Raw genomic sequence first — 230,686 nt, 5'->3', positions numbered from 1 at the left:
CTAGCAAAAGAACAGTATCGACCTTATGCAGCGCCCCCAGGTTAGCATTTTGATGTACCACGCGCTGGTCGAGCACCACGAGCCCTACATGGCGCCCGTGCACGTGGAAGTGGCGCGCTTTGCCGAGCAAATGGCCTGGCTCGCCGCCTCGGGCCACCGCGTGGTGCCGCTGGCCGAAGTACCCCTGCTGCTGCGCCAACCGCGGCCGGCCGTGCCGGAGGCGCGCCCGGCGGTGGCGCTCACCTTCGACGACGGCTACCGCTCGCTCTTCACCCAGGTCCAACCCATTTTGGCGCAGTATGGGTTTGCAGCCACGCTCTTTCTGACTACTGCCGCCGTGGGCGAGCCGAGCTACGCCGGCCAGCCGCCCGCATTTGCGCAGTCGGCCCCGCTCGGCGACCCGCCCCTCAGCTGGGCCGAGCTGCGTCAGCTACAAGCCGCGGGCTGGCGCATCGAGTCGCACGGGTGCACCCACCAGCCGCTGGCGGGCCTACCCCCCGCGCAGCTGGCTAATGAGCTGGCACAAAGCCGCGCGGCCATTGCCCAGCACCTGGAGCACGAACCTATTTTCTACGCTTTTCCCTACGGCAGCTACGACCGGCGCACGCTGCGCGCCCTGGCCCCGGCAGGCTACCAGGCCGGGTTTTCGGTGCACACCGGCCCCGCTACGCCCACCAGCGACCTGCGCCGCCTGCCCCGCATCGAGCTCACGGCCACCACCGACCTGGTCACTTTCCAGCAGCAAGTAGCGACTGGCTACCCCTCGCGGGCCGCGCAGCACCGCGCGCAGCTGCGCAACTGGGCCTACAAAGCGCCCGTGGTGCGCGACTGGCTGCAACGGTTGGTGCCGAGTGCTGGCTAGCTCGCTTGCGCAGGCTAGGCGGGGGTAGGCAGCCAGCTGGGGAGGCTAGGCCCGCAGGTCGTCGAACTGGCCAGCCCCCACTGGGGTTCTTCCAGCTATCGAGAAATGAATGGCTACCCATAACTCGCGGCTTCACTGCTCCCAGCTGAGTTCCCATTCAGCGCCCCAAATACCCCCCCAAATCTGAGATGCTGGCAATGCCGAGCTCCCGCGCCTGGCCGCGCCGCATGAGCAGGCAATAGGCGTTGTTGAAACCCAGCGGGGCGCGCCACTCCAGGCCGTAGCGCCGCCGAAACTCAGCCTGCACGTAGCTGAATACGGCCGCTGGCCGCCCGCCCAGCGAGTCGAGCGTGGCCGCCGAGGGCTGCAACAGCACCTGCAAGCCCGTGCCCGTGTACTCGGGGTACAGGTCAATTTGATTGCCGCGCAGCGCCTCGAAGCAGATGGTGGTGCCGCCGAGCCCGGTTTTGGTGGCCACCGCTAGGTCGGTATTGCCCCGAATGAGGGCGCTGTACATCTCCACGAGAATGTATTGCTCGGCAAAAATCTTGGAGCCCAGCCGCACCGTGGCCGCGCCGGGGGGTAGGGGGCGGGCGGCTTTTAAAAGGCCCCGGCGGCGCAGCCAGGCCAAGGCCACCACGCGTGGCTCTAGGTGCAGGTAATCAACCTGATAATTCAGGTTGGTCATGGCCGAGTCGGAGAGCTGGCCGCTGAGCTGGTCGAGCACTGGGCCCAGTTCGGGGTGAGCTTGCAGCAGCTCCGGCCGCAGCACGGGCGCGGCAAAATAGGGGGGTAGGGCGTGGCGGTCGTCGCGCAGCACTTGCAGGCCGTAGGCCCGAATGCGCCCATCGGTGGAGTAGCCGTCGATGACATCGACATTGGCCGCGCGGGCGGCCTCGTACACCAGCGCTGGGGCCAGCACCACGTTGGGCAGGTGGGTGAGGCGGTAGGCTTTGGTAAGGCCCGGCAGGCAATCGGCCCGCCCGATAAACTCGGGGCTGAAGCCCGCCCGCAGCCGGCCCGCCGCCTGGGGCAGCCAGTAGCCGGCCGCCAGCAGGGGTAGGGCCAGCAGCAAGCCGCTGCTCACCGCCCGCAGGCGCCGGGCCGACAGCTTTTCGAGTGTGCCCAGCCCGGCGTCAAACACCAGCGCCAGCGCCGCCGATGGAATGGCGCCCGCCAGTATCATCACGGGGTTATTCAAGGCGATGCCGCCGAAGATAAATTCGCCCAGGCCGCCCGCCGCCACGTAGGCCGCCAGCGTGGCCACGCCCACGTTGATGACCGTGGCCGTGCGGATGCCGGCCATGATGACGGGCAGCGCCAGCGGCAGTTCGACCTTTCTTAAAATCTGCCCATCCGTAAAGCCCAGCCCTTTGGCCGCTTCCACCACGGCGGGCGGCACGCCCTGGATACCGGCCACCGTATTGCGAATGATGGGCAGCAGCGAGTACAGCAGCAGCGCCAGAATAGCCGGCGCCGCCCCAATGCCCAGCAGCGGAATTAGAAAACCTAGCAGCGCGATGCTGGGCACGGTTTGGAGCACGCCGGCCGCGCCCAGCACCGCCGGGGCCCAGCGCGGCCGGCGCGTGAGCCAGAGGCCCACGGGCACCCCCACGGCCACGCCCAGCAGCAGCGCGGCGGCCGTGAGGGCCACGTGCTGCAAGGTTTGCTGGCCCAATTTGCCGGCTTGCTCGTGCCAGAAGGCGAAGAGTTCAGTAATCGTGTTCATGCGAAAGGCCCCAAAGCGGAGGCGCGCAAAGGTGCGCACCAGCGGCCACCCGCGCCTACCCCAGGCGCTGTTCCAGGCGCTGCTGAAACACTTCCAAAAACTGCCCCACGTGGTAGCCGTCGGCCAGGGCGTGGTGCACGTTTACGGATACTGCCATGCGCTGGCCGGTGCCGTGGGGGTAGGCTTGGCCGAAGGAAATCTTGGGCGCGCTGTCGGGGTGCGTGAAGCTGCGGGCGTGGGTGAGGCCCGTGAAGCGCACCCACGGAATGGCCGAGCAGTGCAGCACGTCGGGGCGGCCGGTGCGCTCGCTCAGGCACAGGCCGCTGGCTTGCTGCACGGCGGCAATTTCGGGGTCGGCGGTGGCCAGAAACGCGGCCAGACTGGGCTGGTATTCCAAAAACGAAAAGCCGAAGGTGTGGTCGGGCCGCCCGATGGTGGCCGAGGCGTGCACTTGGTCGTAGCGGTACACCTGCCCCTGCTCGATGCGGTCGCGAAACTCCGCCACCGAGTTGGCCGCCGCCAGGGCCTGGTAGAGGTAGTAGCGAAAAAAGGAGACGCCCAGCCGCTGGGCTTCGGCGCGGGCGGCGGTGACGTCTACCTCGGCCACGAGGCCGAAAAACGGTTCTTCAAAAGCGGAAAAAAACGCGAAATGCTCGCGGCGGGGCCAGGTGGCCAAGTCAAGTTGGTGGCGCATGGCCGGCAAAGTTCGCAGGGGTAGGGCGAACTTTGCCGGTGCTCGCCGCCCGCAGGGGGTTGGCGCCGCCTTCGTTTTAGTATGCCGACCCGCCCGTTCATTGCCTTCGACGCCGACGATACCCTCTGGCCCAACCAGCCGCATTTCGACCACGTCGAGGGCCGGATGTTTGCCATTCTGGCCCGCTGCGGCGACCCGGTGAGTATCGGCCACCGGCTCTACGAGGTGCAGCGCCGCAACATGCACCTCTTTGGCTACGGCGCTAAGTCCTTGATGCTGGCCATGGTAGAAACCGCCATTCAGCTCACCGACGGCGCCGTGACGGGGGTAGAAATCCAGCAGCTGCTGGACCTGGGCAAGCGCCTGCTCGACTTTCCCATCGAGCCGCTGCCCGGCGTGTTGGAGGTACTCACCGAGCTCAAGCGCCGCGGCGAGCGGCTGATGGTGCTCACTAAGGGTGATTTATTCGACCAGGAAAGCAAGCTGGCCCGCTCGGGCCTGGGCGATTTTTTTGACTACGTCGAGATTGTGAGCGAAAAAAACGAAGCCACCTACCGCCGAATCCTGGCTCGCCACGGCGTGGCCCCGGCCGACTTTCTCATGATTGGCAACTCGCTAAAGTCGGACATCCTGCCGGTGCTGGCGCTGGGCGCGCAGGCCATCCACGTGCCCTACCACACCACCTGGATACACGAAGAAGTGCCCGCCGAGCAGCTGGTGGGCCTCACCTTTCCCCGCGTCGAAGCCCTGACCGAGGTACTGGCCTACCTGAGCTAACCCTACCCCAGCGCCTGGCCCAAAGCGGCCAGCACGCTCCCGGTGGTCAGTAGTTGACCCGATTCGGCTAGCGTCAGGCCCGCGGGCCCGGCCTCGGCCAGCAAGGCCAAGGCTTCTTGCACGCTGGCGGTGAGGGGCAGGGGTAGGGCGCTGCTCGGCGCAGGCGGGCTAGCCGCCGAATGGGCAGCTGCCAGCCAGGGCTGCAACTCGGCCAGCGTGAGCACACGCATTTCCAGGGCCAGCTTTTCGGCCTGAAAGAAGCTGCGCACAAAGTCGTTGGCGGGGTGGTGCAGCAGCTCGCGCGGCGGCCCAAGCTGCTGAATCTGGCCATTGTTGAGCAGCATAATGCGGTCGGCCAGCTCGAAGGCTTCCTGCACGTCGTGGGTCACGAGCACCACCGTTTTGCGGCGCAGTTCGTCAAGCTCCCGAAAATTGCGGCGTACGGCGGCTCGCGTGATGGGGTCAAGCGCCCCAAACGGCTCATCTAGTAGAATAACGGGCGGGTCGGCGGCCAGCGCCCGCGCCAGCCCCACGCGCTGCTGTTGCCCGCCCGAGAGCTGGGCCGGCAGCATGTCGGCAAAGCGGGCGGCGGGCAGGTGCAGGCGCTCTAGTAGCTCGGTGGTGCGGGCGGCGGTTTGGGCGGGCGGGTGGCCGAGCAGGCCGGGCACTACCCCCACGTTTTGGGCCACCGTGTAGTGCGGCAGCAGGCCCACTTGCTGAATCACGTAGCCGATGCCGCGCCGCAGCTCTTCCGGCTTTTGCTGCTGCACGTCGCGGCCGTTGAGTTCGATGGTGCCGCCGTCGGGCTCGATGAGGCGGTTGAGGGTTTTGAGCAGGGTAGTCTTGCCGCAGCCGCTGGGGCCGAGCAGCACCAGCGTTTCGCCTTCGGCCACTTCAAACGACAAGTCATCGACTACCACCTGCGCCCCGAAGCGCTTGGTGAGGTGAGCCACGCGGATGGTAGGAGTAGGCAAGCAGGTAAGAATTAAACAGCGAAAAGCAAGGCCCCGTAGCCGGCAAGATACGGCAAGCGCGGGCCCGCGCCGGGCGCTGCCTACTACCGGCAAAAGCTCCGGCTGAGGCCAGCCGGAGCTTTTAAAAGGCACTAAGAGAGCAGAACACTCAGCTTCCTACCCGTCGATAGGTGAGGATGCTGACGCCGGTGCTGGTTGTCTGGACGCCCACCAACTGCAAGTCAGTGGGCGCGCTGCCCTCCCGGAAAAACCGCTGGCCCTGGCCCAGCACCACCGGAAACACCATCAGCTGGTACTCATCAATGAGGTCGTGCTGGCGCAGGGTGTCGGCCAGCGCGCCGCTGCCGTAGAGGAGCAGATTGCCACTGGGCTGCTGCTTGAGCTGCCGCACGGCTTCGGTGGCGTCGGGGCCAGGTAGCAGTTGGGCATTCCACTCTGGGGTAGTGAGGGTGCGCGAGGTCACGTATTTGGGCAGGCTGTTCATGCGGTTGGCAAAGCCATCGGTATCGGGCACATTGGGCCAAGCCTGGGCAAAGCCCTGGTACGTGACGCGGCCCAGCAGCAGCGCGTCGCTCTCGAAAAGCAGCCGGTGCTGGGCCGCGCCCAGCTCGTCGTTGAAGTAGGGGCCGGTCCAGGCGGGGTGCTCCATCACGCCATCGAGGGTGAGGTAAATGGCGGCAATAATGTTGCGCATAGCAGCCGTAGAAATAAGAGTGATTAGGGCTTGAGGTCGAGGGCGGCTCGGCCGCTACCGTCCATATAGAAGGGCACCGATTGGTGCTGGTGGGTGATTTGCCAGCGGCCATCGAGGTAACGAAAACCGAGGGTTTCGCGCACCCAGTAGTCGGCGGCTTCCCCGCCTTGCCTGGTGCCAAAGAAGCGCAGCAGCTGGTGAGCAAAGGCCACCTCGGCGCCGACGCTAAGGGCCAGTTCGCGGCTCTCGTAGCCAATGGGCCCCTGCCACGAGTCATACCATTCGGCTACCCCTTCCTCACCGGAGGAGTCGCTTTCGGTTTTGTGTTGCAGGGGCGGGTCCAGCACAAACATCACCGTTTGGGCGGCGTAGGGAGCCAGCGTTTGGGCCACGTCTTTGGCGCGGATGGCGGCGGCCAGCTCGTCGAGCAGCGAGCGGAGCTGGGTTTCGGCAAGGGAAGTAGACATGAGAAAAGGGGGTAGGGTGGAGAGGTAATGGCTAATCAGGAGTTGGCCAGCACAATTTTTAAAGCCGCCGAAGGAGTTGCCTTAAGCGGACACAGTGCGCGCTAAGCTACCCAGCTCCGGCGCCTTGGCTTGGGCAGCCAAATACCGCCGCCACAGATAGTGCAGCCCAAGCAACACGGCCAGCATCACCAGCGCCGGCAGGGCCGCGCTCAGCCCGTCGCCGGCCAGCAGGTGCGAAGCCGCGGCCCCCACGAAATTGATGGCGAAGCCCGCGAAAGCCCACTCTTTGAGCGTGCGCCACCAAGGCTGTAGTAAGGCTAATGCTCCCAAAATTTTGGCCGACCCAAAAATCAGCAGCGTGTACAGCGGGTAGCCAAGGTGGCGCATAGCATTTTGGCCGCCTTGTACTTGCAGCGCGCCGGCCAGGCCATCGGCGAGCATTAGCAGCGCGAAGAAGCCAATCAGGCCCCAGTGAAGAAGAATGAGCGTGCGAGGTTTCATGCTAGTAAGCGGAGCAGGAGGTGTGATTGACTAATATTTTTAGCAAATGTATTAGCAAAATTTAGCATGGGGTAGGGGCAATTGCGCCAATACGGAGGGTGAATTGCGACGGGCACGGCCTACATTTGGCCCATGAAGCACATCACTATTTTGGTGCTGGCCAGCGACGCCGTGGTTGGCAGCATTGAGGGGCCGCACAAGGTGTTGAGCCAGGCCAACGACCTGCTGGTGAGCCAAGGCCGCGCCCCCGCCTTCGACATTGAACTAGTGGGCCTGACGCGCCAGCAGACTTTCAACCAGGGCTTGTTTACGCTGCACACCCACCGCACCATCCACGACGATTTTCAAACCGACCTCGTCCTCATTCCGGCCCCGAACGGCGACCTGCCCGCCGCCGTAGCGGCCAACGAGGCGTTTCTGCCCTGGATAGTCCGGCAGTACCGGGGCGGTGCCGAGGTGGCGAGCCTGTGCATGGGCGCGTTTATTCTGGCGGCGACGGGGCTGGTCGATGGCCGGGCCTGCACCACGCACTGGCTGGTGGCTGAGCAGTTTGCGGCGCTGTACCCGGCCGTGCGGCTGGTGCCCGAGCAGCTTATCACCGACGAGCAGGGTGTGTATTCCAGCGGTGGCGCGTATTCGTGCCTCAACCTGGTGCTCTACCTCGTCGAAAAATACGTGGGCCGTGAGGTGGCCGCCACCTGCGCCAAAGTGTTTCAGCTCGATATGGGCCGTCGCAGCCAGTCGCCGTTCGCGCTGTTTCGGGGGCAGAAAGACCACGCCGATGCGCCCGTGCGCACGGCCCAGGAGTTTATCGAAACCCACTTTGCCGACCGCCACGCGGTGGAGGACCTGGCCGCCCGCGCGTGCCTGAGCCGCCGCAGCTTCGAGCGCCGCTTCCGGCAGGCCACTGGCAACGCGGTGGCCGAGTACGTGCAGCGCGTAAAAATCGAGGCCGCCAAGCAGCGCCTAGAGTCATCGACCGACCAGGTAAACGAGGTGATGTACGCCGTGGGCTACGCCGATGCCAAGGCTTTTCGGGCGCTGTTCAAGAAGCTGACGGGCGTGTCGCCGGTGGCCTACCGCGCCAAGTACCGCCGCCAAGTACCCGCGCTGGCCGCGTAAGTCGAGCGGGCAGCTTGTACTAACTAGCTAAGGACGGGCGTTGGCGCTGCGGACCGCTAAACGGTTGCCCCGCATTTTCTCGCTACTTTTGACCACTTGTGCGGCCCAGCAGCCCGGTTTTGGGGTCGCGCTTTTAAGCTTACGCTGCGCCTTTTCCATGAAGCAATTTCCCCGGCTTGCGCTGGCGGCTAGCCTGGCGGCCCCGCTCGCGCTGGCTTCTCCCACCGCCCACGCCCAGCAAACCCAGACCTTCGCCAGCCCCGAGCGCTACTACCAGGAAGGCCTCGACCTCTTCGACCGTCAGCAGTACGGCGCCGCCCAGCAGGCCTTCGCGCAGTATATGCAGCAGGGCGCCCGCCGGGCCGGCGAGCAAAGCGGCCCGGCCGCCATCACGGGCCGGCAGGAGCGCCTGGCCGATGCCGAGTACTACTACGCCGTGAGCGGCCTCTACCTGCTGCACCCCGATGCCGAGGGCCTCATCCTCGATTTTGCCCGGCAGCACCCGACCCACCCGCGGGCGGCCGTGGCGTATTTCGAGTTGGCTAAGTTTTATTTCGACCAGAAAAACTACGCCCAGGCCAGCACCTATTTCCAAAAGGTGGCGCCCGCCAACCTGAGCGCGAGCCAGCGCGCCGAGTCCGACTTCAAGCTAGCCTATAGCTACTTCGAGTTGAAAAACTACGAGCAGGCGCGCATCCTATTCGACCGCAACAAGGCGCAGCCGGGCCAGTACCGCTACGCCAGTTCGTACTACGCCGGCTACCTGGCCTACCGCGCCGGCGACTACGCCGGGGCACGCAAAGACCTGCTGGTGGCCGCCGAAAACGACGCCTACCGCGGCGTGGTGCCGGCCATTATGACGCAGATTTACTACCGCGAGGGCAATTATGACGGCCTCATCGGCTACGCCACCAAGGCCTTGCAGCAAAGCCCGCCGCCCCAAAGCGCCGACGAGATTCAGCTGCTGGTGGGCGATGCGTACTACCAAAAGCAGGATTACAAGCAGGCGGGTACGTATTTCGACCAGTACGCGGCCGCTCACAAGGGTAAAATCGAGCCCAGCCTGCAATACAAAATCGGCTACGCCAACTACAAGCAGGGCGACTACCCCAACGCCATCGCCAACCTTAAGAACGTGGCCGCCCGCCGCGATTCGCTGGGCCAGAACGCTGCCTACCACCTTGGTTTGAGCTACCTCCAGGCCGGGCAGAAGCTGCCCGCGCTGGCCGCTTTCGACGCCGCCCGCCAGAGCACGATTGAGAAGAATATCTCGGAAAACGCGACCCTCAAGTACGCCCAGGTGCAGTATGAGTTGGGCAGTTTGCCCGACGTGATTGCCGCCCTGCGTGACTTCCGGCGCAAGTACCCGCGCTCGAAAAACCAGCCCGCCGTGGACCAGCTGCTCAGCGACAGTTTCCTGTCGAGCACCGACTACGGGCAGGCGCTCACCTACCTCGAAAGCGTGGGCGACGACCGCGGCAACACCCTCAACGGCACCTACCAGCGCATTGCCTACGCCCAGGCCGCTACCCTCTACAACGACGGCAAGTACGCCGAAGCCCTGCCGCTGCTCGACAAGAGCCTGAAGTATCCGCAGGACGACGCCCTGCGCGCCGCCGCGCAGGTGCTGCGCGGCGAAATATACAGCGTGGGCCAGCAGTACCCCGAAGCCATCACGGCCTACGCCGCCGCGGCCCGCTCGGCCCGGCAAGGGGGGGTAAGCGACGACGAGACGCAGTACGTGCAGCTGGCCCGCTACGGCTTGGGCTATGCCTACTACAATACCAAGCAGTACGCCAAGGCCCAGCCGCAGTTCCAGGCCTACCTGGCTGACCCCGCTGCCAAGCCCGCTGACCCCAATTATTACGACACCACGCTGCGCCTCGGCGATACCTATTACGTGGCCAAGGACTACAACTCGGCCCTGGCGCAGTACGATAAAGTCATTCAGGCCAACGCCGCCGACAAAGACTACGCCTACTACCAGAAGGGTGTGACCTTGGGCCTACTCGGCCGCCGCGACGAAGCCAACCAAACGCTGGCCGCCCTGCTCAAAGCCAACCCCGACTCGCGCTACGCCGAGCAGGCCGTGTTCCAGCAGGCGCAGCTTGATTTTCAGGCTGGCGACTACGCCCCGGCCGCCGCGGGCTTCACACGTCTGATAGAAAATCGCCCGACCTCCTCTTTGCTGCCCGACGCCTACCAGCGCCGCGGCGTGGCCTACGCCAACCTGGAGCAGCACGACAAAGCCGTGGCCGATTTCCAGAAGGTGCTGGCCGACTACCCCCGCAGTAGCGCCGCGCAGCCCGCGCTCTACAGCTTGCAGGAAAGCTTGACGGCCCTCGGGCGCACCGAGGAGTTTGACCAGGCCGTGGCCGCCTTCAAAGCCCAAAACCCGAACAGCAAGGCCACCGAGAGCGTCGAGTTTGAGGCCGCCAAGTCGCTCTACCTAGCCGAAAAATACCCGCAGGCCTTGTCGCGCCTGCAAGCGTACCTCAAGCAATACCCGGATAACGCGCTGGCGCCCGACGCCCGCTTTTTCCTGGCCGACTCGTACCTGAAAACGGGGGGTAAGGCCCAATCTCTTCCCCTGCTAAAAGCTGTGGTGGCCGAGAACAAGAGCGAGTTTGTGAACCGCGCCGTGGGCCGTGTGGCCGACTTGGAGCTGGAGAATAAGAACTACCCCGAGGCCATTAAGTACTACGACCGCCTGCGCGGCGCCTCGTCCAACCGCCGCGAGGTGGCTACCGCCACGCTGGGCCTGCTCAAGGCCTACTACGACAGCGGCGACTACACCAAGGCCCGCGCCGCCGCCGCCGACCTCAGCACCCTGGCCGGCGCTACGGCTAACACCACCAATACTGCCCTGCTCTATCAAGGCAAAGCCGACTACCAGCTCGGCAACCTCGACCAGGCCGTGACGGAATTGACGGCTACCGTAGCCGCCGCCCCCAGCGACGTGAACGGCGCCGAAGCCCAGTACACGCTGGCCGAAGTGCTTTTTAAACAGAAGAAATACGACGAAGCCATCAAGGAAGGCTTCAAGGTGAACTCCAGCTACAGCGCCTACGAACTGTGGCAGGGCCGGGCCTTTTTGCTGCTCGCCGACGTGTATGCCGCCCAGCGCGACATCTTCCAGGCGCGGGCCACGCTGAACTCCATTATCGACAATAAATTCCCGGTGGCCGAAGTGGTGGAAGGCGCCCGCCAGCGCCTCAAAGCCCTGCCGGCCAGCGACGACGCACCCGCTCCAACCGCCGAAACCCCGGCCAAAACCACGCCGGCCAAGGCGCCCGCGCCCGCCAAAACGACGCCCGCTAAGCCTACCCCCGCCGCGCCGGCGAAGGCACCCGCTACCACTCCGGCGAAGGCCGCGCCCGCCAAAACCCCGGTGCGTAAGCCCGCCGCTCGGCCCTAAGCTCCTTAGCAGTCCGGATGCATAAACTAGCTTTAATGAAACGTTTAGAAGTGAGCAAATCAAGCTTTACTACCAGCGCCGGCCGGCCGCTGCTACTGGCCGCGGGCCTAAGCGGCGCGCTAGCCTTGGGCGCGCAGGCCCAGACCCAGCCCGGCAAAGGCAAGGCGCGGGGCACCATTCAGGATGCCGAGATTGAGATTGTGAAGGACCGCGTGAATACGCTGCCCGAGGCCACGCGCAACTTCGAAAAAATCCGGCTGGCCCCGCCGCCCAAGCCCGAGCGCAAGGTCACGTATTCCTACCCCGACTTTCAGCTGCCCGCCACCCGCCTCAACCCCTCGGTGCAGGTGCTGACCGTGGCGCAGGAAGAATTGGCGCCGCTCACCGGCAACTACCTCAAGCTGGGTTTTGGCAACTACGGCACCGTGTACGGCCGCGCCCACCTGCACTCGGTTCGCAACGACAGCTACAGCTACGGCCTCGACCTGCGCCACCAAAGCTCGGCCAACGGCCCCGTCGATGGCAAGAACTCGGGCGTGAGCCAGACCAGCGTAACGGCCAACGGCGAAATTTACCGCGGCACCACGGCCCTGGGCGCGACCCTCGACCTGGCCCGCGACCGCTACAACTTCTACGGCTACAACAACCAATTTGTCACCGTCCCCAGCGACGACGACATCAAGCAGACGTTTACCCGCTTTGGGGCCCGCGTCTACGCCCGCAACCGCGCCCCCGACGCGCAGTTGCAGTACGAGGTGGGGGTAGGGTTCCGGCACTTTGGCGACCACTACGGCGTCAGCGAGAACAACTTCCTGCTCAACGCCAAGGCCGGCTACGCGCTCAGCGAAACCAGCCGCATTGTGCTCGATGCGCAGGGCTCGTTCATCTCCGATAAGGAGCAGCTAAACACCATCGGCCAGCCCGGCGATGTGACCCGCACGCGCAACTTCGTGCAGGCCACGCCCGCCGTAGAAATCACCGGCAAAACTGGCCTCTCCGTGACGCTGGGCGCCACGCTGGGCTATTCCACCGACGTGCTTTATGGCGTGAGCAAGGGCGCGGCCTACCCCGCCCTGCGCGTGGGCTACGCCGTGGTGCCCGAAAAATTTCAGCTCTACGGCGGCCTGGGCGGCGCATTGCAGCGCGTCACGCGCTACGACCTGAGCCAGGAAAACCCCTGGCTGGCCCCCGGCCAGACCCTGGCCGACACCCACGCCGGCTATACCGTATACGCCGGCTTCACCTCGACGCCGGTGAGTGGGCTGGAGCTGGCGGCGCGCGCCACTGCCGGCCGCTCGCGCAACTTGTACTTCTACCGCAACTCGCCCAACGACGGCAGCAAGTTTGACCTTGTGTATGACAGCACGACCATTAACGTGGTCAACGTGCACGCCGAGGCCCTCTACAGTGCCACCGAGAAAGTACGCGTCGGTGCCAAGGCCGACTACAACCACTACGGTATGAAGACGCTGGCCCAGCCTTTTGGTCGGCCTACGTTTTTGGGTACGCTCTACGGCACGTACAACGTGTTCGACAAATTGCTGCTCGGCGCCAACTTCTATTACTACTCGCGCAACTACGGCGCCAGCTACGCGGCCAACGGTACGCTGCCCACGCCCGTGCCCGTTCCGCCTTACTTACTGGTCGAAACGCCGGTGCAAACCGACGCTGTTATTGACCTTAGCTTGCGGGCCGATTACCGCATTACCCCAAAATTCAGCATCTTTGTACTGGCGAATAACCTCGCCAACCGTCGCTACCAGCCGTATCTAAACTATCCGGTGAAAGGTATCAACGCTATTGCCGGCTTAACTTACTCGTTTTAAAATTATGAATTATGCGTTATGAATCAAGGGTTTTGCACTGTCAACCAATAGGTTGATTAGCTAATGCGCTTGTTGGTAATTGTCAATTCATAATCTCTAATTCAAAACTCCCACTTTAAAAAGATGAACCTCTCCGACCACCTGCGCCCCTTGCTCCGCGACCACGACTGCGTGATAATTCCGGATTTCGGGGGCTTAGTGGCCGAGTATACGCCGGCGCGGGTGCAGCCCGGCGGCCGGCATTTGCTGAGCCCGCCTACCCGTCAGGTAGCCTTCAACCAGGCCCTCACTCGCAACGACGGCCTGCTCGTAGATGTGCTGAGCCAGCACCTGCACCTGCCGGCCGCCGAAGCCCGCGAAGTACTACGCCAAGCCGTAGCTGCGCTGCACCACGAGCTGCAAGCCCAGCACCGCACCGAGCTGCCAGGTATCGGCGTATTTCGGCAACTGGCCGGCCGGGGTTTACAGTTTGAATATACCGGCACCGACAACCTGCTGGCCGCCGCCTTCGGCCTGCCCGAACTCACGGCGCACCCCGTGCGCGTGACCGACGCCCGCCTGGCCCGCGAGCAGCAAGCCCAGTTGGTGCCGCGCCTGCGCTCGGCCAGCCGCGGCTTAAAGCTGCGTCGCGTAGTGCCTGGTGCCACCATTGGCCTGCTGGCTGGCCTGGCCGTAGCCGGCCTCTACCTGCTCAACCTGCATCCGGATACGCTGCCCGTGGCTTGGCGCGGCTACGTGCCCCAGTGGGAGCAGGCCGCGCGCCCAGCAGCGCCGCAGCAAGCCGCGTTGGCTCGCCCAAACTTTGCAGATTTGCCTAGCAACGAAACTGCTACAAAAGAAACTGCTGCAAAAGAAGAAACGGTTGCTTCAGAATTCGATGCGGCCCCTGCGGCAGCAACTTTGCCTGCCGCGGTAGTTGCCCCTCCGGTTGTGAAGCAGGCCCCGGCGCCTACCCCCACCCACGTGGCCAAGGCAAAGCCAGCCCTCGACCCAGTGGAGGTGTTGTTGGCCCAGCCGACGCCAACCCCCGTGCGGAGAAAGACGAAGCTTAAGCCTATTCCAGCGGCGGCCGTAGCGGCCGTGGCCGACGAAAACAATGTGGCCAAGCCCATTCCGCTGGCCCAGCGCCTGGCGGCCGGCACGCCGAAGCAGTATACGGTAGTAGCGGCGCCCAAAGCGGTAGCCCCTGCGCCCGTGGCCACCCGCCCGGTCGTGCGCGTGCGCAGCAGCAAAACGCTCACTGTTACGCCAGCTTCTTACAAGACCCCGGCTAAAGTAGCGGTAGCGCCTGCGGCCCCGGTTAGCGCCACTACAATTAAATCCCGCACTGGCCGTTACTACATCGTAGTGGCCGCCTACAACTCGCTGGCCCGGGCCGAAGAAGGCCGCCGCAACCTCGCCCACGCCGGCCGCCCAGCTAAAGTAATTGCGCCGCCCCTGGGCAGCCGCCTCTACCGCCTGTCGGCCGCTGATTTTGCCGACCGCCCTTCGGCGCTCGTGGCCGCCAGCCACTTGCGGCAAAACCCGCACCTCGACAAAGGCCTCACGGTTTTTGCCTACTAAGCTGCTTGCCGGGCCCGTTTGGGCTGGTTACGCGTTTGCCTTGCTCTTTCGTCCTTCCTTACTCCGCTGAATGTCCGTTTTCCTGCTGCAAGCTGCCTCTGCCGTTACCTCCGTTGCCACTGATACGGCCGCGGCCCACGCCACCGCCCTGGCCAATGCGGCGCCCGGCCTCTCGCTCTTCGACCTAATTTTGCGCGGGGGCTGGATAATGCTCCCCATTTTCCTGCTGCTCATCGTGTCGGTTTACATCATTGCCGAGCGCTACCTCACTATCCGCAACGCGGGTGGCGACCCCGATAGTTTTATGGGCGGCATTCGGGCCCTTATGGTGAAGGGCGATTTGCAAGGCGCCAAGCTTTATTGCGCCCAAAACCCCTCACCCCTGGCCCGCATGGTCGAAAAAGGCCTGCGCCGCATCGGCCTGCCCATCACCGAAATTGAGGCCAGCGTCGAAAATGTGGGCAAAATCGAGATTGCCCGCCTCGAAAAAAACATCAGCATCCTGGGCATTATTGCGGGCATTGCCCCCATGCTAGGCTTCGTGGGTACGATTATCGGCGTTATCAAGATTTTTTACGCCATTTCTAGCAGCGGTGAGTTCGGCATTACCCAAATTGCGGGCGGCCTCTACACCAAAATGGTGACCTCGGCGGCTGGCCTCATCGTGGGCATCATCGCCCACATCGGCTACCACTGGCTCAGCATCCTGGTCGAGCGCATGGTATTCCGGATGGAAAACTCAGCCATCGAATTCATGGATATCCTGCAAGACAATTAATTTTTAATGAATAATGGTTAATGATTGATAATGAATCTTGAAAGCGCTCATTAGTAATCATTAACCATTATTCATTAACCATTAAATATGAATCTTTCCCGCCGCCGCCACGCTTCTTCGCACGTTGAAACCAGCTCGATGAACGACATCATGTTTTTCTTGATGCTGTTCTTTCTGATTGTATCGACGATGGTGAATCCCAACGTTATCAAGCTGTTGCTGCCCAATGCCAAGAGCAGCAAGCAGGTGATGAAGCAGCCCGTTACCGTATCCATCAACGCGGCGGGCGAGTATTTCGTGAATAAAAAGCCCGTGACGTCCGCCACGCTCGAGCCCGAGTTGCGCGCCCTGCTTGCCCCCGGCCAGCCCACCGAAGCCCAGCCCACGGTAGTGCTGCGCGTCGATGCTGGCCTGAACGTGCAGAAGCTAGTGGATGTGCTAGAAATCGGCAACCGCCTAAAAATGAAAATGGTGATGGCTACGCAGTCGCAGCAGGCGGCTGGCCAGTAAAAGGGGGGTAGCCTTGCGCCCACCCATCATCATTTAAAGAGCTAGTGGGGAAGTGGTTAAGCAGCTGCATTTTATTTAGTTTCACACTCCGTTTGGCCCGCTAAGCCGCCCCTCCATTCCATGGCCCTCGATTATCCCGAAGAGCACCGGCGCGAAGCCTTGGGCATCACGGCTGCCGTGGTGCTGTTGCTGGCGCTGCTGTGCTTCTTCCTCAAATTCAACGGCCCCAACCCACCGCTCGATGCGCTCGGGGGCGACGGGGTAGAGCTAAACTACGGCCTTGACGCGGCTGGCGGGGGTGATGTACAAACCTTGGCCGCCGCCAACGCGTCGCAAAACCGGGAAGACTCGCGCCCCGCGGCCGCGCAGCCTACCCCCACACCGCAGCCCACGCCGCCGCAGCGCGTCGAAACGGCCCCGGCCCAGCCCGAAGCCCAGCAAAAAGTACTCACCAGCGAGGCCGAAGACGCCAGCGTAACCGCGCCGCCCGCCGAAAAGCCTACCCCCGTAGCGGCGCCCAAGGAGCCGGTGCGCGAAACACCCAAGCCCCGCGAGCAGCCCCGCACGCTCTACACGCCCAAAGGCAGCGCGACCGGCGTGGCTGGTGGCAACGGCGTGACTGGCGGCAGTAGCGCGCCTACCGGCAACAGCAACGGCGACCATCCCGGCACCGTGGGCGACCAGGGCGACCGCAACGGCTCGCTCGACGCCAAGGCGCTGTATGGCCAGCCCGGCAGTGGGGGGAGCGGCTCGCGCCCCGGCAGCGGCGGGGGAGGCGGCCTCGAAATGAGCGGCTGGCGCTTCGATAATACACCCGTGGTGGAAGCCCTGGATGACAACCCCGGCGTGGTGCGCTTCAAGATTAAAATCAGCGACGACGGCGAGGTGGAGTCCGTTACCAAGGTATCCGGCAATGTGTCGCCGGCCCAGGAAAAACTCTGCCGTGACAAGCTGCTAGATGCCAATTTTATCAAAACTAACGCCGGCGCGGGCGGCGCCACGGGCTTCTACACTTTCCGCTTCTCGGTGAAATAAGCAGGGGTAGGCTGCGGCAAATTTCGCCTAAACTGCTCCCTATTCTAGGCTGTATCGACTACTTTCGCGCCAGGCACTCGCCTGGCGCACTTGTTTATGAACTACTCCGAAACCCTAGCCTGGCTCTACGCACAACTGCCCATGTACCAACGGGTAGGGGCCGCTGGCTTCAAGAAGGGCTTGGGCAACACCGAGGCGCTGGCTGCCGCCCTGGGCCACCCCGAAAACAGGTTCCGCAGTGTGCACGTGGCGGGCACCAACGGCAAGGGCTCGTCGTCGCACCTGCTGGCGGCGGTGCTGCAAAGCGCGGGCTACAAGGTGGGCCTCTATACCTCGCCGCACCTGCGCGAATTCACCGAGCGCATCCGGGTGAATGGCCAGGAGCTAGCCCCCGATTACCTGGTGCAGTGGGTTGAACAGCACCAGGACTTGTTCGCCAGCATCGAGCCCTCATTTTTTGAGATGTGCGTAGCGCTAGCCTTCGACTACTTCGCCGCCGAGCAGGTAGATGTGGCGGTGGTCGAAGTAGGCCTTGGTGGCCGGCTCGATTCGACCAATATCATCACGCCGCTCGTGGCGCTCATCACCAATATCAGCTACGACCACCAGGCCATGCTGGGCAATACGTTGCCCGAAATCGCGGGCGAGAAAGCTGGCATCATCAAACCCGGCCGGCCGGTTGTCATCAGCCAAACGCAGCCGGAAGTAGCTGGCGTGTTCACGGCCAAAGCTGAGCAGGAGGGAAGCCCGCTGCTGTTTGCCGACGCGCGCTACGCCGTGCGGCCGTCCGCGAGCCCTACCCCCTCCCTGGCGGCTAACTTCACCGCGGAGCAGGTCGTGGAGGTGTGGCGCGATGGAGCGCCGTTGCTAGCACAGGTCGAGCTGGGCTTGCTCGGCGATTACCAGCGCCTGAACCTGCCCGGCGTACTCGCCACCCTGGACGAGCTGCGCACCCAAGGCTTTACTATACCAGAAGCCGCCCTGCGCCAGGGTCTGCGCGAAGTAACGCGCCTCACCGGCCTGCGTGGCCGCTGGAGCATTATTGGGCAGCGCCCGCTGGTTATTGCCGATACCGGCCACAACGAGGCCGGCCTTCAGCTGGTGCTGGCCCAGCTAGCGCGGGTGCCGCACCGGCAGCTGCACCTGGTTATCGGCACCGTCAACGACAAGGATGTGACGAAGGTGCTGGCGTTGCTGCCGCGCGAGGCCACGTACTACTTCTGCCAGGCAGCCATTCCGCGGGCCCTACCCGCCGCCGAGCTGGCCGCTCTGGCAGCGGCAGCCGGCCTCACGGGCCAGGCCTATGGGCCGGTGCCGGTGGCCGTGGCCGCTGCCCGCGCCGCCGCCGGGCCCGACGACGTGGTGTTTATCGGGGGTAGCACCTTTGTGGTGGCCGAAGTAGCCGAGCTTTATGCCTAACAGGGGGGGTAGGGACTCGCAAGGCGCGCACAAACTTGCCCAGCTGGCCCGCCAAAACGCGCGGGTGGGCGTAGTTTTGTGGCCCTTTTTAGCTTTCATTTCCGCCTGCCGTGCCCCGTATTAAGCTTCAGCGCTTTGCTGAAAATGCCAACCGCCCCGATATTGTAGAGCCGGGCAAAGCCAATTTTGGCCACTTGGCCGGCCACTGGCGCCCCGATTTTTTTCAAAATACCAACCCAATGGTGCTCGAAATGGGCTGTGGCAAGGGCGAGTACACGGTGGGCCTAGCCCAGCACCACCCCGACCAGAATTTTTTGGGCCTCGACATTAAGGGCGAGCGCATTTGGCGCGGCAGCACCCGCGCCGAAGCCTTAGGGCTAACCAACGTGGGCTTTTTGCGCCTGTCGGCCCACCAACTGGAAGACCACTTTGCGCCCGCCGAGCTCAGCGAAATTTGGATAACCTTTCCCGACCCGCGGCCCCGCGACCGCGACATCAAGCGCCGCCTCACGGCTCCGCGCTTTCTGGATATGTACCAAAAGCTGCTCGCGCCCGGCGGCGTGGCTCAGCTCAAAACCGATAGCGAAGGCCTGTTTGCCTATACCCTTGAGGTGTTGGCTAGCCGCCCCGGGGCCCGTCTCGACGTGGCCACCCGCGACCTCTACGCCGAAACCGATGCGGCGTTTGCCGCGGCCCAGGCCATCCAGACGCACTTCGAGGGCAAGTACCGGGCCGTGGGCGTCCCCATCAAATACGTGCGGTTTATGCTGTAGAAAAGACGGCCGGCCGGGCTTCGGGCAGGCGCAAGCCCGGCCGGCCCGCTGCCCTACGCCGCCGCGGGTGCATGCCGGTAGAGCAGCACGCCACCCAGCATAAATACGGCCGCGGCCAGCCCCAGGGCTTCCCCCCAGAAATAGCTGGGCGGAAAGAGCCGGTAGGTGCTTTCCACCGCAAACGCCGCGTACAAGCCCGTAACCGAAGCGCCCATGCCCAGGTAGTGCCACCGCTGCCAGGCCGCTACCACCCGCCGGCAGCACACGGCACCTACCCCCACGAACAGGGCCAGGCTGCTGCCCACGGCGCCCCAATGCACGATGCCGAACCGGCCAAATAAAAAGTATAGCTGAAAGGCCGTCAGCAATAAAGCGCTCATGCTGCCCACGTAGACCCGGCCCAGCAGCCGGTGGCGCCGCGTGCCTTTCGGCAAAACCAAAATCGACGTGCCCGCTGCCAAGGCTACTAAGGCAGCCAGCAAATGCCCGACGCTGATGGACGAGTGAAGAAGGGTAGCCATACCAAAATAGACACGGAACCCGCTGCCCAGCTACAAGCGAGGGGGCGGTGGGTAAGGAGCAAGTGGGGCTGCGTTGGCAGAAAACACAACTGCCAACGCGGCCCGGCAAGCTAACGGCCGTTCCGCTTTTTGGTTTGCCCAAGTGGGCCTGCCCGGCGGGGCGGCTTGCTGCGAAAAGCTTGCCGACTCGCCGCCGGGGCGGAGGCGCTAGGCTTCTTCGAGGGCCTCAAACACGGCTTCGAGTTCGGTAAAGTCGCGTAGGCCGGGCTTAATCTCGTCGCCGCCCATGAGGATGAGGCCCGCCGGGTGCACCTGCTGGGCCAGGTCGGCGGCCTCGGTTGGGTTGGTGGGGGCCGCTAGCCACAGCGGGGCCTGCCGGGCTAGGCTATGCCAGTAGGCATAGTCGGTGGGGTAGGGCTGGGGCGGGGAGGTGAAGAAGGCAAAGCCCTGGGGTAGGGCGGCCGTGAGGTCGGCTACGGCCGCCGCGTAGTGCGCCTGGTTGAGGAGCAGTGCCGCCGGCACTTCGACCAGCGCGGGCACGGCCAGCCCCTGGGGCCAGGCCTGGCGGGCCCGGTCGAGGCGCAGCAGCACGCCCGTAAGGCCGCACTCTTCGACCAAGCGGTTGATTTCGGGGCCGGCCACGTGGCCAAACTCCCCAATGATATCGACGCCGGCCACCCAACCGGCCAGCTCGCGGGCGGTGGCGGCCTCCACGGCGCCGGGCAGGTTGGCATCGAGCGTAAAAATGAGGCCCTGGGCGCCCATGCCCGCGCAGTAGCGGGCGTCGGACAGATTATTGATGTCGCGCACAAGCACGGGAAGAGCTAACATCCGAAGGAAAGAAGTTGGAAGGAGGAAGGTAGAATGGGGGCAAAGGTCGCTGCTGCGGGCTGCGCCCGCGCATGGCCAAGCAGCCCGCCCCGCACAAACCCAACCAGCAAGCCGGGTTTGCGCACGATTAATTGCGTAATTTTGTAGAATGGCACCAGCCGGAAACTTCACTTCCCTGGGTGGCTTGCCTCTTTTATGGAACCAACCCCAACCAAAGGCCGCGTTCTCGTGGCCATGAGTGGCGGCATCGACTCGTCGGTGGCCGCCGTGCTGCTGCACGAAGCTGGCTACGAAGTAGTGGGCATGACGATGAAAACCTGGGACTACGCCAGCGCCGGCGGCTCGAAAAAAGAAACCGGCTGCTGCTCGCTCGACAGCATCAACGATGCCCGCGACATTGCCGTGCGCCTGGGCTTTCCGCACTACATCATTGATATTCGCGACGAGTTCGGGGATTTTGTGATTGACAATTTTACCAGCGAATACCTCGCCGGCCGCACCCCCAACCCCTGCGTGCTCTGCAATACCCACATCAAGTGGGATGCCCTGCTGCGCCGGGCCGACATGCTGGGCTGCGACTTTATTGCCACCGGCCACTACGCCCAAATCCGGCAGGATGCCGATTCCGGCCGCTTCATAGTGAGCAAAGGCCTCGACGAAAACAAGGACCAAAGCTATGCCCTCTGGGGCGTGACGCAGCAGAGCCTGAGCCGCACACTGTTTCCGCTGGGGGCGATGCGCAAGACCGAGATTTACGACGAAGCCCGCCGCCGCGGCTTCACGGCGCTGGTCAACAAGCCCGAGAGCTACGAAATTTGCTTCATCCCCGACAACGACTACCGCAGCTTCCTGCGCCGGCGCGTGCCGGGCTTGGAAGAGCGCGTAGCCGGCGGCCGCTTCGTGCTGGCCGATGGCACCGAAGTGGGCCGCCACGAAGGCTACCCCTTCTACACCATTGGGCAGCGCAAAGGGCTGGGCATTGCGCTGGGCTTCCCGGCCTACGTCACGGCCATCCGGCCCGAGCTAAACGAAGTAGTGCTGGGCAACTACGAGGAGCTGGCCAGCACCGCTACCACGGTCCATAAGCTCAACATGGGCAAAATCGGCAACCTCGAAGGGCGCGGCCTGGTGCCGGCCGTGGTGAAGGTGCGCTACCACCATGCGGGCTCGCCGGCGTTTTTGGAGCAGGAGGGCGATAAAATTCGCATCTACTTCACCGAGCCGGTGCACGCCATCACGCCGGGCCAGGCGGCCGTGTTCTACGACGGCGACGATGTGCTGGGCGGCGGCTGGATTGAGCGCCACGTCATTGGCGAAGTGCCAGAAACTGCGCTGGCCGCCGCGGTGGCTTAGGCTACCCGCCCGGCAGTTTACTGCTGAACGTTAGTACCTTGCGGGCGGCCGCGTTGAGCCGCCCGCAAGGTATTTTTTTTGCCAGTTTTTCTTGTATGAATCTACGTTTTTGCCTGCCTTTCGCTTCCAAGCTCCCGCTGAGCTGGGCCTGGGCGCTGGGGGTAGGGCCGGCTTTGCTGCTGAGTGGTTGCCGCCACGAGGTAGTCGTAGCTCCTGCCTACGACGATTATTTTCCGGTGGTGCTGAATACGTACCGCACCTACGCCGTCAGCGACTCGTCGTGGCTGAACGGGAAAGTGACCGTGAGCCAGTACCAGTTTCGCGAGCGCGTAAGCGAGCAGTTTACCGATGCCGCAGGGCAGCCCGCCTACCGGCTCGTGCGCTCGAAGCGGCTGACGCCCGCCGAGGCCTGGCGCGACGACAGCGTGCTGGTGGTGCAGGTGCTGCCCCGGGCCGTGCTGCTCACCCGCAACAACGTGCGCACCGTGGAGCTGATTTACCCCGCCCGCGCCGGCCAGGGCTGGAATGGCAACGCCTTTAGCGTGAGTACCTTTCAGCCCGATACTATCATCAACCTCACGCGCTACTACGGCCCCGCGGTGGGGGGCGCGTATACGACCCTCGCCGCGGGCGGCCAGCCGGCCAAAACCTACCCCGTAACGGTGGCGACCCGCAACACCCAGCCCGGCGGCATCAACGATGTGAATGCCTACTCGCAGCGCGGCACCCAGCAGGTGTACGCCAGCGGCGTGGGCCTGGTGTGGCGGCGGCGCTTCAGCTACTATACCTTCACGACTAGTGCCAATGGCTTCCAGACGATTACGCGTGGCATCGTACAGAATGGAGCCTCCCGGAGCGAAACGCTTCTGGAAACAGGCACGCTCTAGACGGAACAAACCCTCGAGGTTGAACGTCCTACTTATAGTCATTAAGCACTTCTGGGGAATAATTAATACGAGTAAGAACGTCATGCTGCGCTGGCCGAAGCATCGCGACCGCGTCGTTGATTAACTAGTTCAACAACGCGAGCGAGCTGCTTTGGCCAGCGCAGTATGACGTTCTTTTCCTACCTAATAAAGCGACTGCTATAAATTGAAACATCCGCTGAAAAAAATTCTTTGGCCGGCCCTCGCGCTGCTGGGTCTAGCCCTGGGCCCTACCCCCGCTGCCCATGCCCAGGCGACTGCGGCGGCCACCCGCCGCTACTTCGTGTACTTCAAGGATAAGGCCGGCACGCCGTACGCGCTGAGCCAGCCGCAGGCCTTTCTATCAGCCCGGGCGCTGGCCCGGCGCAGTCGCCAGGGCATTGCCGTGCGCGCCCGCGACCTGCCCGTAAACCCCGCTTACTTGGCCCAGGTGCGGGCCGTGAGCGGCCGCCCGCAGGTGGTGTACACCTCGCGCTGGCTCAACGGCGCGGTGCTAGCTTGCGACTCGGCCACCCTGGTGCAGGTGCAGCAGTTGCCCGCCGTGGCCAGCGCCCAACTGCTGAGCCTACGGCCGCCGCTAACGCCAGGCGCAGCCCCGGCCGTGGTGCCCACGCCTACCCCCCCCGCGCCCACTACGCCCCGCGCCACCTACGGCAAGGCCTACGCCCAAAATCAGCTCATTGGGGCCGTGGCCATGCACGACGCCGGCTACCGCGGCGAAGGCATGCAGATTGCCATCTTCGACGCCGGCTTTCCGGGGGCCGACCGCATTACGGCGCTGCAAGCCGTGCAAACCCAAAACCGGGTGGCCAGCACCCGCAACTTCGTGGATGGGGGTAGGAGCGTGTACTTGCGCAACAGCCACGGCACCAACTGCCTCTCTACCATCGGGGCCGAGCTGCCGGGCTACTTCGTGGGCACGGCGCCGCACGCCACGTTTCACCTTTGCATTACGGAGGACGTGAACAGCGAGTCGCCGATGGAGGAAGCCAACTGGCTGGCCGCCGCCGAGTACGCCGACTCGGTGGGCGTGGACGTGATTAGCTCTTCGCTGGGCTACAATACCTTCGACTACGCGCCGCTCTCGCACACCTACGCCGACCTCACCGGGCGCACCACCATTGCCAGCCGCGCCGCGCTGGGCGCCGCCCGGGCGGGCATTGTGGTGGTGAACTCGGCCGGCAACGACGGCGGCAATGCCTGGCACTACATTGGCGTGCCCGCCGATGCCGACAGCATTATCTCGGTGGGCGCCGTCGATTCGCTGCGCAACCACGCCGGCTTCAGCTCCTACGGGCCCACCGCCGACGGCCGCCTCAAGCCCACGCTCTCCACGATGGGGGTAGCCTCGGCCGTGCTCAACGCCGCCGGCACCGCCGTACGCGGCAACGGCACCTCCTACGCCTGCCCCGAGCTGGCGGGCCTGGTGGCCGGCTTCTGGCAGGCTAACCCCACGCTCACGGCCCAGCAAGTGATTGCCGCCCTCGAAAAAGGCGCCTCGCAGGCCCAGAGCCCCGACAATACGCTGGGCTTCGGTATTCCCAACTTTGCCACGGCCTACAACCTGCTGCACCCCGCCACGCCGCTGGCCACCACCGGCGTGGCGGGCGAAAGCCCGCTGGCCGTGTTTCCCAATCCTAGCCACCTCGACGAGCTGATGCTGGCCGTGCCGCCCAGCCTGCGCGGCCAGGTGCTGCGCGTGCGCCTGCTCGACGTGCGCGGCGCCGTGCTCAGCGAGCAGCAGCTGCCGGCCAGCCCCGCCGCCACGGTGGCCCTGCGCCTGCCTGCCCGCCGCCTGGCGCCGGGGGCCTACCAGTGCGTGGTGCAGCCCGTAGCGGGGGGCAAGGCCCAAACGGTGCGCTTTGTGCGCCAATAGGGGATAGGTAGCAGGGTTTTGGATGTTTTCAGCTGCTAATAAATTTAGGTTTATTTGCCTAATATAATTGGCTATTTGCAAACCCATCCGTATCTTTAAGCTGTCAATCAGACACTCTTTTTTATGTTACAGATGATGACCAGCAAGCGCATCGGGCGCCGGCAATTTCACTTCACGGTGCAAGGCAGCAACCTCCACGAAACGGTGGCTGAGTACGACCGCCTGAGCTTTCCCGACGTGGCCGCCTGCGGCCTGTGCGGCTCCGATAACCTCGACCTGACCAGCCGCGTGGCCCAGGGCAAGTACAAGTACACCTCCATAAAGTGTCTCTCGTGCCGGGGTGACCTCACGTTTGGCAAAAACAAGGACGACGACCAGAGCTACTTTCTGCGCCGCAAGGAAACCGGCGAGCTCGACTGGCGTCCCTTCGAGAAAAAAGCGGAATAGCGCCGCTGTGCTGGCCCCGGCAACCGGCGCCGCACCTCTCCTCCGACTACGCTAGCCTTGCCCCGCCTACCGGGGGTAGGGCAACTACTGGCCCCGGCAGAGCACCCTCGCGCGGAATACCGCCGGGCCGCTCTGCCGGGGTTTTTGGGTACTAATTGGTTAAGTGCCCAGGCCTACAGGCGCTGGTTGCTCGCTTAACCTATTGCGCACTCCTGCTACACTCGGCCGCAGCTCACACGAAACTTCCCGGCGGCAACGTTGGAAAAGGCAGCGGCGGCGGCTGCCCGGCTGCGTACTTTTGCCTACCATGAGCACCAAGTCTAAATTACCCGTTTCTTCCTACGCCAACAACAATCCTGGCCGCCGCGAGCCCTTGCTGGCGCCCTCGCTGCTAGCCAGCGACCTGGCCAACATCCAGGCCACCGCCGAAACCCTGGCCACGGCCGAGGCCGACTGGCTGCACTTCGACGTGATGGACGGCCGGTTTGTGCCTAATATTTCCTTCGGCCTGCCCATTTTAGAGGCCCTGCACCCGCACGCCCGGCAGCCCATCGACGTGCACCTGATGATAGAGCAGCCCGAAAACTACCTGGCCGCTTTCCGGGCGGCGGGGGCCACCAATATTACGGTGCACTACGAAGCCTGCCGCCACCTGCACCGCGTGGTGGAGCAAATTCGGGGGCTGGGCTGCACGGCCGGCGTGGCCCTCAACCCGGCTACCCCCGTGAGTTTGCTGCAAGACATTGCGAGTGAGCTCGATGTGGTGCTCATTATGTCGGTAAACCCCGGTTTCGGCGGGCAGGCCTTTATTCCGCACACCCTGCAAAAAGTGGCCGCTCTTAAAGAGCTGCTGCTCGACACCGGCTCGGCCGCCCTCATCGAAGTTGATGGCGGCGTGAGCCAAGCCAACGCCGGCCCGCTGGTAGAAGCCGGCGCCGACGTGCTGGTGGCCGGCAGCTTCGTGTTTAAGTCGCCTGGCGGGCCAGTGGCCACGCTGGCGGGCCTACGCAAGCACCTGCGCCAGTTAGCCAACTAATTTATCGGTCGGCTCCCACATTTTTCTGTTTGCTTGCGCTTGAAGCACGTACCGCTACTCCTTCTTTTGGGCCTGCTGCCCGCTACGCTGCCCGCGGTGGCGCAACAGGCTCCGGCGGCGCCTACCCCCCCGCTCCTGACAACCTTAAGCGGCACCGTGCGCGATGCCCAGGGCCAGCCCCTAGAGCTGGTAGTGGTCAGCCTGGAGGGCCAGCCGGGCGGGGCCACCACGGCGGCCGACGGCAGCTTTACCCTGCGCCTGACGCTGCCGGTGGGGGGTAGCAAACCGTTGGTGCTGGTGGCGCGCCGCCTCGGCTACCTGCCGCAGCGCCAATTGCTGCGCCTGCCCGCCGACGCCCAGCGCCCGCTTAGCCTGGCGCTGCAAACCGATACCAAAGCCCTGGGCGGCGTGACGGTGCGCGCCCGCGCCGAGCAGGCCGACCAGCGCGAGCAGGCCAGCCTCATTCAGCTCGACCCGCGCACGGCCAAGGTGCTGCCCTCGCCCTTCGGCGATTTCAATGCCATCTTGAAGACGCTGCCGGGGGTAGTGAGCAACAACGAGCTTAGCAGCACCTACAACGTGCGCGGCGGCAACTACGACGAGAATCTGCTCTACGTCAACGGCTTTGAGGTGTACCGGCCCTTTTTGGTGACGCAGGCGCAGCAGGAGGGCCTGAGCTTCATCAACCCCGATTTGGTGCAGAAAGTCGATTTTAGCACCGGCGGCTGGCAGCCCAAGTACGGCGACAAACTTTCGTCGGTGCTCGATATTCAGTATAAGGAGCCGACGCAGTTTGCCGCGTCGGCTACGGCGAGCCTGGTGGGCGGCGCGGCCCACGCCGAAGCCCGCTCGCAGGACGGGCGTATCAGCTACTTAGCTGGCGTGCGCTATAAGAATGCGCAGTACGTATTCAACTCTCTCAAGCAAAACCAGGGCAACTACAACCCCACGTTCTACGATGGCCAGGCCTACGTAAATATCGGCCTGGGCAAGCGGGGCGGCGATTTGCAAAAAACCAGCCTGGGCCTTCTGGGCGTGGTGGCGCACAACGACTACCGCTTTGTACCGGTGAGCGGGCAGGTCACGTTTTCGACCAATACCAACCAGTATTCGCGCGTCAACATCTACTACGATGGCCGCGAGCGGATGCAGTACGACACCTACCAGGGCGGGCTAAGCTTGAAGCACAATTTCTCGCCCGGCCTGCAAGTCGAGCTGCTGGGCTCGGCGCTGATTACCCGCGAATTTGAGTTTCGGGACGTGGAGGCCGCCTACACCTTCGCCGACGTCAACACCGACCCCACCAGCCTCGATTTTAACCAGACAGTGCGCGAGCGCAGCGTGGGTTCGGCCTTCAACCACGCCCGCAACGACCTTACGGCCAAAGTTTTCACGGCTGAGCTGCGCGGCCGCTGGAACCCTGGCGGCGACCCCACCGGCCCGCACACCCTCCGCTGGGGCCTGAAAACGGGTCACGAAAGCATCCACGACCAACTCGACGAGTACAGCTTTGCCGATTCGGCTGATTACGTGCCCGATGCCCGCCGCACCCGCCTCGCCGCCGACCTCAGCCTCGAAAGCCAGCGCACCCAGGGCTACGTGCAGCACACCTGGCAAATCGACTCGCTCAAAACGCTCACCTACGGCGTGCGCGGGCACTATTGGTCGGTGAACCAGCAATGGGTCATTAGCCCGCGGGCGCAGTTTGCGGCCCGCAGCCGGCGCCACCCCGAGCGCGTGTGGAAGGTGGCGGCCGGCCTCTACGCCCAGCCGCCGTTTTACCGCGAACTGCGCGACATGCAGGGCCAGCTCAACCCCGAGCTGCGGGCCCAGAAGTCGCTGCACCTGGTGGTGGGCCGTGAAATCCAAGTGCAGCTCATGAACCGGCCGTTTCGCCTCAACACCGAAGCCTATTATAAGTACCTGACCGACGTAGTGCCTTACGAAGTCGACAACGTGCGCCTGCGCTATTACGCCAAAAACAACGCCCGGGCCTACGCCGCAGGCTTTGAAACCCGGCTCAGCGGCGAGTTTGTGAAGGGGGTAGAGTCGTGGCTGAGTTTGGGCCTGCTCACTACCCAAGAGAAAATCGCGGGCGATTCCATCACCATCTACGACGCCCAGGGCGTCAAGACGGGCCGGCAAGAGCTCGGCTACATCCGCCGGCCCCAGGACCAGCGCCTGACGGCCAGCATTTTCTTTCAGGACCATCTGCCCGACAACCCCTCGGTACGCGGCTACGTGAACCTGGTGTACGGCACCGGCTTGCCCTTTAGCCCGCCCGGCCTACCCCAGTACCGCGGCGCCGGGGCCCTTACCCGGGCTTACCAGCGGGTGGATATCGGCTTTTCGAAAGTGGTGAGTTTGCGCGCGGCTGGCCCCAAGCCCCATCAATATTCGCTCGAAAGCCTGTGGCTGAGCTTGGAAATCCTCAATATTCTGGGGGCAAACAACGTGGCTGGCTACAGCTACTTGCAGGATGTGAGCGGCCGCACCTACGCCGTGCCGAGCTACCTCTCGCAGCGCGTGCTGAACCTGCGGGCCATCGCGCGGTTCTGATGCGGTAGGGGGCTACCTGGCGAATTTCGGGCTGCCTGCCGCCCTTTCTGCTAACCGCTACGCCGGCTCGGCGCCGGCGTCAGCCCGCCCGCCGGTAAGAACTACGCTTATGAACCGCCTGTTGCTGCTACCCGGCTACCTTGAAGACAGCACCATTTTTGACACGCTGCGGCCGCACCTGCCGCCCGCGGCCGAGGTGCTGGCCCTGGAACTGGAGCCGGAGTTTGCCCAGTGGCGCCCCGCTGGGCCGGCCAACGTAGTCACCTTTGCCCGGCACTTGGTGCAGCGCTACGGCATCGGGCCCACCGATGTGCTCATCGGCCACTCGATGGGCGGCTGGATTACGGCCCACCTGCGAGCGCAAACCGGGGCCGCCGCCATTTTACTGAGTTCCTTCACCGACCAGCGCAAGATTGTGGCCACCGCCCGCCACCCGCTGCTGCTGGCCTTCTACGCGTGGTCGGGGGTCGGGGGCAGCCGCTGGCTGCGGCAGCGCGCCAAGCGCCGCTACCAGTTCGACGAGTCGCGCGAGCTTTACGCCCGGCTGGCCGATAGTATGGCGCGCTACCCCCGCCGCTACGTGCACCGGCAGCTGCAAGTGCTGTTTGCGCCGGTGCCGCCGCTGGCCCTACCCCCCAATCTACGCGTGCATGCCCGGCGCGACAACGTGATTCTGCCGCCCGACGAGGCATTTGTCGAAATCCCGGGCGACCACTTTGCCCACTACTACCACCCGCAGCGGGTGGCCGCCGCCATTGGCCAGCTCGGGCTAGGGGGGTAGGGCCCGCGGCGCGGGCGGGCCGGGCGCCCCCCGCTGGGCAACCCCCGGCGGCGACCGCCCGTAGGGAGCGGGGCCGCCCGTAGGGAGCGGGGCCGCCCGTAGGGAGCGGGGCCGCCCGCTCACCGCTCCCCAGGGGGGTAGGGGCCACCCGCGGCCAAAGGGCTTTTTCTCAACTTCTGCTTTTTTATTCGGCCCGTCGGCCTACCTTTGCCCCACGATGACCACCGCCCGCTGCTTTTCACCCGCTACCAGCCCCGTGCTGCCCGCCCCTGCTTCGGGCTGGGCTGCGGCCGGGCGGGCCGGGCAGCCGGTTGGGGCCGCGCCCCAGCACCATCACCACCATCTCTAGGAGACCGGGCAACCGGGCTGGCCGCTACCGCGTAGCCCTGGGTCAGCCGCTCGCGTCTCCACCACCGCACCTGGGTTGCGCCGGGGAGTCTTTTCTTCGTTCGGGTTTTTACAAGGCGTTTCGGGTTGGCCCCGTGCCACGGGTACGCCTTCTGTTCCGCTAGTTGCTCTTTTGTCAGCGGCTGGCTTCTTTCACCACCATGCTTCGTTTAGCCATCCAAAAGTCCGGCCGCCTGTCGGACGACTCGCTGCAACTCATCCGGGAGTGCGGCATTAGCTTCGTTTCTTCTTCGTATAAACTCAAAGTCGAGGCCAGCAATTTCCCGCTTGAAATCCTGTACCTGCGCGACGACGATATTCCCGGCTACGTGCAGGATGGAGTGGCCGACCTCGGCATCGTGGGGCAGAATGTGCTGGTAGAAGCCGGCTGCGCCGCCCTTGAAGTCGAAGCCCTGGGCTTCAGCAAGTGCCGCCTGAGTTTGGCCGTGCCCCGCGGCGCCGAGTACAACTCGGTGGCCGATTTGCAGGGCAAAAGCATTGCCACGTCCTACCCCAAGCTGCTCGGCGACTACCTGGCGGGCGAGGGCGTGCAGGCTAACTTGCACACCATCAGCGGCTCGGTGGAAATTGCGCCCAGTATTGGGCTGGCCGAGGCCATCTGCGACATCGTGAGCAGCGGCTCGACGCTGCTCGGCAATGGCCTGCGGGAAGTCGAAACCATTTTCCGCTCCGAGGCCGTGCTCATCGCCGCGCCTACCCTGAGCCCCGACAAACAGGAACTACTCGACCAGCTACGCTTCCGGATGCAGGCCGTGCGCCGCGCCCAGCGCTCGAAGTACATCGTGCTCAACGCCCCCACCTCGGCCCTGGCCGCCGTAAAGGCGTTGCTGCCCGGCATCAAGTCGCCCACCGTCACGCCCTTGGCCGAAGAAGGCTGGGTGTCGGTGCAGTCGGTGGTAGAAGAAGATAAGTTTTGGCACATCGCTGGCGAGCTGCAAGCCATTGGGGCCGAAGGCATTCTGGTGCTGCCCATCGAAAAGCGCGTGGGTTAGGTAAGGAGATTAAGTAGAAAATGAACGTCCTGCTGCGTTGGCCGCGGCGGCTGGCAGGGGGTAGTAGCGTAAGTGTTCAACCACCTTGGCTGCGGCTACCCGCGAGTTGCTTCGGCCAGCTCAGCAGGACAAACGATGTTGCTATGCAGATTTTCCGCCATCCCGACCCGGCCCAGTGGGCAGCGCTCCAGCAGCGCCCACTGCCCGACAGCAATGCCGCCGTGCTCGCCCGCGCCGGCGAAATTTTCGACGAGGTAGCCCGGCGCGGCGACGAGGCCCTGCGCCAGTACGCCGCCGAACTCGACGGCGTGCCCACCCTGTCCGACCTGCTGGTGAGCCCCGCCGAACTAGCCGCGGGCGCTGCCCAGGTGCCGCCCGCGCTGCAAGCTGCCATCCGGCAGGCGCGCCACAACATCGAAGCCTTTCACGCCGCCCAGCGCCCCGCCGAAGTTGAGGCGGTGGTCGAAACCATGCCCGGTGTGCGCTGCTGGCGCCGCAGCGTGGCCGTGCCGCGGGTGGGCCTCTACATTCCCGGGGGGTCGGCGCCGTTGTTCAGTACCTTATTAATGCTGGGCGTGCCGGCCCGGCTGGCGGGCTGCCGCCAAATCGTGCTCTGCACGCCGCCCAGCCGCGGCACCGGGCACATTGCGCCGGCCATTTTGTTTGCCGCCCACGAGCTGGGCCTGACGACCATTGTCAAAGCGGGGGGCGCGCAGGCCGTGGCCGCCCTCACGGTGGGCACCGCTACGGTACCCGCCGTGGACAAGATTTTTGGCCCCGGCAACCGCTACGTGACCGCCGCCAAGCAGTTGGCCGCCCAGCGGGGGGTAGCGATTGATATGCCGGCCGGCCCTTCCGAAGTGCTCGTCATCGCCGATGCCAGTGCCAACCCGGTGTTCGTGGCGGCCGATTTATTGTCACAGGCCGAGCACGGCCCCGATTCACAAGTCGTTTTGCTCACCGATTCCGAGGCCATCCTTACCCAAGTGGTGGCCGAGCTGGCGCGCCAATTGCCGCTGCTGCCCCGCGCCGAAATTGCCCGGCAGGCCTTGGTCGAAAGCCGCGCCGTGTTGCTGCCCGATGGAGCGGCGATGCTGGAATTCAGTAATCAGTACGCCCCCGAGCACCTCATCCTGGCTGTGGCAACGCCCGAAGACCTGGCCGCCGGCATTATCAACGCGGGCTCGGTGTTCATGGGCCATTTCACGCCGGAAGCCGTGGGCGACTACGCTTCGGGCACCAACCACACGCTGCCCACCGGCGGCTACGCGCGGGCCTACAGCGGCGTGTCGCTCGATTCGTTTTATAAAAAAATCACCTTCCAGCAACTGGCGCCCGCCGGCCTGGCCGCCCTGGCCCCCGTGGTCGAAACTATGGCCGAGGCCGAGGGCTTGCGGGCCCACGCCCAGGCCGTGGCCGTGCGGCGGCTGGCCCTGGCCCAGCAGTAGGGGGGTAGGCTTAGTAATGCTTTCGCTATGTTTGAGTTAGAAACCCTGATTCGGCCCAATATCCGGGCTATGAAACCGTACTCGTCGGCCCGTGATGAATTCACGGGCGAGGCCCAGGTGATGCTCGACGCCAACGAGAACAGCCTGGGCAGCGCGGGGCCCACGCAGTTCAATCGCTACCCCGACCCTTTGCAGCGCGCCGTGAAGGCCGAACTGGCCGAGTTGAAGGGGGTAGAGCCGGCGCAGATTTTCTTGGGCAACGGCTCCGATGAAGCCATCGACCTGCTGGTGCGCCTCACCTGCACGCCCGGCGGCGCCGATAGCATTTTGCTGCTACCCCCCACCTACGGCATGTACGAGGTAGCGGCCAACCTCAACGACGTGCGCCTCGAGCGCCTGCCGCTGACGGCCGATTTTCAGCTTTCGCCCGACATCGTGGCCGGCGTGCTAGCTTCCCCGGCGAAGCTGGTGTTTCTCTGCTCGCCCAATAACCCCACCGGTAATTTGCTGCACGCCGCGGCCATTGCGGAAATCCTGCGCGGTTTTCGCGGCCTGGTGGTGGTGGACGAAGCCTACGCCGACTTCGCTGCTACCCCCAGTTGGACGACTCGGCTCGCCGAATTTCCCAACCTAGTGGTGCTGCAAACCTTTTCCAAGGCCTGGGGCCTGGCAGGCCTGCGACTGGGCATGGCCTTCGCCGCGCCGGAAATCATCGGCTACCTCAATAAAATTAAGCCGCCCTACAATATCTCGGAGGCTACCCAGCAGCATGCGTTGGCGGCGCTGGCGGCGGCCCCTCACTTTGAAGAACTGCGCCAGCAGCTATTGGCCGGCCGTACGTGGCTAGCCGAGCGCCTGCCCGCGCTGCCTATCGTGGCCGAGGTATTTCCCTCGGATGCCAACTTCCTGCTGGTGCGCTTTCGCCCCGATGCCACGGCCGTGTATGACTACTTGCTGCGCCAGGGCATCGTGGTGCGCAACCGTACTACCCAGCCTGGCTGCGCGGGCACGCTGCGACTCACCGTCGGCTCGGCCGCCGAGAATGAAACGTTGCTGGCGGCGCTGCGCGCGTTTCCGGCGTAAGTTTCCCGTTTGACTGCTCCATTTGCTAATTCTTCGTTTGTGAAAAAGGTATTGTTCATTGACCGCGACGGCACCATCCTTATCGAGCCGCCGACCGACTTCCAGATTGATGCCTGGGATAAATTTGACTTCGTGCCCGGCGCTATTACGGCGCTGGCCCAGCTAGCCCGCGACGGCGAGTACGAGTTGGTGCTCGTCACCAACCAGGATGGCTTGGGCACTGCCAGCTACCCCGAGGATACCTTCTGGCCCTACCAACAAAAGATGCTCGACATACTGGCAGGGGAGGGGGTAGCGTTCGCCGACATTCTCATTGACCGCAGCTTTGCCCACGCGCCGGCGCCCACGCGCAAGCCGGGTACAGCTATGCTCACGCGCTACCTCGACCCAGCCAATGGCTACGACCTGGCGCACTCCTATGTCATCGGGGACCGTAGCACCGACGTAGAGATGGCGCACAACCTGGGCAGTCGCTCCATCTTGCTGCACGCGGAGGCCGACGAGCGCGCTACCCTGAGCACCACGAGCTGGGCGGCGGTGTATGAGCACCTGCGCCGGCCGCCGCGCCGGGCCCACGTGATGCGTAATACCAACGAGACGCGCATCGAAGTGATTCTCAACCTCGATGGCACCGGCCATACGGACTGCCAAACGGGGCTCGGTTTCTTTGACCATATGTTAGACCAATTGGGTAAGCACAGTGGTTGTGACCTGCACGTGCGGACCCACGGCGATTTGCATATTGATGAGCACCACACCGTGGAAGACACGGCCATCGCCCTTGGCGCCGCCTACCACGAGGCGCTTGGGGATAAGCGCGGCGTGAACCGCTACGGCTTCCTGCTCCCCATGGACGATGCGCTGGCCCAGGCGGCCATCGACTTTTCAGGCCGGCCGTGGCTGGTTTGGGCTGCCGACTTCCGCCGCGAGCGGATAGGTGATGTACCGACCGAGCTGTTTTACCATTTCTTCAAAAGCTTCTCCGATGCGGCGCGCTGCAACCTCAATATTAAGTGTGAGGGCGACAACGAGCACCACAAAATAGAAGCCATCTTCAAGGCCGTTGCCAAGTCTATTAAAATGGCGCTGGTGCGCGACCCCGCGGGGCAGCATGTGATTCCGAGCACGAAAGGAATTTTGTAACCCGCATAAATCATTTGGATAAATCTAGCAAAAATTAATTTTTACCAAATGTTTTAACATGAACATTGCTGTTATTGATTACCAGGGCGGCAACGTGCAGTCCGTGCTGTTTGCGCTTGAGCGGCTGGGCGTAACTACGGCCACGCTAACGTCGGACCCGGACGTTATTCGCCAGGCGGACCGTGTGTTGTTTCCGGGCGAGGGCGAGGCTAGCTCGGCCATGCGTTCCCTGCGCGCCGCTGGCCTCGACCAGTTGTTGCCTACGCTGACGCAGCCCTTCCTGGGTATCTGCTTGGGGATGCAGCTACTGGGCCGCCACAGCGACGAAGGTCCCGCTGGTGGCACGCCGTTATTAGGCATGCTCCCCTTCGACGTAGTGCGCTTTACGCCCCCTGATGCGAGCCACAAGGTGCCGCACATGGGTTGGAATAACCTTCACGACTTGCACACGCCGCTCTTTGCGGGGCTAGTGGGAGGGTCTGCGGCTCAGCCGGCTGTCCTACCCCCCCGTGCCGCAGAACCCGCCGACTACGTGTACTTTGTGCATAGCTACCACGCACCAGTTGGCGAATACACCATTGCCCAGGCCAGCTATCCGGCCGGGGTGCCCTTCAGTGCTGGGGTGCGCCATCGCAACTTCTACGGCGTGCAATTCCACGTGGAGAAAAGCGGGCCGGTAGGGGAATTGATTCTCCGTAATTTTTTGACGGGTGACCTCACGTAATTAGTATTTACTCAAATGGTGTAAGTGCGGGCTCCCACTTGTCTACACTCACATTTAACAAATGGATATAATTCCTGCTATTGACCTTATCGCTGGTTCGTGCGTACGCCTGACGGGCGGCGACTTTGCCCGCCAGACGACCTATGCCGCCGACCCCCTGGCCCAAGCGCAGTACTTCGAGCAGCTGGGGGCTAAGCGCCTGCACTTGGTTGACCTAGATGGGGCGCGGGCCCGGGAGCCGCGCCAACTGTCGGTACTCGAGCGCATTGCCCGGCATACCGGCTTACACATTGATTTTGGCGGGGGCATTCAAACGACGGGGGCGGCCGAGCAAGCGTTTGCGGCCGGGGCGGCACAGCTGACGGCGGGTAGTATTGCGGCCCGTGAGCCCGCCTTGGTAGGGGAGTGGCTGGCGCGCTTTGGGGCCGAACGCATTATTATCGGGGCCGATTTTAAGGGCGACTACATCGCCGTGAGTGCCTGGACCGAGCAGAGCAGCCAGCGCCTACCCGAGTTCATTGCCGCCTACCTAGCGGCGGGCGCTACTACCTTCATCTGCACCGATGTGAGCCGTGATGGCCAGCTCCAAGGCCCCGCCACCGATACCTACACCGCATTGCGGCGGCAGTTCCCAGCGGCGCAGTTCGTGGCCAGTGGCGGCGTCACGACGGTGGCCGATGTGGCAGAGATGCGGGAGGTAGGCATGGCGGGGGCCATTATCGGCAAGGCTATTTACGAGGGCACTCTTACGGAGGCTGACCTGCGGAGCGAGTGGCAGCGTTAGGCGGGCCCATGTCTTAGTTCTTGCTCATTCCAACCGGTTGAGGAAGTTTAAATTCGTTAATACCCTACCCACTAGTTTATGCTCACCAAACGCCTCATTGCCTGCCTCGACGTGCAGAATGGTCGCACCGTCAAGGGTACCAACTTTGTGAACTTGCGCGACGCCGGCGACCCGGTGGCCCTGGCTGCCCGCTATGCCCAAGAGGGCATTGACGAGTTGGTCCTGCTCGACATCACGGCTACGGTGGAGAAGCGCCGTACCCTTCTCGAGTTGGTGCGCCACGTGGCTCGCGAGGTCAATATTCCCTTCACGGTGGGCGGCGGGATTGGCGCGGTGGCCGACGTGGAAGCGCTCCTGCTCAATGGTGCCGACAAGGTGAGTCTTAATTCGTCGGTGCTGCGCGAACCCGGCTTGATTGATGAGTTAGCCCGGCGCTTCGGCAGCCAGTGCATTGTGGTGGCCGTCGATGCCCGCCAAACCAACGAAGCGGCCGCTACCCCCACCGAGGAGGCCTGGGAAGTATTTACCCACGGCGGCCGCCACCCCGCTGGCCGCGAGGCCGTGGCCTGGTGCCGCGAAGCTGCCGCGCGCGGCGCCGGCGAAATTCTGCTGACCTCCATGAGCCACGACGGCACCCGGGATGGGTACGCCTTGTGCCTCACGCGGGGGGTAGCGGCGGCGGTGGGCGTGCCGGTTATTGCCTCGGGTGGGGCAGGGGCCGCCCCGCATTTTCGCGATATTCTGTTGCCTGGCGGGGCCGATGCGGCGCTTGCCGCCAGCGTCTTTCACTTTGGCGACCTCTCAGTGGCTGGGCTCAAAAACTACTTGCTGGCCGAGGGGGTTGCGATGCGGCCAGTGGGGTAGGAGGGGCGCACCTAGTGCAGGGGCCCCTACTTACCTTACCAGTTGCCGTTGCTGGCCTGGCTCGCTCCAGCCGCTTTCTTCACGCCGCGTTTGCGGCCGCACTTAAATCCGCAGCGCTGGCCGCTGCGTCAACTTATGGAGTTAGACTTTCAAAAAATGCCCGACCAGCTTATCCCCGCCATCGTGCAGGATGCCGATACTGGGCAGGTCCTGATGCTGGGGTATTTCAATACCGAAGCCTGGCAGCAAACGCAGGCTCAGGGACGGGTCACCTTTTATTCCCGTTCCAAAAATCGCCTCTGGACCAAGGGCGAGACTAGCGGCAATTACCTGCAGGTAGTAAGCTTGCATGCCGACTGCGACCAAGACGCCGTGTTGGTGCGGGCTCGCCCCGACGGCCCCACCTGCCACCGCGGCACCACCAGCTGCTTCGAGAGCGAGGTGCCCCAAGAGATAGGTGCCTCCCTCAGTGGCCACCCCGGGCCGGTGCCGGTGGGGGTAGGGATGCCCGCCCCGGCTGTAGGCTTGTTGGTGGAGTTAGACCGTCTTATCGAGCGGCGGCGCCTGCATCCAGCCGAAGAGCCAGGTTCCTACACCGTGCGCTTGTTCGAGAAAGGCTTGGCGCGTATTGCCCAAAAGGTGGGGGAAGAGGCCGTCGAAACAATTATTGATGCCATGGCTGGTAACCGGGCTGGCGTGGCAGGGGAGGCCGCCGACTTGGTGTACCACCTGTTAGTGTTGTTGCGGGCGTCGGGCTCGTCGTTGGACGAAATGTTGGCCGTCCTGCACCAGCGGCACCAGCGTATCGGAGCGGGGCACCGCCGGCCGCTGCCGGAGTAGAGTAGGAGCTAACTAATAATTTCAAAAAGGCCGCCTGCGTTCAAAGCAGGCGGCCTTTTTGAAGGAATTACCTTCAATTTAACATAATTTAAATACAGTCAGATTTTGGTCTGTTAATCAGGAGGTTATTTTTTTAACTGTCGCTCTATCTTGTCAAGCAGCGCGCGGATTAGTGTTAAATCCTCGACGTCCACTACATCTAACTGCGTATTCATACCAGGGCCAGCCAATTGTATACGGAAAAGGGCCGTTGAGGTGGCTACCGAGTCGGCCGCGGGGATTGGGGCTGCTACAGTAGCCGCAGCTGCTGTAGGTAAGTTGCTTGGGTGGGCGCTGTGCCTAGGGGCAGTTGGCGGGGTAGTAGCAGCAGAGGAGGACTCTCCTAAGCCAAATAAATGCGCAATAGCGTCGCTAGTAGCGGCTGGGGCGGGGCGGCTGGGTGGTAGCAGCGTGGGTTGTGCTAAGCGTGTTGTTTGGACGGGCGCGTTGGCGGTAGTTGCTGCAGCGATTGGCTGGGGGGGGTGCTGTGGCTCGGAGGTCACGTCGCTTTCCGCTGAGTCGTCTGAGTCAGCGTCAGGTTCCTCCTGCGCGGGTAATAGGGGTGGAGGAAGCTGACGGAATACATTCGTGGCGGGTGTGGGATTGGCTAGCTCACGGCGAGGCGGTTGCTGCGCGGCCAGTTGGTCGATGTCGGCCACCACATTGTTTTCATCAAGTAAGTTGACCATGTGGGCGCCATCGATGAAGGCTTTGGCGACTCCCTGAGCATTGATTTCTTCTACCCCAAACTCGCGCATGAGTAGTACATCCAGCATAGCTACGGGCAATTCACGTGAGCGAAACTTGCGGCAGAGCTGGGTGAAGAGTGGGGGGGTAAGAAAAGCCTCCCGGTGAAACACTAACTCTTCTTGCTTGTCGTAGGCGTGCTTAATACGCCGAAAAAGGGTGGTGGTGGCTAGCAATTCGCGTTTGCTGGTTAGTAAACCAAATTTTACAGCGGAGCCTACTATTGCTTTAAAAGAGCCACTTACTTTACGGTTAAGCTTTCGAGCGCAGGTCTCCAGGGCACATTTACCGCCCGTATCGTCTACTACTTCAGCTACTTCCCAGGCACCGGTGTAGCTAGTGCGAGGATAATCAATTAGTTTAGGCATTCGGGTAGGTGGCGTGAAAAGGTGGAGAGTATACGAGGATGGGTAATAAAAGTGAGTATAAAACAAATAAAGAGAATATAAACAGAATAAGTACTATAAAGTATAAAAAAGTATAAAATAATTATTTAATTTATGTACTTTTTTATACTTTATAGTACTTATTGCATGTGTTTTACCGTAGCGTATACTTAATACTTTTATACTACCTAATTTTTGTAGCTGTATCTAAGGTCTTACTTTATAGCCTTCCTTTGTCAGAAATCTAGCATCCCTGTTAATGCCCGAAAACTCTCTCCAGTTACGAACTGTTGCCGTGACTCGCTACGTAACACCGCTACGCGAGGGCGGCTCATTACCAGCATTAGTAGAAGCTGATGACGGGTTTTTATATGTTCTCAAATTCCGAGGAGCAGGGCAGGGGGTCAAAGTGCTCATCGCAGAACTGATTGTCGGGGAGTTGGCCCGCATTTTGGGGCTACGGATACCCGAACTTGTATTCTGCACCTTAGACGAAGCTTTTGGGCGCACCGAACCTGATGAAGAAATCCAGGATTTACTACGCGCCAGCACGGGCCTCAATCTGGCACTGCATTACTTGAGCGGCGCCAGCACCTTCGATGCACTGGTTACCCCCGTGGCCCCCGCAGTAGCTTCGCTGATTGTGTGGCTCGATTGCCTGACCCTCAACGTGGACCGCACAGCCCGCAATACTAACTTACTTGTGTGGCATAAAGAATTGTGGCTCATCGACCATGGTGCCGCCCTTTATGTGCACCACACCGGGCCCGACTGGGCGCGTCCCAAGCCGCGGCCGTTTCCCCAGGTGAAGGACCACGTGTTGCTACCAGCCGCCAGCGACTTGGAAGCAGCCGATGCCCTAGGCCACGCACGCCTAACTCCCGCACGCTTGCAAGCCATTATGGACTTGCTACCCGACTCGTGGCTAACGGAAGCCGATGCCCAGCGCTCGCCCAACGACCAACGGGCGGGCTATCGGGACTTTTTAACCCAGCGACTCGCCGAATCCACCATTTTTGTTCAGGAAGCCCAACATGCCCGTGCTGCACGTATTTGAGTACGCCGTGCTACGCGTGGTACCACGCGTAGAGCGCGAAGAGTTTATAAATGCCGGCGTTATTCTGCTGTGCCGGCCCGTGGGATTTCTACAAACCCGCTACGAATTGTCCGAGCTAAAATTGCATGCTCTAGCTGGTGAGCACCTCGCGGTAGCTGAGCTACACGAGCGCCTGCGGGCCTTCGAGCGTATCTGTCAGGGCCGAACTACTGGGGGCTTTATCGGCCAGTTGCCATTGGCCGAGCGGTTCCGCTGGCTTACGGCCCAGCGCAGCACCGTCGTGCAAACGTCGCCCGTGCATCCTGGTCTCTGCCACGACCCCGCTGAAACGCTCAGTCAACTCTTTAGCCAACTCGTGCAGTAAATGTAGTAAATAATGGCGCCGACCGAGCCTAAGCTATTTACCAAATTAATGACGCCTGGCTACTAAAGGGCCACACCACCAACAACTTATATTTGTCTTATAATTTATATTATGTTAAGTTGAATTTCTGATAATCTCCATTCATCTGTTCCACCTACTCACTCCTTACCCCTTACTATGACTATGAGTGAATAAAAAAAGTCCCGGCTAGCAAGCCGGGACTTTTTTGTTGCGATTTGCGGCGAACTTGTGCTGCTTATTTTTTTAATGCTTGCAGACGGTCTTCCATGCGCTTAGAATCGGCGGTGCGACCCAAGCGATAGTACACTTTCTGCAAGGCGCTCAGGCTACCCGCGTCATTAGGCTGCACTTCCAATGCCTTCTCGAAGTACGGCACCGAGGCTTCGAAATATTTCTTACCCTGCGCTTCCAACGGACGACCTTTCAACTGGTAGGTTTTCAGGTCAAGCTTACTGGCTTTCGTGTAGTACGTAGCGGCCTGGTTGAAATTGTAGATACCCAGGTTGAACTGCGCATCAAAGTTCTTGGGGTCCAGCTCGACGGCCTTTTTAAACGCCTCCACGGCTAGCTCGGGCTGCTTGTTCTGGTCGTATACCGAACCCAACACGCCGTATAAGTTCGAGTTGTTGGGGTCCACTTCAATGGCGTGCTTGATTTTATCAATCGCCTCCTTGCCCCGGCCCGTGCTGATATACATGTTCAGCTCCTGGGTCAGGAAGTTTTTATCATTGGGGTACGCCTTGATGGCTTGCTGCAACACCTGCTGCGTGGCAGCCGCGTCGTTTTGCTGCTGCGCAATGGCCAGCAACCGGTTATACACGGTGGGCGACTTATAGCCCATGCCCAGCAACTGGGTGTAGCTGGCCTTAGCCCCGGCGTAGTCCTGCTTGGCATCGAGCGCATAGGCTCCGTAAAGCACGGCCGTCGTGTCCTGCGGATTAATCTGCGAAGCCAGCTTGTAGCTGCTGATAGCTTTGTCGTAGTCTTTGGCGTTGAAGCTGGCGACCCCGGCGTTGAAGGCTTGGCCGTACAGATTTTTCAGGCGGTCAGGCACTTGCTTACCGAATTCACCGGTGGGCCCATCAAGCTGCAACGCTTTGTTGTACGACTCCACAGCTTTTTGCAGGGGCTCACCGGGCTGCATGTCCTTGGTAAACTTGGTGTAGAGAGCAGCCGTGCTGGGGTCAATGAGCTGGTTATAAATCTCGCCGCGGGTAAACCAGGTTTTGGCTTTGTCCTTGGTTTTATCGTTGTTGATGGCTTCGTTGATGCTTACGAGGGCCTTATCAAGCTGACCCGACTTCTGGCTGAGGATGGCGTTGGTCACGGCCGAATTCTGGGCCAGGGCGGGGGCAGCCAGGCCCAGCGAGGCTACAACGGCAGCCGCAGTAGCCAGTTTCAGAAATGCTTTTTTCATTGGGGGGAAAGAAAAGTGGTTGACGGGACAAAACTACACCCATCCGGCAAACGAATACTATGCCATTTACGGGCAATTGCCCTGCTGGTTTACTACAAGTTCTGGTTAAAATCCTGTGCAGGAAGGCGGGAGCGCAAAAAAGGGGCGGCCCGCTGCGCCGGCCGCCCCTCTCCTATTTTATGCCTAAGGCTACTCCTGGTCGTCAGCTTCGACCGAATCGGGAGCCGATTCGGCCTCGTCCGCTTCCAGTACGGCCGAACCTTCGGGCAAATCCGCAAGCAGGGTATCGGCTTCGATGGCTTCGGCAGCCAGCGTTTCAAGCTGCTCGGCGGCGGCTACCTTGGCTACCGACGATATCTCGTCATTCGCCGCTACTTTAAACAATCGCACCCCCTGCGTAGCCCGGCCAATGGTCCGGAGCTCTCCTAGGCTCAGGCGAATAGTGAGGCCCGAGCGATTGATTATCATCAGGTCGTCGTCGTCGTTCACGTCCTTGATGGCCACCAGCTTCCCGGTTTTCTCGGTCAGCATCATCGCCCGCACGCCCTTACCCCCCCGGTTTGTCACGCGGTACTCGTCGAGGGCCGAGCGCTTGCCGTAGCCGTTCTCGCTCACCACCAGCAGTTCCTGCGTGGGGTCAGCAATGCAAACCATGCCTACTACGCGGTCGCCTTCTTCTTCGCCCAGCGTAATGCCGCGCACCCCGGCCGCCGTGCGGCCCATGGGGCGCACCTTGGTTTCGGAGAAGCGCACGGCCCGGCCCGAGCGCAGCGCCAGCACAACTTCGGAGTTACCCGAGAGCAACTGCACGTCGAGTAGGCGGTCGCCTTCGTTAATCGTGATGGCGTTGATGCCCGCGGCCCGCGGCCGCGAATACGCTTCGAGCGGCGTTTTCTTCACCGTGCCCTGCTCAGTGCAGAACATGAGGAAGGTATTCTCCAGGTAGTCGGGCGAACGCAGGTTGCGCACGTTGAGCACGGCCCGCACCGAATCTTCCTTGGGCTTGTCGATGAGGTTTTGCAGCGGCGTGCCCTTGCTGGTTTTCGCCGATTCGGGTACCTCGTAGGCGCGCAGCCAGAACATACGGCCTTGCTCGGTGAAGATGAGCAAGTACTCGTGGGTGGTGGCCACAAACAGGTGCTCGGTAAAGTCGTCCTGCTTCGAGCCCGCGCCGCGGGCGCCTACCCCCCCCCTGTTCTGGGTGCGGTATTCGTCGAGGCTGGTGCGCTTGATGTAGCCCTCGCGGCTCACGGTGATAACCATGGCCTCGTCGGCAATCATGTCTTCCATCGAGAAGTCGCCGCCCACCTGGTTGATGGTCGTGCGGCGCGCGTCGCCGTAGCGCTCGCGCATGTCGAGCAGCTCGTTCTTAATGAGCAGGCGCTGCTCCACTTCCGAAGCCAGGATGGTGTTCAGGCGGTCGATGAGGCGCATCAATTCCTCAAACTCGGCGACGAGCTTGTCGCGCTCCAGGCCGGTGAGGCGCTGCAAGCGCATGTCCAGGATGGCGCGCGCCTGCACTTCGCTCAACTTAAAGCGCTCGATGAGGCCGCCGCGGGCCACCTCAGGGTCACGCGAGTCGCGGATGAGCTTGATGACTTCGTCTAGGTGGTCGAGCGCAATGAGCAAGCCCTCCAGGATGTGGGCCCGCTTCTGGGCTTCGGCGAGCTCGTAGCGGGTGCGGCGCACAATCACTTCTTCGCGGTGCTCCACGAAGTACACGATGAGGTCGCGCAGGTTGAGCGTCATCGGGCGGCCCTTTACCAGGGCCACGTTGTTGACGCCGAACGACGATTGCAGTTGCGTGTACTTAAACAGGTTGTTGAGCACTACCGTGTTCAGGGCGTCGCGCTTCAGCTCGTACACCACGCGCATGCCGTCGCGGTCGCTTTCGTCGCGCAGGGCCGCAATGCCCTCAATGCGTTTGTCGTTGATGAGGGCGGCAGTTTTCTCAATCATCGAGGCCTTGTTCACCTGGTAGGGAATCTCGGTCACGATAATCTGCTCCTTGCCGTTGGGCAGGGTTTCGAAGTGCGTTTTGGCCCGCATCACGATGCGACCGCGGCCAGTTTCGAAGGCTTGCTTCACGCCCTCGTAGCCGTAGATGATGCCGCCCGTGGGGAAGTCGGGCGCCGTGATGTGCTCCATCAACTCCGGAATGGTGATGTCGGCGTTGTCGAGGTACGCCACAATGCCGTTCACCACTTCCGTCAGGTTGTGGGGCGCCATGTTGGTGGCCATGCCCACGGCAATGCCGCTGGTACCGTTCACGAGTAGGTTCGGGAACTTGGCGGGCAGTACGCTGGGCTCCTCCAACGAATCGTCGAAGTTGGGCTGGAAGTCTACCGTGTCCTTATCCAAGTCGCCGAGCAGCTCGTCCGACAAGCGCTTGAGGCGCGCCTCGGTGTAGCGCATGGCAGCTGGCGAGTCGCCGTCGATAGAGCCAAAGTTACCCTGGCCGTCCACGAGGGGGTAGCGCAGGCTCCAGTCCTGGGCCATGCGCACCATGGTGTCATACACCGAGCTGTCGCCGTGCGGGTGGTACTTACCCAGCACCTCGCCCACGATACGGGCTGATTTCTTGTGGCTTTTAGTGTACGAGACGCCGAGCTCGCTCATGCCGTAGAGCACGCGCCGGTGCACGGGCTTGAGGCCGTCGCGCACGTCGGGCAGGGCCCGCGAGATGATAACCGACATCGAATAGTCGATGTAGGCCCCGCGCATCTCGTCTTCGATGTTAATCGGAATGATTTTTTCGCCTTCGGCCATTCTGGGAGTTAGCTGGTGGCGGCCCAGCAGTAGCCGGCCGCCCTTGTTCAACGAAAGGCAGCGGCTTCGAGAACCGGCCGCCCTAGGCAGGAAGCCGGCGCACTAAGCCGCTGCTTAATACGTGCGCAAGTTACGGCAAAAAACCCGTTTTTCCTAGCGTTTACGGGACTTTGTACCCTGCCTCGCCCTACCCCCGACGCAGGGCCTTGCCCCTGCCCTACCCCCGTCAAAAAGCGTAATTCGGGCAAAGCCGCTTACGGCCGCGCTTACTTAAGCGACTTACTTTGGTCTTTCTCGTGGCGCTTGCCGTCGCCCTCGCGCTTCACCTTGTACTTCTCGCCAATGGCGGGGTACTGCATCTTCCAAATGGGCCGGGCGCGGTACTTGGCGCCGTTGTGGTAGTGCGCTTTACGGATGTGGCACGAGTCGATGGGACAGGTGCGGCAACTGCCCAGCGTGAGGCCTGCGAGCAGCACCAGCAGCAGCGCAAGGAGGTGCCGGGCGCGGCCGGCGGAAGTTAAAACACCCATCTTCATGGCGTAAAGGTAGGTTTTTACTCGCTAGGTACTGGTGTAGGGGGTAGTAGTTATGGCCGGCCAACTACTGCGAAGCGGCCGGAATTACTATCCTCTATCACGCCAGTACCTACTTAACACACGTCAACGCTATCCCACTCGCGCAGAAACTGCGCCACAAAGGCTTCCATGAACTGGTGGCGTTCCTGGGCCAGCTGGCGGGCGGCGGGCGTGTGCAGGCGGTCTTTGAGGTGCAGCAGCTTCTCGTAGAAGTGGTTGAGGGTGGGCGCGGTGCTTTGCTGGTAGCTGGCAAAGCTCTCGTGCGACACCGGGGGGGTAGCCGGGTCGTGCATCGGGCGGCCCTTGTGGCCGCCGTAGGCAAAGGCCCTGCCCACCCCAATGGCGCCAATGGCGTCGAGGCGGTCAGCATCCTGCACCACGGCCGCGTCGGGGCTGCTGGCGGGCGTTTCTACCCCTAAGCCCTTGAAACTCACCTCGCGGATAACCTGCTCGACGCGGGCCACTGTGGCTTCGGGCACGTGCTGGCTCAGCAGCCAGGCGCGGGCGGCGCGGGGGCCGGCCTCGTAGTCGCCGCCGTGAAACTTCCAGTCGGCAATGTCGTGGAGCAGCGCGGCCAGCTCCACCACGAGCAGGTCAGTACCAGGCGTTTGGGCGGCCAGCGCGCGCGCTACCTGCCACACCCGCCGAATGTGCGGCCAGTCGTGGCCCGAGCCTTCGGCCTGAAACTTTTCTTCGATAAAAGTGGCCGTGGCGGCAATAAGCTGCTCCATAGGATAACGTCTTTACTTCCGTAGAAACCGCAAATATGGGCCCTGCGGCTCTAGCTTGCGGCCTGAATTCCCCACTGACCTCCCGACGGGCCGCCTGCGACCGGCCCCACCTTATGGAAAAAATTGCCATGCTTGGCGGCGGCTCCTGGGCCACGGCCCTCACCAAACTCCTCTCCGAAAACGGCGCCCGCGTCGATTGGTGGCTCCGCTCGAAGGAGGATGTGCAGCACCTGCTGCGCACCGGCCACAACCCGCGCTACCTCTCGGCGGTGCAGTTCGACCGCAACCTGGTTTACCCGACCACCGACCTCAACGACGCTATTTCGGAGGCCGACTGGCTGGTGCTGGCCGTGCCGGCGGCCTTCGTGCAGCCGGTACTCGACAAGCTGGGCCGCGACGCACTGCGCCACAAAATCGGCGTCGTATCGGCCATCAAGGGCATGATTCCGAGCAAGAACGTGCTCGTAACGGACTACGTGCAGGAGCGCTTCCGCCTCCCCCCCACCAAGCTCGGCGTCATTGCCGGGCCCTGCCACGCCGAGGAAGTAGCCCTCGAAAAACAGAGCTACCTCACCATTGGCTCGCCCGACGTGCCGGGCCTGGCCACGGGCTTCTGCGAGCTGCTGCGCTGCCGTTATGTATCGGCCCACCCCGCGGCCGACCTCGACGGCATTGAGTACTGCGCCGTCATGAAAAACATTATTGCCCTCACGGGCGGCATCGCCCACGGCCTGGGCTACGGCGACAATTTTCTGGCCGTGCTGGTGAGCAACGCGGTGCAGGAAATCCGGCGCTTTTTGCAGGCCATTTCGCCCCAGCCGCGCGACCTCTCGGCCTCGGCCTACCTCGGCGACTTGCTGGTGACGGCCTACTCGCAGTTTTCGCGCAACCGCACCTTTGGCTCTATGGTCGGCCGCGGCTACTCCGTTAAGTCGGCCCAGCTCGAAATGAACATGGTGGCCGAGGGCTACTACGCCGTCAAGAGCATTCACGAACTCAACCGCCGGCTCAAGGTAAATATGCCCATCACCACGGCGGCGTACAATATTTTGTATGAACGCATTGCCCCGGCCGTGGAACTGGAAATTTTGAAAGAGAAGCTGCGGTAACCCCCTCTTGATTTTATTCCTTTACAACCAACCTACACTTTATGGGAGCCTGGGGAAGCCGAAATTTTGAAAATGACTCCGCCTTGGATTTTGTGGGTGCTTTTACTACTACTCCCTCAGTAGAAAACCTGGCAGCAGCGCTAACTACCGTCATTAACTTAGGGGCAGAGGGCGAATATATAGAGGTAGAAGAAGCTAGTGCGGCCTTGGCTGCGGCCGAAATACTAGCGACCGTACTAGGGAAGCCAGCCCCTGACTTTCCCGCTGAGTTACGGCCAGCGTTAGGAGCCATCCACAATGCTGCGGCCTTACAGCAAACAGCGCGCAAAGCGGTCAACCAGGTTTTGAAAGAATCAGAACTGCAAGAGTTATGGGCTGAGGGCGACGACTTTGCAGAATGGCAGACCATTCAGCGCGATTTAGTGGACCGGCTGAAATAACAGCAACTAACTACTGCCCTACCCCGTTATATTTGCAGGGGTTAAAAAAATAAGGGGCCGGGCACTTGGCCCAACCCCTTACCCAACTACCGGAGAATGTAGGTGAGAAGTAGCGCGGCCAAGGCCTTAGCTACGCCACCTGCAAACCCCACCAATGCCGCCGTACCGATGGCATCGAGTAGTTTTTTCGCGTTGTCCCGTTTCATTGGTGATGAAGTGTAGGGTTCTGCAAAACCCCCGCTTCTTGAAACCCCGAGCTGTTAGCGCAGCCGGGGTTTCTCTTTTTCAAGAGCTACCGTAGGCCGGGGGACATACCCAACGCGCGTGCCGGCAAAGGTAGCGGCGGCATCTTTGCGGGGCTATCCCTACCCCCTGCGCTTATGCTCAACTGGCTCCCCCTGGCGCTGCTCACGGCCCTGTGCCTGGCCGGCTACAATTTCTTTATCAAGCTCGCCGCCGAGCACCTGCCCCCCGCCGTGGGCGCCGTGGTGCTGCAACTGGTGGCCGCGGGGCTGGGCGCAGCGTGGCTGCTGCGCCTGCGGCTGCAAGGGCAGCCGGTGGAGGTATCGGCCAAGGGCCTGGGGCTGGCGGCGCTGGCCGGCCTCAGCGTGGGGCTGGCCGAGATTCTGACCTTTGTGGTGTTTAAGCGCGGTGTGCCGGCCGCCGTGGGCACCCCCGTGATTGTGGGCGGCTCGGTGCTGCTGGCGGCGCTCCTGGGGCTGGTGGTGCTGCGCGAGAGCCTCACGCTAGCCCAATTGGGTGGGCTCGGGCTTATTGTGGTGGGGGTCGGCTTGCTGGCGCGGGGCTAAGCAACCCGCCCTGGCCCTACCCCCGCGCTAGCAACTCAGGCGTAGCGGGCGCTGAAGAAACCTAGCTTTTCAAGCTCGGCCCACACGCGGTGGGTGGGCAGGCCCATCACGTTGAAGTAGGAGCCTTCGAGGCGGTCGATGCCCACCAGGCCCAGCCAGTCCTGGGCGCCGTAGGCGCCGGCCTTGTCCAGGGGCTGGTAGTGCTGCACATAATGCGCGATTTCGGCGGGGCTGAGCGGCCGGAAATGCACCGTCGTTTCGTCGGAGAACACGACCGGCGCGCGGCCATCGCCGGGCAGCAGGCACACCCCAGTGTATACCTGGTGGGCGCGGCCCTGCAGGCGGCCCAGCATCTGGCGGGCCTCGGCGGCATCGGCGGGCTTGTTGAGCACATCGTCATCCAGGCACACGATGGTGTCGGCGGTGAGCAGCAGCTCGGTGGGGCCCAGGTCGGGGCGGTAGGCTTCGGCCTTGTGGCGGGCCAAAAACTCGGCCACGGCCGCCCGGCGCAGGCGCGCCGGGAAGCTTTCATCGACCTCGCGCAGCCGGATGTCATAAGCCAGGCCCAGGTCGGTGAGCAGTTGGCGGCGGCGCGGCGAGCCGGAGGCCAGAATTAAGGTAAGGGCAGCCATAGGGTACGGCCGGCTACGCCAGCGGTTGGGGTTCGTGAAAGACCTGATCGAACACCGAAAAGTCGTTTTCCAGGCTAGAAAACAGCAGGCCTGCCAGCGTCTTAGGGTAGAAAAAGGTGGACTTGGCCGGCATCACGGCGCCCGAGTGGCACACGGCCTCGACCTGGGCCATGGTTACCTCGTTGGTAAGAAAGGCGGCGCGGGCCTCGCCCCGGTCCACGCGTTGCAGGCACTCGGCCAGGCCGCGCACGTAGGCCAGCGCCGGGCCGCTGCGCTGGGCCTCGGCCCCGCCCAACTGGAGCGCTTTTTCGAAGGCAAAGTAATGCAGCACCGTCAGGTCGAGGTCCTTGACTTCGGCGGTGGTATCCCAGGCGAGGTCGGCGTGCACTTCGGGGCGCAGGCGCAGCTTGTAGGCCGCCCCGCCGGGCAGGTAGAGCCCAAACGCCCACCGCTTACCGGCAATAATCTCGGGCAAATCCTGGGCTTCGGCCTGCGGCTGCACCGTAAAGTAGGGCGCTAGGCGGGCCAGCAGCTCGGCATCGGGCAGCGACGCGGGCAACTCCAGCAGCAGGCGGTGGGTAGGCAGGATGCGCAAGTCGTCGCTGGCCGCGTTGGTGAGGTACATCAGGTGGTAGTTCCAGGGCTCGCGGCCGGTGCTACCCCCTGGCCCAGCGGCCAGCTCCCGGGCCTGGCGGTAAGCCAGCGAACCCTCGTAGCGGTGGTGGCCATCGGCCAGAATAACCTGGCGCGCCGCCAGCACCGCCTGAAACCGCCGAATAGTGGGCGCGTCCTGAATCACGGCCAGCACGTCGCGCGCGCCCTGGTAGTCTTCCTCCGTGCGGCAAAGCGGGTCTTGGATGGCCTCGTCCATCAGGCGCTCCAGGGCAAACGCCTCGTCGCGGTACAGGCCGTGGGTGGCGCTGGTTTGAAACTGCAATTCGGCCAGCAGCTCGGCGCGGTCGTTGACGGCGGCGGGCAGCGTGTTTTCGTGGCGCAGCACTACCCCCTCCTCCCAGCCATAGGCCCGAATGTGGCACATAAAGCCCTTGCGGCAGCGCTCGCGGCGCGAGCCTGGCAACCGAAAATACTGGTAATACACGTAAATGCCCGGCAGCTCATCCTGGCGCAATACGCCCGCGGCCTGCCACTCGGCCAGGCGCCGGGCGGCCGCCGCGTGGGGGGGTAGGCCGCCCTCGGGACGCGGCACCGAAAGGTGAATGGAGTTGAGCGGCTGCTGGTAGAGCGCCTCGCGCTGGCGCACGCTCACTACGTCGAACAGTGGCGACACCACGTCGTCAATCTGGGTTAGGAGCGCGGGGTTGTAGCGCCAGCCACGCACGGGTTGAATTTCAGCCAAAACAAGAAGCAGTGAGCAAATAATGAAGGAGCCGTACGCAGGTAGTCCGGAGCCCTTGAACGCGCATTTGTTCACGGCCCTGGGCTGACTGCTCACCGCTTTTTTACGGGGCCAAGCGGCTGATTTTCCACGGATTGCTACCTTCCGCTTGGCGCTCGTACACCAGGCGGTCGTGGAGGCGGCTGGGGCGGCCCTGCCAGAATTCAAGGCGGGTAGGGCGCAGCACGTAGCCCCCCCAGTGCGGCGGGCGGGGCAAGGGGTTTTGGCCGGCAAAGCGGGCTTCTACCGCGTGCTCGCGGGCTTCGAGCTCGGCGCGGCTGCCGATGGGCTCGCTCTGGGGCGAGGCCCAGGCGCCCACCTGGCTGCTGCGGGGCCGGCTTTGGAAATACTCGGTCGAGACGCCTTCGGGGGCTTTTTCTACCCAGCCTTCTACCCGCACTTGGCGCTCGAGGCCGGGCCAGAAAAAGTTGAGCGCCGCCAGGGGCTGGCTGGCCAGCTCGTGGCCCTTGCGCGAATCGTAGTTGGTGAAAAACAGGAAGCCCGCCTCGTCGGGCAGGCCCTTGAGCAGCACCACGCGCTGGCTGGGCTGGCCGGTGGCCGCATCCACGGTGGCCAGGGTAAGGGCGGCGGGCTCGGGTAGCTGGGCGGCCACGGCCTCGTCCAGCCACTGCCGAAACTGGCGCACGGCATCGGGCAGCACGTCGGCTTCGAGCAGCGTGCGCTGGCTGTAGCTCTGGCGCAAGTCGGCTAGTTCAGAATCAGTCATTCTTAAGGATAAACTAGGTTAAAGATTCATTTTCCGGCTAAGCTTTCCCCCGCTTTTAGCCAAGCCAGCTAACGCTTCTACGGCGTTACGCCGTAATTGCGCCGTTAATAGCCCTTATTTCCGCGCTTGCCACTCGTAGAGCGACCAGCTACCCTGGTGGCGCAGCCGGCGCATGTGCTGCTCCTGGATGAAGGCGGGCACCCGCTCGAACAACGCCAGCACCTCGGGGCGGTCCTTGAGCTGCTCGCGGTAGTAGTTGTTGCGGCCGTCGTAGTAGGCCGTGTCCAAAAACACGAGGATGGGCCGCGGGTCGAGGCGCGCCAGCAGGGCCGGGTCGGGGCCGCCGGGGCGGAACATCGACTGCAATTCGGCGGCCTGGTAGCCGGGGGTGCGGCCCGCTTTGTTCGACATCAACGGGAGGCCCGTGATAAGGCCCAGCTGGTAGCCGTTGTTGCAGTGCGGGTCGTCGGGGTCTACGCCCAGGTAGGGGGCATCGTCTACCTTAGTGCCCTGGTGCCAGTAGGGCAAGGGCAAAATGGCCTGGTAGCGGCCGGGCTCGGGCCAGCCCACCAGCTCGTGGATGGCCGCCGTAGCGGGCGCGCGCAGCAGGTTGTCGCGCTGCGAATTGTCGTGGTAGTGCCGGGTGGCGTGCACGGCATCCACCACGGCCAGCCCGGCCAGCAGCACCCACAGCGCCTGCAAGCCGCGGCTACTACGGGCCGCAGCCTGCCGCCAGGCCAGGCCCGCGTACCAGCTAAAGCCCAGCAGCAAGGCCCACCAAAACGGCCAGATAAACCGCCCCAGCGCCCGAAACTGCGTCACGCGCACCGTGAGCTTGTGCAGCCACAGAAAGGGGTTGAGGTAGTTGTGAACGACGTAGTAGTCGTTGTCGAGGTGAATTTCTTCGCCCAAGGCAATGAGCACCAGCGGCAGCGTGGCCAGCAGCAGCAGGTGCAGCCAGGCGCGGCTGGGCTCGGTGGCGGGGGGTAGGGCGGGCAGCAAGGCCGGGCCGGCTAGCCCGCGCCGGCGCCGCGCCCGGCTCACCCAGGCCAGCACCGCCACCACTACCAGCCCGTAGAGCGCAAACGCTCCTAGGTAGGCGCTCGACTCGTAGGGCACGCCAGCCGTGCGCTCGAACAGAAACCGGACTTTATTGAACACATAGCCCTTGAAGAGGCTACCTACTTGGAATTTCCACTCTATCCAGTCGTAGCCGTCGGCGCCGGCCGGGCGCTCGCCGGCGCGCTTATCCAGCACTTGCAGCAGCCCGAAGGTGAAGACCAGCGTGGCCCCGAGCATGGCCGCCGCTCGGCCCGCCAGCGCCCGCCAGGGCCGGGCGGCCAGCGCCTCGCGCCCCAGCCACAACACCAAAAACAACCCGACCCACATGCCCATGATGCCCAGGTAGTAAAAGTGCACCCAGCTGGCCGCCACCAGCGCCCCGCCCAGGCCCAGCCACCAGCGGCCCAGCGGCCGGCCCGCGCGCCAGGCGCCGTACAAGCCTTGCAGCACCCACAACGGCCCCAGCACGGCCGGCACGTAGGCCAGCGCCAGGTGCCCTACCCCCAGCCGAATGGCCTGCGGGGCCAACCAAGGCAGGGCCACGCTCAGCACCAGCGCCAGCCAGGCGGGCACCGCTAGCCGCCGCAACATACTCAGCAGCAATACCGTACCCAGCGCAAAGCCGCTCAAAATAAAAAGGTCGAACGCGTACGCGCCGTAGGGCTCTAGCCCCGGCACGGCCCGCACCAGCCCGTGCAGCGGAATACTGAAGCCGGGCGCGATGTCCGTATAGAACAGGTATTCGCCGAAGGGATAGTTGGTACCGTGGTCGAGCAGGCCCTGGCTCAGCGGCTGCCGCAGCACGGTGGCCAGGGCATAGTAGCTCCGAATACCGTCGTAGTGATTAACCAACAGGTACTGGCCGGGGTGGCCCAGCAGCCGCCCAAACGTGGCCAGCAGCACCAGCACCTGGGCCAGGCCCGCGGCCAGCAGCAGGCGCCGGCTAGTACGACGAGTAAGCTGCGGAGCCGCGGCGGTAAGCGGCGCAAACCCAGTATCGCGTGAAGTCATGCTTTGCAAAAACAACTAAAAAGAGCCGCCACTAGCGCAGCGCAGGCGCGGGCAAAGGTAGCGGCAGCCCTACTTGGTTTAAGGAGTTTAGGGGGAATACTTAGCGCGGCACCGGGGCCGCCCTACCCCCACCCGCCGCGGCCGGCAGCACCGGCTGCCACTCGTAGAGCGAGTGCGGGCCTTCGTGGGCCAGACGGCGCATGTGCTGCTCCAGCACGAAAGCCGGCATGCGGTTGAACAAGGCCAGCGCGTCGGGGCGGTCGCGCAGCTGGTCGCGGTAAAACGTGTTGCCGGTGTAATAGGTCGAGTCGAGGTACACTAAAATGGGCCGCGGGTCGAGCCGCGCCAGCAGGGCCGGGTCGGGGCCTTCGGGGCGAAACAAGCCCATGAGCTCGCGGGCCTGGTAGCTGGGGGCGCGGCCGCCGTGGTGGGCCATCAGCGGCAGGCCTGTCACCATGCCCAGCTGGTAGGTACGCACCGCAAACGGGTCTTCGGCATCGACGCCCATATAGGGCTGTTCGAAAGACTCGGTGCCCGAGTGGTAGAAAGGCAGGGGCAAAATGGCCTGGTAGCGGCCCGGCGCCCGCCAGCCCCAGCCCAGCAGGGCGCGGGCGGCGTTGGTACGCGGGCCCGCTAAGGGGTTTTCGAGCTGCGTGCCCACCTGGTAGTAGCGGGTGCTGCCGAGCACATCTACCACGGCCAGCGCGGCCAGCCCGACCCACAGCCCAGCCAGCCAAACCCGGCGCGTGGCCCGAGCCTGGCGCCAAGCCAAGCCCGCGTACCAGCTAAAGCCCAGCACCAGCGCCCACCAAAAAGGCCAAATAAACCGCGCCAGCGCCCGAAACTGCGTAATGCGCTCGGTGAGCTTGTGCACCCACAAAAACAGGTTCAGGTAATTGGTAACCACGTAGCCGCCGTGGTCTACCTCAATGGTTTCGCCCAGCGCGGCCAGCGCCAGCGGCAGGCTGGCCAGCAGCAGCAGGCCCACAAACTCGCGGCTGCCGTCGGTAGCGGGGGGGAGGGCGGGCAGCAGCGCGGGGTCGGGGAGCCCGCGTTGGCGCCGGCGCCAACTCACCACAGCCAGCACGCCCACCAGCACCAAGCCGTAGAGCACAAAGGCCCCCAGGTAGGTGTACGACTCGTAAGGCACGCCCCCGACGCGCTCGAGCAAAAAGCGGACTTTATGAAAAGCGTGGCCCGTAAAGAGAGTCGTAAACTGAAACCGCCACTCTATCCAGTCGTAGCCGCCGCTGCCCACGGGGCGCTCGGCGCGGCGCCCATCTAGCACCAGCAGCAGCCCGAAGGTGGCGGCAGCCAGCGCCACCAGCAGCGCCGCCGCCCGCCCGGCCAGGGCCCGCCAGGGCCGGCCCGCCAGCGCCTCGCGCAGCGCCCACAAACCAAAAAAGCTTCCCAGCCAGCCACCCAAAATACCCAGGTAGTAGAAGTGTATCCAGGTAGCCGCCACCGCCGCCAGCCCGAGCCCCATCCACCAGCGCCCGGTGGGCTGGCCCGCCCGGCGGGCCCGGTGCAGCCCTTGCAGCAGCCACAGCGGCCCTAGCAGGGCCGGCGTGTAGGCCAGCGCCAGGTGCCCTACCCCCGGCCCCAACCGCGAGGTTTGCGGTCCTAACCAGGGCAGGGCCACGCTCAGCACCAACGCCAACCAGGCCGGCACCGCCAATCGCCGCAAAATACGCAGCAGCAGCAGCGTGCTCAGCAGCAGGCCCGCCAAGATAAATACCTCGAACAAGTACAGGCCGTAGGGCGCCAGCGCGGGCACGGCCTGTACCAGCCCGTGCAGCGGCACGCTCACCAACGGGGCAATGTCCGTAAAGAAAATATACTCCCCAAACGGGTAGTTCTGCCCGTGCTCCAGCAGGCCCTGGCGCAGCGGCTGCCGCAAAAAAGTGGCCAGCGAGTAGTAGCTACTGGCGCAGTCGGCGTGGTCTACCAGCACGTACCGGCCGGGGTGGCCCAGCAGCTTGCCGTAGGTGCCCAGCAGCAGCGCCAGTTGCAGCAGGCCCGCTACCAGCAGCAAGGCCAGGCGATGGGCCGCCCACCGGCGGCCGGCGGGCGGCCCCGAAGAAAAAGATGTCATAACCTGAGAAAACAAGGAAATACGGGGGGGCAGTAGGTCGTTAAGAAAGGCGAAATAACGCCGCGCCAGCCCCGGCCGCAAAGGTAGCGGGGGTGGCCGGGGGCCTGCTTTCGCCCAAAATTCGCTGGGGCGGGCACTATCCGGCCCGCGGCTGCGTACTAGTTTACGTACGTCCTTTGCCCTATGAAGCCCGGTACCCTTCTTATCTCGCAGCCCTTTCTAGGCGACCCTAACTTCGAGCGCAGCGTAGTGCTGCTCTGCCGCCACAGTCCCAGCGAGGGCGCCTTTGGCCTGGTTCTGACCCGGCGCATGGCCCCCGAGCTCGGCGATGTGCTCGATTTGCCACTGGGCGCGGCGGCCCCCGCCGCCGCCCTACCCCTCTATGAGGGCGGCCCCGTGCAACTCGACTCCCTCCATTTTGTGCATCGCCACGCCGCCCTGCCCGGGGCCACCGACCTAGGCCAGGACGTGTATTGGGGTGGCGATTTTGACCACCTTATCACTCTGATAAACAGTAGCGTTATCTCACTCAATGAGGTGCGTTGCTTCGTAGGCTATTCGGGCTGGTCGGCGGGGCAGTTGGAGGAGGAAATCCAACGCGGCTCCTGGATTCGACAGCCCGCTAGTGCCGGGAAAGTATTTACTTTGGAGCCTGATGCGTTTTGGCAGGGCATCCTGCGCGAAAAAGGCGGCCGCTTCCGGGCCCTCTCCAACTACCCGCTCGACCCTCGACTCAACTAATTTTTTTCCTGCCCTCCGTTCCGGCGCCTTTCCCATTTTTCCCTCCGGCCCCGGCCGGCCGCCGGCTTTTCGTTTTGCTTTTATGCTGCCCGAAGAAAACCCCACCCCCGCCACGCCCACTCCCGGCGCTACCCCCCCAGCCGCGCCCGACCGCCTGAGCATTGTCGAAGCCCGCCTGGCCGAAATTCGCGCCAAGCAAGGTGCGGGGACTGCCCAGCCCGAGCCCGACGCTACCCCCGCGGCGCCCGTCCTCAGCGACACGCCCGTCCTCAGCGACACGCCCGCCGAAGCGGCTGTGCCCCCCGGCGGCGGCGCCACCCAGACCGAAGCCGACCCGCTGCTCTCCGAGCCCGGCTTGGCCGAAGCTACTGGCGTGCCCGCACCGGCGCCCGTCAACGCTCCGCCGGTGAGCGACCCGCTCACCACCCCCGAAGCCGCTGCTGCCGCCGAAACTGCCCAGCACGTACCGGCTGAAGTAGCCGACGAGCACCTCTCTGCCCCGCAGGCCCGCGCCGTGGCCCACTACGGCGAGGCCATGGCTACCCCCGCTGAAGAAACGGAGGCGGCCTCTACCCCCCCCACCGCTTCGGAGGAAGCAGCGCCCGTGCACGCGCTGGCCCACGCCGAAGACATCGAGCTTATGCCCGAGGGAGTCGCTACCCTGCCCACCTCGGCCACCGATACCGCCGCCGAAGCCCACCAGGCCGAGCTAGCGCACCAGCAGGAAGGCGATGCCACTGCGGAAGACACCGAAGGCGACGACTACGTGCCCGAAACGCCGGCTCCCGACTTTGCGACGCTTGACCTCGAAAGCCAGGCTGCGCACCTCATCGACCTGCTGCGCCGCCCCGACGCGCGCCGCAACCGCCAGCAGATTTTCGAGCTCAGCCGCCAGTACGAAGCCAACGTGGCCAGCGCCCGCGCCGCCTCGCGCCAGAAGTTGGCGGAGGATGCCAACGCCCCGCAGGAGTTCAGCTTCCAGCCGCCGGCCAGCCAGGCCGAGTTAAATAAAGCGCTCCAGGAATTCCGCGAAGGCCGCGCCCGCGATGCCAAAGCCGAAGACCAAAGCCGCGCCCAGAACTTGCTTCGCAAGCAGGAGCTGCTGGCCCAGCTGCGCCAGCTGGTAGAAGCCGCCGAAACCAAGGATAGCTCGCAAAAGCTTAAGCAGCTGCAAGCCGACTGGAAAGCTACCGGCCCTGTGCCCCAGACCGACAGCCAGGAAACCTGGAATACCTACCACGGCCTGCTCGACCGCTACTACGCCAACCAAGGCCGCTTCTACGAGCTCAAAGAACTGGACCGCCGCCGCAACCAAGAGGCCAAGGAGGCCCTCGTGGCCCGCGCCGAAGCCCTCAAGGATGCCCCCGGCATCAACAAGGCCCTCGACGAGCTGAAGAAGCTCCACGACGACTGGAAGCACATCGGGCCCGTGCCCGGCGAGCAGCGCGAGCCGCTGTGGCAGCGCTTTTTGGCCGCTTCCGAAGCCGTGCACCTGCGCCGCAAGGAGTTTGTAGACGTGCGTTCGGCGCAGGAAAAAGAGAACTTGGTTATCAAGCAAGCTCTTTTGGAGCGCGTGTTGCCCTTCGCCGAGTTCACGACCGAGCGCGTCAACGAGTGGCGCTCGCGCACCGACGAGCTCCAAGAAATCAAGAAGGAATGGGAGGCCGCCGGCCCTGTGCCCCGCGCCCAGGCCGACCAGCTCAACAAGCAGTACTGGAACGCCTACAAGGCGTTTTTTAACCGCAAAAATGATTTCTTCAAGAGCCTCGACTCCGAGAAGAATACCAACCTGCAAGCCAAATATGCCCTTATCGAGCAGGCCGAAGCCGCTCAGCAGAATCCCGACTTTGAGGAGGCCCGCAGCGTCATTATCCGGGTGCAGAAGGAGTGGAAGGACATTGGCCGAGTGCCCGAGAAGCAGGCCGATAAAATCTGGAAACGCTTCCGCGCCGCCTGCGACGGCGTGTTCGACCGCCCCAAGCAGGAAACCCGCCACCGCGAAGAGCGCCAGTCGGCAGCCAGCACCGAGCAAGTGGCCCGCCTCGACGCCATCGCGCAGCAGATAGCCGCGCTCTCGCCCGCCGAGCCCGGCACGCTGGAAGGCTTCCGAGCCCTGGCGGCCGACTGGCAGCAGCTCGACGCCACCGGCGACCAGCCCGGCGCTGGCACCTCCGACCGGGGCGAAGAGCAGTTTTTGACCCTCATGGGCAAGTACCTCGACCAAACAGCCGGTATTACCCCCGCCGACAAGGAAGACTTGCTGTTTCAGTTGGAGGTAGCCCGCCTCAAGGCGCGGCCGCAGGCCCAGCAGGCTTTCACCCGCAAGGAAACCGGCTTGCGCCGCGAAATCCAGGAGTTAGAAAACGACGTGGCTACCCTGCAAACCAACCTCGACTTCTTCGGCCGCTCGAAAAACGCCGACCAGTTGCGCCAAGAGTACCAGGGCCGCATGAGTGAAACCAATGAGCGCATTGCCAAGCTCAAAAAACAGCTCAAACAACTGCGTAGCTAAGCCGCTGCCAGCCAGCTTCTAAACGGGCTGCCCCCTACGGGCAGCCCGTTTTTTTGGGCCTTACACTTGCGCAAACGCCTCGATGGGGCTTACTTTTGCCCTACAATTAAGCCTCCTTAGCTCAGTTGGTAGAGCTTCTGACTTGTAATCAGAGGGTCGTTGGTTCGAGTCCGACAGGAGGCTCATTGTTAAATAAGCCCATTGTAAATCAAGTATTTACAATGGGCTTTTTCGTAGGGTGCCCGCCGGTGTGCCCCTCTCCTATTATCAAGGCATAGAAAAGGAGCAAAAACACGAGAAAATAGAACACCGCATCTTCGGCGGTCCGGACACTACTAACGCCCTTGACGGCTACGCCAGCTTTCGGGTGGGGCAGCTACCCGCTGCGCTGGACAGTGAAGATGGCGACCTGAGCATTGCTATGGACCACGTGGACCGCATCGACGTAAGGCCGGCGGTGATGACGGCCGCGCGGTTTAAGGAGTGGTTTTCGAAAGCATAGAAAGCGTAACAAAGTTGCCAAAAGCGTAACGCAAGTTGACGAGCCCGGTAGGCTATCGCGTGCCCGTGAGGACGAGAGGTCAAAATTCAGTACTGGCACTGATGCTTCAAGTATCTGACATACAGAATTTTGCATCACAATAATACCTTAAACCTCACTCCTCCACTCCCATGTTTGAACTCCTCGTCTTTAGCCTATTGCAGTTGGCCCCTAGCGTGGTTGGCAACAATCCCATCTATTCCGCAGTAAGCAACAATCCTATCTACGCTCCCAGCGTGGTTGGAAACAACCCTCTTTATGTTCCTAGCGTTGTGGGTAATAATCCTATCTATGTTTCTAGTGTAGTGAGCAATAACCCGCTCTACTAGGAGCATCTCGCCCCACTGGTAAACCAGCTAGAGCCTCACCCGCAACGGTGGGGCTTTTTGGTTAGTTAGTGCGTCAGCGCATTACGGGCGGGCAGCTTAATATCGAGGTCGAGTGTGTAACGCTCATCAGAGCTAGTACGGGTAGCGGTAGCACTGACCACCACAAGCACGGGTTAGCAGGCGCCGCTGGGATAAATAAGGTACACCTGAGGCAAGTTTAGGATAGTGCTCGGGCTGATGTGTTGGGCTTCGCTTAAGTCGCCGGCGCGCACGCTCAGCGTGTCGCTACCAGCTCGACGCACGGCTAGCGTGCTGCGGTTGTCGGCCGGCCGTGCTGCTATCGCTGGCGTCGGTGACTTCGTTTTTAGTGTATGCCGGTTATGCGCGAGCGCTCACCAAATGGGCAACCGCAGGCGTCTCACCCACAGCCAGCGGCCCGCAAGTGACTCGTCTAGCAGACCGGTTAGCTTACGCCCCAGCGCATGGACTATCTCGGGACCTGGCAAGGAGGGGTAGGCTAGTTCTGGCCTTCCGCATACCGGACACTTTCTGCTGGAAATACGGGTAATCCCGGCAGGGGCGTCATTTCGGCGCGTTCTGCTCATCTAGCTCCGGCGCAAGCACCGTCTCATTGGCTTGGTACGTAACGGCTACGCGCCTACTATTCCGTGCAAACTTGTAACATTGCGTCCGCTACCTTGCTCCCGACGCCATGCCTGAATCAGATAATCTCGGCCATAAGATTCTCAGCTTTTTCATCAAAGACGCTGAACCTACCACTCCCCCCCCGGCCTACGGCACTATGATGCCCACGGGGCAAACGGGTGCCAGCCCGTCCGCACCGAGTGCATCACCGGCCGACGCCGGGAAAGCCCCGGATGCCAAGTTCGCCGAACACTTAGCCAGCGTGCTGGCTCAAAACAACCCGCCCGGACCCGACTATTTTGAATTCAGCGAAACGTTGCGCAGCTTAGCCGGGCTGGGCCTGACGGAGGAAAAGCAGTTTCAAGCCGCCTGGGCCAGCTTTAAGGCAATGGGCGGGGCGCCGGAGGTGGCCGCGCTTACCACTACCGGCCAGCACTACCTGACGGTGCTGGGAGCCGACCGAGACGCTTTTGGCAAAAGCGTGGAAACTGCCATTGCCGAGCGCGTGGGTGGGCTGCAAAAAGAACAGCAGCAACTCCAAACCGATAACGAAACCTTGGCAAAGCAGTTGGCCGAAATTCAGCAAAAATTGGCTGCGAATAATGCTCGGCTGGCGGCTATCGGCGGGGAAGTTACCGAGCAAAGCGGCCGGCTCAACCAAAACCGACAGCGCTACGAAGCCACGTATGCGCACTTCACGCAGAAAATTAAAGACGACCTCCTCAAAATCACGCAGTACTTGCGGTGAGGCTGCCGGGCAGCCTATCTAGTACCCAAAGTCTATCTTGGCGTTCTCATTTTCCCCTCTTCGTCTCTGTATGGCAACTCCTGATTTCACGCAGCTCGGCGGCTCCACCGATGCCGAGCGCCGCTCCTTTTGGTCGCGCCCCGAGGGCGTGCTGGGTCTTGTGGTGCTGGCAGGGCTGGTCGGCACGGGCTTGTTCTACTTCAACGAGGTGGTGAAATTCCTCATCGAAGTGGCCTCCAATACGCTGCACCTAGCCTTTCTGCTGGGTGGACTGGCGCTGCTGGTGTTTCTGGCCACGAGCCGCGACATCCGGACTGGGTTATTCTTTTTGTTTAAGACGCTGATGCGCAAAATCACCGGGCTAGTCATTCAGCTCGACCCCATTGCCATCCTCAAAATCTACATCGAGGACTTGAAGCAGAAGCGCCAAAAAATGCAGGGCCAGATTGATACCCTGGCCGGCCAACTGGTGAAGCTTAATAAAAAAATCAACGAGAACAACGACGAAATCAAGCAGAAATTTGCCGAGGCCAACAAGGCCACCAGCCTGGCTGGCCGGCCCGGCATGAAGGAAGCGGCGCAGCTCGCCACCATCGAAGGCGCGGGCTTGCAGCAGATGAACGAGAAGCTGCTACCCCTCCAGCGCAACATCAAAATGGTGTTGGCCTTCATGGAAAAGGTGAATCAGAGCGCCGATTACATCATCAAGGAAACCGAAATCAAGGTGCGCCTCAAAGAGGTCGAATATAAAATCGTGAAGGAAAGCTCTAGTGCGCTGCGTACGGCCGTGAGCATTTTTAAGGGCGACCCGGACAAGAAGTTTTACTTTGATGAATCGATGGAGTACATCCAGGACGACATGAGCCAAAAACTGGGCGAGATGAAGCGCGCGATGGACCTGTCGATGGATTTCATCAATTCCGTAGACGTGCAAAATGGCATTCTTTCCGACAAAGGCGAGGCCATGCTGCAAGCCTATAACCAAGGAGAATTTAAGCTGGTGAGCCTCGATACCAAGCCCGAAGCCACCACGCTAAGCGCCCGCGGGGCCGAGCCCTTTCCGGCCAAAGACGCGGGCTACCGCGACTTACTGAATTAGCCGCCGCTCGGGCGGCCCAACTGCGCTGAACCTACCTCTTTCTTCCCATTCACCTTACCCCCCTTTTTCAATGCAACGCATCACCTTGGCCGGCCGGCTCATTATCACGCTCGTCGTGGTAGCAGCCGTGTATTTTGGCTTCCGCTATTTCGTTGGCACCCGCCCCGCGCCGGCAGTGGTCACGGCCACCAGCACCGCGCCTGGCGCCGCCGTGGATACCGCCACGAGTTCCGCTCCTTCTCCATCGGGTAGTTCGGCGGCGGCGTTTGCCTACGAAGCGCCCGCCCCCGTGAATGGCAAGCTAAAGGGCGTGGTAGAACTGGGAGCCAGTGGCTTCAATTCGTTCATTGTTCGCATCGACAAAGCCCGCAACTGGAAACTCGAAAAAGCCGACTTTGGCAACAGCTTAGTGCTGGAAAACATGGCCTCTGATGAGGACGTGCGTAAGGGCTTGAAAGCCTACATCGGCCAGATGCTGGACTACGGGGTAGGCGGCCGCGACATCCATTTTGTGGTGAGCTCCGGGGCCCAAAAAGCAGCGGGCACGGCCAAAATAATCAAGGCCTTAAAAAGCCTAAACTACGTGGTGAACACCGTAACGCCCGAAAAGGAAGGCGTGCTGGGGCTGCGCTCGGTGCTACCCCCCTCTTACGCAAGCAAGGCGTTTGTGACGGATATTGGCTCGGGCAATACCAAGATTTCGTGGCTGGCCGGCGGGGCGCCCACGTCAGTAGAAACTTACGGGGCCAAATACTTTGAGAAGGGCACGGATGATGCAACGGTGGCCTCCGAAGTGAAAGCCCAGGCTGAGCAGGTGCCCGCTAGCTTGCGCCAAACCTGCTTCATCATTGGGGGCGTGCCATTTGAAATGGCCAAGAAAGTACGTAACGGAAAGGAGCGCTTTACCGTGCTAAAAGCAGCTGACACGTACCAGCTCGATAATGCCAAATCAAAAGCTGGGCTAAATATCTATAAAGCCATCGCCGATGCCACTGGCTGCCAACAGTTTGTATTCGACTGGGATGCCAACTTTACCATCGGCTACCTACTCACGCTGCCACAATAAGCTTCTGCTATGGGTATAGTGTTAAAAAGGCGGGGCTTGGGCTCCGCCTTTTTTATGAACTGCTATGCCGGCTCCCAGGCAGGGATAACCGGACTTAAGAACACTTATGCCGGTGAGCTTACACGGAGCACTAAAAATGTCGTTATCAGCTATTTTGCTGCTCTGTGAAGCCGCAACTAGCAGGGTTTTCTGATGGGTCGGCTAGGGTTCGGTAACCGCCGCTGTGTCTATCGGAGCCAACCTAGTTAGCGCTTGTCAAGCCACTACCAGTCCGTGCTTAGCCATGATTTCCTGTACCCGCCCCGGGTCAGGCGGGCCACCCGCCTGCAACAAGGCGCCGAGCTCTCGAAAGTAGGCCGGGCCAATGCTAGCCGGAGTCAATACCGTGAGCACCGTCGCGGTTTCCGAACCCAGATTGGTGTGATGGTGTACGACGCCGCGCGGAATAAAGCACTGCTCGCCGGGGCCCAGTTGCCGGACGCTACCGGCTACTGTGGTGGTCATAGTCCCGGCCAAGCCATAAACCAACTCATCTACCTCTTCGTGGTAGTGTGGGGCGGGCACCTTTGCCCGGGGGGTACCGAAAACTCGAACACGACCAGCCGCTGGTTGGTATCGTCGCCATCAAGCAGAAAGCGCAACTCCAGTGCGCCCACGTGAATGATTTCTTTGGGTTCTTGCATCTTCCTGGAGTAGGTAAAGGTGACATATTATGCCGCAGCGCCACGGCCTGATGACCAAGAATTCGAGCGCATCCTCCAGCACGTAAACCAACTCTGGGTACCGGGCCTGTTAGTGCGGCGGGGGGGTAGGCACCTAGAGTATGGCGAGTATGGCTATGGCTTCCAACAGGTCATAGTTGCCGAAGGACGTGATGGACCTTCACGCGGAAGCCCAGGCAGATAAGATTCGTGTTCCGTAACGAAGGGGCTTATGAAATAACTGTTTTGCAAACGTAAAACCGGAATGAGGAAAGCTACTATTTTGTCAAGCAGTTATCTCATGGCGAACAACCCGCTTACCCCCGGCCGGGGGGCACCCTTAATGCTTCCGTTTCAGCCTGGCGGCCACCCAAAAACTGGTAACCACTCAAAGACTGGTGGCCGATAAGCCGGGGGCCGCAGTAGGCTTAGGATGCCGCGGGCTCCTCCTTAGGAGCAAACTGGGCCTCCCCGTTGCCATACGACCAGTTTTCCCGGGGCACATCGACCAGGATAATGAAGACGTCTTCCTGCCGCATACCTGGATTGTCGGCCAGCTTCTGCGCGATGGTGTGATGCAGCAGTTTCTTCTGCGCTACGGTGCGACCGGGGTAGAGGAAAATCTGGATGAACGTCAGGTCGGCGGAGCGCTCAATGCCCAGGTAAGTCGGGCTGAAAATCAGCTCGTCGGCAGTGTGGCGGGTAATGACCTGAAACTTGTCGTCTTCCGGGGCGTGCACGGCCTCAACCAAGGCTTCGTACACACCGTCGCTGATGGCTTTGATAGCGGCGGCCGAGCGGTGCTGGCCAACAGAAATACGCGCAAAGGGCATGGCAGTAGTGGAGTAAAGGTGAAGGAGAAGCTTACTTAAGCAGCCTGGGGGTAGGCGAAACCTAATCGGCCTTAGTTTCTTGCAGTTGCTCTAGCAGCAAGGCTGCTACCAGCAGGCAGCCGATGTCCAGCCCCAGCCCGAAGCGGAAGGCGCGCACGAAGCTGGCAGCTTCGCCGGGGTGCCAGTGCGCAAAAAACACGCCCCCAATGAGCGTGACGCCCAGCGCCGAGGCCACCTGCTGAAATGTGGAATACACCCCGGCTGCCCCGCCGGCAAAGCGGGCCGGCAGGCAGCGCAGGGCCACATTTAGCAGCGAAGGAATGACCAGCCCACTACCCAGGCCATAGAGCAAGAGCCAGGCTTTCAGCTCGGCCAGCGAAGTGGCGAAAGCCGGGGCACGCAGCACCTGGCCCGCCAGCGCCAGCAGCATCAACAGCAGCCCAAACTGCAGCAGCCGCTTGCCAAACCGGCCGATGTAGCGAATCGACAAGTAGGCCGACACCAGAAACCCGGCACCGAAAAAAACGAACGTGGTGCCCGCCGCGTAGGATGGCACGTGCAGCCCGCTCTGCAGATACACCGTGCTGATGAGCAAAAAGGAATTGTGCACGCTGAAGAAAAACACCAGCGTGCCCACTCCCAGGTTGAAGGAGGGGTAGCCAAACAAGTCCACGTCGAGCAGCGGGTTGCCGCCCCGGCGCAGCAGGCTGGCCTGCTGCCGCAGCAAGACGCCCAGCAGCGCCAGCCCGAGCAGCAGCAGTGCCAAGCTCCAGGCTGGCCAGCCCACCTCGCGGCCCACACTCAGCGGATAGACCACCGCCCCCAGCCCCGCCGTCAGCAGCGCCACACCGCCAAAATCGAATTGCTGCGCGTGGTTGCGCGCCGTTTCGGGCAGCAGGCGCAGGGCTGCGCCCGTAGCCACTACCCCCACTGGCAGGTTGACCAAGAAGGTAAGCCGCCAGCCCGCCACGCCCCAATTGGTACTGACCAGGTAGCCGCCCAAGTACAGCCCCAGCATCGACGCAATACCTAGCGTGATGCCGTAGTAGCCAAACGCTCGGTTGCGGGCCTGCGCCTCGGCAAAGCTGACCTGAATCAGGGCAATGGTCTGGGGGAGCATGAAGGCTGCGCTTACCCCTTGCAGGAAGCGGTAGAGAACGAGCTGCCCGATGCTGGGCGCAATGCCGCACAGGCAAGACGTGAGCGTAAAGAGCACCAGCCCAGTTATAAACACGCGCCGCCGCCCGTATTGGTCGCCGGCCCGCCCCCCGGTGATGAGGAAAGCTGAAAAGCCTAGCAAATACCCGGCAATCACCAGTTCCAAGTCAGCCCCGGTAGCCCCCAGGTCGGTGCGGATGGCAGGAATGGCCATATTCACGATGAATACGTCAAGCACCGACAGCAGCGGAGCCGTCAGAATCACGAGCAGTAGTCCCCACGGGTGGGTAGGGCTGGTGGCGGCTGGCGCAGCCGGCAAGGCCGGGGCTGGTGCGGGCAGGGCCTGGCTCATAGCAGCTTGGCGGCCAGGGCGCGGGCGCGGGCGAGGCCCCACATATCTTGGCGCAGGGTGGTGGTGAGGCCGCCGCCCTCTAGCAGCAGGAAGAGGGTATCGGCCGTATCGGCCTGCGTGTCGGCGTCGGCCTGGGGTAGGGCCTGCGGTACCAACTCCTGAATGAAGTGGCGCAGGCGCTCTTTGTGGGCGGCGGCGAGGGCAAATACCGGCTCCTTATCGCGGCCTACTTCGGCATTTATTTTCACGAAATTGCAGCCCGCGAAGCCCAGTGCCTGCTGGCGCGCCATCCGAAAGTCGAAGAGCGCGAGTAGCTTTTCCTGGGGCGTTTGGCAAGATTGGCTAAAGTCGGCCAGCGCCGCAAACCACGCCTCGTCGGTGCGGCGCAGGTACTCGAGCAACAGTTCGTCTTTCGAGGCAAAGTGCTGGTAGAGCGAGGCCCGGGCAATGTCGGCCTCGGCAATAATCTGGTTGATACCTGTCAGGTTATAGCCCTGCTGGTGGAACAGGCGGCCGGCCGTAGTCAGAATTCGTTCGCGTACGTCAGATGTCGCTTTCATGTGGTGAAGATAATAGCTATTGCCAAAATACAGACAAGTCTGTCTATTTGTTTACCACATCTTTATATAACCCGAAGTCATCGTCTGGACTAGCATAATATTAGGGGTAGGGTTGCTTGAACAAGGTGCGCCTTTTAGAACCCCTAGTACTTCTCGACTCTCACTTAGCAGGCTCTGCAACAGCCAGGACCATATAAAGCGCTTTCTTTCCAGTACTTTCTAACCAAACGCCCGTTTCTCAGGCTAGCCTTGCTAGCAACTTCGCCCAGCACTAGGGCCAGTTGAACATCTTGGTAAACAACGCCGGTATTTTTCTCAATACAAACGGCAACAAAATCAATATTTTCCAAGCTGCTACGACGTTTTACAAGAAAAAGTAAGCTAGCAGGTACTGTAGGAAATGAAGGGAACCCTCCTTAAATTCTACTATGTCCAGAATACCAAGCTGTATTATGCTGCTTTAGCGAGATGTGCTCGGGCGGCCCCGTTCTCGATAGGCGTGATGCGCAACTCAAGCTTTTGCTGGTTGCGGAGTACCGTTAGAAACTGAAAAGCGCCGATTTTCTCTTGCGTGAGCAGCCGAAACAGGTCGTCGGCGCTGGCTACGGGCTGGTCGGCAAAGGCGATGACAAAATCGCCCTCACGCAAGCCCGCTTTGGCGGCGGGCGAGCCGGCCTCTACCCCCACCACAAATAGCGCTTGGCGCGTGGGTAGTTGGTGAAAACCCACTACGCGCGGGTGCAAGTCTACTTGCTGGGTGCTTAGGCCCAGGTAGCCGCGCCGCACCCGGCCCTCACGCAGCAGCGCCGGCAAAATGGCCGTAGCCGTATTGATGCCGATAGCAAAGCACAGCCCCTGCGCGCCCCGGATGGTGGCCGTATTCACGCCCACCACCTGCCCGTCGGCATCAATGAGCGGGCCGCCCGAATTGCCGGGGTTCAGGGCCGCGTCGGTTTGCACGATGTTGTCGATGAGGCGGCCGGTTTCGGTGCGGAGCGTGCGGCCCAAGGCACTCACCACGCCGCTCGTGACGGTGTGCTGAAAGCCATACGGATTGCCGATGGCAATGACAAGCTGGCCGATTTGCAGCGCCGACGAGTCGCCGAGCCGGGCGGCGGGGTGCCCCGTCGCCGGGGTTTGGAGCAGAGCCAGGTCTGAATCGGGGTCTTCGCCGACCAGCGTGGCCGGGTAGTCGGTGCCATCGGCGAAGGTGAGGCGAATGTCCTCGGCCCCGTGCACGACGTGGCTATTGGTGAAGACAAAACCGTCGGTAGAAAATAAAAAACCGGAGCCCGAGCCTGCTGGGACTAGTTTTTGTTGCTTATCCTTTTTGCGAACATCAATTTTAACAACTGAATCCTTGGCCGTTGCCACGGCCGAAATAACGATTTGCGAATAAGAATCCATGATAGTAAACCTTAAAGCGGCTACACGCCTGCCAAGTGCAGGCAAATAGTTAGCCGCCAACAATTTACCGTCATTCTGACAGCTATTGCTCCCAGTCGCAGCTTCGGATATAGGGGCGGCCGCCTTTTAGTAATCGGCCATTTCCTGGTGGGGGTAGCGCCACACCCAGTACTCGCCGGGCGCGGCCGAGCTCCTTGCTGCCCCTCCATGAAGAAAAGAAGCCGGCTCGAATGAACCGGCTTCCAAACCTAATAAATTGGGCTTAAGCCCTATACCTGCGCCGTGCCCCCATCGACAAACAATTCGGTGCCCGTTACGAAGCTGCTGTCGTCGGAGGCCAGGAACACGACGGCTTTGCCGATTTCATCGGGCGAGCCCAGGCGGCCCAGCGGCACGGTGCTAGCCAGGTAGGCCTTGATTTGCTCGGCTTGGGCGGCATCGGCACCCAAGCCGCTTAGGCCGGGCGTGTCGATGGGGCCGGGGCTGACGGCGTTGACGCGGATTTTACGGCCTTTGAGGTCGGCCGCCCAGGTGCGGGCAAAGGAGCGCACGGCTGCCTTAGAGGCGCTGTACACGCTGAAGTTTTCCGGGCCCGTAGAGGCTACGATAGAAGCCATCAGGATAATCGAAGCCCCGTCGCGCAGCACGGGCAAGGCCTTTTGCACCGTAAAAAGCGTGGCTTTCACGTTCAGGTTAAACGTGTTATCGTAGTGTGCTTCGGTGATGCCGCCCAGCGCCGCAAACTCGCCGCCGCCCGCGTTGGTGAACAGCACGTCGAGCTGGCCTTTTTCGGCCTTAATCGTGTCGAAGAGTAGGTCGAGGTCGGCCTGGCTGGTTACGTCGCTGCGGATGCCTTTGGCGTTGGGGCCGAGCTGCTGCACGGCGGCATCGAGCTCGGCCTGGCGGCGACCGGTGATGTACACGTAGGCCCCTTCGGCTACAAAGCGCAGGGCCGTGGCTAGACCGATGCCCGTGGTGCCGCCCGTGATGAGGGCTACTTTACCAGCTAATTTTTGGGAGGTGCTCATGTTAAAACAAGAACTATAATTTGGATAAGTGGCGGGGCGATTTTCGCCGGGCTTGAAGTGAAGAGACTGCCACCTGGCGCGCCTCACTTGACCGTACAAAGGTCCCGCGCTGCTTACCCTCGCTCCATTGACATTTGTCAAAAAAAAGCGTTAATAAATAGCAGTAGCCTGCACTTATTATACTGACTGCTTGAATTTTGTCAGTAATTTTTCTTTGCCAGTTCACACGGCGTACGCCGGAAGCGGCTCCTTACACGAGGTTGCGTCGGATGCGGCTCAGGGTTTCGGTGGTCATGCCTAGGTAGGAGGCCACCATGTGCTGGGGAATGCGCAGGGCAAAAGCCGGAAACTGCGTCAGAAATTGCCGGTATTTTTCCTCGGCCGAATAGCTGATGGCCGCGTGAATGCGGATTTGCGAAGCCAGAAAACTGCGGTGCAGAATGTCGTTGACCAGCTCGTTCAGCGTCGGAATAGCTTGGCGCAGGCGCTCAAACTCCTCGTTTTTGATGAGGACGACCGTGGTATCCTCAATCGCGTCGATGTTGAAGCGCGAGGGCTGGCCCGAGGTCAGGCTTTGGCGGTCGCCGGTCCACCAGTTTTCGATGGCGAAGTTCAGAATGTGCTCGGCTCCTTTGGCATCGACGGTGTAGGTGCGAAGGCAGCCGCTGGCCACGAAGGCATTGTACACCCACACGTCGCCTGCCTGCAATAGATATTGGCGCTTGCGCAGCTTTTTGACCACGCTCACGGCCTCAAGCTGCTGCATTTCGCCGTCCGTGAAGGCCGCTCGGCTCCGCAGATATTTCTCAAAAAGCTCAAACATGCCGCACGGTGTCGGGATAACAATACCGTGCAAAGGAAAGCGTTTTTGCGGGTAAAAAACACCGTAGCACAGACGGAAAGTCTGCGCTATTACCCGGCTTGGTTGAGGAAGACGTAAAGCGCCTGAATCTTCCCATCGGCCAGCACCACCGTATCCTGCCCCGTCACGGCGGTTGGGTTAGCGGGCGGGCCAAAATTCCAGTTGATGCGGGCAATTTGGTGGTGAATGTCCATCGGCTGCGCTAGCTGAAAAACGGCACCGGGAAATTTCTGGTGTAGGCCCTGCAAAAAAGCATCAAAGTGCTCGCTGCCAGTAGTTTCTTGGTGCGGGTCGATGAATATGAGGTCGTCGGCGTAAACCTCGGCAATGGCTGGGGTACGCGCGGTCTTATCCAGATTATTGAGGATACTAATGTGGCGCGTCAGTAGCGCCGTTATTTCTTCTGTCGTCATAGGTGAGAAAGTCGGTTATGAAGTTGATTTCAGGAAGGTGAGTGACTAAGTAGGTCGTTGGCCTCACGCAGGCGGGCCGTTCCGACGGCACAAAGGTCCCGCTCCGTCCAACCCTGCTCCATTGACATTTATCAAAAAACAGCTTGAAAAATGGCAAGCAATTCGAGTTAACTATCTTATAAACAGTGACGAACTCGCAAGCTGAAGTCCGCAGCAGCAACCAGCTAGTCGCCACCGATTTCTTGATAAATGTCAAAGGTGCAGCCCCAGGCCGGGCTGCACCTTTGTGCTGTTAGTCGAGCCCACAATTGGGGGTTCACGCCACCATACCTAGCGGATACTTGCCCCTAGCGCTTGGCTTTTATTCAACCTACTAATTTATGACTTTCCCCATTTTCCATCCGGCTGCTACCCGCCTACACGCTGATTTGGGCTGGCTCGATGCTTACCGCAGCTTCAATACAGGTGGCAGCTACGACCCCAATCGGCAGGCATTTGGGGCGCTGCGCATTCTCAACGACGATACGGTGGCGGGGGGCCGGGGCTTCGGCCGGCATCCGCACCAGAATATGGAGATTATCACCCTACCCCTGGCGGGCGCGCTGGAGCACGAGGATTCGCTCGGCCACCGGGCCGTGATTCGGGCCGGCGAAGTGCAGGTGATGAGTGCTGGCACCGGCATTAGCCACAGCGAAAAAAACCACAGTCCGCACGACCCTGTGCATTTTCTGCAAATCTGGCTGACCACCAACCAGCCCGATGCCACCCCGCGCTACGAACAGCAGGCGATTGCGTCCTTGCCCAACCACCTGGTACAAATAGCCTCGCCCCACGAAGGTGAGCCCGGCGTGCACCTGCGCCAACAGGCCTGGCTACACCTGGCTACGCTCATTGCTGGCACTGCGCTCACCTACCAGCCCAAAGCAGCCGGCAATGGCGTGTATGCGCTGGTGCTACAGGGCGAGGTGTTGCTTGACGGGCAACGGCTGGGCGTCTACGATGGCCTAGGAAGCTGGGAACCAGACGCGTTGCACCTAGAAGCCAGTAGCCCCGCCACTGTGTTGCTGCTCGATGTACCCAGGCGGGCCTGAGTAACCAGTCTCTACCCGACCCGCAAGAAAGCTACTTCTATCCGATAGCTCGCATCACTTTCCAATCCCTTAAAAATCAACCACTCATGACGAACGAAGAAATAATCCGCGCGCTCTACCAAGTGGCTGAAACCCAAGATGCCCAGCAGTTCGCGTCTTTGTTTACCGAAGACGGCTATTTCTACGCTGTATCGGCCGGGCAGAAGTATTATGGGGAAGAGCTGGCTCGCCCCGTGGAGATTTACGCGACCGCCTTCCCCGATATGCACCGCAAATTGTACAACCTCTACGTGGCCGGCGATGTGGTAACGGTAGAGCTGTCGCTGAATGGCACGCACCGGGGGCCGCTAGCCTTGCCAATGGGCACCCTTGCGGCCACCGGCAAGGAAATGCACGCGCCCTGCTGCGACGTTTTCCATCTGGAAAACGGCAAGGTGAAGTCCTTCCATTGCTACACGGCCGCTACCGTCATTTTTGCGCAGCTAGGCGTGCTGGGCAATCTCGCCGCAGCCTTGCAGCAATAGGCAAACGTGGCGGCCAGCAGCTTACGCACGCGATGCTACCCCCCTACCGCACCCTGAGCTATGACAAGCTTAGGGTGCGGTTTTAGTTTTAATGGGTAGCCGTAGGTCCTCGATTGCCTGCCAAACAGCCGCCTGTGCGGGTGGCATTTTCTTGTCTTTTAGCAGGGCTTATGAGCGGGCTAACTTACCCCTTTGCATCTTGCCGGTTGAATGTCCGTTGCCTGCTATGCCCCATCTCTACGCGTTGCCCGACGACCGCACGCTAACCATCGCCCCCGGCGAAACCATCTTGGCGGCCACGCTGCGGCAGGGCATTCCGCACGCGCACGCCTGCGGCGGCCAGGCCGTGTGCTCGACGTGCCGGGTGCAGGTGCTGGATGGCTTGGCGTACTGCTCGCCCCGCAATGCCCCTGAGCAGGCCCTGGCCGACCGCCTGCGCCTACCCCCCGCCGTGCGCCTGGCCTGCCAAACCACCGTGGCCGGCGGCGACGTGCGTTTTTCGCGCCCCATTCTCGATACGCTCGACCTGGAGCTGGCGGCGCAGGAGCTACAGCACCCCGGCCAGCAACTGGGCCAGCTGCAACAGGTTGCCATCTTGTTTTCAGATATCCAGGACTATACCGTGCTGGCCGACCAGCTGCCGCCCTACGATGTCATTCATATTCTAAACCGCTACTTTGGTGTGATGAGCGAAATCGTGGCCGCCCACCACGGCCACATCAGCGACTTTATCGGCGATGGGCTGATGGTGGTGTTTGGCCTGAGCCACCCCGCCACGGCCGTGCCCGATGCGCTGGCGGCGGGCCAGGCCATGCTGCGCGGCGTCGAGCAGCTAAACCCCTACCTCAAGCAGATGTATGGCTGCGCTTTTCACGTGCGCATCGGGCTGCACTATGGCGAGGCCGTGGTGGGCCATATCGGCGGCAATGGCTTCCGCAAGCTGGCGACCATCGGCGACACGGTGAACGTGGCGGCCCGCATCGAAAGCGCTAATAAAGAGTACGGCACCTACTTTCTAGTGTCGGAAGCCGTGGTGGAAGCAGCCGGCCCGAGCCTAGTGGTGCGGCAGGGCTTTTTGGCCCCGCTCAAAGGCAAAAAGGGCTTGCACCGCCTCTACGAAGTAGCCCCGGAGCCAGAAAATGAATAGGCGAGCCAAGCTTAATGACTAGTAGCTACTTAGCATTAAATTTAAATACTCCTTCTACAGACCATGAGATACGCTTACTTATGGCGAGCGCTGCTGCTGGGGGCCGGCCTGCTGGCCGGGTGGCCCGTGGCAGCCCATGCCCAGTCGGCCAGCAGCCCGGCCTGCACGGTATTCGTAGTGGGGGGGCGTAGCCGGGGGCCGACTGAGCTCATGCAAACCCTGCACGCGGTGGTGGCGCAGGCGGCCCCGCTCGGCGGGCATAGTACGCTGGTGCTGCTCGATGACCGCCTGGGCGCTCGCCTGCTAACTGATGAGGGAAAGGGGCAAGTTTCGGCGGCGCTGCTGGCGCAGCTGCGCGCCTTTCCGGGCCGGCTGGTTATCGTGCCCGGTGGGGCCGATGGGCCGGAAGGCGATGCCCAGGCGGCCCGGCTGCTGGCTACCCCCGCCGGCCGCCCCGATGCGCTGCTGCCCGACAGCCGCTGCCCCGACCCCGTGGAATTGCGGCTCGATGCCCAGCACACGCTGGTAGTCCTCAACACGGCGTGGTGGCTGCGCGCCCCTACCCCACCCGACCAGCCGGGCCCCTGTGCCACCCAGGACCCGGCCGCCGTGCTCACGCTGCTCGACGATATTTTGCGCCGCAACCAGGGCCGCCAAGTGCTGCTGGTGGGCCAGCAATCACTGGCCCTGGCCCACCGGCGGCTGCCGCTGCTGCCCAACCCCCGCTACGAGTTGCTGCGCACTTCTTTGCGCAGCGTGCTGGAAAAATACCCCGGCCTGACCTACGTGAGTGCCCAAGGTGCCCGCCAGGCTCGCTACGACGAAGAGCACGCCCTGCACTACCTCCTCAGTGGCCCCGCGGCCCCGCACGCCCCGCCGGCCGATGTATTGGCCACGCCCGCCAAGGCCGCGTACCACGGCTTTACCCGCCTAGAATATACCGCCCATGGCCAGGTGCGGGCCACGTATTGGGTGCCCGATGCCGAGCACCCCGATGGCCAGTCGGTGGTGGCCGAGCGCCACTGGCGCACGCCCGACCTCGCCCCTGTGCCGGCGGCCGACACCTTTGCCGTGGCCCGCGCCCGGCCGCAGCCGCCCGTGGTGGCGGTGGTGCCCGCCAGCACCCACTACCAGGCCGGCCGGTTTCGACAGTGGCTGCAAGGGCCCAACTACCGGCGCGAGTGGCAGCAGCCCATTGCCGTGCCCGTGCTGGATTTGAGCACCGCCCAGGGTGGCCTGACGCCGCTCAAGCGCGGCGGCGGGCTGCAAACGCAGTCGCTACGGCTGCGGGCGGCCAGTGGGCAGGAGTTTGTGCTGCGCTCGATTGAGAAAAATACCAACGGCTCGGTACCTGACTTTTTGCACCACACCCTGGCCGCCGCCCTCGTGCAAGACCAGATTTCGGCGGCTCACCCCTACGCTGCCCTCCTGGTGCCGCCGCTGGCCGAGGCGGCCGGGGTTGGGCACACCAATCCGCAGCTGGTACTCGTGCCCGACGACCCGCGCCTGGGTATCTACCGCCGCGAGTTTGCCGGCTCGCTGGCCTTGCTCGAAACCCGCGAGCCGGCCCCGCCGCGCAGCTTTTCGGGTCGGCCCGAGCGCAAGTACTACAGCACACCCGATGTGCTAACTCAATTGCAAGCCGACCCGCGCAACCGCGTAGACCAGCGGGCCGTGCTGCGCGCCCGCCTGCTCGATATCGTGCTGGCCGACTGGGACCGCCACGACGACCAGTGGCGCTGGCTGGCCTACCCCCGCCCCGGCGGCGGCAAGCTGTTTCGGGCCGTGCCCCGCGACCGCGACCAGGCGCTGTTCGTCAACCAGGGGTTCCTACCCCACCGCGCCAGGGTGGAGTACCTGCTGCCTCGCATTCAGGGGTTCGACTACGAGTTTCAGAACGTCAACAGCTTCAATTTCAACGCCCGCTACTTCGACCGCTCTTTTCTAACCCAGCTCAGCCGCGCCGACTGGCAGGCGCTGGCCGACTCGGTGCAAGCCAGCCTAACCGACAACGTGTTAGCCGCAGGCCTGCGCCAGTGGCCCGATTCGATTTATCGCCTCTCCGGCCCTACAGTGCTAGCCAAGCTGCAAGCCCACCGGACGCACCTACCCGCGTGGGCCGACCAATATTACCGCTTCCTGGCCCACGCGGTGGAGGTGGTGGGCAGCGACGGCCCCGAAGAGTTTGAGGTCCTGCGCCAGGACGATGCGCACACGCAAGTAACCGTGTATGAGCTTTCTAAAACGGGGCAGCGCGGGGCCGTGCGCTACCAGCGCACATTCCAAACCGACGAAACGCAGGAAATCCGCCTCTACGGCCAGGGCGGGGCCGACGTATTTGCTCTGCGCGGCGAGGTGCAGCACGGGCCAGTGGTGCGCGTGGTAGGCGGCGAAGGCGCTGACACCCTGCGCGATGCCTCCCGGGTGCGCAGCGGGCGGCGGCGCGTCACGGCCTACGATGCGCCGGCCGGCCTGGCCATAGCCGCCCGCGGGCCCGACACCAAAACCCGCCTCAGCGCCCGGCCGGAAGTGAATCAGTACGACCGCCAGGCGTTTAAATACGCCTTTGCCGGCCCCCTCTACCCCTGGAGCTACAACGTGGACGACGGGTTGTTTGTGGGCCTGGGGCTGCTGCTCAAGCGGCCGGGCTTCCGCAAGCTGCCTTGGGCCGCTACCCACCAAGTCACGGCCAATGTGGCGCTGCGCACCGGGGCTTTCAGCTTTGGGTATGAAGGCAATTTTGCGCAGGTAGTAGGGCCTTTTGACTTGCAGGTGCGTGCCGCCGTGCAGGCGCCCAATTATGTGCGCAACTTCTACGGGCTAGGCAATAATACCGCGCTCGTGCCCGACGAGCCCACCAGCGCGGCCTACTACCGGGTGCGCTTCCGCAACCTAGCCGTAGCCGCCCTGCTGCGCCGCCAGCTAAGTGCGCGGAGCATTGTATTTGGCGGGCCGGTTTACCAAGGCGTGGACGTAGAAGACCAGCCCGGCCGCATCCTCGACCAGAACCCCGACCCGCGCCTGCGCCCCGATAAGCTATTCGAAGCCAAGCAGTACCTGGGTGCGCGGCTGGGCTACGAATTTGCTAGCCTGCACGCCCGCGCCGAGCTGCCGCAGGGCGTGGCCGGCCAGGCCGAATTGCTGGCCCAGCGCCCGCTCACGGCCAGCGCCCGGCCGCTCACTCAGCTTAGCGCGTCGCTGGCTATGTACCGCAGCTTTCGTTTTCCGCTGCGCCTGACGCTGGCTACCCGCTTCGGCGGCACGTTCAATCTCAGCGAGGACTACGAGTTTTTCCAGGCTGCTACCCTGGGCGGACTCGCCAACCTGCGCGGCTTCGGCCGCACCCGCTTCGCCGGCCGCCAGAGTGCCTACAACAACACCGAAGTGCGCCTGCAAGTGGCCCGTATTCGCAGCTACCTGCTGCCGGCCACCTTCGGCCTACTGGCCTTCCACGATGTGGGCCGGGTGTGGGTGCCGGGCGAAACATCGCACCTGTGGCACCGCGGCTACGGGCCTGGCTTGTGGCTGGCCCCCACGCCGCAGGTGGTGCTAGCTGCCATGTACGGCATTTCAGCTGAAGGACGGCTACCGCTTATTCGCCTGGGCTTCTTCTTCTAAGCTGTTTGTTCAGACTACCATCTTTCCCTGAGAAATACCTTGGGTAAAAGGCTGGTTCAAAAGTCGCCTTTGCGGGCTACTGGCCATGGGCTTGATGCCTAAGTACCTGCGACTGCGCTTGGGTGGACACCTCCCCATAGCTAACTTATTAAGTTGGCTCAGAAACTTAACCAGAAAGAGGGGCCGTGAATTTGGCAGATGCGTAGCAACCGCTCGCTACCCCTTCCTAAAGGAGCAATTAGGGCAGGCGAAATCGGCGTTACGCCTTGGCACATTATTTACCATGACCACTCATTAAGTACCGCGGAGCCTTACGCCGGCAAGGTCAGGACCACTTCGGTTCCCTCCCCTTCGTGTGAATTTACGCTTAGCGTGCCCCCATGGCCCTTGGTCACAATGTCATAGCTCAAGGACAGGCCGAGGCCCGTGCCTTCGCCTGGCGGCTTAGTGGTGAAGAACGGCTGGAAAATTTTCGGCTGAATTTTCGCCGGGATGCCAATTCCGTTATCACGAATAGTCAGGACCAGGTTCGGCTCCCGCAGTTCGGTGCTCACGTAGACCGCTGGCTGGTAGCCCGTCACGCGGTGCTGCCGCTGTCGGAGGGCATAGAAAGCGTTGTTGAAGAGATTGAGCAGCACCCGCCCAATCTCCGATTCGCTCACCGTCGCCCGCGGCAAGGCCGGTGCCAGCTTGGTTTGGATGGTGGCCTCAAACGAGGGGTCTTTGCTGCGCAGCCCTTGGTAAGCTAAGCGCAGGTATTCATGGCAAAGGGCGTTCAGGTCGGTGGGTTGCCGCTCCCCGTTGCTGGGGCGGGCGTGGTCCAGCATGCCCCGGACGATGCCCGCCGCCCGCTGCCCGTACTGGCTAATTTTGGTTAGGTTCTGGGTCAGGTCGTCGGCCAGGGCTACGACGTTGTCGGGGTGGCCCGCCTGCGCTTCCTGCTGTAGCTCCTGGCAAAGCTCCGCAGATACATCGGCAAAATTGGTAACGAAGTTCAACGGGTTCTGAATCTCGTGGGCGATGCCGGCCGTCAATTCGCCCAGCGACGCCATTTTTTCCCGCTGAATCAATTGCTGCTGAGTGGCCCGCAAGTGCCGCAGGGCCCTGCGGGTCTGGTCGCGCTGCTGGTGCAGCCGGGTATTGGCTTGCTGCTGCTGGCGCGTGTAGCGCCACAGCCCAAACCCCAAGCTACTGAGCAAGACCAGCCCCACCAGGGTGGCGCCCAGCAACAAGCGCTGGCGCCGCGCCTGCTCTACTTGCAGCAATTTATCCTTTTGCAAAAGGGCAATCTGGCTTTGCTGCTGAGCGAGGTTCTGCGTAAAGCGTGCGGCCGTTGCTTGGCGAGTAATTTGCTCGTTGCTAAGCGTATCGCGCAGGCCCAGGTAGCGGCGCTGATACGCGTAGGCTGCCGCATAGGCATGCCGCCGGGCCGAGGCCTGCGCTAGCAGCAGCAGCGCATCGCGCACCGGCTCTTTTTCTAGAAAGCGCTGGGCGAGCTGCAAGCCTTTCTGGCTGTAGATAATGGCGCTATCGGCGGGCCCCTGGCGTAGAAAGTAGCGCCCCAGGGTTAGGTAAACGCGCATCCGGGCGTACCGACGCAGTTCTTCGTGGGGCGCGCCGTACGTTTCGGCCAGCACGTGGCGAGCAAAGGGCAGCGTCTGGGCATTGCCTTGGCGCTCATAGCTATCGGCCAGGCCACTTTGGGCGGCCATGGTCAGAAACGTGCTGCGCGACACGAGCAGGGCCTCCCGATAGGCAGCCTGCGCGCGGCCCTGGCGCCCAGTAAGCCGATAACACTCCCCGATGCTGTACAACGCTTCGCTTTCCAGCACCCGCTTCCGGGAAGATTCTGGCAGGGCTTTCGCCTGGGTAAAAGACTGAAGCAGATACTTGATGGCTTGTTCATAGTCAGCCATGTCGATATATAACCCGCCGATGCTACCCAGGGCGTCGGCCTCTTCGTCCGGCAGGTGGGCCTGCTGCGTCACGCGCAGCGCCTGTTGCAAGGCTTGCAGGGCCAGGTAGTAGTTGCCCACCACCGTTTTGAAGTAGCCCGCCTGTGTCCAGTAGCAGCGTTGCACGAGCAGGGGCTGGCCCGTTGTGCGGGCCACGGTAAGGGCCCGCTGAATATAAGCCAGGCCTTGTTCTCCCGAATATAAACTAAGGGTCTGCAATACCTGAACCAGCAAAGGTTTATCGCCGCTGCGTTCGGCCAGGGGCAGCACCTGCAACAGGCGGGCCTGAAATTGTCGCTTGGAAGTGGGCACGGCACCGGCCATAACCACATTGTACTGGGCATACGCTTCGCCGTACACATAGTGCAGGCGCTGAGCGAGGGTAAGGGCCTGCCGAGCCAGCGAGTCGTTGCGAGCAGGGGAAAACCCGTCTTCATCACTACGGTAATCGGCCAGCTTGTTGAGCCGGTTAACCCGGAAGGTATCGGCCTGAGGGTGTTGGCGCAATTGCTGCCACAGCTGCCGAACGGTCGGGGTCGGGGCCGACCAGGCCGCCGGGGCCAGCAGCCACAAGCAGGCAAGCAGCAGGGAGCGGTTCATGGCGGCGGTAATTTTTAGGGAGCAGCTCTTTAGGGTGATAAGATACTAACAGAAGGCGCACCAACGAGATAGCCACGCAGGGCACGAAGGCCAGCCTGACCACCTGCTGCTGACGGGCAACGGCTGCTTGAAACGGGGTAAGGCCGCTAAGGCTACAAGGGTGAACGAGTAGGCGAAGTGGCGGCAGCCCGTAAATACGAATTATAAGCTTTTAGCACTACCCTATAGCGCTAGGTGAGCAGAGACAATAATAACCAAGGCTTGTTGTAAAAAAAACTATATTATCTCTAGAAAAGCAGGTGTTTACCTAGGGGATATGAGCAGCTTAGATGCTTATTTTTGCCGGTGTGTAGTGCGCAGCCGACGCAGGGGTAGGGGCACATTTTTTACTAAGTATTTACTTAAGTATATCGTGGTGTGTATGCCATACCTAGCAAAGGCTTTGCGCGGGCAAGCGCGTCAATCAACCACCATTTTTACTCATTCTTCACTCTCGTTTTTCTTTTATGGACCATATTTTACGATTGAAACTGCTGGCGGGACTATTGCTGGCGGCTGGCTCGGCAGCGGCCCAAACCGGCAGCGTTGGTATCGGCGTGGCGGCCCCCAATTCCTCGGCTGTGCTAGAGCTGGCGTCAGGTACGACCACGCCCAAAGGGTTCCTACCCCCCCGCATGACCAAGACCGTGCGCGATGCCATCAGTAGCCCTGCTGAAGGCTTGGTGATTTACCAGACTGACAATACCCCGGGCCTCTACCAGCGTGTCGGCAGCGTCTGGGCCTCGCTAGGCACGCTCAATACGGAAAGCATGGCCACGGCCCCCGCGCCTACAACGAATATCCCATTGGTGCCCGCCGCTACCACGTTTGTGTACTCGGATAATAACAACACTGCGGCTAACGGCACCGTGACGCTGGGCACGGGCGTTGAAGGCCAGCGGTTGGTCGTCGTCAACAACGATGCGCAGTTCCTGCCGGTGGTTTCGGCCAGCGGCACGGGCAATGTACTGCCTAAGTACGCGGCGCGATTCATTTACACCGCGAGTGGCTGGCGCCGGGAGTCGTAGGCTTTTCTCATCCTGAGCTTCGCTTTTCTTATGACATTTTCTTCTTCGGCCGGCGCCAAGGCCGGCCTGGCGGCGCGGCGCTCGCTGCTCCAGCGCTTGCATAGCTGGCTGCGGCCCGGCACGGCGGCCTCGGCCCCTCGGGCGGTTTCAATGCGCCCCCTAGGGGGAACCCCCTACGTTGGGGAGCTGGCCATTTTTGCCGGCAATTTTGCCCCTCAGGGGTGGGCGCTGTGCAATGGGCAACAGCTAGCCATCAGCGAAAACGAAACGCTGTTTCAGCTCATTGGCACTACCTACGGGGGCGATGGGGAGAATTACTTCAATCTTCCCGACCTGCAGGGCCGGGCTCCCGTTCATGCGGCGGGCGGCACGAGTATTGGACTGAGCACCTACCAAATGGGGCAGCAAACCGGGGTGGAGAGCGTGACGCTGACGGTAGCGCAGCTCCCCCCCCACACCCACCCGCTGCCGGCCAGCAGCTTGCCGGGCACTACGGCCTCACCGCTGGGGGCTGTGCCGGCCGATAACGGCGCTGGCTCGGCCCAGTACACCCTGGATAACAGCAGCATTGGCTCGCAGCCCACCCAAAACCTAGGCAGCACCGGGGGCAACCAGCCGCATGCCAACATGCAGCCTTATTTGGCCATCAACTACATTATTTCACTCTATGGGATTTTCCCATCGCAGACCTAACCGGGCACCTTGTATGACACTTTTACCAAATTCACCGGAAGCCCCGGCCTCGCGGCGCAGCTGGCTTAAGAAGCTGGGGGGGCTAGTAGCCGCCGGCTTGGTACTAGGCAAAAGCCAACCTGCCGCCGCCAGGGCTGGGCAACAAAGGGCTTCCCCACTGGGGTCGCCCTTTAATGGGGATGCTTTTATCGGCGAAATCATGCTGGTCAGCTTTAACTTCCCCCCCAAGGGGTGGGCCTTCTGCAATGGGCAACTCTTGCCTATCAACCAGAACCAGGCCCTGTTTGCGCTGCTAGGCACCACCTACGGGGGCAATGGCCAAACCACCTTTGCGCTGCCCGACCTGCGGGGCCGGGTGCCGATGTGCTTTGGCCAAGGGGCAGGGTTGACAAATCGCGATTTAGGCGAGAAGGCGGGAACCGAGACCGTGGCGCTCAGTACCGCGCAAATAGCACATACTCATAGCGTTCAGGCCAGCACAGCCACCGGCACCACGAGCGTGGCGGGTACCACGGGACCACCTAGCGTACGCAACTACCTGGCCGACAACGGCGGCGGCTCGGCCCAGTACAGCAACGCGGCCAACGTAACCATGGCCGACGCGCTGTCGCCGGTTGGTGGCGGCCAGAGTCACCTCAACATCCAGCCTGTGCTGGGCATGAATTTCGTTATTGCGCTGCAAGGCGTCTTCCCAAGCCAAAACTAGCTATGTCATCTTTTTCTCCGCTCATACGGCCGGCTGCGGGGCCGCAGCCGGCCCGCCGCAGCCTACTCAAGCGCCTTTCTGGGTTGGTGGCGGGCAGCTTTCTGGCTGGCCCCCTGCAGGCCCTTCTTGGCCGCGCTACGCCGGCCGCCGCGAATACCCTCACTGGGGGCCAAAACGTTTTCTTAGGCGAAATTATTCTGCTGGCTTGCAACTTTCCTCCCAAAGGCTATGCCTTCTGCAACGGTCAGCTGATACCCTTAAGCCAGAACACCGCCTTGTTTTCGCTGCTAGGCACCACCTACGGGGGCAATGGCCAAACCACCTTTGCACTGCCCGACCTGCGGGGCCGCCTACCCATAGGCGCCGGCCAAGGAGCCGGCCTGAGCCTGTATGATTTGGGAACTAGTGGGGGCACCGAAGCCGAGACGCTCACGGCTGACCAGCTCCCCGCTCACACGCACACTTTAGCCTACAGCACGGCCCTGGGCACGGTGGGCTCGCCCGAGGGTGCCTACCTAGCCAGCAACGCGTCGGGCCTGGCCCAATATGGCACCACCGGCACCGGCAACATGGCTCCTACTGGCAGCCCGGGCAGCGGGCAGGCGCACAGCAACATGCAGCCTTACCTGGCGCTTAACTACTGCATCGCGCTGCAAGGCATCTTCCCGCCGCGTAATTAATACTTCTTTTCTGCTCTCCATACTCCTTCATGAAGCACTTCGTACCCCTCTGCGGCCTGGCGCTGTCTACTTTACCAGCCCTGGGCCAAACGGCCCTCTCGAACCAAGGCGCGGTTATTTCCATTCAGTCGGGCGCGCAGGTAGCTGTGGTGGGCGATATAAGCATTGGCACCGGCGGCACCATCGACAACGCGGGCACGCTCACCTTCACCGGCAACTGGGATAACAGCGCCGGCTCGGGCGTGCTCACGCCGGGCACCGGCACCGTGCTGCTGCTAGGCACCGCCCAGCAGCAGCTAGGGGGTAGCAGCGCCACCACCTTTCACAGCCTCGACGTGAGCGGCGCCACTGGCCCCGTGCAACTCACGGCCAACGCCTCGGTGGGCAACAATGCGGGCACGCTTACGCTCGGTACCAAGCAGTTGCAGCTCAATGCTAAGGTGCTGACGCTGAACAACGGTGCCACTACTGCCATCAGCAGCAGCACTGGGCAGCTAGTGAGCGAGACCACGCCTACGGCTGGCTACGGGCGCTTCGTGTGGGTGATTGGAGCCGGTACGGGGACTTACGTGGTGCCCTTGGGCACGGGCACGACCAGGCTACCCGTCACGTTTGATATCAGCACGGCGGGCGCGGGTGCGGCGGGCAGCCTCGACGTCGCTACCTACCCTACCCCACCCAGCAACCAGCCCCTACCCACAGGTATTTCGGCCCTGCAAGGCGACCCCAACAAAACCCTGGACCGGTACTGGATAACGCAGGCTAGCAATTACACCATTCTACCCACTGCCACGCTCAGCTTCACGTATCAGGAAAGTGAGTGGAATACGTCGCCCAATGCCATCCTCGAAACCAACCTGCGCCTACAGCAGCGAAATGGCACCGTTTGGAGCGCCTCACAGGGCAGTGTAAACACCGGAGTTAATACCCTCACCTCCAACGCGCAAAACGGTTTCGGCGTTTTTGCAGCCACCGACCTAACGGCTCCCCTGCCGGTTGAATTAAGTGAATTTTCGGCGCAGGCCCGGGGAAGTGACGGCGTACTAGACTGGGTCACGGCTTCGGAGCGGAACAACCAAGGCTTCGATGTAGAAGCAAGCTTGGATGGGACGGCTTTTCAGAAGATAGGGTTTGTAGCGGGCTACGGCAGTTCTACTACCCCCCACAGTTACCGCTACACCGATGCAAACGCCGCGCGCCGGGGCGGCCTGCTATACTACCGGTTGCGGCAACTGGATACCGATGGCACCGCTACCTACTCCCCCGTGCGCACAGTGCATTTTGCGGGCAGTGAAGGCCCCGCTTTTGCAGCGTGGCCTAACCCCGCCCACGACGCCTACACGGTGCACCTGCGGGCCGCGCGGGCCCAAACTACTCTGGTGACCGTGCACGACGCGTTGGGCCGCCTAGTCAGCCAGTTGCCCGTGCAAGTGCAAGCTGGTGACAATCAGCTACCGGCTAGCTTTGGCCTGACGCAGCCCAGCGGCATGTATCTGCTGTCGGCAGAGTTGGATGGCCAAGTGCTGCGTACCCGCCTGGTGCGGGAATAGGGCTCCTGGTTTTGAACCTCTTGTTTAGTCACTATAGCCAAGGGGCTACTATTCCGTTGGCAGCGCCTCAAGGCCACGCTTAGACCATACTATTCAAATGGGTCCATACATATAATTCAGTGGTAGCACTGAAGCGTTGCCAACGGAATAGTAGCAGCTTTGCATAGCTGCTCACCAGCAGGCGGTTAGTGTAGTTCTCTTAAGGCTTGCTGCAGGGCTACGTCAGGCCAGGTAGCAGGTTGCTTTTTGCTTATACTACCTCTTAACTGGTCTTCCTAAGGAATCCTCGCACCCAAGCTTTATGCAAAGGTCAGCTCTACTTAAAGCTTGGGTGGTGGCCCTGCTTTTGCGCGGGTTGGGAGGATACCAAGGGCACGCACAGGCTGCTGTGCGGGCTGATACATTGGCGGCACGCGCAGCCTTGAAAGCCAACGCGCAAAGCAGCGGCGCTGCTGCCCCCCCCAAAGCCCTCCGCCCCCTACAGGATAGCCTGGAGGCTTATGACCGACAGCGCCCGCTCCGCGTGGCTGTGCTGTTTGTGCATAATGCGTTGACTGACGACCTGCGGAAAAGCGCTAAGCCCTTCGACTTTTACTTTACCCTAAAGGAGCCTTACCCGCTGGCCGCTTATCAGCATGACACCGTTGCGTTCAGGCTGAATGACGAGGCCGTGCTCTTCGTGCGCGACTTGCGCTTGGCGCTGCGGCGCTACAAGCGTCATAAAGAAGACTTACGCCTCTATATCAACGACGTACCGCTGCCGATGGTGCCGGAGCAGCTGGATACGACGCGCGCGCGAAACGTGGCCCTCGTACGCTTCCGTTTGGTTCGCAACAGCACGACGGAACCCGTCTGGCAAGGTTTTTACCGCATTGCCGACAAACTGGACCGCCATAATACCAGCTTCAATATCGGGTTGGTGGACGGGCAGCTTGGCCAAGCTTATGGACCGGTTAACTTATTGTTGATTAACCGATTTTGGCTGCGAGCGGGCTTTATTGCACTGGGGATGCTGGTGGCCGGGTGCTGGTGGCTGATTGGGCACAGCGACTTTATCCGCACGGACAGTTCGCTGCTGCTTCCTTTTGCAGAGGGGGCGCTCCCGCCCGGCAAAAGTGTTAGAATCCCCCTGAGTATCAGCAAGCTCTATCGGAAAGTACCCTTTAGCCTGGCGAAGACGCAGACGGCCTTTTGGACGCTACTCATCAGCGGGGCTTACCTGATGATTACGGTAGTAACAACCGCTTTGCCCGCTATTCCGACGGGTTTATTAGGGTTATTGGGCATCAGCGTAGCCAATGGGGTATTTAGCCAACTGCTCAATCGGTCGCAGGCAGATGCTACGGACCCCTTGACCAAGCAGAAGAGCAACGCGCAGGAAAGCCGAGGCTGGTGGGCCGATGTGCTGACCGAAAATGCCGGCGTAAGCTTAGCGCGGCTACAATTTCTGGTCTTTAACTTCATTGCCGGGCTCTACTTCGTGTACTACGTGAGTACCCGCTGGGCGTTCTACGATTTTGGCAGCGACATCCTGGCCCTGATTTCTATCAGCAGCGCGGGCTTTTTGGCCAATAAGAATTTTGAGAATAGCGCGAAGGCCAAAGACAACGACACAGACCACAAGCTTCCTTCTACTGGCAGCAACTACACCGGCGCCTCCGATATGGCGGCCGCCGCCACACGTTCGTCTTTGCCCACGGGTGGCGGCACCGCCTTTGCTACCCCCCTCCCTAGTGGCGACGACACCCTACCAGCCAGCGAGCCAACAACTGCGGCTACGTCAACGTCATCGGGCAGCGCTGCCACGCCTACTGCGCTACCGGCTACCGGGGCTACCGCCGGCCAGGTTAACCCAGGAGAAAATCAGCCGAGCCAGGAGCCGGCGGCGCTGGTAGCACCGCGCGCCAACGCCCAACTTCCCCCTACCCCCCCGGCAACCGAGCCAACGGCCGCCGAGCAGTGGTACACGCGCTTTCAGCGCTTCATGCGCGCGCCGAGGCGCTTTGACAGCAACCCCACGGGGGACATTTTTGGCAATCCGGGGCCGGCCAAAAATGGCTGCACCCTGCAAGTCGGCATTGTGGCTACCCTGCGGGGTGGCCTAGACCTACGGGCAACGGTGCGGTGCGCCCGCGAGCCGCTTCCCAGCGGCGACGTGGTCTTTTTGCTGCATCCCACTTACGAGCAGCGGGCATTGACCGTACCGCTAGATGAGGGCGAGGCCATCCTACGTTTTTTTTCGGTGGGGTGCTTTACCCTGATTGCGATGCTGGATGCGGGCGCCACCATCCTGTCCTTCGACCTGCGCGATGTGCCGGGGGCACCGAGCTCCTTTTTGGCTCGCTAGCGCTGGGCTTGAAGCAGAACTACTGGCACCTTGCATTTGAACTAAGTTGAATTAGTGCGATAAAAAACCCTTTTCACTTACTGCTTTTTTGCCATGACTACTTTTTACGAAGATGTTCTGAAGAAGCATAAGCTCTTCAACAGCCCCAAGCGCGTGGACAGCCTGGACTTGCTTGAGCCCACTTTCCGCGCGAAGGTGCAGGCCATTTTGGATGATGCGGCTTCGCACAACATCAAGCTGCTTGTCTTTGAAACCTACCGCAGCTCGGCCCGGCAGCAGCAGCTGTTTGATGAGGGCGCTTCCAAGCTTAAGCTGGTGGGGGTGCACCACTATGGCCTGGCGGCCGACATCGTGTATTCGCGGGGCGGTGAGCCGTCGTGGAAGGGCGACTTTAACTTTTTGGGGCAGTTGGCCCGCGCCCATCAGCTCATCTGGGGGGGCAACTGGGGCTATCCGCAAACGCCCCATTCCTTCGTGGACGCCGACCACGTGCAGTGGTGCACCGTGGGGCGGCAAGCCGCCTTGTTTCGGGGCGAATGGTACCCGGTGGCTGGGTACGACCCTTACCAGGAACTGTAGCAAGGACCTCCCTGGCAGTTTTAGGTGCCAGCGTGGGCTCCAGAAAGCGGGAGAATAGGCTGGCTGCTTGGCCGTAGCGCGCTCCTGCTGCACTCTCTTCTGGTTTAGATACGCTGTGCCAGTTAGCCAACAGTCGCCACTCGCCTGGGAAGCAAGCAGCTGCGCACCAAGCAGTCTTAGCCTCCAGCCTAACCACTTAACTCGCCGCGCCCACTCATCAACCACTACCTGCGAAATACCTATGGAACAGAAAACAATTATTGCTCGCCTGGCAGCTGCTGACGGGGGCACGCTTAATTGGGCGGTGTTGACTTCTGGCACTAAACCCAACACCCAGGTACACACGATGCTAGGCGACGAAACCCAGAAGGAAGTGGCGGTTCGGACGGAGGCGGATGGCACCTTGGATTTCGGGTTCGTAGTCAATGCCTTTCCGGCAACGTCTTGGAAGCTAACCCTGACGGAGCAGGGCCAGCAGGGCCCGCGATACGAACGCGAGGGCCTCACGGATAGCCAATACACAGGCCGGGACAGTGGCAAGGTCAACTTCAGTCAAAACATAAGCTAGGTCCGATGCATAAGCAACTTACGCTGGTCGTCACTGGCCTCTTCCTAGCAGCAATTTTGGCCATGCCAGTACGCGCCGCCTGGGCGCAAACCCCCTTCCGAACCGCCAAATCGGACGGGAGCATCGTTCTCAACACTGGTGGGCTGGTACAGGCAAGTCTGGAAGAAGCCTTGTTTCGAGTCGGCTACGTAGTAAACAACAAGGATAAGCACGCCGCTAAAATTCGCCAGCAAAACAACACCAAGCAGGTACACGGAGGAACGCTCTACGGGTTCGAGGTACAGGGCAGACCCAGTGATAACCTAGCCTCCTTATTTAGTAACAATAGGGTGACGGCGGGTACGCAGGCCACATTTTCGTTTGGGGTGGCCAATCTACTCAGCCACCAGCCCTCCGCAAAAGAAATACCTGGCATTGTAGCCGGCGCTGAAGCAGACACCGGGCCCACACACTTAAAAAGCCTTGATTACGACTGGCTGACGCTACAAGTAACGTACTCCCGAAACAGCTCGACCTTGTATACGCCTACTAATGCTTACGCCGACCAGTTCTCCCGGAAGGTTTTTGACGGCTACGGCGTACAGCTTGCGTACAACCTGGAATTCAAATCGAACCGGATTCCTATGCTGCTGGGGCTGGCCCCTGGCATCAAGCGGGTTAATAATATCAACGACCTGGACAAAATCCAGGTCGAAGAAACGCGCACCATTACGTCGCCGGATGGCCTTACCCAGCGCACTACCACTGTTACCCGCAGCGGCTTGCGTGGCACCTACGAGGAAACGACCCAAGCTACGCTAAACTCGGACTTTGTTTTTTATCCTTTTTTGCTGGCTGCCCCACGCAAAGCGTCCGTTGCGTTCAACGTATTCACCCGCTCCGCGCTGGGAGACAATGGGTACTTTATCCCCGGGGTTGGCGCTTTCGTGACGGCCCCAAAGGCACCCCTAAAAGTGTACGGCGGAGTGAGTATATACAGAGACAAGAACAAGGAAGCCGCCGTTGATATTGTTGCGGGATTTGGCTTTTAATCAGTAAGAGCCAGCGCACAAAAGCCCGGCTGCTTTACGTTAGCTGTGCTTCTTTGCGGTGGCCCCTGCATACCTGCCAGCCATAAGCGCTCAGCTCTTAAAGTACCGCCTGTGCTGGCTGCCTCAACTCCACTTTTTCCGGCTTTTTTGCTACCCCCACTGGTGGGGCCGAGGCCGCGCGCAGCCGGTGGCCAGCAGCTATTCGGCCAGGCTCATCTCCCTCCCCCCCCTTGCCGGGCTTGGCGGAGTTTTACCGCAGCAGCTTCCTGAGCACCCAGCAGGATTTTCTGGTGGTTTTGGCGGGCCGGCAGCACACCAGCTAAGCTGCTTACTTCTTGCTGCTTAGCGCTATACTTGCCCTCGTACCTGGGGCAGCAGCGGCGCCGGTGGCGACGACGAAGCTTACGGGTTTACTGTATTGATTTCCACGAAGTTCACGGCTGCGCGCACGGCCCTGTCGAAGGTTTGGCTTACCACGTTGGCCGCATTGCCGGCGTTTTTCTGGTTCAGCACCAGCACATTGCTGGTGCCGGTGCTGGTGAGCACGCCGTAGTTGCAATTGGTAGTGCTGTTGTCCTTGACCAGCATGCCGAGGGCTAAGGGAATGGCCAACTGGTCGTTGTAGTGCTCGGCGCCGCTCTGGTACTGCACGCCCGCCCAAATACCCGAGGGCAGCACGGCGTCGATGGTGACTTGCTGGGTGTTCGCGTTCGAGCGCACCGTGTTGCGCAAGATGTGGGCGTTGTAGCTCAGGGTGGCCACGGGCAGGGCCTGCACGTAGTCGAGCGGGTGGTAGAGGATACCGGCGCCGTTGGTGGTGTCGCCCTGGCCGTCCACCACGTTGTCGGTGAGGTAGGTGTTGTACATGGCGTTGACCTTAATGGGGCTGTCGGCGGCCGAGCCCAGGCGGGCGTAGCGGGGGGCCACGTCGATGGCGCCGCTTCGCAGGCAGGTGTTGTGGAGCACCCGCAGAAAGCGCGTGGTGCCGAAGTAAAAGAGCATGGCGCGCTTGAGGTTATGCAGGATGTTGTACTCAATATTGGCGTTGTCGAGCGTCCAGGGGCAGGTCGAATAAAAGCTGCCGGGCAGCGGAATTAAGTCCCAGGCCCGGTCGAGCGTGAGCGTGTTGCCGCTCGCCGAAAGGGCGGTGCGCACCTGCCCGCGGGCCGCGCCGCTCTGGATATGCACCGGGAAGGGCAGCGTGAGGCCCGCCACCGAAAGCAGCGTAGCCGTGGTGGCGGTGGCCAGCACTAGCGCGCCGCACAGGTTGTCGGTTTCGGCTCCGCCGGGGCGCTCAGCAATGATGCCCTCCCCGTCGTTGGCGGGGGTGCCATCTACCTTGTGGTAGGTGATGTCGAGCGTTTTGGGGTAGGCCGGCGAGTAGGTGGCTTTAAGCGTATTGCGCCGCACGGCAATGTTTACGGAGCCGCCAATGGCGAAGAAGTGATTGACTACCCCCTGCCGGTTGCCCAAGCCCCCGTCCCAGGTCATCAGGCAGTTTTGCACCACGCCCGAGCCAAAGGTAAAATCCATGGCGTCGATGGTCGAGTTGATGGTAAGCCCGTCGACAATGAAGCGCTGGCTCTTGTGGAAGGTGGCCGGCCCGCGGCGGGGCGAGGCATTCACGGCTGCGCCCTGGCTGATGGTGCCGCCCACCCAGTAGAAGCGGGTGGTGCCCTGCGCATTAAACCAGGTGCCTTCGTTCAGGGCCAGGTTGCCGCCAACTACCAGGAACTCGGTAGTACCCGCCAAAAAAAACGGGAACCACTGGTCGGCTGTGCTGGTAGAACTCGTGGCCGGGTTAGCAATCTGCGGGTTGAGGAGGGCCGCCCGCACCGTATTGCGCGAGTGCAGCACCACCCGCCCGTTGCCGCCGGTGGCGGGCATGGTTAGCAGGGCGCCCGTGGCCCATTTCAAGGCCACGTGGCTTGGGATAGCAACTTCCGTTACCAGGTACGTGCCGGCTTGCAGCTCGATTACGCCACCGGGCACGCCGTTCACCACGGCCCGGCCCGCATAGCTGAGCGCCGCCTGGAGGGCGGCGGTGTCGTCGGTGGTGCCGTTGCCGGCCACGGTGGCGGCCGGGGGTAGGCGCGCGTCGCGCACGCCGGGGCCAAGCTGGTACACGTTGCCGCCGTAGGTGTACTTGGTGGCCGAGGGGATGCGGTCGCCTACGCCGAAAAAGTCGGGGCCGGGGGGTAAGCAGGTAATGGGCTCGTCGAGCGACACGCGCTCGCCGTTGTTGGTGCCGTTGGCCACGCTCACGTGGTAGGTTTTGCCCGCTACGAGCCCCGCCGGCACGGTGTATTTGAGGTAGAGCGACGTGGGCGCGTAGGTACCCGCAGTAATAACCGTAGCCGCTACGGGCGCGGCCGTGCCATCGGTGGGGGCAAGGAAAATTTGCGGGGTTGCGGCGCCAATTTTCAGGTTGGCGCCGTGCAGTTCGTGGGTGCCGCCCACGTAAAACTCGGGGCAGTTGCTCCAGAGCGAAGTAGGGCGGTTGACGTAGAACGGGGCCGATACCTGCCCCAAATCACTAACCGTGATGCGGTAGCAGTCCAGGGCCAAGGACGCCGGCAGCTGCACCATTGTGTGGCCTTCGTAGGTGATGAAAGCTACCAGCGGCAAGGGCGTCGTTTGGGCGGGCGAAGTGAGCAGAAACTTGGCCGTATTGCTGAAGCTGCCCTGCACCTGCACCACATCGCCGGGGGCGGCCGATTCGGTGTAGTTGAACACCGTGGGCCCCTCGCGTACGGGCAGCGGGGGATTTGCCGGCGCCAGCGGCACGGCGCTGAGGCGCGTGTCACGCGTTAAGAAGCCACCGCCTATGGCTAGTTTGAGGGCCGCCAGCAGGGCACGAATGTCGGGAAGCTTAGTAGCCATAAAGGCAGGGCGTGAAGAATTCCAAAGACGAAAAGTAAGTATGCGTGCAGCAGACCCAGGCTACCCGCCGGCAAGCCCTACCCCCCTTCGGCCGCGCGGGCACCCAAAAACAGCTGGTACAGGGCGGCATCACAGCGGGCACTTTACCAGGCGAAGGTGAGGTTTTTCGGCCCGCTCTGCTGCTTCGGTCAGGGGCGAGGGGGTAGGCGCCAGCGGGCAAAAATCGTTTTAAAAAGCCCAAACCAAGCGCAACGAAAAAAGGCCCGGGCAATACAGCCCAGGCCTTTTTTCGTTGCGCCTAAGCGGCCCTTAATTCCAGCCGCCACCCAATGCCCGGTACACATTGACCGTGGCATTTAGCTGCTGCGTCTTGGTTTCGATGAGGTCAAATTTCGAGTCCAGGGCGTCGCGTTGGGTGAACAGTACTTCTGTATAATCGGCGCGCACCGATTTGAAGAGGCTGTTCGAAATCCGAACGGACTGGTTAAGCGCCTGCACTTCCTTCAATTTGGCATCGTACCCTTTCTGCAGGTTGTTGATGTTGGAAAGCTGGTTGGCTACCTCGATATACGCATTCAGCACCGTCTTTTCGTAGTTGTAAACGGCCTGCAATTGCAGGGCGTTGGCCGTGGCATACAAGGCCTTTATGCCATTGCGGTTGATGAGCGGGGCCGATAAATCGCCGGCTATTGAATACAGCATGGCGCCGGGACTAGTGAACAGCAGGCCGGGCTTGAACGCCTCAAAGCCTACCCCCGCGTCGAGGCCCAAGGAGGGGTAGAAGTTGGCGCGCGCCACCTGCACATCCAGCTTGGCGGCCACTAGGTTTTGTTCGGCCTGCCGGATATCGGGGCGGTTGCTCAGCAGCTGCGCGGGCACCCCGGCCTGCATGGCCTGCGGTACTAAGCCATTAAACGACTGGTCGTCGCGGGCCACCGGCTGCGGAAACCGACCCGATAGAAAGTTAATCCGGTTCTCGGTCTCGGTGATGCGCTGCAGAATGGCGTACTGCCGGGCAGTGGTGTTCTGCACCTGGGCCTCGAAGCGCTTGACGGCCAGCTCGGTTACCCGGGCCGATTCCTTCTCCTGCCGTACTACCGAGAGCGCATTATTCTGAATCTCAATATTCTGCCGCACAATGGCCAGCTGATTATCCAGGGCCAGCAGCTCGTAGTACGACGTGGCAATCTCGGCAATCAGGTTCGTCACCATGAAGTTTCGGCCCTCTACAGAAGCCAGGTACCGGGTAGCCGCCGACTTGCGGGCGTTGCGGAGCTTGTGCCAGATATCGACCTCCCAGCTCGCAAATGCACCCAGCTGCAAATCACCCAGCGGGTCGGGGTTGGCGCGGTCGGGCCGGATATTGATTTGCTCCTCCGTGGCACCCTGAATGGTGTAGCGGCTGGTCCGGTCGAGCGCCCCGCGGGCACCCAAACTCACCGAAGGCAGGTACTCGCCCTTGCGGGCCTGAATCTCGTTGCGGGCAATCTGGAGTTCCTGCTGCGTGATATTCAGCTCCTGGTTGCGTTGCAGGGCGCTGTCAATTAAGGCTTTTAGGTTAGAATCGGTGAAGAATTCCTGCCACCGCACCTTGGCCGTGCTGGTGGTATCCTGGGGGTTGTTGTTGTAAGTGGCAGGTAGGCTGCGGCTCACGTTGCGCACCGCTAGCTGGGGCATTTTACAGGCCGCAGCCGCTAGCGCCAGGCAGGCCGTGCCCAGGCATTGATAGAGGCGTCTCTTAAGCATAAGGCTCCATTTCTTCGAGTACAACGCGAGGCTCAACGCCTTCGCTTATCGGGTATTCGTTTTCATCCTGAATCAGCTTGCGCCCTTCGGCCATGCTGCCGAAGATGTAGTACAAGCCCGGGACGATAATTACCCCAAACACGGTGCCGAACAGCATACCGCCCAAGGCCGCCGTGCCGATGGTCCGGTTGCCGATAGCCCCGGCGCCGGTGGCCAGCACCAGCGGAATCAACCCCGCAATGAAGGCAAAGGAGGTCATCAGAATCGGGCGGAAACGGGCCTTAGCCCCGGCAATGGCCGCGTCGCGCACCGACATGCCGTGCTCGTGCTCCTGCACCGCAAACTCGACAATCAGCACGGCGTTTTTACCCAGCAAACCCACCAGCATCACGAGCCCTACCTGGGCGTAAATGTCGTTGGCCAGGCCCAGTACTTTGAGCAGCAGGAACGACCCAAAGATGCCCGCTGGTAGCGAAAGGATTACCGAGAAAGGCAACAGGAAGCTTTCGTACTGCGCCGCGAGCACGAAGTACACGAAGGCCAGCACGACGAGGAAAATCACGACGGCTTCGTTGCCGCGGCCTACCTCGTCTTTCGACAAGCCACCCCAGTCGATGTCGTAGCCGCGGGGTAGGGTTTTGGCCGCCACTTCCTGCACTGCTTTAATGGCCTCGCCGCTGCTGTAGCCCTCGGCCGCGCCGCCGCGGATGGAGGCCGTGGTGTACATGTTGTAGCGGTTAATCTCGTTCGGCCCCTGCGACTTCACAATTTTCATGAAGGCCGAGAACGGCACCATTTCGCCCTTGTCATTTTTGGCCCACATGTTTAGGATGTCTTCGGGCAAGCGGCGGTATTCGGGTGAGGCCTGCACGTACACCTTAAAGAAGCGCTGGTATTTGATGAAGCCCAACTCGTAGGTACTACCCACCATAATGCTGAGCGTGTTCATGGCGTTGCCGATGGTGATGCCTTTCTGCATCGCCAGGTCGTTGTCAATCTTCAGCTCGTACTGCGGATAATCGGCCGAGAAGAAGGTAAATAGGCCGGCTAGCTCCTTGCGCTTTTTGAGCTGGGTCATGAATTCTTCGTTCACTTTTTCTAGCGCTTTGTAGTCGCCGGTGCCGGTTTTATCCAGCAACTGGAGCTGGAAGCCGCCCGCCGCGCCGTAGCCCGGTACTGCTGGTGGCTCGAAGAATTCGATGGTCGCGCCCGGAATTTCCTGGGCTTTTTTCTCCAGCGCCGCGATGATTTTGGCTACGGGCTGGTGCTTGCGCTCGCTCCACGGCTTGAGGTCAATCAGACAGGTACCGGCGTTGGAGCCCCTACCCTCCGTGAGTACCTCGTAGCCCGCCAGGGTCGAAATATTTTCGATGCCGGGCACGTCCTTCGCCAGGGCCGAGAGGCGCTGCGCGATGGCGTTGGTGCGCTCCAGCGTCGAGCCGGGCGGCGTCTGAATAATGGCGTAAATCAGGCCCTGGTCTTCGCTCGGAATAAAGCCCGAGGGTAACTTGGCCGAGATGCCGAAGATGCCCAGTCCGAAGGCTAGCAGGAGCACCAGGGTAACCAAGCGGCGGTCCACAATCTTTTCCAGAATGTTGGTGTAGCGGCCCGTCAGCTTCTCAAAGCCCCGGTTGAAGGCGTCGAAGAAACGCTGAATAGGCGTCTTCTTCTTGGCGTGGCCGTGATTGTTTTTCAGAATCATGGCGCACAGTACCGGGGTAAGGGTAAGCGCCACCAGGCCAGAAATAACAATGGCCGTGGCCATGGTGATGGAGAACTGGCGGTAGAAAATGCCCACCGGACCGCTCATGAAGGATACTGGCACGAATACGGCCGTCATCAGGATGGTGATGGCGATAATGGCCCCGCTGATTTCGCCCAGCACCTTACGCACCGCGTTGTAGGGCGAGAGGTGTTCTTCCTCCATTTTGGCGTGCACGGCCTCGACCACCACAATGGCGTCATCGACTACGATACCAATGGAGAGCACCAATGCAAAGAGCGTAATCATGTTGATGGTCAGCCCGAACGCCTGCATGGCCATGAACGAGCCCACCAGCGACACCGGCACGGCGAGCGCCGGAATGAGCGTCGAGCGCCAGTCGCCGAGGAACAGGAATACCACCAGCGCCACCAGAATGAAGGCATCGCGCAGCGTATCGACTACGTTCTCAATCGAGGCGTCGAGGAAGTTCGACACGTCGTAGCTGATTTTGTAGTCCATGCCGGGCGGGAAGGATGTTTTCTTCATCTCCTCCAGCTTGGCTTTCACGTCCTTAATCACGTCGCTGGCGTTGCTGCCATAGGTCTGCTTCAGCACGATAGCGGCCGATGGGTCCGCGTTCAGGTTAGAGTAGATGTCGTAGAACTCGCTACCCAGCTCCACGTTGGCCACGTCTTTTAGGCGCAGCATCTCGCCGCTGGGGTTGGCCTTGAGGATGACGTTTTTATATTGCTCCACGTCGTTGAAGCGGCCCTGGTAGGTGAGCACGTATTCCAAGGCTTCGGCGCGCTGGCCATCTGAGCGGCCGATACGGCCCGGCGAGCCAATTACGCTCTGCTCGTCCAAGGACTTCATCACGTCATCCACCGAGATGTTGTAGGCCCGCATGCGGTCGGGCTTCAGCCAGATACGCATGGCGTACTGCCGGCTACCCAGGATGCTGGCCCGCCCAATGCCCCCAATGCGCTGCAACTCGGGCAGCAGGTTCACGCCGGCGAAGTTGAACAGGTACTTCATGTCGGTGTGCTTGTCCTTGCTGAACAGGTTGACGTACATCAGCATGTTCGGCACCACGCGGTTCACGATGAGGCCCTCGCGCTGCACCAGCACCGGCAGGCGGTTTACTACCTGCGCAATGCGGGTGTTCACGTTTACCACCGCCTGCTCGGGGTCGGTGCCCAGGTTGAAAACCACTTGGATGTTGGCCTCGCCGGCGCTCACGGCGTCGGAAGTCATGTATTTCATGCCCGGCACGCCGTTCACGGCCTGTTCCAGCGGAATGAGCACCGACTCGGTGAGCACCTTGGCGCTGGCGCCGGGGTAGGCGCAGCTCACCATCACGATGGGCGGCGAAATCTCCGGAAACTGAGACGTGGGCAGGGTCTTGATGGCCAGCATGCCCATAAACAGAATGACCACCGAGATAACGATGGCAAACACTGGCCGGCGAATGAATTTACTAAACATAAGCTAAGTATAACGTTGCTAAGGTGTTGCCTCTACTCGCTGTATACCTTCAGGCTGGGGATAACCTGCTTCGGGGTCTGGTAGGTGTAGCTGATTTTATCGCCATCCTTCACCTTGCGCAAGCCTTCGAGCAGGATTTTCTCGTCGCCTTTCAAGCCATCGGATATAACGTACAGGTCCGGCATCTCCGACCCGATGGTTATCTCGCGCTGGTGCACTACGTTCTTGTTATCAACCACATAGACGTATTTCTTTTCCAGAATCTCGAAGGTGGCTTTCTGCGGGATGAGCAGGGCGTGCTTGAGCGGCACCGACATCAGTACGCTGCCGGTTTCGCCGTTGCGCAGCAGCCCGCCGGGGTTCGGGAAAGTGGCCCGGAAGGCGATGTTGCCGGTTTCGTTGTTGAAATCCGCCTCAATGGTTTTTATCACGCCGGGGTATTTGAACACCTCGTTGTTGGCCATTTTCAGGTTCACGTTCACGATGTTATCGGCTTTGGCCTGCTCTTTATAAGCCAGGTACTCCGCTTCGGGCACGTTGAAATAAACCCACATTTTGCTGTTGTCGGAGAGTGTCGTCAGCAAATCGCCCTCATTCACCACGCTACCCAGCCGGCCCTGAAAATGGTCCATGATGCCGTCGAACGGCGCCTTGATGGACGTAAACTGCAAGTGCGTTTGGGCCAGCGACACCTCGGCCTTGGCCTTGTCGAACTTGGCCTTGGACAGCGCCAACTCATTCTTCGACACGATGTTGCTGTCGGCTAGGCTTTTCGTGTTCTTGTATTCAATGCCCACGTAGTTGGCTTCGGCCTGCGACTTTTGCAGGTCGGCCTGGTACACCAGGGGCGTAATCTGGAACATGGGCTGGCCCTTGGTGACGGCCTGCCCCTCATCGACAAATATTTTCTGGAGGTAGCCTTTTTCCAGGGCCCGCAGCTCGATGTGCTGGTAGGCATGAATCTGGGCCACGTACTCTTTGGTAACGGTCGTATCCTTCAGCCAGGGGCTGGTAGTCAGAAGTTTAATCTCCTCTTCTTTTTCCTCTTTTTTGCTCTCGCAGCTGGTAAAGCCGTAGGCCGTGCACAAGCTCAGGAGCAGAAATATTCTTTTCATAAAAACGTTAAATACCATGATAGGCAGTTAATAATCCCGAAGATGTGATGGTGGGAGAAGCGTGCTGAATGAAGCCTGCCAGCCCGGGCGGCGCAGTGAGCGCCGGCGCCAGACGGGGAATCACGTAATCCTTCTGTTAAATGGCACGTGGGCAAGGCGACTGCTGTCGTTGCCGAAACCCCGCATCCATCGCGCAGATGGAATGGCCAAATAGATGTTTTTACATGCTTCGTAACCAGCTTTGTTCAGGTAGCCGCTGAACGCCAGCAAGTACTGCTGGCCCCAATCTAAATCTGTCTGTGAGAGCAAAACGGTGGGAATAGACCGACACTGCGTAGCTAGTGCCGTGCTGCTGGGTGGCACAAAATAATAACTACTACCTTGAAGACAATATGAAGAAATACCCGAAACGCAGGAAAAATCCTAACTTCATTCAGGAAATTCATCGACTTTTTCTGCAATTAAATTACTTTTATTCAGTCACTTATATTTAAAACCTTACGAGCTTTTTCCATAGTCGAGCTTTTTTTTAGATGCGGTAAGTATAAAGTGCTTGCCTACTGCTCTATCGCCTAGGTAGCGGCTCCCGCTCGCAACGACCCTACCCCCCACCGGCGGCGCGCACCTCGTAGCTATTTCGTAATATCCTTTTAATAGTGCCGCAATGGGCTACCGGTAGTTTTGGCTTCCTCCACTAACCCGTGCCGTATGCACCCGTACTTTTCCTCCTTCCTGCCCACCGCCCTAGTAGTGGGTTTTACGCTCTCGGCCGCCCACGCCCAGACCATCAGCCGGCCCAGCGCTACGCTCACGGTGGCCGAGCAGGCGGGCAGCCTGAACATCCCGCTCACCATTGCCAATGCTGGCGCGGCGGCCAGCACCGTGCAGGTGTCGTTGCAGGCGCTGGGCACGGCCACGGCGGGGCAGGATTTTACCTTTGCCGCGCCCCAAACCATCACGTTTCCGGCCGGGGCCACGGGCAGCCAAACGCTGACCATTCCTATCCTGGACGATGCCCTGGCCGAGGAAGCCGAGTACTTCGTGCTGCGGCTGCAAAACCCGACCAACGCCACCGTGGCGGCGGGCGCCACCGACATCCTGGTGTACATCAGGGACAACGACACCCCTACCCCCCCAGCGGCGCGCAACCTCGCCCTGAGCCTGGTGCAGAGCTACCAGAACGGCACCCCGTTTAGCGGCAGCACGCAAATAAATTCGGCCGAAATCGTGAGTTACGACGCCAGTACCAAGCGCTTGTACGTGGCCAATTCGGTGGGCGGCAAGCTCGATATTCTGAACCTAGCCAACCCGGCGGCCATCACGGCCGTGGCTTCTATCGACATCAAGGCTTACGGGGGCATCAACTCGGTGGCTGCCCGCAACGGGCTGGTGGCCTGCGCCATCGAGAACGCCACCCCGCAAGCCAATGGCAGCGTGGTGTTTTTCGACCAGAACGGCGTTTTTCAAAAGCAGCTGACCGTGGGCGCCCTGCCCGACATGATTACCTTCTCGCCCGACGGCCGCTACGTGCTTACGGCCAACGAGGGCGAGCCCAACGCCGCCTACACCGCCGACCCCGAGGGCAGCGTATCGGTGATTGACGTGTCGGGGGGGGTAGGGAGCCTCACGCAGGCCAACGTGACGACGGCCGGCTTCGCGGCCTACAACGGCCAGGCGGCCGCGCTACGCGCCCAAGGCATTCGCATTTATGGCGGGCTGGCCGGGGCGCCTTCCACGGTGGCCCAGGACCTGGAGCCCGAGTACGTGGCCGTGAGTGCCGACTCGCAAACCGCCTACATCACGCTGCAAGAGAACAACGCCATTGCGGTGCTCGACCTGGCGACCAAGCAGATAACCGCCCTGCGGCCGGTGGGCTACAGCGACCATCGGCAGCCCGGCCGCAGCCTCGATGCCTCCGACCAGACCACCGACGTGCTGCTCGCCAACTGGCCCATCAAGGGCATGCGCCAGCCCGACGCCATTGCCACGTTTGAGGTCAATGGCACGGCTTACTTGCTGACGGCCAACGAGGGCGACGCCCGCGACTACGCCGGTTTCAGCGAGCAGGTGCGCCTAGGCACCACCAGCACCAGCGCGCCCTACGTGCTCGACCCCACGGTGTTTCCGAATGCCGCGCTGCTGAAAAACAACAATGTGCTCGGCCGCCTCAACGTCACCAACAAGCTCGGCGACACGGATGGCGACGGCGATTTTGACGAGATTTACGCCTTTGGCGGGCGCTCGTTCAGTATTTATACTGCGGCCACCGGGGCCGAAGTGCACGACAGCGGCAATTTGCTGGAGCGCGTCACGGCCGCCGACGCCACGTACGGGTCCCTCTTCAACGCCAGCAACGGCTACGGCGAGGCGCCCGTGCGCAAGAACCGCTCGGACGACAAAGGGCCCGAGCCCGAGGGCGTCACCACCGGCCGCATCGGCGCCAATCTCTATGCCTTCGTGTCGATGGAGCGGGTAGGCGGCGTGCTGGTCTTCAACATCAACAACCCCGCCAGCCCGGTACTCGAAACCTACGTCAACAACCGCAGCCTCACGGCCGGCACCGGCGACCTCGGGCCCGAAGGCATTGTGTTTATTGCGGCCGCCGACAGCCCCACCGGCCAGCCCCTGCTGCTGCTCGCCAACGAGGTCAGCAGCACGGTGGCGGTGTACAGCATTCAGACGGCTACCGTAACGGCCACGCGGGCCGGGCAAGTGGCGCCGCCGCTGCTGGCCTACCCCAATCCCAGCCAGGGCAGCACCGTGCGCCTAAGCCGGGCGGTGTCGGGCACGCTGCACGACCTCACGGGTCGGGCCGTGCGCCAGCTCGTGGCTACCGACCAGGTGGCCACCACTGGCCTGGCAGCCGGGTTATACGTGCTGCGCGCCACCGACGGGGCCACCAGCAAGCTCGTAGTGCGCTAGCCCAGCGGTGCCCCTACCCCCCTCGCACGGGGCAGGGGGCCGCTGGGCTAGAAGTGCGGGTCAGGCCCGCGTTTTCTTCCTGGCGGCGCGGCCGGGGGGTAGGCCGCCGGCCCGCAGACGCTGCTATAATTTTCTGCATTAAATTGGCAGCATCGCCCTTTTTGCGGCGGTGCTGCCAATTTTTATTACCCTCCCAGTGAAACTACGTAGGAGGCATAACAATTTAGTTTAACGCTACCCGCTCTCTAATCTTCTCGCCTGCCGATTATGCCTGCCGTTTCCTCGGATTTACTACCCGTCTTCAGCGCCTTGCCGGGGGCGTACCTGCTGCTCTCGCCCGATTTGCTTATTGAAGCGGCTAGCGATACCTACTTAGCCGCTACGCTTACGCAGCGGGCCAACCTGCTGGGGAAATTCGTGTTTGATGTCTTTCCGGATAACCCGCAGGCGCCCGAGGCCCATGCCGTGCGCAACCTAAAAGCCTCCATGGCCCAAGTGCTGGCCACGGGCCAGCCGCACCAGCTAACGCTGCAACCCTACGACCTGCCCGACCCCGCGCGGCCGGGCCAGTTTGTGGCGCGCTACTGGCAAACCACCAACGCACCGGTGCTGGATGAGCAAGGGCGCGTGGTGCACCTCATCCACAGCGTGATTGACGTGACGGCCCAGGTACAAGCCGCCGACGAGCTACGCGCCAGCCAAGTTCGCGAGCAGGCCGCCCACGCCGAAGCCGAGCACCAGCGCGGCGAATTGCAGCGCATTTTTGAGCAGGCCCCGGTGGCCATCGCTGCTTACCGCGGCCCCAACTACGTGATTGAGCTGGCCAACCCGCTCGTGTGCGCCCTCTGGGGCCGCACGCAGGCCCAGGCGCTGGGCACCCCGCTCTTCGAGCTGCTGCCCGAAATAGTTGGCCAGGGCTACGAGCAACTGCTCGACCAAGTCCGCTCCACGGGCGAGCCCCACGTGGCCAAGGAAATGCCCTCGACCATTGACCGCCACGGCCGCCGCGACACCGTGTATTGGAATTTCGTGTACCTACCCCTGCGCGAAGACGACGGGCACATCACGGGGGTAATGGTAGTGGCCACCGAAGTGAGCGAGCAGGTGCAGGCCCGCCAGCAAATCCAAGACCTGAACGACCAGCTGGCGGCCGCCAACCAAGCCCTGCACACCAGTAACGAAGAGCTGCTCACCAACCAGGAAGAAGTGCTGCTGGTGCAACAGCTGCTAGAAACCCGCGTGGCCGAGCGCACCGAGCAGCTGGAAACTGCCCTGGCCGAAGCCGAGCAGCAGCGTACCAACGTGGCCCAGCAGCAGCGGCTACTCAACCAAATTTTGGGGCAGGTGCCGGCCAGCATCGCCACGCTTACTGGGCCCGAGCACCGGTATTCGTTTTTCAACGACCACTACCAGGATTTATCTGGGGGCCGCACCCAGCTTGGGCAAACAGTGGCCGAAGTATTTCCGGAAGTAGTGGGCCAAGGGTTTGTGGGGCTGCTTGACCAGGTGTACACAACGGGCGTTCCCTTCCAGGGCCGCGAAACGCCCGCGCAGTTGTTCGACCCTGCCACCGGCCGCCCCGAGCCGCGCTACGTGGATTTTATCTACCAGCCCATGCTTAGCGAACAAAACGAAATGCAGGGTATTCTGGCCTTCATTATAGATGTGACTGACCGCGTGCTGGCCCGCCAGCAGGCCGAGTCTTTGCAAGCGCAGTTGAGCGCCACGCAGCGCTAGCCGCCGGATACTACCTAAACCAGCCGGCGCCCGGCGGGACTAAACCCGGATTGGGTTTAGTCCCGCCGGGCGCCGGCTGGTTTGCTTGCTACACCTAGTAAGGGTAGGCAAACACAACTAGTTCAGGTAGAGGCGGTGCGTGAGGCGGAAGCGATGGGGCGCAAACGCGTTGTAGTAAGGTGCCTCGCCGCGAAACGTGAGGACGTGCACCAACGGAATACCCTCTAGGCGGCTCTCTACAACGCGCACCGGGTACATGTGACCTTCTTCGGGCCAGTCGCCGCTGTGGTTGGCGGGGCGGTCGGCCGCGTCGAGGCAGCAGGCATAATCCAGGTAAGGGGCGGCCGTGGTGGCCTCGGCAAGGGTGTAGCTAGCGACTTCCATAAAGGCAAAAATACGGTGAAGTGGACAGTTCTGGGCTGACTGCCTGGCCCGTAAGCCAAGGGGCGACCCAGAAACCAAGCCAAGCGTTGCGCAAAGCTCAGGCTTATTCTACGGCAATGCGGGGGTAGTAAGTTGCCTCGCCTCTTCAAAACTGCTTTAGGTATAAAATCTCCTTGCCTGGCGGGGCTCGCCACCGCAGCTTTTTTCTATTTCCCCTGCCAAAACGGGCCCCCTGCGCTATCTCAAACCGGCTACGGTGGCTGGGCACTGTCTTAAAGCCGGGCAGCGCGACTGCCGGTTGCGTAAGATGCGCCGCGCCCTCCACCCTCCGCATTACTTGCGGACGCAACAAGCTTGATAGGTGGCAAGCACCGGGGCGCCCTACCCCCCCGCACAGGCTCAAGCCCAGTCAGCGGAGCCCCATCAATAAGGCACTTTACTATACGAATACTGCAACTCGCTAGGTGAGGCACAGCCGGCCAGCAATTTCCCAATTACTTCTACTTTCCATTAGATTAATCTTATTTTTCTTTAGGACTATTTAGAATAAAATTTTGCACAAAATAAGCACTACTTATAAAAGCTATAATTTTTGTTTTAATTCTTATATTTAATCTATTATTCACATAATGAGTAACTTATAAAAAATAATTGCCTAGGTATTATTTTAATTTAAGTTTTTAATAAAATAGTATTATTTTTATTATAGTAATTAAGTATAATTGCCTATCACTTTTACGTGTTTATACTGATAAGCCAATTTTAGCAGTGGAGCTTACCTTTGCCCGCCTTAAAAAAGCCGCCTTAGCATAATACACCTTTATTCTTCACAAAGTACTAAAACCGCCACCCATGAGAAAAATTTACTCACTTGCCCTACTAGCTAACGCCCTGTTGCTCGGCCTCACCGCGGCGCCAGTTCAGGCTCAGGTTGCACTAACTAGTTTCGCACCCTACACCGAAAATTTTAACTCCTTGTCCGCCTCAGCCACAGCGCTGAGCGGCTTCGCTAACAACACGACCATCCCCGGCTTTTACGCTCAGGCGATGCTCGATGGGAGCCCCTACCCCAGCAGCGGCGCGGTGCCCTACACGGGCAACGACGGCGGCCAGCATCCAGAAGCTTTTTACTACAGTTTTGGCACCGCCGGCAGTACCGAGCGGGCACTGGGAGGCATTGCCACCACGTTTTACAATAACTCCAACAAGCCCATGGCGGGAACGGGCTACGTGGCCATGCGCGTGGTCAACCAGACGGGCCGGCCCATTGCCAACCTAGAGGTAAGCTATGCCATGGAGCAGTGGTACAACTCGGGCAAGGTAGACAAGGCCCAGGTTGGCTTTGATTATCAAGTGCTTGCTAGCGGCACCTTCGGGGGCATGATGGAAGCTGGCACTTGGACTTCCGTGCCGGCGCTGTCGCTAAACGCGCCGTCGACGGCAACGGTTATTGCCAGCAAAAACGGCAATGCCCCGGCTAATCGCCGCGTGCTGAATGCCACGCTTACCGGTATCAACCTGGCCGTAAACCAGGAGATAGTATTGCGCTGGAAATATGTGCTCAACACCGAAACCAACGGCAACGGCCTCTCCGTCGACGATGTATCCATCACGCCCGAGGCGGGCGCCCTGGTGACGGGCACCGGTACGCAGGCGAATATTTTCTATTATGCCGGCACGGGCGACTTGAAAGATAGCCGGAACTGGTTATCGCCGTCGGCGCGCACCAACCCGGCCTCTTTCACGGCCGATAACCAGATTTTTTACATCGCTACCCCCGGCCAGTTCCGGCTCGACCGCAACCTGGTTAGCGGCACCAACTCGAAGCTTATTATTGGCGACGGCACTACCAGCAGCCAGGTAGCGGTAGCCATCCAGTCGCAGGCCGGCGACCCCAGCACGACCATCGACGTGGGCAGCAACGGCCTGTTGGAGATTGACGGTGAAGCGGGCACCCTACCCCGTCTGGGCAAGCTGAACCCCACCAGCACCGTTTACTTTAATACGAAACGCACCAATATCCTCCTAAGCTGCAGCGCGTTCGGCAACCTGCGACTGGCCACCAACACGGCCTCGCTGGCCTGCAACCTGACGGTGGCCGGCAGCCTGAGCCTGAGCAAGGGCAGCTTGGTGCAGCTCGGCACCTACGACCTGACAGTGCTTAAGGGTGGTGCCGTAAGCACCGATGGCACGGCCTACGTGGTGACCAACGCGGGCGGCGCGCTGCGCCAGACGGTATCGCCCAGCCAGCCGGCCGTGCTCTTCCCAGTGGGGCAGGCTACGTACAACCCGGCCTGGCTTTCGCAGGCGGCCACCGGGGTCGAAGATGTATTCGGCGTTAGCCTCAGCGATAGCGTGTATGTGAGCTACGTGACCGTGCCAACCCTACCCGCCGGCGGTGATAAAGGAGAAGGCCGCGATAAAAAGGGCACTGGCGCGGTGGCCAAGAATTCTACTACCCTGGTCAATCATACCTGGTATATTTCGGAAGCAGACCTGGGCCATTCCAACGTGACCGTGACGCTGCAAGGAGCGTTGCCCACCGGCATGACGCCCGCCCAAGTAGCCGTGGGCCACTACCACAATGGCGTGTGGGAAAGCGACGCTAAGCAGCGCGGCGCCGCCGCCGTGGTAGACCCCACCAGCAACCTCTATCGCTTCACCCGGGCCGGGGTAACCGATTTTTCGCCTTTCGGGCTGTACGCTTCGGCCCCTCTGCCAGTAGAGCTGTTGGCTTTTACCGCCAAGCGGACCGCCACGGCCGTTACCTGCGCCTGGGCCACGGCTTCGGAGCTCGACAACGACCACTTTGTGCTGGAGCGCAGCCTCGATGGGCAGTCGTTCCGCGCCCTGGCCTCGGTAGCCGGCGCCGGCAACAGCCTCAGCCGCCACGAGTACAACTGGGTAGATAACCAGCCCGCTAGCACCCTGGCTTACTACCGCCTGCGCCAAGTAGACCGCAGCGGCACGGAGGCTTTTTCGCCAGTGGTGGCCGTGGGTGGCACCGCTACCGGCCTAGTGCTTCAGGCCTACCCCAACCCTAGCCTGGGCACGCTGGCCCTCACCATCGGCACGCCGACCGCCACTACCGTGCGGGGCAGCCTGACGACGGTGCTCGGCGCGGAAGTCCTGCACTTTACCCAGGCAGTGGCCGAGGGGACGCAGGCCCTACCCCTCGATTTGAGTGCATTGCCGGCCAGCGTCTACCTGCTCCGCGTCGAAACTCCCCAGAGCGTCCAGACCTTGCGCATTGTTAAGCAATAAAGCGAGTTCCGCTCAGTATAAACCAAAAGAAGGGCTCCCGCATTGGGAGCCCTTCTTTTGGTTTATACTGAGTTCTGAGCGCTACGGCCAAGCCCGTAGCCTAGGCAACACCCGCAATAAGCGCTTCGGCCTTGCCGATGGCGGCGCCTAGCCCAGCCGCGTTTTTGCCGCCGGCCGTGGCGAAGAACGGCTGCCCGCCGCCGCCACCCTGGATGTCCTTGGCCAGCTCGCGCACCAATATGGTGGCGTTGAGCTTACCGGCCTGGGCAATTTCATCGGCCAGCATCACGGCGAGTTGGGGTTTGCCGTCGATTTCGGCACCAAGCACCAGCACGAGGTTCGGCACGGCCTGGCGCAGGTCGTAGGCCAGCTTTTTGAGGGCATCGGCGCTGCCGGCCTGCACCTGGGCAGCCAAGAAATTGAGGCCATTCACCTGCTTCACCTGGGCAGCCAGCTGGTCCTTCTGCTGGTTGATGCTTTGCTGGGCGAAAGACTCGATTTGCTTGCGCAGGTTGGCAATCTCCTCGCCTTGCTTTTCGAGGGTAGGGAGCAGGTGCTGCGGGTTGCCAAGGGTTTCGCGCACCTGGCTGAGCAAGTCGAGCTGTTGGTCCACAAAGGCTTCGGCAGCGCCAGCCGTTACGGCCTCAATGCGGCGCACACCCGCGCCCACAGCGCTCTCCGCCGTGATTTTGAAGTAGCCGATGCTGCCCGTGTTGGCCACGTGCAGGCCGCCGCACAGCTCCACCGAGTAATCTTTATCGAAGGTAATGACCCGCACAAAGTCGCCGTACTTTTCGCCAAACAACGCCATCGCGCCCAGGTTCTTGGCCTCGGCGATGGGCACGTTGCGGCGCTCGTCGAGCGGAATCTGCTGGCGAATGCGCGCATTTACTACCCCCTCGATTTCACGCAGCTGCGCCTCCGTCACTTTCGTGAAGTGCGAAAAGTCGAAGCGCAGCAGCTTCTCATTCACCAAGGAGCCTTTTTGCTGCACGTGCGAGCCCAGTACCTCACGCAGCGCAGCTTGCAGCAAGTGTGTGGCTGTGTGGTTATTACGGATAAGCGCGCGCCGCGCCGCGTCGGGCCGGGCGATGAATTCGGCCTCCAGCTCCTGCGGTAGCTCCAGCACGGTGTGGATGATGAGGTCGTTTTCCTTCTTCGTGTCTAGCACGCGCACCTTGCTCAGGTCGCTTTCGAGGTAGCCGGTGTCGCCAATCTGGCCGCCGCTTTCGGCGTAGAACGGCGTCTGGCTCAGCACGAGCTGATACTCCGTTTTGCCTTTTTTGTCGATTTTGCGGTAGCGCAGCAAGCGCGCCGTGGCCTCGTCCTGGTCGTAGCCCACAAACTGGTTAGGCAAGTCGGTTTCGGTCACGGTCACCCAGTCGCTCTGCTCGGTTTCCTGAGCGTTGCGGCTGCGGTTTTTCTGCTGCGCCAGCTCCTTGGCAAAGCCTTCTTCATCCACTTTCAGGCCTTTCTCGCGGGCGATGAGCGCCGTCAAATCCAGCGGAAAACCGAAAGTATCGCTTAGCTCAAACGCCGTTTTGCCGTCAATCACGCCGCCGTTCTGGCGGGCCGCTTCTTCGAGCGTATCGAGGCGGCGCAGGCCGGTTTCGAGGGTTTTCAAGAACGCAATTTCTTCTTCCTCAATCACGCGCGTGACAAAAGCCTGCTGGGCTTTCAGCTCGGGAAAAATGCCCGCCAGTTGGTCGGCTAGCACCGGCACGAGCTTATACAAGAAGGGCTGCTTTTGATTGAGCGACGAAAACGCGTAGCGCACTGCCCGGCGCAGAATACGCCGAATCACGTAGCCGGCCTTCACGTTGCTCGGCAATTGGCCGTCGGCGATGGTGAAGGCAATGGCCCGGATGTGGTCGGCAATCACGCGGATGGCGATATCCGTTTTCTCGTTTTCGGTGGCCGGCTGGTCGTTCACCGTGGCCGGCGAGGTGCCGTGGTATGCCACGCCCGCTTCCTTGGCAATAAACTGGATAAGCGGTTGAAACACATCGGTATCGTAGTTCGACTTCACGCCCGAAACCGCCATCATCAGGCGCTCGAAGCCCATGCCGGTGTCCACGCTCTGGGCGGGCAACTTGATGAGCGACTTGTCGGCCAAGCGCTGAAACTCCATGAATACGTTGTTCCAGATTTCGACTACCTGCGGGTGGTCGGCGTTCACCAGCTCACTGCCGGGCTTTTGAGCTACTTCGCTTTCGTCGCGCAGGTCGATGTGGATTTCGGTGCACGGGCCGCACGGACCCGTATCGCCCATCTCCCAAAAGTTGTCCTTCTTATTGCCAGGCAAGATGCGGTCGTCGGTGGTGTATTGGCGCCAGAGATTTTGCGTCTCCGCGTCGGGGCCGAGGCCGTCGCCTTTATCACCCTCAAAATAAGTCACGTACAATCGCTCTTTGGGCAGCTTATACACCTCCGTCAGCAGTTCCCAGGCCCAGGCGATGGCTTCGGTCTTGAAATAATCGCCAAACGACCAGTTGCCGAGCATCTCGAACATGGTGTGGTGATAGGTATCGTAGCCTACTTCCTCCAAATCGTTGTGCTTGCCACTGACGCGCAAGCACTTCTGCGTATCGGCAATGCGCTTGTAGGGCGCGGGCCGGTTGCCCAGGAAGTAGTCCTTAAATGGGGCCATACCGCTGTTGATAAACAACAGCGTGGGGTCGTCCTTCACCACAATCGGGGCCGAGGGCACGATGTGGTGGCCTTTGGACGCAAAAAAATCGAGAAATTGCTGGCGAACGTGGCTGGCGGTAGGAAGCGACATAACTTTAAAAAAAACGGCCCACATTTGTGGGGCCGCGGGCTGCACAAAGGTAGCTTTCTAAAACAGTAGCGCGAAACGGGTGGTTCAGCCGTAGCGCTCCCTACCCCCTACGGCCGGCCCAGGCGCTTGCCAGTAGCGCCGTCGCCACATCAACCCACTCGCTTTTTGCTTCGTATGCCCTTCTCTTTCTGCTCGCTGACCCGCCGCCTGGCCCTGCCAGGCCTGTTGGGTCTGCTGCTTAGCCTACCTCCCACTTTTGGGCTGGCCCATCGCCCGGCCAAAGCTGCCGCCCCGCGCCCTCGGCTGGGCAAGGTGCTGGGCGCCGACATTTCCTTTTTGCCGCAGCTCGAAGCCCGGGGGATGAAATTTTCGGACAAAGGCGTGGAGAAGGATGCCATTCAGATTCTCAAAGACCACCACATCAACTACATCCGGCTGCGGATTTTTAATAACCCGGCCGCCGACAGTGGCTACTCGCCCCACAAAGGCTTCTGCGACCTGCCTCATACCCTGGCCATGGCCAAGCGCGTGAAGCAAGCCGGCCTGAAGCTGCTGCTCGACTTCCACTACTCCGACACCTGGGCCGACCCGCAAAAGCAGTTTAAGCCCAGCGCCTGGCTGGCGCTCAGCGGCCCGGCCCTCACGCAGGCCGTGCACGACTATACCAAGCAGGTGCTGCTGGCCCTGCAAGCCCAAGGCACGCTGCCCGACATGGTGCAGGTGGGCAACGAAATCAACCACGGCATGATTTGGCCCGATGCCCAGGTGCAACTATCTGATAGCCTGGCGCGCTACGACACGCTGGCCCGGCTGGCGCAGGCGGGCTCCAGCGCCGTGCGCGAAGTCAACCCCAACACGCTGGTGATGCTGCACATTGCCCTCGGTGGCCAAACCCAGCTTTCCAACACCTGGCTCGACCGCATGGCGGTGCACAAGGTTGATTTTGATGTAATTGGCGAGTCGTATTACCCCAAGTGGCACGGCACCATCCCCGACCTCAAGGCCAACCTCACGCAGCTCGCCCAGCGCTACCCCCAGGATGTGGTGGTAGTGGAGTACTCGGAGCGCAAGCGCGAAGTCAACGACGTGGCCTTCAGCCTGCCCGGCGGTAAGGGCAAGGGCAGCTTTATCTGGGAGCCGCTCAATACCTGGGAGGCCGTGTTCGACAAGCAGGGCCACGCCAACGACTTGCTGCCGCTCTACGACGAAATCGCCCGGAAGTACCAGATTAAGTAAATTAGCCGCCATTTAGCCTGCGGCCTACCCCCCGCCCACCCCGCCCCCATGCCGTATAAAGAGCGCGACATTACCAAGCAGTACTTCACCATTGGCGAAGTGGCCGAGCAGTTTGGCGTGGCCACCTCGCTCATCCGCTTCTGGGAAACCGAGTTTACTGAACTCAGCCCGCGCAAAAGCAAGAAGGGCAACCGCCTCTTCACCCAAACCGACGTTGATACGTTTCGCACTATCTACCACTTGGTTAAGGAGCGCGGCTACACCATTGCCGGCGCCCGCGAAATGATGAAGCAAAAGGGCGGCCAGCTCAAAGACAAGATTGACGTGATTCAGTCGCTGGAAAAAGTGCGCGGCTTTTTGGTCAATTTAAAGAAGGAAATCGACGCCGCCAACAAGGGAGAATAAGATTAGCGAAGTACCTATATACGCCAGCATGGCGTTACTTTGCCGGCCTATGGCCCCCACCGACGACCTTTTTCACGAACTTGCCCTTACGCTGCTGCCCGGCATCGGGCCGCAGCTCACGCGGCAGCTCATGAGCTACGGCTCGTCGGCCAAAAACGTGTTTATGCTGCCGCCTGGCAAGCTGCGGCGCATACCAGGGGTAGGCGAAGCCACCGTCAAAATCCTGACCGGCCCGGCCCGCACCCTGGCCTTGCAGCAAGCCGAAACCGGGCTGCGCAAGGCCGAAAAAGAGGGGGTAGAGCTGCTATTTTACACCAGCAAAAGATTCCCGAGTCGCCTCAAGCTTATTGCCGACGCCCCGGCCCTGCTTTACTACCAGGGCCCGGCCGACTTGAATGCGCCTAAGGTGGTAGCCATTGTGGGCACGCGCCAGTCTACCGACTACGGCCGCGAGCAGACGGAGGCCCTGGTGCGCGGCCTAGTGCCGCACAACCCACTGGTAGTAAGCGGCCTGGCCTATGGCATCGACATCCTGGCTCACCGCGCTGCCCTGCAGGAAGGCTTGCTGACAGTGGGCGTAATGGCCACCGGCCTCGACGTGATTTACCCGGCCGCCCACCGCAAAACGGCCGAAAAAATGCGCGAAACCGGCGGGTTGCTTACCGAATTTCCCTTCGGCACTGGGCCCGACCGCTACAACTTCCCCTCCCGCAACCGCATTATTGCGGGCCTAGCCGACGGCACCGTGGTAGTAGAAGCAGCCGACAAAGGCGGCGCCCTCATCACTGCCGAACTGGCCCTGAGCTACGACCGCGACGTGCTGGCTGTGCCGGGCAACGTGGGCTCGCCCGCCTCAGCGGGCTGCAATAATTTAATTAAGAATAATAAGGCCGCCCTCTACGCGCAGCCCCTCGATTTAGAGCAACTCCTGAATTGGGACGCGGCGTTGTACCAGACCGGGAAATTTCAGCCGCCCCCCACCTACGCGGCCGACGACTTCTCGGCCGACGAATTTGCCTTGATTTCGGTGCTGCTCGCTACCAAGGAGGCCCTCATGGACGACCTGGCTTGGCGGGCGCAGCTGCCCATTCACGCGGTGGCTTCGCTGCTGCTGGGGCTCGAGTTTCGGGGCGTGGTGCGGGCGCTACCCGGCAAGAAATTCGTGCTGCTTTAAGGACCACGGATTAACGGGGAGTTTAACGGATTTCACGGATTTTATAGCTGGTGCGGGTATGCAGGTGCTTTATAATGGGAGCTTGGTAAGCGGCGACACGCTGGCCCTACCCCTGCCCAATCGGGGGTTGGCGTTTGGCGATGGCTTTTTTGAAACTTTGGTTTTTGCTGAGGGGCGCCTGCGGCTGGCTGCCGACCACGCGGCCCGGATGCAGCAGGCGGCGGCCGGGCTGTACCTAGCCCTCCCTACCCCCTTGGCCACGGCTGAGGCATTGGCGGCTACGCTCGTTGCGCTCGCGGCCGCTAATGCCTGGCCGGCCGCTCGCCTGCGGCTGCAAGTGTGGCGGGGCGGCGCCGGGCGCTACACCCCGCCTACCCATGCGGCCGAGTGGCTGGCCACCGCCGAACCCTTTGCCGCCGACGATGCCCCCCTAGCACGCGCCGACTTCGCCCTAGAAACCAATTCTTTGCTTTCGCCCCTTAGCTTTTGCAAGGGGCCACAGGCTTGGCTGTACGTGCGCGCCGCGCACGAGCGCCAGCAGCGCGGCCTCGACGAGATTATCCTTTGCGATGCAGCCGGGCACGTGGCGGAGGCCGGAGCGGCGGCCATTTTTTGGCTGAAAAACGGCCAGCTGTTTACGCCCGCGCTAGCTAGTGGCTGCGTGGCGGGCGTGCGCCGGGCGGCCGTGCTGCGCGCCGCGCGCGCGCGGGGCCTAGAGTGCCACGAAGGGCTATTTGCTCCCGCCGCGCTACTCGCGGCCGAAGCAGTTTTTACGGCTAATGTGGCAGCGCTGCGGCCCGTGCAGCAAGTAGGCAGCGTCCGTTTTAGTGGGGAGGTACCGGCGGGGCTAGCGCAGTGTTGAGGGCAGCCTGGCGCGAGTTAAAACCCGGCGCTGGCAGCACCGTCAAACTACTCTACTGTGCGCAATAGCTTCAGGCGCTCCCAGTCGGCTTGGTAGCGGCGCAAGTCGGCTTCGGTTACTTGGTAACTGGCCAATATGGTGTCCCGCGGCCCATAGCCTAAATGAAGAGCGCTCAGCGCAACTAAAGACCGGTGCAGCGTCGAGAGAAAAGGGATATGCACGGCGAAGAACGAGTAAGGTGGGAATATAGCAGACGAAATACAATTCAAGTGCCAAACTTCCCGGCGCTTTGTGACAGCAAAAATACCATCAGCAGGCCCTATTTCCTCGTTTTTAGCCCTAATAAGCCAATTTCTAGCTGAACGAGCTTATTTTCTCGCCAAAAAAATATCGAAATAATATAATTATAGCTTACCTACCTACTTATTTGGCTCGTCGGCGGCCTTGGCAAGGGTAGGTGCGGCGGGCCAGCAACGCGCCTACCCCTGCCAAAAACAGGGAGCTTGCAGCACCCACACCCCGCAGCACGCCAGCCTTGCTACACAGCCACGGGCGCCTTAATAGCTGGCCAGGGCGCGTAGTTTTCCAGCCGAAAATCGTCGAACTGAAAGCCAAAGATGTCGGTCACGGCTGGGTTTAGGTGCATGGTGGGGAGCGGGTGCGGCTCGCGCGCTAGTTGCATCCGGGCCTGCTCGAGGTGGTTGCGGTAGAGGTGGGTGTCGCCACCCGTCCAAATAAACTCGCCGGGCTGCAAGCCCGTTACCTGGGCCACCATCAGCGTGAGCAGCGCGTAGGAGGCAATGTTGAAAGGCACGCCCAGAAACACGTCGGCCGAGCGCTGGTAGAGCTGGCACGAGAGCCGGCCGTCGGCCACGTAAAACTGAAACAGCGCGTGGCAAGGTTGCAGCTTCATGTCGGGCAGCTCAGCCACGTTCCAGGCGCTAACCAGGATGCGCCGCGAATCGGGCTGCGTTTTCAGCTGCTGAATCACCTGGCTAATTTGGTCGATGTGCCCGCCGTGGCCGTCGGGCCAGCTGCGCCACTGGTGGCCATACACGGGGCCGAGGTCGCCGTGCGCATCGGCCCACTCATCCCATATCTTAACGCCGTGCTCTTTGAGGTACGCGATGTTGGTACTACCCTGCAAAAACCACAGTAGCTCGTAGATAATGCTCTTCAAGTGGACTTTCTTGGTTGTCACCAGTGGAAAGCCCTCCGCCAGATTAAACCGCATCTGCGGGCCAAAAATGGAGAGTGTACCCGTGCCCGTGCGGTCCGTTTTGACGGTGCCGTGGTCAAGAATTTGGCGAAGGAGAGCTTGGTAAGGGCGCATAGGATAATAGGGGGTAGCGGGCCACAAAAATAGCAGCTACCGGCCGGCCCTGCGCGAGGAGTTAGTGCAGCTTTTGCGCGAGCAGGGCCACCGTTTCGGCGCTCCCCCCCTCTTTGGCCAGCGCCAGGGCATCTTTGCCGTCATCGTCCTTGGCCTTGGCATCGGCGCCGTTGGCTAGCAGTAATTCCACGATGGCTTTGTTGCCTTTGCCGGCAGCGGCCATCAGGGCGGTAGCCTTAAACCCGTCTGGCTGATTGACTTGCGCCTTGTGCTTGAGTAGCAGCTTTACCAGGTCGAGGCTGCCGTTGGCTGCCGCCGTGATGAGGTAAGTAGTGGGGAAGCCCGGCACTATCTCGATGGAAGCATTGGGGTTGGCTCCAGCCGTGAGCAAAGTTTCGGCCGCGGGGGCATTATTTTTTAGAATAGCCGTCGCCAGCTCTTTGCTCGGTGCCTGGGCGAAGCAGGTAAAGGTGAAGCAGGAAAGCGTGATAATGAAGAGTATAGCCCTTTTCATTTTATAAGAATAAGTCAATTCATAACAAAGGTAATAATGGATTCACGCTTCCTATAACTAGTACGCCCTTGCCGAAGCCGCAAAAATCCAATTAACATTCATCCGCGCATCACATCGGCAGCTAAGGCGATAGCCAAAAAAAGCCATCCCAATCTTGGGATGGCTGAGTTCTGTAAAACCTGTATTACAGGTGTAAGCTGTACTTCCTGGCCTTTAGCTAGCAGCGTTGATACCGCTTGAGCGAGCGCCAGGCTTATCGGCGACTTATAGCGACTTCACTACCGGAGCTTTGTTGGCGGCCGTGGCGGGGGTAGCGGCTTTGGCGGCGGCCATCTTGGCGCGGCAGCAGGCGGGCATACCGGCCATGCTAGCGCCAGCCATGCCTTTCTCGCACTTAGCGGCGGCTACGCCGGTGCAGGCGTCTTTTTTGCCTTTGGCGGGCTTATCGCCATCGTGGGCGAAAGCGGTGGCGGCCGAGACTAGTAGGGCGAGGGCGAGCAGCGACTTTTTCATATTGAATAAGAGAAACAAAAGGGTAAAACCGGGGGTTTAGAAGAGTTGCGGCTTCTAAAGTACGGACTTTTTCAAAAAGTTCGACGGGAGCCGCGGCCGAACCTGGGTCCGCCCCAAGTCGGCTTTATTTCCTGACCTGCAAAGGGGACGGTGGGCTGCCCCTACCCCCTCTTTGCGCCATTGGTTCTATGTCCCTTCGTCGAATTGCCCACCTCACGCTGCTGGTGCTGGCCCTGCTTACCGGGCTGGCGGGCTACTACGCCGCCCAGTTGCGCTTCAACTACAATTTCAACGATTTTTACCCCGCCGGCGACCCCGATTTGGAGTATTTCCAGGGCTATACCCAGCGGTTCGGCAACGACAACGACTATTTGCTGCTGGGCCTCGAAGCGGCGCCCGGCCAGACGGTGTTTGCGCCGCAGTTTTTGGCGCAGGTCGATAGCCTGACGCGGCTGGCGCGCCGCCTACCCCGCGTGGTGAGCGTGACCTCGCCCACCACCCTCACCAATCCCGTGGTGGAGGGCTTTGGATTTTATAACCTGCCCTACCTGCACCCCGCCGAGCCAGCGCGGCGCGCCGCCGACTCAACGCTGATTTTCCAAACGCCGGGGCTGGTAGGCAATGTATTCAGCCCCGATGCGCGGGCCGTGGCGCTGGTTATTCAGGCGGCGCCCGACCTCAAGAAGCCGGCCGGCGACTCGCTGCTGGCCGCCCTGCGCCAGGGCCTGGCGCGCGCCGGGCTGCCCGCCGAACGGGCGCACTTTGCGGGCCGGCTGGTGGCGCAGTCGGTGTTCGTAGACCGGCTCCAGTGGGAGTTGGTGGTGTTCATGAGCCTGTCGGTGCTGCTCGTGACGGGGCTGCTCTGGGCTACCTTCCGCACGTGGTGGGGGGTAGTGCTGCCACTGGTAGTGGTGCTGGGCGCCATCTTGTGGGGCCTGGGCGTGATGGGCGCCTTCGGCGTGAGCATCGACCTGATGACGGCCCTGCTGCCGCTGATGCTGTTTGTGGTGGGCATGTCGGATACTATCCACATTATCAGCCGCTACGTGAGTGAGCTGGGCTACGGCGCCGGCAAAAAAGACGCCCTGCGCATCACCATTAAGGAGTCGGGCTTCGGCTCGGGGCTGTCGGCACTGACCACCAGCATCGGCTTTTTCACCTTGATGACGAGCACCATCCGGCCCATCCACAACTTCGGGCTGTTTACGGGCGTGGCGGTGCTGCTGGCTTTCTTCTTGAGCTTTACGCTGCTGCCAGCCATGCTGGTGCTGCTTAATAAGCCCGCGCTACGCGAGCCGCGCTGCCACGGCCACGACTGGGACGGCGTACTCGGCCGCCTCTTTACGGGTGTACTGCGGCGGCGCCAGCTTATTTATACCTTAAGCACCCTGATACTCGTTGCGTCGGTGGGGTTGGCCACGCGGGTGCACATCAACTCGTCGCTGCTCGATGACTTGTCGAAGAACGACCCGGTACGGAAGGATTTCGCCTTTTTTGACGCCAAGTTTGCCGGGGTGCGCCCCTTCGAGCTCGAGCTGAAACCGGGGGGTAGGCGCACGATTTACGACCCGGCCGTGCTGCGCGAAATCGAGCAGATTGAGTACTACCTCGGCACTACCTACGGCTTGCGCTTTGCGGCCTCGCCGGCCACGCTGGTGCGCGCGGTGCGCAAGTCGCTGCACGGCGGCGAGCTGGCCGAGTACCGCCTGCCCACCGACTCGGCCGAGCTAAAGAATATCACGGCGCGACTCACACAGTTTCGCAAGCGGCCCGAGTTTCGGGCGCTGGTGCTGCCCGACGGCTCGGCTGGCCGCCTCACCGGCCGCATGGAGGATGTGGGCAGCATCCGGGCTGACATTCTGAACACCAACCTGCGCCACTACCTGCGCACCCAGCTCGATACCACGGTGCTGCGCACCCGCCTCACCGGCTCGTCTAACCTCATCGACAAAAATAATGAGAACTTGACCCTGAACATGATACAGGGCATGGCCATTGATATTTTGATGGTGACACTCATCGTGCTGGCCCTGTTTCGGTCGTGGCGCATGACGGTCGTTGTGCTCATTCCCAACCTGCTGCCCATCCTGGTGGTGGCGGGCGTAATGGGCCTGGCCGGCGTGAATATGAAAGTGAGCACGAGCATCATCTTCACCATCGCCTTCGGCATTGCGGTAGATGATACCATTCACTTTATCAGCAAATTGCGCCTTACCCTAGGCCACGAACCCAACGTGTTCAAGGCCGTGCGCCGCACCTATTTGCTGGCCGGCAAGGCGGTTATCGTCACCTCCATGATTCTGGTGGGCGGCTTCTGCACGCTGTTGTTCTCGTCATTCGACGGCACCTTCTACGTCGGGCTGCTCATTGGGCTCACGCTGCTTTTTGGGGTGGTGGCCGAGCTCACGCTCCTACCCCTGCTTATCCTGGGCGTGTACCGCGGGCGGCAGCCCGTACTGGTGCCGCCGGTGCCCGATGCCGTCGGCGCAGGCAACTAAGCTCAGATACTCGGACCGCGGAATAAGCTGAGGAGCGTACTTTTACGCTAAATTTTGCTTATGAAAATATATTTTTTCGCTGGGTTTCGCCAACTATTGCTCCTGGTTTTGGTCGGGGCCGCGGGGGCTTTTACCACGGCTTGCAGCCATAAAGACGATAGCGTTGTCAGCGCCAATTACTCGGTCGCGGATGAAACTACCATCAGCAAGTACGTGGCCGACAATAAGCTGACGGCGGCCCAGCGCCAAACGTCGGGGCTGTACTACGTGCCCCTCACCAGCAACCCGACCGGCACGCCGGCCGCCGCGGGCAAAACGGTGTCGGTGCTCTACACCGGGACTTTCCTAAACGGGACGGTATTCGACGCCTCCTCGCAGCACGGTAATACGCCCATTGATTTCGTGCTGGGCACCGGCCAGGTCATTACGGGCTGGGACCTGGGCATTGCCCTGATGCACAAGGGCGAAAAAAGTATCCTGCTGATACCGTCGGCGCTGGCCTACGGGGCCACGGGCCGCGGCGCCATTCCGCCCAATACCGTGCTGCGCTTCGATGTGGAGCTGGTGGATGTGAAATAAACCGGCCCGTTGGCCGCCTACCCCCTATTAAAAAGCGCAGCCTTCCTCACGGGGGCTGCGCTTTTTAGTTTCATAGACTATGGAGGGCAAACCTCTAAAACTACGTGGGTCGAAAAGTAACGTCCTGCTTCGCCTGGCGAAGGGCGAAGCAGGACGTTTTAAGAAGGCTTTTGCTGAATCTCCCTACGCACTTTAGCTATTGGCAGGCGCTACCCCAGCCCTACCCCCACCCGCGCCAGTAAGGCCGCGTGGTGCGGGGCGCGGCTCAAAATCACCTCGTTACCAAGTAAAATCAGCTGTTGGCGGGCGCGGGTAAGCGCTACATTCAGCTTGCGGTCCACCTGGCCGGTTTCGTCGGGCGATACCATCAGCTCAATCTGGTGCTCGTGGTGGCAGCAGAAGCTCACGATAATCACGTCGCGCTGCGAGCCCTGGTAGCGCTCCACCGTGTCGACGCTGACTTGCAGCAGGCCGGGCAGGTCGAGCTCGCCGGCCAGCTGGGCCAGCCGGGCCCGAATGCGGGCGGCCTGGTTGCGGTAGCTGGCGATAATGCCCAGGGTGGTTTCGGGGTTGAAGCTGCGGCCGTAGCCCTGGGCCACGCAGGCCGCCGCGCGGGCCGCCAACTCGGCTTCCTGCGCCGATTCTTTCATGGATAAATCTTCGGGCTGGCGGCGAGTGGGCACAAATACCAGGCGCTCGTTGCGCACCCGGGCCAGGAAGGCGTCGGCCGGCGCGGGCCAGGTAGGGCGCGCCAGCGGCTCGTGCTGCCACAGCATGGGGCAGCGCAGCTGGCCGTAGTAGAAGTCGTCGTTGACGAGCACCGCCAACTCCTGGTGCATCCGGTACTGGTCGGCCAGCGTGCCGTGGGCGTGGGGCCAGCGGGCCTCGGCACGCCGGAACAAACGCTCGAAATACGAGTTGCGCAAGTTGGTTAGGCCCAGCTCGGTGCGCAGCAACTCGGCCGCTTCGGGGGCAATGGCACTGGCTTCGGGCTCCTGGGCTACCACGGCGGGCAGCTGGCGGTGGTCGCCAATGAGGATGAACTTGGGCACCTTGGCCAGCAGCGCCAGCATGGGCCCTTCGAGTACCTGGCTGGCTTCGTCCACCACTGCCACGTCGAACTGCTTGAGCAGGAACAACTCGGGCTTGCCCAGCAGGCTAGCCACCGTGCCCACGTAGAACGGGCAGCCCGTGAGGCGCGCCCGCACCGTTTGGCGGTTGGGGCAGTCGCGAATCATATTATCGAGCAAGTACGGCCGGTACTGCGGAGCCGTGCCCAGCCGCGAGCCTACCCGAATAAAGGGCAGCCCAGCCGCCACCAGCTGCTCGCAGATTTCGTCCACGGCGCGGTTGGTATAAGCAGCCAGCAGCGCCTGCTTATCGTCGCGGTACAAGCTAGTAGCCAGCTCTTTGAGCACGGCGCGCGTTTTGCCGGTGCCGGGCGGGCCGCACAGCACAAACCAGTCGGGCGCGGCCAGGGCGCGGGCCACCACCTCGGGCGCGGTAGTGGCGGGCAGCGTGCCCGCCGCCCAGCCTTCGGGCGGGCGCGGGCCAGTGCGGGCCAGCAGGCGCTGGCGGCGCTCGGGCGGCAGGCTAAGGAAGGACGACAGCCCCGCCCACTCGCGCCGAAAGGTATCGTAGGTGTCGGGCTCCAGGGCCCACTGCGAGTGGCCGGCCAGGTAGCGCGGGGCCAGGCGGCGGTTGCGCACCGACAGCACCACTTGCCCATCGGCGGTGAGGTCTTCGGCCAGCACCACCTTCACCACCTGCGCATCGAGCACGCTGAGGGAAGCAGCGGTTTCGGCCGTATCGGGGGCCGCAACGCCCACTTTTACTTTGCGGCGGGGGTAGAGAATGAGTGTATCGCCGGCCCGAAAATTGACTTCGCGGCCCCCGGCCGGCCGCCGAAAAATAAGGTGCGGGCCGAGGCCATCGCGGGCCGTATCGTCGGCATTACTGTTGTCTTCTAGCAGTTCTAATTCATCGAGCAAGCTGAAATTCTGCTGCTTGCGGGCTGCGGGCAGCCGCCACAACCCGGCCTGGCCGCCGGCATCGCCGGGGCGCGAGTCGTCGCCGAGCAGCGTCAGGCGCATTTCGCGGGCCACGAAGCGGGTGAGTTCCAGGCAGTAGGCGCGCTCCACGGGGTCGGCGGCGGCCCAGGCGTTGGCCACCTTCTCGGCCTTGGCCCGGCCGAAGGGGGGTAGGGCCTGGAGGTTGGGGTGCAGCACGGGGGTAAGCAGGCGGGCCACGGTGCTAGGGGTGGTAGCGCGGGCCAACTGCAACTCGGTGCCCACCAACTGGTTGCGGGCCGCCAGCAGGCGGTCTACCAATTCCGCATCTTGGTCGACGCGGCGCACGGGGGCCTGCTCGGGCGCGGCATTCGAATACAAGATGCTGGTGCGGCCGCGGCCAGCTGTTTCACCATCGGCCCCGAACACCGATTCGAGCAGCAACCGGTAGAGCTGGGCCTGGGCGGCGTGGTTGCTCCAGGGCTCGGCGTGCGGCACCTTGGTCGAGCTTTTGAGCTCAATGAGGTCGTAGCCGGTGGGGCTTTCGTGCAGCAAGTCGAGGCGACCCTGCAAGCCGTAGGTGGCCGATAAAAATGCGGGTTCCAGAAAGCAATCGGCCACGCGCAGGGGCTGCTGCTGGTAGCCGGTGCGGCTGCCGGCTACAAAGCCCTGGGCGCGGCTGGCGCGCAGTGTGCGGTAGTGGCGGCGCAGGTCGTCGAGCAGTTCGGGCACACCGTTGCGCGTCTGAAACTCGGGCAGCGCACTGATGATGAGCGGATTAGAGCGAAAGAGCCGCTTTTTAAAAAAGCCTTCGAGGTCGAACGCCATGGTATGGGTAGGCGGCTGGCTTTCGAGGCTGAGCTCGCCGGTGGCGTCTACCTCGGCCATCACGGCGGGCAGCGGCACGGTGGCCCACTCTTCCTGGCGGGCGGCGTGGCTCACTTCCTCGTCCAACAGCATGTTGACCAGGTTGCCGACCACCAGCGGGCGCGAGGTTTCGTCGGGCAGAAAAGCGTTGAGCAGCGCCCACTCCGGGATGGTACCGCCCGCCTGCGCGCACTCGGCAATGGTAGTGACATTCACCAGGTAATCGGGCTCCAACACCACCCGGCGCGGCCGAATACGGCCATCGGGCTGCACGGCCGGGCCCACCAGGTGCAGCACTGGGTGCAGGGCCGCCGCCAGGGGCAGCAGGTTGTCGTAGGCAGCCGGCAGGTCGATGTCGAACGCGCCAGCGGGGCGGTCGTCGGCGGGCACGGCCATTTCGGCGGTGAGGCGGCCGGTGGCCAGGTCTACGTGCAGCACCTGCACCCGCCACGCGGTGCCGGCCGCAGCCAGCGCCACCGCCGTGGCAGCGGGGCTTAGCACCGTAGGCTCGGCGATGGCTTCTTCCCCTACCCCCCCGGCCAGCACGGGGCCGGTGTATGCCTCGTTTGTGAGATGCCGCAGCAACTCGGCCACGGCGGCAAAACCTGTAGCAGCCTCGGCCGGAGTGCCGGGGTAGCTTTCGTGCAGCACCAGGTTGGCCACGAGGCGCAGGTTTTGGAGCTGGCGGCGCAGCAAGGGGGGTAGGCCGTGGTCGTAGGCTACCAGGCCGATGGCCTGGCTGAGGTCGGCAAAGGGCGCATCGCGGCGGCGGCATTCCTCGCGCAATACCTTTTCGAGCAGCTGGCGCAGCTTGGGCAGCTGGTCGGCGGGCGTGGCAGCGGGGGCCGTAGCTAAAGCGGCAAGGCGGGCGTAATACGATTCGGACAAAACGGGCAGCAGCAAGGAACAACCCTAAAATTAACGCCTGCCAGCTGAGCTACCTTGGGAAGACCCCTGGCTGCTGCTGACTTTTGCTTCGTTAGCACGCATCGACCGTTACCGCATTTCCTTATTTGCGAAAGGCCAACGCCACTTAACCGGCTATGAGCAAGGAGCTACTACTGATTCTGGACCTGGATGAAACCTTGATTCATGCCACGCCGCAAAAACTCCGGGATAACTATGATTTTCAAGTTTATCACTACTTCGTTTATAAACGCCCCGGCCTTGCCAGCTTTTTGCAGGAATGCGCTCGGCACTTTAAGTTGGCGGTATGGTCATCGGCCAGCGACGACTACGTACGTGCAATAGTCCAACACATCTTTCCACCGGAAATAGCCCTGGAATTTGTATGGGGCCGCAGCCGCTGCACGCCATTCTTGCAGCCGGAAATAGACGAGAAAGGCTTCTTCAACCTTGATTATTCCAGTAAATACGAGTTTGCCAAACGCCTCAAAAAAGTGCGGCGGCAGGGTTTTCGGCTCGAGCAGGTGCTCATTGTGGACGATACGCCCGCCAAAGTGCTGCATAACTACGGCAATGCTATCTATATCAAGCCTTACACTGGCGAGCAGCTCGACGGTGAATTGCTACTGTTGGCGCCTTACTTGGCGACGCTTAAACACGCGGCAAACGTGCGGACTATTGAAAAAAGATACTGGCACCAACCAGCTGATTAACGCAGTATTTTAAAATCCTCTATCCCTCTTTTTATGTATTTGCCGCCTTATAAAACGTTTCCAGAAATTTCAAACCCGGCGATTAAGCTAAGGCAACTAGTTGCCGCAGACCTTGAGCACATCGTTGATATTTCTTACTATAATGCCCAGCCAGCAACTACTACACAGGAAGCGGCGCGCATGCAAGCCAGCATAACCCACGACTACCAAACCGGCACAACAGTTCACTGGGGCATTGCCGATGTGGCTACTCAGGCGCTGGTTGGCACGTGTGGCTATTACCGTGGCTTCGAGGAAGATACCGGCGAACTGGGCTTTGTATTGAAACCCGCATGCTGGGGGCGCGGCTACATGACGGCGGCACTAAAAGCGGCCATCGACTTTGGATTTAATACGATGGGGCTGCAGAAAATACTGGCCCACACTACCCGCCAAAACGTGAAGACCATCCAGCTGTTAACGCGCCTGCATTTTGTAAAAATTGCCGATGCAACTCCTGATGAAGTGACGTATGAGTTACGTCGAACGCCGTGAGTTTTGCAGCTACTACCAGCGGGCACTAGCCCTACCCCACCAAAATGGCCGGAGGGTTGGCCGAGCTTAGCAGGCGCTCATCTTCGAGGTGGCGGTGCAGGCCGCTTTCGACGCTGGGCAGCAGCGGGCCGCGCTCGGTGCCCAGCACGCTGTAGCGCGGGCGCCGAGCGGCCCAGCCAAACGTAGCGGCGGGGCGCGGCACTAGGCAGCTTTCGTCGAGGCCGGCGATTTGCAAGGCCTGCCGGGCCAGCTCGGCCCAGGAGTAGGTGCCTTGGTTGGCGAGGTGCCAGCAGCCGTGGGCGCCGTCGAGCAGCAGGTCGAGGGCGGTATTGACGAGGTCGGGCACGTAGGTGGGCGAAATGAACAGGTCGTCGGCCGCTGCAAATTCTTCGCCCTGCCGGGCCGCCGTAAGCGCGTGGTGCACAAAATTGTGCTCGTCCCAGGCGCTGAAAAATGCGCTGGTGCGCACAACCAACGCCGTGGGTAGCCGGGCCAGCACGGCCTGCTCGGCTAGCAGCTTGCTGCGGCCATACACGTTGAGCGGGCGAGCAGCATCGCTTTCGCAGTAAGGCGTAGCCTGCTGACCGTCAAATACTAAGTCGGACGAGAACGTGAGCAGCTGCCGGCCTTGGGCCGCGCAGGCCGCGGCTAGCAGCTGCGGGCCGGTAGTGTTTTCGCGGTAGCAGCGGGCGTAGTCGGTTTCGGCTTCATCCACGCGCACGTAGCCGGCGGCGTTTACCACGGCCCAGGGCTGGTAGTGGTCCAAGGCTTTTTCGATGGAGCTGGCCTCGGTGATATCAAGCGCAGCCCGGTCGAGCGTGACGGCGTGCAGGCCCCGAATGCGGCATACCCGCCGGAAAGCCTGGCCCAGCGTGCCGGTAGCCCCCGTGATGATAATGGGTTGGGTAATAGACATAAATCGTTACTTATAGCAAGAGTATTGGGGAATGAGTAGGCTCAGCGCGCAGCTTTGGCAGCCGCGCGCGCTACCCCTCAGGCGGCCTCCGTGAGCCAATAAAACCGCACGTCGCGTTGCCACCAACCCAGCCCGGCCAGCACCGGATGGGTGTACTGGCCCTCGCGAATGAGGCTTTGCACCATGGCGTGCAGAGCCGTGGGGCGGGGCAGGCCGCCGCGCACATCAAACACGCCGGGCTCGTAAGAAGCCCCGTCGCTGGTGAGCAGATTGTCCCAGTCGAAGGTGCCCAGCAAGGCCCACACGGTGAGGGCGCGCAGGCCTACCCCACTGGCCTGCAAGCGGTTGGCCACCTGCCAGGTTTGGTGCAGCCAGCGCAGCTGCTCTTCGCGGGTGCAGCCCAGGTGCGACTCCGTGATGGCCAGCGGCAGCTGGTAGCGCTCCCAGGTTTCACGCAGTAAAGATTCAAGCCCGACGGGCTCGGCGCAGGCCACGCGCAACACCTCCAAATCGACGTAGGCCGAGTGGTGACGGCCACTGATGGCCGGCTGGCCGGGGTAGAGCGCCAGGCGCTCGTCGAGGTAACGCTCGCTGGTGACGTAGTGGTTGATGCCCAGCACCTCGGGGGGTAGGGGCTGGTCGATAAACGCCTGCAATTCGGCTGCTTCAATGCCGTTGCTGCGTAGGTAATCCCAGAGCGGGTGGGCTGGCGTGAGCCGGCCACACAAGATGTCGAAAGTCAGCCACCGTCGATGATTTTCAAACTCTACTTGCGCGGCTAGTTCGGGGGTGCCGTGGGCTTGGCCCAAGTCCTCGGTCTGAACCAGCTGGGCGGCGGGATTGACTTCGCGAATAGCGAGCATAGCCAACCGCGTGGCTTCCAATTCGTTAATTAAGATGCGCACAAACGTGCGGTCGTCGCGCCCGTGCGGATACCAGATGCCGTAGAGGCCGCTGAAGCGGGCCGTGGTCAGGGGCTCGTTCACGGGGGTGTAGTACTTTACCCAGGGGTAGCGCTCGGCCACCATGCGGGCATAGCGGGCCAAGCCGGGGGCAAAAGTGGGCTGGTCGAGGGCGGTGTAGCGCGGGCCGCTACCGTGGTGCACTAGGCCCACAATGGGCTCGATGCCCAGTGTTTGCAGGTAGCCTAGGCGTTCATCGGGCCACTCCCAGTGCGGGTCGTCGAGGCTGTCGGGGGCCACGGTTTCCCAAAGAATGGGGTAGCGTAGGGTGCGCAGGCCCAATTCGGCAAAGCGGTCGAGGTCGTCGAGCCGGTCGCGGTGGCCATTGCGAACCAGCTGGTCCGAGTAAGCATCCTCAATGCGGCGGCAGGTGCACTCTACCCCACCCCAAATCTCTACAGTCGCTGTTTTAATCATCCAAGTAAGCTTACGTTCGACGGGTTAGCTAGGCATGTAGCCAGGCGCTAACCACGGGCAAAACTCGGTTTTCAGGCCGAGTTTACGTACGTACTCGTTAAGTAAGCAGCAGGTTACCAATGGCCTAACAAACGCAGGCCGTTTGCGGCGGCTAAGCCCCACCGTTGGGCAGGCTTAGGGCCGCAGCCTCAGCAAGGAGGGCGCTGGCCTAACTTTCTTTCTTTTCGGCTGGTTTAATGGCGTTTACGGCTGGCTCCCACTGGTGGGCGCCGCAGCACGGGCAGGGGGTAGGAGGCGCCTGCGGAGCATCGGCTACCTGCCCACACTTGAGGCAGGCAAACTTGCCGGGCACGGCGGGTTGCTCTTTCCGAAAGCCTTTGTCCCAACCCGGAATCAGCGACAGGCCCGGCTGGGGCTCTTCGGCTTCGACCAGGCTGAAGGTGCCATTTGCTTCCATGTAAAGGCGGCGGACTTGACCCAGATGCTCCAGGCTTTCGCCCCGCAGCTGGGCGAATAACCGCTCTTGCGAGAGTACCACCTGCTCCATCACGGGTAGTTGCAGCACGCCATCAGTCACTACATTCACCAGGTTGCCTTGGAGGAGGTGCTCGGCAGTGGGGCGGCGGGCGGCCCAATGCGTTACGAGGCGATGGCCCAGTACCACCACCGCGGCAATAACAACCGGCGCCAGCAGCCCGCGGTCGGCCGACAGTAAGGGGATGCCAATGCTCACGGCCAACGAAACCAAGCCCGCCAGCTCGGTGCGGCTGATTTGCCCGGCCATGCGCTTGCCCATCAGGCGCAGGCCGATTAGCAGCACCAGGTACATGAGCGCTAGGCGGATAGCCGTCTCTAGCAAAAAGCTCCAGGGCACATCGCCCATTAAAATGCGCAGGTAGTCGGTAATATGAGGAGGGGGGGGAGGAGGCATAAAATTCGGACTAAAACTTAGCGCGTGTTTAGAAAAACCATCCTACTTCGGCAAGCTCAGCGGGATGGCCTAAAGATTTTTTATCAAAAATTAAACAGACTCTTATAGCAACCAACGCAGCGTTGCCCCTACACGCACTGAATTACCAGCAAGCCGGCAGGCCGCTGGTTTTCAGCACGAAAGGGCGAGCGCTTACAACGTGGCGGGCACCCAGTCCTGGGCGCTGCAACGCAGGCAGTTGTGGCCGGCGTGGTCGGCAGCGGCGGGCACATGGCCGCAGTTCGCGCACACCTTCACCCCCTGGGCGGGGCCCGTGGTGGCGGGTAGGGTGTCGGCGCGGGGGCGCACGCTTAGGCCGGGCTGCGGCTCGGGCAGCTTGTACAGGCTAAGGTGGCCATTAGCCTCGAAATACACCCGGCGCAGTTCGCCCAGTTGTGCAATGTTTTGGTTGCGCAGCTGGCCAAACAGCTGTTCCTGCGACAGGGCTTGCCGTTGCAGGGCAGCCAGGTCTAGGCAGCCGTCGCGTAGTAGCAGGGCCAAGTCGCCTTGCTGCGCTAGCTCTACGGGGCGGTACTTAAAGGCCAGCCAGTTGCTGAGGCGGTGCATGGCCAGCACCGCTACTAGCACCACCACGCTCGGCAGCAGCCCGGCCGTCGGAATCTGCATGGGCCCCGCAATAATGGCTCCCAGCATCAGCACCACGGCCAGCTCGCTCACCGACATCTGGCCCTTCATGCGCCGGCCCAATAGGCGCACGATAATCAACATCACAATAAAAATGAGCAGGGCGCGAATGGCTACCTCGCCCGTAAACGACGGCGGGGCCGTGCCAAACACCCAGCGATGCCAGTCGCTAAATACAATATCCTCCTTTTTCATAACCCCGATTGCTAGACCTATACCATAGGTGAAGGCAACTGAACGGTAGCAACTAAGCTGGGGTTTTCTTTAGGCAGGCAGGGTTCGTAAACTACCCGCCTACCCTCTAGAAAGTGGGGCACGCCCAACCTCCTCTGTATTCGGCCAAACGCGCTGGCCCTCTACCTAGACGCACATAGCGCCGCAGAGCCTAACTTTTTCGCAAACTTTGCGGCAATGTTTTTTCTCCGTCGTCCTTCTCTGCTGCTGCTCGCCCTGCTCGGGCCCGCCGCCTTTGCCCAAAATCTACCGGCCGCGCCCGACTCGCCCCTACCCCGCCTGCTGGCCGAGCGCCGGGAGCTGACGCAGCAGTACGCCGCCGCCAGCGCCCAGCGCCACAGCCTGTTTGGGCTCAGCAACAAGCCATCTAAGAAGGACTTGCAGGATGTGGTGGATGCCCTGCAAGGCATCGTGAACAAGGACGAGCAGATAGTGGCCGTACTTAACCAGACTACCCAGCGCGCCCAAACCACGGCCAGCACCCTGCAAAACACCGGCCGCGACGACCGCAACCTCACTTCCCAACGCCTCGGCGAGCTGCAAAATGAGCTGCAAAACCAGCAGGAACGCCTGCGCCAAGCCGCCGAAAAGCAGCGCGGCCTGGCCGCCGAGCTGCAAGAAGCTCAGCAAGGCCGCACCGGCCGCGACATTGCCCTGGCGGCCCTGGCCGTGGCCTGCGTAGGCCTGTTTTTTTGGCGGCGAAAACGCTAGGGCAGCTCGGCCGTTGGGCCCTACCTTGGGCCGCCAAACCACCGCCCGGCCCCCGCCGCGTATGATTGCTTTTAGCGAAGAACAAGCCACTGCCCTCGTTACCGACCCCGGCACCCTGAAACGGGGCCGCGAGCTGGCCGCGCCTGCCAAGTGGGCGGCCCTGGGCCGCACGGCCACCGCCGCCTGGGGCGAGTGCGCGGGCAGCGGCAGCCAGCCTTACCGCACCGGCATCGACCTCACCGAGCCCGCCTTCAAGTGCTCGTGCCCCAGCCGGGTGTTTCCGTGCAAGCACGGGGCGGGGTTGCTGCTGCTGCTGGCGCGCCAGCCCGCGCTGGCACCCGCTGGCGCGCCCCCCGCCTGGCTGGCCGAGTGGCTCGAAAAGCGCCAAGTTAAAGGCGCCGGGCCAGCTGCTAAAGCCGGCGCTCCGCCGGCTCCCACGGCCCCTACCCCTACTGCTTTGGCGCTGGGTAGCGCAGCGCCTGCCCCCACCCCGGCGGCCCCCAGCGCAGCGCAGCAAAAGCGCGAAGCCCGTATGCAGGCTGGTGCCCAGGAGCTAGAAACCTGGCTGCTCGACCTGATGAGCGCCGGCCTGGCCGAACTAGAAAAAAGGCCGCTCGCTTTTTGGGAAAGCCAGGCCGCCCGCCTGGTCGATAATCAATTGCCCGGCCTGGCTGCCGCCCTGCGCGAACTAGCCGCCTACCCCACTGCCGGCGCCGGCTGGCACCAGCGCCTGCTAGCCCGGTTGGGCGAGGTATACCTGCTGCTGCGCGCCTTCCAAAACCGGGCAGCCCTGGGCCCCGCCGCCCGCGCCGAAATAAACCAGCAGGTAGGCCTCACGCTCAAAAAAGACGACCTGCTGGCCGACCCCGCCACCGAAATACTAGCCGATACCTGGGTGGTGCTAGGCCAGTTTAGTTGGGATGAAAACCGCCTCACGGCCCGCCGCACCTGGCTACGCGGCCAGCACAGCGCCCGCTACGCGCTGGTGCTAGAGTATTCGTTTGGCGGGCAGGCCTTTGCTACCCCGCTAGTACCCGGTGGGCGCTACGCGGGCGAGCTGGCCTTTTACCCCGGCCTGCTCGCCTTGCGCGTGGCCCCGGTGGCCCTGGCCTACGCCGGCCGCGCCAACCCCGCTGCGGCCCCGGCGGGCCTTGGTTTTGGCGAATTGCTGCACGGCTATGCTGGCGCGCTGGCCCGCCACCCGTGGCTGCGCGAGTGGCCCGTCACCCTCACCGAGGCCCTCCCTACCCCCCTGCCCGACGGCACCTGGCTGCTGCACCACGCCACCGAGCCCCAGGCCCTCCCCCTGCGCCTGCCAAACGAGGAGGCGGGCTGGCAGCTGCTGGCCCGCAGCGGAGGCCAGCCCCTCACCGTGTTTGGCGAGTGGAATGGCCACACCTTTCGCCTGCTTGGCAGCTGGGCCGAGAGCCACTCCGGCGCCCATAACCCGCCCGCCGCATGAGCCCTACCCCAGTTCTCCCCGAGCAGGCAGTGCCCCAGTGGCCCCAGTTGCTGCGCCTGGCCCTGCTCGGCACCCGCCAAAACTCCGTGGCCGTGCCCGCCGTGCCCGGCTTCGTGCCCACCGCCGATGCGGCCACGGCGCCCAGCCGCGAGCAGCACTTACTACTGGCCGCGGGGGCACTGGCGCTCCTGCAAAAAGCAGGCTACGTGCCAGCCCTCCCGCCGCACCCGGCCCCGCCGCCCGCCCCGGCCGAGCATCTGCCCGCGCTGGGGCCGCTCGGCTATGCGTGCTTGCAACGCATGGTAGTCAGCTCGCTGCACCTGGATAGCTTGCCGGCTTATTTGGTGCGCGTGGCTGCCGCTGGGCGCCGGGTGCCCGATACCCTGCTGGTGCCGCTGCTGCACTACGCCACCCGCTCGGCCGAAACCCGCGCGGTGCTGGCCCCCGTGCTGGGCACACGGGGCCACTGGCTAGCGGCCCAAAACAGCGAGTGGGCCCACCTGGTAGTCGCCTCCCCCCCTGCCAGCGCCGACCCCACCGACCTTGGCCCCTGGGAAACCGGCTCGCTAACCGAGCGCCTAGCTTGGCTGCGCCAGCGCTTTGCGCACGAAGCCGAAGCGGCCCGCGCCCTGCTGCTGGCCGCCCTGCCCACCGAACCCGCCAAGGTGCAGGAGGCGCTGCTGGAGCTACTGGCTGAGCACCTGCACCCCACCGCCGAGCCCACCCTGGAAGGGCTGTTAAAATCGCGGGGGCAGGAAGTGCGCCGCCAGGCAGCCGAGTTGCTGGTGCGCCTGCCCGGCGCGGCCCTCACCGAGCGGCTGTGGGCGCGGGCCGCGCCGCTTCTGCAAGCCAAGCGTGGCTTGCTGGGCTTGGGTAAAGCCAGCCTGGCCGTGGCCCTACCCCCCGCCTGGGACAAAACCTGGCTGGCCGATGGCATTGAGGAAAAAAACAGCCGCTTTGCCTACGCCGAGCTGGCGGGGGGCGGGGGGCCGACGGCCGCGCGCCTGGGCAACCTACTGGCCCTGCTGCCGCCCAGCCGCTGGTGCCAGCACCTGGGCCTGGCGCCGGCCGAACTGCTGGCCGCGGCCCTGGCCACCGACTGGGCCGTGCCGCTGCTGCCAGCCTGGGCGCACAGCACCCTGCTGCACCGCGACGCCGATTTTGCGGCCGCCTTCGTGCAACTGTGGCTGCGGCAGCGCCCAGCCTTGCACCAGGCGCGCTGCGTACATGCTATAAACTGGGTGGCCCTAGTCGAGTTACTGCCCACCGCCACCCGCCAGGCGCTGGTGCTGGAGCCGCTGCTGCAACGCGTGCGCCAACAGGCCCCCGACTGGCCGGCCGACCTCGGCTACGTGCCCGGGCCCTGGCCGCGCGCCCTGAGCGTGGCCGTGGTGGAGGTCATCAGCCGCACGCTGGCGCATACGGCCGTGCCCGATGCGTACCACAACGTGCCGGTGGCCTTGCGCGACCTGGCCTGGGTGCTGCCCCAAACGGTGGCCCCGCGCCTTGCTGCCGCCGATATACCCTGGGCCCTGCAACACGTCGAAGCCATTGAGCAGCCGCACGAACTGTTCCGCAGCCCCTTGCAGCTGTTCGTTGATAACCTGCGCTTTCAGGCCGAACTGCTAGCGTCGTTGCGAGAGTAAGGCATTAAGTAAGCAGGCTAGCCTGCTTACTTAATGCCTACCCCTACCCTTGTATATCAGGCTTGGCAAGCGGCCCCCAGATAAGCTCAATAACTGAATTTTTCCGAGCCGTAAAATTCACAATTCCTATACTTGCACTTCCTATTTAAACCAGAATGGACCTCCTACGCCCCCACGTTGAAGTTGCCTACGCCGAAGAGTTGGCCGAACTGCGCCGCCTCGACGACCGCCCACGCCCTACCAACTGGCAGCTCTCGCCGTGGGCGGTGGTGACGTACCTGCTGGGCGGCAAGCTCGACAACGGCTTTGAAATTGAGCCCAAGTACATCGGCCAGCGGCGCTTGATGGAAATCGCGGTGGCAACCCTGGCCACCGACCGCGCCCTGCTGCTGCTCGGCGTGCCCGGCACGGCCAAAAGCTGGGTGAGCGAGCACCTCACCGCCGCCATCAGCGGGCATTCTAACCTGCTGGTGCAGGGCACGGCGGGCACGGCCGAAGACTCGCTGCGCTACTCCTGGAACTATGCCCGCCTGCTGGCCGAGGGCCCGTCGCTGGGCGCGCTCGTGCCCAGCCCCCTCTACCAGGGCATGGCGCAAGGCCAGCTCGTGCGCATCGAGGAGCTGACGCGGATTCCCAGCGACGTGCAGGACACGCTCATTACTATGCTCTCGGAGAAGGTGTTACCCATTCCGGAGCTAAACACCGAAATCGCTGCCGCCCGGGGCTTCAACGTGATAGCCACCGCCAACGACCGCGACCGTGGCGTGAACGAGCTAAGCAGCGCCCTGCGCCGCCGCTTCAATGCCGTGGTGCTGCCCCTGCCCGCCACGCTGGCCGAAGAAGTTCAAATTGTGCAAACCCGCGTCGAGAAGCAGGGCAAGGCGCTGCAAATTCCGGCCGAAGCCCCCGCCCTGGAGCAAATCCAGCGCCTCGTGACCGTGTTTCGGGAGCTGCGCCAGGGCGTGACCGACAACGGCAAAACCAAACTCAAAAGCCCCGGCGGCACCCTCAGCACCGGCGAAGCCATCTCGGTGATGAACAGCGGCTTGGCCCTGGCCGCGTACTTCGGCGACGGTACCCTGCGCGCCGCCGACCTGGCTGCCGGCCTCACCGGCGCCGTCATCAAAGACCCTACCCCCGACCGCGTGGCCTGGCTCGAATACCTCGAAACCGTGGTGAAGGAAAGAGAAGGCTGGAAGGATTTGTACCGCGCGTGCAGGGAGGTAGTGGCGTAGAGCTCACGCGGCTAACCAACCTTATACTAGTGCCGCCGCGCATGACGTATTGCGAGCACGAAAATCTACACAACCAACTAGCGCCTCAGCGGCAGAGTGAAGTCCATCGCCACTGCATAGTTGGCTTTGGATTGGTAATTATACTAATCCCTACCCCCCGCTTTGCTGCGCAGCCAGCCAGGCATCGGCGTCGCCCTCGTTGAGGAAGCGGCCAAACTGCAACGGGCTGCCGGGAGGGGCGCTGAGCAGGGACGGCGGCAAGCTTTTCAGGTACTCGGGTAGCACTAGAAAGCTCACGGACAGCGGCATACCAAGCTCGCGCTGCACCTGGGGCAGGAAGCGCGTCACAACCCACTCGGGGCCATTGAGGCTGCGATTGGTGCGGCGGCGCGAGTCGATGAGCCAGTAGGCGCAGCGGTAGTGCCGGGCCGCCATGCGCAGGGCCTGGTAGCCAGCATGCAGCTCGTCTTCATTCACGGAGCGCAGCCAGCGCCCCGTTAGCTGGCTCAGGTCGGGGCGGTAGGTAACGTGCAGGGCGACAGTTGAGAAAGGGTCGGGCGACATGGCAGCAAACTCGGCGGGTGGGGCCCTAAAGCTACAAAGCGGCGCCGACGCCTCCACCAAAAAAAGCCCTTAGAAAAAGCATTTTCCTGCTTTCACATCGGCTGATGCCCGGCGCCCTACCCAGGCACTATACGCTTACCTGCCGCCGGGCCAGCCAAGCGTTGGCCGCGCCCTCGTCGAGGAAGCGGGCAAACTCCACGGCCGCGTTGGGGCGGCTAGCGCTGGCGCTGGGGGGTAGGCTCTGGAGGTAGTCGGGCAGCACCAAGAAGCAGACGCACAGCGGACTACGCAACTCGCGCTGCACCTGGGGCAGGAAGTGGTCGGTGACCCAAGCGGGGCCGCTGCGGCTGCGGCTAGTGCGGCGGCGCGAGTCGATGAGCCAGCAGCCGCAGCGGTAATGCAACGCCGCTTGCCGCAGGGCATCGTAGCCGGTGTGCAGTTCGGTTTCCGTCACAGAATCCAGCCAGCGCCCCGTTAGCTGATTGAGGTCGGGGCGGTAGGCCACTTGTAAAAAAGCTGTGGAGTAAGTAGTTGAAAACATAAGCACTGGCAGAAAAAAGGAGGAACGGCAACAGCTAGGCAGGTAGAACTACGTAACCTAGGAAGCGACCGGTTTTAGCATAATAGCAATAAAATTGACTTATTTTGGGACATTTAAATAAGTTTTTTGTCCCACTTTAACACTTATTTTCAACGTTTTGAGTAACTGAAAACAGATTTTATCAAAAAAGCACAATTTTAAGACTTATACACTTCCCCCTGCCGCCCCTAACTGGCCTGCAAGCCCCTACGTATGAACGGCGCAGCCTATCTTTTGCCATGCCTGCTTCTGACCTCCGCCTCTTTGGAATTCGCCACCACGGCCCCGGCAGCGCCGCCAGCTTGGTGGCCGCGCTCCACGCGTTTCGGCCCGATATCGTGCTGCTTGAGTGCCCCGCCGATGGCGAAGCCGCCCTGGCTACGCTGCGCGACCCCGCCCTAATTCCGCCCGTGGCCTTGCTACTTTATAACCCCAAGCAGCAAGGCCAGGCGTCGTTTCTGCCCTTTGCCGAGTTTTCGCCCGAGTGGCAGGCCGTGCAGTGGTGCTTCGCCAATGCGGCCCACGTGCGCTGTTTCGACCTGCCGATGGCCCTGCGGTTTGGGCTGGATAAGCTGGCTAATCAAGACACTGACGCAGCGGGCGACGACGCCGCAACTACCGTTGCCGACGCCCCTACCCCCGACTTCGAAGCCGACCCCGTGGCTTACATCGCCCGCCTGGCCGGCTACTCCGACTCGGAGCAGTGGTGGGAAACCCACCTTGAGCAGGCGCCCGGCCACGCCGATACCTTCGGCGTGGTGCTCGATATGATGACGGCCCTGCGCAACGAGCTACGCCGCCCCGAAAGCCCCGAAACCTTGCTGCGCGAGGCCTACATGCGCGAAACCCTGCGCGCTACCCTGGCCCAGGGCTACGCCCGCGTGGCGGTGGTGTGCGGGGCCTGGCACGCGCCGGTGCTCACCGACCCCGACTTCCAGAAGAAGGAGGACAAAGCCCGCCTGAAAGGCTTGAAAAAAGCCCCCGTCGAAGCCACTTGGATACCCTGGACCTACGAGCGGCTGTCGTTCAGCTCGGGCTACGGGGCGGGCGTGCTCTCGCCGGCCTGGTACGAACTGCTGTTTACTACCCCCCGCGCCCAGGTGGTAACGCAGTGGATGGTGCGCGCCGCGCGCCTGCTGCGCAGCCAGGATTTGGATGCTTCCTCAGCCCACGCCATCGAGGCCGTGCGGCTAGCCGACACGCTGGCCGCCGTGCGCGGGCTTAGCCTGCCGGGCATCGGCGAGCTGCAAGAAGCGGCCGTGGCCCTGCTGGGCGGCGGGTATAGCGAAGGCCTGGCCGTGGTGCAGCGCGCGCTGGTGGTGGGCGAAAAACTAGGCGAAGTCCCCCCCGGCCAGCCCGCTACCCCCCTGCAGCAAGACCTGGCCCAGCAGCAGAAAGCGCTGCGCCTCAAGCCCGAACCCGTAGCGAAGCCGCTGGCCCTCGACCTGCGCCAGGATACCCACCTGCTGCGCAGCCACCTGCTGCACCGCCTGCGCCTGCTCGGCATCGGTTGGGGCCAGCCCCAGCAGGTGGCGGGGGGTAAGGCCGGTACTTTCCACGAAGAATGGGAGTTGCACTGGCCGCCCGACATGGCGCTGGCCGTTATTGAGGCGGGCCGCTGGGGCAATACCGTGCTCGCCGCGGCCGCGGCCCACGCCACTGCCCGCGCCGCCGAAGCCCCAAGTCTCGAAGCTGTGAGCCACCTGCTCGAAGAGGCCCTGCGTGCCGACCTCGGCCCGGCCGTGCCAGCGCTAGTAGCCCGCCTCGAAGCCCTCGGCGCCAGCACCCGCGACGTGACGCACCTGCTCGCGGCCCTACCCCCCTTGGTGCAGGTGCTGCGCTACGGCAGCGTGCGCCGCACCGACACCACCCAGGTTACCCAGGTGGTGCAGCAGCTGGTGCCGCGCCTGTGCATTGGCTTGCCCGGCGCCTGCGCCGGCCTCGACCTCGATGCCGCCCGGTCCTTGCTGGATAAACTCGAAGCTGCTCACGCTGCCATTCGCCTGCTGCAAGAGGCTGGCCACGAAGGTGAGTGGTACGCTGCCCTGGCGGCCGTGCAGCGCAGCACGGCCAGCAACGGCCTGCTGGCGGGCGCGGCCGCTCGCCTACTTTTCGACACCCACCAGGCGACCACCGACGCCACGGCCACGGCCCTGGGCTTGGCGTTGGCGCCTGCCCAGCCCACGGCCTACGCCACCGCCTGGATGGAGGGCTTTTTGCGCGGCTCGGGCCTCGTGCTCATCCACCACCGCGAGCTGTTCGACCTGCTCGATGCCTGGCTTGGCAGCTTGCCCGAAGACGTGTTTCGGGCCGTGGTGCCGCTGCTGCGCCGGGCGTTTGCCGAGTTTTCGCCGCCCGAGCGCCGCCAGCTCATGGACCTGGCCGGGGCCGCGCCCCCTACCCCCCCTGCCGCGGCCGGGGCCCTGGATTTTGACTGGGAACGCGGCGCGCAGGTGCTACCTTTTTTGCGCGAGCTAGTGGGCGTAGCTGCCTTTTCCTAAAGTCCTTCGCATGAACCTATCTGCCCATTATGATGCCATGCGCCAGGCGGCCCTGCCCCAGCTGGCGCGCGGCGCGGCCGCGCTCGACCCCTTGCTTGATTCGGCGCAGGACAGCCGCCGCGGCATCACGCTGCTGGCCCGGCCGCCTGCTGCTATCACCGACCTTATTGAGGGCATCATGGCTGACTTCCAGTTTCTTGAACCCGGCCAATACTACTACCCGGTTATCGACATTCACCTCACCATTTTGTCGATAATCTCCTGCTATCCCGGCTTTACGCTGGCCCTGATTGACCCCGCCCGCTACCAGGCAATTGTGCATGCCCTTTTGCAAGCCCGGCCACCGTTCCGCATTCGGTTTGCGGGCCTCACGGCTTCGCCGGGTGGGATTATGATGCAGGGCTTTCCGCAGGATGCAGGCCTGGCCAACCTCCGCGATGCCATGCGGGCGGCTTTTCGGCAGTCGGGGCTGCCGCATTCCATCGACCAGCGCTACAGCATTCAAACGGCGCACGCCACGATTATTCGTTTCCGCACCAAGCTACTGCAGCCTAAGCTGCTAGTCGAAAAAATTGAACAATACGAGTCGCTCTTTATTGGCTCGTTTGAGGTCAATACACTAGAGCTGGTTTACAACGATTGGTACCAACGGGCGCAACATACTGTCGTTTTGGAAAAATATTCGTTAGGGTAATTTTACCTGTCCCACCCACACTGGGCCGCTGGCCTACCCTGCCCTATGACTTCTACGTTCCCCTTTAAAGTAGCCGCCGCTAAGGCGGCCACCGACTCAGCCCGCCAGTTTATTATTTTGGCGGAGGTGAGCGGGCTGGATGATTATTTCAAAGTATTTGAGGACTACGGCTACGGGGGAAATGGCCCGTCGTGGCGCGAGCACATCGAAACCATTATCGAAGAATACCAGCCCGATTTGCTTGACCACCTGGAGTTTGAGGAAGACGACGACACCTTTGTAGCGTACGCCGACAGCCCCACCGCCGTGCGGCAGTTTATGGAGTGGGTACTGCCGTATTTTAGCGATTTGGGTAAGCTCAAAAAGTACCTCGGCCAAACCGACCCCGGCGATTTTTTTGCCTGATTGCTGCCATGCCTACCCCCACCGCTCCCCGCTGGAAACTCGTGCTCGGCGCCGCCGCCGACGCGGCCAACACCGTGCCCCTACCCCCCGACTACGGCGCGCTCGACCAAGTGCTTACCGACCTCTACGATGGCCCGCGCAAGGGTGGCCTCGGCGGGTCGGCCCCGCGCGTGAGCCGCTGGCTGGGCGATATTCGGCAGTATTTCCCGAGCGAAGTAGTGGCCGTGATGCAGCAAGACGCGATGGACCGCCTCGGCCTCAGCCAGTTGCTGCTAGAACCCGAAATTATGCGCACGGTACAGGCCGATGTGCACCTCGTGGCCACGCTGCTCTCGCTCAGCCGCGTGATGCCCGCCAAAGCCAAGGCTACCGCCCGCGAAGTAGTGGCCAAAGTGGTGCGCGAGCTCGAGCAAAAACTAGCCAACCCGCTGCGCCAGGCCGTGCAGGGCGCCCTCAGCCGCGCCGTGCGCAACCCCCGGCCTCGCTACCACGAAATCAACTGGGGTGCCACCATTCGGGCCAATCTTCGGCACTACCAGGCGGCCTACCGCACCGTGGTTCCCGAGCGGCTGGTGGGCTACGGGCGGCGCGGGCAGGCGCTGAAGGAAATCGTGCTTTGCCTTGACCAAAGCGGCTCGATGGCCGCTTCGGTCGTGTACGCGGGCGTATTTGGCGCGGTGCTGGCTTCGCTAAAAGCGGTAAAAACCCACATGGTGGTGTTCGACACGGCTGTGGCCGACCTCACCGCCGAGCTGCATGACCCTGTGGATTTGCTTTTCGGCGTGCAACTAGGCGGCGGCACCGATATCAACCTGGCCCTCAGCTATTGCCAGCAGCTCATCACCCGGCCCACCGACACTATCCTGGTGCTCGTCAGCGACCTCTACGAGGGGGGAAATGAGCGCGAAATGCTCAAGCGCGCCGCCGCACTCAAGGCGGCCGGCGTCAACTTTATCGTCCTGTTGGCGCTGTCCGACGAAGGTGCGCCTAGCTTCGACCGCCGCGTGGCCGAGCAGCTGGCGGCACTAGCCATTCCCAGTTTCGCCTGCACGCCGGCCCGGTTTCCAGAACTGATGGCCGCGGCTATTAAAGGCGAGAATCTGGAGGCTTAGTCCTTTTAATTACCTTAGTTACCCCTAGTTACCTACTAGAACGTCATGCTGAGCGAAGTCGAAGCATCTCGCTCACGCCGTATGGTTATTAATCACTAATCCAACGGCGCGCGTGAGATGCTTCGACTTCGCTCAGCATGACGTTCTTTGATGATATAATGCCCGGCAAAAACGCGCCGCAGCTCAGTCTCGAAACGGCTGGGCGCTAATCGGCATTTTGAACAGTTGCACCGGGAATGCCACCGTCTCTACCCCCTTCTGAAAGCCCGCCGTGCGATTCATTTGCGGTACCGGTATCCAAAGGTTACCAGCGTGGTCTATCCACAAGGCATCGGCCCAAACGAGGCGCGGGTCTTGCACCAGCACGCTGCTTTGGGCGTCGGGCGTCACCTTCAGGATGCGCTTTTCATTGGCATCGTTTATATACAGATTGCCGTCGGCATCAATGGTGGTGCCGCCGCAGGTGGGCGAATTGAAAAAATACGTCACCTTTTTGGCCAAGTCGCCTGAGGAGATGCTGGGGTTATCGAGGTACTGAGTTTCGACGCGGTACATGGGGCCAGCAGCCGTCTGGAAATAGTAATACTTGCCATCGGGCGATACCTCCATTTGGTCGGCGTGCAGCTTGACGTCGCTGCCGTCGGGTTTCACCATCTTTTTGCCCTCGCCCAGCATAGGGCGGCGGGCCGTGGTGGTGCTGTCATCGTCGAGCAGGCGGCGGCCCTGGCCGGTTTTCTGGTTGAGCACAATGAGGCCCGGCGCGCCGGCATCGGTCACGTAAATCATGTCGCCGTGGAAGCGTAGGTCGTCTACAAAACTCTTGCGCTTCACAAACTTATCGAGGGCAATGGTCTTGACCAGCTGGTTTTTGGCAATGTCAAACGCCAGCAGCTTGGGACCATCGGTGATGGGCGGAGCATCACTTTTGGGCGTGCCCGTATCCACTATCCACAGCAGGCCATCGGGGCCAAAACGCAACGAGTTGGTGCGCACAAAGGCCTGTTTGGCAGGGTCGCCCTCCTTTTTCCAGGCATTCCAGGCGCGGGTGGGGTAGGGCGTTACTTTGCCCTCTTTCAGCTCGCCGATGCGCGTGCCGGGGTAGCCTTCGTTATGCGGGAAAAGCACAAATACCCGGTCGTTATCAGATACCGCCACGCCATTCCAGATGGTGTCGGACGTGGCCACCGACACAAGCTTTTTGGCGCTCTCGGAGGTGGGCACGGGCGGCGGCGTGGCCACATCGGTTGATTTTTCGGTGCCGGGCCCGCCGGTGCAGGCCGCCAACAGCAGCCCAGCAGGGAGCAGCCAAAGAGCGCGAAGAGAAGACATATAAAAGCCAGTGAAAGAGATGCTTTTCGCCATACGCAAGAACCTTGGCCAGAGGTTGCTGCTGGCCCTACCCCCCGCCGCGCAAGGCAGCCGGGGGTAGCCCCCTTGCTTGCTGGAAGTCCTCAAAACGCGGCTGCATCCTTGGGCAGCTTTTCAGAACTAGTGGCGTGCAGATTTCAAGCGCATCTTTGCTTAGGTATTTCAGTTCATTACCATGAATCGCCGAGTATTTGTTCGAAATGCGGGCCTGCTGGCGGCGGGGTCTTGCTTGCCCTTTTCTCCCTTGCAGGCACTCGCGGCGCCCGCTTTTCCGGTTGTGCGGCCGGCGGCCGGGCAGCGGCGGTTTCGCAGCCGGGCGGTAGATGCCGCCATCACCGAGTTTCAGCGCCAGGTGCATGACCCGGAGCTGGGCTGGCTTTTTGGCAATTGCTTCCCGAATACCCTCGACACGACCGTGACGTTTGCTACCCCCGGTGGGCGGCCCGATACCTACGTCATCACCGGCGACATCGACGCCATGTGGCTGCGCGACAGCTCGGCCCAGGTGTGGCCCTACCTCTCGCTGATAGCGCAAGATGCCAGCCTGCGCCAGCTGGTGGCGGGCGTCATCAACCGCCAGACGCAGTGCATCTTGCGCGACCCCTACGCCAACGCTTTTTACCACGACCCCACCAAAGTAGGCGAGTGGCAATCGGACCACACGGCCATGCAGCCCGGCATCCACGAGCGCAAGTGGGAAATCGACTCCCTCTGCTACCCCATCCGGCTGGGGTACCAGTACTGGAAAATAACGGGCGACACCCAGCCGTTTGATGCGCAGTGGCGGCAGGCTATCAGCCTGATAGTAAAAACCTTCCGCGAGCAGCAGCGCAAAACTAGCCCCGGCCCCTACCACTTTCAGCGCCAAACCACTACCTCGACCGATACCCAGCCGCTGGCGGGCTACGGCTACCCCGTGCGGCCGGTGGGGCTCATCGCTTCGGCCTTCCGGCCCAGCGACGATGCCACGCTGTATCCGTTTCTAGTGCCCAGCAACTTCTTTGCCGTCAGCAGCTTGCGCCAGGCTGCGCTCATGCTCTACGACATTCACCACGAGCAGGCCGGCTACGACGAGCTGATGGCCTTTGCCGACGAAGTAGCCACTGCCCTAAGCCAGCACGCCATCGTTACGCATCCCGAGCACGGCCGCGTCTATGCCTACGAAGTCGATGGCTTCGGCAGCGACGTGCTCATGGACGACGCCAACGTACCCAGCCTGCTGGCCCTACCCTACCTCGGCGCCTTACCCCTCAACGAGCCCGTGTACCAGAACACGCGTAAGCTGCTGCTCTCGGCCGCCAACCCATTCTTTTACCAAGGCAAAGCCGCCGAAGGCATCGGCGGCCCGCACGTGGGCGTGGATATGATTTGGCCCATCAGCATCGTCATGCGCGGCCTCACCAGCACCGACGACGCCGAAATCCGGGCCTGCGTGCAGGCCCTCAAAACTACCCACGCCGGCACCGGCTACATGCACGAATCCTTCCACAAAGACGACCCCGCCAAGTACACCCGCGCCTGGTTTGCCTGGGCCAACACGCTGTTTGGCGAGTTTTTATGGAAAGTGTACAAGGAGCGGCCGGCGCTGCTAGGGTAGACCACTTCCCAGAACGCCCTCCAACCGCTGCGCACCGAAACCGATTACCAGGCTGCGCTGGCTCGCGCCGCAGCTATTTTTCAGGCGCAGCTGGGTGAACCGAAATTTGATGAGCTAGCTATTTTAACCACCCTCACTGAAGCTTACGAGGCTCGCCATTACCCCATCCCGGAACCCGACCTATTGAATACATCACATGTAAAATGGCCAAGCAAGGCTTACGCCAGCGCGACCTCGCCGGCTGGCTTGGCGGCGAAAACCGGGTTAGCGAAATTCTTACCTGCAAGCGCAAGCTCACCGCCACCCACGATGATGAAGGCTCTCCACGATAACCTAGGAATTTCGGCGGAGGTATTATTAGTGGCTGCTTGAGCGCCAGAAAGCCGTCTTACGTAGTAAAAGCTTACCTCAAACAACTTCTAAGGATTTGGCCAAGCGCATTGCCAGTATGTCCCTGGCGAAGTAGGTTAAATTCAATCCGTGTTTATTCTGGCCTTCGGCCACTCATTTTCCGTTTTCGTTGTTACTTCTTCAACGAAATCAATCCGCTTTCTTTTGTCGACCGAAATCCCTACCCCCCACGCCGAGCCCTACGCCATTGAGAAGGAGCTGCGCCGCGTGCAGGCCATGCTCAAACTAGAGCAACAAGAAGATTTAGAGCAGTTTAAGCTTAAAAACGCTAAAGCCAGTATCCAGGAGCGCCAGCAGCGTGGGCTAACTTGGTATCCTGTCACGATTACCAAAGAAGACGTGGGCTTCGGCGGCAAGGTCGTAATTGAGTTGGAGCGCCCGGCTGGGCAGCAGGGCTTGCACCTGTTTCAGGTGGGTAAGAACGCGTCGCTGTTTGGCAATATCCCGGGGCGCTCGGCTACCGACCGGCCCACACTGAGCGGCGTCATTACGAGCGTGCGGCGCAATAAATTATTGCTTTCGACCACCAAGGAGGACCTCCCCGACTGGGTGCACGAGGGCGGCAAGCTGGGCATCGACCTCACCTTCGACGAGGTGAGCTACCGCGAGATGGACTACGCGCTGGGCAAGGTGATGGGCGCCTACGGCGACCGCCTAGCCGACCTGCGCGACATTCTGCTCGGAGCCAAGCCCGCGCGCTTCCGCAACGAGAAAGCCGATGACCTGTTTTACCCCAGCCCGCTCAACGAGTCGCAGCTGGCGGCCGTGCGCCACGTGCAAGCCGCGCAGGATGTGGCCATTATCCACGGCCCGCCCGGCACGGGCAAGACCACGACGCTCGTGCAAGCCATTCTGGAAACCATTCGGCGCGAGCGCCGCGTGCTCGTTTGCGCCCCCAGCAATACGGCCGTGGATTTGCTGACCGAAAAGCTGGCCGAGCGTGGCGTGAACGTTATCCGGATGGGTAATCCTAGCCGCGTGTCAGACTTGCTTTTGGAACACACGCTCGATGCCCAGGTGATGGCCCACAAGCGCTACGGCGAGCTGCGGTCGATGCGCCTCACCGCCGAGCAATACCGCGAGGAAGCCAGCAAGCACACCCGCCACTTCGGCTGGGAAGAGCGCGAGCAGCGCCGCCTACTCAAGGAGGAAGCGCGGGCGCTGCACCAAGAGGCCGACGGCTTGGAGCGCTACATCACGGAAGATTTACTCGAACAAGTTCAGGTGATTACCTGCACCTTGGTGGGCGCGTCAAACCGCAATATTCGCCACCTCACTTACGAAACCGTGTTCATCGACGAGGCCGCTCAAGCTTTGGAACCGGGCTGCTGGATTCCAATTGCCAAGGCGGGCCGCGTGGTGCTGGCCGGCGACCACCAGCAGCTACCGCCCACCGTGAAAAGCGAAAAAGCGGCCCGCGAAGGCCTACGCGAAACGCTGTTTGAGAAGTGCATCAAGCGCCAGCCCGACGCTAGCCGCATGCTGACGGTGCAATACCGTATGCACGAGCAAATTATGGAATTTAGCTCGGAGCAGTTCTACGACGGCCGCCTTACGGCCGCGCCCACCGTGGCGCACGTGGGCCTAGAGGCCTACGACCTGCGCTTTGCGCCCGACCTACCAGTGGAGTTTCTCGACACGGCTGGCTTTGGTTTTCAAGAGATTACCATTCCCGAAAGCCGCTCTACGGCTAACCCCGAGGAGGCCGACCTGCTCCTCAAGCGCCTGGCCCAACTGCTGGAACCCTACGACGCGGCCGACCACGAAACCGACCCGCTCAGCATCGGCGTCATTGCGCCCTACCGCGCCCAGATTAACTATTTGAAAGACGCGGTGGAAGAGAATGATGAGCTCAGCGGGCTCATGCTGCATCGCCAGCTCAGCGTGGGCACCGTCGATTCCTTTCAGGGGCAGGAGCGCGATATTATTGCTATCTCCCTCACGCGCAGCAACTCGCACGGCGAAATTGGCTTCCTCTCCGATATTCGGCGTATGAACGTGGGCATGACGCGGGCCCGCAAGAAGCTGCTGCTCGTGGGCGACTCGTCTACGCTGGGCTCGCATCCGTTCTACAAGGCTTTTTTAGAATACGTGGAGCAGGTAGGCGGCTACCGTACCGCCTGGGAACTACAGGATTAGGGTCTTTGCACCAAAAAAGAACCCCCTGCTGCGCGAGGCGCAGCAGGGGGTTCTTTTTTGGTGCAAAGACCCTACCCCCTAAGGCAAATCAATCACCGATTCGGTGTGGGGGGCGTCCGACTTGGTGTTGACAAAGTGCTTTTCGGGCTTGTCGTAGTCGGAAACGATGAGTTGCTTGCCTTTAAGCAGTACTTCGGCGGGCTGGTCGAGGCGGCCGCCCGCGCCGTTGGTGTCGCCGTTGCGGGCCAGCACTGTATGGGCGTTGGTTTTGAGGTCGATGACATCAATCGAATTCAGGCGCGAATCGCAGACGTACGCCTTATCGGTGGCGCGGTCGATGATGAGGCCATCAATGCACGGTATTTTGGGCGCGGCCACGGGCACTACCTCCTGCTTAGCCAAGCTACCGTCGGGCTTCAGGGTAAGGCGATGAAACGAGCCATCGCCAAAAAAACCGGTGTAGAGACGGCCCTGGCTGTCATAGTCCAGCCCATCGGCGCCGTTATCAACGCCCGTTTCGTTAACGGTCGTCGTGAACATGGCCAGCACGTGCGGGTCTTGCGTTTTGGGCTTCAGGTGAATAGTGGTGCCGGGCTTGAGCTCGGCCAGCGAAAAGCGCATCACGGCGCTACCCTTGTCATTATCGGGCATATCCCACTGGCTATCGGTCACATACAGCGTGTTGCCCTTCCACACCGTGGCATTGGCCAGGCAAAAATTATCGACGGCCGTTTCGATGGCGCCGGGCTTGCCATTCCGCATCAGCACCCGCATCAGGCGCGATTTATACTCCTTGCTGTTCTCGTACTGGTTTTCGGCGTAGTAAAGGTTGCCGTCGGGGCCGAAAGCCAGGTCCATGGGCGTGGCCTTTTTGGTAGCCGGCTCTACGGGCAGGTGGCTGATAAACGGCTGGTAGCCAGTGGCCGTCAGCTCCACGATGCGGGCCGGGTATTTATTATCAGCCAGATTTGGGATGGATAGAAATACTCGCCCATTGGGCCCTAGCGCCAGGCCGTCGGGCGTGTTCAGCGAGTCGGGAAACGTGGCCAGCAGGCGCGGCTTGGCGCCCTGCGTGGCCGTGTCGGCAGTTTCGGCGGCTTGGTCGGTGGCCTGGGCTACCGCCTTCTTTTCGGCCGACTGCTGCGGGCCGCACGAGGCTAGCATACTGCTGCTCGCCAACAGGGCAGCGGCGAAGCAGAGAGATGAATTGCGCATGAATAAGGAGTTGAGTAGTAGAACGTAGACTGCACCCCGATACGTAGCTCCCCCACGCGGGTTTTTGACCTTGGCTGCGAGGCACTACTTAAGCTCGGCCGTGAAGGCGGCGCTTTTTTCTACCCCCTGCCGCGCCAGCCAGGGCCTCACTTGCTCGCCCCAAATAGGGAGAATCATAACCAGAGCCCGCTCTTTTTCGTTAGGAAACAAGGGGGACTTCCTTAAATCTTCACCAAAAAAACAGGGGTAGCGGCCTTTTGCGCGGCTATTAGCTAGGTGCCGCACTACGCGCCTTTCCTACCTTTGCCTCATACTAACCCCACCCCTTTCCGATGGCTACTATTGCCCAAAACTCCGTCGTAACGCTAACTTACGACCTTTCCGTAACCGATGATAACCAGCAGAAAGTGCTGGTAGAGCAAGCCGAGGCCGACGAGCCCATGGTATTCCTTTTTGGCCACAGCGGCCTACCCGAAGAGTTTGAGCGCCAGCTAGATGGCAAGAGCACCGGCGATACTTTTCATTTTTCGCTGACCCCCGAACAGGCGTACGGCGACTACGACGAACAGGCCGTTGTGCAAATTCCGAAGCAGGTATTTGAAATTGATGGCCAAGTAGATGGCGAAATGCTGCAAGTGGGCAACTACCTGCCCATGGCCGACAACGAAGGCCACCACATGCAGGCCAAAGTAGTAGAAGTAGGCGACGAGCAAGTGACCATGGACTTCAACCACCCGCTGGCCGGCATGGTGATGCACTTCGACGGCAAAATCGAAGGCGTGCGCGCCGCCACCGCCGAAGAAATGGACCACGGCCACGTGCACGGCGACGGCGGCCACCAGCACTAGCGGGCCCTACCCCCGCACCCCAGCTGCACGGCGGGAACAGCTTGCTACGCAAGCAGTTCCCGCCGTTTTTTTACAGCCACCTCATTACCCAGGGCAGGCTGTTCACTTTATTCCTTTCGCATGAGTATTATCCCGATGCTGGGTGGCGCAGCCGCCTTATTAACTACCGCTGCCTATGTTCCGCAGGCTTATAAAACTATTCGCACCCGCTCGACCGGCAGCTTATCGCTGCCTACTTACCTGATGCTTTTTGCGGGTACCTGCCTGTGGGCGGTCTATGCGTTGTACATCGAAAACATGCCGGTGCTGGTAGCCAATGTGGTCACGGCCATTTTAGCGGGCATTATTATGTTTTTGAAATTAACGGCCAAGCCGGAAGTCCCGAAGGTTTTGGCTGAATAAGCCTTCCCTGCACACCGCTTGGTGCAGATTAAATCCGTGGTGGAGGCGCTATTAGGTAAGGGGTAATTGTAGAGCTTTGGCTTCTTCGGCCACTGACTTAAGCTAGTACGTAGGCTTGCAATTGCGGGAAAAATTCGCGGAAATCGGCCTCGTAGGCAGCGTAGTGGCGGCGCAGCTCCTCGCCAGCCGTCTCCATGCCCGAACCGGGGGTAGCGCGGCGGCTTAAGCCGCTGAGCGCCCGCGTGATGCCGGCCACCTCGGCGTAGTGCAGCAGCCAGTTTTGCTGCACCAGGTACGGAAAAAACTGCTGCACCCGCGCCGGAAATTCGGCTTGCCGCGTCGCCAGCTGGGCATACACGCGCTGAGTGAAACCGGCCAAGGTTTCAGCCGAAAAATCGGAAAAATGCTGGGCCAGAAAGTGGTCGAAAAACACATCGGCTACTACCCCCGCGTACTTGCCGTAGCCGGCGGCGCGCAGGCGGGCCGTGGTGCGGCGCACCACGGGGTGCTGGTCGGTGAAGGTATCGATGGCGCGGTGCGCCCGAATGCCGGCCTGCACGCCCAGCGCGTACTGCTCGAGTTGGCGGCCGGGCACCGAATCGGCGATAAACTGGCCCAGCAGGTTATCGGAGTAGGCCGCCGCCGCGGGTGGGCCAGCCAGTAGCAAATGAGCCAGAAAATTCATGCAAAGCAAAGTCAAAAGAAGCGCGGGTTCCTACCCCCACGCGGCGCCGGCAGGAACCCGCGGCCGGTTCGCCCGTAAGTACTAGCAGGCAGGGGCCGCGCCGCACTATGCAAGCCGGCCCCAGCCTTTTTTGTTCTTTTCTCAAAATTTCCTTCCCATGTCTGATAAGTCGCCCGTCACCCACGACCTAAGCAAGCTGTTTGAAAAAATCAAGGATGTGCGCATTGCCATGCTCTCGACATTCGACGAGCAGCACACGCTGCACAGCCGCCCCATGGCCACCATCAAGCCCGATGCCGATGGCTCGCTCTTGTTTCTGACCGATAAAGACTCGGCTAAAGTATACGAAGTAAAGAAAGATAGCCAGGTAAACCTGAGCTACGCCAACCCCAGCGACAACGTGTACGTGTCGGTATCGGGCACGGCTTCGGCCTACCGCGACGAAGCCAAAATCGCGGAGTTGTGGAGCGAGGACATGCGCGCATGGTTCCCGAAGGGCAAGGAAGACCCCAACATCATGATTCTCAAGGTTACCATCGAGCAAGGTGAGTACTGGGACTCGCCGAGCGGCGTGCTGTCGCGCGCTTATGGCTACGCCCGCGCTGTAGTAACTGGCGAAGCCAGCAAAGACGACGACGTGAACCAGCACGCGCAAGTGAAAGTATAACGCCTGGTTAAAAACGTGCGCTCGGCGTTGTCGCTGTTGAAATTAACGGCGCCATTGCTAGGTGCATTCTTTTTAACTTGTGATTTGAAAAAGGGCCGGAATTACTTCCGGCCCTTTTTTTACGAGCCCTACCCCCTTGTATGCTGACCACCCTTACCATTTTTACACTGCTGCCGGGCCATCGGCGCTGGGGCCTGGCCCAGATGGGTACTTCGCCGGGCCCGCTGAAGCGGGTAGCGGGCCTACGCTTCTTCCAGTTGCTGGGCAGCGGGGCGGCCAATGGCTTCGGCTTCTGGCCCAACCTGGACCGCTACGGGCTGCTGGCGGTGTGGCAAGACGCAGCGGCGGCCACGGCATTTTTTGAAAGCCACCCCTTGTGGGCGGGCTACGAGCGGCGCAGCCGCGAGCTGTGGACGGCCACGCTGGCTCCCTTTCGCTCGCACGGCGCCTGGAATGGGGTCAATCCCTTCGAGTATCAATCTGACGACCAGCCTACGAAAGAACCTGCCGGGCCGCTGGCCGTGCTAACTCGCGCCAGCATCCGGCTACGTAAGGCGCCGCGCTTTTGGCGCTACGTAGAGCCCACGAGCCGGGCGCTGGCCACGGTGCCGGGCGTGCGGCTGGCCATTGGGCTGGGCGAATTGCCGGTGGTGCGGCAGGCCACGTTCAGCATTTGGGAATCGGCCACTGCCATGCAGCACTATGCCTACCGCGACGCCCAGCACCGCGAAGTAATGCAGCTTACGCGCCGCGAAAACTGGTACGCCGAGGAGTTATTTGCCCGCTTTCGGGTGCTTAGCAGCCAGGGTACCATCGATGGCCACGACCCGGCCGCGGCTCCTACCCCCGCCTTACTTGCCCACCCGTAGCCGGTACTGGCTGCTAACCCAGCTGGCGGCATCGGCGGTAGCACTGGCTACGGCCCGGCGCCGCACTACTGGGCCAAGCACCACCGCATCGTGGGGCCCAACCGCCACCGTAAACCCTACCCCCACCGTGCCGGCCGGGCTGGCTTGGCGGAAGCTATTGGTGCCGCGGCCACCATCGAGCCACACGGCAAAGCCTGGTGCCAGCGCCCCGCGCAGCTCAAATTCGTCGTTGCCGCCCAGGCCGTAGAGGCGCAGGCGGCGAGTGTGGCGCACGTCGTAGGTGTGCTGGCCGCGCAGGCTATCGGGCCGGCCGGCCGGGCGCGCCCACACCTGCACCTGCACGCGGCCGGGGCCGAGGGCCGTGAGCACGAAGCGCTCGGGGGCGTCGGTGCCGGCCAGCACGGCATCTTGCTGCAAGACTTGGTAGAAGCGAGCGGCGGCCGCGGGCAGCGCGTCGCGGCGGGCACGCAAGGGGGGTAAGAGTTCGCGGGCCAGCAGCGGGCGCGCTTCGGCCGGCGCCATTTGCAACGACTGCGTGAGCACGGCTTCGGGCAAACGCCGGACCACCGAATCGGCTTCGGCTTGAAAGTCAACTTCGGTGAGTAGGGCCAGGGCCGTTTGGTCGAGCGGGCGGGCGGTGATGGTAAGGGGGTCCACGGCCGCTATTTCCAGGGTGGGAGCAAAACTTTGATAGCGCGGCCGCACCCACGAAATGAACCGGGTCAGCCAGCCATCGTCAAACCGAAAAAACGCCTGGTCGCGGTCGCGCGGAATGGCTCGAAAGGCCCTACCCCCCGGCTCCTCAAAAGCCGCCCAGCGCCACTGGTCGGCGCGGCGGCTCCAATCGCCCAGCACCATATCGAGCAGGCGGGCGCGCAGGTAGGCCCGCGCCGCTATGTGTGCCGTGGGCCGGGCATGGGTAGCCAGCAGCATGGCCGTCGAGCCCACTACCAGCTCAGACCGGCCGACGCTGGGCGCGTGGCTTTGGTCACGGTTGGGCCGCTCTTCGAGCAAATACAAGGCGGGCTTAAACTCCTTTCGCAAATCGCCCAGCACCGAGTCGGGCCGTAAGTACACCAGGCGCGGATTGGTATGGTACACGCCCGTGGCGCGGGCCAGCGCGCTCGCCACGTAGGCGCCGTAGGGCGGGGCCGCGCAGGTTTGGTCGCGCAGCACGGGCCCCACGAAGCTGCGCAGGTGCTCATTGCTAATACTGCGGCTCAAGTCTTTATCCACGGAGCGCAGCACAAAAGCCCGGCCATCGGGCGTGCGCAGGTGCAGCGAATTGGTCTGGAAGCTGCCGCCTACTTGGCCAGGTTGTAGCTCCACGGCGCCCAGCCGCAGCACGGGCACTGTTACTGGCACGGCCCATTGGCGGCGGTAGTGCTCGCCCCACAGGTGGCGCCACCACCAGCCGCGCCGGGCATACTGCGCACCAGCCGCTACCCGCACCTGCGCCGAATCGGCACTGAATACCGGTTCCATTTCGCCGGGCGCTGGCTGCGTGGGGTCGGCGCAGCTAGCCAATGTGGCCAGCCCTGCCAGCCCCAGCCACCGCCCGCCCGAAGCCTTACACACAGCTACCAAACTAGTTAAAAACACATCCACCATAAAAACGCCCGCGGCTGCTCCTTATAGCGCGGGCCAGCCCGATAGGTTGCCAGCGCCCTACCCTATCTTTTCCGCTCAGCTTACGTTCAAGATGCGCGGCCGCATTGCCGCCCTGACCAGCTCCTTATTGGCACTATTTTGCAGTCCGTTACTAGTTTATTAATTCGGGGCAGTTTGGCGGTGGGGCTAGGCATGCTGGCTGGTAGCTGCGCCCGCAAAGATTTTTTTCAGACTGATGCCCGCCTGCCGGCTTCGGCTGCGCCCGCGGTGGGGCCCGATAGCGTGTGGGCAGTGGCTGGCCGCCACTACGACCGCCACAACGGCTTTTACCACCTTATTATGGGGCCGCACCACCGGGCAATATGGTCGGCGCCGGTGCGCGTGCCGGTGCTGCACCTCGCTACTGCCGAGCCGGCCGCGGGCCCGCTGCGGCCCACCAAGCTCGGCGGGGGGTTTCAGAGCACCAGCCTCACGCTGGAGGCGGCCGACAGCCGGCCCTACGTTATTCGCTCGCTGGATAAGGACCCGGCCCGCATCTTGCCCACCTTCATTCGCAAGTCATTTGCCACCAATTATTTGCGCGATGCCACTTCGGCTGGTAATCCGTATGGGGCGCTGGTAGTCGAGCCGCTGGCCCAGGCCGTGGGCGTGCCCCATACCCACCCCCGCATCCTCTACGTGGCCCTCACCGAAACGGCCCTGGCCGTGGACGATGCCAATGAGCGCCTACGGGGTAAACTGGTGCTGCTAGAAGAAAAATACAACGGCAAGCAGGTGCGCTCGCCGCTGGTGCCCACAGCCCGCGACTTTATCAGCGACGAGGAGATGCGCCAGCGCCTCTACGCCAGCGCGGCGGCCCGGCCCGACCAGCAAGCGCTGCTGCGCGCTCGCCTGCTCGACGTGCTTATCGGCGACTGGGACCGGCACGCCGGCCAGTGGCAGTGGGCTGAACTGTCCGACCCTGCCCGACCCGGCCGCCAGCTGTACGCACCCGTGCCGAAAGACCGGGACCAAGCTTTTTTCAGGATTTCCGACGGTTTGGTACCGTGGCTGATAACTCGAAAATTCGCTGTTCGACACTTAGTTACCTTCAAAACGCGCATTCACGATGTCCAGGCGCTCACCGGCCAGGGCCGCTTTGTAGACCAGCGTGGGATGCCCGAACTTACGCGCCGCGACTTTGCCCGCGCCGCCCACTACGTGCAGCAGCAATTACCTGACTCGACGCTGGCCCGCGCCGTACGCCGCCTACCCCCCGCCGTGTATGCCATCGAAGGCCCGCGCCTGCTGCGCGATTTGCAGGCTCGCCGCGCCCAACTGCCTGCCGTGGCCCAGCGCTACTACTTACTGAAGGCCCGCCGCCCTACCCTGGCGGGCACCGACCAGCCCAATTATTTTCGGGTGGAGCGCACCCCCGATTCCACTACGGTCAGTATTTACAGCCGCGAGTTGGGGTCCGATTCGCTGTATTTTCGGCGGACTTTCTTCCGAAAGGAAACTCGCCACCTCACGTTGGAAGGTCTCGGCGGCGACGATATTTTTGAAGTGAGCGGCCGGGGCTTGCCGCTGGAACTACACGGCGGAAGCGGCCACGATGTAGTGCGCCCGGCTAGCCCGCCGCGGCTCAAATTCAAGCAGGATGCCAATGGCGGCCTGCCCGTATCGGCGCCGCGCTCCAAGAAAGAGGAACTGGAGAACTACGACCGCCTGGAGGACGAGTGAGTGAATGGTTAATTGACTAAGGGTTAAGGATTAATGCCGTTCAAACGACAGGCCGACATTAACCCTTAACCCTTAATCAATTAACCATTCACTCATATCTCCGCCAGCATTTCCAGCACCAGGTGCTCGATGGGCGAAAGCTCGTCTTTATCGGCTGGGTCGGCGTCGTGGCGGCGCAGGTACTCAATGAGCTTACCCGACTTGAACAACTCTACTACTTGCGGATGAATGTAGTATTTGGCGCACACGGTGGGCGTGTTGCCCAGGTTGGTCGCTACTTCCTTCACCGCCTGTTTAATGGCTTTCTCGGGTGCCAATTCGGGTTCGTCTTGCAGCACGCTTTCGAGGCAGCCCACCATTTTTACGGTGCCACCCCAAGTACGGAAGTCCTTGGCTGATAGCGCCAAACCGGTGTGCTGGTGCAAGTAGTCGTTGACGTGGCCCGACTCCAGCGGGTGGCGGTGCCCGTCGGGCCCGTAAAACTGAAATAGGTGCTGGCCCGGAATATCCTTGCACTTGCGCACGAGCTGCGCCAGCTTGCGGTCGTGGATGGTCACGTCGTGGGGCACGCCCTTTTTGCCTACGAAGGAAAACCGCAGGTCGGCTCCGTCGATTTTAACGTGCTTGTCGAGCAGCGTGCTCAGGCCGTAGCTCTGGTTTTTCTTAGCATATTCCTCATTACCAATGCGAATGAACGACTGGTCCATGAGCGTGAGCACCAGCGCCACCACTTTGTCGCGGTCCAGCTCCGGCCGGTTCAGGTCTTTTTTAAATTGTTGCCGCAACTCGCCCAGCTTCTGCCCAAAGGCCAGCAGCCGCGAAAATTTGGTGAGCGAACGGGCCGCGTCCCAGGCTGGGTGGTAGCGGTACTGCTTGCGGCCGGCCGCGTCGTGGCCCGTCACCTGCAAGTGAAACTTGGGATTGGGCGCAATCCAGACGTCCGTCCACGCCGGCGGAATCACGAAACTACGAATGCGGGCCAGCGTTTTTTCATCCTCAACCAGCTGGCCTTTAGCATCCACGTATGTAAATTCTCCCTCGGCGCCCGGTTCGCGGCGCAGGCCGGGGCCGGCATCGGTGGCATAGCGCAGGCCGGCCAGCTCGGCCTGGCGGGCGGGGTCTTTATAAAGCTCGTGGGCCGCGAGGTCGGGCAGCGGGGCGAGGTCTTTTTTACGCGTTTTGGGGCGCAGGGGTGCGTGGGTGGCGGGCATGGAAGAGCGGTTTAGAGGTGCCTTGTACGCAATTTTGACGCGCAAGGCGAGGCTATTTTCTCGCTTAATCTTCGCTTCACTGGCCTAGCTTGCCGTAGGTTTGTTGGATGGAGTTAGGTCTTTGGTTTTCGGATGCCCTCGATTGGGCCGATGCGCTTATGACGCGCACCGCCGCGCGCCTAGGCCGCCTGCGGCCGCTGCACCTCGACGTGTACCGCAGCTACGGCACGCCGCACCGCTTCTACCTCAAAGGCCGCCTACTCGCCGACCGGGGCCTTACCCCCCAAACAGAAGCCGACTCGCCCTGGCGCAATTTTCAGGCGATGTACCGGCGCTTCAACAGCCGCGAGATAACGGGGGCCAAAATCAAAGTAGCCTTGCCCGGACATACGGACTACCTAGCTACTACCGACCGCAACGGCTACTTCACGTTGGTGCTCGACCCGCCCGCGCTGCCGACGCCCGTCGATTACTTGTGGTACCCCGTGCCGGTGCGGCTGCACCAACTGCCACGGCGGTTTCGGGGGCTGCAAGGCTCGGTAGAAGCGGTGGCGCGGGTGCTTATTCCGCCCGCCACGGCTGAATTTGGGGTGATTTCGGACCTCGATGACACCGTGATTGTGACCCGGGCCACGCACATGCTGCGGATGCTGAAAACGGTGCTTTTCCGCAACGCGTATTCGCACGAGCCACTGGCGGGGGTAGCGGCCTTTTACCAGGCCTTGCAGCGCGGGCAAAGCGGCCGGCCCGACAACCCATTCTTTTACGTCAGCTCCTCGCCCTGGAACCTGTACGACGTGCTGGAGGAGTTTTTGCGGCTGCGTGGCATTCCGCTGGGCCCGCTGCTGCTGCGCGATTCGCTGCTGCGTGGCCCCGCCCTACCCCCTACTCAAGAGGCGCCCTCGTCGCTGCACCACGGCCACAAGCTGCGCGAAATCAATCAGTTGCTTGATACCTACCCGCACCTGCCGTTTATTTTACTCGGCGATAGTGGGCAGCACGATGCCGACATCTACGCCGAGGTGGTGCGGCTGCATCCGGGGCGCATCCGCGTCATTTATATCCGCGATGTGGGCGTGCCGGCCCGTGCCGCGCTAGTGGCACCAGTAGCGGCGGCCCTGCGCCGCGAGCACGGGGTAGAGCTGCTGGTGGTGCCCGATTTTCTGGCCGCCGCTACGCATGCCACCAGCCTGGGCCTCATCACGGCAACCGGGCTGGCGCAGGTAGCGGAGGCCGACCGCCTGCAAACCGAAGCCGCGCGCCCGCTATCCGCCGCAGGGCGGGCCTAAATCTGGCGGCGCTGCCCCAACTTTGCAGCTCGCCCCTACCCCCTCGCTTTGGCTCAATCTTTCCAAACTCTTCTTCCTTCCTGGCGCGCAGTGCTGCGCGTGAGTTTGCAGGTCGTGACGGCGCTATTTCTGCTGTCGGTGGCCTGGGTACTGGTCTACCGCTGGGTGCCGCCCCCCGCCACCTGGCTCATGCTCGACCGCCGCGCCCACCCGCCAGTGGGGCTAGGCTACACCGGTATCCGGCCCGACCCGCGCTACGTGGGCTACCGCTTCTGCACGCTCGACGAGCTGGCGCCGAGCATTCCGTTGGCCGTAGTGGCTTCTGAAGACCAGCGTTTTCTGGTGCACCACGGCTTCGACTACACCAACCTCTGGCGCGCCGCCCAGTACAATTGGCACCGTGCCGACGGCAAGCCCGTGCGCGGCGGCTCTACCATTTCGCAGCAGGTAGCCAAAAACGTGTTTCTCTGGCAAGGCCGCTCCTACGTGCGCAAGGCCGCCGAGGCCTATTTCACCGTGCTCATCGAGCTACTCTGGAGCAAGCGCCGCATCATGGAAATGTACCTGAGCGTGGCCGAAATGGGCGATTGCACGTTTGGCGCGGAGGCCGCCAGCCAGCGCTACTTCCACAAGCCCGCCCGCGCCCTCAGTGCCCCCGAGGCGGCGCTGCTGGCCGGCGTGCTGCCTAATCCGCTGCGCTTCCGGGCCGGGCAGCCGGGGCCGCAGGCGCGCGCCAAGCAGCTGCGGGTGCTGCGCACCATGCGGGCGCTGGGCGGCGCCTCGTACATTGCCACGCTGCTGAACAATTAACGGTAAGCCTGTTAAAATAAACGGCCTGCTTCCTGTCGTCGGCAAGCCGTTTTTATTTATCCGCAAGCCTTCCCTAACCCCTTCATGAAAAACTACTTACCCGCCTTCCTCACAGGCATTGCCTTAAGCGTCGCCAGCTGCAGCAGCGCCCCGGTTGCCGCCGACCCCGCCGCCACGCGCCGGGCTATTGCCCAGGTGCTAGCTACTCAAACGGCCGCCTGGAACAAGGGTGACATTCCTACTTTCATGGGGGGCTATTGGCACTCCGATTCCTTGGTTTTCATTGGCAAGCACGGCCCTACTTATGGCTGGCAACCCACCCTCGACAACTACCGCAAAACCTACGGCGACGCTACCCAGATGGGCCAGCTCGATTTCAGCCAGTTGCGCATCAGCCCGCTTTCCGCCGAGGTAGCGCAGGTGGTCGGCCACTGGCACCTGGCCCGGCCCGCCGCCGTGGGCGATTTGCAAGGTCAGTTTCTGCTTATTTTTAAGCGCGTAGATGGGCACTGGGTTATCGTGGCCGACCATTCGAGCTAGTGCTTTAGCCAGTTTCTGCTCGCGCGTATGGAAATCCGCAGCCTGATAGCTGAGGTAAACAGCTTTCTAATCAGCACTTTTGCCCAAGTAGATGCTTGGTTTGACCAGCCGGCGGCCTTACGCAGCTACCGCCCCGCCGACCAAGGCTGGACGATTGAGGAGATTCTCCTTCACATTGGTTTAACCAACCATTTCCTGCTCATTCTAATTGAGAAAGGCACTGCCAAAGCTTTGCTAAATACGCGGGGCCTGAATTTGGCAACCGAATTAGCGCACTATCAATTTCCGCGTGAAAAACTGGCTGCTATTGGTGTACTGCACGCCTTTAGCTGGGTGAGGCCCGAGCATATGGAGCCTCGGACTGCCGCGCAGTCGCTGCCCGCCACCCGGCAACAACTGCACGAACAGCTAGCGCAAGCCCTTTCGTGCCTTGCCCAATTGCCCGCTGGGGAGGGCATCCTTCACCAAACTACTATGACCGTTAACAGCTTAGGCAAAATCAACGTGTATGAGTACATTTACTTTCTAGCGCAGCATGCGCACCGTCATCTGGCGCAGATGCAGGAAAACGCCATTGAATTTGCCGGGGCACCAACTCCTAATTAGTCGGCACGCCTAACATTTTGGTCTTCCGTTTGTATCTTTGTACCTACGATAACCCATTAGCCCTTACGATTATGAAAAAGACTACGGCTTTCTCCTCGCTGCTGCTGCTTGGCGGTCTGGGCTACCTCACAGCTCAGCTGCTGAACCTGAATTTGACCTTTTCGCTGCGGGGCGAAGAAGACCATCACTACTTGTAGTATTGCTACTTAACCCTGCTTTTTGCTAGCAAAGCCCCGCCCTTCGCGGGGCTTTTTGCTAGCAAAGCCCCGCCCTTCGCGGGGCTTTTTGCGTAAGCATTGGGCGATAGTGCCGACCTTTGCCGGCATACCTTTTCCTTCCACAGCGGCCCCGGCTTTCGGGCAGGCCGCCCTACTTTTTTAAGCGCGTGACGCTCGACACCAACCAACAGCAGGTTAGCTACATTATCGGTCGCGACCTGGCCCGCAATTTTGCCCAGCAGGGCCTGGAGCTGGATATTGACACCCTGGCCGCGGCCCTCAAAGAAGGCCTCAGCGGCCAGCCCAGCCGCCTCACCCAGGAGCAAATGCAGACTGCTATGCAGCAATTGCAGGAGCAGCTCGGCGGCGGCGAAGAAGACGAGGACGACGACACCCAAGACCCTAACACCATGAGCAACAACAAAGCAGAAGGCGAAGCCTTCCTGGCCGAAAACGCTAAAAAGCCCGGCATTACTACCCTACCTAGCGGCTTGCAGTACGAGGTTATTACCGAAGGCAGCGGCCCCAAGCCGACCCTGCGCTCGTCGGTAACCACGCACTACCACGGCACCCTGCCCAGCGGCAAGGTGTTCGACAGCAGCTACCAGCGCGGCCAGCCGGCCACTTTCCCCGTCAACGGGGTCATTGCTGGCTGGACAGAAGCCCTCCAGCTCATGCCCGAAGGCTCGAAGTGGCGCCTCTACATTCCCTCCGACCTCGCCTATGGCAAGCGTGGCGCCGGCCGCGACATCGGCCCCGACTCGGCGCTGGTGTTTGATGTGGAACTGCTGAAAGTGAACAACTGAGCGGCGGCCTCTGGGGCCCAAGCTTCCGCAGTGCCTATGCCGGCCACGGTGCCCGCGCCCCAGTGGGCGCGCAGCAGCACGGCTGGGGCACCGCCAGCGGCCACCTCTACCCCCTCTACCAACGCTGAAACTTCGCTACCGGAGGCCCCTGTGCCTCCGGTAGTTGAGGCGCTGCCGCCACTGCTACCGCCTACCCCCCTGCCTACCGTGCAGAGCCCCGATGGCCGCTTCGTGCTAACGGACACGCACCTAACTGTGCTCGGCCAAACATTCGGCCTGCGCGAGCTAGAGCAGGCCGAGGTGCAGCGGGTGCGCTGGGTGCTGTGGGTACTGCTAGGCGGCCTAGGCCTAACCACGGTGCTCATCGCTTTTCTACAAAACTGGCTGCATACGCTACCCGCTATGGTGGGCCTAGCCACCACGGCGCTGCTGCTGGCCTATGGGCAGCGCGGCACCAACCGGCTACGGCTGTGGCGGCTGGGCCGCGAGGCGGCGCACTTTACGCTCCCCGGCGAGTTGGCTACCTGGCAGCGGTTAGTAGGCGAGCTAAACCGCCGCATTAGCCGGGTCCACGACCGAGCAGCGGCCGAAGCGGCCGCTCTACTGGCCGCCGCCGAAGCCGAATTAGTCGCTGTTCAAGCCCTACCCCCCGCTCCCGACAATACCCTTCCCACCCCATTCGCGTAAGCACTGCCTGACCCGGCGCCGAGCCTTATTTTTGCCGGCCCATTTGCCGCTGCCTGGCTGGCCAGCGGCTTTCTCCTTGATTACCCGAACCGTTTTTTATGAGTTCTAAATCTTCTCACACCGCCATATCCGGGGCTGGGCTGCTCATTGCGCTGGGCATTATTTATGGCGACATCGGCACTTCGCCGCTGTACGTGATGTCCTCCATCCTGAAAAGCGGGCGGGTGCCTGGTCTGATTGACCCGCTGCTGGTGCTAGGCGGCATTTCCTGCGTTATCTGGACGCTAACGCTGCAAACGACCGTTAAGTACGTGCTACTTACCCTCAACGCTGATAACAACGGGGAAGGCGGCATTTTCTCGCTCTATGCCTTGGTGAGGCGGCGCGGTGCCTGGCTTTCGGCGGTAGCCATCATTGGCGGGGCCTCTCTGCTGGCCGATGGCGTTATTACCCCGCCCATTTCGGTATCCTCGGCCATCGAAGGGCTGAAAGCGGTTTATCCCAGCCTAACGCAGAACATCGTAGTCTATATTGTTATTGGCATCATTGCGGGGTTATTTCTACTGCAAAGCTTTGGCACTCAGATAGTAGGCAAGGCTTTTGGGCCTATTATGTTTCTGTGGTTTACAATGCTGGGCGTGCTGGGCGCTGCGTGGGTAATTCATAACCCGACTATTCTGCGCGCCCTCAACCCTTACTACGCTTACGAGTTACTAACTACCTACCCGGGTGGATTTTGGCTACTGGGTTCGGTGTTTTTGTGTACCACTGGGGCCGAGGCCTTGTACTCGGACCTGGGGCACTGCGGCAAGGGCAACATCCGCATTAGCTGGACGTTTGTGAAAACTACCCTGCTGCTCAACTACCTGGGCCAGGGGGCTTGGCTACTGGCCCACCAGGGGCAGCAGATAGGCATCCAGAATCCCTTTTATGCGCTCATGCCCGATTGGTTTCTGCTTTTCGGGATTGGATTGGCCACGGTGGCGGCCGTTATCGCCTCGCAGGCCCTTATTACGGGTTCGTTTACGCTGGTGGCCGAGGCTATTCGCCTCAACATGTGGCCCAAAGTGAAGCTCAATTACCCAACCGATGTGAAAGGCCAGCTTTTCGTGCCAAGCATGAACCGGCTGCTGCTACTGGGCTGCATTGGCGTAGTCTTATTCTTCCGCGAATCGTCGAATATGGAAGCAGCCTATGGCTTGGCCATTACGCTTACCATGCTCATGACCACCGTCTTGCTAACGGTTTGGCTCTGGAAGATAAAGCGCGTGACGCTGCCACTGGTGGCGCTCTTCGTGTTGGTGTACGGCATTATTGAAGGCTCTTTCTTGGTAGCTAACCTCGTCAAGTTTCCGCACGGCGGCTGGGTATCGCTGGCTATCGGCACAGCCCTGATGGGTGTGATGTACGTGTGGCTCAAGGCTTTCTACATTAAGCGGCGCCTCACCGATTTCGTAAAGATGGAGCCCTACGTCGAGCCTCTCAAGCAGCTCAGCAACGACGAATCGGTGCCTAAATACGCCACGCACCTGGTGTTTCTGACTTCGGCGGAGCGGGCCAGCGAAATCGAACAGAAAATCATTTATTCCATTTTCCAGAAACGACCCAAACGCGCTGACATCTATTGGTTTATCCACGTCGATACCACCGACGAGCCCTATACCATGGAGTACAAGGTGACGGAACTAGCCCCCGACGACGTATTCCGCATCAACTTCCGGCTGGGCTTCCGGGTGCAGCAGCGCATCAACCTGTTTTTCCGTAAAGTAGTGGAGGACCTGGTGCGCAATAAGGAAGTGGATATTACCTCGCGCTACGCTTCACTAAGCAAGCAGCACGTAGTAGGCGACTTCCGTTTCGTGGTACTGGAGAAGTACTTATCTATCGAGAATGACTTCCCGACCATGGAAAAACTCGTGATGCAGGCTTATTTCTACATCCGACAGTTTATTTCGTCCGAGCCGCAATATTTCGGGCTCGACACGTCATCGGTAAAAATCGAAAAAGTACCCTTGGTGATTGCCCCCGTACGCGAAGTAGCACTCACGCGCATTGCCTAAGTAAGCTCTGCCAACCCAAACACTGCGCCCACTGGGTGCCTCTGCGGGGGCACTCAGTGGGCATTGTTATACAGGCCAAGCAGCCACTCGTAGTCAAGTAGCCTGGCTTTCTCTCGGGTACCCAAGCGGCTTCCTACCCCTGCTAAATTTGGCTGGGGTGCATTACTTGCGGCTGGTGGGGGTAATAGTACCCGCTTTTGTCCTGGCAGTTGAGCCTTAGTAGATGAGAGTAGCGAAATTTATTGCCTCAGGTACTGTTTTGACTAAAAAGTCTGCTAGGCTTCCTTGGGTACTACGTTCCTTCACTATACGTCCTTCGCTTGGGGCATGCTCCCGGCGTCCTCCTCCATCCTCCTATCTACCTGCTTTGAACAGTACGCCGCCGCTGACGCTTCTTTTCCTGCTGTTTTGTATGGCCTGCGCCCGGCCAGCGCACGCGCAGACCGTCGCCGTTCCCTTGGCTATTGGGCAAACGTTTACCCTCTCCTCGGCGGTGCTAGGCGAAACCCGGCGCATTAACGTGTACATGCCACCGGGCTACCCTGATTCTGCTACGGCGCGCTTACCCGTGCTCTACATGCTGGATGGGGGCCTTCGGGAAGATTTTTTACATGTGGCCGGCTTGGTACAGGTAGCCACTGGTAACGGCACTATGCGCCCGTTTCTGCTCGTAGGCATCGAAAATACCGAGCGCCGCCGCGACCTAACCGGCCCCACCACCAACCCGGAAGACCAGAAAATTGCCCCGCGCGTGGGTGGGTCGGCGGCGTTCCGCACGTTTCTGCGCACCGAGCTACTACCCACTATCCGGCAACGCTACCGCACCACCGCCGAATCAGCCATCATCGGCGAGTCATTGGCCGGGTTATTCGTCCTGGAAACGTTTTTGCAGGAGCCCGATTTATTCGATACGTATCTCGCCTTCGACCCCAGCCTGTGGTGGAATAAAGGCCACTTAGTTGACCAGGCCGCCCCACTATTGCGCGCATATACCGGCCCCGCCAAGACGGTATATGTTGCCTCCAGTAGTGATGATGTAAAGATTCCGGAATCGCGCCGCTGGGCGCCAGCCTTACAATCCGCCGCCAAGCGCAACATTACGTGGTATTATAAGCCAATGCCGGCAGAAACGCACGCCACAATTTACCACCCGGCAGCCCTACAGGCTTTTCGAATCGTCTTTAAGCCTACCCCAGCCGCGCCGGCTAAATAAGGAGCGAAACCCTACCCTGCCGTTTTAAAGCAGCTTCAGCAACTCGCTGCCTAGTCAACATCTGCGGGCTTGTTAAAGGCCTTATAACCTACTGGCGTGTTACTACTTAAGAGGTTGAACAGGGGTGTAAAGCGCAGCATTTGCCTGCACGCGGCGGGGCGTGCTACTGGGCGCGTAGCCAAAGTGGCGCGAAAAGCTGGTAGAAAAATTAGCAGGATTGCCATATCCTACCTGGTACGCTACCTCCGCTACCGTAGCCATACTGCCCGCCAGCAGCTCGTGCGCCCGTTGCAGTCGTATCAGGCGAATGAGGTCGCCGGGGGCTTGATTGGTAAGGGCTTTCAGCTTGCGATGCAATTGGGCGCGGCTCAGGCCCAGCTCACGGCTCAGGGTTTCTACGCTCAGGGTTTCGTCGTCGAGAAAGCGCTCGACCACTTGCTGCACTTTCAGCAGGAAAGCCTGCTCGAGGGTTGGCGGGCCGGGAGGGGGTAGCGTAGCCATCCGGCGGCGATAGGTTTCCTGAAGCTGCTGGCGCCCGCGCACTAGGTTCTGCAGCTGCGCCAGCAGTTCGGTGCGCAAAAAAGGCTTGGTCAGGTAGGCGTCGGCGCCGGTATCCAGGCCCTGAAGCTTGCTGGGCAGGTCGGCTTTGGCCGTGAGCAAAACGATAGGAATGTGGCTGGTACGCTCGTCTTGCTTCAGCGCCCGGCACACGCCGAAGCCGTCGAGGCTGGGCATCATGGCATCCGTCAGCACCAGGTCCGGCAGGTGCTCGACGGCCACGGCGAACCCCGCGGCCCCGTTTTCGGCTTCCAGCAACTGGTAGTCGGCCGCCAAAATGGTGCGCAGGTAAGCGCGCACGTCGGCATTATCTTCTATTAAAAGAAGCAAAGGCGCTGCCAGGGGCGGGGCTACAACCACTGGCTCGGGAACAGGTAGCGGGGTAGCCTGGGCTGGCGGGGCCGCCCCATCCTCCATGGGGTGGCCGCTAGCCCAGGCCAAAGGCAGCCGCACGACCACGCTGGTGCCGCGCCCCACCTCGCTGGCCAGGGCAATGGTGCCGCCGTGCAGCTCGACCAGCTCTTTGGTCAGGGCCAGGCCAATGCCCGTGCCTTCGTGCTCGCGGGTGTTGGAGCTGTCGGCCTGGTAAAACCGGTCGAACACGTGCGGCAGTTCGGACGGGGCTACTCCGCGGCCCGTGTCGCGCACCGTCAGTTCCACCCAGGTAAGGCTGGTTGGCTCCGGGGCAGTTTCTCCGCGCAGTTCTACCGCTACTATCCCAGCTTGCGGAGTAAACTTAAATGCATTGGAGAGCAGATTGGCCACCACCTTCTCCAGCTTGTCCGCGTCGAAATCGACGGGTAGGGCGGGCGGGTCTGCCTCAAATGTGTACCGAATGCCGCGCTGCTGGGCCAGCGACTCAAACGAGCCCACCAGCCCATGCACAAAGCCCACGACCTCGCCCGGCGCCAGGTGCAGCACCTGCTGGCCGGCTTCGAGGCGGCTCAAGTCCAGCAGCTGGTTGATGAGCAGCAGCAGGCGCTGGGCATTGCGCTGCACCAGTTCGGCCTGCCGGCGGGTAGCCGGCTCGCGGGTATCGGCCGCAATTTGGGCGGCCGGGCCCAGCATCAGCGTAAGCGGGGTGCGAAACTCGTGGGTGATATTGACGAAGAAGCGCGTCTTTTCCTGGTCCAGCGCCCGGAGGCGGTCGGCCTGGGCGCTTATTTCGTCGCGCTGCGCCGCCAGGGTATGGTTTTGCTGGCTGATTTCTTCGGTGCGGGCGCGCACGGTGGCTTCCAGGCGCTCGTTTTGGGCGCTGATGAGCTGCCGGCGCTCGGTTTCCTGGGCGAGGTTTTGGGCCGAGAGTTGCTCCACTTGCCGCAGCTGCACCTCTAGGTGGCGGCGCGTGGCGGCAAAGTCCCGCGCCAAGTACACCGACATGCACACCGGCAGTACCAAGCCGCAAAGCTGAATGGTGAGTTGCGCGGCCAGAAAATCGGAGCTATCCAACCGGTGCACGATGTGGAAAGCGCTGCTAGTAGTAACCGGCACAAGCAGCGCGCCCAGCGTGCCGATGAGGAGCAACCCAATGCCGGGTTGCTGCCGCCATAGCGCCAGGCCCAGCACCCGCAGCATATCGAGCCAGGCAACAACAAATACACCCAATACCACGGGCGGCATCTGGTTGCCGTCCGTTGGCCGGGCTAGCCACCAGGCTACTTGCCCCACGCTCGTGAGCGCCAGCAGCCCCAGCCAGACCCGAGGCAGGCGAGTGTGGCATACGGCGTAGAGAAACACCAGCAGCAGCCCACTGCTCAGCGAGGCCCCCACTTGAAAGCCCAGCTGCGCCCACCAGCGCATCCCTTCGCCCATAAACGTGGCGCGCAAAAACACCATCAGGAAGGTGCCCGCGGCCACCGCCATAAAGAGGCTAAAGTAAAGATTGGCGCGCTGGGGCCGGTAAAATAAAAACAAGCAGAAGTGCAGCACGGCCAGCACCCCGGCGCTCGTGACGGCAATCAGGCTGAGCGCGTCGGAGCGCGCCTGGCGCACGCGCTCGGCTACCAGGCGCTCGACCGGGGCTACCCACAGCGCAAGGCCGCCGTAGGGCAAGGGCCAAGCCTCAAACTTGGCGTAGCGCACGGCCAGCAGGTGCGGGCCGGGCTCGCGCAGCATAAAGGGCAGCAGGCAGTAGCGCGGCCGCACCCCTTGCGTGGTTGGGCCAGCGGTGCCGATGGTACCGTAGCGGCCTATTAAGTGGCCATCGAGGTAAATTTCGGAGGCGCCATCCTGCCCAAGGTATAGGCCCAGCGGCACACCCAGCAGCGCCGGGTCGAGGGTGAAGTGCAGCCGGAAACAGCCCGTGCCGCGCCAGCCCGGTGGCCCTTCCCCAAATAAAAAGCCGGGGTAGGCTAGTGGCCAGGTTAGGTCGTTGGTGGCGGGGCTGGCCCAGTCCGAGGGCTGGCCGGGCTGGTAGCGCCACCGCCGCGTGCCACCAACTTGCTGCATGTCCGCAGCATACACCTGCGCGGCGCTCAGGTGCACCAGGGCACTGTCGGGCGAGGCCGCCACGCTAGCCGCTGGGGGGCTAGGCCAGGCGGGCGTGGCTAATGCGCTGAACAGGCAGCAGAGTAGAACAGCAAGGCAGCGAGTAGTCATCAGCAGCGGCGTTACGGCGGCGGGCGTGAAGGAAAACGCGGTGCAGGAAATGCCCGCACTGCCTAAGATACAGCTTATTACCTATTGTGTAGCTTGGTTAGCTAAGCCAGCAGGGGTAGCCAACAGCGTTTTGCAGCGGCGGGTACTGGTAAATACCACTGCACAACCTCCGCAAACACCTTTGCAACCTTCGCAAAAGCCTCTGCGACGCCGGCACACGCTTTTGCAACGTGCGCAAAGGCCGCGCCGGGTGGCTTATTCTTCCTTTGCGCTAGTTCCAGCGCTTCGATTTTCGCTGGGTGCGGGTGTCCAAAATTCTTCCTTAAAACCTTACCCCGGCATGCGGGCGCCAGCAGTTGAAGCAACTGGTTATTTTTTCCAACCCCATCAAAAAAGCGAAGTGTTATGAGCGATTTTTCTGAAAACTGGGAACAATGCATGCACAGCAGCGGGCTGCTCGTGCCCAATGTGGAGGATGCCAACGAAGCGCTGGAGTTTTTGCACCAAGTGCATTCGGCCTGGGAGAACTCAGGGGGCGAAGCAGAATTGACCATTGCCGGCCTGCTGGCGGCGGGTGCTCTGGTGGGCGTAGACGAAGGGGCGCTGGCGGTGCTGGGCCAGCTGGGCGAGATAGCCGTGGCAGCTTACCTCAGTGCTTGCATCAGCTGCATGGCGTCGGTGGCCCTGGAGGATATCAAAAGCCTGTTTGCCAACAACGAGCTCCCCGATTTCGTGGTAGCCGAGCTAGAGGGCCAGGGCGTTGACCTGACGAACGAAGCCGTGGCCTAGCCCAAGGCTTTACTACCCCGCCGCTGCGCTGCGTGAGTGCCGCACCAGCCTAGCTCGTGCGTGCGCAGCGGCGGGCCCTACCCCTCCCTAACTCAATCCCTAAAAAAACTTATGTCTTTACTTGATTTAACAGACCCGAATGATTCTTCGGTGCGCGGCGGGCTCAGCAATCCGGACCCGATTAGTTGGAGCGACGTGCTGGCGGGAAGTTTTCTTAATCTCACTATTGATGAGTTTACTTCTTCTGAAGACGTGGCCACGCTGTTCGACCTTAGTGCGCCGCCGTCCTTCAGCGGGCCTTATTTGGTGTGGGGCGAGCTTGCCCAGGATACGGGCACGCTTGCCTTATACCTAGCTACTTCTACCGGGGACCGCGACCAACCCTTTGCCCAGCTAGACGGCTTTACGTCGGCCATCGATGGCTCGGGCGGCGCGGCGTCCGGCAGCGGGTCGCTCTCGCGGAGCAATAAGCTGCCCCCGGCCATTAGCTGGGCGCTGAATCCGTAGCCGGCCCGGCAGTGAAAACGCGCTGCCCGGGTGAGGTGGGGGTAGGGCGGGGACCGGGCTAGGCCGCGGTTCGCCCTACCCCCACCTCATCCGGGCAGCCTTTCAAAACACAAGCTAAGTACAGATAACACGGGTAAAATGCTATGAGTCAACCGGAATTATTCTTGCTTAGCCGGCCCGATGACTTCGTCGTTCTCGGCGTTCAGCTAACTAATTTTCAGGCCGCGCCGGCGCCCGCGGCGGACGCCCCACCCACCCTGGTTGCCCTGAGCGACGCTGCGCGGGTGGTCCTCCGCTTTCCGCCGCAAGCCCTGGCGGAAGAGAAATACAACCCTGGGGTGCACTTTGCGCGGCGCGGCGCCCGCCTAGCAGGCCCGAGCCACCTCACGTTTACGCTGCCGGCCGGTACGCTCGTGGTGCTTAGCGTGCCGGGTATTCTGGAGGCGCTTGCGCAGGCAGGCCAGCTGGCCGACCCTACCGACGCCGACGCCATGGAGCTAGAGCTGCCGTGGCACCTGCACCTCGCGGTGCAGGACCCCGCCGGCACGGGCGTAGTGGCCGACTACGCGCCGCGGCCAATTACCTCGCCGGCGGGCACTACCGGGCTGTGGCAGCTGCGCCTGCGCGCCCGCAACGCGCGCCCCGGCAATGCCGACCTTGCGCTGTTGCCGGGGCGCGCTGAAGCCGACGCCGAGGGGCTGGACACGGCTCCCTTGTCTTTTTTAGACCGCCAAGCCATTGTGAGCGAGCGCGTGCATGGCCTGGCGGCGGTGCGGCGCCTCGAGCTGAGTGCGCTGGGGGGGTCGCTGGCCGCGCGGCTGCAGCAGCCCAACATCAAGTGGGAGCACGAGACTACGCTGGGCCGCGACCGCAAGGTGCTGGTGACGGTGGGCGGTATCCTCTACCCCTTCGGCCACCGCGCCGAGTACTCCGTGGTTGCCGAGCGGGTCTTCGACCCCTCCGGCACCCAGGCCGTGGCGGGCATGCTGCGGCAGCAACTGCTCGTGGTGATGGAGCCAATTCGCTCGTTTGCCGAGGGCGACGCGGCCCTCGTGCGGCAGTTCCCGTTTCACGAAGTTGAGCTGCTCACTCGCAGTTTGAGCGACCTGGCCCTGCCGCAGCAAAGCACCGCCCCCGGCGATTGGCAGCTTTACAACCGGGTGCCGTTTCCGCCCGCCGACTTGCAGAACCAGTTGAGCGAGCTCACCGCAACGGAACAGGCATTGGCGGCCACGTTGAGCCAACGGCTTGCCGAGTTGCCGCAAACGATGCAGCAGATGTTCGACCTGGGCTACGGGTCGGCGCCCGCCCTCCAGGAGGCGCAGCAAAATGAGGCGCAGTATGACCCAGAAGGCCTGCTGAAGCAGCAGCGCGCCATCGACCGCCAACTGGATTTGCTCACCCGCCCGCGTACGCCAAAGCGCCCACCTTCTCCCGACGACCAAAACCCCGACGACCCAGATACCACCGACGCGGACGCCGCCCGCCAGCAGGAAATCAACGACCTGCTGGCCCAGCGCCCCACCAACCAGGCCATTCAGGAGGCGCAGGTAAACCACGACTTCTACGCCCGGCAAGTGGCGCAGCTACAAGCTGCGGTGCAAAATGAATTTAACGCCCTGCCGCGCAGCATCGAGCAGCTAGTGGCGGCCAACGACGCGGAGGCTACCCAGCACCAGGCGGTGCTAGGCCAACTAGCAGAAGTGCAACAGGCGCTAGCCCAGATAGCAGCTGCAGCTAAAGAGGTTCATTCGCTGTATTTTACGCCCCACACGGCCGCGGGCGCGCCGGTGCAGTTTGCGGTGCGCTGCGCCGCGGCCAATGGGGACGTGCACTTCTCGACGCCGCTGCTTTTTGTGCGAGATTTTCAGTTTGAAGCCACGGCGCACTTCCCCGCCTTTGCATCGCTCACAGATACTAGCGTGGCCACTAGGCTCGCCGCGGCCTGGGCCGGCGCTGGCGAGGAGCCAGGCGCGCGGGTGGCCGTGGCGGCGGCCGTGGCACCCGTAGCCGCCGGGGCGCCGCCGGGGCCGGGGGTAGCGCTGGCGCCGCTGGCCCGCGCCGCCGCCCGCCGCCTGCCGCTGCCCGGCGTGCCGATAGACCTGATACGCAGCGCCAACCGGCTAGCCAGCGACATCCAGGAGGTGCACGCGCTGAGCATTGCCGCCGTGCAGTATGCCAACGGTTTTTGGCCCAGCCTCTCGCAGTTTGAGGTAGAGCTGCCCGCCCTGCGCACGCTGCTACCGGAGCAGAGCAAGCGCGTAGCGCTGGCCTACGCCGACGAGTTTCTGCACGCCGGCGACCAGGTGGCCGTGCCCCTGGGACTAGTTGACCATCTGATAGTTGACTTCACGACGCAGGCCGACCGCTCCGGAGGCCTGGTGGCGCCCAAGTTTACGGCCGATGGCATCTCGCGCACGCTGGGGCTGGTGCCCACCGGCGCCCTACCCCTGCCGGCGGGGCTGCCCGACCTGGCCACGGTGTACGCGGGCGCCACCTTGCTGGGCTTTCCGCTGGGCGAGGTTATCAACCTGGCCAAGTCGGCGACGGACCTGCCGTTGCCGCCTACCATCGTGCCGCTGCTGCTGTCGGGCCAGCCCCCCGGCGTGCAAATGCTGTGGCCGGGGCTGCCACTCAAGAGCTACGGGCCACTGCAAGCCACCGAGGCCACCACGCTCGACCTACTCGTGGAAGCCTCGCCGCTTCAAACGAAAACTACGTGCACGGTCGAAAATATCGCCCTGGCGCTGCCCCCCACTGGCACGCAATTTCTGACACTGCACTTTAAATCTCTGGTATTCAGCCAGGAGAACGGGCAGGCACCGAACTTAAAAATCAACGGGCTGGAGGTTTCGTTTGCCGGCGCGCTCAAGCTGCTGCAAGTATTGCAGGAAAAGCTGCAGGAGCTGCTGGACCTCGGCAACAGCGGCCCGACGGTGGAAGCCACGTCCGCGGGCCTCACCGTCAGCTACACGTTTGGCGTGCCCAGCTTGCAGATGGGGGGCTTTCTGCTGCGCAATATCGCCTTCCGCACCGCGGTAGACGTGCCGTTTGATGGCCGGCCGGTAACGGTATCGCTCTCCTTCGCCCGGCGCGACAATCCGTTCAACCTCAGCGTACTCCTCTTTGGCGGCGGGGGCTACATCGACCTGCAGCTCGGGCCGGCCGGGTTGATGCGCCTGGAAGCGTCGATGGAGTTTGGGGCCGCAGTTGCAGTCGATTTTTTGGTGGCCTCGGGCGAAGTGCACGCGCTGGGCGGTGTGCGCTACATGCAGCGCGGCGCGGCCCTCGAAGTCGATGGCTACCTGCGCTTTGGCGGCAGCATCAAGGTGCTCGGCCTGGTGTCGGTATCGGTCGAGCTGGTGCTGACCCTCCAGTACGACTCGGAGCTCGACAAGCTATGGGGCCAGGCTACGCTCGTGCTAGAAATTGACCTTACGCTATACGCCACTTCCGTGGAGCTCGACAGCGGCCCATGGGTGCTCTACGATGGCCCCGACAATTCCCTGGGAGCCCCGGCTTCGGCCCCGGCGGGCCTCGTTGCTAGCCCTGCCCTCGCCCGCCTGGCTCCGCTTGGCCCTACCCCCTCCGCCAGCCTCGCAGCCGCTAGCGCCGCTGCTGCCGACCTGCAAGCCTGGCAAACTTACCAAGACGCTTTTGCCCCATGAACCCTACCCCTACTAGCGAGCTACTCTGGATTGCGGTTCCCGGAGGAATAACGGGCACCGCTGACCTGCGCCAGGCCATTTTGCGGGTGCTGGTGGTGCCGCGGCTCCAAGGCAGCTCGCTGGCCGGCGAAGGCATGGCCAACTGGCCGCCGCCGGGTTTAGCTACGGCTACCCTGGCGGTTGATTTTGGCGCCGATGCCGACCATCTTCTGCCGCCGGTGCTGGTTGCCCCGCCCCATATTCAGGCCCAGCCAGGCCTGTGGGAGGCTTTTTTTGGGCCCGCCACCACGCTGCGGCCCGCCGAGCCGCCCACTGCCCCGGTGCCGGTTACCGTCGCGGATACGACCGTTCGGGCGGCTGCCATTGATGCGACCTTCAGCGCAGCGGCCGCAACGAAGATTACGCCCGACCCCGCCAGCCACGCCGAGCTGGACCGGGTGGTACGCAAGCAGCTAAACACCTACTGGCGCGACGATACCCTACCCCCCCCGCCGAGCCCCATCGGGCCCACGCCCGTGGCCGCGCCAGTCGATTTTCACCGCACGCTCTCGCTGCTGCGCGAGCACCCGGCAGTGCTGCGCGCGCTGGGGCTCATTATCGAGCTGCGGTTGCCGGTGGCCCAGCTGCCGGCCGGCCTCACGGGCGTAGTGCAGGTGCGCTGGCCCGATGCGCCGGCCGCGCCGACTTTGCCAGCCATTGTTTCGCCCTTTACGCAGTACGAATTTGAGCCGGCTAGCCAACGCTTTCTGCCGGCCTCGACCCCGACCATCAGCGCGGGCATGGTTACGCTAACCGACGACCGGGCGGCCCCGAATGGCGCGGCAAAGAAACCGCGCTGGGGGGTAGTGACGGTGGATGTAGATGCCGGGGCCCAGCGGCTGCGCGATGCGGCCCGCACCCTAGCGAGCACCGACGCCGCCAACGCCGCTGCCGCCCACAAGGCGGCGCCCAACGGCGGCCCACTGGCCGGCCAGCCTAGCCCGGCGCAGCTGCCAGCGCTCCGCACGGCGGGGCTGCTGCTGGTGCGCCACGCGCGGCAGCAAGACTTCGACGCGCGCCAGCAGGTGGCACGGGCCAATGGGCAGCGCGGGGCGATGAGCACCGCCGTGCTAACCGCCGACGACCTCGTGCTGGGCTACCGGCTCGACATCAACCGGGGCGGCGAATGGCGCTCGCTGCACGAGCGGGAAGCCACCTACCGCGTTGGCGACCTGACCATTGCCACGGAGCAGCCTTTTGAGGAAGGCCACCTCAAAGCCCAGGCTGCCGTGCGCGGCTCCGACGGCGCCCTGCGCACCGACGAAGTGGTGGCGCGCTGGAGTGGCTGGAGCCTCGCCGTGCCACCGCCCCTGGCTAGCAGCGCCAACGGGGGCCAACCAATGCGGCGCCTTGGGGCGCTGCCGTTCGATTTCGACTTGACTTTTAACGTTAAAAAGGGGTCGCTGCCGCGGCTGCAGTTTACGCAGGCGTACCAGATGCGGGCGCGCGTGGCCGACATTGCGGGTGGGGGCCTCGGCCTGGCCGACCCGGCGGCTGCCCGCTGCGCCACCGCCAGCGTCATTTACCGGCGCTACGAGCCAGTAGCCTCCCCCGAGCTGCGGCTACCCCCCGACGTAGAGGCGAGCAGCTTTGGGCCGGGCGAAGCACTCGACCTGCTGGCTGTTCGCAGCGACCCGGCCGGCAACCCACCCACCCCGGCCGGCACGTTTTTGGCGCAAAACCCATTGTACGCGGCGTATACAGCGGCTCGCCGCGTGCTGCGCCCCCCCACCATAGCCCTCGATTTGGCCCAGCAGCACCCGGGCGCGCTCGTGGGCGCGGCCGACCAGACGCTGGCGGCTCTGCAGCAGGCAGGGGCTCCCGGCGGCTCGACTGGGTCGCTGTTTGCGGGGCCGCTGGCCCTGCCCGACCCGGCGGCCGAGGGTATAGCGGCGTTCGCGCAGCCCGAGCCCGGCGCCGCCGTTCAGGAGCCCCTGCTGCACAGCTGGGCGGGAACGTGGCCCGCGCTGGATACCAAGCAAGTGGTGCTCGCCGATGCGCCCGGCCCGGCTGCCACCACGGCGTGGGTGGCGGAGCAGCTTGCCATCGCCCTACCCCCGGCCGAGCAGCTGACCCTGGAGCTATCGACGTTTATGCGCGGCGATTTTCTGGACCATTTTGCCATTAAAGAGCAACTGCCCAGCGAGTCTGAAACTACCGTGCTGCTCGGCCGCCACCCCCTAGCAACGCCGGCGCACATCGTGCGCCTGGTGCACGCCGTGCGCCGCCCCCTCCAAAACCCGGCCGGCACGTTGGCCGCCGTGCGCGAGCCAGGCCAAACCTTTGCGCTCCTCAGCCCTACCCCTGCCCTACTGACGGTGCACGCCAAGAGCACGGCCAAGCTGGAAATAACCGCCGCCTGGACCGAGTACAGCGACGAGACGACTAGTAGCGTCACGGCCGCCCCGGTGCAGGCGGTAGTCATTGGGCCGTATGACAAGGCCCTGGCCGAGCCGTTGCGCCACGAGCTGGGCGACACGCGCCACCGCATGGTCAGCTATACGCTCACCGCCGTGAGCCGATTTCGGCAGTTCTTTCGCGCCGAGGAAGCGCCCGAGGCTTTTCTTGCCCCTACCCCGCTGCCGGCGCTGAACGTGCCCAGCTCGGCGCGCCCCCACCCGCCCCTGGTGCTCTCGACGCGCCCGGCCTTTCGCTGGGAGCAGGAGAACGCCACGCGCAGCGATGGCACGAGCGCAACTATTCGGCGGCGCCACGCCTTGCTGCGCGTCGAGCTGCAGCGGCCCTGGTTTCAGAGCGGGGAGGGCGAGCAGCTGGCCGTTATCGTGGGGCCAAGCAACCAGCCCGCCGCGGGCGTGCAGCCGTTTCTTACGCAAGTTGGCCGCGACCCCATTTGGGATACGCCTACCCCCGAGCAGTGGCCGACGCCACCGGCTTTTGCTGCTACCGCGGGGCCGGCAGCCGAAGTACTGGTTGACTCGGGCGTGGCCACCGTCGTGGCCGTTCCCTACGAGGTGTGGTTTCACGACGACCGGTGGTACGCCGATATTGCGCTGCCTGGGGTGGCAGCTGCTTCGTATTGCCCCTTCGTGCAGCTGGCCGTGGCCCGCTACCAGCCCAGCAGCCTACCCCACCTCGAGCTCTCGTCGATTGTGCACACCGAGCTGGTGCAGCTGCTGCCCGAGCGAACGCTCACGGTCAATCGGCGCGGCCCTGCCGCCGTCGAAATCCTGCTCGAAGGCCTCGGGCCAACTGGTCCGCAGCCCAACCAAGTCGATTTGATTGTGGAGCAGTGCCTGCTTCCGCCCGGGGTGTCGGCAACTACCGTCGAGCTAACTGCCCTTACGCCGCCGGCCGATACAACGCTCGCCTGGGTAGCCGTGGCCACGGCCACGGGCGCCCTCGGCACTCGCCTTAGTGCCCAGCTGCCTGCCTCCCCGGCGGGCCCGCTGCGCGTGCGCGTGCGGGAGGTCGAGCGGCTTGAAACCGGCGCGGGCGCGGCGGGTGCACCGGGGACGAGCGCCGAACTCACACAGCGCATCGTGTTTACGGAGGTGCAGCTAATAGCTTCGGCGTAAGCCTTCCTTACGGCCGGCAGAACTGCTGCACCTACCGGTGCGCCAGTTACGTAAGCCCGGCACAGGTGCTCGGTAGTCAGCCCCAGGTCTTCCGCAGACTACCTTGCTGAAAAACTAGCGCTGGCTGCCGCGCGCGGCGCCTACCCCCTTCTGATGGTATACCTGGTTTGGAGCTTGCTGAATATCGGGCTGGGTTTGGGGCTACTGTATCTGGTGGTGCGCACGGTGGGGCTGGTGCGGCAGCAGCGCGGGCTGGGCACGGCCGTTTTGCTGAGCCTGGGGCTGCTGGCGCTCTGCCACCGGCCATCGGCCGCCGACAAGCCGGCCGGCCACGCCGCGACGTTGGTGCCGGGCCCGGCGGCCGGCCTAGCGCCTGGCAACTACTGGGTTTCGCTCGACAAGCAGCTGGCCTACCACCTTCAGTTGGAGGTAAGTGCCAGCCAGGCCGCGGCCGATACCAGCCTTCAAGTGCGGGCTACCCCCGTGTTTTCGGGCTTGTCGGGGGGCCAGGATTGGCACTGGCTGCCGGGCGTATACCAGGTGCAGGGGCAGCAGTTGAGCTATGATATTCCGGCACTTTTAGAATGGAAAATCCTGGGGCTGACCCTCTACACACAGTTCAGGCAGTACCACGGCCGCGCCGCCCTGCGCTAAGTACCAGCGGTTGAACTACCCGAGTACAGTAGATTAATAATCAGTTTATTATTGTTGATAAGCTGCTAGCAGCGGGACTGCCAGCACGGGGTGGTGGCCAGCTTGGGCAGCCCTACCCCCTGCCTGAGAGGCCACGCTGGGAGCCCAAAAAGCAAGGCTGAGGGCGCTAACCTTAGCCGCACGGGGTACGTTTGGCTAACCAAGCCCGACGCCCTTGAGCGCTTTTTGGAGCTCCTTTTTCCCGACATTCTCATGCAGAAATTAATAGGCAAAACTGCCCTTATCACGGGCTCCGACTCGGGCATCGGCCAGGCCACGGCAATCCAGTTTGCCCAGGAAGGAGCTAACGTAGTGGTGGTGTACCACACCGATGCCGAGGGGGCCGCGCGCACCCGCCAGGCCGTGGAGCAGGCCGGCCAGCAGGCGCTAGTGGTGCAGTGCGACGTGAGCGACGCCCACCAGGCGGAGCAGCTAGTTGCGCAGGCCGTGCTTCAATTTGGCACGCTCGACATTTTGGTGAACAACGCCGGTGTGAGCGGCGCCCACAAGCCGGTGGTGGAAATGGAGCCCGCCGAGTTTGAGAAAACCATTCGCACCAACTTGTTCGGGCCGTTTTATCTGGCCCGGCTTTTTGCCCGGCACCGCCAGCAGCAGGGGGGTAAGGGCAAGATTGTGAACGTGACCTCGATACACGAGGAAGTGGTATCGCCGGGCACGGCCGACTACTGCGCGGCCAAGGGCGGCCTGCGCAACCTCACCCGCACGCTGGCCCTGGAGCTGGCCGAGTCGGGCATCAACGTCAACAACCTGGCACCGGGCATGATACTGACGCCCATGAACCAGAAGGCCTTGGACGACCCGCAGGACCGCGCCGAAAAGGAACAGAAGATTCCGATGAAGCGCGCCGGCCAGCCCGAGGAAATCGCCAAGCTGGCGTTGTTTCTGGCCTCGGCCGATTCGGACTACGTGACGGGCTCAACCTATGTGATGGACGGCGGCTTTATGCGCCAGTTGGGGCAGGGCGCCTGATGCGCACTCAACCTCGCATTCAGGAGCTGGCCGTGGTCAGCGACCGCCGCACCTGCGCCCTGCTCGACCAGCAGGGCACCCTGGCCTGGTACTGCCCGCAGCGCTTCGACAGCAGCGCCGTTTTTTCGCTGCTGCTCGATGCGGCGCAGGGCGGCTTTTGGGCAGTAGAGGCTGCGGGCCAGCAGTTTAGCCACCGCGCCTACCTCGACCGCAGCAGTATGCTGACTACCCACTTTGGGGGCGACGGCCCGGCTTTCAGCCTCACCGACTGGATGCCGCTGGAAGAAGATTTTAGCGGCTTGTGTCGCCGCACTTCGGCCGCGCCGGTGCCGGTGGTGCACACCATTCGGCTGCGGCCCGGCTACGGCCTGGAGGAAGCCAGCGTGCAGTTGGCAGCCGACGGGTACTCGGCCGAGTTTAGGGGGGTAGGCCTGTGGCTGCGCGCTTCGCACCCGCTGCGGCAGGTGGGCGACAGCCTGCAATTTGAGGTACCGGCCGACACCAGCGGCTGGGCCGTGCTCAGCGACGCGCCGGGCGAAGCCCTGACCGAGCAGCGCCTCACCGACTCCTTCGCCCACACGGCCCGCGCGTGGGCCAAAGTGGCCGATTTGCTGCACTACGAAGGGCCCTACGAGCGGCAGGTGCAGGACTCTATTCGGGCGGTGCAGCAGTTGACGTTTGCGGCAACGGGCGGCATCATTGCGGCCGCTACTACCTCGCTGCCCGAGGTGCTGAGTGGCCAGCGCAATTACGACTACCGCTTCGTGTGGATGCGCGACGTGAGCCTGATTGTGGGGGCGCTCATTCAGCTTGATACCAACATCGGCCGGGTCGAGCAAAACTTCCTGGCCTTTATTGCCGAGGCGATGCGCGAAAACCAGCAGCAGAAGCCAGCGCCTTTTTACGCAGTTGATAAAACGCTCATCACGAGTGCTAAGCAGCTAGACCTGGCCGGCTACCAGGGCAGCCGGCCGGTGCAAATCGGCAACACGGCCTACGACCAGCTGCAACTCGATGCCGATGCCAACGTGCTAGTGGCCGCCAAGCTGCTCTACGACCGCTTTGGCGAGAAGCAGGAGTGGGAAACCGTGGTGCAAGTAGCCGATTTTTTGGCCGAGAACTGGGCGCACGACGACAACGGCATTTGGGAGGAAGGCACCACCAAAGCCTATACTTCATCCAAGGTATTTGCGGCGATAGGGCTGGAGTTTATTGCTGCCTACGCCGACTCACCCGCGCAGGCCGCGCGGTGGCGTCAGGCGGCTACCGCCATTCGGGCGTACGTGGCGGCGCATTGCCTGACGCGCACCGGCGCTTTTGCCGTATACGCGGGCTCGCAGGAGGTAGACGTTACGGCCGCGCTATTTGCGCTGTGGTCATACTGCGAGCCCGACAGCCCCGAGATGCTGACCACCGTGCACGAAATCGAAACTCACTGGTGCCGCGAAAACCTCTACTGGCGCCGCCTCGAAGAGTTTGACTCGCACAAGGAAGGCGCCTTTCTGGCCGGTACTTGCTGGATGGCGCACTACTACGCCGTGGCCGGCAACGTGGACAAGGCCCGCGCCATCCTCGAAGCTACCCTGCGCTACCAAAACGACCTGGGCTTTTTTGCCGAAGAAGCGGGCCTCGACAGCGGCGAGCAGATGCTGGGCAATTTCCCGCAGACCTTCGTGCACTCGTCCTTCGTGTGCGCCGTCAATGGCTTCAAGCAGGCGCTGGCCGGCCAGGATAGCCGGGTGCATGCGGCGCGCCAATCGGCGCAGTAAACCGCCAAGCGGGGGGTAGGGTTAGCGCAGCCTTGCCCTACCCCCCGCTTCAGCACGCAGCATTCATGCTATTATACTAGGGCCAAACCCGTGCTAGTCGAGCAGAACCTTCTGGCTGCCCGCCAGGCGCTGGCCCGCAGCATCGTCGGCCACCAGGTAGTAGAGGCCGGGCGCCAGCGCCCCGACTTCCAGCTGCGTCTGCTGGCGGCAGCGCTGCTGGCGCACCACGCGCCCCAGGCCGTCGAGCAGGCGCAGGGTCACGTCTTGCGCGGGGCCGGTTAGCTGCACTTGCAGCACTGCGTGCGCGGGCTGGGGCAGCACGGGCAGCAGGGCAGCTTGGCTCGCGGCACTGCCGCCCAGGCTTACTACCGGCGAGTACGTGGCCGCGCCGCTTTGGTCGAGCTGCCGCAGGCGGTAGTACACGGCAGCGCCCGGCGCCCGGTCGTCGCGAAAGGTATAGTCCGTGGGCTGGGAGGCATTGCCCCTACCCCCCACAAACCCAATCACTTCAAAAGCAACCGGGTTGCCGCCAGCCAGTTGCCGCTGCACCTCAAAGCCCTGGCTTTCGTGCTCCGAGGCCGTGCGCCAACGCAGCAGCACGCCCTCGCCCTGGCGCTGGCCCGCAAAGGCGGTTAGCACCACGGGCAAGGGGGTAGGGCTTACCATTACCCCGAAGTCGGACGCAGCTTGCAGCACGAGGTGCAGCTGGTGGGTGCTGGCCTCGTAGGTATAGCTGGCCACGCCCGGCCCCGTTATGGCCGCCGGAGCACTGGCCAAGGCCAGCGTGAGGGTAGTGGCGCGGCTGGCGTAGCCCGCGTAGCTGGTGGCCTGCACGCGCTGCCAGCTGATGGTAGCCCGGCGCGACGCCTGCACCACCGGCGTGGAACCGACGCGCAGCACCGTGCCTTCCTGCAAAAAAAGCTGGGCAAACGTGCCATCGGCCGTGGCCGAGTAGAAGTTCAGCAGGCCATCGGCCGCTACGGCCTGCGGCAGCCGGTCGCTGGCATCGGTTTGCAGCACCGAATCGGCCTGCGCGAACGCCACGTCGATGAAGTCGGCGCCCGTTGTGGCCAGGGCCGCCGTCGCGGGCTGGCTGGTAGTAGTTGCTACCTGGGGCCGCGTAGAGGTGTAGGGATAAAGCACGGCCAGAAACTGCGCCTGGGCGGCAGCGGCCGTTTGCACCAGTAGCGTCGTGTGGTTTTCGGTGGTGTTGTAGGTGATTTCGTGCTTGTTAGTAGCCGCCGTATAGGTGGCGCCGCCCGGGGCCGCCACGTGCGCTAGCAGGCCTACCCCGTTCTTTTGCCAGGTGGCTTCCTGGCTGGCCTGGTCGTTTGTGAAAGTGCCGGTGGCGGCGGTGCCTCCCTCCAGGCCGTAGCCGTGCAGCTGCCAGGTGTAGGTGTGGGCCGCGGCGGCGCTTACGGCATCGGCCAGCAGGTAGTAGGTGCCGCGCACAAACAAGATTTTGCGCGTGATGCTGGCCTTTTGGTAAGCCGTCGTCACTTCGCCATATGCCAACTGTGGCGTTTGAAAAGTGTGCTCAATGGCTGCCACTGCCGAGCTAGCCGCCCCGGCCGTGCCAATGGCCGGGCCGGCGCCATCTACCAGCACCAGGTTGTGGTTGGTGGCTTGGCCTACCTCGGCGCGGCGGTCGTAGCTCAGGTAGCCGGCATCGAGGGCCAGCAGTTGGCCCTGGGCGTGCAGAATAAAGCTGCTGGCATCGCCCTGGCTGTGGCCCCCGGCGTTGGCCTGCGCCAGGCCGCCGCGGCCGTAGAGGTGCAGGTAGTTGGCCAGCGAGTCCTGGCCCGACCGAAAAACCAGGCTGCCCGCGGCGGGCAGTACCGTTAGGGCTGGCTGGTTTGGGGCGGTGGGCGCCAGGGCTGCCGCCAGCCAGGCGGCGCGCATATCCACGGTGGCATCGCGCAGCTGCGCCGCCAGCGAGGCCATGCTCGTGCCCGATAATTTGCTGAAATACATAGGCTTGACGTAGTCGCGCCGGCCCGTCAGGGCCAGTTCCGGCATTCCCATATCCACGTATGAGTCGGCCAGCGCCGGCAAGCGGCCGTCGGGCTGCAAAATGGCCGTCACCCAGTCGTAGAGGCGCGTGTACTTGGGGTCAAAATACGGGTTGCGCAGGCGGCGCGTCGTCGCGCCAAAAGTATACGGCAATGCGTTATCAGGTAAGAAGTTGCCCATCGCCCGGAAGAACGGCAGGCAATTGAGCATGGCGTACTTAAAGTAGTAGGGCCCCTCGGCGTAGCCCGCCACCTGCGTCGAGTCCGACTGCCGCTGGGCATCGCGCCACAGCACATTGTCGATGGTGTAAAGCCCTACCCCCGCCCAATTGGCTGGCTGCTGGTTTCGGTCGGTGCTGGTCGCCTCGTTCAGCACCACGGCGGCCATGCCCAGGGCGGCGGCCGTCATCAGGGCATGGTTGTTTTTAACGGTGTTATAAAACGTGATGGTAAATAGCGGCTTGGTCGATTGCAGGTAGAGGTTGCCGGCGAAGGCCTGTAGGCGGGCTTGGCTGGCAGCCAGCGCGGCGGCGGGCTCGCTGGCCCCGCGCAGCAGGTCGTAGGCTATCAGGTAGTCAATCAGCTCTTTCGAGCGCCACTGCCACTCGGTGTACTGCGTGAGGCCTTCCACGGTGGTATTACTATTTTCGAGCAAGCTGCTGACTTTCGCCACCAAGGCTTGGCGCTGGTCGGCGGGCAAGGGGGCCAGCCCACCGGCCCCGTCGGGCTGCCGGCCCAGCAGCACCACGAAGGCTGCGTTTTTGGCAAAGGTGGCCCGCGCCCGGCGTCCGCTGGCTGAGGTATTGTCGGCGGGAGGCACGCCCTGCGCCTCGGCCCACAGCCCTTGGTACAGCGCCAGGCGGTCGGGGGCGGCCAGCGAAGCCCGCACCTCCTCAAGTGCCTGGCCCTTAAGCAAGGTACGGGGGTAGGCCAGGTCGGCCCCCGGTGGGTTCCAGCTACCCGACTGTGCCCGCAGCTGGCCCCCGTTACCCAATAAAAACAGCAGAAGCAGTAACGATACTCCTACCCCGTCAAATCCAAAAAAGCACTTATTACCCCAATTTGTAAAGACACCCATTAAATATAATTTAACCTTTATTTACAATACACCACAACTATAAATAGCTTGATTCAATTGCTTGACATTTCTAAAATTAGTCGTTTTTCCACCTCAAGCAGCTAATTGATTCGATTTACTATTCAAATCACAAACGCTTATTAGTTCTGCACAAAAATCATAAGTATTATTTTTCTAATTATATGTTTTTCATATCACGTGCTTGCTGGCCAATAAAGTACCATACGGCTGCCCATCACGCAAAAGCCCCGGCCAAAGCTGGCCGGGGCTTTTTTACCTACCTATGTGCTTGGCTAACTGAGCGCCGCGCAGCGGGCTACTTACCCAGCCACTTCGCCAGCAGGCGCAATTGGTCGGGGGTAGGATTTGCTACGGGCTGAATCTGGTAGGCGCGGTCGGGCTCGGGCTGGAGCGTCAAATTCAGCTCGTGGGTAAGGGCGCCGTGCTTCACCTGAAGTTTGAGGGCGGCGTTGGGCGCCGAGGCAAAGAGGGCCTGCTTCACGGCCTCGTCGGTGGGTGCGGCGCCGTTGAGCTGCAAAATCTCGTCGTTCACGTTCAGACCACCATTCCAGGCAGTGCCGTCGCGCTTCACGTACGTCACCACGTAGTGGCCATTTTTGTTAGAGATGGTGGCGCCCAGGCTGCCGTTGGGGCTGGTGCCGGTGTTGAGGGCCAGGCCCACGTAGCCCAGGGCGGTAGCGTAGTCGAGGGTGCGGGCGCCGTACACGTAGGTCTGGAAAAAGTCGTCGAACCGCCGGCCGGCCACCTGCGCCACGGCATCCTGGTATTCCTGGTCGGTAAAGCCGCGCTTCAGGCCCTTGTAATACTTGTCATACAGCAGCCGGAACACGTCGTCGAGGTGCTTCTGGCCGTTGCTGGCCTGCACTATCATCAGGTCGAGCACCATGCCCACCATCTCGCCTTTGTCGTAGTAGCTGATTTCCGAATTCTTAGAGTTCTCATCGGGCCGGTAAGCCCGAATCCAGGCATCGAAGCTGGCCATGGCTACGGGCTGGAGCTTATTGCCAGGCTGGTTTTCCACGCCCGTCAGCACCGTGGCCAGCTGGTCGTAGTACTGCTGGGCCGTGTAGAAACCCGCGCGCTGGGTTATCTGGTTGGCCATGTACTCGGTCTGGCCTTCGCTCACCCACAGCATGTGCGTGTAGTTCTCGTGGTCGTAGTCAAACGGCCCCAGCGCAATGGGCCGAATGCGCTTCACGTTCCAGAGGTGGAAGTACTCGTGGGCCGCCAGGCGCAGGAAGTTCTTGTAGCTCACGTCGTTGCCGTAGGTGCCGGGCCGGGCGCCCAGAGTGGTCGAGTAGAGGTGTTCGAGGCCCCCGCCGCCGGCCTCAGTGTTGTGCACAATAAAGAGGTAGTGGTCGAGGGGGTTTTGGCCCACCACGCGCTGGGCTTCCTCGGTCACTTTCTTCATGTCGGCCAGCAGGCGGGGCTCGTCGGCGGTGAAGGGGCCGTACATGGCCACTTGGTGCGGCGTATTGTTGGCGGTGAAATTCAGCACTTTCTGGGTGCCGATTTCGATGGGTGAGTCGGCTAGCTCGTCGTAGCTAGCCGATTGATACACAAATTTTTGCATCCCCGGCACCGGGCGCAAGGCCGTACTCACGGTGGGCCAGCCGGCGGCGGGCTGCACCGTTACCTGGCTGGCGAGGTCCTTATTCGCGGCCGGGTACATAAAGATGCTGCTGCCCAGCGCAAAGCCGTGGTCGGCGTCGATGAAGCTCGTGCGCACGCTCAGCTCGTAGGCGTACACGCCGTAGCTCACCTGAAAGCTGCCCTGCTGCGGGTGGCGCACGCGCCAGGTGTTCTTGTCGATTTTCTCCACCGTCAGCGGCTGGCCGCCCGCCGTGGCTTGCAGGCGCTCGACGTGCCGCGCAAACTCGCGCACCAGGTACGAGCCCGGCGCCCACACCGGCATTTTCAGGTCGGTGTAGTCCTGGCCAAAGCCCCGCAGCTCCATCTTCACCTCGAAGTAGTGGGTTTGGGGGGCAGGCATGGCCAGCGTGTAGCGCAGCACGGGCGTGCCGGCGGCGCCAGTGGCCGGGGCAGCAGCTTTGGCGGAGCCGGGTTTTACCTTCGTTTTTACCTTAGTTTGGGCGGCGGCGGGCACGGCCGCCAGTAGGCCCGCCACGAGCGCGGCGCGGCCAAAAGCAGAAGCAGTTTCAAGCATATGCGCAAAGAAACAACGCGCGCCCCGCTACGCCTAACTACCGCGCCCGGCCAACCTGCGGCGCGGGCCGGCCGTTAAGTTGGCCAGTTCCGTTGCTATTATTGCTTTTATGCGTGCTATCTGGTTGATTTTTGGCACTCTGCTAGCGGCTGTGCTGGTCGGTGGCTGGCTCTACCGGCGCTCAGCTACCAGCACCACGGCTGCCCAGCCAACTGCGCCCGCGGCCCTGCCCGTGCTGCTGGTAGCTGAGCGCCGGGCCGCCCTACCCTCCTCCGCGCAGCCAACCCCGCGCGCCGACAGCATCGTGCGGTTTGCGCTGGCCCAGGCGGGCACCCGGTATACCTACGCGGGCATCAGCCCGGCCACGGGGTTCGACTGCTCGGGGTTTATTCAGTATGTGTTCGGGCGGTTTGGGGTGCCTACCTCCCACTCCACGGCCTTGCTCATCGACGCGGGCCAGCCAGTAGGGCGCGCTCAGGCGCAGCCCGGTGATATTGTAGTATTTACCGGCACGGCGGCCACCAGTACCACACCCGGCCACGCGGGCATCGTTATTTCGGCGCTGGGCGAAACCCCGCTGCGTTTTGTGCACGCCTCCTCGGCCGCGCGCGAATCAGGCGTAAAAGTCAGCCAGGTCGAAGGTTCCGGCTACGAGCGGCGCTTTATGCAGGTGCGCCGGGTGCTGAGCAACGGCCCAGCCGGCCGCAACGCCGAAAACGCGGCTGCTCGCAGTGCGGCCGCGCGGGCGGTGATGCAGGCCACCGTGCACCCAGCCGGCGCCGTAGCTGCGCTGCCCCTACCCCCGGCCGAAGCGGTGAAGGCCGTCATTACCGCCTCGCACCCGCCTACCCGCGTGGCCCCGCTGCCAGTGCGGGCGCCCGCTCCTCGTGCCTCTCAAACTACGGCTAAGCGCAAAGCCTACCCCCCTCCCGCCGCACCGGCCCACAAAATGGCGCCTACCCGGCGCCCCGCTTCCCGCGCGAAGCCTACCAAACCAGCCCCACGGCCAGCAACCAAAGCTAAACCTTCGGCCAAGCGCCGCCCGGCAGCCAAAGCCCCGGCCAAGTCTGCCAGAGGGTAAGGCGGGGCAAGCTGGTTTACCTAAGCAAACCGACCCGCTTAAACGCAACGATGCCCGGTTGGCCATGGCAGGCTCTTACGAGCGCCGCCGGGCTAACCGGGCATCTAATCCTTCAAATCTTACCGAGCGACAACGCTGGGGTACAGCGCCGACGTCTCACAGTAAGACCTGTCCAACGAAAGGGGGCCGCGATACCGCAGCGCCCTCCGCCGAGCTGTGTGTTAGGCGAGTACGGCGGTGAGGCGTACTACATTGGACAGGCTCGGCAGGATTTGGTTGGGACTACTAGACATTTTGTACCTCCTTTCTTTTGGTTCCAGATAACCTCGCTCGCGCTTCCCAGCAATTTAGGGCGGCTTGAGCGGGGCCGTAGCACTCGCTACTGGTTAGTAAAGTTAGTTGCGGGGGCTTAGGTTCAAAGCTTTCGCAAGTATTTCTGGGGCTCTGGGCTACATTTTTTAGCATTTCTCTGACTATCAAGCGCATTAATTGCAGCGTGGCGGCCTATTTTTTGTGCTAGCCTCCTCCGCTGCTGGCTCGGCCCGGCCCCTACCCCTCCCCGCAGCCCTAAGGAATCTGGCCGTATAATTGCCTTCCTAAGCTGGCCCCCCATCCGGTGCTTCGCAGGCCCCTCTTCTCCACCCTTCACTATCCCTTCATTTTCAACGATGTACAAATCTTTCTTGTTGCTCATGGCACTCCTGTTGGGGGCCGCCAGCTTCCAAGCGCAAGCCCAAACCCTCACCCCACTGGGCGTGTGGACCAATGCCGAGAAAAAAGCAACCTTTGAAATCTACAAGTGCGGCGAAAAATTGTGCGGCAAAATTGTGACCCTGACCGTGCCTAACGACCCCGAAACTGGCAAGCCCAAGCTCGATACCAAAAACCCGGAGCCTAAGCTGCGCACCCGCCCGCGCCTGGGCCTGGTTTTCATGCAGGACTTCAGCTATGATGGTGATAACAAGTGGGATAATGGCAAAATATACGACCCTGAAAGTGGCAAGACTTACTCGTGCTACATGAAACTGGAAAGCGCCAACACCATGGAAGTGAAGGGCTACATCGGCTTTTCGCTCATCGGCAAGTCGCAGACGTGGACGCGGGTGAAATAACCTCCTTTTTCCGGGCCGCTGGCCCAGGCAGCGCCTTCTTCCCGAGTGGAAGAGGCGCTGTTTTTTTGGTCAGCTGGCGAGCAGGCCGCCGAAACTATTTGCCGGGGCGGGTGTTTTTGAAATACCTCGGCTTATCCGACTTTTGTGGTGTTACAGTTTATCCAACAGCTTTTTCAGCGGCGCGGCGGCGCGGCGGCGCCTACCTGGCAGCCCGCTAGCGAGCCCACGCCCGAGCAGGCCCGGCAGCACCAAGCCTGGGTAACGGAGCGCGTGTATCAGAACTGGCTGGGGCCTTACTTTAAGGCCTACCACCTGCGCAAAGGGGGGGCCGGCGGCCGCCGCGGCCTGCGCGTAGAGCTGCTGCGCGAAGAGGGCCGCCAAGGCGGCCTGTTCTTCTACGATGACAGCATTGGGCCGGGCAATTTCCAGCATTTGTACCAGCTGCTGGGCGAGCGCATTGCGGCTTTGGGCTACCACCGCGCCTGCCACGACCGCCGCCAGCGCCACCACGAGCAGCACCAGGAAATTGCCGTCAAGCAGTTTTTCAAACCCAATCCCACCGACTGCTCCCTGAGCGGCCGCTGCGACCAGCGCTACGGCCTCATCACCCTGGACTTGGTGGGTGTGAACGGCCGGCCATTCTTCATTCGCCTCACCACTAACGCCGTACGCGAGGACCATTTCACGGCACCCAAGTCGTTCGATAGCTTGCTGAGCGACCTCTTTGATGAGCCCGCGGCCGACGCCGCCACCCGCAAAAAGGTGGCCGCCTACTACGGGGCCCACGCGTAGCGCCCGCCAGCGGTGCGCTTTGCAACGGCTTATTGCTTCACAAACTTGGCTTGGCCCAGCGCCTCGCCGCCGTGCCCCACCAGCCGCAGCCAGTAAAAACCGGGGCGCAGGCCCTGGAGCGACACCTGGGGCTGCAAATAGCTTACCGGCTGGCGAGCCGCACGCTGGCCAGTTGCGTTTAGGACCTCGGCAGTAGCGTCGGCATATAAGCCGCTGATAAACAACTGGTCCTGCGCAGGGTTGGGGTACAAGCTAAATTCGGCAGGTGGGCCCAATTGGTCATCGCGTTGCACGGTGCTGTTCACGTCGGGCAGCCACCCATCGGGGTCGATGGCAATGGCGGTTACCAGGCCGCTTACTGGCAGGGTAAAGTCTTGGCCAGCTTGCGTTTGGTTAAAGCGCACGGTGCGCGTGCTCCCATCCAAAAAGGTAAGTTGATAATCGACTTCGGTGCGAAAAACCGGGGCACCGACTGGGCCGAATACCCGCTCTTCCACGTGCAGCAGCAGGTTGGCCCCTGCTTGGTTCCAGCGCACGTCGAAGATGGGAAAACCCTGCCCCCGGTACCATTGCGCGAAGAAATAATCGAGCGGCTGGCCCAGTTCGGCTTCAAAAAGACGCTGCAAATCGGCGGTGCGGGCGGGGCGGCCGCTAAACTGCCGCTGGTACGTGCGCAGCACCCGGAAAAAACGAGCGTCGTCGTGGCAGAGGTAGCGCAGCAAGTGCACCACGGAAGCCCCTTTTTTATAAGTGGTGTTGTAGTCAAAAATGCGGGCCACGCTGGTGGTATCGGGCACGCGCAGGGTGCTGAAAGCGGAACTTTGAGCCAGAAACTGGGCATTATCCATCCACTTGCGGGCGGCGAGGGGGGTAGAGAAAGCTTGCAGCGACAGGTATTCGCCGTACGAGGCGAAGCCTTCGTTCAGCCAAATGTCCTCCCACGAGGCGCAGGTGGCGTTGTCGCCAAACCACTGGTGAAACAGCTCGTGCGCGGTGAGGGTAAAGTCTAGCCCGTCTTGGGTGGTGAGGGTTTGGTGCTCCATGCCGCCGCCGATGGGCGCCAGGGCTAGGCCGTACTTTTCTTGGGCAAAATAGTAGGTACCCACCAAGTTAGAGTAGTTCTCTATAAAGCCCGGAATGCGGTCAAACTCCGTTTTATAGTAATCGAGGGTGCGCTGGTCGTAGGCGTAGTTGAGGATGGGCACCCGCGGCCCACCCGCTGGGTTAGCGGCGCCCGCATACGCGACGTAGGGCGCCACGGCCACCGAAATGAGGTAGTAGTCGATGGGGTAGCGCGAGCTCCACTCGTAGCGCACCTTATTATTAGGCAGCAGCACGGTGCGGCGCAGCAAGCCATTGGAGCCCACCTTATTGGGCAAGGTGGTAGTAACGGACACCGCCGACGAATCGGCCTTGTCGGTGAGCACCTGCTTGCAGGGAAACCACTCGTGGGCCGAGAACGGCTCCGACAAGCTCCAGGTAACGTTGTAGGGGTAGGCCACGCCGCCCAGGCTATACGTGGCCGCGGTGTTGAAGCCGTTGCCAATGGCCGCCGACTTGCCGTTGGGCGCTGTGCCGTGGTAGTAGATGCGCACGTCGAGCAACGTGCCGGCCGCCGCGGGCTGGGGTAGGGCGGCGGTGGCGTCGTTGCCCTGCCGCAGCACGCCCAGTGAGCGCCGCCCGCCCGCCACCACCGAATCGATGCGGAGCGTGGCCGTACCCGCGAGCGAGCCTACTGGTGCTTGGTACAGCTCGAAGGCCAGCGAGTCGAGGGCCTGCGCGCCTACCCGCACCCGCAGCAGCACCGAGCCAGCCACATCGCGCGAGTTATTTTCGAGGGCCAGGTCGAGCTTGTACCACTTCACGTCGTAGCGGTCCATTTTTTGGCGGTGGCGCACCGAGGCGGTGGCCACCGCCTGCGCGCCAGCTGCTTGGCGCCAGTGCGCCTGGGCACACGCCAACCCGGCCGGTGTAGGGGCGGCTGCCTGTACCACCGCCGCGGGCGCCCCCGACTGGGCCCGCACCAGCCCGCAACTTAGCCCCAACAGCAGGCCCACTAGATACTTTTTCACTTCACACACTGACGCTTACAGCCCCACGTTAAGCCCGGGGCCAACCCGAAGATACAGCCGCGCTCGCGCACCCAACAGCAGGCTTTTTCAACGTATCTTCGGCAGTAAAAACGCCCGGCGTCAGCTTATCCCCCAGGTTTGCTTTTGCCTTTGCTTAAACGAGTACCATATGACGCTCTTTTACTGGATTTTTACTACGTTGTGCCGGCCCCTACCCACCCCAACGGCGCGCAGGTCCGGCCGCTGGCTAGGGCTGCTGGCTTTGCTTTTTCTATATCTGCCGGCGGCCCACGCCACGCACATTGTAGGCGGCGAGATGGACTTGCAGTACGTGAGCGGCAACACCTATCAGCTGACGCTCAACCTCTACTTTGACGCCATAAATGGCAGCCCCGGCGCCCTCGATGCGAGCCTGACGGCCGGCATTTTCGACAAGGCCACCAACCAGCGCCTCACGTCGGTGCTGCTGCCGCTGGTCAGCAACACGTTTGTTAACTACTCGAACCCCGCCTGTACGGTGGGCTCGCTGAGCACGCGGCAGCTCATTTACCGCAATACCGTGGAGCTGTCGCCCGCTACCTACGCGGCTAGCCAGGGCTACTACGCCTCGGTGGAGCGCTGCTGTCGCAACTTGTCCATCAGCAACATAGTGGCGCCCGGCGATGCGGCGCAGGCGTTTTACCTGGAGTTTCCGGCCGTGGTGCGGCGGGGCCAAACCTTCCGCGACTCGACGCCGCGCATCTTTCCGCCGCTGGCCGACTATGCTTGCCTGGGCGAGTTGTTTACCTACGATTTTGGTGGTCAGGACCCCGATGGCGACTCGCTGGTGTACGACATGGTGACGCCCCTCAACGGCCACACTACCCCCACCAACCCCACGCTGCCCAGCCAGCTTTCGGCCCCTTACCAGCTTATTCGGTGGCGTGATACCATTGGCACTTACCAGATTAACACGCTGGCGCAGATTCCGGGGGCGCCCACCCTCACGGTGGGCGCGCGCACCGGGCGCCTCTCGGTGCGGCCCATGAAGAAGGGTTTGTTTGTGTTTGGGGTGCGCTGCCAGGAGTTTCGCAAGGGCGAAAAAATTGGCGAAACCCGCCGCGATTTCCAGCTACAAGTACTGACTTGCCCCAAGAATGCGGCGCCCAGCTTGGTGCTGCTGCCCAACCCCACCGGCAACGTGGCTTACCGGCCGGGCCGCGACACGCTGCGCATTGTACCGGGCGGGCCGCACTGCGTGCGCCTGCGCTTCACCGACCCCGACAATAGCTCGCAGCTTAGCCTGAGTTTGCGAGCCGTGAATTATTCGGGGCCGCTGCCTACGTTCACGACCGCTACCAGCGGCACCGTGCACGCAGCCGGCCAGCCCGATACGCTCACGGCCAACCTCTGCTTTCCGGAATGCACCAATACCAAAGGGGGGGTAGGGCGCATTGATGTGCTAGTGTCTGACAACGGTTGCGCGCTGCCCAAGCGCGATACGGTGCACATTGCCTTCATTGCCCTGCCTACGCCCAATGTGCTGCCCACGCTCGTGAGCACGGCCGGCCCTACCCTACCCCTGCACGTGCGGCCGGGCCAAACGCTGGCTTTCGACCTCATTGCTACCGACTTAGACAGCGACCCGCTGTTGTTTACGCTGACGGGCAGCACTGGCTTCGCGCCCGATGTGCTAGGCGCTGTGCTGGTGCCGCAGGCGCAGGTGGGTACCCAGCGCCGGGCGCGCTTTACGTGGCCCGTCGACTGCCGGGCCATTACTACGCCGCCCGGCCAGGTGCGCCAGCTGTTATTTATGGCGACCTCGACCACGGCGTGCGGCGAAAAACAGCAAACACCACTGCTCTCGATACCCGTTATCATCGACTACAGCAACGAGCCGCCGGTGCTAACCTCGACGCTGCCGCCAGTGGCCGCGGGCACTACCGACCCGCCCCTTATTCGGTTGCCGCTGGGCCAGCGCTACACGGCTACCCTGGCGGGCCTCGATACCGACCGCGACGTGCTGGCGCTCACGGCCAGCGGCCAGGGCTTCGACCTGGCGGCGGCGGGCATGACCTTCACGGCGCCCGCCGGGCCTGCGGGGCAGGCAGCGGGCACGTTTTCGTGGCTACCCGGCTGCGATGCGGCCAGCGTAGTAGCCGGCAAGCCGCAGGTGCTAACCGTCACGTTTCGGTTGCAGGAAACCACTTGCCAGCCGCAGCCCCAAACGCGCACCGTGCGCTTCGAGGTCGTGAGCCCCGATACGGTAGAATTTACCCCGCCTAACCTCATCTTGCCCACTAGTAACAACTTGGCTAACCGCGTTTTTACCATGGCTAGCCTACCCCCCGATTTTTGCGATACGCGCTTTGCAGGCATCAAAATTTTCTCGCGCTGGGGCCGCGTGGTGTATGAGTCAGGCGACCGCAACTTCCGCTGGTCGGGCGAGAGCACGGCGGGCATGTACTACTACTTGCTCACCTATACCTCGGGCCGGCGCTACAAAGGCTGGGTCGAGGTTATCCAATAAGACCACGGCTTAAGGGAGATTGTAGCGAATTTCAGGGATTTTATGGACGGCTCCTTTACTGGGGCCGTCCTTTTTTATTAGCTTCACCCTTATTTAAAAATGCTTATACGCTTTCAGATACGCATTTTAACAAGCTAACTGAGAGCATTATTGGGTGTGCGATGGTGCATAGAGAGCTAGGCAAAGGCATTCCTGAAATGATTAATGGTTTATCAGCGCGGGTTGGCTGTGAAATTGGCGGCGAGCATCGCTTTTCGGGGCGAGGTTCACTTGCCAACCTTTTATAAAGAGACAATATTGGTGCGCGGCGGGCTGATTTCTTGGTTCAGCATCAGGTATTAGTTGAGTTAAAAGCTGTGCGCGAGTTAAATGCTGCCAACCATCCTCAAGTATCAATTACTCAAAAGCCTATCGCCTAGAGGTTGCCCTACTCATCACTTTTGGTACAGCCAGCCTGCGCTTCAAACGCTTCGTGCCCAACATTGCTCGCCCTTGATGGGCACAAAAAAAGGACGGCCCCAATCAAGGAGCCGTCCATAAAATCCGCTACAATTTCCCTTAAGCCGTGGTCTAGTAGAGGAAGAGAAAAACCGCAAACAGCACCACCCACAGCGCATCGATAAAGTGCCAGTAAGTGCCCAATACCTGTAGCTGGCGGCGATGGTAGGGGTTGCGAATGAACACCAGCGTACGCACGCTGTCGCGCGAGGCGTGCAGCACCCGCAGCAGCTGCGCCAGCAGGTAGAGCATACCCGCCAGCACGTGCACCACGTGCAAAGCCGAAATAAAATACACGTACGTGCCGCTCGGTGACCCCGTAAATAGTACCCCGTGCTGCACCAATTCGCGCCAGCCTAGCACTTGCAAGCCCCCAAATACACTGCCCAGCAACAGCGTGGCGCCCAAGCAGCGCGCCAAGCCCGTCAGGTCGTCGGCTTTATACAAGCGCGGGGCCTGCGCCATGGTGTACGATGAGACCAACAACACAATGGTGCTCAGCGAGAAATAACGCGGAAACGGCTGCAAGCCCGTTGGCAGCGCACTGTGCAGGCGCGTAGCCCCATACAGCACCACCAGCACCGTAAAAAGCATGGTAATGCCCGCCAGGCCCATGTACAGCAACATCAGGAGCGGCGGCACCCGCTCGATGCGCCCGAAAGCAGATTGCCTAGCCCGCTGGCGCCCAGTGCCTACGGGGTTTTGATGTTCATTATCAGGCGTTTTCACGTAGAAAAAATCAAAGCGCTAGAGGATGGGAAGCTAACGACAGACTGGCGGCTGTTGGTGAATAAGCAACACCCCTCAGGCGCCCATTGTTCAACCCCACGCCCGCTAACTGCCCGAATAAATGAGGGGTAGGGATGCCGCCCCCGACGCGGGCAGTTTGCCCAGTTTTTCAACGCTTACCCCGCCCCTCGGCTAGCGTTCTACCAAGCCAAAGGCTCACTCAGGAGCTTGGTCTTCCAGCTGCGAAACGCCGTTGGGGCCGGGGCCCGTAAGGCTCCACAGGCACTCCGGCCGCCGAAAAGTCCAGGTCGATGAGCTGGAACAGCCGCAGGTATTCGTGCAGGGCCGGGCTAGGTAAGAAGTAATGGAGCAGCATCTTACCTCAAAGAGCCCAGCACTTTTATACCGTGGGCCACATGCAGCCGCTCTATTTCGGCGGGGGTAGGCGAGCCCGCCAGCGCGCGCCTACCCTGCTGTGGGTGGCAGCTTGCTGGCTTATTTGAAAAAAGACCCAATCTTGCCCAGCACCGCGCTGAGCGTGATTTTGGGGCTGTTGCGGTCGGGCAGGCCAAACATGACGTACGTTTTGCCGGCCACGCGCAGGTCGAGCACCAGCCCTAGCGTGCGCGCCAGGTCGTGGAGCTGCTGCAAGGGGTCGGGGCCCGGCGGCTTGGGCTTTTTGGGTGCCCCCGGCGGCTGCGGCGGGCCGCTAGTGATGAGGTCAAGCACTTGCTGGCTAGGCACATTAAGGATGAGATACGAGCCCGACGCGGCCAACTGCACCTCGTGCCCGCCCGGCCAGGTAAGTACCAGCCGAGCTTCGACTTCCAGCCCGTTAGACATGCGGCCGATTAGGGTCGGGCGCCGCCGAAACAACAGGGGCGGTGCTCACCGGGAGGCTGCTGGCGGGCGCCTCGCCTTTGGTGCGAATGCGCAGCGAGCCGTTGAGGCGCCAGGTGGCGGGCTGGCCGGCGGGGTTTTGCTGGTTGGGCACTTGCAGCTCAACCTGGTCGAAGGCCAGGTTGAGCTCGACGCCGCCCGAAAGCTTGGTCAGGAGCGAGGCCGCAGTTTCGGCCCAGGAGGAAGGTTGGTCAGGCATGGGGGGGTAGGGTGTGAAAGAGGAAGTGCAGCGGCTCGCGCGGGGCTCGGCGCCCCGGCTGCTTCGGCGCTGCAAAGTAACGGCACCCACTTAGGATGCCTAGCGAGCAAAACGCAGCGAACCCATTAGGGTTGCCAGGCGTACTTTCGTTACGTCATTTTGGTTTAGTGCCTTTTTACCCATGAAATTCTTTACCTGGTTCGCCCTCGCCACCATCGCCATTGTGCTCATCGCCCGCTTCAAGCCCCAAGCCCCGGCCGAGCCCATTATTCCTACTGAGCTGAAGGAATCGCAGGGCGACCCCAACCGCGACGAGAATGCCCCGCCCGCCCGCTCGGAGGAGGAAGGCCGCCGCGATGCCGAAGCCAAGCAGGGCGGCTCCACTTACGTAGCGCCGGGCTTCCGGCCCGCCGTAGCGTAGCTGCTGCTTGAATTAAGCCAAGAACGTCATGCTGAGCTTGTCGAAGCCTCTCTACCGCGTCGTTGATTAACTAATTCAACAACGCGGTAGACAGGCTTCGACAAGCCCAGCATGACGTTCTATTTTAACCAATTACTCCCTTTATCGCGCTGCCCTACCCCTGCCCTATGGACCCGCAAGCCCGCATTCAGGAGCTCACCCAGCGCCTGCACCACCTCAATAACCAGTATTACCAGCACGATATTTCAGAGGTCTCGGACCAGGAATTTGACCACTTGCTGGCTGAGCTGAACCAGCTCGAAAAAGCCCACCCCGACCTGGCGCAGCCCAACTCGCCTACCCAGCGCGTGGGGGGCACCATCACCAAGCAGTTTGCCACCGCCCGCCACCGCTACCCCATGCTGAGTTTGGGCAACACGTACTCGGAGGACGACCTGCGCGAATTTGACGAGCGCGTGCAGCGCGGCCTCGAAGGTGCGCCGTACAGCTACGTGTGCGAGCAAAAGTTCGACGGCGTGGCCATGAGCCTGAGCTACGAAAACGGCGAGCTCAGCCAGGGCGTCACGCGCGGCGACGGCACCCGCGGCGACGTGGTGACGGCCAACGTGCGCACCATCCGTACCCTACCCCTGCACCTGCGCCCCGGCTCCCCGCCCGAAGCCGAGGTGCGCGGCGAGGTATTTATGCCCAACAGCGTCTTTAACGACCTCAACCAAGAGCGCGAGCAAAACGGCGAGGCCCTGCTGGCCAACCCCCGCAACGCCGCCAGCGGCGCCCTCAAGCTGCAAGATTCGGCTTTGGTAGCGGCGCGGCGGCTGCGTTTCTACGCCTACTCGGTACTCACGCCGGGCCGGCACTTTGCCAGCCACAGCGAGGCCTTGGAAGCTGCCACCGCCTGGGGCCTGCCGGTATCGCCCACTTGGCAGCGCTGCGCCAACTTGGCGGAAGTGCTCGCTTACATCCACGAGTGGGAGCAAAAGCGCTTCACGCTGCCCGTCAATACCGACGGCATTGTGATAAAAGTGGACGACCTGCGCCAGCAGGACCAGCTGGGCCTCACGGCCAAGAGTCCGCGCTGGGCCATCGCCTACAAGTACCCCACGGCGGCGGCCCGCACGCGCCTCAACGAAATCATCTACAACGTGGGGCGCACCGGGGCCGTCACGCCCGTGGCGCTGCTCGACCCTACCCCCCTCGCTGGCACCATCGTTAAGCGTGCCAGCGTGCACAACGCCAACCAGATAGCCTTGCTCGACCTGCGCCTCGGCGACCTGGTGTTTGTGGAGAAAGGCGGCGAAATCATCCCCAAAATCACGGGCGTAGACCTGGCCGCCCGCCCCGCCGATGCCGTGCCCGTGCGCTACCCGCAAGAGTGCCCGGCCTGCGGCACGCCACTGGTGCGCCCCGAGGGCGAAGCTCACTACCGCTGCCCCAACGAGCGCGGCTGCCCGCCCCAGCTCAAGGCGCGCCTCGAACACTACGTATCGCGCAAAGCGCTGAATATCGACGGCTTAGGCGCCGAAACCGTGGGTCGTTTCTTCGACCTTGGCCTGGTGGCTACCCCCGCCGATATCTACGACCTGCCCCAGCGCCGCGCCGAGCTTATCGTGCTGGAGCGCTTGGGCGAAAAGTCGATTGACAACCTGATTGCGGGCATTGAAAAAAGCAAAACCGTGCCCTTCGAGCGGGTGCTTTTTGGCCTAGGCATTCGCTACGTAGGCGAAACCGTGGCCCAGAAGCTGGCCCAGCATTACCGCACCATGGCCGCCATCATGGCGGCCTCGGCCGAGGCGCTGGCCGCCGTGCCCGAAGTCGGGGGCGTCATCGCCGATTCGATGGCCCTTTGGAGCCAGCAGCCCGAAAACCAAGCGCTGGTAGCCCGCCTGCAAGCCGCTGGCGTGCAGCTCGAAGCCAGTGGCGAGCCACCCAAAGCGGCCAGCGACCGCTTGGCCGGCCTCACTTTTGTGCTCTCTGGGGTATTCGAAAACTATAGCCGCGAGCAATTGCAATCGCTTATTCAGCAGCACGGCGGCAAAATCACGGGCTCGATTTCTAAAAAACTGAGCTACCTGGTGGCCGGCGAAAATATGGGCCCCGCCAAGCGCGAGAAAGCGGTAGGCTTCAAGGTGCCCATCATTTCGGAAACGGACTTGCTGGCCCTGTTGCCCGCCATCGGCGACGAGCCCAGCGGCGCGACTAGCGCGCCAGAAGCAGCTAGCGAACTGGACGATTTATTTAGTTAGAAAGCTGTTTGAATTAGTAGGCGCAAAGCCAGCGGCTGTGGCTTGTCGTAGAATAACTGCTACTGAACAGCTACGACAACGTACACCGCTGGCTTTACCCTCCTTTACTGGCTACTTTCTCAGGCGCATCAGTCAGCGCCAAACTAGTACTCCTTCTACTGAGCGCTAACTTTCCACTAGTCAAATTATTATGAAGCCCTACCCCCTCTTGGCAGCCATGGCCTGGCTGCCTTTCGCAGTGGCTTGCAACCAGCAACAGCCAGCTGCCACTGCGGCCCCTACTACCCCGGCGCCCGCAGTGGTTTCGGCCGCAACGCCCACGCCTGTGGAGGCTAACCACACAGCGGCGGCGCGCCAAGTCCTGAACCAGCCCGGCACGGTGGTACTCGACGTGCGCACCCCACTAGAATTCATGACTGGCCACCTACCCCAGGCCCGCAACCTGAGCGTAGGAGCCAGCGATTTCACCCAGCAAGTAGCGGCCCTCGACACCAGCCGCACCTACGTGCTGTACTGCGGCTCGGGCCAGCGCAGCGGCGAGGCAGCCCTCAAAATGCAAAGCCAAGGCTTCCACCATTTGATAAATGGCGGCGCCTACGACGACTTAAAGGCCAAGTAGTTTAGCCAGCTAATTCGGTTACGGACCCCTGGGTTTGGCGGGTAGGCACCGTGCCATCGGGGCCCGCCCAGGGGCGCGGCGCGGCTAGGGGCAGGCGCAGCAGGGTGCCCAGCGACTGGGCGGGCACCTCGGGGTAGCCAGGCACGCCGATAGTGATGGCTGCCTGCGGCACGTTCAGGCGCAAGGTCTGGTGCAGGCGGTCCCAGAGGCTGAGCACGACGCCGTAGTTGCTATCGGTTTCACGGCGCACCTGCGAGTGGTGGATGCCGTGCGCCCGTGGCGTGATAATCACGTGGGCCAGTGCCTGCTCCAAGGCCAGCGGCAGGCGCATATTGCTGTGGTGAAACGCCGTTTCGGCCTCGAACAATGCCTCGTAGAGCAGCACGGTACCGGGCCGCACGCCCGCCAGCGCCGGTAGCAGGCCCCGGTACGGAACGCTGGCCAGCATCTCGCCCGCGTGGAAGCGCCAGCCGGTGGTCAAGTCCATGTCTTCGTCGAGGTGGTGCACCAAGTGGAAGTGCCACAGCAGCGGCGAATGCAGCAGCCGATGCCAGGTATAGCTCACATAGTCAAGCACTAATAGCTCTGCCCCCAAACGCAGCGGCGCGGGTAGCCGTAGCTTGGGCAGCAGCCCGATATGGTGGCGCTCGGCCGCCCGCGCCAGCCCGAGCAGCGCGGGCAGCAGCGCCAGGCGCATACCCGGCAGCGCCACCGCCGCCACTGCCGTATTGCGCACCCAGCGCCGCGGGCGCGGGGCCACGCGCTGCCGCAAAGGCCGCCGCGTTTCGGCCACCAGCAGGGCCACGCCTAGCACGGCTAGTGCGGGACCAATATAGCGGTCGAAACGACCCAAAAGCTTCTTAGTCACGCTCATATACGCTGGCAATTTTTCCCTACCCCCGGTGCAGCGGCTAACGCGTAAAATCGGAGACTACCTCCACAAACATGGGCGAAGGCAGGCTGACCGATTTACCGGTTGACGTAAGCTTGCCCGATTGTTTGTCAACGTGATACGTGAATACGTTATCCGAATTTTGATTGGCTACCAGCAGTACTTGCCCGCTGGGGTCGAGCGCAAAATTGCGGGGCGTTTTGCCCTGGGTGCTGATGTGCTGCACCAGCGCCAGGTGGCCGCTAGCACCGTCGATAGCGAAGACGGCCAAGCTATTATCCCCCCGATTAGACGTGTAAAGAAACCGTCCGTCGGGCGACACGTGCACGTCGGCCCCCGAATTGTCGCCCGCAAACCCAGCTGGCAACTGCGTGAGCGTTTCAATTTCTTGGAATGTGCCAGCCGCCGCGTTGTAAGTCAGCGCCGAAACGGTTGAGTTTAACTCGTTTTCCAGGTAAGCCCAGCGGCCATTCGGATGAAAAACGAGGTGGCGCGGCCCCGTACCCGGCTTGGTTACAAAGGCGGGGGTAGGCAGCAAGCGCAGCTGGTGCTGCGCAGCATCGAGCTGATAGCCATACACCTTATCGGTGCCCAAATCCACGGAAAAAGCGTAGCGATTGTCGGGCGACGTGACGAAGCAGTGCGCGTGCGGCTTGTCTTGGTTTTTGTGCGGGCCGGTGGGCGGCTGGTGCTGGTCGGTAGCGCCGGCGGGGTCAAGTTGGCCATCAGCCCGCACAGGCAACATGGCCACATTACCTCCTACATAATTGGCCACTAAGGCGTTCTTACCCGTGCGGTCGAGGCTAATGTAACACGGCGAAGCGCCCGTCGAGGGCTGCTGGTTGAGCATCGCCAGGGTGCCATTGTGGGGGTCGATGGCCAGGGTACTCACGCCGCCGCCCGGTGCGCCCATATACGTCTGGGTTTCGCTCACTGCGTAGAGGTGGCGGTGGGCGGCGTCCATGGTGAGGTAGGTAGGGCTGGCACCGCCCTTCATGGCTCCCAAGGGCAGCAGCTCGCCAGTAGCCGGGCTGAGGTGGTAGAGGTAAATACTATTTTGCTGTGGGTCAGCAATATTAGTACCGATGTAGACTAGCTCGTCGTGGCCGCTAGTGCCGGGCACCGCGCGGGTGCAGCTAGCCAGCGAGGCACCTGCCAATAAGACAATTGCGGCAAAAGGGGCACGAAAACAAACGGCTGTCAGCATTGGAGGGAGAAGATTAGGATGATGATTTATGTCAAAACTCGAACGAGGCAAACCGCCAGTAGTAGCAGGAGCCATACACCAGTCAATAGGGCCAGTACGATGCTGGCCGACACGTTTTGGCCTCGTCCAACTACCACCCGCACTCCCGTCACCACTGGCGACACGACTATGAAAAGTAGGGACGCCAGCAGCAGCACAGGCAGCACAAAATACGTGTTGTGCAGCTGAATATCCAGCGTACCAGCATACTTGCCGAATAGCTTGCCAACCGCCGCAAACGAAAAAGCCCAGCTGCCAAGCAGCCAGGCTAGTTCCGTAACAACGGCTTTACCACGCATTTTGGAGGCAAGCTTCATAGCGCCGCGTTAGAAGCTCTGCACGATGCTGTTGTGCAGGGTGCGGGGGCTCCAGTAGCCGCTGGCAATGATGCGCCGAATGGTAAATAGCGGGTCGGTTTGGTCGCGTTTTTCGGCCAGCGAGAAGGCGGCCACGAAGCCGCGCTGCTTCAGTTCGGGGAAAGCTTGCGTGTTCCAGAGGCCGAAGGGGTAGGCGAAATACTTGATTTTCTTGCCCGTAATTTCTTCCAGCGTCTTAGTCGGCTTGTCAATTTGCGTTACCCAGTCCTGGCCCTGGTATTTTTTCACGTTGTGGTGGTCCCAGGTGTGCGAGCCAATTTGGTTGCCCTCATCCGAGAGCTGCTTCACCATGTCCTTGGTCATGTAGTGCGGCCGGCCGAGGCTCACCGTCATCACGAAGTACACACCTTTGTAGCCATACTGGGCCAGCGTGGGGCGCGCAATGGTGAACTGGTCGAGGTCGGTATCGTCGAAAGTCAGCATCACCGGTTTGCTAGGCAGTTTGGCGCCGGTGGTGAGGTAGGCGTAGAGCTGGTCGGGCTGAATGGTGTGGTAGCCCGAGTCGGCGAGCATCTTAATCTGCGCCTTAAAGGCCGCAATGGGAACAATGTAGTCCTTAGCGCCTTTCGAGTCGCGGCCCGTCCAGTCGCGAATCTGGTGGTAGCACAAAATTGGCACCTGCGGCCGGGCATAAATGGCCGCGGCATCGGCTGCTTTGGCCGCTGGAATAGTGCTGGGGTCGGGGGCAGGGGTAGCGTTGGCTTCTTCGGCGGCTACGGCAGCGGCACCCGAAGTAGGCGCCGTTTCGTCGATTTTGGCCGAGTCCGCTTTGCCCATATTCTCAGCGGTAGAGGGGGTTTTGGCTTCGCCAGTGGTGGCAGTTTTAGAATCGCAAGCGGCTAGGCTAAGCGCGGCTACCAGCGTGGCCGCAAGAGGAAACAGGGTTTTCAAGGAAACGAAAAAAAAGCCGGCTGAATGCGACGGCGGGCAGAAGTTGTACTTTTGCACAAAGCAACAACCCCCACAGCGGATGAACAAACTACACGGCACAGGCGTGGCCCTCGTAACCCCATTTACCTCTACCGGCGCGGTCGATTATGCGGCCTGGCGCCGGCTGCTCGACTTCACCATGGCGGGCGGCGTGGAATACTTGGTAATTAACGGCACCACGGGCGAGTCGCCCACTGTTACGGCCACCGAAAAGGCTGAGCTGCTGCACATTGCCTGCACGCACGTAGCTGGGCGCGTGCCCCTGGTGTACGGCATTGGCGGCAACGACACGGCCGCCACCGAAGCGCTATTACACAGCACCGACCTCACCGGCATTACAGCCATTTTATCGGCTAGCCCAGCGTATAATAAGCCCAGCCAAGCTGGCTTAGTAGCGCACTACCAGCGTCTAGCCGACGCCACGCCCCTCCCCCTACTCCTCTACAACGTGCCCGGCCGCACGGGCTCCAACCTCACGGCCGCCACTACACTTACACTCGCTGAGCACCCCAACATCATCGGCATTAAGGAGGCCAGCGGCCTGATGGAGCAGTGCTTGGCCATCTTAGCGCACAAGCCCGCTGATTTTCTATTCCTGAGCGGCGACGATATGCTGACGGTGCCCCTCATCGCCTGCGGCGCGCAAGGCATTATTACGGTACTGGGCAATGCTTTCCCGCAGAAATTCAGCGACATGACGCGCGCCGCCTTGGCCGGTGATTTTGCCCGCGCCAGCCAGCTGCTTTATGGCTTCGTAGCCCTCAACCCCCTCATGTATGAGGAGAGCAACCCCGTGGGGGTGAAAGCTGCCTTGGCCTTGCAAGGCGTGTGCGAGGCCGCCGTGCGCCTCCCCCTGGTAGCAGCGAGCGAGGGATTGCAAGCGCGCATAAAGCAACTTCTATAACCCAATTTTTATGCTCATTTACATTTGAAAATCAGCAGGCTGACTGATTCCTAATTAGGGGCGGTAGCAGGCGTTTGGAGGTGCATCTAACCCTCGTAAAGCGAGAGGCCACCGCAAAGATGCGCTACCCGCCCTATAAGAAGGTTTAATAAGCGGGCAGTATGCCCCTAGTCCGCGTAGTTGTCGGGCCGCGTGCGGCCCGACAACTACGCGGCACCAAGGCTAAACCGGGGCCGTGATTTTTTCCTGCAAGTTGATAAAGCTGCCTAGGGCCTTGCCGTAGGCCAGCATAGCCAGCGCCAGGGCGGGGTAGCGCTTCTTGCGCAATTCGAAGTTATCCTGCACAAAATCAGCCCAGTTCCACTCGTTCAAATAGCTGCGGGCAATGGAAATGCAGGGCTCGTGAATTTGGGTGGTGTGCCACCACTTGGTAGGAAAGAGAATGCTTTCGCCCTCCTCTACCGTTACGCGCACGGGTTTGGCGTGGCGGAAAAGCGGGTACTTTTCGTAATCCGGATTAAAAATATCGACCTCCGAAACCTTCGCATTATCCTGCTTCGGGTACATGTAGGGCGTCTGGTCGGGCGAGTACAGGATGAAGTCTTTCGAACCGTAGAGCTGCGTAATCTGCGTGTGCAAAAACAGGGCATCGACATGCAGATACGGAAAGCACGAGCCAGCACCGCCCAAGAAAATCTCGTTCACTACCGTATTGAGCAGCATCATCTTAGACAGCAGCGGATGCTGCACGCGGTCGGGCTTGCCCAAATTAATCTGGGGCTTGAATTCCGCCATCAACTCGGGGAAAGCCTGGTCTACGTTCAGGCAAAACGGGTAGGGCACCGGCACCCCGGGGGTAGGGTTGCGGATGATGTCCACCACCTCGGCCATCGTGTAGGTTTGGCCCTTTATTTCCTTGGTGAGGTGGCCATACTTTTCTTTGAATAACTCCGGTGTGAACTTGCCCAGCGCGCTCCACTTAGCAGCGGCATCGGTGAGCACCACGGGCAAGCCGGGCTTGATGTATTCTTCAATCAGCTCTTTGCGAGAGAGATTGCTGCGCTTATCCACCGTGGTTAAGGCGGCGTAGGGAATAGGTTTAGACAGTACTTGTGCAGACATAAGGTAGTTGTTAATCAGAATATTATGTTCGAAGCGACGATTTGCGCGCGGCTTTCGCGGCTAAATTTACGCCGTTTTTAGCCAGGTAAATAGCTAGCAGTCATTTTTTTAAAGCCCGGCCCCAGCTTAGGTTTACCAGCCACTCGCCAGCACGTCGGCGATGTGCATCGTTTTGATAGCCAGCTTTTCGCGGCGGATGTACGCCTCTAGGTGCATGAGGCAGCTCACATCGGTGCTCACGATGTAGTCGGCGCCGGTGGCCAGCGCGTGCTCAACTTTTTGCTGCGCCATGGCCACCGAAATGGCCTCGAATTTCACAGCAAACGTGCCGCCGAAGCCGCAGCAGGTAGTGGTTTCGGCCATTTCGAGGCGGCTCAGGCCGGCCACCCCGTCGAGCAGGCGGCGCGGCGCCTCGCGGATGCCGCACTCGCGCAGGGCCGAGCACGAGTCGTGGTAGGTATAGCTGCCAGCCAGCGCCGCGCCAGGTATAACACTGACGTTCAACACATCGGCCAAGAACTCAGTTAGCTCGTAGGTGCGGCGCTGCACGCCCTGGCAGTGCGGCAGCTCGGGCGAGCCAGCAAACAGGTGCGCGTAGCTGTTGCGCACCATACCCACGCACGAGGCCGACGGACTCACCACGTAGCGTGCCTCGGCCGTGGCGGGGGGGGTAGGAAAATCGGCCAGAAACTTGGTGGCGATGTCGCGGCTTTCGCGCTTGTAGCCCGCGTTGTAGGCGGGCTGGCCGCAGCAGGTTTGCGCCGGGTTGTAGTGCACTTGGCAGCCCAGCTTTTCCAGCACTTTCACCATGTTGAGGGCAGTATGCGGGTAGAGCTGGTCAACAAAGCAGGGAATAAAAATGTCGACTTGAGGAACAACGGGCATTAGCTAGGGTAGGTTAACGCGTACTAAGCGGCGGAAGAATATTTAATGATGAGCCGTAAAAAGTTGTGCAGCTGCTAGTTGGGCGCCCGCAAATTTCACTTGCGCTATTCCCAGCTCTTCGCCCTGGCCGGCTAGAAACGCCACCAAGTTCTCGGTGGCCATGTTGCCGGTAAGCACGTCGGTGGCCATGGGGCAGCCGCCGATGCCACCCAGCGCCCCGTCGAAGCGGCGGCAGCCGGCCTGGTAGGCAGCCTGTACTTTCTCGAGCCAAGTAAGGGGGGTAGTGTGCAGGTGCGCTCCAAACGCCACGTGGGGAAAGGCCGGAATCAACTCCGTAAACAAGGACGTGATAAGGGCGGGCGTGCTGACCCCAATGGTGTCGGAGAGGGCCACGATGCGCACGTCGAGCGCAGCCAGCTGGGCCGTAAAGTCGGCCACGATGGCGGGGCTGTAGGGGTCGCCGTAGGGGTTGCCGAAGCCCATGGACAGGTACACGACCAGCGTTTTGCCGCGGCGCTCGCACAGCTCGTGCATGGCGGCCACGTCGGCTAGGGCCTGGGCGATAGTTTGGTTGGTATTGCGGCGCTGGAAAGTTTCGCTTACCGAAAGCGGGAAGCCCAAGTAGCTGATTTCGGGGTGGCTGGCGGCCTGCTCGGCCCCGCGCAGGTTGGCCACGATGGCCAGCAGCCGGGTGCGCGTTTGGCTCAGGTCGAGGCCGGCGAGCACCTCGGCCGTATCGCGCAGCTGCGGAATAGCCTTGGGCGACACAAAGGAGCCGAAATCGAGCACATCGAAGCCCACCGTTAGTAGCTGCTGGAGGTAAGCCGTTTTGACGGGGGTAGGGATGAAGTCGGCGAGGCCTTGCATGGCGTCGCGGGGGCACTCGGTAAGGATAACGGGCGGGGTGGGCATGGATGGGTAGGCCGGTAAGGGGCCTCAAAAGTACGGCGCCTACCCCACCGAACTTGCCCGAGCTGGCGGGTGTTTGCGTTGGTATGCAGTTTACGTTTTTGCCCGCTGGCCGGGCCGGTTGCCGCACCGGAAGCGGTATTTTACTGGTGCTTATCGCGCTGCTGGGCAGTTGCAGCAAGCCTCAGACGCTGGCGGCCTTATTCCAAAAAACCACGCCGCACGATGATTATGCCCGCGCCCTCGACCGGGCCGGCCTGCGCGAGGCCGCTCTGGGCCGGCAGTGGCAGCAAGCGGCCGCCCAGGCCTTGCGCGATTCACTGGCCGTGACCTTGCCTACCCAGGAAACCGGGTATTTTCGGCCCGAGCAGCCCGCCGCGGCTAGCTACCGCTACGCCGTGCAGGCTGGCGAGCAACTGCACGTGCGCCTTACTCTGGCGCCGGGGCCAGTGGTCGCACCGCGCGTATTCATCGACGCGTTTGCCCTAGAGCCTGGCCGCGCGCCCGAGCTACTAAAATGGGCTAGTGCCGATACCAGCACCGCTGGCACCCTCGACTTGCGCTACCGCGCCGAAGCCAACGGCCAGCACCTGCTGCGGGTGCAGGCCGAGCTGCTAGCCGCGGGCCGCTACACGCTGCGCCTGTGGCGCGAGCCGGGCCTGAGCACCTTTCCAGTCCAGGGGCGTACCGACCGGGCCGTGGGCAGCGTGTGGGGCGATGCGCGCGACCGGGGCGCCCGCCGCCACGAGGGCATTGATATTTTTGCCCCGCGCGGTACGCCCGCCGTGGCTGCTGGGCCGGGCGTCATCACCCGCGTGCAAGAAACGCCCATTGGCGGACGTGTGGTGTGGCTGGCCGAGGCGGGCACCGGCCGCCACCTCTACTATGCCCACCTGGATAAACAATTGGTGCAGGCTGGCCAAACTGTGCAAGCCGGCGATACGCTGGGCCTAATTGGCAACACGGGCAACGCCCGCACCACGGTGCCGCACCTGCACTTCGGCATCTACGGCGGGGGGCGCGGGGCCGTGAACCCGCTGCCCTTTGTGCGCCACGCCGATGCAGTGCCCGCTACCCCCCTACCCGGCCCCGACCGCCGGGGCGAGTGGGTGCGCCCGGCACGGGCAACTGCGGGGTTGGCGGCCACTACCCCCCTATTGATCCTTGGCCAACAGCCTAATTTCTTGCGCATTGAAACGCCCGATGGCCAGCGGCACTACTTGGCTACCCGCGCCGTAGTAGCGGCCAAGCCGTTGCGCCGCCTCGCCCTGCCTGCTGCCCACGAGATTCAAACGCAACCTACCGCCAGCGCGCCCGCCGTAGCCGCCTGGCCGGCGCGCACCCCGGTAGCTGTGCTGGGCGAAGCCGCGGGCTACGCGTTGCTGCGCGGCCCCGCTGGGCAGCAGGGCTGGGCAATTCTTTAATTAGGGTGTGTGGCCAGGCGATAGCCTATTATGCTTCGTTGCAGGTTAAATAATAGCCTCTCTAAAGCAGTTGCTTACTGCTTCTATTCCTCTATTTAGTCTTAGTCAGCTACTAGATTAGTAGGGGCCCGGTCAAAATATTTGGCCACAATACGGCCTGTGCTGCGGTCTACCTCGGCCATGCCGCGTCGGCCCAGCTTGACGAAAATAATGTTGGAGGCTAGCACCAGGGAAGCGATGTGCGCGGCCGGAATTTCAGCCCTGAATGGAGTCACCACGTCGACCAGCCACAATCTCCTACCTGCTTGGTAAGCTGACAATTGCCGACCATTGGCACTCACCCAGTAGACCGTCTTATTAGTTGCCCGCACGCCGCGCAATTGGGCCGAAAGGACATGGATTCCATGATAGCGACCACTGAAATTATCCAGCTCTTGGTCTGGTTCAGTGCGCGTCGTATCGGCAAGGGCCGGCCGGGTTTGGGCCGGCGCAAAAACCGGCAGCTCTAGCGCAGCCAGGAACAGCAGGCGAAAAGAAAACGGCATGAGAGTGCTAAGCAAGCGGTTGTGTACTGCCGCCCCTCACCTAGATGCCAAAGTGAGGACTTTTTACCACGCACTTGCTACCCCTTAGCAGCCTCACTAGCTAGCGCATCCCGTTGAGCGCTGTTATTAGATGCACTAGGGCGAGAAAGGAAGTAGCTATTTTCTCGTCCCTCTAAAGCAAGGGCAACCTAAGCGGGGGGTAGCGGTTGCCACCCCCCGCTTAGGTTGCCCTTGACTTTTATTCGTTTAGTAAGATGGCGCGGCGGAGCTGGCGCGAATAGGCGAGACGGCTGGTGCCGCTAGCGCTGGGGTAATTGAAGCCCACGGCGCGCGGGTCGTTGCGCAGGCTGGCCCAAGTTTGCGTATCAAGCTCGGCGGGCTGGGTAGCCGAGGTAGGTACGGCCGGCTGCACGAAGTGGTCGGGCTTAAAAAACGCGTTCATGCCGCGCAGGATGCTGATTTCCTTGTCGCGGGTCGAGGCCGATTGGTTGTCGCGCAGCGTGGGGTCGTCGAGCAGCAAGCGGGCGGGTAGCACCTCGTGGCGCAGGGTATCGCCTTGGCTGCTAATCACAAACAAGTGCAGCTGGCTGGTAAGAATGCGCGGCCCCCGCATTTGCAGCACAAACGTATCGGGGCTTTTGGGGTCTGAAAAAGCGTGGGTAGCCCGCACGGTATTGAGCACCGTGGCGCCGCCTACGCGCTGCCCACGGCCGGAAGGCGGCGTAAAGTCGCCGCGCGGCTCCTTGCTGGAAGTAGCCGCTTCGCGCTCGGTATTGACGCAGGCGGCCAGCCCTAGCTGCGCCAAAATGGTGAGGGTAGTAAGGGTGCGAAAAGACAGTTTCATATAAAGAGGAAAGGCGGCAGCGCTACTAATTGGCAAGATAGAACCGGCCCCGGGGCTATGTACGCAGGGCCTGCCAGTCGAGGTTTAAAACCACCCGATTTCGAGGCCCAGCACCCAGCGCGGCGGCTCGGGCAGGGCCGCGGGGCCGGCCGGCCGCAGCGCATCGCTGAGGCGGTAGCGGCCCACCAGCGCCAGGGCATTGCTGCCCACGCGGGCGCCTACCCCCCCCTGCCAGCGCGCCAGGTAGCGGGGCTCATGGTCAATTACTTCGAGCCGCCCCCCGTTGGGCGAGGGGTCGTCGGTGGCGTGAATGGCGGCTAGCGCACGACCCCCGTAGGCTAGCAAATCGACGTAGCGGCCCACCACGTTGCCGCGGCGGCCGGGGTTGAAGCGTAGGCTGGCTTCGCCTTGCAGCTGGTGGTAGCTCAGCGTTTCGGTATCGTGGGGCAGGGCGAAGGGCGCGGGGCGGGCGTCGCCCGTGGCCAGCGTGTAGCGCAGGTAGGCGTAGCGCAGGTCGGCATTGAGGGCAAGGGCGGGCCCGAGGCGACGCTTGAGCCGCCCGCCTAGCTGCAACTCCGACGAGCTAAAACCGTGCTTTATGCCCAGGCCATCGGCACCCAGCGCCAGCGCGTTGCCGGCGTAGAAGTGCCCGAAATAGCGCCGGTTAGGGCCCGTACGGGCGGGCACGGTGTCGTTGGCAACATCGGTTTGCAGCAATACTTGCTGGGCCCGGGCGGCCGGTGCTAGGGCGGCCAGTAGGGCTAGTGCCCCCAGCAGGCGGCCCGCAGTGGCAGCCCAGCGGCGCCAAGCGCGGCGGGGCGCCGCGCGCTTGGCTAGCAAACTGGCCTCCGAAATCATCGCGAAGACATCCGCGCTACGGTGGTTCATGGGTCGAAAGAATTCCGTTGTATTACTCCACATACTGCCCCGTATAACCTTGGTAGTAAACGCGTAATACATTGCCGCCGCGGGCGAGGCGGCGCGGCACCTGCACTACTAGCCGCTGCGTGGCGGCGCGCACTTCGTAGCGGCTGAGCACGCCGCGACTATTGGCCAGGTGCCAGTAGAGGCGAGCGGGATAGGCCGGGTACGGTGGCAGGGCGGGGCCAGCCTCGGCGGGCGCGGCCTGCTCTTTGCCCACGGGCGCCACGTTGGCAGTGGTGGGAGTAGGCGTGCCGGGTGGGCGGGCGGGGGTAGCCTCGGCCAGCCAACTAGTGCCGCTGGGGCCCGCCTCGTCGGGCTCGGTGAGCAGCGGCAGCGGCTGGGCGGCGGGCACCGTGGCCGTGGGCCGCAGCACCACGGCTACCAGCGAATCGTGCACCACAAAATCGAAAGTGGGCACGGCAGGCGCCCCTACCCCTCCTTTTTGGCGGGCCAACAGGCGGGTTGCTTCGGGCCGCCCGTAGCCGTGGGCATAGTCGTAGTACGGGTACAGCTCGCCCGCCTCGCGCACCTGCCGAAACAGCGCCATGGCCGTTAGTTTGTCGCCCCCGGCTTGCTTGGCACAGGCGGCCAGGCCCGCCACCAGCGGCGCGGCAAAGGAGGTGCCTTCGAGCCGGTCATACCCACCCGTGGAATTGGTTGTCAGCACGATACCGAAGGCCGACACGTCGGGCTTGAGGCGGCGGTCGGCGCTGGGGCCCACCGAGCTGAAGTCCAAATGCAGCCCAGTGGCGGGGTCGAGGCCACCCACGGCCAGCACCGAGTCGGCATCGGCGGGCGTGCCAATGCGGCGCCAGTCGTCGTCGCCGTCGTTGCCGGCGGCACTCACCACCAGTATCCCCTTGCGGGCCGCCAGCGTGGCCGCCCGCCCAATGAGCGAGCGGCGGCCATTCATCTGCTCCGGAAAGTAGCGCTGCTCGGTATAAGCTAAGGACGAGCTAATGATGTCGGCACCCTGGCGGTCGGCCCACTCGGCGGCGGCCAGCCAAGCCTCTTCTTCGGCGTAGCGCTCGCTGGCCAGCCCCTCGGTGCGGGCCAGCAGGTAGGTAGCCTCGGGCGCCAGGCCGAGGGTAGGGCCGGCGTGCAGGCTATCGGCGCCGGGTAGGCGGCCGGCTAAGCAGCCCAATACCTCGGTGCCGTGCGCACCCCCACCAAATACATAGGGCCGGTTTTTTAGAAAATCATACGTGGCCGCGATGCGCCCCTCGCGCCGCAGCGCCCGAAAAGCCGGGTGCCGGTCGGCTCCGCGAAAGCCCACGTCGAACACCGCAATGCGCACGCCGCGCCCCGTGAGGCGCGCCTGGTTGAGCGCCGCGCGGCCGAGGACGGCCGTTTGCTGGCGGGCCAGCAGGTAGTCGTTGGGAGTAATGCCGCGCGCAGCGGGCGCATTAGGGCTACTTGCTTCTTGCCCAACGCGATGCGCGGCCGGCAGCAGGCGCCCAGCCACGGGCCAGGGCAACACTTGCGCCACGCCCGGCAGCTGGCCAACGGCCGCCGCCTGGGCAGGCGTAGCACGGCAGGCCACGGCATTAAACCAGCGGCTGACCACGGTGAGCGTATCGACGTGGGCACGCACGGCGGCCACGTAGTCGGGGCGCACGGGGTAGTCGGTGGCGTCGGCGGGGGGTAGGCCCTGGTGGCGGCGGCGCGCCTGCGCGGCGGGGCTAAAATAGGCTTCCGGCCGAAACGTAACGCCTTGCTTATCAGCAAACCGCACCCAGTAGCGCAGGGTTGGGCCGGGGTGTGGGAACTGCGCCCAGCCCCGGCTACTCACGGCCAGCAGCCCAATTATTATCTTAAAAAAAACACTTGTTCGCATAACTACATACCGTGGAACCACCCCGCCGCCCGGGGGGCCGCCGGGCAAAAGTACCCGCCACCGTGCTACTACCCGTAAGCAGGCGGATAAGTAACCTCCGTGAAAACTTATGCGTTTAGCCCTTGCGGGTTATTGGCCCGGCAATAATTTCTTGTTAGTTCTTGATTTTCTAGCCTTTCGTATGTATTTCACTTCCAAAACCCTGGCTTCCTTTACGCCGGTTCTGCTTGGGGCCGTGCTACTGACTTTGCCCAGTTGCAACCAGAAGGAGATTGCCGCTTTGCAACAGCAAAACAGCGAACTCACGAAGTCGCGCGACCAGTTGCAGGCCGAGCGGGCCGCGTTGCAGCTGGAAAAGGAACGCACCGAAACCAGTCTCAACGCCAATTTGCTAAATAAATCCAGCCAACTCAACCAACTTAACCAGACGCTGGGCACTACCGAGCAGGACCTAGCCGGCAAAAACGCCCGCGTGGCCGAGATGCAACGCATTCTGGATGAGAAGGATGCCGCCACTAAAGCCCTGCGCCAAAAGGTGTCGGATGCGTTGCTGGGCTTCAACTCCAACGACTTGCAGGTGAATGTAAAGAACGGCAAGGTCTACGTATCGCTGTCCGAGCAACTGCTGTTCAAGTCGGGTTCGACCAAAGTAGACCCGGCCGGCCAGGATGCCCTTATCAAACTGGCTAACGCCTTGACTGGCAACAAGGACATCAACATTCTGGTAGAGGGCCACACCGACAACGTACCCATTAAGGGGGTAGTGAATGGCGCCAAAGACAACTGGGATTTGAGCGTGTTGCGCGCCACCGAAATCACGCGCCTGCTCACGTCGGCCGGCATCGACCCCACGCAAATAACGCCGTCGGGCCGGGGCCAATACCTGCCCGTAGTCGCCAACGACTCGCCCCAAAATAAAGCCATGAACCGCCGCACCGACATCATCCTGACGCCGAAGCTCGACGAGCTGTTTTCTATTTTAAACCAGAATTGAGGTATCCCTACCCCTACCAAAAAGCCCGACCGTTGCTGGTCGGGCTTTTTTTGGATGACTGAGGGAGACTACGCCCGGAACTACAGACCATATTTGCTTAGCAAATAAATGAGCGAGGCCATGCTGGCGCCGCCTAGCTCTAGCTCGCGCTTGTTCACTTGCTCGAAGGTGTCGAGGGCCGAGTGGTGCAAGTCGAAATAGCGCTGCGAATCGCAATCGTAGCCGAATAGGGCCACCGGCTTCACGGTAGCGGCCAGCGGCTCGATGTCGGTGCCGGCGTGGCCGGCCGTGAGCTGGCCCGCCAGGTAAGGCGCCAGCAGCGGGCGCCAGGCCGCCACCTTCTGGAACACGGCGGGGGTAGTCTCGACGTTGAAGCCGCGCGGCGTGAAGCCTCCACCGTCGCTTTCGATGGCGGCGAGGTGGGTTTCGTGGTTTTGCTGGGCCAGCTCGGCATACTTGGTGCCGCCGCGGGTGCCATTTTCCTCGTTCATAAAGAGCACGGCGCGCACGGTGCGCTCGGGGCGCAGGCCGGCGGCCTTAAGCAGACGCAGCGCCTCGATGCTTTGCACTACGCCGGTGCCGTCGTCGTGCGCACCCTGGGCCAGGTCCCACGAGTCGAGGTGGCCGCCCACGGTGATGACCTGCTCGGGGTATTTCGCGCCGCGGACCTCCCCCACTACGTTGTAGCTTTTCTCATCGGGCAGCAGTAAGCAACTCATTTCCAGCTCAAATTCGAGCTTGGGGTCGGCGGCCAGCAGCTGGCTAAGCTGGTCGGCGGCCATGGTGCTGAGCGCCGCGCCGGGCACTTTGGCAGGCGTGTCGCCGTAGTTGGTAGCACCGGTGTGGGGGTTATTGTCGTGGGCGGCGGTGAGCGAGCGCACCAGTGCCCCCACTGCGCCGCGCCGGCCGGCCTCGGCGGGGCCACTGCGGCGCTGGTCGCCGGCGCCGCCGTAGGCCTGGCCAGGCTCCACAAGGCGGTCGTCGAAGGGCCGGTTGAAGAAGATAAACTTGCCCTTCACGGCCGCGTCGGGCAGGGCCTTGAACTCGGCCAGGCTCTTGACCTCGACCACGCCGGCGCGCAGGGGCTTGTTGCCGGGCGTGGCCACCGAGCCGCCCAGCGCGCACACGGCCACCGCGATGCTTTTGCCCTTATTGCCAATGATTTGTCCTCTCTCCTTGGCCCCGCGTACCCAGTGCGGCACCTGGCATTCTTGCAAGTATACTTTATCGAAGCAATTGGCTTTTTCCATTGTCAGCTTGCCCCACTCCACGGCGAGCGCCGCTTGGGGCGAGCCCGCCAGGCGCCCGCCAATGCGCTGGCACAGGTAGCGCAGGTTGTCGTAGCTCTGGCCGCGCAGCAGGGCCTCATCGTAGATGCGGCGGATATTGAGCGAGTCGGCCTTGGCGGGGGGGGTAGGCGCTTGGGCCCGGGCGGGGGCAGCACTGCCAGCCAGTAAGCCAGCCAGCAACAAAGAGTAAATACGGCGCATGAAAGAAGAAATGGGCTAAAAAATCACGTTATCGGCCAAAAGTACCAGCTTAGCGCGATTTGCGCAGCTGCCACAGGCCGCGCTCGCGCAGCATGCGCGCCACGGGCGAGTCGGGGCGCAACAGGGGTAGCAGTTCACGCCAGGGCACTACCAAGGTTACCGGGGGGTGCACGTAGGGCAGTATCTCGTAGGTAGTATAAGTAAATCCCAAGCCTTCGTCTGCGATGCCCAGCCCTTGCCGAGGCAGGGGGGCGAGCGTCGAATCGGTGACGAAATGATTTAATAATTCGTCGTACATCACCTCCTCGTCCTGCGCTAAGTGCTGCGTAATCAGCCGGCTCAGGATGCTGTCGGTACCGGGCCGGATGAGGGCCGCGATGGCCAGGGGCCGGCCCGTGCGCAAGTCATACGTGGTGGTGCCCGCACCGTGCGCCGGGTGCACAGCCCCCTCATAGTCTTCGTTATCGAAGCTCGCCACGGACAGAAGCCCGTGTTCGTTGTACGAAACCGCCAGTTGGTGTTCTAATTGGGTGCAGCCGGTCACTTCCACTTCCTCGCGCATCTGCTGTTGGCGGCGGGCGGGCACGGGGCACTGCAAGGTCCGCAAGGCGGGGCGCAGTGTATCGGGGCCCAGCAGGTGCACGAAAAACCGGTTGCAGCTGCTGGTGCGGCCTTTGGTGCGGGCGCGGTAGGCGGCTTTGCTTTCGCCTGCTTCGCGCTCGGGCTGGCAGGGCACTTCAACGCCCTCTTGCAGCAGTTCGTACTGCACAACGGCCACGTGGCCCTGCCCGTCGGTGTAGTCCTCGTGCAGGCTGAACGGCAGTTGCTGGCCGGCGGGGCTGGTCCAGGTGCCAGTGAGCAGGGGGCCGACGGGCTGGCTAGCCTGCCAGCGCCCGGTAGGCTGGCCGGGGTGCGCCGCATCGGCTTCGGCCAGCAGCACGGGCTGCTGCGGGTGGTAGGGGCGGGCGCCGTGCAGCAGCAGTTGGCCAGCCGGGTGCCGGTCGTAGAAATAGCGGCCTTCGCACACGGTGGCCGAATCGCGCGAGTCCTCCCTTGGCCCAATAGTTAGCTCCACCGTCACGGGCTGGCCGCCCACAGTGCCCCGAAAGCGCCGATAGCCGGTGAAGGGTAGCCCCACTGCTCGCTCAACCGCATGGGAATCTTTGGCCATAACCGGCGCGCGCCCGGCAACGGGCGTTGCAACTGCGGTTGCTTGGTCAGGAGCCGCGTGGCAGCCAACCAGCAGGGCCAGCGCACCACCTACGATAATATAGCCGAGGTTTTTCACGCCCCGAAACTACAGCCTACCCCCTACTTTGCGCCGTAGCAGCTCACCGTAAGCCGGGCGGGCTGGCCAGGGCGCAGTTCTACTTTAAAAAGAAAGTCGTACTCCTCCTCTTTAATTTCGGCGGGCAGCGGCGCCACGCCCAAAGCCGCGAGCAGGGGTAGCAAGGTATTGGAGTGGCCCACCACGACCACCGTTTTGCCCGCGTACTCTTGGCCGATGCGGGTGGCGAGCGCGGCGGGGTCTTTGGCACTGTACACCAAGGGGGTAAGGGCAGTGGCCTGGGCCAGCGGCGCCAGCGTAGTGCGGGTGCGGCGGGTGTCGGTGGTAAAGAGGGCCGCCGGGTGGCGGCGCGCCAGGCGTTGGCCCAGCAGCTGCGCGCGGGCTTCGCCGGCGGGCGTCAGGGGCGGATCGGCGAGGCCGGGCGTCAGGTCTTTTTCGCCGTGGCGCACGAGGTAGATGGTGGTGGCCGGCGGCCGGGCAGCCAGGGCCAGGCTGCCCAGCAGGGGTAGGAGCAGCAAGCTCAGCAGCCCGCGCAGTAGCATCATTCGCATGGAGGTAGCACCGGCGCTTGTAGATGAGCCGCCCGCGGCGGCAAACATAAACCCAAAAAGCAGGGCTGCCCTAGGGGCAACCCTGCTGTAGTAGCTCGCCGGGGGCCAATGCGCCGGCTAGCGCTTGCTAAACGAGCGGCTTAGCGGCTCCTGCTGCGGCGTCACGAGCCGCAGCGTGTACATGCCCGCCCGCAGGCTCGATACGTCGAGGCCGTTGCTGCCCACGGTGCCCTGGCTTTGCAAGCGGCCGATGGCGTCCAGAATCTGGTATTGGCTGCCTACCAGCGCCGCGCCGGTTTGCAGGCGCTCGCCAGGCGCTACGGGGTTCGGAAATACGTTAGCTTCGGGCTGGGCCGCCGCGCTGGTGGCCGCCAGGGCTTCGCGAGCGCCGCTTACCTTGCTGATACGCACCCAGTTAATATTCCAGCCGCCGGTTTGGGCATACACGCCGAAATTGTAGGTACCCGCGTTCACCGTCACGGTTTTCGATACGGTGGTCCAGGTCTGCCAGCCGCCGGTGGCGGGGATGGTCGTGCTACCGAGTTGCACCGAGCCCGCGTTCAAATCCGACGATACGGTGCCGCCGCTGGGGCTGGCTACCCTATACTCGAGGGTGTAAGTGCCGGAGGTGGGGAAGTTGATGTTGTTGAATACCAGGTAGTCGCCAGCGTCAACGTAGCCCATGTCTTGGCCGCCGCCGGTGTCGCTGGTCGTTTCGGCCGTCATGCCGCTGTTCACGTTGGCCGCTTCGGCTTGCAGCGTAATGGAGCTGGCCGCAGGGGCGCTCGTCAGCTGCGACACCCGCACATAATCGACGTACATGGTGGCGGGCAGCTTGCTTTCGTCGATGGTCTGGCCGGGGAGGTTGCCGCCCACGGCTAGGTTCAGTAGGATAAAGAACGGGCTCTGAAACTCCTCGGTGCTACCCGTGCCGTTGGTAATGTCCATGACGTTGTACTGCGCGCCATCCACAAACCATTTGATGAAGGTAGGCGTCCATTCGATGCTGTACACGTGCCAATCGCCGGCCGTCGTGGTGGTGGTTTTGCCGTATTGCGCGTGGCCATTACTGTCCCAGTGCGCCGTGCCGAAGATGGTGTTATCGGCGTTTACGTGTTCCATAATATCAATTTCACCGCACCGGGGCCAGGCCACCGAATTGATGTTACTACCCAGCATCCAGAACCCCGGCCACAGGCCCTGGCCCAGCGGCAGCTTAATGCGGGCCTCCATTCGCCCATATTTAAAGTCCTTCAGCCCCTGGGTTTTCATGCGGGCCGAGGTGTAGGCAAAGCCCCCGACGCTTTGCTTCTTGGCCGTAATCTGGAGGGCGCCGTTGGCTACCGTGGCATTGGCCGCCTGGTAATACTGTTTTTCGTTGTTGCCCCAGCCGCTGTTGTTGCCGGTCTCAAACTGCCAGCTCGAGCTGATGCCATTGGTAAACTCATCGGCCCATACCTGCTGGTAAGTTTGGGCCTGGGTAGTGCGGGGGGTGCCGAGCAGCAACAGCCCCGCCGCTCCCAACAGGGAGGTAAGCGTACGTCTCATAATAAAAATGGAAAAAGATGGGTGGGAATAGAATAGTCCCCGCCGGGCTGGCCCGCGAAGGCCCGCCGCACTGGGTGACACCCTCAAATATCCAATTATTGTGGTAATCGCCAAGCAACCGCCAAGCGCTTTCTAAGCCCGCCAGGAAAGCTTATTAGCGGGTTTATACACTTACTGCACACGCCGCAGCACGTGGTTTGGCACAGGACGGGGCCAAACCACGCGCTGCGCTTTGCCCCTACCCCTTCCTAAAAAACAATGCAAAAAAGTGGGTACGCCAGCTATATTTTTTTGCTGCTGGCTAGCTGCCGGCCCCGGACGCCTCATGGGCGGATAGCCTGGACAGGAATCTGACCCCGTTAAAAATTCATCTTCATCAAATCAACACCAAATCTTCATCTTCATTTAACGGCCTTGTCCCGTATGTTGTAGTGTCATTCCCTTTCACCTCCCCTACCCGACATGCACGTTCTGCTCGTTGAAGACGAAAAAAGCCTCCACCAAGAGGTGCGCCAGTTTCTGACGCAGGCCCAATACCTGGTCGATTCGGCCTACACCTACGCCGAGGCGTCGGAGAAACTGTACGTGAATTCGTACGACTTCGTGCTGCTCGACCTGGGCCTGCCCGGCGGCGACGGCTTGGAGCTGCTACGTGATGCCCGCCGCAGCGAAAAGCAGGAGGCGTCTTTTATCATCCTCACCGCGCGCGGCGCCCTCGACGACCGCATTAAGGGCCTCGACCTGGGCGCCGACGACTACCTGCCGAAGCCGTTTTCGCTGCTTGAACTCACCAGCCGGATGCAGGCCATCACGCGGCGCAAGTTTGGGCTGAAGCGGCCGGAAATCACCTTCGGCGAAGGCTTCGTGATGGACGTAACGGCCCGCACCGTGCGCCACGGCAGCACCCCCGAGGTGCCCGGCCCGGAGGTGCCACTTACCAAAAAAGAGTTTGATTTGCTGCACTACCTGCTGCTGCACCGCGGCCGGGTGCTCACGCGTTTGCAGCTCGGCGAGCACTTGTGGGGCAACGTGCTGGAAGACGATTCAGACTCGAACTACATCGACGTGCACATCAAAAACGTGCGCAAGAAGCTGGCCCAGTTCGGCTCGGCCGACTTTATCGAGACGGTGCGCGGCATCGGCTACCGGGCGGTGTAGCGCCGAGCGTCTTGCTTAGTAATTAAGAGAACGTCCTGCTAAGCTTGCCGAAGCATCTCTACCACCTCGTTGAATGAAGCGGTAGAGATGCTTCGGCAAGCTCAGCAGGACGTTCTTTCTTTGTGCCTGCATTGGTGCCGGCTACGCTTACCCTGCTTTCAGCCTGCGGTTTATTAGTATGAGATTAGAAACCAAACTTGGCCTTTTCAACGGCCTGTCGAAGCTGCTGCTGGTGCTGCTGGGGGCGCTGCTCATTCCGCCCATTGTGCAACGCGTAGCGGTGGGCCACACCGACCAGCGCCTGCGCGATAAGAAGGAAGAGCTGCTGCACCTCATCAACCGCGACGGGCTGGCCGCCTTTTTGCGCGCCGAGAAGAGCGAGAGCTACGCCGATTATAATATTCTCAAGCAGGAGTACATCACCATTACGCCGCTGCCCGAACACGCGGCCGGCGCAGCGGGCGCAGACCGGGTAGGGCAGCCCACCGAGCGCATTTTTGAGGAACGCCGGCAGGTGGACAAGGAGGTGGAAGACTTCCGCATTCTGAGCTACGTGGCGCCGTTGGCCCCTACCCCCGCGGCGGCGGGTGGGGTGGCTGCCCGCCGCTACCGGCTCGAAATTGGCTCGTCGCTGGCCACCGTCGAGCTGCTCACCGATACACTGCGGCGGCTGGCGCTGTGGGTGCTGGTGGCGGGCGCGCTCATCACGGTGTTTACCGATGCGGCTTTTGCCCATTACCTGCTGCGGCCGCTGCGCGAATTAATTTCGCGCAAGCTGCGTGGCATCCGGCAGCCGGGCGAGTTTTCGTTTGCGCGGCTCGATACGGATACGACCGATTTCCGGCGGCTCGACGATTCGCTTTCGGCCCTAATGCGGCAGCTGCAAACCTCGTTTGAGAAGGAGCGCGAGTTTATGAGCAACGTGAGCCACGAGTTGCTCACGCCCACCAGCATCCTGCAATCGCGCTTCGAAAACATGCTGCAAGACCCTACCCTGCCCGAGCCCCACGCCCAGCAGATAGTGGAAAGCCAGCGCACCCTCTACCGCCTGCGCAACACGGTGCGCACGCTGCTGCTCATCGCCAACATCGAAAACGAGCAGTACCTGCGCGACGCCAGCGTGAGCCTCACCCAAACCGTGCACGACGTAGCCGAGGAGCTCGACGACCGCCGCCAGCAGCGCGAAATCGACCTGCACGTCGACCTCAGCCCCGACTACTCGGTGCCCCGCGCCAACGCCACGCTGCTGCATACGCTGCTGCGCAACTTGCTTTCCAACGCCATCAAGTACAACCACGAAAACGGGCAAATCCGGGTGCTGGGCCGCCCTACCCCCACTGGCGGCTACGAGCTGCGCGTGGAAGACCAGGGGCCGGGCATTGCGGCCGAAAACCTGCCGCTACTCTTCGACCGCTTCCGGCGCTTCCACGCCACTGGCCCCAAGGCCCCGGAGGGCTACGGCCTGGGCCTACCCATCGCCCAAACCATTGCCACCTTTCACAAAGCCACGTTGCGAGCCGAGTCGGTAGTGGGTCAGGGAACGGCGTTTGTGCTAGATTTTGAGGCTGCTGGCTAGCGCTTTAACGACACACCCGCCCACAACGGGGCATACGCGCCCTTCCGTACTGCCATCGGGCCAGGCGCCGCTGACGGCAGGAGCTTAATCGGCTATATCCCGGTAAAATACTTCGGTACTATCACGGGAAGCCCAAAAGGTCTGAATATTCCGGCTGTTTTCGGTTGCATATTCATAAACCACAATGGTATCGCCCATTGCTTGAGGGCGAAACCACTTCATATTTTCAGCCCCCGGAATACTTTCCGACCATTGCGCAGTCGGTTCTTTTCCTCCTTCAAACTGGTGCCGCGCCAAAAGCCGCTTGAACTCGCCGGGGCACGTGTGGAAGTGCAGCCAAATGGCCGTATCAATTCTCGGCACTACTTGGTCTTGCGACTCAACAACCTGCGTGCAAGCGGCTGGCCCTTGGCCAAAAAGCGCCTCGTAAATTTCGCTTCCAGTTCTTGGCCTCCAGGTAGTAGCTATCTTGTTTTTAGCTTTATACAACAAAACGTAGCTCGCGCGGCCGGCCAAGCCGCTACCAGCGATAAATAAGAAGGCCGCCAAGAACAGTAGCCGCCTGTTTTTCTTTCGTACGCCGCTTGCTGCAACGCTTACAACTAGTAAGAAGCTGCTACCCGCAGCAAGCACTAGTAGAAATAGCTCTTTCACCGAATAAGGGGGAAATAAGTAGTACTTGCGTGTTTTCTCCTTTACCCTAGCACTGCCCGCACCTGCGCTACGCGCTCTTCCACGCTGCCATCGAGCAGGGTGTAGGGAATGCCCAGCATATCGCATTGCATGAGAATGGCGCCGTGCTGAAACTGGCGCAGCATCTCGGGGCCGCGCCAGCCATCGTCGGCGAAGGGCACGGTGGGCAGGCACACGAAAGTATGCGCGTAGCGCGGCCGGCACACCTGCGCCAAGCGCTGCAAGGCGACTTCGCAGCGGTGGAAATAGTAGTAGGAATACAGCGCCGTAGTGGCCGCATTGGTGTCGCAAATAAGCCAGCCGCGGGCCTGGCGCGTGGCCTCGTCTTCCAGTTCGAGCTGGCGGCGGCCGATGTAGAGCAAGTCCTCGTAGTCCAGGGCGCCGTTTTTCTGTTCGTGCAGGGTGCGGCCGTATTCGGGCACCCACACGGTGCCCAGCGCTTCGGCCAGGGCGGTAGCCAGCGTGGTTTTGCCGCTGCTTTCGGCGCCGAGCAGCACAAGCCGCGGCACGGGGGTAGGCGGCACGGCCCCGTACTGCGCCGCCACAAAGGGGTGGAGGTAGGCGGCCGGCGGGGGTATAGCCGTATCGGCAGCGGCTAGCGCGGCCCGCAGTTCGGTGCCGCTGGTGGGCACTTGCTGGCGCGCCGCATCAACGAGCACGTGGGCCGCCCCCAGGTGCTGCGCGAAGCCGGGGCCGTAGGCCTCGCTGCTGAAGACGACCTGCGGCTGGTAGCCGTGCCGGGCCAGCCACTGGTGCACAAACTCGCGGTGCACCTCATCGGCAGCGGCATCGGGCGGAATTCCATCAGCCGCTGTGAGGGCGACAATGCGCAGCGGCGTGGCCCCGCTGCGCGGGCCCTGGGCGAAGTCGTCGCCGCGGTACAGCTCGCGCAGCCAGGCGGCGCGCTCGGGGGCGGGGTGGGCGGGGTCGTCGGGCTGGGCGTATACGAGCACGAGCAGTTCGGCCACTTGGGCGGCGGCCGTTTCGAGCAGCAACTGGTGGCCCCGGTGCGGCGGCCAAAACTTGCCCACCACGAGGCCAAGGGAGTAGTTCATCGGACGAAAGAGGGAAGGCACTAAAGCGAGGCCGCATCTTTGCGCCACCCCGCCGCCGCAAAGATGCGCCGGGGCGCCCTTCTGCTGGTTGCCCGGCGCTGGCCAGTTCTGCCCGCATTTTCTACACAACCCGTGAAAACCGAAAACTCCGCCGACGGCCAGGGCCTGCCCGGCTCGCCCACCCCCCTACTAGCGCTCGACCACGTAAAGGCCCGGCACCTCGACCGCGTTATCTTTTCAGACCTCAGCTTTCGCATCGCACCCGGCCAGCACTGGGCGCTGGTGGGGCCCAGCGGCGCGGGCAAAAGCGCCCTGCTGGCGGCGCTGGCCGGGCAGTTGCTCCTCACGGGCGGCCAAGCCGCCTACCCCGGCCTCGAAGCCGAGGCCCGGCGGCGGGCCGGGGCCGCCCCGCTGGCTTCGTGGCGGCAGGTGGTGAGCCTGGTGGGCGCGCGGGCGCCCTTCAAAGCGCGGCCGGGGGGTAGCGAGCTCTACTACCAGCAGCGCTACGAAGCCACCGCCGCCGAGGAAGTGCCCACCGTGCGTGAGCACCTGCGCGCCCTACCCCCGCCCGCCGCCGGCGCACCCTGGACCTACGAACGCGTGGTGGATATACTGCGCCTGGCGGCGCTACAAGACCAGCCTCTTATTCAGCTTTCCAACGGCGAAACTAAGCGCCTGCGCCTCGCTACGGCGCTGCTGCGCAACCCGGTGCTGCTGCTGCTCGACAACCCGCTGGCGGGCCTCGACGCAGCCAGCCGCGCCACCTTCGATGCGCTACTGGCCGCCGTGGCCGCCGCGGGCACCACGGTGGTGCTAGCCACGGCGCCTACCGAAATACCGGCCCTGGTAACGCACGTAGCCGAGCTGGCCGCTGGCCAAATCGCGCGCATGCTGCCGCGGGCCAACTTCCGGCCCGCCGTCGCAACCGGCCCCCTGCCCCTGCCCGCAGCGGCGGCCGTGCAGGCACTGTGGCCAGCCACGCCGGTTCCCTTCCAAAGCCTGGTAAAGCTGGAGGAAGTGAGCGTGCGCTACGGCGAGCGCACGGTGCTCAGCCGCCTTTCGTGGGAGGTAAAACCCGGTGAGCGCTGGGCCCTGCTGGGCCCCAACGGCTCGGGCAAATCGACGCTGCTGAGTTTGCTCAATGCCGACAATCCGCAGGCCTATGGGCAGCGCATCATGCTGTTTGACCGCCCGCGCGGCACCGGCGAAAGCATTTGGGACATCAAGCGCCGCATCGGCTACGTTTCGCCCGAATTGCTGCAGTATTTTCCTGGCCAGCCTACTTGCCTGCAAGTGGTAGCCTCGGGCTTTGGCGACACGCTGGGGCCCGGCCGCCCTACCCCCGCCCAACTCGACAAGGCCCGGAGCTGGCTGGCTGTGCTGCACTTGGCTACTTATGCGGCGCAGCCCCTGCGCCAGGCGCCGGCCAGCGTGCAGCGCCTGTGCCTGGTGGCCCGGGCCCTGGTCAAAAACCCGCCGCTGCTGCTGCTCGACGAGCCCGGCCAGGGCCTCGACACCGCGCAGCAAGCCTATTTTCGGGCGGTGCTAGAGGTGCTGTGCCAGGTGAGTCCGGTGGCCCTGATTTACGTTAGCCACTATGCCGCGGATATTCCGGCCAGCGTCACGCGGGTGCTACGGCTAGCGGAGGGGGTAGGAACTGTAGGACAGGTTGCTAGGGCGTAATGTCGCTTTCCCCAGCCCCCGGTTCTTCCCCGCCGGGAGAGGACAAGGCGGTGGTTTCAGCGGCAAATGCTGACGCCTGCTGCGCGGCGAAATACCGCAGGCGATAGCAGTTGATAAGGGTGGTGCCCAGCAGTTCAAGCAAGCGGTAATTGGCCACAGCGCCTACCCCCGCCCCAATGACGGGCACGAGCTGCGCCATTTTGGCCAGGTCGATGTAATCGCGGTATTCTTGCTGGAACGTGCGCCAATCAAACTCGGCGGCCTCGGCGGGTAGGGTTTGGCGGTAAGCATCCCAGTTGGCGAGGCGCTGGTAGGTTTCGTTGCGGGTGTGCTGGCTGCTGAAGGCCAGCTGAAAAACGTGCAGCAAGTAGAGCCGCTCGGAATAGTCGCGCACATCGTAGCCGTAGCACGCCGCCGCGTCGAAGAGCAGCTTGAGCTTGAGGCCCAGCAGCAGCGGAAAATCGGCCAGGCCCAGCAGGAAGCCGCCCGCACCCGTCACGGCACCCTCGGCGGTGGCCATGGTGCGATAATCGCGAATACGCGTGCGCACGGCCGCTTCGCGCTCAGCCAGCGACGCTGCCCGCACGGGCTGGCGCGTGGTGTAAGTAGCGCCCAGCAGCACGCCGCGCACCAGCTGCTTAATGGCTACCGTAATAGCTTGGTGCACCCGCTCAGGCAGCAGCCCATTGAGCCGAATTTGCACGCGCCGCGTGATTTTATCGAGCAGCGAAGGCCGCCGCTGCATCTGCCGCTGCCAAGCTTGCAGCTCGGCGTAGAGGGGCGCTTCGGCCGCCGGAAGGTTCATAAGCTATAGGTGTTGGTTCGTAAGCTTCAGGCCATAGCGCGAAGCCTACGCTTGCTGGCACGTATTCCGCCGGTCTTTTTTAGGGGGTGTAGGCAGCAGGTAAAAAGAACAGCCTGCTCATCCGGCGTCCGTTTACTTACTGTCCACACACCCTAGTTCAGAAACCTAAAATACACAGCCTTACTCCACGCGCACTTCGTCGCGGCGCAGCTCGCGGCGCACGAGGCGCACGAGCTGGTAGCGTTGGTGGGCCGCATCGTAGCGCAGGGCCACGCCGGTTCCGGTGCTGGGCCAGGCCCCGGCTGGGGTAGGGCTGCCCGCGCCCGGGCCCAAAGGCCGGCCCCGCCCATCGAAGAGCCACACTTGGCCGGGACCTAATTCGGTGAGAGCCAGCACTTGGTGGTCGGGGCCAAAATCGAACCACTGCACGGGTTTCTCGCCCGAGGTGAGGAACTGGCGGCTCAGCAGCGGCGGGGCGGGCGTGCTGGCCGTGGCCGCGTACACCGTGAGCACGCCACCGTCTTCGCGCACCGCTATGAAGGAGCCAGCCCTGCCGGGCACGCCCCGGCCGCTGGCTTCGGGCACCAACCGGAAGGTGGCCGTGCGGCTCCAGGTGGCCACCCGGCGGCGGGCCGTAATGTCGCCGCTGAGGGTAATGGTTAGCAGCTCGCCGTGCTGGTTAATGGCCCGCAAGTGGCTGCTAGCCAGCGTGGGGCCGGGCTCGGCCAGCAGCGGCCCTTCGAGGCGGGCGCCGGCGCTTACCGGGAAGCCGGGGTAGCGCCCACCTGCCTGGTCGAAGGCGTAGATGTAGCCGTTGCGCAGCGCGGCCACCACCACGTCGCGGCCGCCCACCGTCAGCAGCAGCGGCGGGCCGGCCAGCGGCGACTCAAGGTGGTGCGGCCAACCGGCGTATTGGCGGCCATTGGTGTCGAATAACAGCAGTTCATTGCCCGTAGTGGCCACTACTACCCGGGGGGCCGGGCCGGGCGTGGGCGCCGTAGCTACTGCCGCCACCGTCACGGTATCGGGTAGGTTGAGGGGAAAATTGGGAGCCTCGCGGCCATCGGCGGGGCTGAGCCAGTGCAGGCGATGGGCCGTAGCCAGCAGCAAGCGGCCCCGCACTAGGCGGGGGCAAGCGCCCACCACGGGGCCGGGCAGGCTATCGGCCCAAGGCGGGGTGGCCGCGCCGGCCGGCAGCAGGCGCAGCACGCCCAGCGAGTCGCCCACTACCACGGGGGTAGCGGCGGTGCCATCGGCGGCAGGAGTAGGGGCGAGCAGCAGCGGCTGGCCCGCCAGCGCCGAGCGGAAACGGGTGCCCGCCCCACTGCCCGCCACCGAGTCGGCGGCCAGCACCTGGCCGGGGCGGCGTAGCAATAATTGGGCAAAATACTGGCTGCCGGGGCGCAGCTCGTCGGTGGGCTGGTCGGGGGGTAAGAGCTGCCAGGCCAGCTGCGAAAAATGGCGTACCAGGCTTTCGTTGCGCAGCAGGCCGCCGCGGCGGTCTTCGGCCAGGTAGCCGAGCAGGGCATTCCAGCCCTGGCGCACATCGGCCAGCACCGTAAGGCGGGCTTGGGGCAAGGTTTGCTGGAGCAGCGCCACTTGCGCGGCCGAGCGGCTCCACACCTGGCCAGCCATTACATCGCCTAGGTAGGCGCGCAGGGCATTGCCTTCACCGAGTATTAAGTAATTGCCCACCAGCGCGGTAGCCGTAGCTGCCGCGCCGGCCTCGGGCGGACCAGCCAGCGGCCCCAGCAATTGGCCCGCCGTGAAGCCGGCTTCGTACACTTCGTAGCTCCCTACCCTGCTAAAAGCCGGCGACACCCGCTGCACCCGCCGCAGCCGGGCCAGCCAGCCCGTGGCCCGGCCCGCCGCTTGGCACCGCAGCAGCACCAGCCGGCCCGGCGCCACCCCGGGCGCGGAGGCCGCCAGGTAGGCCAGCGCCGCGCCCGGCACCAGCGCCGCCCGCAGGCTGTCGAGGGCCTGCCGGGCGGGGGCGGCCGAGTCGGCGGCCTGCGCCAGTGGCGGGGGGGTAGGCGGCGCCAGGCGGCCGGCCACGTGCAGCACCAGGGCAGTGCGCAGGCTCAGCACGTCGGCCAGGGCGCGGATGGCCTGGGCGGGCTGGCCTTGCAGCTGGCGCTGCCACGAGCTAGCGGCCGTTTCGGGGTTGGCAAAGCCGCTAAACGTGACTTGGCCAGGGCCGAATTTTACGCCGAGCAAGCCCTCGTGGGCCAGCGCCAGCACTTGGTCGAGCTGGGCGTGGGTGCCGGGCCGAAACAGCACGTCGAGCAGGCCCGGCATCCGCCGAAAATTAAGGAGCACCGTGGCATCGACGTCGCGCAGGCGCAGCAGGTCGGTTTGGCCGAAGCCGGTGCGCACGGTGGCGGCTTCGGGGTGGCGCAGGCGCTGCACTACGGCTTCGACTAAGGCGGCGTGCGTACTCAGCACCAAGTGGTTGCGGTAGTTGAGCACCGTGAGGCGGCCGCCCTGCCGGGCGCTCAGCTCTTGCAGCTCGTAGCCCTCGTAGTCGCGGGTGCTGAGGATGTAGCGCGGGTCGCGGGCCAGCGTTTCGAGCAAGCCCCGCGCCTGCCGGTACTCCCGAATGGTTTCGAGCGGAATCTGGTACAGCAAATCAACCTGCCCCGGCCCCGTGATGTGCAGCGAGGTGAGCACCAGCTTCTGGCCCAGCAGCGCCAGCAGGCCGCGCCGCCGCCGGGGCAGCAAGGAGCTGCTGGTGCTGGCCGTGGTATTGCCGCCGCTGTCGAGGCTATCGGCCAGGGCCAGGTGGCCGGCCACCTGCTGGTAGTAGCGCACGCCCGTGATATTGTCCCACACGCCGGCCTCCTGCAAATGGCGCACCAGGGCGGGGTGGTCGCGGGTGGCCAGCACCAGCACGGCATCGTCGGGCACCAGGGCGTAGGGGTCAACGGGCACGGCGGCCAGGGTGCGGCGGTAATACACGTAGGTGGCCAGCGAAAGCAGCACGAGCGCGGCTCCCAGCAGGGCCAGAAGCTTGCGGGACATGGGGCAAAAGTAGCCCCGGCCGCCTGAGCTTGCCGCGCCGGTAGTTTCTTTGGCAAAAAACCTCCTCTTATGGCCGATTCCCTACCCCCTCCTCCTACCGACACCCAGCCGCATTTTAGGCGCGCCCTCACCCTGTTCGACGCCGTAATGCTCGTGACGGGCAGCATGATTGGTTCGGGCATCTTCTTGGTTTCGGCCGACATCAGCCGGCAGGTGGGCTCGGCGGGCTGGCTGCTGGTGGTGTGGCTGCTCACGGGCCTCATCACCATGGCCGGCGCCATCAGCTACGGCGAGCTGGCGGCCATGTTTCCCAAGGTGGGCGGGCAGTACGTGTATCTGCGCGAAGCCTTTGGGCGGCTGGTGGCGTTTTTGTACGGCTGGACGCTGTTCCTCGTCATTCAAACCGGCGTAATTGCGGCCGTGGCGGTGGCCTTTGCCAAGTTCACGGGCGTGATATGGCCGTGGTTTTCGGTGAAAAACGTGCTGTTCAACGTCGGGCCCTTTCCCTTTAGCTCGGTGCAGCTGCTGGCCATTTTGCTCATCATCGCCATCACGGCCGTGAACGCGCGGGGTGTGCAGGCCGGCAAGCTTATCCAAAATGTACTCAGCTCGACCAAGCTCGTGGCGCTGGCGCTGCTCATCATCTTTGGCCTGCTACTGGGCTTGAACGCCGACGCCGTGCAGGCCAACTTCCACGACCTCTGGCACGCTACGCGCTCGCCGGCGCCGGGCGTGGCCGGGGCCGTGCAGTCGCTCAATGCCGGCGGCCTCGTCATCGCCATCGGCATGGCCATGACGGGCTCGTTGTTCTCGTCCGACTCGTGGAACAACATCGGCTTCGCGGGCGAAGAAATCCAGAACCCCGAGCGCACGCTGGTGCGCAGCATGGCCCTGGGCACGGCCATCGTCACGGTGCTCTATATTTTAATTAACGTAGTATACTTGCTAGTCCTACCCCTGCAAGGCTCGCCCGAGGCCACTACCCTGGCCGGCCGCGGCATTCAGTACGCCGCCGACGACCGCGTGGCCACCGCCGTAGCCGAGTCGGTGATGGGCTGGCGCGGGGCCTACGTGCTGGCCGTGCTCATCATGCTCAGCACCTTCGGGGCCAACAACGGCATCATCCTGAGCGGCGCACGCGCCTATTTTGCCATGGCTAAGGATGGGTTGTTTTTTCCCTCGCTAGCCCGCCTCAACCGGGCTGGCGTGCCGGGCCGGGCGCTGTGGGTGCAGTGCCTCTGGGCCTGCCTGCTCTGCTTGAGCGGCAGCTATGGGCAGCTGCTCAACTACGTCATGTTTTCGGTTATCTTATTCTACCTCATCACGATACTAGGCATTTTCCGGCTGCGCCGTACCCGGCCCGATGCGCCCCGCCCCTACCGCGCCTGGGGCTACCCGGTGCTGCCGGGCATCTACGTGGCGCTGGCCTCGGCTTTCTGCCTCATTTTGCTCATCGCGCCCGACACGGCCGAGTACTCGCGCTACGGCCTGGGGCTGGTGGCGCTGGGGCTGCCGGTGTACCTGCTGTTTGGCCGCCGGATGGGCGGGGCATAAGTGGTTTTCAGTTAAAAGCTATAAGGCTTACGCATTGGGCCGGTGTGGTACTACGAATCGTGTGCAGGGCTTCGTACTACCACACCGTTGCCCAATGAATTGAGCGAGTTATTCGGGTGTCGTTAAGCGAAGTGGCACTACAAAGCCCTTGGGGCGATTGGTAATACCACCCTAGCTAAGTGAGGCGTTTTAAAGTAAAAACCCTGACCTCGTGCTGAGGTCAGGGTTTTTACTTTAAAACGCCTCACTTTTAACTCAATATATTTTATTAAAAGGGTAGCTTGCCTCAGTCGGTGCCGCTGGCCTTGGCGGGCGCAGCGGCCGGCCGCACGGTGGGGTAGGCAATGCCGAGCTGCTCCAGGTAGCTCTTATACTTGGCGGGGTTGTAGTAGTATTTCTTCATCTCGGGCCGGTACTGCGCCATAATTCCCTGGTTAAGTGTAATGGCGGGCTTGTCGGTGGCCGACACCAGCGGCGTGTACTTGGTATCCTTGGTTTGCACCTCGTTGAAGTACGTCCAGGCGTCTTTGATGACTTCGGGCTTCACCAGCATATCGAGCAGCGTCATGGCCTCGGCTTTGGCGCCGGCCGTCACGCCCTTGTGGGCAATGGGCGTGGCCATGGCAATGGCATTCGACCAGTGGTGGCCGGGTAGGCCCGGAATGTTGGCCGGGTAGCGCAGCACCACCGTGGGCACGTTCCAAGAGATATCGGCAATGTCGTCGGAGCCACCGCCGATGGAGAAGGCCTCCGGCGCGGTGAGCGAATCGAGTTTGATAGCCAGCCCGTCGATGGGCCGGTTGCGGCGGTCGGTTTTGGGCGCCTTCATCTCGACCTGGGCGGCACGAGCCAGCACTTGGTCGTCGGCCGTCCACTGGGGCAAACCTACCATTTTGATATTCTGGTACATGTCCTCGGCAATGGCCTTGTTCATGTGGCCCGGCCAGGCGCTTCCCAGCACCTCGTGCGTCACGGTGGTCTTGGTCATGAGCGTCGCACCCTCGGCCATCTTTTGGGCGTCGGCATACATCTCCATGATTTTGGGATAAGTACGCTCGCGGAAGTAATACCATACCGACGCCTTAGACGGCACCACGTTGGGCTGGTCGCCGCCATCGGGAATGACGTAGTGCGAGCGCTGCGTCACCTCCATATGCTCGCGGTGGAAGTTCCAGCCGATGTCCATCAGCTCCACGGCATCCAAGGCGCTGCGGCCACGCCAGGGCGCCCCGGCCGAGTGCGCCGCTTGCCCATCAAAGTTAAACTTTACCGATATCATGCCATTGCCCCCCGCATCGCCGTACGACACGCCCAGGTTGTCGCCCACGTGGGTAAAAATGCAGGCGTCCACGTTCTTAAAATACCCATCGCGCACGAAGTAGGCTTTGGTGCCGAGCTGCTCCTCGGCTACCCCCGGCCACAGCATCAGGGTACCCGGAATCTTTTCCCGCTCCATTATCTTCTTGAGCGCTAGCACTGCCGTGATATTCAGCGGCACGCCCGAGTTGTGGCCCTCGCCGTGGCCCGGCGCCCCCTCGATGATGGGGTCGTGGTAGGCCACGCCAGGTTTTTGCGAGGCCTTCGGAATACAGTCAATGTCGCTGCCCACCGCAATTACCGGCTTGCCCGAGCCCCAGGTAGCCATCCAGGCGGTGGGTACGCCCGCAATACCCTGCTGCACCTTAAAGCCATTTTTTTGCAGTATCCCGGTAAGGTAGCGCGAAGTTTCCGTTTCCTGAAACCCCAGCTCGCCGAAGCTGAACACCATGTCCACCATCTGCTGGGTGGTTTTCTGCTGCTTGTCGATTTCCGTGATGAGCTCCTTTTTGAGCGCGTCGAGCTTAGCCGGCGCCATAGCCGTCTGGGCCTGCGCCAACCGGGGGGGTAGGGCCAGGCTGGCAAGCAGGGCGGCGGCGAATAGCCACGGTGCGCGGCGCTTACGAGGAGCGGTAAAAGTCTTTTTCATACGGTAAGGGAAGAGTGAAAAATGAGGGCGTAATGGACTGATATAAAAGGCTCCGACGGGTGTACTACTCAGCTAAAAAAGAACGTCCTGCTGACGACAGGAAGCAGCCCTACTGTTCCGTTGAATAGCGCAGAGAAAGCAGCCAAGATGCTTCCTGCCGTCAGCAGGACGTTCTTTTTTGATTCGGAAAAAGCGTACTAATACGCCACGTCGTCGCCCAGAAAGTCCATCCCCGGCATGCCGATGGGCGCGCCGGGCGGCAGGTCCAGCGCCGGAGTGGGAGTGAATTTGTTGGGGTCTTCCTCGAACTTGCCAATCTGGGCGAGACCGAAGAGGAGGTTCGCTTTTTGGCGGGGCTCAGCGCTGGCCAGGCGGGTAGTCATCCACTGTTTCAGGCCAGCCACTTCGAGCAGACTTTCGCCGCGCACGCTCTCGGCAATGTCGGGGCTGGCGGCGAGTTGGAGCAGCGATTTCAGCGTGAGGTTGTTCACGACTACTTGAATCTCGCCGGGGTAGCCGGCGGCCAGCGGCTTCTTCCAAGTTTGGGTCAGCATCTTGTCCACCACGGGCAGGAAACCCGGCTGCTGGGCATCGCGGGCGTGGTACTCGACGAGGCGGGCGGCGCGGGCCGGGTCCAGCACCGACGTGATGGTGGGCGCGGCGGCGGCCTCCGCCGCGGCAATGGGGTCGAAGGTGGGGCCGGTGTGGCCCGAGAAGGTTTCGAGGCTGCTGGGGTAGCCCGAGGGCCGCGGCGGAATCTGCTCAATCAGCTTTTCGGGCAGCGCTAGGGCGGTGGGCGTCACGGTGGCCATTAGGGCGTCGAAGGCGCGCCACTGCTCGGCGGGCTCCACCATCTTGGTAATGGTTTGGCCGTCGCCCTTCACGGCGTGCGTGAAGTACAGGCCACCCAGCGACTTAGCCGCTGCCTCTACCTGGTAGCGGTGCAGCAGGTAAATGGGCACCAGCACTTCCTCTAGGGTGGCCATGGGCGCGCCGGCCGGAATGGCGTTGCTCGAAAACGTGTCGAGCACGTGCCGCCGCACCGTCATTAATTTGTCGAGCTGCGCCACGGCGTTGTCGCCATCATCCCACTGATTTGCAATGGGATGCACGTAGCCGCCAATGTCGGGAATGAAAATGTGGCCTTCCTTCAGCGTTTCCTGCATGATGGCGTTCAAGCCCTTGGTCTCGTCGGTGCCTTTCGGGAAGTCCTGGTAGCCCCACAAAATGGCGCGCTTGTCCCAGCTGCCAATGCCGGTGGCGTAGGCCTGCGACACGTCGATGGTGCCATCGGCCTTCAGCGAAAAGCGCGGGAAGGGGTAGTCCATCACCGAGCCGCGGCCGTGGGTGCTGGAGGTAAAGTTGTGGTACAGCCCCAGCGTGTGGCCAATTTCGTGGGCCGACAGCTGCCGGATGCGGGCCAGCGCCAGCTCCTCCATTTGCTTGGGCACTTTTTGGCCGTCTTTGTAAGGTTGCAACAGGCCTTCAGCAATGAGGTAGTCTTGGCGGTGGCGGTCCGAGCCCAGGGTTACTACCCCCTTGATAATCTCGCCGGTACGCGGATCGATGTACGACGAGCCGTAGGAAAACGCCCGCGGGTTGCCGGCCCTATCCACCCAGTTCACCACGTTGTAGCGAATGTCCATGGGGTCAGCGCCTTCCGGCAACTCCTTCACAACAAATGCATTGCGGTAGCCAGCGGCTTCAAACGCCTGGTTCCACCAGCCGCCGCCCTCAATAAGCGCGCGCTTGATGTCGGGCGGCGCGCCGCGGTCCACGTAGTACACAATGGGCTTGACCGGGTCGCTAAGCTTAGCGCCGGGGTTCTTCTTTTCGAGGCGGTGGCGGCGGGTGTAGCGCTTCACCTGCGGCTCGCTCATGGGCGCCGAAAAGTCCTGAAAAGTAAACTGGTTGAAGCCCGAACGCGGGTCAAACTCGCGGGGCTGGTACTTGTCGTCGGGCAGCTCCACGAACGACTGGTGCATGCGCACCGTCACAGAATTAGGGTCGGGCGCAATGCCGGCGCCGCCCATCCCGAAGTCGCGCCCTCCCCCACTGGCCCCGCCCACGAAGGTAACGATGGCCTCAAACTCGGTGTTTTTGGGGAAGTTCTTGGTATTGTCGGGGTACACCGCCGAGCGCGTCTCATCGAAGCGGTACGGGGTAGGCGCCGGGCCTGCTGCCGCGCCGCGCAGGCCGGCAAAGCTGCGGCGGCCGAGCTGGTCGGTCAGCTTCTGGCTGTCGCGCACCAAAAAGGGCGTGAGGTCAATTAGCGTTTTGTTGCCCTCCACGGCCACCGGCGAAAAGCCCCAAATGATGGATTTGGCAAAGGCGCTCTCCACGGCGCGCTGCTCATCCGGGCTTTTGGCGGTGGCGCGGTAGCTGTAGTTGGGCTCCAGCAGCATCACCTTGGGCCCGATTTTCACAAACTTGGCAATGTTCGACGAAGCCGCGCCGCGCTCGGGGCCGCCCAGCCCTACCCCATCCGTAAGCGAGGAGAAGTAGAGAAATTCCTGGTCGAACTTCTCGATTTCGAGGTAGACTTTGCCGGTCTTCTCGTCGTAGTAAAACGGAAAATAGCCGTCAAATTTCTTCAAGCCCTGCGTAATGGCGCCGAGGCTGGCCACCGGGCGGGCCTCAGCGCGAGCGGGGGGGGTAGCGCCACCAGGTGCCCCAGTTTGGGCAGTGGCTAGGTGGCTGGCGGCTAGCAGGCTAGCCAGCAAAAGGGGGGTAGGCTTCATTCAGAGGAGAAAGGAAATTTATTCGGGTAATACTACTACTAAGTAAGAGTGCAAATAAGTAGGGGGTAAAAATTGAACATCATGCTGAGCTTGTCGAAGCATCTCGGGTGCAGCACTAACCCAATCGTTCGACGAGGCGAGCGAGATGCTTCGCTGCGCGCTGCATGACGCACTTTTACTTGTTTACTTTGGGTAGCCTACTGCATAGCTCCTACCCATTAGCCACCAGCCCTGGCCACCGGTTACAGCAGCTTATTGCTTGAAATCTCAGCGTTCGGAATCGGGAAAATATACTCGGGCTGGCTCGGCGTGATGGATGGCGCCGTGCCCTTGGCCGGAATCGTGAGCAGGTTGCGCAGCAGGTCGTTCGAGCGGAAGCCCTCGCCGAGCAGCTCGATGCGGCGCTCGACCCAGATGGCGCTCGTGAGCGCCGAGGCCGTGGCCACCGACGCGGCCGGCAGCGTGTAGGTCGCGTCCGAACGCTGGTGCACGGCGGTGAGGATGGCGGCGGCCGTGGTCAGGTCGGGGGTAGCTTGGCGGGTAAGCGCCTCGGCGTAGTTCAGCAGCACCTCGGCGTAGCGGACGACCGGCACGTAGTCGAGGTACGGGTTGGCCGTGCGGTACTTGGCTAGGTAAACGGTAGTGCCCGAGGTGCGCAGCATGGTACGGCGCGCGTCGGTGGTGCGCCAGGCGGCGTTGCCCAGAATACCGGTCGGGTTCAGGTTATACTCCTGGTTGATGTTGTACTCGTAGCCCAGCGAGTTCTGGCCACTCACGTTGTCGAGCGTCGTCATGGGCATCGACAAGATGGATTCGGTGGTGGCGTAATCGGTGCTGAATACGGTGTTGACGTTGGCTTGCAGTTGGTGCGCTACCCCCGTGGTGGCGCGGTAGGGCGCGGTGGCCGACACTATTTTCTGGGCCTCGGTCACCACGTCGGCGTAGCGGCCCATGTTCAAGTACACCCTGGTTTTGAGCGCGATAGCCGTGTTGCGGTGGGCGCGGGTGGTATTCAGCAGGGCCGTCGAATACGTGAGGGGTAGGGCTGTTTCCGCCTCGTTCAGGTCCTTTAAAATCTGGGTGTAGACCGCAGCCACGGTGCTGCGCGCCAGGTCGTTGTTGGCGGTCGTGGTTTCGCCCGTCAGGCGCAGCGGCACGCCCGACGAGGCGCCCGCGTCTTTCACGTACGGCTGGCCATAGAAGGTGATGAGCGCGAAGTAGCTCAGGGCCCGCACAAATTTGGCCTCGCCCGTGTACTGCGCGGCCGTGGCCGCCGGCACTACGTTGGGGTTGGCGGCCAGGCCATCAATCACGAGGTTAGCCGAGTTGATGGCCGCGTAGGCGGTGCTCCAAGTGGTGAGCGCGTCGTTGGACCCCGAGTTGATGGTGTGGTTCCAGGCGTCGTAGCCGGTAAACACGTTTTGGAGGCGGTTGATGAATTCTTCGCCCCGAATGTCGCTCAGCATGGGGTAGCGCCCGCCGTAGAAACTGCCGTTTTTGAGGCCGGCGTACATGCCGTTCACTTGGCCCAGCACGCGGTCGGGCGTGTTGAACAGCAGGCTGCCTTGCAGCGACGTTTTCGGAACAGGGTTGAGTAGTTCTTTCTCTTTGCAAGCCGTGGTGGCCAGGCTTAG

The 230,686-nt window shown here is 62.3% G+C and carries 189 protein-coding genes and 1 tRNA gene (1 of these 190 only partly in view); 111 read left to right on the top strand and 79 right to left on the bottom strand.

Annotated elements, in window-relative coordinates; genetic code table 11:
* Positions 1–25 precede the first annotated feature (25 nt).
* The gene (locus GO988_RS05290) at positions 26–862 is read left to right on the top strand and encodes a polysaccharide deacetylase family protein (protein ID WP_157562453.1); all 837 of its coding nucleotides are present in this window, start codon (positions 26–28) and stop codon (positions 860–862) included.
* A gap of 157 nt (positions 863–1,019) precedes the next feature.
* Here the strand turns inward: GO988_RS05290 and GO988_RS05285 are convergent, their stop codons facing one another.
* Positions 1,020–2,591 carry an ABC transporter permease/substrate-binding protein gene (locus tag GO988_RS05285; protein WP_157562452.1) on the bottom strand — a complete coding sequence of 524 codons (1,572 nt, stop codon included), beginning with the start codon at positions 2,589–2,591 and terminating at the stop codon, positions 1,020–1,022.
* A 55-nt stretch (positions 2,592–2,646) separates the two neighbouring features.
* The gene (locus GO988_RS05280; protein ID WP_157562451.1) at positions 2,647–3,285 is read right to left on the bottom strand and encodes a chloramphenicol acetyltransferase; all 639 of its coding nucleotides are present in this window, start codon (positions 3,283–3,285) and stop codon (positions 2,647–2,649) included.
* A gap of 81 nt (positions 3,286–3,366) precedes the next feature.
* Here GO988_RS05280 and GO988_RS05275 point away from each other — a divergent pair, with 81 nt between their 5' ends.
* Positions 3,367–4,062, top strand: coding sequence for an HAD family hydrolase (locus GO988_RS05275; protein WP_157562450.1), 696 nt, complete (start codon positions 3,367–3,369; stop codon positions 4,060–4,062).
* Between the two features lie 2 nt (positions 4,063–4,064).
* On the opposite strand, the gene GO988_RS05270 is transcribed toward GO988_RS05275, so the two are convergent.
* The 4 genes from GO988_RS05270 to GO988_RS05255 all read right to left on the bottom strand — a co-directional run bounded on the left by GO988_RS05270 (position 4,065) and on the right by GO988_RS05255 (position 6,698).
* A complete protein-coding gene (locus tag GO988_RS05270) occupies positions 4,065–5,036 on the bottom strand; it encodes an ABC transporter ATP-binding protein (RefSeq protein ID WP_157562449.1) in 972 nt (323 codons plus the stop codon).
* A gap of 148 nt (positions 5,037–5,184) precedes the next feature.
* On the bottom strand, positions 5,185–5,730 hold the full coding sequence (locus GO988_RS05265) for a dihydrofolate reductase family protein (RefSeq protein WP_157562448.1): 546 nt from the start codon (positions 5,728–5,730) through the stop codon (positions 5,185–5,187).
* A gap of 23 nt (positions 5,731–5,753) precedes the next feature.
* Positions 5,754–6,197 (bottom strand): YybH family protein, encoded by a 444-nt coding sequence (locus tag GO988_RS05260; protein WP_157562447.1) that lies wholly within the window; start codon positions 6,195–6,197, stop codon positions 5,754–5,756.
* An 81-nt stretch (positions 6,198–6,278) separates the two neighbouring features.
* Positions 6,279–6,698, bottom strand: coding sequence for a DoxX family protein (locus GO988_RS05255; RefSeq protein ID WP_157562446.1), 420 nt, complete (start codon positions 6,696–6,698; stop codon positions 6,279–6,281).
* Between the two features lie 132 nt (positions 6,699–6,830).
* On the opposite strand from GO988_RS05255, the gene GO988_RS05250 reads away from it, so the two are divergent.
* From GO988_RS05250 to trmB, 9 genes are all read left to right on the top strand, one after another.
* Entirely contained in the window at positions 6,831–7,820 is a 990-nt protein-coding gene (locus GO988_RS05250; RefSeq protein ID WP_157562445.1) for a GlxA family transcriptional regulator, read from the top strand.
* 157 nt (positions 7,821–7,977) lie between these two features.
* On the top strand, positions 7,978–11,238 hold the full coding sequence (locus GO988_RS05245) for a tetratricopeptide repeat protein (RefSeq protein WP_157562444.1): 3,261 nt from the start codon (positions 7,978–7,980) through the stop codon (positions 11,236–11,238).
* Between the two features lie 35 nt (positions 11,239–11,273).
* Positions 11,274–13,064, top strand: a complete 1,791-nt coding sequence (locus GO988_RS05240) for a TonB-dependent receptor (RefSeq protein WP_157562443.1) — start codon at positions 11,274–11,276, stop codon at positions 13,062–13,064.
* A gap of 123 nt (positions 13,065–13,187) precedes the next feature.
* Positions 13,188–14,627: an HU domain-containing protein gene (locus GO988_RS05235; RefSeq protein WP_157562442.1), complete on the top strand. Its 1,440-nt coding sequence runs from the start codon at positions 13,188–13,190 to the stop codon at positions 14,625–14,627.
* Positions 14,628–14,697: 70 nt separating this feature from the next.
* Positions 14,698–15,405, top strand: a complete 708-nt coding sequence (locus GO988_RS05230) for a MotA/TolQ/ExbB proton channel family protein (RefSeq protein ID WP_157562441.1) — start codon at positions 14,698–14,700, stop codon at positions 15,403–15,405.
* A gap of 87 nt (positions 15,406–15,492) precedes the next feature.
* Entirely contained in the window at positions 15,493–15,915 is a 423-nt protein-coding gene (locus tag GO988_RS05225) for an ExbD/TolR family protein (protein WP_157562440.1), read from the top strand.
* Between the two features lie 120 nt (positions 15,916–16,035).
* Positions 16,036–16,950, top strand: a complete 915-nt coding sequence (locus tag GO988_RS05220; protein WP_157562439.1) for a hypothetical protein — start codon at positions 16,036–16,038, stop codon at positions 16,948–16,950.
* 96 nt (positions 16,951–17,046) lie between these two features.
* On the top strand, positions 17,047–18,369 hold the full coding sequence (locus tag GO988_RS05215) for a bifunctional folylpolyglutamate synthase/dihydrofolate synthase (protein WP_157562438.1): 1,323 nt from the start codon (positions 17,047–17,049) through the stop codon (positions 18,367–18,369).
* A 110-nt stretch (positions 18,370–18,479) separates the two neighbouring features.
* Positions 18,480–19,142 (top strand): tRNA (guanosine(46)-N7)-methyltransferase TrmB, encoded by a 663-nt coding sequence (trmB, locus tag GO988_RS05210; protein WP_317164789.1) that lies wholly within the window; start codon positions 18,480–18,482, stop codon positions 19,140–19,142.
* 53 nt (positions 19,143–19,195) lie between these two features.
* Here the strand turns inward: trmB and GO988_RS05205 are convergent, their stop codons facing one another.
* Together GO988_RS05205 and GO988_RS05200 are read right to left on the bottom strand one after the other, a co-directional pair.
* Entirely contained in the window at positions 19,196–19,663 is a 468-nt protein-coding gene (locus GO988_RS05205; protein WP_157562437.1) for a DUF2306 domain-containing protein, read from the bottom strand.
* 207 nt (positions 19,664–19,870) lie between these two features.
* Positions 19,871–20,494 carry a hypothetical protein gene (locus tag GO988_RS05200; protein WP_157562436.1) on the bottom strand — a complete coding sequence of 208 codons (624 nt, stop codon included), beginning with the start codon at positions 20,492–20,494 and terminating at the stop codon, positions 19,871–19,873.
* 195 nt (positions 20,495–20,689) lie between these two features.
* Between GO988_RS05200 and mnmA the strand changes: the two genes are divergently transcribed.
* The 16 genes from mnmA (at position 20,690) to hisIE (ending at position 37,758) form a co-directional block, all read left to right on the top strand.
* Complete coding sequence (gene mnmA / locus GO988_RS05195; protein WP_157562435.1) at positions 20,690–21,847, top strand: tRNA 2-thiouridine(34) synthase MnmA; 1,158 nt, start codon at positions 20,690–20,692, stop codon at positions 21,845–21,847.
* Positions 21,848–21,942: 95 nt separating this feature from the next.
* The gene (locus tag GO988_RS05190; RefSeq protein WP_157562434.1) at positions 21,943–22,734 is read left to right on the top strand and encodes a hypothetical protein; all 792 of its coding nucleotides are present in this window, start codon (positions 21,943–21,945) and stop codon (positions 22,732–22,734) included.
* 205 nt (positions 22,735–22,939) lie between these two features.
* Entirely contained in the window at positions 22,940–24,649 is a 1,710-nt protein-coding gene (locus GO988_RS05185; RefSeq protein ID WP_157562433.1) for a S8 family serine peptidase, read from the top strand.
* Between the two features lie 123 nt (positions 24,650–24,772).
* Entirely contained in the window at positions 24,773–25,096 is a 324-nt protein-coding gene (locus tag GO988_RS05180) for a hypothetical protein (RefSeq protein WP_157562432.1), read from the top strand.
* Positions 25,097–25,403: 307 nt separating this feature from the next.
* Complete coding sequence (rpe, locus tag GO988_RS05175; RefSeq protein ID WP_157562431.1) at positions 25,404–26,132, top strand: ribulose-phosphate 3-epimerase; 729 nt, start codon at positions 25,404–25,406, stop codon at positions 26,130–26,132.
* Between the two features lie 39 nt (positions 26,133–26,171).
* Positions 26,172–28,691, top strand: coding sequence for a TonB-dependent receptor (locus GO988_RS05170; protein WP_232341368.1), 2,520 nt, complete (start codon positions 26,172–26,174; stop codon positions 28,689–28,691).
* Positions 28,692–28,800: 109 nt separating this feature from the next.
* Positions 28,801–29,472, top strand: a complete 672-nt coding sequence (locus tag GO988_RS05165) for an alpha/beta fold hydrolase (protein ID WP_157562429.1) — start codon at positions 28,801–28,803, stop codon at positions 29,470–29,472.
* Between the two features lie 217 nt (positions 29,473–29,689).
* Positions 29,690–29,821, top strand: coding sequence for a hypothetical protein (locus GO988_RS24360; protein ID WP_262885646.1), 132 nt, complete (start codon positions 29,690–29,692; stop codon positions 29,819–29,821).
* Between the two features lie 199 nt (positions 29,822–30,020).
* On the top strand, positions 30,021–30,872 hold the full coding sequence (gene hisG, locus GO988_RS05160; protein WP_157562428.1) for an ATP phosphoribosyltransferase: 852 nt from the start codon (positions 30,021–30,023) through the stop codon (positions 30,870–30,872).
* A 143-nt stretch (positions 30,873–31,015) separates the two neighbouring features.
* Entirely contained in the window at positions 31,016–32,320 is a 1,305-nt protein-coding gene (hisD, locus tag GO988_RS05155; protein ID WP_157562427.1) for a histidinol dehydrogenase, read from the top strand.
* Positions 32,321–32,347: 27 nt separating this feature from the next.
* The gene (gene hisC / locus GO988_RS05150) at positions 32,348–33,403 is read left to right on the top strand and encodes a histidinol-phosphate transaminase (protein ID WP_157562426.1); all 1,056 of its coding nucleotides are present in this window, start codon (positions 32,348–32,350) and stop codon (positions 33,401–33,403) included.
* 39 nt (positions 33,404–33,442) lie between these two features.
* Positions 33,443–34,546, top strand: coding sequence for a bifunctional histidinol-phosphatase/imidazoleglycerol-phosphate dehydratase HisB (gene hisB, locus GO988_RS05145; protein ID WP_317164788.1), 1,104 nt, complete (start codon positions 33,443–33,445; stop codon positions 34,544–34,546).
* Positions 34,547–34,604: 58 nt separating this feature from the next.
* Positions 34,605–35,270: an imidazole glycerol phosphate synthase subunit HisH gene (hisH, locus tag GO988_RS05140; protein WP_157562424.1), complete on the top strand. Its 666-nt coding sequence runs from the start codon at positions 34,605–34,607 to the stop codon at positions 35,268–35,270.
* 61 nt (positions 35,271–35,331) lie between these two features.
* A complete protein-coding gene (locus GO988_RS05135) occupies positions 35,332–36,054 on the top strand; it encodes a 1-(5-phosphoribosyl)-5-[(5-phosphoribosylamino)methylideneamino]imidazole-4-carboxamide isomerase (RefSeq protein WP_157562423.1) in 723 nt (240 codons plus the stop codon).
* Positions 36,055–36,132: 78 nt separating this feature from the next.
* Complete coding sequence (gene hisF, locus GO988_RS05130; protein ID WP_157562422.1) at positions 36,133–36,918, top strand: imidazole glycerol phosphate synthase subunit HisF; 786 nt, start codon at positions 36,133–36,135, stop codon at positions 36,916–36,918.
* Between the two features lie 135 nt (positions 36,919–37,053).
* Positions 37,054–37,758, top strand: a complete 705-nt coding sequence (gene hisIE, locus GO988_RS05125) for a bifunctional phosphoribosyl-AMP cyclohydrolase/phosphoribosyl-ATP diphosphatase HisIE (RefSeq protein ID WP_157562421.1) — start codon at positions 37,054–37,056, stop codon at positions 37,756–37,758.
* Positions 37,759–37,883: 125 nt separating this feature from the next.
* Here the strand turns inward: hisIE and GO988_RS05120 are convergent, their stop codons facing one another.
* A complete protein-coding gene (locus GO988_RS05120; RefSeq protein ID WP_157562420.1) occupies positions 37,884–38,912 on the bottom strand; it encodes a hypothetical protein in 1,029 nt (342 codons plus the stop codon).
* Between the two features lie 277 nt (positions 38,913–39,189).
* Here GO988_RS05120 and GO988_RS05115 point away from each other — a divergent pair, with 277 nt between their 5' ends.
* Both GO988_RS05115 and GO988_RS05110 read left to right on the top strand, forming a co-directional pair.
* Positions 39,190–39,987 (top strand): HipA family kinase, encoded by a 798-nt coding sequence (locus GO988_RS05115; protein WP_157562419.1) that lies wholly within the window; start codon positions 39,190–39,192, stop codon positions 39,985–39,987.
* Complete coding sequence (locus tag GO988_RS05110) at positions 39,965–40,351, top strand: DUF3037 domain-containing protein (RefSeq protein WP_157562869.1); 387 nt, start codon at positions 39,965–39,967, stop codon at positions 40,349–40,351. The genes GO988_RS05115 and GO988_RS05110 overlap by 23 nt, the downstream gene beginning before the upstream one ends.
* A gap of 256 nt (positions 40,352–40,607) precedes the next feature.
* On the opposite strand, the gene GO988_RS05105 is transcribed toward GO988_RS05110, so the two are convergent.
* From GO988_RS05105 to GO988_RS05090, 4 genes are all read right to left on the bottom strand, one after another.
* The gene (locus GO988_RS05105) at positions 40,608–41,789 is read right to left on the bottom strand and encodes a tetratricopeptide repeat protein (protein WP_157562418.1); all 1,182 of its coding nucleotides are present in this window, start codon (positions 41,787–41,789) and stop codon (positions 40,608–40,610) included.
* A 189-nt stretch (positions 41,790–41,978) separates the two neighbouring features.
* Complete coding sequence (gene gyrA / locus GO988_RS05100; protein WP_157562417.1) at positions 41,979–44,558, bottom strand: DNA gyrase subunit A; 2,580 nt, start codon at positions 44,556–44,558, stop codon at positions 41,979–41,981.
* Between the two features lie 266 nt (positions 44,559–44,824).
* Positions 44,825–45,094 carry a hypothetical protein gene (locus GO988_RS05095; RefSeq protein WP_157562416.1) on the bottom strand — a complete coding sequence of 90 codons (270 nt, stop codon included), beginning with the start codon at positions 45,092–45,094 and terminating at the stop codon, positions 44,825–44,827.
* A 113-nt stretch (positions 45,095–45,207) separates the two neighbouring features.
* Complete coding sequence (locus GO988_RS05090; RefSeq protein WP_157562415.1) at positions 45,208–45,864, bottom strand: HD domain-containing protein; 657 nt, start codon at positions 45,862–45,864, stop codon at positions 45,208–45,210.
* Positions 45,865–45,977: 113 nt separating this feature from the next.
* On the opposite strand from GO988_RS05090, the gene GO988_RS05085 reads away from it, so the two are divergent.
* From GO988_RS05085 to GO988_RS05075, 3 genes are all read left to right on the top strand, one after another.
* Entirely contained in the window at positions 45,978–46,973 is a 996-nt protein-coding gene (locus GO988_RS05085; RefSeq protein ID WP_157562414.1) for an NAD(P)H-dependent glycerol-3-phosphate dehydrogenase, read from the top strand.
* A 41-nt stretch (positions 46,974–47,014) separates the two neighbouring features.
* On the top strand, positions 47,015–47,413 hold the full coding sequence (locus tag GO988_RS05080; protein ID WP_157562413.1) for a DUF4259 domain-containing protein: 399 nt from the start codon (positions 47,015–47,017) through the stop codon (positions 47,411–47,413).
* Positions 47,414–47,793: 380 nt separating this feature from the next.
* Positions 47,794–48,222, top strand: coding sequence for an EamA family transporter (locus GO988_RS05075; protein WP_157562412.1), 429 nt, complete (start codon positions 47,794–47,796; stop codon positions 48,220–48,222).
* A gap of 35 nt (positions 48,223–48,257) precedes the next feature.
* Here GO988_RS05075 and GO988_RS05070 read toward each other — a convergent pair whose 3' ends face one another.
* The 4 genes from GO988_RS05070 to GO988_RS05055 all read right to left on the bottom strand — a co-directional run bounded on the left by GO988_RS05070 (position 48,258) and on the right by GO988_RS05055 (position 53,050).
* Positions 48,258–48,854 carry a Maf family nucleotide pyrophosphatase gene (locus GO988_RS05070; RefSeq protein WP_157562411.1) on the bottom strand — a complete coding sequence of 199 codons (597 nt, stop codon included), beginning with the start codon at positions 48,852–48,854 and terminating at the stop codon, positions 48,258–48,260.
* A 13-nt stretch (positions 48,855–48,867) separates the two neighbouring features.
* A complete protein-coding gene (locus GO988_RS05065) occupies positions 48,868–50,211 on the bottom strand; it encodes a DUF1015 domain-containing protein (protein ID WP_157562410.1) in 1,344 nt (447 codons plus the stop codon).
* A 103-nt stretch (positions 50,212–50,314) separates the two neighbouring features.
* Entirely contained in the window at positions 50,315–50,977 is a 663-nt protein-coding gene (pdxH, locus tag GO988_RS05060) for a pyridoxamine 5'-phosphate oxidase (RefSeq protein WP_157562409.1), read from the bottom strand.
* A gap of 114 nt (positions 50,978–51,091) precedes the next feature.
* Positions 51,092–53,050 (bottom strand): hypothetical protein, encoded by a 1,959-nt coding sequence (locus GO988_RS05055; protein ID WP_157562408.1) that lies wholly within the window; start codon positions 53,048–53,050, stop codon positions 51,092–51,094.
* Between the two features lie 3 nt (positions 53,051–53,053).
* Here GO988_RS05055 and GO988_RS24745 point away from each other — a divergent pair, with 3 nt between their 5' ends.
* From GO988_RS24745 to GO988_RS05025, 6 genes are all read left to right on the top strand, one after another.
* The gene (locus tag GO988_RS24745) at positions 53,054–53,287 is read left to right on the top strand and encodes a hypothetical protein (RefSeq protein WP_394351218.1); all 234 of its coding nucleotides are present in this window, start codon (positions 53,054–53,056) and stop codon (positions 53,285–53,287) included.
* Positions 53,288–55,328: 2,041 nt separating this feature from the next.
* Positions 55,329–55,886, top strand: a complete 558-nt coding sequence (locus GO988_RS05045; RefSeq protein WP_157562406.1) for a YqgE/AlgH family protein — start codon at positions 55,329–55,331, stop codon at positions 55,884–55,886.
* 82 nt (positions 55,887–55,968) lie between these two features.
* Positions 55,969–58,398 (top strand): DUF349 domain-containing protein, encoded by a 2,430-nt coding sequence (locus GO988_RS05040; RefSeq protein WP_198172507.1) that lies wholly within the window; start codon positions 55,969–55,971, stop codon positions 58,396–58,398.
* Positions 58,399–58,508: 110 nt separating this feature from the next.
* A tRNA-Thr gene (locus tag GO988_RS05035) sits at positions 58,509–58,581 on the top strand.
* A gap of 55 nt (positions 58,582–58,636) precedes the next feature.
* On the top strand, positions 58,637–58,900 hold the full coding sequence (locus GO988_RS05030; RefSeq protein ID WP_157562404.1) for a hypothetical protein: 264 nt from the start codon (positions 58,637–58,639) through the stop codon (positions 58,898–58,900).
* A gap of 170 nt (positions 58,901–59,070) precedes the next feature.
* Positions 59,071–59,268: a hypothetical protein gene (locus tag GO988_RS05025; RefSeq protein ID WP_157562403.1), complete on the top strand. Its 198-nt coding sequence runs from the start codon at positions 59,071–59,073 to the stop codon at positions 59,266–59,268.
* Between the two features lie 173 nt (positions 59,269–59,441).
* Here GO988_RS05025 and GO988_RS24355 read toward each other — a convergent pair whose 3' ends face one another.
* Entirely contained in the window at positions 59,442–59,570 is a 129-nt protein-coding gene (locus tag GO988_RS24355) for a hypothetical protein (RefSeq protein ID WP_262885645.1), read from the bottom strand.
* Between the two features lie 410 nt (positions 59,571–59,980).
* Between GO988_RS24355 and GO988_RS05020 the strand changes: the two genes are divergently transcribed.
* The 3 genes from GO988_RS05020 (at position 59,981) to GO988_RS05010 (ending at position 62,826) form a co-directional block, all read left to right on the top strand.
* Positions 59,981–60,661, top strand: coding sequence for a hypothetical protein (locus GO988_RS05020; RefSeq protein ID WP_157562402.1), 681 nt, complete (start codon positions 59,981–59,983; stop codon positions 60,659–60,661).
* Between the two features lie 70 nt (positions 60,662–60,731).
* Entirely contained in the window at positions 60,732–61,760 is a 1,029-nt protein-coding gene (locus tag GO988_RS05015; RefSeq protein WP_157562401.1) for a hypothetical protein, read from the top strand.
* A 70-nt stretch (positions 61,761–61,830) separates the two neighbouring features.
* On the top strand, positions 61,831–62,826 hold the full coding sequence (locus tag GO988_RS05010; RefSeq protein ID WP_157562400.1) for a hypothetical protein: 996 nt from the start codon (positions 61,831–61,833) through the stop codon (positions 62,824–62,826).
* Between the two features lie 255 nt (positions 62,827–63,081).
* Here GO988_RS05010 and GO988_RS05005 read toward each other — a convergent pair whose 3' ends face one another.
* From GO988_RS05005 to GO988_RS04970, 9 genes are all read right to left on the bottom strand, one after another.
* Positions 63,082–63,390 (bottom strand): cupin domain-containing protein, encoded by a 309-nt coding sequence (locus tag GO988_RS05005; protein WP_198172505.1) that lies wholly within the window; start codon positions 63,388–63,390, stop codon positions 63,082–63,084.
* Positions 63,360–63,509 (bottom strand): cupin domain-containing protein, encoded by a 150-nt coding sequence (locus GO988_RS23725; RefSeq protein ID WP_198172504.1) that lies wholly within the window; start codon positions 63,507–63,509, stop codon positions 63,360–63,362. Before GO988_RS23725 ends, GO988_RS05005 begins: the two co-directional genes overlap by 31 nt.
* A 446-nt stretch (positions 63,510–63,955) precedes the next feature.
* The gene (locus GO988_RS05000; protein WP_157562399.1) at positions 63,956–64,360 is read right to left on the bottom strand and encodes a tautomerase family protein; all 405 of its coding nucleotides are present in this window, start codon (positions 64,358–64,360) and stop codon (positions 63,956–63,958) included.
* 61 nt (positions 64,361–64,421) lie between these two features.
* On the bottom strand, positions 64,422–65,870 hold the full coding sequence (locus tag GO988_RS04995; RefSeq protein ID WP_157562398.1) for an MFS transporter: 1,449 nt from the start codon (positions 65,868–65,870) through the stop codon (positions 64,422–64,424).
* Positions 65,867–66,430, bottom strand: a complete 564-nt coding sequence (locus tag GO988_RS04990) for a TetR/AcrR family transcriptional regulator (RefSeq protein WP_157562397.1) — start codon at positions 66,428–66,430, stop codon at positions 65,867–65,869. Before GO988_RS04990 ends, GO988_RS04995 begins: the two co-directional genes overlap by 4 nt.
* A gap of 450 nt (positions 66,431–66,880) precedes the next feature.
* Entirely contained in the window at positions 66,881–67,837 is a 957-nt protein-coding gene (locus GO988_RS04985) for a S1C family serine protease (protein WP_157562396.1), read from the bottom strand.
* Positions 67,838–68,106: 269 nt separating this feature from the next.
* Complete coding sequence (locus GO988_RS04980) at positions 68,107–68,865, bottom strand: SDR family oxidoreductase (RefSeq protein ID WP_157562395.1); 759 nt, start codon at positions 68,863–68,865, stop codon at positions 68,107–68,109.
* Between the two features lie 250 nt (positions 68,866–69,115).
* The gene (locus GO988_RS04975) at positions 69,116–69,688 is read right to left on the bottom strand and encodes a Crp/Fnr family transcriptional regulator (protein ID WP_157562394.1); all 573 of its coding nucleotides are present in this window, start codon (positions 69,686–69,688) and stop codon (positions 69,116–69,118) included.
* 89 nt (positions 69,689–69,777) lie between these two features.
* On the bottom strand, positions 69,778–70,140 hold the full coding sequence (locus GO988_RS04970) for a nuclear transport factor 2 family protein (RefSeq protein WP_157562393.1): 363 nt from the start codon (positions 70,138–70,140) through the stop codon (positions 69,778–69,780).
* A gap of 380 nt (positions 70,141–70,520) precedes the next feature.
* Between GO988_RS04970 and GO988_RS04965 the strand changes: the two genes are divergently transcribed.
* The 4 genes from GO988_RS04965 to GO988_RS04950 all read left to right on the top strand — a co-directional run bounded on the left by GO988_RS04965 (position 70,521) and on the right by GO988_RS04950 (position 76,520).
* Positions 70,521–71,231, top strand: coding sequence for a pirin family protein (locus GO988_RS04965; protein WP_157562392.1), 711 nt, complete (start codon positions 70,521–70,523; stop codon positions 71,229–71,231).
* Positions 71,232–71,317: 86 nt separating this feature from the next.
* The gene (locus GO988_RS04960; RefSeq protein WP_157562391.1) at positions 71,318–71,755 is read left to right on the top strand and encodes a nuclear transport factor 2 family protein; all 438 of its coding nucleotides are present in this window, start codon (positions 71,318–71,320) and stop codon (positions 71,753–71,755) included.
* A 226-nt stretch (positions 71,756–71,981) separates the two neighbouring features.
* Complete coding sequence (locus tag GO988_RS04955; protein ID WP_198172503.1) at positions 71,982–72,902, top strand: adenylate/guanylate cyclase domain-containing protein; 921 nt, start codon at positions 71,982–71,984, stop codon at positions 72,900–72,902.
* 63 nt (positions 72,903–72,965) lie between these two features.
* Positions 72,966–76,520, top strand: a complete 3,555-nt coding sequence (locus tag GO988_RS04950; RefSeq protein WP_157562389.1) for a hypothetical protein — start codon at positions 72,966–72,968, stop codon at positions 76,518–76,520.
* A gap of 311 nt (positions 76,521–76,831) precedes the next feature.
* Here GO988_RS04950 and GO988_RS04945 read toward each other — a convergent pair whose 3' ends face one another.
* Positions 76,832–79,075: an ATP-binding protein gene (locus GO988_RS04945; protein ID WP_157562388.1), complete on the bottom strand. Its 2,244-nt coding sequence runs from the start codon at positions 79,073–79,075 to the stop codon at positions 76,832–76,834.
* A 506-nt stretch (positions 79,076–79,581) separates the two neighbouring features.
* Here GO988_RS04945 and GO988_RS04940 point away from each other — a divergent pair.
* The 9 genes from GO988_RS04940 to GO988_RS04900 all read left to right on the top strand — a co-directional run bounded on the left by GO988_RS04940 (position 79,582) and on the right by GO988_RS04900 (position 88,296).
* Positions 79,582–80,142 (top strand): hypothetical protein, encoded by a 561-nt coding sequence (locus GO988_RS04940; protein ID WP_157562387.1) that lies wholly within the window; start codon positions 79,582–79,584, stop codon positions 80,140–80,142.
* Between the two features lie 30 nt (positions 80,143–80,172).
* Positions 80,173–80,835, top strand: a complete 663-nt coding sequence (locus tag GO988_RS04935) for a phage tail protein (protein ID WP_232341367.1) — start codon at positions 80,173–80,175, stop codon at positions 80,833–80,835.
* 13 nt (positions 80,836–80,848) lie between these two features.
* Positions 80,849–81,541 carry a phage tail protein gene (locus tag GO988_RS04930; RefSeq protein WP_317164787.1) on the top strand — a complete coding sequence of 231 codons (693 nt, stop codon included), beginning with the start codon at positions 80,849–80,851 and terminating at the stop codon, positions 81,539–81,541.
* A gap of 2 nt (positions 81,542–81,543) precedes the next feature.
* A complete protein-coding gene (locus tag GO988_RS04925; RefSeq protein ID WP_157562386.1) occupies positions 81,544–82,221 on the top strand; it encodes a phage tail protein in 678 nt (225 codons plus the stop codon).
* A gap of 29 nt (positions 82,222–82,250) precedes the next feature.
* Positions 82,251–83,771, top strand: coding sequence for a T9SS type A sorting domain-containing protein (locus GO988_RS04920; RefSeq protein WP_157562385.1), 1,521 nt, complete (start codon positions 82,251–82,253; stop codon positions 83,769–83,771).
* Between the two features lie 421 nt (positions 83,772–84,192).
* Positions 84,193–86,118, top strand: a complete 1,926-nt coding sequence (locus GO988_RS04915) for a RodZ family helix-turn-helix domain-containing protein (protein ID WP_157562384.1) — start codon at positions 84,193–84,195, stop codon at positions 86,116–86,118.
* A gap of 93 nt (positions 86,119–86,211) precedes the next feature.
* Positions 86,212–86,697 (top strand): M15 family metallopeptidase, encoded by a 486-nt coding sequence (locus GO988_RS04910; protein WP_157562383.1) that lies wholly within the window; start codon positions 86,212–86,214, stop codon positions 86,695–86,697.
* 241 nt (positions 86,698–86,938) lie between these two features.
* Positions 86,939–87,265: a hypothetical protein gene (locus GO988_RS04905; RefSeq protein ID WP_157562382.1), complete on the top strand. Its 327-nt coding sequence runs from the start codon at positions 86,939–86,941 to the stop codon at positions 87,263–87,265.
* 5 nt (positions 87,266–87,270) lie between these two features.
* Positions 87,271–88,296 (top strand): hypothetical protein, encoded by a 1,026-nt coding sequence (locus GO988_RS04900; protein ID WP_157562381.1) that lies wholly within the window; start codon positions 87,271–87,273, stop codon positions 88,294–88,296.
* Between the two features lie 402 nt (positions 88,297–88,698).
* On the opposite strand, the gene GO988_RS04895 is transcribed toward GO988_RS04900, so the two are convergent.
* The 4 genes from GO988_RS04895 to GO988_RS04880 form a co-directional block, all read right to left on the bottom strand.
* Positions 88,699–91,179, bottom strand: a complete 2,481-nt coding sequence (locus tag GO988_RS04895; protein WP_157562380.1) for a hypothetical protein — start codon at positions 91,177–91,179, stop codon at positions 88,699–88,701.
* A 309-nt stretch (positions 91,180–91,488) separates the two neighbouring features.
* Positions 91,489–92,925: a TolC family protein gene (locus GO988_RS04890; RefSeq protein WP_157562379.1), complete on the bottom strand. Its 1,437-nt coding sequence runs from the start codon at positions 92,923–92,925 to the stop codon at positions 91,489–91,491.
* Positions 92,918–96,115: an efflux RND transporter permease subunit gene (locus GO988_RS04885; RefSeq protein WP_157562378.1), complete on the bottom strand. Its 3,198-nt coding sequence runs from the start codon at positions 96,113–96,115 to the stop codon at positions 92,918–92,920. Before GO988_RS04885 ends, GO988_RS04890 begins: the two co-directional genes overlap by 8 nt.
* Positions 96,116–96,147: 32 nt before the next feature.
* On the bottom strand, positions 96,148–97,230 hold the full coding sequence (locus tag GO988_RS04880) for an efflux RND transporter periplasmic adaptor subunit (protein WP_157562377.1): 1,083 nt from the start codon (positions 97,228–97,230) through the stop codon (positions 96,148–96,150).
* Positions 97,231–97,938: 708 nt separating this feature from the next.
* On the opposite strand from GO988_RS04880, the gene GO988_RS04875 reads away from it, so the two are divergent.
* Together GO988_RS04875 and GO988_RS04870 are read left to right on the top strand one after the other, a co-directional pair.
* Complete coding sequence (locus GO988_RS04875; RefSeq protein ID WP_157562376.1) at positions 97,939–100,152, top strand: choice-of-anchor I family protein; 2,214 nt, start codon at positions 97,939–97,941, stop codon at positions 100,150–100,152.
* Positions 100,153–100,419: 267 nt separating this feature from the next.
* Positions 100,420–101,889: a PAS domain-containing protein gene (locus GO988_RS04870; RefSeq protein WP_157562375.1), complete on the top strand. Its 1,470-nt coding sequence runs from the start codon at positions 100,420–100,422 to the stop codon at positions 101,887–101,889.
* Between the two features lie 117 nt (positions 101,890–102,006).
* On the opposite strand, the gene GO988_RS04865 is transcribed toward GO988_RS04870, so the two are convergent.
* Positions 102,007–102,273: a hypothetical protein gene (locus GO988_RS04865; RefSeq protein ID WP_157562374.1), complete on the bottom strand. Its 267-nt coding sequence runs from the start codon at positions 102,271–102,273 to the stop codon at positions 102,007–102,009.
* A 975-nt stretch (positions 102,274–103,248) separates the two neighbouring features.
* Here GO988_RS04865 and GO988_RS04860 point away from each other — a divergent pair.
* Positions 103,249–105,537 carry a T9SS type A sorting domain-containing protein gene (locus GO988_RS04860; RefSeq protein WP_198172502.1) on the top strand — a complete coding sequence of 763 codons (2,289 nt, stop codon included), beginning with the start codon at positions 103,249–103,251 and terminating at the stop codon, positions 105,535–105,537.
* A 100-nt stretch (positions 105,538–105,637) separates the two neighbouring features.
* Here the strand turns inward: GO988_RS04860 and alaS are convergent, their stop codons facing one another.
* Positions 105,638–108,319, bottom strand: coding sequence for an alanine--tRNA ligase (alaS, locus tag GO988_RS04855; protein ID WP_157562372.1), 2,682 nt, complete (start codon positions 108,317–108,319; stop codon positions 105,638–105,640).
* Between the two features lie 174 nt (positions 108,320–108,493).
* Between alaS and GO988_RS04850 the strand changes: the two genes are divergently transcribed.
* Genes GO988_RS04850 through GO988_RS04835 form a run of 4 tightly spaced genes read left to right on the top strand, consistent with a single transcriptional unit; the run spans position 108,494 to position 111,996 of the window.
* Positions 108,494–109,555, top strand: a complete 1,062-nt coding sequence (locus GO988_RS04850; RefSeq protein ID WP_157562371.1) for a glycoside hydrolase family 53 protein — start codon at positions 108,494–108,496, stop codon at positions 109,553–109,555.
* Between the two features lie 48 nt (positions 109,556–109,603).
* Positions 109,604–109,960, top strand: coding sequence for a MerR family transcriptional regulator (locus tag GO988_RS04845; RefSeq protein ID WP_157562370.1), 357 nt, complete (start codon positions 109,604–109,606; stop codon positions 109,958–109,960).
* A gap of 49 nt (positions 109,961–110,009) precedes the next feature.
* A complete protein-coding gene (gene dprA, locus GO988_RS04840) occupies positions 110,010–111,134 on the top strand; it encodes a DNA-processing protein DprA (RefSeq protein ID WP_157562369.1) in 1,125 nt (374 codons plus the stop codon).
* A 58-nt stretch (positions 111,135–111,192) separates the two neighbouring features.
* Entirely contained in the window at positions 111,193–111,996 is an 804-nt protein-coding gene (locus GO988_RS04835) for an aminotransferase class IV (protein ID WP_157562368.1), read from the top strand.
* Between the two features lie 47 nt (positions 111,997–112,043).
* Here the strand turns inward: GO988_RS04835 and GO988_RS04830 are convergent, their stop codons facing one another.
* The 4 genes from GO988_RS04830 to GO988_RS04815 form a co-directional block, all read right to left on the bottom strand.
* Positions 112,044–112,217, bottom strand: a complete 174-nt coding sequence (locus GO988_RS04830) for a hypothetical protein (RefSeq protein WP_157562367.1) — start codon at positions 112,215–112,217, stop codon at positions 112,044–112,046.
* 317 nt (positions 112,218–112,534) lie between these two features.
* On the bottom strand, positions 112,535–113,329 hold the full coding sequence (locus GO988_RS04825; RefSeq protein ID WP_157562366.1) for a thymidylate synthase: 795 nt from the start codon (positions 113,327–113,329) through the stop codon (positions 112,535–112,537).
* Positions 113,330–113,390: 61 nt separating this feature from the next.
* Entirely contained in the window at positions 113,391–113,843 is a 453-nt protein-coding gene (locus GO988_RS04820) for an ankyrin repeat domain-containing protein (protein WP_157562365.1), read from the bottom strand.
* A 264-nt stretch (positions 113,844–114,107) separates the two neighbouring features.
* Entirely contained in the window at positions 114,108–114,356 is a 249-nt protein-coding gene (locus GO988_RS04815) for a hypothetical protein (protein ID WP_157562364.1), read from the bottom strand.
* 188 nt (positions 114,357–114,544) lie between these two features.
* Here GO988_RS04815 and GO988_RS04810 point away from each other — a divergent pair, with 188 nt between their 5' ends.
* Both GO988_RS04810 and GO988_RS04805 read left to right on the top strand, forming a co-directional pair.
* Positions 114,545–116,854, top strand: coding sequence for an efflux RND transporter permease subunit (locus GO988_RS04810; protein ID WP_157562363.1), 2,310 nt, complete (start codon positions 114,545–114,547; stop codon positions 116,852–116,854).
* Between the two features lie 60 nt (positions 116,855–116,914).
* On the top strand, positions 116,915–117,433 hold the full coding sequence (locus GO988_RS04805; protein ID WP_157562362.1) for an FKBP-type peptidyl-prolyl cis-trans isomerase: 519 nt from the start codon (positions 116,915–116,917) through the stop codon (positions 117,431–117,433).
* Between the two features lie 209 nt (positions 117,434–117,642).
* On the opposite strand, the gene GO988_RS04800 is transcribed toward GO988_RS04805, so the two are convergent.
* The gene (locus GO988_RS04800; protein ID WP_157562361.1) at positions 117,643–121,197 is read right to left on the bottom strand and encodes a DEAD/DEAH box helicase; all 3,555 of its coding nucleotides are present in this window, start codon (positions 121,195–121,197) and stop codon (positions 117,643–117,645) included.
* Between the two features lie 155 nt (positions 121,198–121,352).
* Here GO988_RS04800 and GO988_RS04795 point away from each other — a divergent pair, with 155 nt between their 5' ends.
* Both GO988_RS04795 and GO988_RS04790 read left to right on the top strand, forming a co-directional pair.
* Complete coding sequence (locus GO988_RS04795) at positions 121,353–121,928, top strand: HAD family hydrolase (protein WP_157562360.1); 576 nt, start codon at positions 121,353–121,355, stop codon at positions 121,926–121,928.
* A gap of 33 nt (positions 121,929–121,961) precedes the next feature.
* Entirely contained in the window at positions 121,962–122,462 is a 501-nt protein-coding gene (locus tag GO988_RS04790; RefSeq protein ID WP_157562359.1) for a GNAT family N-acetyltransferase, read from the top strand.
* Positions 122,463–122,493: 31 nt separating this feature from the next.
* Here the strand turns inward: GO988_RS04790 and rfbD are convergent, their stop codons facing one another.
* From rfbD to GO988_RS04770, 4 genes are all read right to left on the bottom strand, one after another.
* Positions 122,494–123,378, bottom strand: a complete 885-nt coding sequence (gene rfbD / locus GO988_RS04785; RefSeq protein ID WP_157562358.1) for a dTDP-4-dehydrorhamnose reductase — start codon at positions 123,376–123,378, stop codon at positions 122,494–122,496.
* Between the two features lie 77 nt (positions 123,379–123,455).
* The gene (locus tag GO988_RS04780; RefSeq protein ID WP_157562357.1) at positions 123,456–124,757 is read right to left on the bottom strand and encodes a family 1 glycosylhydrolase; all 1,302 of its coding nucleotides are present in this window, start codon (positions 124,755–124,757) and stop codon (positions 123,456–123,458) included.
* Between the two features lie 208 nt (positions 124,758–124,965).
* The gene (locus GO988_RS04775; protein ID WP_157562356.1) at positions 124,966–125,688 is read right to left on the bottom strand and encodes a YetF domain-containing protein; all 723 of its coding nucleotides are present in this window, start codon (positions 125,686–125,688) and stop codon (positions 124,966–124,968) included.
* A 192-nt stretch (positions 125,689–125,880) separates the two neighbouring features.
* A complete protein-coding gene (locus GO988_RS04770) occupies positions 125,881–126,567 on the bottom strand; it encodes a DUF421 domain-containing protein (protein ID WP_157562355.1) in 687 nt (228 codons plus the stop codon).
* A gap of 216 nt (positions 126,568–126,783) precedes the next feature.
* Here GO988_RS04770 and GO988_RS04765 point away from each other — a divergent pair, with 216 nt between their 5' ends.
* The 4 genes from GO988_RS04765 to GO988_RS04750 all read left to right on the top strand — a co-directional run bounded on the left by GO988_RS04765 (position 126,784) and on the right by GO988_RS04750 (position 131,660).
* Positions 126,784–127,317, top strand: coding sequence for a hypothetical protein (locus GO988_RS04765; RefSeq protein WP_157562354.1), 534 nt, complete (start codon positions 126,784–126,786; stop codon positions 127,315–127,317).
* Between the two features lie 61 nt (positions 127,318–127,378).
* Positions 127,379–128,779 carry an SWIM zinc finger family protein gene (locus GO988_RS04760; protein ID WP_157562353.1) on the top strand — a complete coding sequence of 467 codons (1,401 nt, stop codon included), beginning with the start codon at positions 127,379–127,381 and terminating at the stop codon, positions 128,777–128,779.
* The gene (locus GO988_RS04755) at positions 128,776–130,425 is read left to right on the top strand and encodes a DUF5691 domain-containing protein (RefSeq protein WP_157562352.1); all 1,650 of its coding nucleotides are present in this window, start codon (positions 128,776–128,778) and stop codon (positions 130,423–130,425) included. Before GO988_RS04760 ends, GO988_RS04755 begins: the two co-directional genes overlap by 4 nt.
* Positions 130,426–130,580: 155 nt before the next feature.
* Positions 130,581–131,660 (top strand): ATP-binding protein, encoded by a 1,080-nt coding sequence (locus tag GO988_RS04750; protein WP_157562351.1) that lies wholly within the window; start codon positions 130,581–130,583, stop codon positions 131,658–131,660.
* A gap of 150 nt (positions 131,661–131,810) precedes the next feature.
* Here the strand turns inward: GO988_RS04750 and GO988_RS04745 are convergent, their stop codons facing one another.
* Entirely contained in the window at positions 131,811–132,224 is a 414-nt protein-coding gene (locus tag GO988_RS04745; RefSeq protein ID WP_157562350.1) for a hypothetical protein, read from the bottom strand.
* A 127-nt stretch (positions 132,225–132,351) separates the two neighbouring features.
* The gene (locus tag GO988_RS04740; RefSeq protein ID WP_157562349.1) at positions 132,352–132,765 is read right to left on the bottom strand and encodes a hypothetical protein; all 414 of its coding nucleotides are present in this window, start codon (positions 132,763–132,765) and stop codon (positions 132,352–132,354) included.
* Between the two features lie 278 nt (positions 132,766–133,043).
* On the opposite strand from GO988_RS04740, the gene GO988_RS04735 reads away from it, so the two are divergent.
* From GO988_RS04735 to GO988_RS04720, 4 genes are read left to right on the top strand one after another with little or no spacing between them, the layout of a single operon-like run.
* A complete protein-coding gene (locus GO988_RS04735) occupies positions 133,044–135,305 on the top strand; it encodes a DUF5682 family protein (protein WP_157562348.1) in 2,262 nt (753 codons plus the stop codon).
* A 10-nt stretch (positions 135,306–135,315) separates the two neighbouring features.
* Complete coding sequence (locus GO988_RS04730; protein ID WP_157562347.1) at positions 135,316–135,999, top strand: 2'-5' RNA ligase family protein; 684 nt, start codon at positions 135,316–135,318, stop codon at positions 135,997–135,999.
* Between the two features lie 45 nt (positions 136,000–136,044).
* The gene (locus GO988_RS04725) at positions 136,045–136,404 is read left to right on the top strand and encodes an Imm51 family immunity protein (RefSeq protein ID WP_157562346.1); all 360 of its coding nucleotides are present in this window, start codon (positions 136,045–136,047) and stop codon (positions 136,402–136,404) included.
* A gap of 8 nt (positions 136,405–136,412) precedes the next feature.
* The gene (locus tag GO988_RS04720; protein ID WP_157562345.1) at positions 136,413–137,516 is read left to right on the top strand and encodes a VWA domain-containing protein; all 1,104 of its coding nucleotides are present in this window, start codon (positions 136,413–136,415) and stop codon (positions 137,514–137,516) included.
* A 183-nt stretch (positions 137,517–137,699) separates the two neighbouring features.
* Here the strand turns inward: GO988_RS04720 and GO988_RS04715 are convergent, their stop codons facing one another.
* Positions 137,700–138,845, bottom strand: a complete 1,146-nt coding sequence (locus GO988_RS04715) for an L-dopachrome tautomerase-related protein (RefSeq protein ID WP_157562344.1) — start codon at positions 138,843–138,845, stop codon at positions 137,700–137,702.
* Positions 138,846–139,128: 283 nt separating this feature from the next.
* Between GO988_RS04715 and GO988_RS04710 the strand changes: the two genes are divergently transcribed.
* On the top strand, positions 139,129–140,481 hold the full coding sequence (locus GO988_RS04710; protein ID WP_317164786.1) for a glycoside hydrolase family 125 protein: 1,353 nt from the start codon (positions 139,129–139,131) through the stop codon (positions 140,479–140,481).
* Positions 140,482–141,036: 555 nt separating this feature from the next.
* Entirely contained in the window at positions 141,037–143,031 is a 1,995-nt protein-coding gene (locus tag GO988_RS04705; protein ID WP_317164785.1) for an AAA domain-containing protein, read from the top strand.
* A gap of 78 nt (positions 143,032–143,109) precedes the next feature.
* Here the strand turns inward: GO988_RS04705 and GO988_RS04700 are convergent, their stop codons facing one another.
* Positions 143,110–144,246, bottom strand: a complete 1,137-nt coding sequence (locus GO988_RS04700; protein ID WP_232341365.1) for an SMP-30/gluconolactonase/LRE family protein — start codon at positions 144,244–144,246, stop codon at positions 143,110–143,112.
* A gap of 332 nt (positions 144,247–144,578) precedes the next feature.
* Between GO988_RS04700 and GO988_RS04695 the strand changes: the two genes are divergently transcribed.
* Complete coding sequence (locus GO988_RS04695; protein WP_157562342.1) at positions 144,579–145,094, top strand: FKBP-type peptidyl-prolyl cis-trans isomerase; 516 nt, start codon at positions 144,579–144,581, stop codon at positions 145,092–145,094.
* 120 nt (positions 145,095–145,214) lie between these two features.
* Complete coding sequence (locus GO988_RS04690) at positions 145,215–145,496, top strand: SemiSWEET family sugar transporter (RefSeq protein WP_157562341.1); 282 nt, start codon at positions 145,215–145,217, stop codon at positions 145,494–145,496.
* A gap of 97 nt (positions 145,497–145,593) precedes the next feature.
* Here the strand turns inward: GO988_RS04690 and GO988_RS04685 are convergent, their stop codons facing one another.
* Positions 145,594–146,181, bottom strand: coding sequence for an acyl carrier protein phosphodiesterase (locus GO988_RS04685; protein ID WP_157562340.1), 588 nt, complete (start codon positions 146,179–146,181; stop codon positions 145,594–145,596).
* Between the two features lie 157 nt (positions 146,182–146,338).
* Between GO988_RS04685 and GO988_RS04680 the strand changes: the two genes are divergently transcribed.
* Together GO988_RS04680 and GO988_RS04675 are read left to right on the top strand one after the other, a co-directional pair.
* Entirely contained in the window at positions 146,339–146,848 is a 510-nt protein-coding gene (locus GO988_RS04680; protein WP_157562339.1) for a pyridoxamine 5'-phosphate oxidase family protein, read from the top strand.
* Positions 146,849–146,988: 140 nt separating this feature from the next.
* A complete protein-coding gene (locus GO988_RS04675) occupies positions 146,989–147,717 on the top strand; it encodes a spheroidene monooxygenase (protein ID WP_232341364.1) in 729 nt (242 codons plus the stop codon).
* On the opposite strand, the gene GO988_RS04670 is transcribed toward GO988_RS04675, so the two are convergent.
* Positions 147,700–149,295, bottom strand: a complete 1,596-nt coding sequence (locus GO988_RS04670) for a hypothetical protein (protein ID WP_157562338.1) — start codon at positions 149,293–149,295, stop codon at positions 147,700–147,702. The genes GO988_RS04675 and GO988_RS04670 overlap by 18 nt on opposite strands.
* A 171-nt stretch (positions 149,296–149,466) precedes the next feature.
* Here GO988_RS04670 and GO988_RS04665 point away from each other — a divergent pair, with 171 nt between their 5' ends.
* Entirely contained in the window at positions 149,467–151,050 is a 1,584-nt protein-coding gene (locus tag GO988_RS04665; RefSeq protein WP_157562337.1) for a hypothetical protein, read from the top strand.
* Positions 151,051–151,142: 92 nt separating this feature from the next.
* Here GO988_RS04665 and GO988_RS04660 read toward each other — a convergent pair whose 3' ends face one another.
* Positions 151,143–152,261 (bottom strand): DNA topoisomerase IB, encoded by a 1,119-nt coding sequence (locus tag GO988_RS04660; protein ID WP_157562336.1) that lies wholly within the window; start codon positions 152,259–152,261, stop codon positions 151,143–151,145.
* Positions 152,262–152,368: 107 nt separating this feature from the next.
* Between GO988_RS04660 and GO988_RS04655 the strand changes: the two genes are divergently transcribed.
* The 9 genes from GO988_RS04655 to GO988_RS04620 all read left to right on the top strand — a co-directional run bounded on the left by GO988_RS04655 (position 152,369) and on the right by GO988_RS04620 (position 160,490).
* A complete protein-coding gene (locus tag GO988_RS04655; protein WP_157562335.1) occupies positions 152,369–153,550 on the top strand; it encodes an App1 family protein in 1,182 nt (393 codons plus the stop codon).
* Between the two features lie 48 nt (positions 153,551–153,598).
* Positions 153,599–154,360, top strand: a complete 762-nt coding sequence (gene mtgA, locus GO988_RS04650) for a monofunctional biosynthetic peptidoglycan transglycosylase (RefSeq protein ID WP_157562334.1) — start codon at positions 153,599–153,601, stop codon at positions 154,358–154,360.
* An 84-nt stretch (positions 154,361–154,444) separates the two neighbouring features.
* The gene (locus tag GO988_RS04645; RefSeq protein ID WP_157562333.1) at positions 154,445–154,900 is read left to right on the top strand and encodes a YybH family protein; all 456 of its coding nucleotides are present in this window, start codon (positions 154,445–154,447) and stop codon (positions 154,898–154,900) included.
* Positions 154,901–154,927: 27 nt separating this feature from the next.
* Positions 154,928–155,506 (top strand): DinB family protein, encoded by a 579-nt coding sequence (locus tag GO988_RS04640; RefSeq protein ID WP_157562332.1) that lies wholly within the window; start codon positions 154,928–154,930, stop codon positions 155,504–155,506.
* Between the two features lie 71 nt (positions 155,507–155,577).
* On the top strand, positions 155,578–155,703 hold the full coding sequence (locus GO988_RS24350; RefSeq protein WP_262885644.1) for a hypothetical protein: 126 nt from the start codon (positions 155,578–155,580) through the stop codon (positions 155,701–155,703).
* A gap of 188 nt (positions 155,704–155,891) precedes the next feature.
* Entirely contained in the window at positions 155,892–156,530 is a 639-nt protein-coding gene (locus GO988_RS04635; RefSeq protein ID WP_317164784.1) for an FKBP-type peptidyl-prolyl cis-trans isomerase, read from the top strand.
* Positions 156,531–156,566: 36 nt separating this feature from the next.
* Entirely contained in the window at positions 156,567–157,217 is a 651-nt protein-coding gene (locus GO988_RS04630) for a hypothetical protein (RefSeq protein WP_157562330.1), read from the top strand.
* Between the two features lie 98 nt (positions 157,218–157,315).
* Positions 157,316–159,277 (top strand): KUP/HAK/KT family potassium transporter, encoded by a 1,962-nt coding sequence (locus GO988_RS04625; protein WP_157562329.1) that lies wholly within the window; start codon positions 157,316–157,318, stop codon positions 159,275–159,277.
* A 367-nt stretch (positions 159,278–159,644) separates the two neighbouring features.
* A complete protein-coding gene (locus GO988_RS04620) occupies positions 159,645–160,490 on the top strand; it encodes an alpha/beta hydrolase (protein WP_232341363.1) in 846 nt (281 codons plus the stop codon).
* A 102-nt stretch (positions 160,491–160,592) separates the two neighbouring features.
* On the opposite strand, the gene GO988_RS04615 is transcribed toward GO988_RS04620, so the two are convergent.
* The gene (locus tag GO988_RS04615) at positions 160,593–163,646 is read right to left on the bottom strand and encodes an ATP-binding protein (protein ID WP_157562328.1); all 3,054 of its coding nucleotides are present in this window, start codon (positions 163,644–163,646) and stop codon (positions 160,593–160,595) included.
* A 405-nt stretch (positions 163,647–164,051) separates the two neighbouring features.
* Here GO988_RS04615 and GO988_RS04610 point away from each other — a divergent pair, with 405 nt between their 5' ends.
* From GO988_RS04610 to GO988_RS04580, 7 genes are all read left to right on the top strand, one after another.
* Positions 164,052–164,435 (top strand): hypothetical protein, encoded by a 384-nt coding sequence (locus GO988_RS04610; RefSeq protein WP_157562327.1) that lies wholly within the window; start codon positions 164,052–164,054, stop codon positions 164,433–164,435.
* Positions 164,436–164,546: 111 nt separating this feature from the next.
* Positions 164,547–164,942, top strand: a complete 396-nt coding sequence (locus tag GO988_RS04605; RefSeq protein ID WP_157562326.1) for a hypothetical protein — start codon at positions 164,547–164,549, stop codon at positions 164,940–164,942.
* 143 nt (positions 164,943–165,085) lie between these two features.
* Positions 165,086–168,610 (top strand): hypothetical protein, encoded by a 3,525-nt coding sequence (locus GO988_RS04600; RefSeq protein ID WP_157562325.1) that lies wholly within the window; start codon positions 165,086–165,088, stop codon positions 168,608–168,610.
* Positions 168,607–172,185: a hypothetical protein gene (locus tag GO988_RS04595; RefSeq protein WP_157562324.1), complete on the top strand. Its 3,579-nt coding sequence runs from the start codon at positions 168,607–168,609 to the stop codon at positions 172,183–172,185. Before GO988_RS04600 ends, GO988_RS04595 begins: the two co-directional genes overlap by 4 nt.
* Before the next feature lie 153 nt (positions 172,186–172,338).
* On the top strand, positions 172,339–172,839 hold the full coding sequence (locus tag GO988_RS04590; RefSeq protein WP_157562323.1) for a hypothetical protein: 501 nt from the start codon (positions 172,339–172,341) through the stop codon (positions 172,837–172,839).
* Positions 172,840–173,091: 252 nt separating this feature from the next.
* Positions 173,092–173,868 carry an SDR family NAD(P)-dependent oxidoreductase gene (locus GO988_RS04585; RefSeq protein ID WP_157562322.1) on the top strand — a complete coding sequence of 259 codons (777 nt, stop codon included), beginning with the start codon at positions 173,092–173,094 and terminating at the stop codon, positions 173,866–173,868.
* Positions 173,868–175,637, top strand: coding sequence for a glycoside hydrolase family 15 protein (locus GO988_RS04580; RefSeq protein WP_157562321.1), 1,770 nt, complete (start codon positions 173,868–173,870; stop codon positions 175,635–175,637). The genes GO988_RS04585 and GO988_RS04580 overlap by 1 nt, the downstream gene beginning before the upstream one ends.
* A gap of 93 nt (positions 175,638–175,730) precedes the next feature.
* Here GO988_RS04580 and GO988_RS04575 read toward each other — a convergent pair whose 3' ends face one another.
* Both GO988_RS04575 and GO988_RS04570 read right to left on the bottom strand, forming a co-directional pair.
* A complete protein-coding gene (locus GO988_RS04575) occupies positions 175,731–178,643 on the bottom strand; it encodes a heparinase II/III domain-containing protein (protein ID WP_198172501.1) in 2,913 nt (970 codons plus the stop codon).
* Positions 178,644–179,043: 400 nt separating this feature from the next.
* Complete coding sequence (locus GO988_RS04570) at positions 179,044–180,915, bottom strand: M61 family metallopeptidase (protein ID WP_157562319.1); 1,872 nt, start codon at positions 180,913–180,915, stop codon at positions 179,044–179,046.
* A gap of 109 nt (positions 180,916–181,024) precedes the next feature.
* Between GO988_RS04570 and GO988_RS04565 the strand changes: the two genes are divergently transcribed.
* The 3 genes from GO988_RS04565 to GO988_RS04555 all read left to right on the top strand — a co-directional run bounded on the left by GO988_RS04565 (position 181,025) and on the right by GO988_RS04555 (position 183,900).
* Positions 181,025–181,996: a C40 family peptidase gene (locus tag GO988_RS04565; protein WP_157562318.1), complete on the top strand. Its 972-nt coding sequence runs from the start codon at positions 181,025–181,027 to the stop codon at positions 181,994–181,996.
* 692 nt (positions 181,997–182,688) lie between these two features.
* Entirely contained in the window at positions 182,689–183,108 is a 420-nt protein-coding gene (locus GO988_RS04560) for a DUF2147 domain-containing protein (protein WP_157562317.1), read from the top strand.
* A 144-nt stretch (positions 183,109–183,252) separates the two neighbouring features.
* Complete coding sequence (locus tag GO988_RS04555; protein WP_157562316.1) at positions 183,253–183,900, top strand: hypothetical protein; 648 nt, start codon at positions 183,253–183,255, stop codon at positions 183,898–183,900.
* Positions 183,901–183,929: 29 nt separating this feature from the next.
* Here the strand turns inward: GO988_RS04555 and GO988_RS24545 are convergent, their stop codons facing one another.
* Positions 183,930–185,972, bottom strand: a complete 2,043-nt coding sequence (locus tag GO988_RS24545) for a M1 family aminopeptidase (protein WP_157562315.1) — start codon at positions 185,970–185,972, stop codon at positions 183,930–183,932.
* A 169-nt stretch (positions 185,973–186,141) separates the two neighbouring features.
* Here GO988_RS24545 and GO988_RS04545 point away from each other — a divergent pair, with 169 nt between their 5' ends.
* Together GO988_RS04545 and GO988_RS24055 are read left to right on the top strand one after the other, a co-directional pair.
* On the top strand, positions 186,142–188,481 hold the full coding sequence (locus GO988_RS04545) for a T9SS type B sorting domain-containing protein (RefSeq protein ID WP_157562314.1): 2,340 nt from the start codon (positions 186,142–186,144) through the stop codon (positions 188,479–188,481).
* A gap of 320 nt (positions 188,482–188,801) precedes the next feature.
* Positions 188,802–188,900, top strand: coding sequence for a GxxExxY protein (locus tag GO988_RS24055; RefSeq protein ID WP_232341362.1), 99 nt, complete (start codon positions 188,802–188,804; stop codon positions 188,898–188,900).
* 151 nt (positions 188,901–189,051) lie between these two features.
* Here GO988_RS24055 and GO988_RS04535 read toward each other — a convergent pair whose 3' ends face one another.
* The 3 genes from GO988_RS04535 to GO988_RS04525 all read right to left on the bottom strand — a co-directional run bounded on the left by GO988_RS04535 (position 189,052) and on the right by GO988_RS04525 (position 190,807).
* Positions 189,052–189,708: a cytochrome c oxidase subunit 3 gene (locus GO988_RS04535; protein WP_317164783.1), complete on the bottom strand. Its 657-nt coding sequence runs from the start codon at positions 189,706–189,708 to the stop codon at positions 189,052–189,054.
* Positions 189,709–190,203: 495 nt separating this feature from the next.
* A complete protein-coding gene (locus tag GO988_RS04530) occupies positions 190,204–190,551 on the bottom strand; it encodes a hypothetical protein (RefSeq protein WP_157562313.1) in 348 nt (115 codons plus the stop codon).
* Positions 190,544–190,807: a hypothetical protein gene (locus GO988_RS04525; protein WP_157562312.1), complete on the bottom strand. Its 264-nt coding sequence runs from the start codon at positions 190,805–190,807 to the stop codon at positions 190,544–190,546. Before GO988_RS04525 ends, GO988_RS04530 begins: the two co-directional genes overlap by 8 nt.
* A gap of 181 nt (positions 190,808–190,988) precedes the next feature.
* Here GO988_RS04525 and GO988_RS04520 point away from each other — a divergent pair, with 181 nt between their 5' ends.
* The 3 genes from GO988_RS04520 to GO988_RS04510 all read left to right on the top strand — a co-directional run bounded on the left by GO988_RS04520 (position 190,989) and on the right by GO988_RS04510 (position 194,090).
* Positions 190,989–191,228 carry a hypothetical protein gene (locus GO988_RS04520; protein WP_157562311.1) on the top strand — a complete coding sequence of 80 codons (240 nt, stop codon included), beginning with the start codon at positions 190,989–190,991 and terminating at the stop codon, positions 191,226–191,228.
* A gap of 167 nt (positions 191,229–191,395) precedes the next feature.
* Complete coding sequence (gene ligA, locus GO988_RS04515; protein WP_157562310.1) at positions 191,396–193,471, top strand: NAD-dependent DNA ligase LigA; 2,076 nt, start codon at positions 191,396–191,398, stop codon at positions 193,469–193,471.
* A 190-nt stretch (positions 193,472–193,661) separates the two neighbouring features.
* On the top strand, positions 193,662–194,090 hold the full coding sequence (locus tag GO988_RS04510) for a rhodanese-like domain-containing protein (RefSeq protein WP_157562309.1): 429 nt from the start codon (positions 193,662–193,664) through the stop codon (positions 194,088–194,090).
* A gap of 1 nt (position 194,091) precedes the next feature.
* Here GO988_RS04510 and GO988_RS04505 read toward each other — a convergent pair whose 3' ends face one another.
* Genes GO988_RS04505 through GO988_RS04490 form a run of 4 tightly spaced genes read right to left on the bottom strand, consistent with a single transcriptional unit; the run spans position 194,092 to position 197,496 of the window.
* Positions 194,092–194,964: a sterol desaturase family protein gene (locus GO988_RS04505; protein WP_157562308.1), complete on the bottom strand. Its 873-nt coding sequence runs from the start codon at positions 194,962–194,964 to the stop codon at positions 194,092–194,094.
* A 37-nt stretch (positions 194,965–195,001) separates the two neighbouring features.
* Entirely contained in the window at positions 195,002–196,189 is a 1,188-nt protein-coding gene (locus GO988_RS04500; protein WP_198172499.1) for a lactonase family protein, read from the bottom strand.
* 26 nt (positions 196,190–196,215) lie between these two features.
* Complete coding sequence (locus GO988_RS04495; RefSeq protein WP_157562306.1) at positions 196,216–196,545, bottom strand: hypothetical protein; 330 nt, start codon at positions 196,543–196,545, stop codon at positions 196,216–196,218.
* Positions 196,546–196,554: 9 nt separating this feature from the next.
* Positions 196,555–197,496 carry a polysaccharide deacetylase family protein gene (locus tag GO988_RS04490; protein WP_232341361.1) on the bottom strand — a complete coding sequence of 314 codons (942 nt, stop codon included), beginning with the start codon at positions 197,494–197,496 and terminating at the stop codon, positions 196,555–196,557.
* Between the two features lie 79 nt (positions 197,497–197,575).
* Between GO988_RS04490 and dapA the strand changes: the two genes are divergently transcribed.
* On the top strand, positions 197,576–198,439 hold the full coding sequence (gene dapA, locus GO988_RS04485; RefSeq protein WP_157562305.1) for a 4-hydroxy-tetrahydrodipicolinate synthase: 864 nt from the start codon (positions 197,576–197,578) through the stop codon (positions 198,437–198,439).
* 222 nt (positions 198,440–198,661) lie between these two features.
* Here the strand turns inward: dapA and GO988_RS04480 are convergent, their stop codons facing one another.
* The 3 genes from GO988_RS04480 to GO988_RS04470 all read right to left on the bottom strand — a co-directional run bounded on the left by GO988_RS04480 (position 198,662) and on the right by GO988_RS04470 (position 201,358).
* The gene (locus tag GO988_RS04480) at positions 198,662–199,561 is read right to left on the bottom strand and encodes a cupin-like domain-containing protein (RefSeq protein ID WP_157562304.1); all 900 of its coding nucleotides are present in this window, start codon (positions 199,559–199,561) and stop codon (positions 198,662–198,664) included.
* Positions 199,562–199,693: 132 nt separating this feature from the next.
* Positions 199,694–200,446 (bottom strand): (Fe-S)-binding protein, encoded by a 753-nt coding sequence (locus tag GO988_RS04475; RefSeq protein ID WP_157562303.1) that lies wholly within the window; start codon positions 200,444–200,446, stop codon positions 199,694–199,696.
* Between the two features lie 42 nt (positions 200,447–200,488).
* Positions 200,489–201,358, bottom strand: a complete 870-nt coding sequence (locus GO988_RS04470) for a hydroxymethylglutaryl-CoA lyase (protein ID WP_157562302.1) — start codon at positions 201,356–201,358, stop codon at positions 200,489–200,491.
* Positions 201,359–201,441: 83 nt separating this feature from the next.
* On the opposite strand from GO988_RS04470, the gene GO988_RS04465 reads away from it, so the two are divergent.
* Positions 201,442–202,779, top strand: a complete 1,338-nt coding sequence (locus GO988_RS04465; protein WP_157562301.1) for a M23 family metallopeptidase — start codon at positions 201,442–201,444, stop codon at positions 202,777–202,779.
* A gap of 101 nt (positions 202,780–202,880) precedes the next feature.
* Here the strand turns inward: GO988_RS04465 and GO988_RS04460 are convergent, their stop codons facing one another.
* The 4 genes from GO988_RS04460 to GO988_RS04445 form a co-directional block, all read right to left on the bottom strand.
* Positions 202,881–203,324, bottom strand: a complete 444-nt coding sequence (locus GO988_RS04460; protein WP_157562300.1) for a hypothetical protein — start codon at positions 203,322–203,324, stop codon at positions 202,881–202,883.
* A 238-nt stretch (positions 203,325–203,562) separates the two neighbouring features.
* Positions 203,563–204,168, bottom strand: a complete 606-nt coding sequence (locus GO988_RS04455; RefSeq protein ID WP_157562299.1) for a hypothetical protein — start codon at positions 204,166–204,168, stop codon at positions 203,563–203,565.
* A gap of 84 nt (positions 204,169–204,252) precedes the next feature.
* Complete coding sequence (locus tag GO988_RS04450) at positions 204,253–205,056, bottom strand: hypothetical protein (RefSeq protein WP_157562298.1); 804 nt, start codon at positions 205,054–205,056, stop codon at positions 204,253–204,255.
* Positions 205,057–205,078: 22 nt separating this feature from the next.
* Positions 205,079–206,929, bottom strand: coding sequence for a S8 family serine peptidase (locus GO988_RS04445; protein WP_157562297.1), 1,851 nt, complete (start codon positions 206,927–206,929; stop codon positions 205,079–205,081).
* Between the two features lie 181 nt (positions 206,930–207,110).
* Between GO988_RS04445 and GO988_RS04440 the strand changes: the two genes are divergently transcribed.
* Positions 207,111–207,923: an OmpA family protein gene (locus tag GO988_RS04440; RefSeq protein ID WP_157562296.1), complete on the top strand. Its 813-nt coding sequence runs from the start codon at positions 207,111–207,113 to the stop codon at positions 207,921–207,923.
* 80 nt (positions 207,924–208,003) lie between these two features.
* On the opposite strand, the gene GO988_RS04435 is transcribed toward GO988_RS04440, so the two are convergent.
* From GO988_RS04435 to GO988_RS04420, 4 genes are all read right to left on the bottom strand, one after another.
* Positions 208,004–209,413 (bottom strand): M20/M25/M40 family metallo-hydrolase, encoded by a 1,410-nt coding sequence (locus tag GO988_RS04435; protein ID WP_157562295.1) that lies wholly within the window; start codon positions 209,411–209,413, stop codon positions 208,004–208,006.
* Positions 209,414–209,462: 49 nt separating this feature from the next.
* Positions 209,463–210,701, bottom strand: a complete 1,239-nt coding sequence (locus tag GO988_RS04430) for an RsiV family protein (RefSeq protein WP_157562294.1) — start codon at positions 210,699–210,701, stop codon at positions 209,463–209,465.
* 23 nt (positions 210,702–210,724) lie between these two features.
* Positions 210,725–211,246, bottom strand: a complete 522-nt coding sequence (locus GO988_RS04425) for a histidine phosphatase family protein (RefSeq protein ID WP_198172498.1) — start codon at positions 211,244–211,246, stop codon at positions 210,725–210,727.
* Between the two features lie 123 nt (positions 211,247–211,369).
* The gene (locus GO988_RS04420) at positions 211,370–212,800 is read right to left on the bottom strand and encodes a carbohydrate-binding protein (RefSeq protein WP_157562292.1); all 1,431 of its coding nucleotides are present in this window, start codon (positions 212,798–212,800) and stop codon (positions 211,370–211,372) included.
* Positions 212,801–213,262: 462 nt separating this feature from the next.
* Between GO988_RS04420 and GO988_RS04415 the strand changes: the two genes are divergently transcribed.
* Entirely contained in the window at positions 213,263–213,958 is a 696-nt protein-coding gene (locus tag GO988_RS04415; protein ID WP_157562291.1) for a response regulator transcription factor, read from the top strand.
* A gap of 178 nt (positions 213,959–214,136) precedes the next feature.
* Complete coding sequence (locus GO988_RS04410) at positions 214,137–215,534, top strand: sensor histidine kinase (RefSeq protein WP_157562290.1); 1,398 nt, start codon at positions 214,137–214,139, stop codon at positions 215,532–215,534.
* Positions 215,535–215,618: 84 nt separating this feature from the next.
* On the opposite strand, the gene GO988_RS04405 is transcribed toward GO988_RS04410, so the two are convergent.
* Positions 215,619–216,188, bottom strand: coding sequence for a hypothetical protein (locus GO988_RS04405; RefSeq protein WP_157562289.1), 570 nt, complete (start codon positions 216,186–216,188; stop codon positions 215,619–215,621).
* 41 nt (positions 216,189–216,229) lie between these two features.
* Positions 216,230–217,282: an AAA family ATPase gene (locus GO988_RS04400; protein ID WP_157562288.1), complete on the bottom strand. Its 1,053-nt coding sequence runs from the start codon at positions 217,280–217,282 to the stop codon at positions 216,230–216,232.
* A gap of 132 nt (positions 217,283–217,414) precedes the next feature.
* Between GO988_RS04400 and GO988_RS04395 the strand changes: the two genes are divergently transcribed.
* Complete coding sequence (locus tag GO988_RS04395) at positions 217,415–218,965, top strand: ATP-binding cassette domain-containing protein (protein ID WP_198172497.1); 1,551 nt, start codon at positions 217,415–217,417, stop codon at positions 218,963–218,965.
* On the opposite strand, the gene GO988_RS04390 is transcribed toward GO988_RS04395, so the two are convergent.
* Both GO988_RS04390 and GO988_RS04385 read right to left on the bottom strand, forming a co-directional pair.
* Positions 218,955–219,770, bottom strand: coding sequence for an EcsC family protein (locus tag GO988_RS04390; protein WP_157562286.1), 816 nt, complete (start codon positions 219,768–219,770; stop codon positions 218,955–218,957). The genes GO988_RS04395 and GO988_RS04390 overlap by 11 nt on opposite strands.
* 180 nt (positions 219,771–219,950) lie before the next feature.
* Positions 219,951–222,791, bottom strand: coding sequence for a hypothetical protein (locus GO988_RS04385; protein ID WP_157562285.1), 2,841 nt, complete (start codon positions 222,789–222,791; stop codon positions 219,951–219,953).
* Positions 222,792–222,860: 69 nt separating this feature from the next.
* Here GO988_RS04385 and GO988_RS04380 point away from each other — a divergent pair, with 69 nt between their 5' ends.
* On the top strand, positions 222,861–224,345 hold the full coding sequence (locus GO988_RS04380; protein ID WP_157562284.1) for an APC family permease: 1,485 nt from the start codon (positions 222,861–222,863) through the stop codon (positions 224,343–224,345).
* Positions 224,346–224,631: 286 nt separating this feature from the next.
* Here the strand turns inward: GO988_RS04380 and GO988_RS04375 are convergent, their stop codons facing one another.
* From GO988_RS04375 to GO988_RS04365, 3 genes are all read right to left on the bottom strand, one after another.
* Positions 224,632–226,311 carry a peptidase dimerization domain-containing protein gene (locus GO988_RS04375; RefSeq protein WP_157562283.1) on the bottom strand — a complete coding sequence of 560 codons (1,680 nt, stop codon included), beginning with the start codon at positions 226,309–226,311 and terminating at the stop codon, positions 224,632–224,634.
* 197 nt (positions 226,312–226,508) lie between these two features.
* Positions 226,509–229,052, bottom strand: a complete 2,544-nt coding sequence (locus tag GO988_RS04370) for a zinc-dependent metalloprotease (RefSeq protein ID WP_157562282.1) — start codon at positions 229,050–229,052, stop codon at positions 226,509–226,511.
* Positions 229,053–229,294: 242 nt separating this feature from the next.
* Positions 229,295–230,686, bottom strand: partial view of a RagB/SusD family nutrient uptake outer membrane protein gene (locus GO988_RS04365; RefSeq protein WP_157562281.1) — the 3' portion only. 57 nt of this gene lie beyond the right edge of the window; 1,392 of the gene's 1,449 nt are visible here — the last part of the coding sequence; the start codon falls outside the window, past its right edge; the stop codon is at positions 229,295–229,297.

Source organism: Hymenobacter ginkgonis, from assembly GCF_009755225.1.
GTDB classification, from domain to species: Bacteria; Bacteroidota; Bacteroidia; order Cytophagales; family Hymenobacteraceae; genus Hymenobacter; species Hymenobacter ginkgonis.
The sequence above is the reverse complement of the archived record's forward strand: the minus strand, read 5'-3'. Positions and strand labels throughout refer to the sequence as shown.

What these genes read in the sequence shown, in the direction of transcription:
- GO988_RS05290 (WP_157562453.1), top strand. Translation starts at nt 26, where the DNA reads ATGCAGCGCCCCCAGGTTAGCATTTTGATGTACCACGCGCTGGTCGAG.
- GO988_RS05285 (WP_157562452.1), bottom strand. Translation starts at nt 2,591, where the DNA reads ATGAACACGATTACTGAACTCTTCGCCTTCTGGCACGAGCAAGCCGGC.
- GO988_RS05280 (WP_157562451.1), bottom strand. Translation starts at nt 3,285, where the DNA reads ATGCGCCACCAACTTGACTTGGCCACCTGGCCCCGCCGCGAGCATTTC.
- GO988_RS05275 (WP_157562450.1), top strand. Translation starts at nt 3,367, where the DNA reads ATGCCGACCCGCCCGTTCATTGCCTTCGACGCCGACGATACCCTCTGG.
- GO988_RS05265 (WP_157562448.1), bottom strand. Translation starts at nt 5,730, where the DNA reads ATGCGCAACATTATTGCCGCCATTTACCTCACCCTCGATGGCGTGATG.
- GO988_RS05260 (WP_157562447.1), bottom strand. Translation starts at nt 6,197, where the DNA reads ATGTCTACTTCCCTTGCCGAAACCCAGCTCCGCTCGCTGCTCGACGAG.
- GO988_RS05255 (WP_157562446.1), bottom strand. Translation starts at nt 6,698, where the DNA reads ATGAAACCTCGCACGCTCATTCTTCTTCACTGGGGCCTGATTGGCTTC.
- GO988_RS05250 (WP_157562445.1), top strand. Translation starts at nt 6,831, where the DNA reads ATGAAGCACATCACTATTTTGGTGCTGGCCAGCGACGCCGTGGTTGGC.
- GO988_RS05245 (WP_157562444.1), top strand. Translation starts at nt 7,978, where the DNA reads ATGAAGCAATTTCCCCGGCTTGCGCTGGCGGCTAGCCTGGCGGCCCCG.
- GO988_RS05240 (WP_157562443.1), top strand. Translation starts at nt 11,274, where the DNA reads ATGAAACGTTTAGAAGTGAGCAAATCAAGCTTTACTACCAGCGCCGGC.
- GO988_RS05235 (WP_157562442.1), top strand. Translation starts at nt 13,188, where the DNA reads ATGAACCTCTCCGACCACCTGCGCCCCTTGCTCCGCGACCACGACTGC.
- GO988_RS05230 (WP_157562441.1), top strand. Translation starts at nt 14,698, where the DNA reads ATGTCCGTTTTCCTGCTGCAAGCTGCCTCTGCCGTTACCTCCGTTGCC.
- GO988_RS05225 (WP_157562440.1), top strand. Translation starts at nt 15,493, where the DNA reads ATGAATCTTTCCCGCCGCCGCCACGCTTCTTCGCACGTTGAAACCAGC.
- GO988_RS05220 (WP_157562439.1), top strand. Translation starts at nt 16,036, where the DNA reads ATGGCCCTCGATTATCCCGAAGAGCACCGGCGCGAAGCCTTGGGCATC.
- GO988_RS05215 (WP_157562438.1), top strand. Translation starts at nt 17,047, where the DNA reads ATGAACTACTCCGAAACCCTAGCCTGGCTCTACGCACAACTGCCCATG.
- GO988_RS05205 (WP_157562437.1), bottom strand. Translation starts at nt 19,663, where the DNA reads ATGGCTACCCTTCTTCACTCGTCCATCAGCGTCGGGCATTTGCTGGCT.
- GO988_RS05200 (WP_157562436.1), bottom strand. Translation starts at nt 20,494, where the DNA reads ATGTTAGCTCTTCCCGTGCTTGTGCGCGACATCAATAATCTGTCCGAC.
- mnmA (WP_157562435.1), top strand. Translation starts at nt 20,690, where the DNA reads ATGGAACCAACCCCAACCAAAGGCCGCGTTCTCGTGGCCATGAGTGGC.
- GO988_RS05190 (WP_157562434.1), top strand. Translation starts at nt 21,943, where the DNA reads ATGAATCTACGTTTTTGCCTGCCTTTCGCTTCCAAGCTCCCGCTGAGC.
- GO988_RS05180 (WP_157562432.1), top strand. Translation starts at nt 24,773, where the DNA reads ATGTTACAGATGATGACCAGCAAGCGCATCGGGCGCCGGCAATTTCAC.
- rpe (WP_157562431.1), top strand. Translation starts at nt 25,404, where the DNA reads ATGAGCACCAAGTCTAAATTACCCGTTTCTTCCTACGCCAACAACAAT.
- GO988_RS05165 (WP_157562429.1), top strand. Translation starts at nt 28,801, where the DNA reads ATGAACCGCCTGTTGCTGCTACCCGGCTACCTTGAAGACAGCACCATT.
- GO988_RS24360 (WP_262885646.1), top strand. Translation starts at nt 29,690, where the DNA reads ATGACCACCGCCCGCTGCTTTTCACCCGCTACCAGCCCCGTGCTGCCC.
- hisG (WP_157562428.1), top strand. Translation starts at nt 30,021, where the DNA reads ATGCTTCGTTTAGCCATCCAAAAGTCCGGCCGCCTGTCGGACGACTCG.
- hisD (WP_157562427.1), top strand. Translation starts at nt 31,016, where the DNA reads ATGCAGATTTTCCGCCATCCCGACCCGGCCCAGTGGGCAGCGCTCCAG.
- hisC (WP_157562426.1), top strand. Translation starts at nt 32,348, where the DNA reads ATGTTTGAGTTAGAAACCCTGATTCGGCCCAATATCCGGGCTATGAAA.
- hisH (WP_157562424.1), top strand. Translation starts at nt 34,605, where the DNA reads ATGAACATTGCTGTTATTGATTACCAGGGCGGCAACGTGCAGTCCGTG.
- GO988_RS05135 (WP_157562423.1), top strand. Translation starts at nt 35,332, where the DNA reads ATGGATATAATTCCTGCTATTGACCTTATCGCTGGTTCGTGCGTACGC.
- hisF (WP_157562422.1), top strand. Translation starts at nt 36,133, where the DNA reads ATGCTCACCAAACGCCTCATTGCCTGCCTCGACGTGCAGAATGGTCGC.
- hisIE (WP_157562421.1), top strand. Translation starts at nt 37,054, where the DNA reads ATGGAGTTAGACTTTCAAAAAATGCCCGACCAGCTTATCCCCGCCATC.
- GO988_RS05120 (WP_157562420.1), bottom strand. Translation starts at nt 38,912, where the DNA reads ATGCCTAAACTAATTGATTATCCTCGCACTAGCTACACCGGTGCCTGG.
- GO988_RS05115 (WP_157562419.1), top strand. Translation starts at nt 39,190, where the DNA reads ATGCCCGAAAACTCTCTCCAGTTACGAACTGTTGCCGTGACTCGCTAC.
- GO988_RS05110 (WP_157562869.1), top strand. Translation starts at nt 39,965, where the DNA reads ATGCCCGTGCTGCACGTATTTGAGTACGCCGTGCTACGCGTGGTACCA.
- GO988_RS05105 (WP_157562418.1), bottom strand. Translation starts at nt 41,789, where the DNA reads ATGAAAAAAGCATTTCTGAAACTGGCTACTGCGGCTGCCGTTGTAGCC.
- gyrA (WP_157562417.1), bottom strand. Translation starts at nt 44,558, where the DNA reads ATGGCCGAAGGCGAAAAAATCATTCCGATTAACATCGAAGACGAGATG.
- GO988_RS05095 (WP_157562416.1), bottom strand. Translation starts at nt 45,094, where the DNA reads ATGAAGATGGGTGTTTTAACTTCCGCCGGCCGCGCCCGGCACCTCCTT.
- GO988_RS05090 (WP_157562415.1), bottom strand. Translation starts at nt 45,864, where the DNA reads ATGGAGCAGCTTATTGCCGCCACGGCCACTTTTATCGAAGAAAAGTTT.
- GO988_RS05085 (WP_157562414.1), top strand. Translation starts at nt 45,978, where the DNA reads ATGGAAAAAATTGCCATGCTTGGCGGCGGCTCCTGGGCCACGGCCCTC.
- GO988_RS05080 (WP_157562413.1), top strand. Translation starts at nt 47,015, where the DNA reads ATGGGAGCCTGGGGAAGCCGAAATTTTGAAAATGACTCCGCCTTGGAT.
- GO988_RS05075 (WP_157562412.1), top strand. Translation starts at nt 47,794, where the DNA reads ATGCTCAACTGGCTCCCCCTGGCGCTGCTCACGGCCCTGTGCCTGGCC.
- GO988_RS05070 (WP_157562411.1), bottom strand. Translation starts at nt 48,854, where the DNA reads ATGGCTGCCCTTACCTTAATTCTGGCCTCCGGCTCGCCGCGCCGCCGC.
- pdxH (WP_157562409.1), bottom strand. Translation starts at nt 50,977, where the DNA reads ATGACTGATTCTGAACTAGCCGACTTGCGCCAGAGCTACAGCCAGCGC.
- GO988_RS05055 (WP_157562408.1), bottom strand. Translation starts at nt 53,050, where the DNA reads ATGACTTCACGCGATACTGGGTTTGCGCCGCTTACCGCCGCGGCTCCG.
- GO988_RS05045 (WP_157562406.1), top strand. Translation starts at nt 55,329, where the DNA reads ATGAAGCCCGGTACCCTTCTTATCTCGCAGCCCTTTCTAGGCGACCCT.
- GO988_RS05040 (WP_198172507.1), top strand. Translation starts at nt 55,969, where the DNA reads ATGCTGCCCGAAGAAAACCCCACCCCCGCCACGCCCACTCCCGGCGCT.
- GO988_RS05025 (WP_157562403.1), top strand. Translation starts at nt 59,071, where the DNA reads ATGTTTGAACTCCTCGTCTTTAGCCTATTGCAGTTGGCCCCTAGCGTG.
- GO988_RS05020 (WP_157562402.1), top strand. Translation starts at nt 59,981, where the DNA reads ATGCCTGAATCAGATAATCTCGGCCATAAGATTCTCAGCTTTTTCATC.
- GO988_RS05015 (WP_157562401.1), top strand. Translation starts at nt 60,732, where the DNA reads ATGGCAACTCCTGATTTCACGCAGCTCGGCGGCTCCACCGATGCCGAG.
- GO988_RS05010 (WP_157562400.1), top strand. Translation starts at nt 61,831, where the DNA reads ATGCAACGCATCACCTTGGCCGGCCGGCTCATTATCACGCTCGTCGTG.
- GO988_RS23725 (WP_198172504.1), bottom strand. Translation starts at nt 63,509, where the DNA reads ATGCAAGAACCCAAAGAAATCATTCACGTGGGCGCACTGGAGTTGCGC.
- GO988_RS05000 (WP_157562399.1), bottom strand. Translation starts at nt 64,360, where the DNA reads ATGCCCTTTGCGCGTATTTCTGTTGGCCAGCACCGCTCGGCCGCCGCT.
- GO988_RS04995 (WP_157562398.1), bottom strand. Translation starts at nt 65,870, where the DNA reads ATGAGCCAGGCCCTGCCCGCACCAGCCCCGGCCTTGCCGGCTGCGCCA.
- GO988_RS04990 (WP_157562397.1), bottom strand. Translation starts at nt 66,430, where the DNA reads ATGAAAGCGACATCTGACGTACGCGAACGAATTCTGACTACGGCCGGC.
- GO988_RS04985 (WP_157562396.1), bottom strand. Translation starts at nt 67,837, where the DNA reads ATGGATTCTTATTCGCAAATCGTTATTTCGGCCGTGGCAACGGCCAAG.
- GO988_RS04980 (WP_157562395.1), bottom strand. Translation starts at nt 68,865, where the DNA reads ATGAGCACCTCCCAAAAATTAGCTGGTAAAGTAGCCCTCATCACGGGC.
- GO988_RS04975 (WP_157562394.1), bottom strand. Translation starts at nt 69,688, where the DNA reads ATGTTTGAGCTTTTTGAGAAATATCTGCGGAGCCGAGCGGCCTTCACG.
- GO988_RS04970 (WP_157562393.1), bottom strand. Translation starts at nt 70,140, where the DNA reads ATGACGACAGAAGAAATAACGGCGCTACTGACGCGCCACATTAGTATC.
- GO988_RS04965 (WP_157562392.1), top strand. Translation starts at nt 70,521, where the DNA reads ATGACTTTCCCCATTTTCCATCCGGCTGCTACCCGCCTACACGCTGAT.
- GO988_RS04960 (WP_157562391.1), top strand. Translation starts at nt 71,318, where the DNA reads ATGACGAACGAAGAAATAATCCGCGCGCTCTACCAAGTGGCTGAAACC.
- GO988_RS04955 (WP_198172503.1), top strand. Translation starts at nt 71,982, where the DNA reads ATGCCCCATCTCTACGCGTTGCCCGACGACCGCACGCTAACCATCGCC.
- GO988_RS04950 (WP_157562389.1), top strand. Translation starts at nt 72,966, where the DNA reads ATGAGATACGCTTACTTATGGCGAGCGCTGCTGCTGGGGGCCGGCCTG.
- GO988_RS04945 (WP_157562388.1), bottom strand. Translation starts at nt 79,075, where the DNA reads ATGAACCGCTCCCTGCTGCTTGCCTGCTTGTGGCTGCTGGCCCCGGCG.
- GO988_RS04940 (WP_157562387.1), top strand. Translation starts at nt 79,582, where the DNA reads ATGGACCATATTTTACGATTGAAACTGCTGGCGGGACTATTGCTGGCG.
- GO988_RS04935 (WP_232341367.1), top strand. Translation starts at nt 80,173, where the DNA reads ATGACATTTTCTTCTTCGGCCGGCGCCAAGGCCGGCCTGGCGGCGCGG.
- GO988_RS04930 (WP_317164787.1), top strand. Translation starts at nt 80,849, where the DNA reads ATGACACTTTTACCAAATTCACCGGAAGCCCCGGCCTCGCGGCGCAGC.
- GO988_RS04925 (WP_157562386.1), top strand. Translation starts at nt 81,544, where the DNA reads ATGTCATCTTTTTCTCCGCTCATACGGCCGGCTGCGGGGCCGCAGCCG.
- GO988_RS04920 (WP_157562385.1), top strand. Translation starts at nt 82,251, where the DNA reads ATGAAGCACTTCGTACCCCTCTGCGGCCTGGCGCTGTCTACTTTACCA.
- GO988_RS04910 (WP_157562383.1), top strand. Translation starts at nt 86,212, where the DNA reads ATGACTACTTTTTACGAAGATGTTCTGAAGAAGCATAAGCTCTTCAAC.
- GO988_RS04905 (WP_157562382.1), top strand. Translation starts at nt 86,939, where the DNA reads ATGGAACAGAAAACAATTATTGCTCGCCTGGCAGCTGCTGACGGGGGC.
- GO988_RS04900 (WP_157562381.1), top strand. Translation starts at nt 87,271, where the DNA reads ATGCATAAGCAACTTACGCTGGTCGTCACTGGCCTCTTCCTAGCAGCA.
- GO988_RS04895 (WP_157562380.1), bottom strand. Translation starts at nt 91,179, where the DNA reads ATGGCTACTAAGCTTCCCGACATTCGTGCCCTGCTGGCGGCCCTCAAA.
- GO988_RS04890 (WP_157562379.1), bottom strand. Translation starts at nt 92,925, where the DNA reads ATGCTTAAGAGACGCCTCTATCAATGCCTGGGCACGGCCTGCCTGGCG.
- GO988_RS04885 (WP_157562378.1), bottom strand. Translation starts at nt 96,115, where the DNA reads ATGTTTAGTAAATTCATTCGCCGGCCAGTGTTTGCCATCGTTATCTCG.
- GO988_RS04880 (WP_157562377.1), bottom strand. Translation starts at nt 97,230, where the DNA reads ATGAAAAGAATATTTCTGCTCCTGAGCTTGTGCACGGCCTACGGCTTT.
- GO988_RS04875 (WP_157562376.1), top strand. Translation starts at nt 97,939, where the DNA reads ATGCACCCGTACTTTTCCTCCTTCCTGCCCACCGCCCTAGTAGTGGGT.
- GO988_RS04870 (WP_157562375.1), top strand. Translation starts at nt 100,420, where the DNA reads ATGCCTGCCGTTTCCTCGGATTTACTACCCGTCTTCAGCGCCTTGCCG.
- GO988_RS04865 (WP_157562374.1), bottom strand. Translation starts at nt 102,273, where the DNA reads ATGGAAGTCGCTAGCTACACCCTTGCCGAGGCCACCACGGCCGCCCCT.
- alaS (WP_157562372.1), bottom strand. Translation starts at nt 108,319, where the DNA reads ATGTCGCTTCCTACCGCCAGCCACGTTCGCCAGCAATTTCTCGATTTT.
- GO988_RS04850 (WP_157562371.1), top strand. Translation starts at nt 108,494, where the DNA reads ATGCCCTTCTCTTTCTGCTCGCTGACCCGCCGCCTGGCCCTGCCAGGC.
- GO988_RS04845 (WP_157562370.1), top strand. Translation starts at nt 109,604, where the DNA reads ATGCCGTATAAAGAGCGCGACATTACCAAGCAGTACTTCACCATTGGC.
- dprA (WP_157562369.1), top strand. Translation starts at nt 110,010, where the DNA reads ATGGCCCCCACCGACGACCTTTTTCACGAACTTGCCCTTACGCTGCTG.
- GO988_RS04835 (WP_157562368.1), top strand. Translation starts at nt 111,193, where the DNA reads ATGCAGGTGCTTTATAATGGGAGCTTGGTAAGCGGCGACACGCTGGCC.
- GO988_RS04825 (WP_157562366.1), bottom strand. Translation starts at nt 113,329, where the DNA reads ATGCGCCCTTACCAAGCTCTCCTTCGCCAAATTCTTGACCACGGCACC.
- GO988_RS04820 (WP_157562365.1), bottom strand. Translation starts at nt 113,843, where the DNA reads ATGAAAAGGGCTATACTCTTCATTATCACGCTTTCCTGCTTCACCTTT.
- GO988_RS04815 (WP_157562364.1), bottom strand. Translation starts at nt 114,356, where the DNA reads ATGAAAAAGTCGCTGCTCGCCCTCGCCCTACTAGTCTCGGCCGCCACC.
- GO988_RS04810 (WP_157562363.1), top strand. Translation starts at nt 114,545, where the DNA reads ATGTCCCTTCGTCGAATTGCCCACCTCACGCTGCTGGTGCTGGCCCTG.
- GO988_RS04805 (WP_157562362.1), top strand. Translation starts at nt 116,915, where the DNA reads ATGAAAATATATTTTTTCGCTGGGTTTCGCCAACTATTGCTCCTGGTT.
- GO988_RS04795 (WP_157562360.1), top strand. Translation starts at nt 121,353, where the DNA reads ATGAGCAAGGAGCTACTACTGATTCTGGACCTGGATGAAACCTTGATT.
- GO988_RS04790 (WP_157562359.1), top strand. Translation starts at nt 121,962, where the DNA reads ATGTATTTGCCGCCTTATAAAACGTTTCCAGAAATTTCAAACCCGGCG.
- rfbD (WP_157562358.1), bottom strand. Translation starts at nt 123,378, where the DNA reads ATGTCTATTACCCAACCCATTATCATCACGGGGGCTACCGGCACGCTG.
- GO988_RS04780 (WP_157562357.1), bottom strand. Translation starts at nt 124,757, where the DNA reads ATGATTAAAACAGCGACTGTAGAGATTTGGGGTGGGGTAGAGTGCACC.
- GO988_RS04775 (WP_157562356.1), bottom strand. Translation starts at nt 125,688, where the DNA reads ATGCCTCCTCCCCCCCCTCCTCATATTACCGACTACCTGCGCATTTTA.
- GO988_RS04770 (WP_157562355.1), bottom strand. Translation starts at nt 126,567, where the DNA reads ATGAAAAAGGAGGATATTGTATTTAGCGACTGGCATCGCTGGGTGTTT.
- GO988_RS04765 (WP_157562354.1), top strand. Translation starts at nt 126,784, where the DNA reads ATGTTTTTTCTCCGTCGTCCTTCTCTGCTGCTGCTCGCCCTGCTCGGG.
- GO988_RS04760 (WP_157562353.1), top strand. Translation starts at nt 127,379, where the DNA reads ATGATTGCTTTTAGCGAAGAACAAGCCACTGCCCTCGTTACCGACCCC.
- GO988_RS04755 (WP_157562352.1), top strand. Translation starts at nt 128,776, where the DNA reads ATGAGCCCTACCCCAGTTCTCCCCGAGCAGGCAGTGCCCCAGTGGCCC.
- GO988_RS04750 (WP_157562351.1), top strand. Translation starts at nt 130,581, where the DNA reads ATGGACCTCCTACGCCCCCACGTTGAAGTTGCCTACGCCGAAGAGTTG.
- GO988_RS04745 (WP_157562350.1), bottom strand. Translation starts at nt 132,224, where the DNA reads ATGTCGCCCGACCCTTTCTCAACTGTCGCCCTGCACGTTACCTACCGC.
- GO988_RS04740 (WP_157562349.1), bottom strand. Translation starts at nt 132,765, where the DNA reads ATGTTTTCAACTACTTACTCCACAGCTTTTTTACAAGTGGCCTACCGC.
- GO988_RS04735 (WP_157562348.1), top strand. Translation starts at nt 133,044, where the DNA reads ATGCCTGCTTCTGACCTCCGCCTCTTTGGAATTCGCCACCACGGCCCC.
- GO988_RS04730 (WP_157562347.1), top strand. Translation starts at nt 135,316, where the DNA reads ATGAACCTATCTGCCCATTATGATGCCATGCGCCAGGCGGCCCTGCCC.
- GO988_RS04725 (WP_157562346.1), top strand. Translation starts at nt 136,045, where the DNA reads ATGACTTCTACGTTCCCCTTTAAAGTAGCCGCCGCTAAGGCGGCCACC.
- GO988_RS04720 (WP_157562345.1), top strand. Translation starts at nt 136,413, where the DNA reads ATGCCTACCCCCACCGCTCCCCGCTGGAAACTCGTGCTCGGCGCCGCC.
- GO988_RS04715 (WP_157562344.1), bottom strand. Translation starts at nt 138,845, where the DNA reads ATGTCTTCTCTTCGCGCTCTTTGGCTGCTCCCTGCTGGGCTGCTGTTG.
- GO988_RS04700 (WP_232341365.1), bottom strand. Translation starts at nt 144,246, where the DNA reads ATGCGCAATTCATCTCTCTGCTTCGCCGCTGCCCTGTTGGCGAGCAGC.
- GO988_RS04695 (WP_157562342.1), top strand. Translation starts at nt 144,579, where the DNA reads ATGGCTACTATTGCCCAAAACTCCGTCGTAACGCTAACTTACGACCTT.
- GO988_RS04690 (WP_157562341.1), top strand. Translation starts at nt 145,215, where the DNA reads ATGAGTATTATCCCGATGCTGGGTGGCGCAGCCGCCTTATTAACTACC.
- GO988_RS04685 (WP_157562340.1), bottom strand. Translation starts at nt 146,181, where the DNA reads ATGAATTTTCTGGCTCATTTGCTACTGGCTGGCCCACCCGCGGCGGCG.
- GO988_RS04680 (WP_157562339.1), top strand. Translation starts at nt 146,339, where the DNA reads ATGTCTGATAAGTCGCCCGTCACCCACGACCTAAGCAAGCTGTTTGAA.
- GO988_RS04675 (WP_232341364.1), top strand. Translation starts at nt 146,989, where the DNA reads ATGCTGACCACCCTTACCATTTTTACACTGCTGCCGGGCCATCGGCGC.
- GO988_RS04660 (WP_157562336.1), bottom strand. Translation starts at nt 152,261, where the DNA reads ATGCCCGCCACCCACGCACCCCTGCGCCCCAAAACGCGTAAAAAAGAC.
- GO988_RS04655 (WP_157562335.1), top strand. Translation starts at nt 152,369, where the DNA reads ATGGAGTTAGGTCTTTGGTTTTCGGATGCCCTCGATTGGGCCGATGCG.
- GO988_RS04645 (WP_157562333.1), top strand. Translation starts at nt 154,445, where the DNA reads ATGAAAAACTACTTACCCGCCTTCCTCACAGGCATTGCCTTAAGCGTC.
- GO988_RS04640 (WP_157562332.1), top strand. Translation starts at nt 154,928, where the DNA reads ATGGAAATCCGCAGCCTGATAGCTGAGGTAAACAGCTTTCTAATCAGC.
- GO988_RS24350 (WP_262885644.1), top strand. Translation starts at nt 155,578, where the DNA reads ATGAAAAAGACTACGGCTTTCTCCTCGCTGCTGCTGCTTGGCGGTCTG.
- GO988_RS04630 (WP_157562330.1), top strand. Translation starts at nt 156,567, where the DNA reads ATGCCGGCCACGGTGCCCGCGCCCCAGTGGGCGCGCAGCAGCACGGCT.
- GO988_RS04625 (WP_157562329.1), top strand. Translation starts at nt 157,316, where the DNA reads ATGAGTTCTAAATCTTCTCACACCGCCATATCCGGGGCTGGGCTGCTC.
- GO988_RS04615 (WP_157562328.1), bottom strand. Translation starts at nt 163,646, where the DNA reads ATGACTACTCGCTGCCTTGCTGTTCTACTCTGCTGCCTGTTCAGCGCA.
- GO988_RS04610 (WP_157562327.1), top strand. Translation starts at nt 164,052, where the DNA reads ATGAGCGATTTTTCTGAAAACTGGGAACAATGCATGCACAGCAGCGGG.
- GO988_RS04605 (WP_157562326.1), top strand. Translation starts at nt 164,547, where the DNA reads ATGTCTTTACTTGATTTAACAGACCCGAATGATTCTTCGGTGCGCGGC.
- GO988_RS04600 (WP_157562325.1), top strand. Translation starts at nt 165,086, where the DNA reads ATGAGTCAACCGGAATTATTCTTGCTTAGCCGGCCCGATGACTTCGTC.
- GO988_RS04595 (WP_157562324.1), top strand. Translation starts at nt 168,607, where the DNA reads ATGAACCCTACCCCTACTAGCGAGCTACTCTGGATTGCGGTTCCCGGA.
- GO988_RS04590 (WP_157562323.1), top strand. Translation starts at nt 172,339, where the DNA reads ATGGTATACCTGGTTTGGAGCTTGCTGAATATCGGGCTGGGTTTGGGG.
- GO988_RS04585 (WP_157562322.1), top strand. Translation starts at nt 173,092, where the DNA reads ATGCAGAAATTAATAGGCAAAACTGCCCTTATCACGGGCTCCGACTCG.
- GO988_RS04580 (WP_157562321.1), top strand. Translation starts at nt 173,868, where the DNA reads ATGCGCACTCAACCTCGCATTCAGGAGCTGGCCGTGGTCAGCGACCGC.
- GO988_RS04570 (WP_157562319.1), bottom strand. Translation starts at nt 180,915, where the DNA reads ATGCTTGAAACTGCTTCTGCTTTTGGCCGCGCCGCGCTCGTGGCGGGC.
- GO988_RS04565 (WP_157562318.1), top strand. Translation starts at nt 181,025, where the DNA reads ATGCGTGCTATCTGGTTGATTTTTGGCACTCTGCTAGCGGCTGTGCTG.
- GO988_RS04560 (WP_157562317.1), top strand. Translation starts at nt 182,689, where the DNA reads ATGGCACTCCTGTTGGGGGCCGCCAGCTTCCAAGCGCAAGCCCAAACC.
- GO988_RS04545 (WP_157562314.1), top strand. Translation starts at nt 186,142, where the DNA reads ATGACGCTCTTTTACTGGATTTTTACTACGTTGTGCCGGCCCCTACCC.
- GO988_RS04530 (WP_157562313.1), bottom strand. Translation starts at nt 190,551, where the DNA reads ATGTCTAACGGGCTGGAAGTCGAAGCTCGGCTGGTACTTACCTGGCCG.
- GO988_RS04525 (WP_157562312.1), bottom strand. Translation starts at nt 190,807, where the DNA reads ATGCCTGACCAACCTTCCTCCTGGGCCGAAACTGCGGCCTCGCTCCTG.
- GO988_RS04520 (WP_157562311.1), top strand. Translation starts at nt 190,989, where the DNA reads ATGAAATTCTTTACCTGGTTCGCCCTCGCCACCATCGCCATTGTGCTC.
- ligA (WP_157562310.1), top strand. Translation starts at nt 191,396, where the DNA reads ATGGACCCGCAAGCCCGCATTCAGGAGCTCACCCAGCGCCTGCACCAC.
- GO988_RS04510 (WP_157562309.1), top strand. Translation starts at nt 193,662, where the DNA reads ATGAAGCCCTACCCCCTCTTGGCAGCCATGGCCTGGCTGCCTTTCGCA.
- GO988_RS04505 (WP_157562308.1), bottom strand. Translation starts at nt 194,964, where the DNA reads ATGAGCGTGACTAAGAAGCTTTTGGGTCGTTTCGACCGCTATATTGGT.
- GO988_RS04500 (WP_198172499.1), bottom strand. Translation starts at nt 196,189, where the DNA reads ATGCTGACAGCCGTTTGTTTTCGTGCCCCTTTTGCCGCAATTGTCTTA.
- GO988_RS04495 (WP_157562306.1), bottom strand. Translation starts at nt 196,545, where the DNA reads ATGAAGCTTGCCTCCAAAATGCGTGGTAAAGCCGTTGTTACGGAACTA.
- dapA (WP_157562305.1), top strand. Translation starts at nt 197,576, where the DNA reads ATGAACAAACTACACGGCACAGGCGTGGCCCTCGTAACCCCATTTACC.
- GO988_RS04480 (WP_157562304.1), bottom strand. Translation starts at nt 199,561, where the DNA reads ATGTCTGCACAAGTACTGTCTAAACCTATTCCCTACGCCGCCTTAACC.
- GO988_RS04475 (WP_157562303.1), bottom strand. Translation starts at nt 200,446, where the DNA reads ATGCCCGTTGTTCCTCAAGTCGACATTTTTATTCCCTGCTTTGTTGAC.
- GO988_RS04470 (WP_157562302.1), bottom strand. Translation starts at nt 201,358, where the DNA reads ATGCCCACCCCGCCCGTTATCCTTACCGAGTGCCCCCGCGACGCCATG.
- GO988_RS04465 (WP_157562301.1), top strand. Translation starts at nt 201,442, where the DNA reads ATGCAGTTTACGTTTTTGCCCGCTGGCCGGGCCGGTTGCCGCACCGGA.
- GO988_RS04460 (WP_157562300.1), bottom strand. Translation starts at nt 203,324, where the DNA reads ATGCCGTTTTCTTTTCGCCTGCTGTTCCTGGCTGCGCTAGAGCTGCCG.
- GO988_RS04455 (WP_157562299.1), bottom strand. Translation starts at nt 204,168, where the DNA reads ATGAAACTGTCTTTTCGCACCCTTACTACCCTCACCATTTTGGCGCAG.
- GO988_RS04450 (WP_157562298.1), bottom strand. Translation starts at nt 205,056, where the DNA reads ATGAACCACCGTAGCGCGGATGTCTTCGCGATGATTTCGGAGGCCAGT.
- GO988_RS04445 (WP_157562297.1), bottom strand. Translation starts at nt 206,929, where the DNA reads ATGCGAACAAGTGTTTTTTTTAAGATAATAATTGGGCTGCTGGCCGTG.
- GO988_RS04440 (WP_157562296.1), top strand. Translation starts at nt 207,111, where the DNA reads ATGTATTTCACTTCCAAAACCCTGGCTTCCTTTACGCCGGTTCTGCTT.
- GO988_RS04435 (WP_157562295.1), bottom strand. Translation starts at nt 209,413, where the DNA reads ATGCGCCGTATTTACTCTTTGTTGCTGGCTGGCTTACTGGCTGGCAGT.
- GO988_RS04425 (WP_198172498.1), bottom strand. Translation starts at nt 211,246, where the DNA reads ATGATGCTACTGCGCGGGCTGCTGAGCTTGCTGCTCCTACCCCTGCTG.
- GO988_RS04420 (WP_157562292.1), bottom strand. Translation starts at nt 212,800, where the DNA reads ATGAGACGTACGCTTACCTCCCTGTTGGGAGCGGCGGGGCTGTTGCTG.
- GO988_RS04415 (WP_157562291.1), top strand. Translation starts at nt 213,263, where the DNA reads ATGCACGTTCTGCTCGTTGAAGACGAAAAAAGCCTCCACCAAGAGGTG.
- GO988_RS04410 (WP_157562290.1), top strand. Translation starts at nt 214,137, where the DNA reads ATGAGATTAGAAACCAAACTTGGCCTTTTCAACGGCCTGTCGAAGCTG.
- GO988_RS04400 (WP_157562288.1), bottom strand. Translation starts at nt 217,282, where the DNA reads ATGAACTACTCCCTTGGCCTCGTGGTGGGCAAGTTTTGGCCGCCGCAC.
- GO988_RS04390 (WP_157562286.1), bottom strand. Translation starts at nt 219,770, where the DNA reads ATGAACCTTCCGGCGGCCGAAGCGCCCCTCTACGCCGAGCTGCAAGCT.
- GO988_RS04385 (WP_157562285.1), bottom strand. Translation starts at nt 222,791, where the DNA reads ATGTCCCGCAAGCTTCTGGCCCTGCTGGGAGCCGCGCTCGTGCTGCTT.
- GO988_RS04380 (WP_157562284.1), top strand. Translation starts at nt 222,861, where the DNA reads ATGGCCGATTCCCTACCCCCTCCTCCTACCGACACCCAGCCGCATTTT.
- GO988_RS04375 (WP_157562283.1), bottom strand. Translation starts at nt 226,311, where the DNA reads ATGAAAAAGACTTTTACCGCTCCTCGTAAGCGCCGCGCACCGTGGCTA.
- GO988_RS04370 (WP_157562282.1), bottom strand. Translation starts at nt 229,052, where the DNA reads ATGAAGCCTACCCCCCTTTTGCTGGCTAGCCTGCTAGCCGCCAGCCAC.